Source organism: Pantoea sp. C8B4, from assembly GCF_051336905.1.
Taxonomy (GTDB): Bacteria; Pseudomonadota; Gammaproteobacteria; order Enterobacterales; family Enterobacteriaceae; genus Pantoea; species Pantoea rwandensis_B.
Window position 1 is genome coordinate 461,374 of sequence record NZ_JBGMNK010000001.1, and the last position, 162,342, is coordinate 623,715.

The window sequence follows — 162,342 nt, forward strand, 5'->3', positions numbered from 1 at the left end:
CAATAAGCTGGAAATCGCTGTTCACTTCACGGTCGGCTCCGAACGGGAAAAAACGTTTCTCTTCAATGGCGCGTAATAACATCGCCTGTTCATCCAGACCCAGTTCAGCAACTTCATCAAGAAAGAGAATGCCACCATCCGCTTCACGCAATAAGCCGCTGCGTGCCGTTAATGCCCCCGTAAAGGCCCCTTTAACATGGCCAAACAGCGTTGACATGGCGTTATCACCACGCAGCGTCGCACAATTGACCGCGACAAACTTGCCCTTCATCTGATGACGTGCGAGACGCAATTGGTAGATACGCTCAGCGAGGAAGGATTTCCCCGCCCCCGTCGGCCCGGTCAGCAACATTGGCGCATCAGAGCGCTGCGCCACCCGCTCAATTTGTTCAATCAGCGCGTTAAAAATGGCGCTGCGCGTTTCAATGCCTGATTTAAGGAACGACACGGAATTCTGTTGTTCGTGCTGAAAACGACTGGTCAGAGTGGTATAGCGACTCAAGTCCAAATCAATAATCGAGTAAACGCCCTGAGGGGATTTCTCCTCCTTCGGCCCCGGTCCAGTCTGTAACAGGCTAGCAGGCAGAAAGCGTGCTTCGGTTAACAGGAACCAACATATTTGCGCAACGTGCGAGCCGGTGGTGATGTGGACCAGATACTCTTCATTTTCGGTATCGAAGGGATAGTTACGAGCAAAATCAAGAAAAGCACCGTACACCTCTTCAAAATCCCAGGGATCGTCAAGACTGATTTGATGAGGCACCACCTGAGTCTGGGGGGAAATACGCGCGATATCTTCAGTCAGTTGCTCCACCATGCCGCGATTCAGCGGTTGATGCAGTACCTCAAACCGGTCCACGGGCAAATCGGCATGCTGACACAGCGCCACACTGGGCCGCCATTTACTCCAGCGGTTTTGCCTTTTGCCACGTTTGTCGAGTTGCGTGCCTAAAACACCTATCACTACCCGTCGCTTCACACTTTATCCCTCAAGATAAAAACTTATCTTAAAGAATAAAAAACTTCTCCTCTACTGGCTATCAAAAATGTCACACCAAAATAATTAACTGCTATAAATCATGCGGTTATTTTAGAATCTGACGTTTTATGATTTTTGGCACGTTATTCGCTATCTCTTTATTACCTCAAGATTTTAAAAGGAATAAGAGATGAAACTAACCACAGGGGTTCATGGCGTTGATGCCGTTATGCGTGAACGTGTCTGTAGTGTGTTACAGCAGATAGAAGCTGAACATGAAGTCCGTGTTCTCTTCGCTTGCGAATCCGGGAGTCGCGGCTGGGGGTTTGCCTCCCCCGACAGTGATTACGATGTGCGTTTTCTCTATGTCCATAAACCCGCGTGGTATTTGCAGGTGGAGCCGCCACGCGATGTGATCGAAAAACCCATCGATGCCGAGTTAGATGTGTGCGGTTGGGAGTGGCGTAAAGCATTGGGCTTATTAAAACGCGCCAACCCAACGCTGATCGACTGGCTTGATTCGCCCATCGTGTACCGCCAGCACGACGGCATCATGGCGCAGCTGCATGCGCTGAGCGGTCGCTTCTTCTCTGCCGAAAGCGCGCGCTGGCATTACCTGTCCATGGCACAAAAGAACTTTCGCCAGTATCTGCAGGACGATGAGGTGCGGCTGAAGAAGTACTTCTACGTGCTGCGTCCCTTGCTGGCCGTTCGCTGGATAGAGGCAGGGAAAGGTGCGCCACCCATGCGTTTTGATCAACTGCTGCACGGCACGGTGCAGGATGGCCCACTGCTGCGCGATATCGCTGAATTGCTGTCGGTGAAGCAGCGCGCCGGGGAGGCGGAGTACGGTCCGCGACGCCCGATACTGCACGCCTTTATCCGTGCCGAACTGGATCGCCCGACAGAGGCGCTGCCACTGGCGCACAGCAACCGAGACAGCGCGCTGCTGGATGCCCTGTTATTCGACGCCGTGATGGCCGATTTCAATGTAAAGGAGGAGATATGATGCGCGCACTGATGCAATCATTAGGACTGGTTTCTGCGTTCCCCGTGGTATGGAAAACCCGGCAGCGCGCCCTGTATACCCTTCTGGCACCGAGCTATGACACTGCACAGCCGTTACCCTGGGATAACACAGTGCTGCCAGCACAGCCGTTGGCAGAGGCCTCCGAGTTACGCTGGGCGCCGGGAGCCTGCGAAGGCACGCTGATTTACCACATCGGCGTCAACTCGGCTGAGGAGGATGCCGCAGCCATCCTCGCTGCGTTACAACGGGTGCTGGCAGCGCCGGGCAAGAAAAATATGCGCGCGCTGTATCGGCTGATCAATCAGCAGTCGCCGTTGTACTACATCGATGCATTGATGGAAGCCATTCCGCAGGCGAACCTGAGCGCAGTTCAGCTCTATCCGCTGGTGATCTGGCTGGTGACCTCCAGCCCGGATCAGAACGTGGTGAAGTTTGCCATGGCAATGACCGCATGGTTCTCACAGCAGCGCACCGTGAAGATATTGCAGGTGCTGGCGCAGCATGACGAACTCACGCTTTATGCGGTGGTCGCGCTGCGAACCATGCTGGATCCAGAGGAGTACACGGCCGTTTGGTTCGCCATGATGCAGCGCGTCGATGGCTGGGGTCGCGTGCATCTGATGGAGCGAATGCCTGCCACATTGAACGCCGCACAACGCGGTTGGTTATTGCGTACGGGATACGCCAACAGCGTGATGATTGAATACACCGCAGTGAACTGTGCGGTGTACGGTGAGTTGCTGGATGCGCTGGCCAGCGAGCACGACGATGCACTCCTGCTAGGCTGTGCGCAGATGCTGCTCGCCATGTTGAGTGATGCGCCAACACCGGACATTTCAACCTATGAAGATGGGCCAATTACGTGCTTACGCTACTTACAACATGTGGTCACCCAGCAGCCAGCACATTCACAACATTACCTCGCCGCACAGGAGATCGGTGCCTGGGTGGCGGGCGAAACGTTGATGGATGCGCCGCTGGCTCAGCGACTGACGGCATTATGTGAGCAGGTGCTGGCGCAACCGATATGGCGGGAGCAGCAATAATAATGTTGAGGTTGGTGCAGGGGCCAGCAAAGCCACAAGTGCGATCACATACTGAGTAAGGCGTACCCCTGATTTTGCAGCGTGGTCATCGTGGTGAGTGCGGAGGGCGTATGGATCACCGAATCTGCGATCCATTGTGGTTCGTAATGATGCCAGGCCAGAGCCTGATCGCACACCGTGACTTTGACGCCCTGCTGCTCCAGCGCCGATATCAGCGCAAGGTTGGGATTATCCACACCAAATAGCTGTCGAAAGCGAGTGTTTTCCAGCATCGCGGGCGTCGCTTCGCCATTCACCGCCACGACAAATTTTAACTGTTTTGCCGGCACACCGGCCGCCACATAGGTATTCACCACTTGTGCCACATGCTCCAGCGCCGGATTAACCTGACTGCGTTCTTCCGCACCACGGCTGACTTTAAAAACCACTTTGTTACTCAGCGCACTGCTGGGCTGGAATGCGCTGCTGGCGTCATAGTGCACTTTGCCGTAACCGGCGATGGCTGGCGTGGTCCAGTTGATGGCGGGATCGGAAGGTGGGGCACTCACTTTCGCGGCAAAGAGGGTTTCATTTTGGCTGAGTAAGGCACCGCATACCCCACCCGCTACTGCGACAACTGCGCTAATCACCACTGAACGCATCTCTTTTCTCCCGCGACATCGTGAAAAATCGGCCTTGGCAAGTATGGCATGGATTGCCATTTTGTCGGCTTATCGCAGAGGTATACGGGCATATTCAGCCATTTCCTAACGCTCGGTGAAAAGCGGTGGCTCATGTTATGCGCTAACCCCTATTCACTTCGCTACCGGGAGATCTGTGTATCGGGTGGTATACGCTGGAGACAACATCTCACGCTTCATCGCCCAGGATTTTTGGATTCCCTGCCCGGCGAACCATAGCTTCCCTTTCCCGCTTTGATTTATGCCATCGATCACTCGCATCAGCATTTCACTATTCGCCTGCGGCTGGATGTCATCAAACAAATTGAGTTGTGCCACGCCCTGACTGAAGAAGTCACCTAACATCACCCCCGCTTTCATATAGCGGCGCCCTTCCCGCCAGATGCGATCCAGCGCCTCGGTGGCCACGCGGATAATATCGCGGCTGTCGTTGGTGGGCGTCAGCACTTTAATGATTGCCTGATTACCGTAAAAAATTTCCCCCTCCGCATGCGGGCTGGTGCGAATAAACACGCCGATCTGTCGACAGTACTGCCGCTCGCCCCGCAATTTTTCGGCGGCGCGCACGGCATAGTTGCACACCGCCTCACGCATGTCGGCGTACTCCGTGATGCGTCCCGCAAACGAGCGTGAGCAGACAATCTGCTGCTTCACGGGCGCAAACTCTTCCAGTTCGAGACAGGGCTCACCGCGCAGCTCGCGCACGGTGCGCTCCAGCACCACATTGAAGTGCTTGCGGATCACCCAGGTGCTCTGCTCCGACAAATCCAGCGCGGTATTGATGCCCATGGCATTCAGCTTTTTGCTGATGCGACGCCCTACGCCCCACACATCGGCCACATCGACTAACGCCATTAACTTCTTTTGCCGCTCAAGGTTGGAGAGATCCAGCACGCCGCCGGTTTTACTCCATTTCTTAGCGGCATGGTTGGCCAGCTTAGCCAGGGTTTTGGTGGGCGCGATCCCCACCCCGACTGCCAGATGCGTTTCGCGTTTAACCCGCTGCTGGATTTCCCGTCCGAACTCTTCCAGCACGCGGCAATTCCGCACGCCCGTGAGGTTCATAAACGCCTCATCGATGGAGTAGATCTCAACGGCGGGCGCCATCTCTTCCAGTATCGTCATCACGCGCAGACTCATGTCGGCGTAGAGCGCATAGTTAGAGCTGAACACATGCACGTTATGGCGACGCAACACATCCTTGATTTTGAAATAGGGGCCGCCCATGCCGATATTCAGCTTCTTAGCCTCGGCCGAACGTGCGATGACACAGCCATCGTTGTTGCTTAACACAATCACCGGCTTGCCTTTGAGATCCGGCCTGAACACCGTCTCGCACGAGGCATAGAATGAGTTCACATCCACCAGCGCAAACATCACCTTCTCAGCGTCTTGATGACATGTTTAACGACACCGAAGATCTCAAACTGATCCGGGTCGGGAATGGGAATGATGGCGTGCGCCGCATTCATCGGTTTGAGGTGCAGACAGGGCTTCAACATCAGCTGCTTCACCGTGAACTCCCCCGAGATGGCCGCCACCACCACATCACCCTGCTCGGGTTTCTCCGCACTATCGACGATCAGCATATCGCCGTCGCTGATTCCGCCTTCGATCATCGAGTCACCGCTGACTTTGATGAAGTAAGTGGCGCTGGGATGTGTGACGCAGAGGTCATTGAGGTCAATACGCTGCTCAACGTAGTCCTGCGCCGGTGACGGAAAACCACACGGCACACGACTGATAAACAAGGGCAAACTGAGGATGGCACGGAGTTCCGCCGGTTGATAAAACACCATAATGATGGCCTTCGAAAAAATACTGTATATAGATACAGTATTACTGATCGGGATGTTTGATCAAGCGGGATCCTTCGGGATGATGCAAAGCAGTTGGCAGGAAAGGAGATTTAATTTTGGGTGGTTTTAACGGTGAGATGGATGTGCTGCGGTGGTTTTGGGCTAGGGTGAAATGAGGGTTCTTCGCTGAGTTGAACGGCTTTTGTCTCACGATTTCATATAGGAAATGCATTTTGTCTCAACCTCAGGACCAAAGCATGTACCGAAAGGCCTTTATTGCGGATACCACTGCGCTGATTTTATTTTTCACCACGACGGGCATGATTAATGAACGATGGATTGCGGGCATGGCGTGGGAACAGGTGCTGCATGCCCGTTTAATTGGTGCAATTCTGATGGTGCCGGTTGCCCGTCCTTACGGTTTGTGGCGCGATTGGGTGATGCAGCGTGCGGGGTCGGGCCGAATTTCGAAACTGCTGTGGGACAGTATCGCGCTGGTGAGTTTTCAGGTGCCGATCTATGCGGCGATCATCGCTTTTAGCGGTGCGTCGGGCAGTGGATTGGTGCGTGGTACGCTCGGAGCTGCATTGATGATGCTGTTTTTGGGCAGGCCTTATGGCGCGTTTCTTAATTGGGTGCGAGGCATGTTTGGTTTGCCGCCGGGTGGGGAAAAGCCGATGTCGTTGGGGGAATGATGGAATGACTGATTTGTACCAGCAGCGGACGCTATGAACCTCTGTTCGGGTTAATCAACGGCAACAGATCAGCATTCGGGAAAGAGTCCATTTGCCAAGAGCGTTGTAACAACCATGCGAGGTAATTATGAAAAAGAGTGAAATCATTATGAAATAAGGGTACAGCCTCAGGTGTATTAGCGTGTACAGGTAAGAATTCCTATAGGATTAAAAACCAAATTCCAGATTAAGTAACCTTTTGGTTGCCGCCTCTGCAGACACTGCGGTTGTTACACGTATATTATGTTTGTCTCCGGCATCATTCAACGCATTAACATAGGCGTCAATGGCCTGGACCTGACTTTTGCTGTAAGAGGCATCATCATTTGCAGGCCGATAAACAATCAACTCATGATGAACTCGGGGCGCCATACTACCCTCATTCTCTTTCACAGTGAGAAGGTCTAATAATCGTGATTTATTTATATCAAAGTGATATGAAATACCACCGCCAGGAATAAGCTTGCCAGTATTCACAGCAATGTTCGGGCTCAAAAAGAAAACTCTTAAATCTCTAGACGAATTTCTTGTTGAAAACCTTGCACGAAAGTACTTATCTAGCCCCGGAGAGTTGGCCACGACAGTATCTCTAAACTTATTTGCCCAACTGTCGTTTTTATAATTATCTTTTTCAATCGGTGCATCAAAGTCTAAGGCTGATAGACTTGCTGACATTGATACAGCTTGTCTTAATACACCGATAATATCCGATGACAAGGCAGTGCGGGGCTCCCCCATCTCTAGTCCACTAAATGGGCATACCCAACCTTCGAAAGATTGCTTGGTGTTTAGATGAAATTGAAGGCTATCAATAGCAGTTTTAATCAAGTCCATAAAAGGATCGGATTTCTCTGCGTACATAGCTTTTGCTTTTTCCTGTCTCAATGCAGAGCGAACCAATGCAGTACCGTCATCTCCCAAGGCAGCAACGGCAATAGTAATGCGTTCACCGGAGGCCATCATTGGCTCAAGATAGACAGGAACCCACTGCGCTTTATAGCTAGGTAAATCAGGCAGTTGTCTCAGAAGACCATCGAAATCAATCATTTAAATTCAATGCCCCCTGCTCAGGATTAAGTTTACGGTAAAGTTCACTGCCTAACCTATTGATACGCGTGGTAAGAAAATCAGACAGCGTACTTCTGTATTTTAATTCAATATATTCGGGGAAAGCATCAGAGCTATAGAGCGTACTAAATCCCTCAAATTGCGCAGACCATTTTATCATTTCTTGTGCTTTAGCCTCACGCACAATGCTGGATCCGCCACACCTGCCACTGACAACATCAAGCAACTGGTTAGAATAAAAATCATCAGTCCAGTCACCCGAAAGCATACCCTCAGGGATGGCTAAGCCATGGTCAATCAAAATAAAGCCATTGCCATCAAAGAGTAGGTTCTCGTCACCTCGGTCAGGATTGGCTATCCATTCGTCAAAACACGCGGCTTTAACCAAACTGGGCCATTCTTCAAGTTTGGCAATGATGGCTGCATCGCCACATACTGCGACCTGCTGAAGATTTGGATGCCCGAGATCAATGCTGCCAAAGTACCACGTACCGTCAGGATCAATGAGAAGAACTGGCTCAGGGATCGGCAAACCGATTTCTCTGCCAATACAGGCACAAATCAGTTCAACGGCTAACTCCCGATCAGGGATCCGTTTTGCGATGACAGCGGACTCTCCACTGTCAATTAAGGCTATACCTCTAACAGGCAAGCGAGATCCTATGCCCAACGGCTTAAAACCCGGCAGTAACCGCCCTATTTTTAATCGCACAATAATCCCAAGTAATACCCATTTTTTCTGATTTTATCTGAGAATCAGAAAATTTTAGAGCTGGGGATTTGAACAGCCTCAATACTACTGTACATAAACACAGCCCACTTAACAAATCATTTATCAACTGATGAGCCTGTGGCTTACATACTGATAAGAACGCGGCTTTAGGAATTTGACTCTGCTTAAATCTAAACATGAACCATTAACTTTGATGTTCTGGTGCCTGAATAAAAAAATGTCTTATAACTGCATCTAAATGGTCCCAGATAGCAAAATATTAATTTAGCCTCGGACTGAGAAAAGCTTCCTTTTTAGGGTATAAGACCAACTTTATCGATAAGGCTTGCAAGCCTAGCTACAAGTTTAACTTAATATTTGTTGACACTATTTGATGGGCTGATTTTGAATAACAATCAGCCCATGTATAAAAATCATATTAGATGTGATATTTTTAACGGTGGGGATCGCCAATGATTTCGTTGGTGTCGAACAATATTTTGCATAACTGACGTTATAAGGTATAACATAAAAAATAATGACGTTACGTACGGATGAGGTAGAAACGTGTTTAGTGCCATCACTGAGAAATTCATGGCTAACAATATGAAAATCGTTGTTAACTCAATTGAATCAAAATTCAATGAGGATTTTTTTTCCTGCTATCGTTCACAAGCAATAGCGGCCGTTGAATATTATGTTCAGTCTATAAAAAAAGATTCATCACTCAGGACCTCGCAGGCAGCCTACAACTTTAGCAGAAACGCAGCGGAAAGAGACATTCTTTCATACCATAACATGCTCCTCTTACCTCCCAATCAAGAACCCGTAATACAGGTCTTTGATTCGTTACGACATGCTTTTAGCAATTATGCAGCGGGCGGAATGCATCAGCTTTATACATGTCAAGAAAAAGAAGAATGGTATCCTGAAATATTACTTGATGAGATATTGAGACCCAATGACATTGATGAATTGAATGAAAAAATCACTCTGTATAGAGGATGTGATGAATCCGAACTGAATAACCGACACTTCGGTCAATCTTGGACGACATCTTTAGGGGTGGCAAAAGCCTTCGCTTATATTCATTATGCCCAACAAACTTGGTTTGATAAAAGCAAACGAGTAGTAATCCAAACAATCATTGATAAAGAGAATGTATTCTTCTCAAGACAAACAGGTGAATATGAGGTGGCAGTCAATACTAACATGTTAGGTGAAGTATTTAGAATATGTTAATTCGCACTTTTCAAATCATAATCTTGACGTAGAATCGCATCGAAATACTTATTGTTTCCAAAGGAATAACCTGCGGATACATTCTATATGGATAGCAAGCATCAGGTATCTTCATCGCCAATAACCCAAGCCCAATGAAGAGAAAAGGCATAATGACACCGGATTAAGCATTAATATTAAAAAGAAATTTCGCTTATTTATAAAGCATTGAAGAAAGGTGGATGGCTTATTGTAAAACTCATAGAATCAATTGGCTGTTCCATTGACAATATCGGTTCTTGAAGCAGTATTATGTAGTAAGTTAAAAATAGCTAAGCTCCTCAATTCATGAAGGGTCTCTCCCATTAATCCGCCCCACACCCATCGCCAACTTACCAACACCAATACCCCCCCAAACATTATGGTAAATCTCATGTCCCCCAGTGCTATCCAATTTGTGAATCCCAAAAACTTCAGCAAACATCTCCAAAGCACAAATAAGGATCGAGCCATATGAACATAACCAAAATCGACCATATACACGTCTACGTCGACGATATCGAGAAAGCAGAACACTGGTATCAGGAAATCCTTGGCTTCACCCGTGACAACTCCCTGCACTTCTGGTTTGAGCAAGGAGGGCCGCTGGTCATCAGGAATAATGGCGCATCACTCTCCCTCTTCCTGAGAAAATCCCAGCACCCAGGCCACGCCATGGCTTTCGCCGTGGAGGCGTCAGCGTTTGTCGAATTGATACCTATCCTCAAGTCGAAAAAAATCGCTTACACCGTCAGTGACCACGATATCTCCATGTCCCTATACTTCAGCGATCTCAGTGGCAACAAGATTGAAATCACGTCCTGGGAATATACGCAGGCAAAACAGATATTGGAAAACTCGGCATAACGATTCGTCAGTCAGCAACGGATAACGCTACAATCAGGAACGGATGCACATTTTGAAAGGAATCAAAAATTGAAATTTCACTATTCACTTCATCGCCTTAGCCTGATAAAACAATGGCAAAAAGATAGTTTCAGAATCGTTTTTTTCATTCTCACCGGCCTATTCTTTTCAGCCGTGATCAAATGGCTATTGCCCCAGTTAACTCATGGCAATATCACCGGCGGCTTTACCGGTATGCTATGCGGGCTTGCAGCAAGTTTTTGGTTTACCAATATTGCGTGGCTGAGGATTAAGTCACCCATTCGCTTAAGCGACTTAAATTCAGTTCTGGAGAAGTACCATTACCAGCAAACTGAGCAAGGTGATTATGAGCTTAAAATAGCGAAATACCGAAGATTCAAATCCCAGCGCATTTATATACGCAACGATGGCAACGAGATTACGCTGGAAGGCCCCTACAACACCCTCAAAAGAATCATCAATCAACTCAATAAATAGCCGGAGATTTTGCAGGGACGTTACAAGATAACTGGCGCAAATACTCAGCCAGTCATCGTCGTTATTAACCGTGAATCACCACATTAAACCCTTCATCCGCATGCGGTGCGACGAAGTAGCTGCTGATCACCTCGAACTGCGCATCGGTCGCCGCGAAGTCATGCTCACCTTCTGCATTACGCGCATGCAGACGGCTCTTGCACAGCGCATCGGGCACATCGATAAAGTGCAGCTGATGTTCCGCCTGTGCACTCTGGATCACCGCCTTCATCCACTGACGTTGGCCGACGGTATTCGCCGGGAAATCCAGCACCACTGACACACCGCGCTGTAACAGGGCGATCAGGTGTGGCGTCATCGCATTGCGTAATTTGCCCGCACAACGCACGTAGTCCGCAACATCCTGCATCTCTTCGGCGAACAGATGCGCCAGCCAGGCGTCTTCGCTGATAATCACCGCGCCGGTCTGTTGGGCCAGTTGATGGGCCAGCGTTGATTTTCCGGCAGCGATTTTGCCGCACAGCAGATGCAAAACAGGACGAGATGTGGACACAGACGCAGATTCCATTGACCAGCTCCAGATAAAATGACGCTCTACCATGCCGTTAAATGCCGGTCCAGTAAAGCCTGGCATCTACACTTACGCTATCTCTGCAAAAATAAGGAGACGCATGATGAGTCAACGCCTGCATAAAATCGACTTTCCGGTCAGCAAGGCGCGGAAGTATCTGGAACCTGGTCCAGTGGTGTTGCTGAGTTCGCAATTTGAAGATCACCACGACATCATGACGCTCGGCTGGCACACCATTCTGGAGTTCTCGCCGTCACTGGTGGGCTGCATGATCGCCAACGGCAACTTCAGCCATGAGCTGATTCGGCAAAGCGGACAGTGCGTGATGAACATCCCCTCGGCGGAATTGGTGGATAGCGTGGTGGCGATTGGTAACTGCCATGGCGATCGCCTCGATAAGTTCGATGCCTTTCACCTCACGCCAGAACCGGCAAAAGTGGTGAATGCGCCGCTGATCGATGAGTGCTTCGCCAGCTTTGAGTGTCAGCTGTATGACGACTCGATGGTGAATAACTACAGCTTCTTTATTTTCGAAATCGTCAAAGCGCACGTGGCCGATAAACCGGAATTTCCGCCGACGCTGCACTACACTGGCGAAGGACGTTTTACCGTTATGAGTCATAGCGTGCTCGACAAGCACCATGATTTTAAGCCAGAAATGTTAATTTAAGCGGCTTGAATTCGCCTTCGAGCGCCCTCACAGTAACGCTTTCGACCTGACAGGAGTAATAACAATGGCAACCGAATATGCGGTGATCGCCGGTGGCTGTTTCTGGTGTACCGAAGCAGTGTTCAAAGATGTGATTGGCGTGGAGTCAGTCGAAAGTGGGTATACCGGCGGGGAGCGCCCGAACCCAACCTATGAGCAGGTGTGCAGCGGTGCCACCGGCCATGCCGAAGCGATTCGCGTCGGCTTCGATCCCGAGCAGGTGAAATACGGCGATCTGCTGGACATCAGCTTTGCGACGCACGATCCAACCCAGTTGAACCGTCAGGGCAACGATGTCGGTACCCAGTATCGTTCAGCGATCTTCCCGGCGACCCCAGAGCAGGAAGCCGAAGCGATTGCCGCGATTGCGCGTGCACAAGCCGATCTCAACGTGCCGGTGGTCACCACCATCGAGCCACTGAAAGAGTGGTATCCGGCGGAAGATTATCATCAGGATTACTGGGATGGCGCCGGTCAGCGTAACGGCTACTGCATGGCGGTGATCCCACCGAAACTGCAGAAACTGCGTAAGAGCTTTGCCAATCGCGTGAAACAGGGCTGATTCTGCCCTTGAGATGCGGCTGCTGAACGCCGCATCCATCGCCATCAAAGGTCGTCATTTATGACGACCTTTTTGCATTTAACCGTCATAATAGCGCCCTCTTCTCTTCAGGGAGCGATGATGACCACGCCTCAACCCGCAATCCCCGCGCGCAAGCGGCCGATGAAACTCAACACGCTGGTGACGCTGATGCTCAGCGCGGTGATCGTGCTGGTGCTGCTGAGTGTGCACATGTTCTATTTCTTCCAGATTGGTGCCTCAACCCGCGCCCAGCTGGAAGATAAGGCCATGGCGGTGGCCCGCACGCTGGCGAGATCGCCGGAGATTCAGCAGGCGCTGACGCAACCGGTGGCCAATGCCAATATTCAGCCCATCGCGAAAGCCGTGGAAGAGAGCAACAATCTGCTGTTTATTACCGTCACCAATATGGACGGTATCCGCTATTCTCATCGCAATCCGGAACTGGTCGGGAAGCACTTTATCGGCGAGGACATCGGGCCTGCCCTGCGCGGCCATGAAAACGTCTCGGTGAACAAAGGTTCGCTGGCAAAAGCGCTGCGCGTCTTCACGCCGGTATATAACGTGGAGGATCGGCAGATCGGTGTAGTGGCGATTGGTATCTCCCTCGATGCCGTCACCGATCAGATCAACGAAAGCCGCTGGAGCATTATCTGGACCATCCTGATTGGTACGCTGGCGGGCGCGATTGGCACCTTTGTGCTGGTGCGCGTGCTGAAACGCATCTTATTCGGCCTCGAACCCTACGAGATTTCCACTCTGTTTGAGCAGCGTCAGGCGATTCTCAACTCAGTCAAAGAGGGCGTGGTGGCGATGGACGATCAGGCGCAGGTAACGCTGGTGAATCAGGCCGCGCGCACCCTGCTCAATGAGCCGTCGTCCAGCGGCATGATCGATAACGAGGGAATTGATGATGCCTCGGTGATCAATCAACACCTGCGAGATGTGCTGCACAGCGGCCGTGCGCGTCGTGATGAAGAGCTGAATGTGAATGGACGCTTGCTGTTGTGCAATACGGTGCCGGTGCGCAGCCAGGGACGTATTATTGGCGCGGTCTGTACTTTCAGGGACAAGACCGAAATCAGCCGACTGATGCAGCGCCTGACGGGCATGGTAAACTACGTCGATGCGCTGCGGGAGCGCTCGCACGAGTTCATGAACAAACTGCACGTGATCCTCGGCCTGCTGCACATGAAAAACTATGCGCAGGTGGAAGCGTATATTTTGAAAACCGCCAATAATTACCAGACTGAGATTGGCTATTTGCTGGATCGCATCAAGTCACCGGTGATTGCCGGTTTCCTGCTGAGTAAGATCAATCGTGCCTCGGATTGCGGTCATCGCCTGACCATCAGCGATGCCAGCTTTGTGCCGGATAGCGGCAACGAAGACCAGATGGCGGCCCTGATCACCGTGGTTGGTAATCTGGTGGAGAACGCCATCGATGCACTCAGCGAGCAGACCGAAGGCGAGATCCACGTGATGCTGCACTATCAAAACGGCTGGCTGGCGTGTGAAGTGAGTGATGATGGTCCCGGCATTGAGCCGGCCAATCTCGCGACAATTTTTGATAAAGGGTTCTCCACCAAAGGAGAGAACCGTGGCGTGGGCCTGTTCCTGCTGAAACAGCAAACGGAAAACCTCGGTGGCGGCGTGACCGTTGAGTCAGAACCCGGCGTCTTTACCCAATTTTTAGTACAACTTCCCTGGGATGGAGGAAACCAATCCGCATGATCAATGTGTTAGTGGTCGATGATGACGCCATGGTCGCTGAACTGAACCGATCCTTTATCGGTCAGGTTCAGGGCTTCCACTGCTGTGGAACCGCTTCGACCCTGAAGCAAGCCAAAGAGATTCTGTTCAACAGCGATACCCCGATCGATTTGGTGCTGCTGGATATCTATATGCAGCAAGAGAATGGCCTCGATCTGCTGCCAGAACTGCGCAAAGCCCAGAGTTCGGTCGAGGTGATCATCATTTCATCCGCTGCCGATGCCGAGAACATCAAAACCTCGCTGCACTATGGCGTGGTGGATTATCTGATTAAGCCGTTCCAGTTCCCGCGTTTTGAAGAGGCGCTGACCAGTTGGCGGCAAAAGAAGTCGTTAATGGATAATCAGCACTACTATCAGCAGTCTGATGTTGATCTGTTGATCCATGGCAACCCGGCAACGCAGCATGACAACAAGCGCTTGCCGAAAGGCTTAACGCCGCAGACACTGCGTACCTTGTGTCAGTGGATTGATGTCCATCCCGGCCATGAGTTCTCCACCGATGAGCTGGCGGCAGAAGTGAATATTTCGCGCGTGTCATGCCGTAAATATCTGATCTGGCTGGCGCAGATTAATATTCTGTTCACCAGCATTCACTACGGCGCAACGGGCCGTCCGGTGTATCGCTATCGTTTACAGCCGGAATACCATTCGCTGTTGCAGCAATACTGTCAGTAACGCAGCTGCCAGGCGAAATCGCGCTGCTGGAACTGGAAGTGGCGCGTTGAAGAGCAGATGATCTGTCGATCGCGCGTCACAAACACCGCATCCAGATCGGGCTGGTCGGCCAGATAGGCCAGCCCCTGTTCCACGCCCATGCCGTACAGCAACGTCGTGTAGATATCACCATCCAGAGAGCGATCGGAAATCACCGTCACGCTCAGCAACTCGTTATCCAGCGGATAGCCGGTGTGTGGATCGAAGATATGGTGCCAGCACTTGCCGTCCAGTTCGAAATAGCGCTCGTAAATCCCCGATGTCACCACCGATTTACCCTGCACCTGCAATACACCCAGCAGTTCATCCTCGCGTCCAAACGGCTTTTTCAGGCCAATGCTCCAGCCTTGTGGCTCATGCGGCGGTGCGCCGAGTGTCTGCACATTGCCCCCGAGATTGATCAGCGCCTGCGGCACGCCCTGCTGGCGTAAAAATGCCTGCACCACATCAGCGATGTAACCTTTGGCGATGGCCCCGAGATCGATCTCCATGCCCGGCTGTTGCAGGAACACCGAACGATCTTCCTCATTGAGGATCACCTGGTGCGGATCGGTCAATGGCAGCAGTGCGGCTATTTCATCAGCGGGAGGGACGGCATGGCCCTGAAAACCAATCTTCCAGCGTTTCACCACCGGGCCGATAGTGAAGTTAAACGCGCTGCCGGGCGACACACTGACGGCATGCGCCACGCTGATTAGCCGGAACACGGCCTCACTGACGCGCACCGCATGGCGACCCGCCGCCTGGTTGATCGACATCACTTCGGATTCAGCACGATTAACGGTGAACAGATTTTCTTGCTGCTTGATAAGTTGAAAGACCTGACGGGCTAAGGTGGGGTTATCGTCGAACAGTTTGAGCAGAATGGGAGAACCCATCAGAACAGCGGAGTAAGAGTAGACGCCTTCGGTCATAGAGCCTCGTTTACCCGCCATATTGCGCGCCAGTGCCTTGTGCATGTCACCCGGTGACCGACGGTTGTCAGTCACCGGAATTCACACTCTAACGCCTTACTCTGGTACGCAATATTTGGGGTAATTAACGTTAATTAATTTCCTAACGCCAGTTTAGCCGCATTGTGACCGGCCTTGATACCGAAGATGATGATATCCGCCACCGCGTTACCACCGATACGGTTAGCACCGTGGATACCGCCCACCACTTCACCGGCTGCCCAGGCACCTGGAATCACCTGTTTCTGTGCATCCAGCACCGCGGTATCGATGTTGATGGTGACACCGCCCATGGTGTGGTGCACGCCCGGGGCGATGCGGATGGCGAAGTACGGGCCTTTGTTCAGCGGGTGACGCAGCGCCGTCTTACGACCGAAGTCTTCATCATCCTGCTTCGCCACAAACTCGTTGTAACGGCCGAGTGTGGTTTGCAGCGCTTCCTGATCCATGTTGAGTTTCACCGCCAGTTCGTGCGGCGTCGGTGCGCTAATCACAAAGCCTTTGGCGATGTATTCGTCGGCGGCTTTGTTGTTGGCGCGGACCTGCTCGTCAAACACGATCCATGCACTTTTCTCTGGCAGTGCGATGATCTCAGCAGAGACTTTGTCACGGGTTTCCATCTCATTGTAGAAACGCTTACCGGCCTGGCTGACCAGAATCGCCCCGCCGCCGCGCATCGCTTCAGAAATCAGATAAGAAGTGGTCTGTTCAACCGTTGGGTGAATCTGGATCTCGCCCATGTCTACGGTATCCGCGCCAATTTTCTGCAGCATGGCGATACCGCTACCGGTGGCACCTTTGTGGTTGGTGGTGACGAAGCCATCCAGTTCCGGGCGATACTTCACCACCATCTCGCGGTTGGCACTGAAACCGCCGGTGGCAACGATCACGCTCTTCGCATTGAGAATGCGGCTGTCGTTGTACTCATCCACCACTTTGACGCCGGTGACGACACCGTTTTCCACCAGGATTTCTGAAACGGAGGTCTCCAGCAGCACTTCGATTTCACGTTGGTTGACGTTTTTCACCAGGCCGCTGATCAGGAAGCCACCGACGGCAGAACGGTCTTCCGGGCGGTGCGTGCGGTCAATGCTCATACCACCGGTGATGGTGATGTCACACAGCTCGATATTTTTCGCGGCCAGCCACTCAATCGCTTCTGGCGCCTGCTCAACAAACTCGCGCAGCAGCACCGGGTTGTTTTTGAATTTACCGCCCTTCAGCGTCTCTTCGTAGAACAGCTCTTTGCTATCTTCGATGCCTTTCAGTTTCTGATAGCGGGTTTCGGCGGCGTTCATGCCCACCGAGGCTTTGATGGTGTTACCGCCAATGGTCGGCATCTTCTCGATGATCACCACGCGTGCGCCGTCATCGTGCGCCTGAATCGCCGCCGCCAGACCGGCACCGCCCGTACCCACCACCACCACGTCATAATTGACCGGTGCGTTCGGGTTGCCGCCCTCTTCAATCACATACTCTTTACTGGAGGTGGTCAGTGCGCGGGATACCGCTTTTTTCAGCGCCTCACTCTGCGTAGTGGCGCCGGTGATGGCATCGACGTGCGGGCTGTTCGCCACCAGAATGCGTTCACGCAGGCTTTCGAAGGTGCTGGTGAAATCGACATCCAGACTGGGGTCCGGCACCAGTGAGATATCGGTGATACGGTCCGTGTCGAGCGTCACGTTGATTTTCAGTTTCAGCGCTTCGGCTTCGACTTTCGCCTGGTAAACCCCGGCTTTGTATTTGCGATGGCCGTCGCTGACGTCGCGGATCATCGCATCCACCAGCGAGAAGCGCCACAGCGGTTCTGGAATCGTCAGCGCCTCACGCTTGGTGCTGTCGATGTAGAGTTCCATATGTTCATTTTTGATGATGCGATCCGCCCAGTCCGGATAGGCGATGCAGGCTTTACCGACCGCCACCAGATCAAACCCGTGCTCCAGCGCGTTCTCGGCATCTTCTTTATTCACCACACCGCCCACACCAATCACCGGCACTTTCGCCAGCGTGGCAGAGCGCTCGGCCAGATATTTGGTGATCAGTGGCGTTGGATCTTTGGTATCGACAATGGATGGACGCAGCAGCTGGCCGACGGAGAAGTGCACGTAATCGAGACCGCGCGCCGCCAGTTTTTCCAGCAAATACATCGTGTCATCCCAACGGATACCGGGGACTTCCAGCTCTTCCGGTGAGAAACGATAACCGATGATGAAATCTGCCGCCGCAAAGCGATCGGCCATTTTATGGGTGATCTCCAGCACTTCCATTGGGAAGCGCGCGCGGTTATCGCGGCTGCCGCCCCATTTGTCGTCGCGCTGGTTGGAGTTAGGGGAGTAGAACTGCTGAATCAGATAGGTGTTTGCACCGTGGATCTCAACACCGTCAAAACCGGCTTTGATCGCGCGGTTTACCGCATCACCAAACTTGGTGATCATCACATCGACTTCTTCGGCGGTCAGCGCTTGCGGTTTGGTGGCACCGTCACGCGGTGCAGCAATAGCGCTCGGTGCAACAGGGGTTTTACCACCAATCAGCGCCGGTTCCACCATGCGGCCACCGTGGTAAATCTGCAGAATGGCTTTTGAACCTTCAGATTTGATCGCATGGGCGATTTTCGCCAGCCCGGCAATTTTGTTGTCGCTGTCGATACCCAACGCGCCAGGGAAAGCAGGGCCACGATTATCAATAAAGCAGCATTCAACAATCACCGTACCGATACTGCCCGCACGTACGCGGTAATACTCGACCAGATCGCTGGTGACACCGCCGTCAAAATAGCCGGTACAGGTGGTCATCGGGGCCATCACCAGACGGTTTTTCAGCACCGCACCTTTCGGCAGCGTTAGCGGGTTAAGGATTGGGGTGAGCTTATTCATAATGAGCAACTCCAGAATTAAGAAATTGTGTATTCAATTCTTTGGCGGTTCGGCGCGGCTTTATAATTATTTAAGTGGTCCGATTTCATGGCGTAAATATACCATTTTATTTAGTTACATAACCCAGAATGTTAGTTATATAAGTTTTACGTTTGGAAATGATATTTGATGCTCATTGCCAGAATAGGCGCTCCGCTAAGTTTTAACCAAGACTTGACAAAAATCAACTTTTTCCTTACATTTAAAACAAATGCAGTACTATCATAAAGATAAAAGCCTCCAACCCGCCTCATTTTGCTCGATTTTTCGCGTTTCGATAGTTTGTAGCGTTTAATCCACAGCAGACAGAAAGTTAAATAAAAAGCAAAAGATAAAAATTAAAAAACAGTGCATATTTTTTATTGATCTAGATCAAAAGAGATATTTTAATTAATCGCATCTTAGCTGCATTCAATTGATAATTCGCGTATCGAATTTGCAAAGCAAAGTTTCATCAAAGAACAAAATTTAAATTGTCACGACTCATCTGCTGCACGCATGTTGAAACCAAAAGAACAGTGTGTTCGTGACAATCAATCGCATTCTTCCTAACTTGCAGACAAAACTATGAACACACAAACAACCCAGAGTGCCTCCCCCGTAGTGCCTCCTGCGGCGCCGGGGAAAAAGAATCGCCTGATTATGTTGTGCCTGCCGATCATCGTAGCGGTGCTGCTACTGCTGGTCCCTACCCCTGCCGGGCTGGAACCTTACGCATGGCACTTCTTTGCTATCTTCGTTGGCGTGATTGTCGGGCTGATCTTTGAGCCGCTGCCCGGTGCTGTTATCGGCCTGACCGGCGTGGTGGTGATAGCGCTGTTCAGCCAGTGGGTGCTGTTTAGCCCGGCCGAACTGGCGGATCCCAAGTTTAAAACGGCGGCGCAGTCGTTCAAATGGGCAGTGAGTGGCTTCGGCAACTCCACCGTCTGGCTGATCTTCGGTGCCTTCATGTTTGCCGCCGGCTACGATAAAACCCAGTTCGGACGCCGCCTGGCGCTGATTCTGGTGAAGTATCTCGGCCGTCGCAGCCTGACGCTCGGTTACGCCATCACCTTCGCTGACCTGTTACTGGCACCGTTTACGCCGTCTAACACCGCGCGCAGCGGCGGTACCATCTACCCCATTATCGCCAACCTGCCGCCGCTGTACGGTTCAAAACCAAATGACCCGAGCGCACGTAAGATTGGTTCTTACCTGATGTGGGTTGCCATCACCGCTGCCTGTATCACCAGTTCGATGTTCCTCTCTGCACTGGCACCTAACCTGCTGGCGCTGGCGCTGGTGAAAAGCGTGGTAGGCTTCGAAATCTCCTGGGGCATGTGGTTCCTCGCTTTCCTGCCACTGGGCGTGCTGTTGATTCTCACCATGCCGCTGCTGGCTTACTGGCTCTATCCGCCAGAAGTGAAGGTCAATGACGAAGTGCCACGTTGGGCGACCGCTGAATTGGCGAAGCTCGGCAAGCTGTCACGCAACGAAATCCTGCTGCTGGTGTTTGTGGTCTCAGCATTGATGATGTGGATCTTCGCTGCGGCATGGATTGAACCGGCGATGGCTGCCCTGCTGGTTATCGTGCTGATGCTGTGGACCGGTGTACTCAACTGGAACGATATCACCAGCAACAAAGCGGCATGGAATACCTTTGCCTGGTTCGCCACTCTGGTCGCTCTGGCGGATGGTCTGGCGCGTGTGGGCTTTATCGCCTGGCTGGGTAAAGAAGGTGCGCAGTTGCTGCACGGTTATGACCCACAAGTCTCGGCGGTGGTGTTGCTGGTTGCCTTCTACTTACTGCACTACCTGTTCGCCAGCACCACGGCGCACACCACTGCGCTGTTGCCTGCGATGCTGACCATCGCCGCCTCGATTCCGGGCATCAACATGCCAGTGTTCTGTTTGATGATGTGTGTATCCTTAGGTGTGATGGGTATTATCACCCCGTACGGCACCGGCCCAAGCCCGATTTACTACGGTAGCGGCTACCTGCCAACCAAAGATTACTGGCGTCTCGGTACCATCTTTGGCGCTATCTTCCTGATTGCTTTGATGGTTATTGCCTACCCATGGATGGTGATGATGTTCTGATGATGTTGCTCCGATGTTAAAATCGGAGCCGCGCAGAGCCGTGAAAGTGTTATGATGCTCGCCAGTCAGTCCTTGCGGAGGGCTGGCGAGAGAAAATCAAAAAACAGATCGCCTAATTTGTCACCTGCCACTCTGACAGGCGACACGAAGCTAAGTGAGCCAACATGTCGAACAAACCCTTCTATTATCAGAATCCCTTTCCTCTCGCCAAAGATGATACCGAATACTATCTGCTGAGCCGCGATTACGTCTCAGTAGCCAACTTCGATGGCGAAGAGGTGCTGAAAGTCGATCCTAAAGCCCTGACGCTGCTGGCGAAGCAGGCATTCCATGATGCTTCATTCATGCTGCGCGCCTCGCATCAGGCGCAGGTTGCCGCGATTCTGGCGGATGACGAAGCCAGTAAGAACGACAAATACGTTGCCCTGCAGTTCCTGCGTAACTCGGAAATCGCCGCCAAAGGCGTGTTGCCGACCTGCCAGGACACCGGCACGGCAATCATTATGGGCAAAAAAGGCCAGCGCGTCTGGACTGGCGGTGGCGACGAAGCCGCACTGTCACAAGGCGTCTATAACACCTTTATCGAAGACAACCTGCGTTACTCACAGAACGCGGCGCTGGATATGTACAAAGAGGTCAATACGGGCACTAACCTGCCGGCGCAGATCGACCTCTACAGCGTGGATGGCGACGAGTACAAATTCCTGTGCATCGCCAAGGGCGGCGGTTCTGCCAACAAGACTTACCTGTATCAGGAAACCAAAGCGCTGATCACCCCGGCCAAGCTGAAGAATTATCTGGTCGATAAGATGATGTCGCTCGGCACCGCAGCCTGCCCGCCGTACCATATCGCGTTTGTGATTGGCGGCACCTCAGCAGAAAGCACGCTGAAAACCGTGAAGCTGGCATCAACCCATTACTACGATTCGCTGCCGACCGAAGGTAACGAACACGGTCAGGCGTTCCGTGATGTCGCGCTGGAGCAGGAGCTGCTGAAAGCCTCACAAGAGCTGGGCCTTGGCGCACAGTTCGGCGGTAAATACTTCGCCCACGATATTCGCGTGGTGCGTCTGCCACGTCATGGCGCGTCCTGCCCCGTCGGCATGGGTGTGTCCTGCTCGGCTGACCGTAATATCAAAGCCAAAATCAACCGCGAAGGCATCTGGATCGAGAAGCTGGAAGATAACCCAGGCCGCTATATCCCGGAAGAACTGCGTCAGCAGGGCGAAGGCGAAGTGGTGAATGTCGATCTTAACCCCCCGATGAGTGACATTCTGGCGCAGCTGTCATCCTATCCCGTGGCAACCCGCCTGTCGCTGAACGGCACCATTATCGTGGCGCGTGATATTGCCCACGCCAAGCTAAAAGAGCGCATCGACAACGGCGAAGGTCTGCCGCAGTACATCAAAGATCATCCGGTGTATTACGCAGGCCCGGCGAAAACCCCGGAAGGTTATGCCTCTGGTTCACTTGGCCCAACCACCGCGGGTCGTATGGACTCTTACGTTGATCTGCTGCAGGAAAACGGCGGCAGCATGGTGATGCTGGCAAAAGGCAACCGCAGCAAACAGGTGACCGATGCCTGTCATAAACACGGCGGCTTCTACCTCGGCAGCATCGGCGGCCCGGCAGCGGTGCTGGCGCAGCAGAGTATTAAGAGTCTGGAGTGCGTGGAGTACGCGGAACTGGGAATGGAAGCCATCTGGAAGATTGAAGTCGAGAACTTCCCGGCGTTTATCCTGGTGGATGACAAAGGCAATGACTTCTTCCAGCAGATCCACAATCAGTGTTCTGCCTGTGTGAAGTAAGGCTTTAAGCCGTGCTAAAACAAAAAATCCGCGGCTTAAGGGCTGCGGATTTTTTTATGGGGTGAGCACTACGCGGCGCTTATATCGCACCGATTTGTACGTCGAGCAGCATATCGGCATCATCATCGTTTTGACCAATCACGTAAATCGCCTGACGGCCCGGCAGATTCACCGTGATGATGTGCTGATCGTCGGCATCCAGCACTTCATCATGCTGCTGCTGAAATTTATGCAGTGTGTTCATGTTATCTCCTTAAAATGGCGCACTATCTTAGATTCCCTACTGCTTAATATCGTCAAGACACGGCTTAAATGTAGCGGAATTGTCTGTATTCGTGATGCAGGCACTCTGGCACGGCCAAATGACAGTCAGATTAAAGAAGTAACGCACATTTCTTACGGTGCAGAGGTGAGCGCCGGACACCCCGGTAACGCCGGATAACGGCTGCAATCCGCCGTCACCGCTTTCTCACTGTGCGCTGTCCCTTCCGGTGCCCAGCGGTAATCCACCATATAAGCGCGATACACCGTATTGCCACGGTAGTGGTCACGCGGCATCGCTTTGCCGTAAAACGGGCTGACGTACTCCCAGACAATCTCACCCTGCGGCGTGACCTGGAACAGGCGGCCGCTCTGCCCTTCGTTAATCAACGTGTTGCCATTCGGCAGGCGCTGCGCGTTGCTGATATAGGCGCTGTAGAAGGTGGAGATCGACTGTCCCGACTTCTCACCGGTGTATTCCCAGACGATTTGTTGAGTTTGCGGGTTCACTTCAATGACGCGTGAAGCAGAGAAGAATCCTTGCCGTGAGGGCGGGAATCCGGCGTTGCCCTGATTATCAAAAATCAGAATATTGCCAGCACCCGGCAAACCCGGTCCGATCATGTGCACATCATGCTCGCCAATCAGTTGATCCAGCGGACGTGGCAAAGGCGTATCCAGCTTGAGCGCCGGATAATCGGGCCCGATGCGCCACACTACTTTTCCCGTCTGTCGATCAACAATCACCGCGACATTGCCGTTGCGCGAGTTAAACAGGATGTTGTCAGGGGCAAAACGCGGGTCACCTTTATCAAACCACGGGTTGGGACCCAACGGTGCCGCCGTATTCATATGCAAAAAGTCGGCGTCCTGACTGTCACGGATCATCGCCAGCTGCGCGTCAGAAAAACCCAGCTCATTGAGGTGATCGGCCACTGACCAGCTCCACAGCTTCTCTCCCTGCGGCGACACCTCCTCCAGCGTATTATCGATGATGCGATAGTTGTAGCCGGGCAACTGGCGCAGTGCCGCGCCCAGCACCAGCGTATTCCCGTCTGCCAGCCGCTGGATTTCATGGTGCTGATGCACCGGCTGTTGCTGACTGCCGTATTGCCACTGCACCGCACCGTTCCAGTCTACCTCCGCCACGCTGGCATTCACCATGCCGTTGCCGGGGCTGGCTTCTTTGTCGAGATCTTTCTGACGCTCCAGCTGTACCAGCAGATGACCCCGCTGGCCGTTGACGCGATCAGTGGGTATCGGCCAGCTCGGGAACCCTTCGTACGCCCAGCGATGCACTTCTTTCCCGGTCATATCAATTAAGTGTGTTTGGTTATCGCTGCCGGGGATCACCACATAACCGTTCCAGGCACGGGCGGGATCGTAATACGTGACGCCGGTGGGAATGGCACTCGGGATCGCCGAGACCGTGAAAGAGAGAGAAAGCAGGCAGACAGAGAGCGTTGCCGCAATACGCATGATTCACCATCCTGAATAAGGGAGAAAGAAAACGCCCTTATAGGGTAGATGCGAATGGCGGCAGGATTAGTCCGAATGAGGCATGTGGGAGAAAAGGCAGCGGTATGACCCGCTGCCTGAGTGCTTAGAAGAAGCCCAGCGGTTGCGTGCTATAGCTCACCAGCAGGTTTTTGGTTTGCTGGTAGTGATCGAGCATCATTTTATGGGTCTCGCGACCGATACCGGATTTTTTATAGCCACCGAACGCCGCATGTGCCGGATAGAGGTGATAACAGTTGGTCCAGACACGACCCGCTTTAATCGCTCGTCCCATGCGATACGCGCGGTTGATATCACGGGTCCATACACCTGCGCCCAGTCCGTAGATCGAGTCATTGGCGATGGCGAGGGCTTCCGCTTCATCTTTGAAGGTCAGCACACCGACCACCGGCCCGAAGATCTCCTCCTGGAAGACGCGCATGCTGTTGTCGCCTTTCAGCAGCGTGGGCTGGATGTAATAGCCGCTATCAAAAGCTTCACCTATTTTCTCCACGCCACCACCGTGCAGCACCTGAGCGCCCTCTTGCTGGGCGATTTCCAGATAAGAGAGGATTTTATCGAACTGCTGCTGCGACGCCTGCGCGCCAATCATGGTTTCGGTATCCAGCGGATCGCCACGCTTAATGGTTTTGATACGTTTCATGACGGCTGCCATAAACGGCTCAAAGATCGACTCCTGTACCAGCGCACGCGACGGACAGGTACAGACTTCCCCCTGATTCAGGAAGCCAAGCACCACGCCTTCTGCCGCTTTCTCGATAAAGCTCTCTTCCGCATCCATGATGTCTTCAAAGAAGATGTTCGGTGATTTACCGCCCAGCTCAACGGTAGACGGAATCAGGCTTTTCGCCGCCAGTTCGAGAATATGCCCGCCGGTGGCGGTAGAGCCGGTAAAGGCGATCTTGGCGATACCCGGATGTGACGCCAGCGCTTCACCAGCTTCTTTACCGTAACCGTGCACCACGTTGATGACCCCCGGTGGCACCAGGTCTTTGATCACTTCCATAAACAGGGTGATCGACAAAGGCGTTTGCTCAGCCGGTTTTAACACCACGCAGTTACCGGCCCCCAGCGCTGGGGCCAGTTTCCACGCCGCCATTAACAGCGGGAAGTTCCACGGGATGATTTGCCCGACCACGCCCAGCGGTTCATGGAAGTGGTAAGCGGCGGTGAATTCGTCGATTTCCGCTGCGGTGCCTTCCTGTGCGCGCACGCAGCCCGCGAAGTAGCGGAAGTGGTCTACCGCCAGCGGCAAATCGGCAGCCAGGGTTTCACGCACCGGCTTGCCGTTATCCCAGGTTTCGTTGACTGCGATATATTCCAGTTTCTCTTCCAGTCGATCGGCGATTTTCAGCAGCACCAGCGAACGTGCCTGCGGGGAGGTTTTGCCCCAGGCATCCGCAGCGGCCAGTGCTGCCGCGACTGCGTTATCGACATCGGCCTTGTCCGAGCGCGGGAACTCGCCGATGGTGGAACCGTTAATCGGGGTCGTGTTGACGAAGTAATGACCGTTCACCGGCGCAACGAATTCGCCGTTGATAAAGTTGCCATAACGCGATTGCAGAGTGATGAGAGAACCTTGTTCTCCCGGAGCAGCGTAACGCATGGTGTTTCTCCTTGCGGGACAGAGTGGCGAATAACAACTATGAAACCTGTTATTAACATTGATCGATCAATGTCAGCCTGTCAGATCGCAGAGCGGGAAACTGTGACCGCACCGAAGGAAAATTCCGGGATTGTTGATTTGAGATTTTGCACAGGCGCTAAACCAGGGTTGCGACTAAAGAAAAAGCCTCTGTCACAACAGTTTTCGGTCGCCAGAAATGGCAACCCTACCGCCCTCATGCACGATTTTCGTAGGGTGCAAATTTATGCACATCAGAAATACGCGTAAATCTCCCGCTTCGTTGCGGAAAATTCCGAGTTTTGCCGCATATGCAGCGAAAAGCGAAACAAACGCAATGAATTTGGTCAATATGAAACAGGATACTCATCAGGAGAAAGAGATGTTGGCTTCAGCCCTGACGTTAATGCGCGCCAAAGCGAACTTTGTTCAGCAATTTATTCGAAACCCGCGCAAGATGGGCAGCATCACGCCCTCCTCTGCTGCGCTGTGTCGCACCATGTGTGATGCCGCCAGCTGGGATCACAGCCTGCGTATCGCCGAACTGGGTGCCGGAGACGGGGTGTTAACCCGGCATATTCTGGACAGAATGTCGCCGCAAGCGCAGTTGGATGTGTTTGAGATCAGCCCGGATTTAGTCGAGAGCTTGCGCGAATGGACCGATCCGCGCATGCAGGTACGAGCCTGCTCGGCCGAATACCTGTCTGGTGAATACGATGTGATCTTTTCCGGCCTGCCGCTGCTGTCGCTGCCGCCGGAAACGCGTGAAGCGATTCTGAGTGCCGTCCACGATGTGCTGGGCCCGCGCGGTGTATTTATCCAGTTTCAATACACCTCATTGACCCAACCTACCCTGTCACGCTACTTCACGTGGCAGCGCCAGCGGGTGCTGAAAAATATGCCGCCCGCCTGGGTTTATCGCTGCACTCGGCATTACGCGCCCTGAGCCTGCACGCGCGGCTGCGGCCGCGTTTGCAACCAGAAACGACGCAACAACTCGCGTGACCAATCCTCACCTGCGACCTGCGCACCATCATCACACACGCCCGCCGGTAAACAGGCGGTCATGATGTCGCGGGTAAACTCCGGGTGGAACTGTACCGACAGCGCCTGCGGGGAATAGCGTAAAATCTGGCAACCATCCAGCTCAGATTGCGCCAGTACTACGGCGTGCTGCGGGGGACTAATCACCGACTGGCGATGCGACAGCCATGCCTGAAACTCGCCGGGCAGCGTTGCCAGCCACGGATCGCGCTGCGCCTGCTGCGTCAGGGTTTTCAATCCACGTTCCCATCCGTTCGGGTTATCGCCCACTTTTCCGCCCAACGCATACGCCATCAGCTGATGGCCGTAACAGACGCCCAGCAGTGGCAGCTCGGCTTCCATGGCTCCACGGATCCATGCAGCCGTGCGCTCGCTCCAGTCGGCGTGGTCGGTGACCATTGCCCAGGAGCCGCTGAGAATGGCGCCGCTGACGCGATCAAACGCTGGCAGCTCTTCGCCAAGATGCGGGCGGACAATCACATAGTCATCAGGCTGCAGTTGCAGCGCATCAATAAACCAGATGGGTTGTTCGCCAATTTGCGCCACAACCTGCGGTGGCGGCACTTCGAGTTGAATCAGAGCAAGGGGTAACGCGCGGGTGTGTGTCATTCCGAATTCATTCCTTCACGGAGTCAGCTTTCGGACATCCACTTTGACAGGAAATCAGTGACCTGTCTTATTTTTTTCCTGCATAAGCTCATACCTTAATGAAAAAAATTTTTGCACAATGTCACAGAAATGCACGGCTTCGTGCCATGATTAGGCGGTGATAACCCCTTTCATGTGAAGGATGACATTGTGGCAGTGCGGCATTTCTTTTTGGTTCTGATGGTGGTTTCCATCTGGGCTTTCAACAACGTGGCGGTGAAGTGGGGATTGCTGGAACTTCCGCCGCTCTTCCTTACCTGGATGCGTTTCGTGGTGGTGGCGATTGTGCTGGTGCCATTCTGCCGCATCACGCGTGAACAGCTGCCGTGGCTGCTCACCCTCGCCTTCACCTTTGGTTTTATGCATTTCTCGCTGCTGTTTGTCGGCATGCGCTACACCGATGCCGGAACCGGCGCGATTGTGGTGCAGCTCGGTACACCGATTGCCATGCTGCTGGCGATGCTGGTGCTGAAAGAGAAGCTGCGCCTGGTGCAGTTATTCGGCATCGCGGTCTCGTTAAGTGGTGTGGCGGTGCTCTCTGGCAGCCCAACCATTCCTGCGTGGTGGGTGTTATGTATTTTGCTGTGCAGTGCCTTTGGCTGGGCCATCAGCAATATGATCGTGAAGAAATCGCCGCCGATAAAACCGCTGACGCTCACCGGCTGGATCTCATTCCTTGCCGTGCCGATCGTCGGTGCCGCTTCCTGGCTTACCGAATCGCACCAGTTTTATGCGTTAAGCCACGCGGGCTGGCGCGGCTGGTTTGGTATTCTTTACAGCGCACTGGCTTCCTCGATCGTGGCTTATACCTTGTGGTATTGGTTACTGAAAAAGTACAACGTCAACTTAATCATGCCCTACTCGCTGCTCACGCCAGTGCTGGCGGTTTTGATGGGCGTATTCGTGCTGGGCGACAGCATGAACAGCTTCAAGATCCTCGGCGCGTCTCTGGTGGTGCTCGGTACGGCCATTGCGGTGATCAACCTGCGTAATCTGCGCATGCACGCGCGTTTTCCGCGTTTACGCCGCCGTTAGATCCCCTCTGCTATGCTTGAGTCTCGCGCGTTTTTCGGAGACTCAATATGGATACTCAATCTGCTGCCGCATTATGGCAGCAACTGTGGCAAGGATTGCGTGGCGCGGAACCCCTTCCCGCGCTCAGCTTTCTCCAGCCCGATACTTTTTCCTCTGCGTTTGCCGTCAGTGAACTGGCCGCCACCAGCATTGGGCTCGCAAGCCAGGCAGTGAGCGACTTGCTCGGGCAATCGGCCCCGGTTAGCGTCAATGTGCGGCTCGCCTCTCGCTGGTTTCAGCACAGCCTCATGCCGTTAAATCGTCCTCCTGCCGCACTTTGGGACCCTTTTGCTGGCGACTATGCCACCACCGATGGCTGGATCCGTCTGCACACCAACGCCCCGCATCATCGTGCCGCCATGGAGCAGGTGCTGGGGCAACAAGCCGATCGCGCCGCGTTAGCGCAACGGGTGTCTCAGTGGCAAGCGGCCGCGCTGGAGCAGGCCGTGATCGAGGCTGGCGGCTGTGCTGCGCAGATGCGCAGTGAGCAACAGTGGTTGCAGCACCCACAAGGGATGGCCGTCAGCAGTGAAGCGCTGATCGCCCAACAGGCCACCGGAGATGCACCCACACCCCGTTGGGCACTGCCCATTGCGCGCCCACTGCTGGGCGTACGCGTGCTGGATCTGACGCGCATTATCGCCGGGCCGGTAGCCACGCGTTTTCTCGCCAGCCTTGGCGCGCAGGTTTTACGTATCGATCCTTACGGCTGGGAAGAGCCAACACTGGAAGAGGAGATCACCTGCGGCAAACGCTGCGCACGACTCGATCTCAAATCCCGAGCGGGCGTTGAGCAGCTGCGCGATCTGATCAAACATGCTGATGTGCTGGTGCATGGCTATCGCGCGGATGCGCTGGAAAAGCTGGGGCTGGATGCAGAATCACGCCGCAAACTGTCGCCCGGATTGGTGGATGTTAGTCTGAATGCGTGGGGCTGGAGCGGGCCGTGGCGAAATAGGCGCGGCTTTGACAGCCTGGTGCAGATGGGATGCGGCATCGCTGAACGGGGCATGATCTGGCGTGGTAACGTCCAACCGACGCCGCTGCCAGTGCAGGCACTCGATCACGCCACCGGCTATATGATGGCCGCCGCCGTACTGGAAGGGATGAGACAGCGTCGGGAAAATCACGTTGGCTGGCAGGCACGCTTATCACTGGCGCGCACCGCAAGGCTGTTGCAACAGTTTGGCGCGTCCCCGCCACAGCCGCAGCATGGCATTGCGGTACAGCACGGCGATGCCCTGCCGACAGTAGAGATCAACGCGTGGGGGATTGCCGAAAGATTGCGTGCCGCTGCGTATCTGCCCGGCACGCCGATGATCTGCGCCACGCCGGGCGTTAAGCTCGGCAGCAGCGTAGCCAGCTGGTGATTAGGCTTCTTCGCCGTTGCCTTCGTTCAGTTCATCGTACATCGCCTGAATGGCTTCACGGCTCAGCGCAGCCAGCGTGCGGTAGAAGGCGCTGGTCGCGTGCGCTTCCACTTTGCCCAGGAACGCACCGCACCACGGCAGCAGGTAGTCGTCAAACAGCGCCAGCTGCGCGGCGAACTCATCTTCCGCTGACTGATCTTCCAGCCACGAGGCCGCCAGCAGCAGCACGCCAAAATGATCGGCAGGCGCATCGCTTAACGGCATGCCACGTGAGGCGAGGAAGGCACGAACATCCGCTTCCTGCGGACCGTTTGGCCACTGCGAGGCGTAAGGCGGTACGCTGCATTCGCTGCCGACGAACAGTGCGTTGTAATCCGCCGCCAGGGCCTGCGGATCGCTATTCTGCTGCAGACGTGTTAACAGTTCATCCTGCTCCAGCGGCCACTGAGCCTTCAGTTTGCCTTCACGCAGCATGGTGAAGAGCGGCACCAGCAATGGATCTTGTGGCTGGCGGTTGAACAGCGAGCCGATGACGCGGCAGAGAATGGAAAACTCATTCATGCAACAGAATTCCTTGAGGCTAAAAGTTAAAAGTCCGCAAATTCAGCAATGTGCTTACCGGTTCGCTGTTCGAGGAAGTCGAGCAGGCGGCGCGGCGTGACATTTAACACGCGATCCTCGGGAAAATCCACTTCGCGCGTAATGCGGATGCAGTGTTCGAAATGACCGAGGGTAAATGCGGTGTGCGAATCCGACCCAAACGCCAGACGCCCGCCGGCATCACGCACCGCTTCAGCAATGGCGCGACAGTTCGGTTCGCTGCCCGGACGTGAGTGAGTAAAGGAAGAGTTGTTGATCTCCAGCGCCACATCATAATGCGCCGCCGCTTCAGCAATGGCGCGGATATCCACCGGGAATTTCGGGTTGCCAGGATGCGAAATAATGTGCACCAGCCCACCGGCCATGGCGGCAATCATCGCTTCCGTGTGATGCGCTTTATCACGCGGTGCATACACCGGCTCATGGAAACCCGCCACAATCAGATCCAGCGCATCCAGCATCGGGCCGCTACAGTCAATTTCACCTTGCTGATTTTTGATGTTGGCTTCAATACCACGCAACACGCCTACGCCATCAATCACGCGTGGCCAGATACGCATATTAACGAAGTGCCAGTAGTGCGGCGCATCCGCCATATCCGGGCCGTGATCGGTGATGGCAAACAGCTTCAGGCCATTCTGCTTCGCCTGCACCACATAGTCATGCAGTGTGCTGTAGGCGTGGGTACTGGCAACGGTGTGCATATGCAAATCGACGGGATACATCCTCTTCTCCTGACTCAATGTGAATTAATAACCGCGCTGACGATCGACTAAACCACTCGGTTGATCCCCTTGCTCCAGAGCAAGTATGGCACCAGCAATGAAATCCATCGCCTCGCCGGGCAACGTAATAGCCGCAGTATGTGGCGTCAATGTGACATGTGGATGAGACCAGAGCGGGTGATCCGCCGCCAGTGGCTCGGTCTGGAACACGTCCAGCGCCGCACCCGCCAGTTGACCGCTGTTCAATGCAGCCAGCAGATCGGCTTCCACCACGTGCGCGCCGCGCGCCAGATTGAGGAAAAAGGCACCCTGCGGCAACACGCGCAGAAACTTTTCATCGATCAGGTTGGTGGTTTCCGGCGTGGTGGGCAACAGGTCGATCAGCACCTGAGTGCCATCGAGAAACGCCTCCAGCTGATCGCGACCATGGAAGGTTTGCACGCTATCAATCTGCTTAGCCGAGCGGCTCCAGCAACGCAGCGGGAAGCCCCACTGACGTAAGCTTTCAAGCACGCTACTGCCCAGCACTCCCGCACCGAGCACGCCGATGGTGAAGTCGGCGCGATCCGCTGTGTCGAGTGGTTGCCAGTGCGCCTGTTGCTGCTGCTGACGGTAGTCGGCAAAGCGGCGGAACCAGCCCAGCACGCACCAGTTCGCATACTCCTGCATCTGACGCGCCATACCGGTATCTTCGAGGCGGAACAGCGGCACGTCATCGGCAAGCATTTCAGGATTGGCGCGCAGTTGCTTAAGAATTTCGTCAACGCCCGCGCCCATGGCAAACACGCCTTTTAACGGACGACCAGCCAGCATCTCGATGGGCGGCGAACGCACGATGGCATAATCCGCCGGAGCCGTGTCGCCTGGCTGCCAGTAGCGCACGTTGGCTTGCGGTAAACGCTGACGCAGTCCCGCAAGCCAGCGATCGGGGGCTTGCGACGGGTGATACCAGATAATCTCCATACAGCTCTCCTTTTTTCCTTCAGCCTCAGGCAAATAGCGGTGAAGGGCAAGCAAAAACCTCACTGTTAATGCAATTTCTTGCGTGATTAATTCCCACGGCTTCACATTTCCATGGCTTGAGGCGGCTAAGCGGCGCGTTAACGACTAAAGTTGTTCGGGTGGTCAATGTGTTAGCACACCACCTTTTCGGACAAGGAGAAAAACCGATGATAAAAAATGTCAAATTCACGCCCGCGCCACTGACGTTGCTACTGAGCGCGGCGCTGCTGGCCGGCGCCTCTGTTGCGCAGGCGGAAGATACCAGTCGAATGCTAAGCAGCCAGCCACAGCCGCCCGATATCCGCCTTGGGCCTCTGTTTAATGCGGTACAGCAGGCAAAATTTTATCCGGATCAGAAAACCTTTGCCGATGCGGTTCCGAAGTACAATCCTTCTTCGATACTGGCGGACTGGCAGATGCAAAAGAGCCAGCGCAACTTCGACCTCAAGCATTTCGTGGACGCTAATTTCACCCTGCCTAAAGAGCAGGACAAATACGTGCCGCCTGCCGGACAAAGCCTGCGTGAACATATCAACGGTCTGTGGCCGGTGCTGACACGATCGACACCGACCGCCAGCCAGTATGATTCCCTGTTGCCGCTACCGAAACCCTATGTGGTCCCCGGCGGCCGTTTCCGCGAAGTTTATTACTGGGACAGCTACTTCACCATGCTGGGCCTCGCCGAGAGCGGGCACTGGGATCGCGTGCAGGATATGGTGGATAACTTCGCCACCGAACTGGATAAATACGGCCATATCCCGAATGGCAACCGCAGCTATTATCTCAGCCGTTCGCAGCCACCGTTCTTTAGCCTGATGGTGGATCTGCTGGCGACGCACAAAGGTGATGATGTTTACCGCCAGTATCTGCCGCAGTTGCAGAAAGAGTATGACTACTGGATGGCAGACAGCGATAAAGTCGCGGCCGGAGAAGCCAGCAAGCGCGTGATTAAACTGGGTGACGGCACGCTGCTTAACCGGTACTGGGATGACCGCGATGCCCCACGCACCGAGTCCTGGCTCGACGATGTGAATACCGCCAACAAAGCGCCAGATCGCAATAAACAGCAGGTGTATCGCGATCTGCGTGCCGGTGCGGCCTCCGGTTGGGATTTCAGCTCTCGCTGGTTTACCGATGCCCACAATCTGGCCTCGATCCGCACCACCCAGCTGGTACCGGTCGATCTTAACAGCCTGATGTTCCATCTGGAGCAGGTGTTGTCCAAAGCCTCGAAGCTGGCACAGCAGGATGACAAAGCCAAACAGTTCGCGGCCGATGCTGAAAAACGTCAGGCAGCGATTAATCGTTATCTGTGGGATGAGAAGCAAGGCTGGTACGCCGACTATGACTGGCAGAAAAAACACGTTCATCCGCAGTTAACCGCCGCTACCCTGTTCCCGCTGTATATGCAGGTGGCGAGTGAAAAACAGGCGGATCGCACCGCCAAAGCGGTTGAGAAACAGCTGTTGAAACCGGGAGGTTTGGTGACGACGACCGTGAATAATGGTCAGCAATGGGATGCACCAAATGGCTGGGCGCCGCTGCAATGGGTGGCGGTGGAAGGTCTGGAACATTACAAACAACCCAAGCTGGCGCAGGAAATTGGTCAGCGCTTCCTGCAGAACGTGCAGGCCACTTACGACAAAGAGCACAAGCTGGTTGAGAAGTATGTGGTGGAAGGCGCGCAACTGGGCGGGGGTGGTGGCGGTGAATATCCGTTGCAGGACGGCTTCGGCTGGACCAATGGCGTGACGCTCAAACTACTGGATAAATACTGCCCGAAAGATAACACCTGTAATAACGCGAGCGATATCCCGAATATGCCCGCGCTGAGTGCGGGGAAATAACCTTCTTACTCTACTTTAAATAAAACCGCTGCTACTGCTTTGTTTGTCAAACGGTAGCAGCGCAATCGGTTCGCGCTGTCAAAGCCAGGGGCTTAATGCCATCACCTCAGGTTTCCACACCCTCGCGCACCGCGACAGATTGTATGACTGAATCATGAAACCTGTTCTCACTTAAAGCCGTGCTCGCTACGCCACCCTTCCCGTTCTTTTCCTCACAATCTCTTTCACTCACATTCACAACTTGAAACATACCTCACTAAAAGATAATAATTCTCACTCTTAATTTTAATCTCATTATCAATTTTCGGCAGTGCCGGTTGAGTGCTGCTTTTGTTCTGCTTCCCGTTAAAGGATTTCCGATGACGCTTTTTACCCTTAATCGTGCCCGCGTGCTTTGTGCGCTGGCTCTGGCCCTTCCTGCTGCAACCTTCGCAGAAGAGTCCATCGTGGTCACCGCGCAACCGCAAGAGAGCGCCAGCTCACCGACGCAAGGCTATCTCGCCACCCGCAGCAGCGGCAGCAGTAAAACCGATCAGCCGCTGATCACCACGCCGCAGTCCATCTCGGTGGTAACACGTCAGCAGATGGAGGATCAGGGTGCGCAGGATCTCAATCAGGCACTGAACTATACGCCGGGCGTATTCACTAACTTCGGCGGCGCCGCCACCCGTTATGACACCATCGCGCTACGTGGTTTTCATGGCGGCGATGTCGACAACACCTTCCTGGATGGCTTGCGCATCATGAGTGATGGCGGCAGCTTCAACATCTTGCAGGTGGATAACTGGTTCCTCGATCGCGTTGATGTGATCAAAGGCCCCTCCTCCGCACTTTACGGCCAGACTGTGCCAGGCGGATTAGTCAATCAGGTGAGCAAACGGCCGCAGTTTGCTGAAGAGGGCCATTTCCGCCTGTCGACCGGCACCAACGCCACCAACAGCGCCGCCTTTGACTACACCAATGCGATTAACGATCAGTGGGCCTTCCGTCTCACCGGCATCACGCGTAACAGCGACACGCAATACGTTCACACCCGTGAAGAAAAATATGCGATTTCGCCACAGCTGCTGTGGCAACCCAGCGAAGACACCAGTCTGGTGCTGCGTGCCTATCTGCAAAAAGATCCATCCGGCGGTTATCACGGTTCCGTACCGGCTGAAGGCACGCTTTATAGCCACAATGGCCGCAAGCTGAGTGACGGATTCTACGAGGGCGACAGCGCGCTGGATCAGTTCAAGCGCCACGAACAGATTTACAGCTATGACTTCTCGCACCGCTTCAATGAAGTGTGGTCTGTTTACTCCACCGCCAGCTATAGCCACTCCAATGTCGACCTCGATCAGGTGTATCAGATTGGCTGGGACGCCGCTAACCCGGACCTGCTGACCCGCTACTACTCCGGTGAACGTTCTTCGCTTAGCGCATGGGCCAACGACAACCGTCTGCAGGCCGATTTTGCCACCGGCGCGTTGCAGCATCGGGTGATCCTCGGTGCCGAATACCATCGTTATAAGAACGATTTGAGTAAAGCCAGTGGCTATGCGAGTTCATTAAACCCCTGGACGGGCGAAGCGGTCGGCAGCATGCCGGATTACAGCTGGACCGAACAAACGCGTCGCTACTATCAAACCGGGCTCTATTTGCAGGATGAAATGCAGCTCGACCGCTGGCATCTGGATCTCTCTGGCCGCTACGATCGCATCGTCTCCAATAATGGCACCAGCCGTCGCCAGGATGACCACGTCAGCGGCCGTGCTGCGCTGCTGTATGCGTTCGACAGCGGCATCTCACCTTACGTCAGCTGGAGCCAGGCGATTACCCCGGCTTCTTTGACCGACCCAGACGGCAATCAGCTGAAGCCAACCACTTCCGAGCAGTATGAAGCCGGTGTGAAATACCAGCCGGTGGGCACACGCGATATGTACTCCATCGCGCTGTACGATTTGACGCAAAACGATGTGGCGAACCGTAACGTGGTGGACAGCACCTACAGCCCTTCCGGCAAAGTGCATTCGCAGGGCATTGAGCTGGAAGCACGTAATCAACTGACGCCGCGACTCAGCACCATTGCCGGTTACACGCTGAACCATCTGCGTTTCAAAGATTCCGTTGACGGGAATGATGGCCATACGCCTTACGTCACGCCGAACAGCATGGCGTCATTCTGGGGTCACTATCAGTTTGATTACGGCCTGAGCGCCGGTGCGGGTGTGCGTTATATCGGTAAGCAGTGGGCTGATAATGAAAACACCACCCGTTTGCCGTCAGTGACGCTGTTTGATGCTTCCGTCCGTGCCGATCTCGGTGCGTGGAATTCACAGTTGAAAGGGGCATGGCTGCAGGTCAATGCCAATAACCTGACCGACAAAAAGTATCTCGCGGCCTGTTATGGCACCGGTTATTGCTATCGCGGTGCAGAAAGAACCCTTACCGCCACCGTGGGTTACGATTTCTAACCGGCAAAAAAAAATCCGCATCCCGATGAGGATGCGGATTTCATTAAAACAGAGTGAACGGCTAGGTGCGCACTTTACGGTAGATCCACAGCACCACGATGGCACCAATCACCGCCACCACGAAACTGCCAAAGTTGAAACCGTCAACTTTACCGAAGCCAAACAGGGTACTGATCCAGCCGCCAACCACCGCACCGACGATCCCTAAAACCACAGTGATGATGAATCCGCCGCCATCTTTACCTGGCATGATCCATTTAGCGATGATCCCGGCAATCAAACCAAAAATAATCCATGAAATGATACCCATTTACTGCTCCTTACGTTATGAATCAAGGTGTTCACTGCGATTAGTATAGTCGGATATTTTTAATCTGCTTGATGAACATCACAGTAGATAGAGAGTTAGCAGGCTAAAGCTTTTTGCCACCCTGTCGATAATAATGCGATAGCCGTGTCACCCGTGATAATAACAATCGGATAAGTGGAGCAGGATGTGAAAGACGCCGATAACGAACAATATCTCAAACGAGGCACCCTTGCTGTTTTAAACGTAATGAAGGATTTGTTGCGTTTCCAGACCCCTTTAATGGTCAGTTTTTCGCGCGGTCAATTTATCAGTCGCATGCTGGATGCCGATGAGGATCGCGTGATCTTCGATCTCGGCAGCAATGCGCAGGACAACGATTTAGCGCTGCAGAGCGGCGAAGTGAATATCGCGGCAGAAACTCAGGGGGCAAAAGTAGAGTTTGGCTTGATCAAACTTGAGCGCACCGAGTTTGAAGGCTTACCGGCTTTCAGTGCCCCACTGCCTGAGCTGCTGTGGCAGATTCAGCGTCGTGAGTTTTTCCGTGTTTCCGCCCCGATGGAGCCGGTGTTTTACTGCCATACGCAGTGGCCGGATGGCAGCAATGCGCGTTTTCGCTTGCAGGATCTCTCTCTCGGTGGTGCAGGTGTATTGCTGGACGAAAGCTTGCCAGAGGGTCTGAACCGCGGTGACACCTTTAAAAATCTGCGCGTTGAGTTGGGCGAATACGGTCATTTTGAGGTCACTGCACAGCTGCTGAATATTGGCGAGCGCAGCACCGTCACCAGCAAGAATGAAACCCGCACAACCCCCCGTCTCAGCTTCCGTTTTACCGCCATTGAGCCGGTGCAGGAACGCCAGCTACAGCAGGTGATCTTTGCCCTGGAGCGTCTGGCGCGCGACAAAGCCAATCGCTTTCAGTAATTAGGCAACATGCGGGGATCAGAGTGAACCCCGCCGATTTCTCTTCGACATGATTTATCACGCCTGGGCAAGTGCGGTGTGACTCGTCCTCGCGCGATACGTTGTCTTTAAGACGATAAAGATTAATGGTGTGGTTGATAACGACAACGCGCCACCGCTTCCAGCCAGCCGCGATAATTCTCCTGCATAAGGGTCGCGCGATCGCTGCGCGGCTCAATCACGCTGCCGCCCTGCAACGCCTGCATATCACTGCCCTGCTGCCACCAGCCTAATGAACGCCCCGCCAGCAGCGCGGCACCGAGGGCGGAGACTTCAGCGGTGGGGGCACGTTTCAACGGCCGCTGCAACACGTCTGCCTGTAACTGCATCAGCCAACTGTTTTCGGTTGCCGTGCCATCCACACAGAGCGCGGGCAACTGCACACCACTGGCCTGCTCCATCGCGAAGAACACATCGGCAATCTGGAAGGTGATCGATTCCAGTGCCACGCGCGCCAGCACCTCTGGCGTGGCTGCATCGGTAAGGCCACATACCATGCCGCGCGCCTTCAAATCCCACCAGGGCGCGCCCAGGCCTGACAAGGCAGGCACGAAATAGATGCCCTGATTATGCTCGCTGCGCTGCGCCATTGCCGTCAGTTCACGCGGATCGCTGATGCCCAGCATGCGTCCCAGCCAGGCCGCGCCTGAACCGGTATGGGTGATGTTGCCTTCAAAGGCAAATCGCAGCGTGCCATCGTGCCACGCCACCGTGGTACTGAGGCCGTTTTCGGTCAGCAAGGGTGTGGCCATTGACATCATCAGCGATGAACCGGTGCCGTAAGTGGCTTTCACCACCTCTTCACCCGCACTGCGTTGCGCCTGCAGTGCCGCATGGGAATCGCCAATGCGCGACAAAATGGGTGTACCCGCTTTCAGTCCGGCGATGTCCTGTACCGTGACAACACCCTGCGCACTGGCGGAGGGCACAATATGTGGCAGCGCCGCGCGCGGGATATGGAACAGCGTCAGCAGTTCCTCATCCCAGTCACCGCTGTGCAAATTGTAGAGTTGGGTGCGGGCCGCATTCGCGTGATCGGTAATAAAACTTTCGCCGCCGCTGAGTTGCCAGCTGAGCCAGCTATCCACAGTGCCAATGCAGAGTTCACCGGCCTGCGCACGCGCCTGGCCATCCGGTATCGCCGCCAGCATCCCGGTGAGTTTGCCTGCGGGAAACATTGGATCGACCGCCAGGCCTGTTAAGCCGGTGATGCGTGGCGCTTTACCCGCCATGCGTAAATCACGACAAAACGCTTCTGAGCGACGATCCTGCCAGCTCACCAGCGGCGTCAGCGGTTGCCCGTCGCGGCGCTGCCAGATCAGCACCGACTCGCGCTGATTGCTGATCGCGACGGCGGCCACCTCTGCCCCGTCGCACTGCGCCAGACAGCTTTCAATCGCCTGTTTCACCGCCTGCCAGATCGCCAGCGGATCCTGTTCGGCCAATCCGGGCTGCGGATGGGCTAGCGTCAGAGGCTGGCTGCCGCGCGCCACCACCTTGCCTGCGCGGTCCACCGCTATGGCTTTCGCGTTCGTGGTACCTTCATCAATTGCCAGTATTAATGGACCCGCCATGTTTACGCTCCTGCACACATGCGCACTGCACTCTTCACCACGCTGGCGGCGTCAATACCATGATGCGCGCGCGTGGAGGCACGGTCGCCAGCAATCGCGTATTGACCATCGGGGATGCCCAGACGTAACAGCGGAATGCCGCAGCCGCCTTCAGCCAGCACTTCGGCCACCAGGCTGCCGACGCCGCCGTTAACATTGTGCTCCTCTACGGTGATCACCGCCGGATAATGCTTTAACAGCTCTTGCAGCCGTTGGGTATCGCAGGGACGAATTGATGGAATGGCGATCACACCTGCGCTGATTCCCTGTGCATGCAATTGCTCAGCTGCGCTCACCGCCTCATGCACGGTGGAACCCATCGCCACCAGCACGATGTCGTTGCCTTCACGCAAGACGTCGATTTGACCGGGACGGAACTGGTAGTTTTCGTCGTGCAACTGAGGCAGGTCCTTGCCATCCAGACGGATGTAAACCGGCCCCACATGCGCAAGGGCATAATCGATGATCTGGCGGCACTCCAGCGGGCAGGATGGCGCGTAAATCTCGATATTGCCGAAGCCACGCATCACCGCAATATCATCAATGCTGTGGTGGGTGCTGGCCAGCGGTCCGTAACTGGCACCGGCATTCAGGCCAAACAGTTTGACGTTGGTGTTGTTGTAGCAGACGTCCACTTTTACCTGCTCGTTGGCGCGTGAAATCAGGAACGGTGCGGCATTACAGGTCACCGCCACTTTTCCACCGATTGCCAGACCAGCCGCCGTGCCCACCAGCGTTTGTTCCGCGATGCCGACGTTGATCAGGCGGTCCGGGAACGCCTTAATGAAAGGTGATATTTTTGCCGTTGAGGTGGAATCCGCCACCACTGGCACCAGATCCACACCGCGATTGACCGCGTCAATAAAGGCTTCCACCATCACCGTGGCCAGGTGTTTTGCATTACTCATCTTTTAATTCCTCCAGTGCCAGTTCGATCTCTTCCCCTTTCGGCACACGGTGATGCCACTCTGGTTTGCCCTGAATAAAGGAGATGCCAAAGCCTTTCTCGGTATGCGCCACAATCACCTGCGGTTTGCCGTTACGTGGCAGGTTTTCAATGGTTTCCACCACGGAAGCCATGTCATTACCGTTGCACTCAGTGACCTCCAGGCCGAAGGCGCGCCATTTATCCGGCAGCGGATCGGTGTTCATGATGTCGCGCGTGTGCCCTGCCAGTTGCAGTTTGTTCTTGTCGTTGATGATCACCAGGTTATCGAGGTTGTAGTGCGCCGCCACCAGCGCGGCCTCCCAGTTACTGCCCTCGGCCAGTTCACCGTCGCCGGTTACCACGAAGATGCGGCGGTCGCTGTTGTCTTTCTTCGCCGCCAGCGCAATACCCACCGCCACCGGTAAGCCGTGCCCCAGTGCACCGGTGTTGAGTTCCACGCCCGGCGTTTTCTGCCGCACCGGATGGCCCGGCAAATGTGAATCCGAATGCTGGTAAGTGGGCAGCCACTCGGTTGGGAAGTAACCCGCCTCTGCCAGCACACAGTAATAGCCGCCGACCGCATGCCCTTTCGACTGGATGTAAATGTCACGCTGCGGATCGTTGGTGCGATCCGGCGCGCAATTCAGGATGCGGAAATAGAGCGCCGTCAGGATTTCGACCTGAGAGAGATCGGCACCGGTGTGTCCACCTGCCGGACTACCGGCATTGAGCTGGATGATGCGGCGACGTACGGCGCGCGCTTTCGCTGCCAGGTCCGCCACCGAATATTTGAAAGGATTCATAGACACCTCTGCATTTTAAAGCGTTATTGAATATATATTCACAACAGGTAAAAAAATTTACCCAGATTTTTACCCTAAATAAGCTGAGTTGCGGGAAGACGGCCAACTCGTCAATCCCCAGGAGCCTACTCAGGTAAGTGACTGGGGTGAGCAAGTGCAACCCATGCACCTGCGGCTCAGCTTATGACGGGTAGTGATTAACCTTTGGCCTCACCTTCCTGAATTAATGCCTTCTGCGCCACCACGGCGGCTTTTTGCTGCATGCGGCTTTGCATCTGATCGATGATCACCGCCACGATAATCACGATGCCTTTGATCACCATTTGCCAGAACTCACTGACGCCCATCATGATCAAGCCATCCGCCAGAAAACCGATGACAAAGGCCCCCACCAGCGTGCCGAGAATGGTGCCACGTCCGCCAGCCAGTGAAGTTCCACCGAGCACCACTGCCGCAATCGCATTCATCTCAAATGAAGTCCCGTTCGCCGGATGGCTGGCCACCAGCTGCGAAGACACCACAATGCCGGCAATCGCCGCACAGAAACCTGAAAGGGTGTAGACCCAGATTTTCACCGACTTCACTTTGACGCCGGAGAGTTCCGCCGCACGCTCGTTATCACCAATCGCATACACCTGACGGCCAAATGGCAAGCGGCGCGCCACATAGGCAATCACCAACGCCAGCACCACCATCATCCAGATCGCCCACGGTAAGCCGAGAAAATACCCCGCACCGATTTTGTCGAAACCGGTGTTACCCAGCAGCGGATTGCCCTGCAAGCCGGGGAAGGTTTCGCCGCCAGAGGTCAGCATCGCCGCCCCGCGCAGGATGTACATGGTGCCCAGCGTGCAGATAAACGGGGCCACGTTGTATTTGGTGATGATCCAGCCATTCACCGCGCCAATCAGTCCGCCTACCACTAACACCACGGGCACAATCACCCAAACGCTGGGAAAGATGGCGATGCCAAACATCGGCAATACAATGCCTTTGGTAATCAACCAGCCGGCAATCATGCCGCACAGGCCCAGCGTGGCGCCGATGGAGAGATCAATACCCGCAGTGATAATGACAAAGGTGATGCCGAGCGCCAGAAACGCATTGATGGCGATGTGTTTGACCATGATCACCATGCTGCCCACGGCGAGGAAATCCGGCACGGTAATCGCAAAGAAGCCGACGATGAGGAACAACGCGATAAAGGTGCGCAGTTTTAACAGCAGCAGAATCATGCCTTCACGCGAGTTGAAAACCTTACCTGGCGAAGCGAGCGCCATTGCGCCATTGTTTTTCATGCTCAGAACCCCTGTGCACTTGCTTTAACCAGCGCCGCCTCTTCCGCTTCCGCGCGCGGCAGGTCAGCTGTCAACTTGCCGCCAGACATCACAAGAATGCGATCGGCGACGGCCATAATTTCTTTTAAATCGGAGGTGGAGAACACCACGGCAATGCCCTGCTCTGACAGTTTCACCATCATGCGGAACACTTCCGCTTTGGCACCCACATCGATGCCCCGGCTGGGCTCATCCAGCAGCAGTAAACGTGGATTGGTGAGCAATGAACGGCCAATCACCACTTTTTGCTGATTGCCGCCACTCAGCGCACTGATCGCCACGTCGGGCGACGAGATTTTGATGGCCAGGTTGCCTACCGTACTGTTTACCGCTTCGCGTTCAGCCTGGTCGGAGATCACGGTGCGATGCGATAAACGTCGCCACAAGCTGGCAATGGTGAGATTGCTGGCCACGGAGGAGACCGGGAAAATACCGGCCCGTTTACGATCTTCCGGCACCAGGCTCATGCCCATACGAATACGTTCGGCGGTTGGCAAGCGTGTGGGTAGCGGTTTGCTGTCCAGCCACAGTTTGCCGAGATAGTTGCGCTGGCTGCCGAGCAGGCACTCAAACAGCTCGGTGCGTCCCGCGCCCATCAGGCCATAAATGCCGACGATCTCCCCGGCGCGTACATTGAAACTGACATCGTCCACCAGCGTATTGCCATGGGCACTGACACAGGTGATGTGCTCGGCTTCCAGCACCGCCGCCCCGAACTGACGATTAGGCGGCAGAAAGTTACTCACCGGTTCGCTGCCGAGCATTTCACGCACGATCCAGGGGACATCGATTTCGCTGACCTTCGCTTCCGCCTGAAAACGTCCGTCACGCAGGATGGTAATCACATCACCTATCGCCATCAGCTCTTCCAGCCGATGTGAGATATAAATGATGGAAACCCCCTGCCGCGTCAGTTCACGGATCACGCGGAACAGAATCTCCACTTCGGTTTTGCTCAACGCCGAGGTCGGCTCATCCAGAATTAAGATGTCGGCGTTTTCTGCCAGCGCTTTGGCAATTTCCACCAACTGCTGCTGACCCACTTTCAGGTTGCCGACCATCTCGTCCGGTGAAATTGGCTGGTCGAGACGTTGCAATAACGCAGCCGTACGTCGCTTCTGTTCTGCTTCATTAATCGGGCTGATGCCGCGCTGGATTTCCCGTCCCAGAAAGATGTTCTCCGCCACGCTCAGGTTTTCAAACAGGTTGAGTTCCTGGTGCACCATGCCGATACCGTGTCGGGCGGCGTCTCGCGTACTGCTCAACACCACTTTTTCGCCGTTAAGGAACATTTCGCCGCTGGTGGGCTGCTGTACCCCAGCGAGGATCTTCATCAGCGTGGATTTCCCCGCCCCGTTTTCGCCGATGATGACATTCACTTTGCCGCGCCACACGCGATAATCGACACGATCCAGCGCCAGGGTGCCTGGAAACAACATCGACATCTGTTTGGCCTGCAGGATGATTTCATCGCTCATCATGGATTCCCCTGCTGCAACTGAATCGCCACCACGTCATCCACCTGGTTCGGCTCCATACTGACGGCTAACAGCGCCTGCACCGGTTTGCCGACCCAACTGGCATCCACCGGCGGTAGCTGCTGGACGGCATGGCGGTTCAACGCTTTAGTCAGCTGTGCGTATTGCACCTGATTGGTGAACTCTTCAAAGCGATAGCCCGCCGCATCACGAATCGCATTACTGCGCAGTACCGGCCCAATCAACACCTTGACCGGTTTGCCATTGATGGTGACGGTCAGGCTGCGTTCCCGTTCATTGCTGTTATCAAAGGCGGTGACGGTTCCTCCGGCACGCACAAACACGCTTTCACTGCCCCCCGCTTTGACGGTATGACTTTTGGTTTCCATATCCGCCCAGCTCAGCGCCTGCTTCTCAGCCGGTTGCTGCACCCGGCTGGCCCAGCTCGATTCGGCGATCTGCTGTGGCGTCTGGTTGCTGTAGCCGGGTTTGGCATTCGGATCTTTCGGCATGATGGGATTGCCGTTTGCATCGAGATCCACCACGGTGCAGGCGGTCAATATCAGCGATAAGAGCCCAACCATCAGCCCGGTTGCTGTTTTTCCCTTCATGCCGACCTCCGTCTTATTTCGCCAGGTTGAAGTTTTTCAGCTTCGCGGCGTTGCTGTCGTCGATCAGCACGCAATCCATCAGCTGCTTCTCTTCTTTTTGCGCTTTGCCGTTTTTCAGGTAGTAGTCCACCTGCTCAACCGCCATTTGTGCCTGATCCCAGCCTGGCTGCAGCACCGTGGCTTTGATGTTGCCTTTATTGATGATGGAGTCACGCGTGTAGTCGCTGCCATCAAAGCCGACCACGATCACGTTGGTTTTACCGGCGGCTTTCAACGCGGCTTCCGCACCCAGCGCCATGGTGTCATTCCCGGAAATCACCCCGACGATGTTGGGATTTTTCTGCAGAATGGTTTCCATGCGACTGAAGGCTTCGGTCTGGCTCCAGTTGGCACTCTGCTGCGCCACCATCTTCATATCGGGATAGTCGTCCAGCACATCGTGATAGCCCTGTGAGCGCACGCCCGCATTGGTATCCGACTCTTTGCCCAGCAGCTCAACGTAGTCGCCTTTGCCGTTCAGCAACTTAGCGAACTTCTCTGCGCCCAACTGCGCGCCCTGATAGTTGTTGGAGACAATCTGCGCCACGGCGACGCCGGTTTTGTTGATCTCACGGTCAATCAGGAAGGTGGGGATGCCGGCATCTTTGGCTTTTTGCACCGGGCCGACAGTGGCGTCAGCACCGGCGTTATCCAGAATGATCGCTTTGGCTTTACGCGCGATGGCGGTTTCGATCAGCTGGTTCTGTTTGTTCACGTCATCATCGTGCGAGGCCACCAGCGTGGTGTAACCGAGCGCTTTGGCTTTCTCTTGCGCGCCATCGGCTTCGGCTTTAAAGAACGGGTTATCGTGAGAAGGCGTGATAATAGCAATCAAGCCTTTCTCTGCCGCCAGCGTTGCCGCTGAGGCCAACATCAGTGAAGCCAGTAGGGTCATTTTGAGGACAGAAGCTTTCATTGATTTTTCTCCGCTTGAATATATATTCAATTGCGATTTTATATGCATAATGACTATGCGCTGGCTTCCTGAACTCGTCCATCGCGCGATCCTGAAAAAGCGAAAACGATCACAAAATGTTCTGCGTTGTTATTTATGACAGCCTGATTAACAATACCAGGCAGGTTAAGAGAGAGAAAAAACCATGGCAAAACAGGACGAACAGCGGCTGATGGTGAAAATCGCCACGCTTTATTATGTGGAAGGCATGAAGCAGTCCGACATTGCGCAGCTGCTGAAACTGTCGCAATCCTTTGTGTCACGCATTCTCAATCGCAGCGTGAAAGAAGGCGTGGTGAAGATCAGCGTGGTGCCCCCCGCCAACGTCTTTCCCGAACTGGAGAAGGCGATTGAGCAGCAGTATCAGCTGCCACAGGTGATTGTGGTCGATGTGCCGGATCAGGCTTCCGCGCTGCAAATTAAACAGGCGATTGGATCAGCGGCGGCGCACTATCTGGAAACCCGCCTGCGCGCCGATGAACTGATCGGCATTTCATCATGGAGTGGCACCATTCGCGCGATGGTGGACGCGTTACATCCGCTGAGTGCGCCCTGCAAAGGCGTGATCCAGTTGCTTGGTGGGGTGGGCGCGAACGGCAACGTTCAAGCCACCATCCTGACGCAGAATCTGGCGGCGCTGCTGGATTGTCCGGCCTGGTTACTGCCGTCGCAGTCGATTGAGCATTCAGTGCAGGATCGTCAACGCTTATCAGTAAACCCAGACGTGGCCGTGGTGCTGGAAAAGTTTGATCAAGTGGATCTGGCGATTGTCGGCATTGGCGATCTTGAGCCTTCCGCGCTGCTACGCAATTCCGGCAACTACTATGACGGCGAGATGCTGCGCACGCTGGCCGAGCGCGGTGCGGTGGGCGATATCTGTTTGCATTATTTTGATGCTGACGGAAAACCGGTGTTGAACGCTGAGGAAGATCCGGTGATTGGCATGGAGCTGGCGCAGGTTAAACAGTGCGCGCAAGTGGTGGCGCTGGCAGGCGGCAAAGAAAAAGCCCAGGCGATTCGCGGAGCGTTGCGCGGTGGATATGTGAAAGTGCTGATTGTGGATTATCCCACCGCACGATTGCTGATGGAATGACCGAATTAACAGTGTGCTTTAAGGCGCGGCCCTGACGAGCCGCGCTTCGCCAGGATGACTTAACCGATGGTTCGGTATGCCGTGGTGACCTTCCACAAATAACGTGGTGCCTGTGCCGCCGGATGTTTATCCTGCACATGCTGATAGAATTCGTCCGGCGTCATCGAGTTGATCATCGCAATCGCCCGATCGCGATTCCGTGAGAAGGTGCGCAGCAACGCACCGGCACCGTTGGCGTAAGAAACGATGGTGGCATAGCGCAGCGTCAGTGGATTTCGAATACCGGCCAACTCAGAATCCTGCAGCAGCTTGAGATATGCCGCGCCGATATCGATATTTCTCGCTGGATCGCGCAATTCCGAAGACGTTGGCTGACCGTGACGTCCCTGAGTGCGATACACCGCACGCCCCGCCGTTGAGGCTTTAATCTGCATCAACCCTACCGCGTTTGAGCGGCTGGTAACGGTGGGATTGCCCCCGGATTCGACACTAATAATGGCGCTGATTAACTTCTCATCAACGCCATAATGACTGGCGGCATCTTCGGTAAACATTGACCATGCATCATTCACTTTCGACGGGGGTGCCTGGGTTAATGGCGTATTTTTCTCTGGCACGACCGTTTTTTCTGGCTCACTGGCACAGCCCGCGAGCAACAGCGCAGATAGCATAAGTAGTCGAATTTTCACTGATTTTTGGTTCCGCAATAGAGTTGGCGCAAGCTATGATACCTGGCGCAGCGCAATGCAAAATTACCGTTTATCCTAAATACGTAAAAAACCTTGTGCTGCCGTGACATCGGTAACGGATTTCGCCATCATCGGCAGGCCACTTTAAATCAGGATGAACGCTATGCTTTCCCCCCGATCCATTCGTCTGATCGCCCCCTCCGGCTACTGCCATAATCAGGATGCGGCCCAACGTGCAGTGAGTCGTTTACAGGCTCAGGGACATCAGTTGGACAACTTATCAGCGATTACACGCCGCTTCCAGCGTTTTGCGGGCGAGGACGGGGAACGGTTGAATGATGTGAACCAGCTGGCAACACTGAGCACGCTGCCCGATATTGTGCTGGCGGTGCGCGGTGGGTACGGTGCCTCGCGCTTGCTGGATCAGATTGATTATGTCGGTCTGCAGCGCCGGCTGCTCAATCAACCTATCGCGCTTTGTGGACACAGTGATTTCACCGCGATTCAACTGGCGTTACTGGCGCAAACCGGGCTGGTAACCTTCAGCGGCCCGATGCTGGCCGGCAACTTCGGCGCAGAGGCATTATCCGAATTTACCCTGTCACACTTTTGGCAGGCGCTCTCTTCTCCTACAGTCAATATAGGCTGGCAGACCCACAGCCCGGATGCGGGACGCTGGCAAGGGACCTTGTGGGGCGGCAATCTGGCGATGATCTGCTCTCTGATCGGCACACCGTGGATGCCGCAAATTGAAAACGGCATTTTGGTGATCGAGGATGTGAATGAGCATCCTTTCCGCATAGAGCGCATGCTGATTCAACTGCAACAGAGCGGCATTCTGGCGCGCCAGCGGGCGATCATCACCGGCAGTTTCACCAGCACGTCACTGTCGGCTTATGACAATGGTTTCGATTTTGCCAGCGTATGGCAACGCATCCGCGATGAATATCAGCTACCGGTGATCAGCGAACTGGCGTTTGGCCACGATGCGGACACCGTCACGCTGCCGCTGGGCGCCAGCGCCACCTTACAGCTTGAACAGGGCGAAGCACAGCTTGCCTTCACCGGCCACCCGACATTGCGCTAACGTTTTGCCGCAGGAGACCGACATTGAAGCCACTGTACGAAGATTTGTGGATCTCCACCCCGGAATTTCCCGCCGAAGAAACGGCGCAAGATTTAATGATGCATGGCTTTATGCTGCGCCATCCGCGCGGCAATCTGGTCATCGGCCGTGTCGAACATCCGCTCGATCATGAGTTTCTCAATGATGCGGGCGGCGTGATTCGTCACTACCTCACCCACTGGCATGAAGCCGCGCCAGGCGCCGTGGCGATCCAGCAGCGTTTTAACAGTGCGCTCTACTGTCACAGCCGTTCGCTGGGGCCCGTCAGTCTGATTGTCGAACCCGATGAGACCTTCATTCAGCAGGAAAGCCACTTTGGTGACTTTCATCTGCTGCCCACACCCGGCCACACACCCGGCAGCTGCAGCTACCTTTATCACTCCCCGCTGGGCCAGACCTATCTGTTCGTTGGCGATACCTTGACCTGTGACTACAACCGCTGGATCAGCGTGTTGGTACCGGAGAGTAATCCGTTGGAGTTGCAGCAGTCGCTGGAACTGTATCGCGCACTGCGCCCGGATGTGGTGCTAATGAGCACCACGCGTGGTCACCTGTCATGGGCGAAAGTCGATTTGCAGAGTTGGCTAGCGGCGATCGATGAGGCAGAGCAATCGCCGCTGGATTTGCGCCAGCAGCCACTGATCTAGTTACAGCGATTTACTGAGGTAATGACGCTGATGCAGACGCGGATAATTATCGAGGCTGAAGCGTAAGGTGTAGCCCATCTTTTCATAGAACGGGCGCGCCTGGAAACTGGCCGTATCAACCTGCGCATAAAGGCAACCACGGGCGCGGGCCTCTGTTTCGGCGGCCTGAATCAACTGTGTGCCAGCCCCCTGCCCGCGTAACGCATCGCCGACCCATAGCAGGTCGATGCGCAACCAGTTACCAAAGGTGGAACCGGTCAACCCGGCCAGCTTGCGGCCAGAAGCATCCTTAATGAAGACGCCAATCGCCTGCATCTCACTGGGATCGATAAAGCGGCTGTTATATTCGGTGAGGCCGAGACGAACATCATCCAGATCCTCTGCGGTAACGGTGTTAGTTACGCTTAATTGCATCGTCTTCTCCTTTGACTGGCAACTATGAATTGGGCCGCTGGCTATCGTCGTAACGTTCCAGCGAAAGAATTTCCGCATCGCGTTTTTCGGTGCGATTGCAGGGGATCAGTTTATCGCTATCGGCATAGACAAAGAACGTATCGTCATTATTTTTGTTCACAATCAGCTGGTCGCCATTACGAAAACGCGTGATCGCCACTTTATCCCCGCCTTGCAAACGCGTGCGCTGTTGCCCTGCTGCAATTTGAAAATGACGTGTTGGCCACATCAGCGTGCTTAAACCGTATTCCGCACGCGATACCGTCATGGTCGGGCGCCCCGGGCAGGTAATTTGAAATTCGGTTTCGCTCCAGGCCGGCGCGATTTGGCACGCCATTAAGCCAACGGCAATAGCTATCGCCTTCATTGGGATCTCCGCTGAGGTTAGATGATGATTTCGTTGGGTTTTATGCAGAGAAGCGTAACACAGAAAAAAGCGAGAAGACGAATAATGGCCCGTTGAGTACGGGCCTGCAAGGATAGAAGGGTAAAGAAAACGTTAGTTAACCGAATTCATATCTTTGATTTGATTACGGTTTATCTGCTGTTCTTTACCATCAATATCTTTGTAAGTAATCATGCCGGTATCTTCATCCACTTTAGGTTTACCCTGCACCACAATGGTTTGCCCATCGGTGGTGTGCATGACGTGATCGGATGCGCAGCCCGCCAGCAGTAGGCCGAGGCTAAAAGTACCGATTAAAAGCAATGTCTTTTTCATCTCATCCTCCTTTTGGATTCACTGTCAGGTTTAGCACAGCGCGCAGTAATGTGAACCAGGAGAAAGATTAATCTGTGCAGAACAATCGCTGCGCATCAGCCGATATCGACTGAGCAGCAGCTATATTGCATGGATTTCCATCGCAAACGGATGGGGAAGGAATGACCGAATGGGATTACTCTGCGGCAACCTGTGCGGCGACTAACATTAACGCCAGACCCGCATCTTCCGGATCGAAGCCTTGCATCACTTCTTGTATGGCCGCTACACAGTTCATTACCTGCTTTTTTTTGTCGGCTTCTAATTTATCAATCGCGTGCTGAAGAATCATTAAACTGGCTTCTTCTTCTTTCATAGATTTGCCCTTGTTTTGCTTACCTGATGCGCAACGCTGGCAAGAATAACGTTTATCTGCTACCAAAGTCACCCCTTTACATTCTTACCGCTTAACGATTAAGCAAATGACAAATGGGAAGCGGTGCCAGACCTGCTATGATCAGCATATCAGTGGGCATTGACGGGCCACTGCAAACAAGGAATCGAACCAGGACAGGATCATGTTGCGAATCACGGTAGTACTCACCCTCTTATTATTGGCTGGTTGCAGCTCCACGCCCAAAGGTGTCGACTGCCCGGGCGAAGTCGCGACCATTTATGGACAATCAATGGGGCGGACTCAGGCGCGCATTTTCGATTTGGTGAACGCCTTTACGGTTACGCGTGATGGCGTGGCGGTGAAAAGCGGCACATTGCACTCCAGCGATCGTTTCCAGTATGTCCCTTCTGCCGTGACGCCTGAGGGCTTCACCGCTCAGCGGCTGTCAGATAAGCAATTCCGTCTGATCAACCCTTATCAGAACACCATGATTACCTGGACGTGCCCTTAAACGTGCTTAGCCGGGAAAGATGGTTTATTGTCAGGCTTCCTCACGCTGCGGACCTGTACTATGGAAAAGAGTCTGGACAATAACGGCTACATCGATTTCCCCTTCCCCGCTTCCACCAATGCGGATGGTTCGGTGAATCCTTGTGGATTTGACCTCACGCTGGAGACCGATCGCATCGACGAGATCTCAGCGGGTAAACATTCCGAAAATTTACGGCGTTTACTGGAAGAGGTGAATTTGCAGGAGGGGGTATTTATGACCTTAGCCTGTGACTGGCAGCAGCGTGATGACGGCGTGTGCGGATTTATCGATGTGGCTTTACGCCCGGCGCTATCGAGTGGCAGCAGTGAAGAGACGCAAAGTCTGGATCAGGCATTTGAACTCTATCTGAGCCGACAAGAGAAGCAGCACAACATGCAGAGCGGCACCCTGGTCAATTACGCCCGCGCCGTGCTGGATTGGGGCTGGTCACCTTTGCATCAGCGTCATATGCGCTATGAGAAAGTCACCATTCGCTATTATTGTCAGCAAGCCGACGATGCCGAGTGGTGTTTCGATCATCTACGCCATTTTTTAGTGACCTGGTATCCGGCTTATCGCGGCAATCCCTAAGGGCGTCTCGTGACACCCTATCGGGCTTAGGGTTTGACCAGACGAATCGCATGCTCCAGCATCCGCTGTTCGTCGCGTTCATCATGCGCGCGATGGTGGCGGGTTCGCTGCAATAAATCGGTGATTTCAGCGCGTTTAGTTTCGTGGCCACATTCGGACAGGACAATCACCGCGTCGCCAATCACCCGACACACTTCATCGTAATCGTCTTCACTTAATACATCACGTTTCATCTCTCCTCCCGGTGCTATGCGGCCTGATTTCCGCAAATCAAAAGGCCTGCTACCTCGTTTAAGCCTGGACAGAGTTCAACAATCCTGCAAACCACTGTTACAACCTCGTTGGCCTGCGGGTTGCTGGTCTGAAAATCTGTGACTACGCTGAATCGTAATATTCACAACCAGCAGGGAGTCATCATGACTGATAAAGCGGAAGCAAAATTGAATGAAGCAGCGGGCGCAGTTGAAGAAAAAATCGGAGAATGGACCGGCTCTCGCAAACATCAGGCTAAAGGTGCCGCGCGTCGTTATCCCGCGCAAGCCAGTTATGCTGTGCAGGATGCGGCAGACTGTGTGGTCAAATCGGTACGTGATAATCCGGCAACTGGCCTGGCGGTAGCAGCCAGCATCGGCATTATTGTCGGTTTCCTGCTCGGCAGGAAATAAGCTGCGATGGGGGGCCTTCCTGGCCCCAACGCTTATTGATGATGACCAGCCTCATCCAACCTTTCCTGAATATGTTCATCCGGCGTCTCAGCCACATCAGCCGTGCTGTTATTCACATCCAGATGACGCCCCTGGTGCGCAGTGATATTCACTGGCACGTCAGGTAATTGTGCACAGCTGCCAAATGACACCAGTAAAAAGAACCACGCGGCTAATGACGTCTTTGCCATCTTCACTTCCACCCACACTGTTTTGAGTCGGGCCAGATTGCCTGACAGAGTGCAAATTAGCGTCAGTGCTGCGCAAAGCTGTGTGGGCAGATGTGAGCAATCAGGCTTGCGAACGGCGTGCTTTAAAGCGCGCCACCATGGTCATCAATGCCTGATAAATCAATCCAGCGTACAAGCTTTTCACCACCACCATACTGATGGCCTCACCCTGCGCCTGCCACGAAGTGAACCACATGAAAATGCCCCACAGCAGCGAAAACAGCAGCCAGCCCTTAACGAATTTGATGACACCTTGCATACCACCTCCAGAATCTGAAGCGCAGAACATAGCGGGTTTTGCCGGAAAAGGCACGACGAGGGGTTCATGGATGCTATCTGTTTCAAAGTTTTGCGAAATGTATTGTCAGGCGCGAACCGCCGTTAAGAAATTGCGCACTTGTCGCATACAGTATGATCACAGTTTGTGATTGAATCCCCGCCAACGTTGTCAGGCATGTTGTGAATATGAATTATTTAAGCGATATCCAGAAATTTATTGAGAGTAACACCCTGCTATCCACCACTTTTAGCTTGCTGCTGCTGGTGATTGCGGGAATGGTGACGCATCTGATCTGCAAATTCTTTGTGGTGAAGGTGGTGCGCAAGGTCTTCTTTAGCACACACAAAAAACAGGTTCCACTCGATAAAGATGTGCGGCTTTCTGAAAAGCTCTCTAATTTTATTCCGGTGATCACGGTTTATTACCTGCTGCAGTTTATGCCAGACCTGCCCGAACATCTGCTGATTGCTATTAAGACTATCTGCGGCATTTTGTTCTTTGTTTATCTGTCGCTGTTCTTCACAGAAGTGCTGGAGATTGTTAACAACTCCTACTCCCGCAAATCAAAGCGTAAGAATCACTCGATCAAGGGTTATATTCAGGTCGGCAAGATCCTGGTGCACATTATTTCGGCGATCATGATCCTGGCCATTATGTCGAATAAATCGCCAGTGATTATTATCTCGAGTTTGGGGGCGGTTGCTGCGGTATTGATGTTGGTGTTCCAGCACACCTTAATGTCGCTGGTGGCGAATATTCAGGTGTCATCCAACGACGTGCTGCAACTTGGTGACTGGATTGAGATGCCGGATAAAGGCATTAGCGGCGAAGTGATTGATATTGCACTGCACACCATTACGCTGCGTAACTGGGATAACACGTTGTCACGTATCCCGACGAAAAATTTCCTCACCGAAACCTATACCAACTGGCAAGCGATGTTCTCCTCCGGCGCGCGCCGTATTATGCGTAGCTTCCACCTCGACCAAATGTCGATTCGCTTTCTCGATCACGAACTCATTCAGCAGATGAGCCAGATTCGCGGTGTTAACGAGCAGCTTTCAGCGTTAATGGATGGCCGAGACAGCAATGCTGTGGGCGAACGCTGGTTTGCTGACAACGGCATGACTAACCTGACGGTGTTCCGCAAATATCTCACCGCGTGGCTGTCGCAGCGCGATGATATTAAGCAGGATATGTATATCGTGGTGCGCACCATGAAGCCCTCGCCGGAAGGTTTGCCGGTAGAAGTTTATTGCTTCACCTCGTCGATATTTTGGGTCGAATATGAGAATTCGCAGTCAGCGATCTTCGAATATATCTATGCGATTGTCGGCCAGTTTGGGCTGCGCATGTATCAACATCCGGGCGGCAATGATTTCTGGCGCTTGTCGCAGCAGCATGCGTCATCCGCCAAATCCGTTGAACAGCAGGCCGATTAATTTAGCGCATAAAAAACGGGAGCCATGGGCTCCCGTCTCAATTTCTGGCTGGCAGAAATTACATGTTCGCGATGATCGCGTCACCAAACTCTGAGCATTTCAGCAGTTTAGCGCCATCCATCAGACGCTCGAAGTCATAGGTCACGGTCTTAGCGGCGATTGCGCCTTCCATGCCTTTAACAATCAGGTCTGCGGCTTCGAACCACTCCATATGACGCAGCATCATTTCTGCAGACAGGATAACGGAACCTGGGTTCACTTTATCCTGACCCGCGTACTTAGGTGCCGTACCGTGGGTGGCTTCGAACAGTGCACATTCGTCACCGATGTTTGCGCCTGGTGCGATACCGATACCGCCAACCTGTGCCGCCAGGGCATCAGAGATGTAGTCACCGTTCAGGTTCATACAAGCGATAACGTCGTATTCGGCTGGACGCAACAGGATCTGCTGCAGGAAGGCGTCAGCAATCACGTCTTTCACGATGATCTCTTTGCCGGTGTTCGGGTTCTTGAACTTCATCCACGGACCGCCATCGATCAGCTCGCCGCCGAACTCTTCTTTCACCAACTGGTAGCCCCAGTCTTTGAATGAGCCTTCGGTGAACTTCATGATGTTGCCTTTGTGAACCAGGGTCAGAGAATCACGATCGTTGGTGATGGTGTACTCAACCGCTGCGCGTACCAGACGTTTAGTGCCCTCTTCAGAGCACGGCTTCACGCCGATACCACACTGCTCAGGGAAGCGAATTTTCTTCACGCCCATCTCTTCACGCAGGAACTTGATCACTTTATCCGCTTCTGGCGTGCCCGCTTTCCACTCGATACCTGCATAGATATCTTCTGAGTTCTCACGGAAGATCACCATGTCGGTATCTTCTGGGCGTTTAACCGGGCTTGGGGTACCGGTGTAGTAGCGAACCGGACGCAGGCACACGTACAGATCCAGCTCCTGACGCAGCGCAACGTTCAGAGAACGAATACCGCCACCGACTGGGGTAGTCAGCGGGCCTTTGATGGCAACGCGGTATTCTTTGATTAAATCGAGGGTTTCTTGCGGCAGCCAGACGTCCTGACCGTAAAGTTCTACTGATTTCTCACCAGTATAAATTTCCATCCAGGAAATTTTGCGCTCGCCGTTGTAGGCTTTCTTCACAGCGGCATCAACCACTTTCAGCATTACAGGGGAAACATCAACGCCGATGCCATCACCTTCGATGTAAGGAATGACTGGGTTATTCGGAACAGTGAGTTTGCCCTGAACCAGGGTGATTTTTTGACCTTCCGCCGGAACAACTACTTTGCTTTCCATCAACCTCTCCTTCGAGCGATTTTTTGTTAATGATTTGTAAGATGCGGGTCAATACTACTTGAATATTTCCGCTACGCCAATCACCGCAGTTTCGCGTTATAATGCGCCGATTGTTTCTGACTGCAAAGCCCATGCGAAAAACTTCTCAACGAATTCACCAGGATAAGCGTCCAAACACCGCAGCACGCCAGCCCGTGCGCCGTGACACACGTCCAAAAGGACCGCGACGCGTCATACTCTTTAACAAACCTTTCGATGTTTTACCGCAGTTCAGTGATGAAGCGGGACGCCGCACGCTCAAGGATTTCGTGCCGGTTAGCGACGTTTATGCCGCCGGCCGCCTCGATCGCGACAGCGAAGGTTTGATGATTCTGACCAACGATGGCGCGCTCCAGGCCCAACTGACGCAGCCCGGAAAGCGCACCGGAAAAATCTATTATGTGCAGATTGAAGGTGCACCACAGGAATCAGATTTATCCCTGTTACGCAACGGCGTCACCCTCAATGATGGACCCACGCTGCCTGCTGGCGTGGAATTAGTCACTGAACCAGAGTGGCTCTGGCCGCGCCAGCCGCCGATCCGCGAGCGTAAAGCGATCCCGACCAGCTGGTTGAAAATCACCCTGTACGAAGGGCGTAACCGTCAGGTGCGGCGCATGACGGCGCATATTGGTTTTCCCACCTTGCGCCTGATTCGCTTTGCCATGGGCAAATATCAACTCGACGATTTAGCCCTGGGAGAGTGGCGCGATGTCAGTGCCGACGTTTAGAACACCACTTTTCAATAACTTTTAGTTAACAATTTCGGAGGAAGGATGTTTAAACCTCATGTAACGGTAGCTTGTATCGTGCAGGCGCAAGGCGAATTACTGGTGGTCGAGGAGCGTGTTCACGGCCGTATTACGTGGAATCAACCGGCGGGCCATCTCGAAGCTGATGAAACGTTGCTCGAAGCCACACAGCGTGAGTTGTTTGAAGAGACCGGAATAGACGCTAAACCCGAGTATTTCCTCGGTGTGCAGCAGTGGATCGCGCCTGACGATACACCTTTTGTGCGTTTCCTGTTTGGCCTCGATCTGCCAGAAAAATGCGAGACGTCTCCGCACGATCGTGACATCGATTGTTGCTGGTGGCTGCCGCCAGAGCAGATTCTGACGGCGAATCGCCTGCGTTCACCGCTGGTCGCTGAGAGTGTACGTTTGTGGCAACAAGGCGCGCGTTATCCGCTGCAACTGGTGGCGCCGTTCCAATGGCCGTTTCACGAAGGTGCGCGCCCGGCTTCGGCATGATAGAATGCGCCGCCTGTTTTTATCGTAATTAAGAGTGCGTCATGTCTGACAACAGCCAGAAAAAAGTGATCGTCGGGATGTCCGGCGGCGTCGATTCTTCCGTATCCGCCTGGTTACTGCAACAGCAGGGCTATCAGGTTGAAGGCCTATTCATGAAGAACTGGGAGGAAGACGACGGCGAGGAGTATTGCACCGCCGCTGATGATCTGGCTGACGCTCAAGCCGTGTGTGACAAACTCGGCATCAAACTGCACAAAATCAACTTCGCCGCTGAGTACTGGGACAACGTGTTCGAACACTTCCTGGAAGAGTACAAAGCGGGCCGTACGCCAAACCCCGATATTCTGTGCAATAAAGAGATCAAATTTAAGGCCTTCCTTGAATTCGCGGCTGAAGATCTCGGTGCAGACTTCATCGCCACCGGACACTATGTGCGCCGCGCCGATGTGAATGGCACCAGCCAGTTACTGCGCGGTCTCGACGGCAATAAAGATCAGAGTTACTTCCTCTACACCCTGAGTCATGAACAGATTGCGCAAAGCCTGTTCCCGGTGGGTGAACTGGAGAAGCCTGAGGTTCGGCGTATCGCTGAAGAACTGGATTTGATCACTGCGAAGAAAAAAGACTCGACCGGCATTTGCTTTATCGGCGAGCGCAAATTCCGCGACTTCCTTGGCCGTTACTTACCTGCACAGCCGGGCGAAATCGAAACCGTTGAGGGTGAGATTGTCGGTGAACACCAGGGGCTGATGTATCACACGCTGGGTCAGCGCAAAGGATTGGGGATTGGTGGGCGCAAAGAGAGCAATGACGATCCCTGGTATGTGGTCGACAAAGATGTCGCACGCAATCGCCTGGTGGTGGCGCAGGGTGCAGAACATCCACGCCTGATGTCTGTTGGCTTGATTGCTCAGCAACTGGATTGGGTTGATCGCCAAACAATGACGGCCCCGTTACGCTGCACGGTGAAAACCCGTTATCGCCAGACCGATATTCCCTGTGAAATCATTCCGCTGGATAGCAATCGTATTGAAGTGCGTTTTGACGAGCCGGTTGCGGCCGTCACGCCTGGCCAGTCGGCCGTATTTTATCTGGGTGATGTTTGCCTCGGTGGCGGCATTATTGAACAGCGCCTGCCCCTGGCAGAAGCCTGAGGTCGGCGCTGCCGACGCGATGACAGGAGTTAAGCGTGGCCAAGAACTATTATGAGATAACGCTCGCGCTCGCGGGTATTTGTCAGTCCGCGCATCTGGTGCAGCAATTAGCGCATCAGGGCAGTTGCAACAATGCCGCATTAACCGTGTCGCTGCGCAGCCTGCTGGATCTGAACCCCGGCTCGACGTTGGCGGTCTTTGGCAATGATGAAGCGAATCTGCATCTCGGCCTGGAATCGCTGATGGCGGTGCTGAACAGCGGCAGCCGCCAGGGTGCCGGGGCCGAACTGACACGTTACACCCTGAGCATGATGGTGCTGGAACGCAAATTGCACGGCAACAGCGCGGCGCTGAACACCCTTTCTCAGCGAATTGCGCAGCTTGATCGCCAATTAGCGCATTACGAGCTGGAATCTGAAACCATCACCAGTGCCATGGCAGGGATTTATGTCGATGTCATTAGCCCACTGGGTCCGCGCATTCAGGTCACCGGTTCGCCGCAGGTATTACAGAATTCTCAGGTACAGAGTAAAGTGCGAGCCACCTTGCTGGCAGGTATTCGTGCTGCTGTGCTGTGGCAGCAGGTGGGCGGTGGCCGCCTGCAGCTGATGTTCTCGCGCCAGCGTTTGCTGCGTGAAGCCAAAACCATTTTATCCCGGTTGGGCCCGGCGTATTAAGCGCCGCCCTGCCCTAATTTGTTAACGATTCAGGAGTTGCACTGATGGAATTATCCTCTCTGACCGCCGTCTCACCTGTCGATGGCCGTTATGGCGATAAAGTCAGCCCGCTGCGCGCCATTTTCAGCGAATACGGTTTGCTGAAATTCCGCGTTGAGGTTGAAGTTCGCTGGTTACAGAAACTGGCTACGACCGCAGAGATCAAGGAAGTTCCTGCATTTGATGCTGACGCAAACGCTTTCCTTGATGCCATTGTCGCCAATTTCAGCGAAGAAGACGCGGCGCGCATCAAAACCATCGAACGCACCACCAACCACGACGTCAAAGCGGTTGAGTACTTCCTGAAAGAGAAAGTGGCTGATGTCCCTGCGCTGCATGCGGTATCAGAGTTCATCCACTTCGCCTGTACTTCTGAAGATATCAACAACCTGTCGCACGCACTGATGCTGGAAACCGCTCGCCGTGACGTCATCGTGCCTTTCTGGAACAAAATTATCGATGCGGTGAAAGGGCTGGCGCAGGAATATCGCGATATCCCGCTGCTGTCTCGTACGCATGGCCAACCCGCTACGCCTTCCACCATGGGTAAAGAGATGGCCAACGTCGCTTACCGCATGGAGCGTCAGCTGCGTCAGTTGAGCAAAATCGAGGTGCTGGGCAAAATCAACGGCGCGGTCGGCAACTACAATGCCCACATTGCTGCGTATCCGGAAGTCGACTGGCATCAGCTGAGCGAGCAGTTCGTGACCTCACTGGGCGTGACCTGGAACCCGTACACCACGCAGATCGAACCGCATGATTACATCGCAGAACTGTTTGATTGCATCGCGCGTTTCAACACCATCCTGATCGACTTTGACCGTGATATCTGGGGTTACGTTGCCCTGAATCACTTCAAGCAGAAAACCATCGCCGGCGAAATCGGCTCTTCCACCATGCCGCATAAAGTGAACCCGATTGACTTCGAAAACTCGGAAGGCAACCTCGGTCTGGCGAATGCGGTGATGCAGCACCTGGCGAGCAAACTGCCGGTTTCCCGCTGGCAGCGCGATCTCACCGACTCTACCGTACTGCGTAACCTCGGCGTCGGCGTGGGCTACGCGCTGATCGCTTATCAGGCGACGTTGAAAGGTATCTCTAAACTGGAAGTGAACCGCGATCGTCTGCTGGACGAACTGGATCACAACTGGGAAGTGCTGGCCGAGCCGATCCAGACCGTGATGCGCCGCTACGGTATCGAGAAGCCATACGAAAAGCTGAAAGAGCTGACGCGTGGCAAACGTGTGGATGCAGCCGGTATGCAGGCCTTCATCGACAGCCTCGAACTGCCGGAAGAAGAGAAAGTGCGTCTGAAGCAGATGACACCGGCCAACTATCTCGGCCGCGCCATTCAGATGGTTGATGATTTAAAATAATCATTAAGGGTGTGCCTGCGGGCACACCCTACTCTTCCCCTCAGGCAGTCAAGCAACAGCAAATCGGCAAGTGCATCAATCCCTTGTTACCTGCGTCCGGAATAAATACTCGCCGCTTTTTCCTGCTGTCGTTCAAACGATGACAGCCAAGTGTTGTTCTCTTGTTTAGCTCGCTTAACATATACTCTTGCCATCATCACTGAGTTTGAAGGTAAGGAAATTCTATGCGTGTTCTGGTTGTGGAAGATAATGCACTGCTGCGTCATCATCTCGCCGTGCAGTTACGTGAAATGGGTCATCAGGTGGATGCTGCCGAAGATGCCAAAGAAGCCGACTATTTCCTGCAGGAACACATTCCCGACATTGCGCTAGTCGATTTAGGCTTGCCTGATGAAGATGGCATGTCGTTGATTCGTCGCTGGCGCGGTGATGCTGTGCGTCAACCGATTCTGGTGTTGACGGCGCGTGAAGGCTGGCAGGCTAAAGTGGAAGCACTCGAAGCGGGTGCCGATGACTACGTCACCAAACCTTTCCATATCGAAGAAGTCGCTGCACGTTTGCAGGCGCTGATGCGTCGCAACAGTGGACACGCTTCACAGATCATTGCGATGCCGCCGTTCCAGGTTGATCTGTCACGTCGTGAAGTCACCGTCAATGATGCGCCGGTTAAACTCACCGCATTTGAGTACACCATTGTAGAAACCTTGATCCGCAACGCCGGAAAAGTGGTCAGCAAAGATTCGCTGATGCTGCAACTCTATCCCGATGCCGAACTGCGCGAGAGCCACACCATTGATGTTTTGATGGGTCGCCTGCGTAAAAAGATTCTTGCGCTCCATCCGACCGAAGTGATTAACACCGTGCGCGGCCAGGGCTATCGCTTTGATCTCTGATTTATGAATTGGCTGAATCGTTTACGTCCTTTCTCATTACGCGCCCGGTTTTTACTGGCGACCGCCGCTATTGTGCTGTTTCTGTCGCTCTCCTACGGCATGGTTGCCGTAGTCGGCTATGTGGTGAGTTTCGATAAAAACACCTATCGCGTGATGCGCGGCGAGAGCAACCTGTTCTTCACCCTGGCGCAGTGGCAAAACAATAAGCTGACCATTGCCCAGCCAGAGCGTATGACTCTCAATTTCCCGACGCTGGTGTTTATCTACGATGAACACGGCAAGTTGCTGTGGCAGCAGCGTGATGTGCCGGACATCCGCAAAAAAATTCAGCGTGAGTGGCTGCTCAAGCCCGATTTTTATGAAATCGACACCACAAATCGCACCAGTCTGGCCGCCATCGGTAATAACTCCGAGGTCAAAGAGCGGTTGCATCAACTGGACAGCGACAACAACGACACCTTTACCCACTCGGTCGCCGTCAACCGTTACGATGCCACCACGAACTTACCGGCACTGACCATCGTAGTGGTGGATTCCATTCCCCAGGAACTGCAGCACTCGGATGTGGTGTGGTCATGGTTTAGCTATGTGCTGGCAGCGAACCTGCTGTTAGTGATTCCGCTGCTGTGGCTGGCCGCGCACTGGAGCCTGCGCCCTATTGGTGATTTAACCGCGCAGGTGCGGGAACTGGAAACGGGTCATCGCGAGAACCTGGACGACAATCCGCCGCAGGAGTTACGCAGCCTGGTGCGAAATCTCAACCTGCTGCTGACCAATGAGCGCCAGCGCTACACGCGTTATCGCACCACCCTGTCTGATTTAACGCACAGCCTGAAAACTCCGCTGGCGGTGTTGCAAAGTACCTTGCGCTCCCTGCGCAGCGGCAAGGAGCTCACCGTGGAGCAGGCCGAACCGGTGATGCTGGAGCAGATCAGCCGTATTTCACAACAAATTGGCTACTACCTGCATCGTGCCAGTATGCAGGCCGATCATAATCCGCTGCAGCGCGATCTGCATTCGGTGTCGGCACTATTGGACAGCCTTTGCTCGGCGCTGAATAAGGTTTATCAGCGCAAAGGTGTCGAAATCACCCTGGATATTTCCCCCGAGTTGACCTTTATCGGCGACCAAAATGACTTTATGGAAGTGCTGGGCAACGTGCTGGATAACGCCTGCAAATACTGCCTGGAATTTATTGAGGTCAGCGCAAGGCAAACCGACAAGGCACTGCATCTGTTTATTGATGATGACGGCCCCGGCATTCCTGAAAGCAAACGCGATCTGATCTTCGTGCGTGGTCAGCGTGCCGATACGTTACGTCCCGGCCAGGGCCTTGGCTTAGCCGTGGTCCGCGACATCCTCGAACAATACGCCGGTCAGGTGATCGCCAGCACCAGCCCGCTGGGCGGTGCCCGCATGGAAGTGATTTTCCAGCGTCAGGAAGTTGAACATCACCGCGAGTAGAAAGGCCTGCGGGCTGTTATACTTGCCTGCATTCATGGCCCTAACCGGAACACTCGTATGGACTATCAGCTCGATATTAACTGGCCCGACTTTATTCAGCGCTACTGGCAAAAACGTCCGGTGGTGCTCAAGCGTGGTTTTAAAAACTTCATTGATCCCATTTCTCCTGATGAGCTGGCGGGTCTGGCGATGGAAAACGAGGTGGACAGCCGCCTGGTGAGCCATAACAACGGCAAATGGCAGGTTAGCCATGGTCCGTTTGAAAGCTACGATCATCTCGGCGAGAGCAACTGGTCGCTGCTGGTGCAGGCGGTTAATCACTGGCATGAACCTTCTGCCGCGCTGATGCGCCCGTTCCGTTTCCTGCCTGACTGGCGCATCGACGATCTGATGATCTCTTTTGCCGTTCCGGGTGGCGGTGTAGGCCCTCACTTCGACCAGTATGATGTGTTTATCATTCAGGGCACCGGCCGTCGTCGCTGGCGCGTGGGCGAAAAAGTGCCGATGAAACAGCACTGCCCGCATCCCGATCTGCTGCAGGTTGAGCCGTTTGATGCCATCATCGACGAAGAGATGGAGCCGGGCGACATTCTGTACATTCCACCAGGATTCCCGCATGAGGGCTATTCGCTGGAAAATGCCATCAATTATTCGGTCGGTTTCCGCGCACCCAATGGCCGCGAGCTGATTAGCGGTTTCGCCGACTTTATGCTGGCACATGAGCTGGGCAGCTATCGTTTCAGCGATCCCGATGTACCTTCGCGCGATTGTCCGTCACAGATTTTGCCCTCTGAAGTGGAAGGGATCCGTCAGGTGATGTTGGATGTGATCAACCAACCAGAACAGTTCAATCAGTGGTTTGGCGAGTTTATCTCGCAGTCACGTCACGAACTGGATATCGCCCCACCAGAGCCGCCGTATCAGCCTGATGAGATTTACGATGCGCTGCAGCAAGGCGATGCGTTGACGCGCCTTGGCGGCCTGCGCGTGTTGACGCTGGGCGATGCGGTATTTGTGAACGGGGAACGTGTGGCGTGCGGCCACCCAGAAGTGCTGGCGGCACTGGCACACAATCAGGTGTTAACGCTGGAAGATTTCGGCGATGCGCTGGACGACCCGTCGCTGCTGGCACAGCTTGCGGCGCTGGTGAACAGCGGCTACTGGTTCTTCGGTGAGTAATCTGTTGCACTATAATCGCGTCTCTTTATCACGGCGCGATTTGTCACACGTGCTTGCCGCGACAGAGACGCTGTCGACTGCGCCGCCACGTAAGATATTGATAAAAGGCCTGCTTAGCAGGCCTTTTTCATACTATTTCTTCTCTGCTGCCAGCGCAGACAAGCGTACAATCACATCTACCGCCTGCGACATCACATTTAATGACGCGAACTCGTGTTTACCGTGGTAGTTATAGCCGCCGGTGAACAGGTTTGGACACGGCAAACCTTTCCACGATAGCGCAGAACCGTCGGTGCCACCGCGAATCGGCTTCACTACCGGTTCGATGCCGCAATCACGAATGGCCTGCAGCGCCAGCTCAATAATCTGCGGATGTGGCTCAACTTTCTCACGCATATTGCGGTAGCTGTCGCTGATTTCCACTTTCACTGAGCACTCAGCCTGCAACCCCTTCCCAACGCGCGCAGCAATCTCTTCCAGCAGCTGTTTACGCTGTTCATAACTGTCGGCGTCGAAGTCACGAATCAGATACATTAATTCGGCATGCTCAACCGTGCCTTTGATGGTATGCAGATGGAAAAAGCCTTCATAACCGTCAGTGAACTGAGGTTTTTCTTTGGCGGGTAGCTCAGCGTGGAAACGCATTGCCAGATCCAGTGCATTCACCATCACGTTTTTCGCACTGCCGGGGTGCACGTTATTGCCGGTGATTTTCACCATCGCGGTCGCGGCATTGAAGTTTTCAAATTCAAATTCGCCGAGATCGCTGCCATCAATGGTGTACGCCCAGTCCGCTGCAAAACCTTCAACATCGAAATGAGAGGTGCCGCGACCAATCTCTTCATCAGGGGTAAACGCCACACGAATCGCGCCGTGCGGAATATCCTCTTTGACCAGGCGTGCCATCGCCGTCATGATTTCAGCGATACCCGCTTTATCATCTGCGCCCAGCAAGGTTTTGCCATCGGTGGTGATCAGCGTATGGCCAATCAACTTGTGCAGGATCGGGAACATCACCGGCGAGAGGATTTCATCGCCGTTGCCCAGCGCAATGTCGCCGCCACGGTAGTTTTCGATAATCTGCGGATTGACGTTTTTAGCGGTGAAATCCGGTGACGTATCCATATGCGAGATAAAGCCAATCACCGGGGTCGGCCAGTCAACGTTGGCGGGCAAAGTGCCCATCACGCAGCAGTGATCGCTCAGGGACACATCAACAAATCCCAGTGCAATCAGCTCTTCCTGTAACTGACGCGCCAGCGTCCACTGCCCTTCACTGCTGGGCACCTGACGCGCCTGCGGTTTTGACTGAGTTTCTACTGCCACATAACTGAGAAAACGCTCAAGTAATTGATCCATTTGTCATCCCTCTAAAGAACCTGCGTTATTATCATGGCGCGTGAGGCGCGCCATGTTGCGTCAAATCATTATCCTTCAGGTTAGCGTTCTCAGCGCAAAGTGCTTAACCAGATATCGTCTTACTTATACAGCCCGCGTAGAAAGGTATGCACAAAATCCGGCACCACTTCACTGGCTAAGCCGTACTGGCTTTCCGCGAACTCATTGCCAACCTGACTGGGCTCCAGATTGAGTTCAACGGTATGCGCCCCCTGCAGTTTTGCTTCATGCACAAAACCGGCGGCGGGATAGACATGCCCGGAGGTGCCAATGGCGATAAACAGATTGGCTTTCTCGATCGCCTGATAAATCTCTTCCATGCCGAGCGGCATTTCGCCAAACCACACCACATGCGGACGGAGTCGGGCCGGGAACTGGCAGCAAGTGCAGCGATCGTCCGGCTTCACATCTTCCGTCCAATCCAGCACCTGTCCGCTGCTTTCACAGCGCACTTTTAGCAATTCACCGTGCATATGCAGCACGCGCTGACTGCCTGCCCGCTCATGCAGATTATCGATGTTCTGTGTCACCAACAGGAAGTTGTCGCCCAGCACCTGCTCCAGCTCGGCCAGCGCTTTGTGCGCGGCATTTGGCTGAATCTCCGGCTGTTGCAACTGACGGCGGCGCGCATTGTAGAATCCTTGCACCAGATCGGGATTACGATGAAATCCTTCTGGTGTGGCAACATCTTCAACCCGATGCTCTTCCCATAATCCATCGGCAGCGCGAAAGGTTTGAATGCCTGACTCGGCGGAGATGCCAGCGCCGGTCAGTACCACGACGCGCGGTTGCGGGTGCGCAGCCAGTTCAGCTTTGCGATCGCGTTCAAAGATGCGCTGGCGAAAGCGCTGATGCACTTTGCGGCGATTTTTCTTGTCGCGGGCGAGTCGTAGGCGGCGGCGCGGTATGCGCATAAAAGCTCCTTATGCTGCGGTGGTTGTCACCGCATGTCGGGTGTTTGGCTCAGGATAATGGTTCCCGATAATAGCGGCTGCGCATGACGGCTGCATGCCACAGACGCTGAAAATGTGCGCAGCCGCGAAGGCGGCTGCGTTTTTTATCATTACTGTCCGCTCAGTACGCGAGCCGGATCGATTCGACTGGCACGCCGCGCCGGATACCAGCTGGCAATCAGGCTGAGCAGGATAGCGGTCACCAGCACCGAAATCACATCAATCCAGTGCAGTTCCGATGGCAGGAAATCAATGAAGTAGATATCCCCCGCCAGCAATTGATGACCGGTGAGATGCTCCAGTCCACGCACGATCGGCGTCAGGTTGAGCGCCACCAGCACGCCCACCACGACACCGCTGATGCTGCCGAGCAATCCGGCCAGCAAGCCATACCAGATAAAAATGGCGCGGATCAGGCCATCTTTGGCGCCCAGCGTGCGCAGCACCGCAATATCACTGCTCTTGTCTTTCACCGCCATGACCAGCGTCGAGACGATATTAAAACAGGCCACGCCAATCACCAGCACCATCGCCAGATACATAATCGCGCGGATCATCTGGATATCGCGGTACATGTAACCGTAGGTGCCAATCCAGCTCTTAATATAGACATAGGAGTGCGTGGCCTCACCAGCATCGCGCACCAGTTTTTGCGCCTGGAAAGGATCGCTCATCTTCAGCGCAATGCCGCTGACGCTGTCACCCATATCAAGATATTTTTGCGCATCCGCCAGCGGCACCAGCGCCAGGCTGTGGTCGAGCATCCCGCTGAGTTGCAGAATGCCTGATACCTGCAGACGAATGCGCTTCGGTTGCAGCAGCTTATTTTCACCGTCATTGTTCGGGATCATGATGGTGATCCAATCGCCCTGCTTCACGTTAAGCGATTTTGCAATGCCGCCACCGAGGATGATCTGCTGTTTATCCGCGCCGAACTGCTGCCACGCATCACCATCGACAAAACTCGGCAAGGCGCTCAGCCGCGATTCCTGTTGCGGATCGACACCCTTCACCTGCAACGCCTGCATCTTCGCGCCGCTCTCGATCAAGCCGGTAAAGTTAATGTAAGGCGCCGCTGCCGCAATACCCGGCACCTTTTCAATCGGTGCGATCATCGGGTGCCAGTTGCGGAAAGGCTGATTCACCGGTTCGATTTCACCGTGCGGGACCACGGCCAGAATGCGTTTGTTCAGCTCGCGTTCAAAACCGTTCATCGCGCTCAGGCCAATAATCAACACGGCAACACCCAGGGCGATGCCGATGGTCGAGATGATGGAGATCAGTGAGACCATGCCACCGCGCCGCCGACCGCGACTAAAGCGCAGGCCAAGCAGCAGGGATAATGACGAACCCATCAGATAGCTCCCAGCGTCAGATGCTCGCTCAGCTGACCATCGCGCATCTCCATCTGGCGATTCAGACGTTTAGCCAGATTCAGATCGTGCGTCACCACCAGAAATGCGGTGCCCTGCTGCTGATTCAGCTCGCCCAGCAGTTTGAAAATCGCATCGGCATTACGCGCGTCCAGGTTACCGGTCGGTTCATCCGCCATCACCAGGCGCGGACGGTTCACCAGCGCACGCGCAATTGCGACACGCTGACGCTCACCGCCTGACAGCTCAGATGGACGATGCGCAGCACGTTTTTCCAGTCCGACCGCCGCCAGCATTTCCAGCGCGCGCGAGGCGGCTTCTGCTTTTGCAGTTTTGCCAATCAGCAATGGCATCGCCACGTTCTCCAGCGCCGTGAAGTCTGGCAATAGATGGTGGAACTGATAGATAAAGCCCAGCTCGCGGTTGCGCAGTTCGGCTTTCGCTGCAGAGGACATGGCATTCAGTGATTTGCCGTCGAACACCACGTCACCCGAAGTGGGCGCATCGAGGCCGCCGAGCAGATGCAGTAAGGTACTTTTACCTGAGCCGGAGCTACCAACGATGGCCGTCAGTTCGCCTGGCTGCAGGCTAAAAGCCACATTGCGCAGCACATCGGTCTGCACGCTGCCTTCCTGATAGCGTTTGCACAGGTCACGACACTGCAACAAAGGGGTATTACTCATAACGTAAAGCCTCAGCGGGTTGAACGGCGGCAGCGCGCCATGACGGATAAAGGGTTGAGAGCAGCGCGACGATCATGGAGACCAGCGCGATAGTGACCACCTGCCAGACGTTGATATCGACCGGCAACGCCGCGCCATCCAGGAACAGGCCAATCACCGGCATCAAATTATTAAGCTGGCTGGCGAGCAGCACACCCAGCAGCGTACCGAGCAAGGTGCCGATAATGCCAGCACTGGCGCCCTGGACCATAAACACCGCGACGATCTGTCGGCGGGTTAAGCCCTGAGTTTGCAGAATCGCCACTTCACCCTGCTTTTCCATGATCAGCAGACCGAGTGAAGTAATGATGTTAAACGCCGCTACCGCGATGATCAGGCTCAGCAGCAGCCCCATCATGTTTTTTTCCATGCGCACCGCCTGGAACAGATCGCCTTTGCGCTCGCGCCAGTCTTTTAACGTCAGGCCATCCGGCAGGTGCTGTTCACTGAAGGCATCCACATTCAGCGGTTTATCCAGCCACAAACGCCAGCCGGTGATGTTACCCAGCGGATAGCGCATCATGCGGGAGGCATCCTGCTGATTAACCAGAATCTGATAGGCATCGACTTCACTGTTAGCAGCATAGGTGCCAGCGACGGTGAAGATACGCTGGCTTGGCAAGCGACCTACCGGCGTGAACTGGCTCACCGTAGGCACCATCAGACGCAACTGGTCGCCACATTTCACACCCAACTGAGACGCCAGTTGTTCGCCGAGAATTACATTATATTGGCCCGGTTGCAGCACGCTTTGCTGAGTATTGACGAGGTAAGGCGTCAGCGGATCCTGCTCATCAGGATTGATGCCCAGCATCACGCCCACAGAAACGTTGCGCGCACTTTGTAGCACCACATCCGCGGTGGTCAGCGGGGCAACACGCGTGACGCCCTGCAGTTTGAGGCTCTCCGCCGTCACCTGTTGTGGATTGATGCTGCCTTTGTCGCTGGTGACCAACGCTTGCGGCATCAGGCCGAGGATATTGCCCTCCAGCTCACGCTCGAAGCCGTTCATCACCGACAGCACAGTGACCAGCGCCAGCACGCCCAGCGTGATACCGATGGTGGAAAGCCAGGAGACGAAGCGACCGAAGCGGTCTGAGGCACGTCCACGCATGTAGCGCAAACCGATGAATAACGCGACTGGTTGATACATGAGATCCGTCTTGGCAGTTGCCTGAAAATAAGTAGTGGGATGATAAAGGAGCAGCCCTGTTTATGAAACCTCTAACCCTCTGAGTCTGTGGCAAAGTTGCATCCAAATACGTCGCAATCTGCGGCAATGCATAAAATTGCGACAAAATAATGATACTCATTGTGCGTTTATTAGGCATACCCTGCGGTAGACTCGCTCTTGCAGTTAAGAATTTATGTCCAACCGGCATCGCAGTCAGCCCAAAATAATTCGTGCTGTAGCAAGGTGGCAAGCCTGTGAATCCCCGGGAGGTTACTGAAGTCAGTGACGGGGGTTCGCAGACGCAGCCAATACCGCCACAGCGCGAAGTATGCAGGGCGAAAAGGAGTACATCTCATGTTCAGATATCCCAAAGGCAGTATCGTGAAGCACAAATCGGGAGAAATCAGAGGCGAGATCGTCAACGTCTTTGAACAGGGAGATGCGGCAACCGGCTATTACGTGAAGTGGGACGACGGCAATCACAGCTATCATCTGGAAAAAGAGCTGTCCTGGGCCAATGTCGATCGCCCACGCATGCACTACACACAGCAATCCAGTAAGTGACTGGGGTTCGCAAACGCAGCCAACGCGGCCACAGCGCGAAATATGAAGGGCGATGAGAAATAGCACCGCGACAGATGATCCTCAGGGCGGATTATGGAATGATGACGCCCTGGAATCCAAGGAGAGAATGTCGAGTCCTTATGTCGGAACAGAGTCGTTATACCCTGCCTGCGAAAGCGGGCGATCATCGTCAGCTCGGCGAACTGATTGGCGCCGCGCAGGCGGTTGAGTGCGCCAGTATCATCGAACGCCACCCGGGTCCGGTGTTGATGATTACGCCGGATATGCAATCTGCCCTGCGTCTGCAGGAGGAGATTCGCCAGTTCACCGATCTGCCGGTCACCAATCTCGCCGACTGGGAAACGCTGCCTTACGACAGCTTCTCGCCGCATCAGGACATTATCTCCGCCCGTCTTTCCACCCTTTATCAACTGCCCAATCTGACGCGCGGCATGCTGATTATGCCGGTCAACACGCTGATGCAGCGCGTCTGTCCGCACAGCTTCCTGCACGGCCATGCGCTGGTGATGAAACAGGGGCAAAAACTCTCGCGCGATGCGCTGCGTGATCAGCTGGAGCAGGCTGGTTATCGCCATGTCGATCAGGTGATGGAACACGGCGAGTACGCCACGCGTGGCGCGCTGCTGGATCTGTTCCCAATGGGCAGCGATCAGCCCTATCGCATTGACTTCTTTGATGACGAAATTGACAGCCTGCGCCTGTTCGATGTGGACAGCCAACGCACGCTGGAAGCGGTTGATGCCATCAATCTGCTGCCTGCGCACGAGTTTCCTACTGATAAAGCAGCGATTGAGCTGTTCCGCAGCCGCTGGCGCGAACTATTTGATGTGCGCCGCGAGCCGGAGCATGTCTATCAGCAAGTGAGCAAAGGCACGCTGCCGGCCGGGATCGAATACTGGCAGCCGCTGTTCTTTGAGCAGGAGTTGCCCACCCTGTTCAGCTATCTGCCTGCTAACACGCTGGTACTCAACAGTGGCGATCTGCATGGCAGCGCCGATCGCTTCTGGCAGGATGCTAACGCGCGTTTCGAAAATCGTCGCATCGATCCTATGCGCCCGCTGCTGGAGCCTGCAACGTTGTGGCTGCGCCCGGACGCGTTGCTTGGCGAACTGAAAGCCTGGCCACGCATGCAGCTCAGCAGCGAAACGCTGCCAGAAAAAGCCGCCAATACCAATCTCGGCTATCAACCGCTGCCGGAACTGACAGTGCAGGCCCAGGCTAAAGCGCCACTCGATCTGCTGCGTCAGTTCATGGAGCAGTTTGATGGGCAGATCATTTTCTCAGTAGAAAGTGAAGGCCGCCGTGAAAGCCTGCAGGAGCTGCTGGCACGCATCAAACTGCGCCCACAGCCGATTGAACGCTTTGAAGAAGCCGCCAAACAGCCGCACAGTTTAATGATTGGCGCCAGCGAACGCGGCTTTATTGATAGCGCGGGCCATCGTGCATTGATTTGTGAAAGCGACCTGCTGGGTGAGCGTGTCAGCCGCCGTCGCCAGGATAATCGCCGCACCATCAATCCCGATGTGTTGATCCGCAACCTCGCCGAGTTACACCCCGGCCAGCCGGTGGTGCATCTGGAACACGGTGTGGGCCGTTATATTGGCCTGACCACGCTGGAAGCCGGCGGTATTGTCGCGGAATATCTGATGCTCTCCTATGCGGGCGACGCCAAGCTGTACGTGCCCGTTTCATCACTGCACCTGATCAGCCGCTACGCGGGTGGCGCGGATGAGAATGCCCCGCTGCACAAGCTTGGCAGCGATGCCTGGTCACGCGCACGCCAGAAAGCGGCCGAGAAAGTGCGTGATGTGGCGGCCGAACTGCTGGATATCTACGCCCAACGCGCGGCCAAAACCGGCTTCGCCTTTAAGCACGATCGCGATCAGTATCAACTGTTCTGCGAAGGCTTCCCGTTTGAGACGACGCCGGACCAGGGCCAGGCCATTAATGCCGTGCTGAGCGACATGTGCCAGCCGCTGGCGATGGATCGTCTGGTGTGCGGTGACGTAGGCTTTGGTAAAACTGAAGTGGCGATGCGCGCCGCCTTCCTCGCGGTAGAGAATGCCAAACAAGTCGCGGTGCTGGTGCCCACCACCCTGCTGGCGCAGCAGCATTACGATAACTTCCGCGACCGTTTCGCCAACTGGCCGGTGCGTATTGAGATGCTGTCACGCTTCCGCAGCGCCAAAGAGCAGAGCCAGGTGCTGGAACAGGCGCGTGAAGGCAAAGTGGATATTTTGATCGGCACGCACAAGTTGCTGTCAAACGACCTGAAATGGCACGATCTCGGCCTGTTGATTGTCGATGAAGAACATCGTTTTGGCGTGCGTCACAAAGAGCGTATTAAAGCAATGCGCGCGGACGTTGATATCCTGACTCTGACTGCCACGCCGATCCCACGTACGCTGAATATGGCGATGAGCGGCATGCGCGATCTGTCGATCATTGCGACACCGCCAGCTCGCCGTTTAGCGGTGAAAACCTTTGTGCGCGAGTACGACAGCCTGGTGGTGCGTGAAGCGCTGCTGCGTGAAATTTTGCGCGGCGGTCAGGTTTACTATCTCTACAACGATGTCGAGAACATCGAAAAAGCCGCACAACGCCTGGCGGAGCTGGTGCCTGAGGCCCGCATCGCCATCGGTCACGGCCAGATGCGCGAGCGCGAGCTGGAACGGGTGATGAATGATTTCCACCACCAGCGTTTTAACGTGCTGGTGTGTACCACCATCATCGAAACCGGTATTGATGTGCCGAGCGCTAACACCATCATCATTGAGCGTGCTGACCACTTTGGCCTGGCGCAGCTGCATCAGCTGCGTGGCCGCGTCGGACGCTCACACCATCAGGCCTATGCCTGGCTGTTAACGCCGCATCCAAAAGCCATGACCACTGATGCGCAGAAGCGTCTGGAGGCGATTGCCTCGCTGGAAGACCTGGGTGCTGGCTTTGCGCTGGCGACGCACGACCTTGAAATTCGCGGTGCCGGTGAACTGCTGGGCGAAGATCAGAGCGGCCAGATGGAAACGATCGGTTTCACGCTGTATATGGAACTGCTGGAAAACGCGGTCGATGCGCTGAAGGCCGGGCGCGAGCCGTCGCTGGAAGATCTCACCAGCAACCAGACCGAAATCGAACTGCGCATGCCTGCGCTGCTGCCGGATGACTTTATCCCGGATGTGAACACGCGTTTGTCACTCTATAAACGCGTTGCCTCAGCCAGTGACGAGCAGGAACTGGCTGAGCTGAAGGTTGAGATGATCGACCGTTTCGGCAAATTGCCGGATGCGGCGCGCAACCTTCTGGATGTGGCGGCTTTACGTCTGGTGGCGCGAGAACTGGGCGTGCGTAAAATTGAAGCCAGTGAAAAAGGCGGATTCTTCGAGTTCGCGCCGCAGAACCATGTCGATCCCGGTTGGTTAATTGGCCTGCTGCAAAAAGATCCTAAACAGTGGAAATTGGATGGTCCAACCCGTCTGAGATTCACTCGTGATTTGGAAGAGCGCAAAGTACGGATGGAGTGGGTGCAGGGCTTCATTGCCGAACTGGCGAAGAATCGGGTTTAGCCGCATCTCGCCTGGCAAAGCAATACCTTGCGCTTCTGCATGCAACATTGTGGCTATCGGGACGCGAGATGAATCTCGCCGCTCCGGTTTACACCATAAAAAAAGCGCCTTACGGCGCTTTTTTCGATACTGCTGCTGTGACGTGTCTTTGCCCAATCAGGCCTGATTCGAATTCAGGATCAGCTGACCATTACGGTCAAGCGGAATGCGGGTGCCAGGGTCATTCTCCATACGGATTTTGCCCTGCTGGTCGCCTATTTTATAGGTCACATCATAACCCAGCATTTTTTCCTGTTTGTCATAAACGGTTTTGCAACGCTGCTCGTTGGTGGTGTAGGTATCACGATCCTGCAGTGCCCCCTGCACCTGGTTACCACCGTAACCGCCCGCCAGCGCGCCCGCTACCGTTGCGACATCGCGCCCACGACCGCCACCAAACTGGTGACCGAGCACGCCGCCCGCCACTGCACCCAGTACTGAACCGGCGATGCGGTTCTCATCCTGTACCGGACGACGATGCGTTAACGTCACATTGCGACACTCCTGTCGCGGTTGTTTAATGCTCTCTTTGATCGGCGTAGCCGAGAGAACTTGTGCATACTGCGGGCCGCGATCAAAGACATCCATGCTGGCGACTGCGGCAACCCCTAACGCTGCTGCCACGCCGATACCGATACCCGCTAACATTGATTTATTCACAGGAATGTCCTCCTGAATGTTGTTACCGCGCATTCCTGCCGCTACGAAATCCTGTGTAGCCGAGGCATAACCGGCGTGCGCGCCGCGCCGTGTTTGTGGATATAAGTTTTACAGATGGTCCGTAATTGCAACATCAGATTAATGGAGGAAACGCAACGGAAAGCCGTCAGGGCCAGTTTTTCGGAGAGTTCTGAGAGAAGCTGAAATACCGCCGTAACCTTAAACTGAATTGTCGTTTTTCAGCGGGTTACGGCGGGCGGAGCGGCATCGGGCGGCAGATAACCGCCCGGAAATCATTAGTGCAACTTGAGGCGAGGACGCAGCACGCGGTTCAGGCTACCGACCAGCATCATCAGGCCGGTTTTGAAGTATCCGTGGAGCGCAATCTGATGCATGCGATATAGAGAAATGTAGACGAAACGCGCAATGCGCCCTTCTACCATCATCGAGCCGCGCATCAGGTTGCCCATCAGGCTACCCACCGTGGTGAAGCGTGACAGTGACACCAGCGAACCGTGATCCTTATAGACGTAAGCTTTGAGCGGTTTGCCTTTGCGTTGTGCCAGAATATTTTCCAGCGCGCGTGACGCCATCTGGTGTGCAGACTGCGCGCGCGGTGGCACAAAACCGCCGCCCGGCAGTGCGCAGGAAGCGCAGTCGCCAATCGCGTAGATGTCATCATCCAGCGTGGTTTGCAGCGTGTCTTTCACCACCAGCTGATTGATGCGGTTGGTTTCCAGCCCACCAATCTCTTTCATAAAGTCCGGCGCCTTAATACCGGCAGCCCACACCATCAGGTCAGCATTGATAAATTCGCCGCCTTTGGTATTGAGCCCCTCTTCTGTCGCGCTGGTCACCATGGTTTGCGTCAGGACGCGTACGCCGAGCTTGGTCAGTTCCTGGTGTGCCGCAGCAGAAATGCGCGGTGGCAAGGCTGGCAGAATACGCTCACCGGCTTCCACCAGCGTCACGTTCAGTGCAGAGCTATCAAGGCCTTTGTAGCCATAGCTGTGCAGCTGCTTCACGGCATTGTAGAGTTCTGCTGACAGCTCAACGCCGGTGGCGCCGCCGCCGACAATCGCAATGTTCACTTTTTCCAGGCTACCTTCACTGGCGGAGAAGCGCAGGAACAGGTTAAGCATCTCGTTGTGGAAACGACGAGCCTGATGCGGGTTATCGAGGAAGATGCAGTGATCTTTCACACCCGGTGTGCCGAAGTCATTGGAAGTACTGCCCAGCGCCATCACCAGACGGTCATAAGCCATCTCGCGCTGCGGCACCAGCAATTCACCGTTAGCATCGCGGATTTCCGCCAGCTCAATGGTTTTGTTTTCGCGGTTGATTTGCGTCAGCGAACCCAGCTGGAACTGAAAACCGTGATTACGCGCGTGCGCCAGATAGCTCAGGGCATCGATCCCTTCATCCATCGAACCGGTTGCCACTTCATGCAGCAATGGCTTCCACAGATGGCTGTGGTTGCGATCGACGAGAATAATCTCGGCTTTTTTCTTCCGACCCAGCTTGTGGCCGAGCTGCGTTGCCAGCTCTAAGCCGCCGGCACCACCGCCAATAATGACGATTTTTTCCATAGATGTAGTCAACAAAGACCCCCTCAAAGTTGTAAACCAATAGTTAATTAATGGTTACTAAAAACCTTAATAAACATAGGGTTGGCGACATTAAATCGCGAGCTGAGGGCAGAATATCACGGCGCTAACGACATATCATAAGAAAATTGATGTACATCAATCTTTCAAGCGCATTATCAGAATGTTAAACGTTTTGTGCGCCGCATCACACGGCGCGCGGAGGCTCAGGCGAGGGATTTAAAGGCCTTAATGCGGTGTAAATGCGGCGAGATATTCTTGAATTTATGGCTGGCCTGTTCGTCCCACACGATTTCATAGAAAGGATGCAGTTGCGCGGCCGTGCGCTGATTATCCAGCGCCTCGTCATGACGGGACAAAATGGTCAGGCAGCGATCGCGATTCTTTTCGCGAAAATCACTGACGCACTTGGTGGCGATATCCAGATACTCTTCCGGACGATCAATCTTGCCTTCCATGTTCTCAAACGGAAACAGGTTGGGATTGAAGATCACCTGGCGCATACCGCAGAGAAAACCGATACGTTCGGCCCAGTAACCCCCAAGCCCCACCCCGCAAATCAAGGGATGCGCATCACCGCCCTGCTGCTGCAATTTATCGCACTCTTTCAACAGAAACTGCATGTCATGTTTGGGGTGTTGCGTGCTGTAACTGATGAGTCTGACGTCCGGGTCAATAAACTGCAGTTGCAGCACTTTTTCGTGGTTGCCCGGACTGTTGGAATCAAAACCGTGCAGATAGATGATCATGATTATCCTCAGCGTGGAATGAAATCCGGGCAGCGACGCTTATCTGCCCGACGCTTTATGCTCCAGCCAGCGCTCCTGCAGTGCGCTCAGCTGATGATGATTCTGCTTCCAGCGTTCACTGGATTGCAGCGCTTCTCGGGTATAACGCCCCTGATGGTATAACTGCGTCACACGCTCCGCCTGGATCGGCGTCAAGTTATCCAGCACACTCACCGCTCCGGCGCGCTGATTGCACACCAGGATCATGTCGCAGCCGGCATTGAGCGACTGCTGCGCGCGCTCAGCATAACTGCCCATTACCGCAGCACCTTCCATCGACAGATCGTCGGAGAAAATGACACCGTTGAAGCCCAACTCTTTGCGCAACACCGTTTGCAGCCAGTAAGGCGAGCCGCTGGCAGGTAACGGATCCACCTCAGTATAGATAACGTGCGCGGGCATCACCGCATCCAGCAACTGTTCATCAATTAACTGTTTGAAGATGGCCATGTCATGCTGGCGCAGCGTGGCGGCATCGCGCGGATCACGCGGGGTCTCTTTGTGGGAATCAGCACTCACCGCACCGTGGCCGGGGAAATGCTTGCCGGTGGTTTTCATGCCCGCTTCGTGCATGCCGTTGATAAAACGGCGGGCAATTTGCAATGCAATCGCGGGATCTTCATGGAAGGAACGGTCGCCAATCGCCGCGCTGATGTGGCCAATATCCAGTACTGGGGCAAAGCTGATGTCGATATCCATCGCAATCATTTCCGCTGCCATCTGCCAGCCCGCCTGCTGGGCGACTTCACCCGCCGTGGCGATATCGTGCAGGGCGGCAAAAGATTGCATCGCGGGGAGTTTGGTAAATCCTTCACGGAAGCGCTGCACGCGCCCGCCTTCCTGATCCACGGCGACCACTAAACGATTACGCGAAGCGGCGCGAATCTGGCGCACCAGTTCTGCCAGCTGATCCACATCGTGGAAGTTGCGGGCAAACAGAATCAGTCCGCCCACCAGCGGATGTTGCAGAATCTCACGCTCTTCGGCGTCGAGTTCGTAGCTTTCAACATCCAGCATCAGCGGGCCGGGAGTATTCATGGTCATGGTTACAATCCTGAGTTAAAGATCCTGCCAGCTGGCCTGCGCCAGCTGTTGTAAATGAGGGTCACCGCTCTGTTCAGCGCGCAGCTGATACCAGCTGGCCATCAGCAGGTGCAGCCACGGCTGCCAGCGCCGCATATGTCGCTTAAGTTGCGCTTCGTCAAGCTGGCTGCGTTGCGCGTAATCCGCAATCCAGTCGATTTGGTGTTCTCCATCGACCGCGCAGAGCGCCGCGAGTTCCAATGCCACATCACCATCGGCAGCATATTCCCAATCGATGAGACGTAAGCCATCTGGTGTGGCAATCACATTGCCGGCGTGAACATCCATATGAATCGGCACGAGGCGTAACGGCCGGGGTTCACCCTGCCTGATCAGGCGCTGGAGTTGATGTTGCCAGCGCCAGTGGCGTTGCTGGCACAACTGCCAGTAGTGCTGCAACAGCGGTGTCAGTCGCAAGCGATAGCCTGTTAGCGGCTGCTGATGCAGGCGATGCAGCAAGGCAAGCACCGCATCACGCTGTTGATTGAACTGCGCAGGGGTCAGCACCTCGCCGGGCAACCAGCTCTGTAATAACCAGGGATGATGCCAATCCAGTGGCGACGGCCCGAGGTGCGCAGCACGCATTTGACGCAAGATGCGATATTCGCGCTGACGATCAACAAACGGGAGCGGTTGCTGCGGCGCACGACGCGCCAGCAGCTCACCCTGCTCGGTTTTCACCCGAACACTGTTGCCACTCAATCCCGGCAGCGCGAAAAAATGACCGGCAGCTTGCGCCGTCGGCCATTGTTGCTGAATCCGTTGTTGCAGTAAGGGATCAGGGTTGAGCAATACCATTGCCTGACCAGATAATTTCACCGGTCTGCACCAGCATCAGCTGCATCTGCAGCGTTGGTGCTTTCACATCGCCTTGTGCGCTGCTGTAAAGCACATACTGCGCGTTGACATTGCGTGCCAGGCCAATCGCTTTGCTGCGCGAATTGAGGCTGTCATCGGCTGATAAGCCCAGCGCCTGTTTGGCCTGTGCCAGCTGTTCTGGCGTCACCAGCGTGAATTTGCCGTTGTTTGCCAGCGCATTCTGGATGGCATCGGTGGCTTTATCGCTCTGCAACGCGCCGTTGGTGCTGTTCTTGATGCGGTCCACCAGCAGCACACTGCCTGGATTCACACCCGCAGACTGCACCATATTCCCCACTAATGGCTGCACGCTGGCATTCCAGTTAATGGTTTTCAGCTTCGGTGGCTGCGGCACATTTTCCGGCGGCGGCACCGGCTGCACAGGTGGCTGCTCCGGTTGGGTTGGCGTCGTCGGCTGGGTCGGTTCAACCGGCGCCGGTGTTTGCTGTTTCACCACACAACCGGTGAGCATCAACGCAAATAACAGCGCGCTGGAACGTTTTACACTGCGAATCACAGGTTACTCCTCAGAGATAAAGATAGAGACGCACCTTACTGGCGGTCAGGTTACCGATTTGCGAGACAACTTCAGTGCTGCCATGCGCCGGGACAACTTGGGTCTGAGCCGGCTCTTCCGGGGTAATCTCCAGTCCCTTCTCGTCATACCAATAGAAACGGTAATGTACGGTCACTGGCGTTTCCCGCTGATTAAAGAGGACGCTCGAGGCTCGCATTTGCCCATCACGGCTGGCCAGCGCGGGTTCATCGGTGATGATGCCCGCAGAAAGCACGGAAGACTCCATCACCAGCGATTGCGACGTGTTGATCATCGGTTTGTCACTGCTACACCCGGCAAGGGACAGCAGCAGCAGGCCACTCAGCCATTGACGCATCACAAGGTCCGCCTGAGGTTAGATAGACAGCATCGGACCCAGCGGCTGACCGCCGACCAGGTGCATATGAATATGATAAACCTCCTGACCACCATGACGATTACAGTTCATGATCAGGCGATAGCCATCTTCGGCAATCCCTTCTTCTTTCGCAATTTTCGCCGCCACGGTAATCATACGGCCCAACGCATGCTCGTGTGCTTCCTGCACGTCATTAGCGGTGGGGATCAATACATTAGGGATAATCAGAATGTGCGTTGGCGCTTTAGGCGCGATATCGCGGAAGGCGGTGACCAGTTCGTCCTGATAAACCACGTCGGCGGGGATTTCGCGACGAATGATTTTACTGAAAATGGTTTCTTCAGCCATGGTGCATTTCCTTAAGCCTGAGTTCAGTCAGGCAGTATGCGCGAGGAATTCGTTTGCTTTCAACCTCCGTACCACTTTTCTTCTGTTAAATGGCTGCCTTTACGCCATTTCATCCCCCAGGCAGCATTGCTGTGCTCTCCCTCTCAAATTTATGCCGTCGCCGATCAATAAAATGAAACGCTGTTTTATAAATTAGAGATATCACGCCAGTTTCTTTGTGTTTTTGCCACTCAACCGTCAACCCTTGCCAAATCGCGAAGGTTTGCCGCTGCACGGCGCTCTACTTTCTATCCAATCCGGGCAAGCAGTACGGAGTAATGAGGGATGTGTCATCCGTCGATTTCAAGGAGAACCTGCCATGCAGTCTCGTAAAATTAGTCTGGGCCACTATCTGGCTTACGGTTCCGGGGATTTCCTCGGCGCCGGCACCACGGCGCTCACCGCTGCCTGGTTACTCTATTTCTACACCACCTTCTGCGGGCTTTCGCCGATTGAAGCCACCTTTATTTTTGCTGCTGCCCGCGTGATGGATGCGGTCGTCAGCCCGCTGATGGGCTTTCTCACCGATAACTTCGGGTCCACCTGGCTTGGCAAGCGCTTTGGCCGCCGCAAGTTCTTTATCCTGCTCGGTATTCCGTGTGTTTTCAGCTATAGCCTGATGTGGATAGGCGACATGAGTTTCTGGTGGTATCTGCTGACCTATCTGCTGTTCGATATGGTCTACACCATGATTCTGGTGCCCTACGAAACGCTGGTTCCGGAGATGACCGATGACTTTAAACAAAAGAGCCGCTTCTCCGGCGCGCGTATCGCGTTGGCGCAGCTCTCCTCCATTCTGGCGGCCTTCCTGCCAGGCATTTTGATTGGCTGGTTTGGCAAAGAGAATCCCATCTCCTTCTTTTATGCCAGCCTGGTGTTCTCGGTGATCTGTGCGCTGGTGCTAACCCTGGTGTGGCGCTTCACCTGGGAACGCGCACCGGAGGATTTTTCCGCCGAGTCACGTCGGGCTGAAGAAGAAAAGACGCAACTCTCGCTGTTCCAAAGCCTGAAACGACTGTATATCGAGCTCGCCTCCACGCTGCGCATCCGCATCTTTCGTCAGCATCTTGGCATGTATTTGGGCGGTTACATCGCTCAGGACGTCTTTAATGCAGTATTTACCTGGTACGTGGTGTTGGTACTGTTGCAGAGCGCGCAAATCGCTTCCAGCCTGATGGGCACGATGGCGGTGCTGCAATTTATCGCGGTGATGGCAATGATCCCGCTGTGTATACGCCTCGGGCCGGCCCCAGCTTATCGTCTGGTGGTGGTGCTGTTTGGCCTCAGCGCCCTCTCCTACGCCGGGCTGTGGTACAGCGGAATGAACGATAACTTCGCGCTGTTAGTACTGATCTCGGCCTTCGCCGGTTTAGGACGTGGTGGCATCAACTATGTCCCGTGGAATACCTATACCTATATCGCCGATGTCGATGAAGTGATCACCGGACAGCGACGCGAAGGTATTTTCGCCGGGATCATGACGTTGACACGCAAAGCCTCGCAGGCCGGTGCCGTGATGATCGTTGGCATTCTGCTGCAACTGGCCGGTTTTACCTCCGGCAAAGCTGAGCAGGTTCCTGCGGTGAGCCACAGCATTCTGCTGATCCTCAGCATCGGCACCGTTGGCGTACTGACCTGCGGTTTCATTGTCTCGCTGCGCTTCAAACTTAATCTGCATACCCACACCGTGCTGCGCGAAGAGACGCTGAAGATGCGTGAAGCCGGACGCGTTGTCCCGGAACGAATGACGCCGCAGGCACGTGCCATCGTCGAAACGCTAGCGGGGATGCCCTATGAAAATCTGTGGGGCAATAACAATGTCGGTTACCTCAACCGCAATAAGCCCCCGGCGCCCGCGCTATCCACACAGCGCGGCAGCTTACCTCCTCTCCCTACCCTGATTAACGATAGGAATGAACCATGACTGTATTTCCGGTAAAACACAGCGCTCTGTTACGCCAGCCTGAATACCTGTTGCCACGCAGTGAGTTAGTGCAACTGATCCACAAACTCACCGACAACCTGGTCAATATTACCGACCACAGCGGCGAGTTTTTGCTGCGGCTGGATGATGGCCGCGTCATTGATACTAAGGGTTGGGCTGGCTGGGAATGGACGCACGGCATCGGGCTGTATGGCATGCTGCATTACACCCAGCAGACCGGGGACCAGGCGACACTCAAAATCATCGATGACTGGTTTAGCGCGCGCTTAGCAGAGGGCACGCCGACCAAAAACGTTAACACCGTGTGCCCGTTCCTGACGCTGGCTTATCGCTATGAAGAGACGGGTAACGCAGCATGGCGCCCGGTGCTGGAACGCTGGGCTGAGTGGGTGATGTATGAAATGCCGCGCACTGAGCAAGGCGGTTTGCAGCACGTCGTTTACAACAACGAAAATACCCAGCAGCTGTGGGACGACACCCTGATGATGAGCGTGATGGCACTGGCGAAGATCGGCCAGCTACTCGATCGCCCGGAGTTTGTCGAAGAAGCCAGCTATCAATTCCTGATCCACACCCAATACCTGATGGATCGCCAAACCGGTTTGTGGTTCCACGGCTGGACCTTCGATGGCCGACACAACTTTGCCAATGCCCGTTGGGCACGCGGTAATAGCTGGCTGACCATCGTCATCCCGGATTTCCTTGAAATGATGAACTGGCCGGAACAGCATGCCACGCGTCGCTTCCTGCAGCAGGTATTGGCCAGTCAGGTAAAGGCATTAGCCGCTTGCCAGCACAGCAGCGGTCTCTGGCATACCTTGCTTGACGATCCACAAAGCTATCCGGAAGCGTCTGCCACGGCGGGATTCGCTTATGGGATTCTCAAAGCGGTGCGTAAACGATATTTGTCTGATGAATATCGCCCGATGGCGGAAAAAGCTCTGCGTGGCGTGATCGCCAATATTGATGAAGACGGAGAGTTAAAACAGGTCTCCTTTGGCACCGCGATGGGCAGCGATTTGGACTACTACCGCCAGGTGCCGCTGACGTCAATGCCCTATGGCCAGGCGATGGCGCTGCTGTGTCTGACGGAGTATTTGCGGGTTTATCTGTAGTCGTACCAAAGGTGAGGTGCGAGGAAGCGGCGGCAGAGGAGTAAAGCGTCCCGCGACAGAGATGTCGCGGGACGAGCCTCTAGCCCTTACATATTTCGAATATAATCATCCATCTCAGTTTTCAGGTTATCGGACTTGGTGCCGAAAATCGCCTGAACACCGGAACCAGCCACCACCACGCCACGCGCGCCGAGGTTTTTCAGTTCATTTTGATTCACTTTCGCCACATCCGCGACGCTCACACGCAAACGCGTAATACAGGCGTCAAGATTGGTGATGTTCTCTTTACCACCAAATGCAGTAACCAGTTTGCCTGCCATCTCGCTACCGGTGGCGCTGCTCTGTTCCATTGCGGTGTCCTCACGTCCAGGTGTTTTCAGATTCAATTTCACAATCAGTACACGGAAAACGGTGTAATAAATCAGGCCGTAAATGATACCGACAATCGGGAACAACCAGATCTTGCTGCTGTTACCGCTCAGCACCACAAAGTCAATCAGACCGTGTGAGAAGCTGGTGCCATCACGCATGCCCAGCAGAATACAGATTGGGAATGCCAGACCCGCCAGAATCGCATGGATGACATACAGAATCGGCGCCACGAACATGAACGAAAATTCAATCGGTTCGGTGATACCGGTCAGGAACGAGGTCAGCGCGGCGGAGATCATAATGCCGCCCACTTTGGCGCGGTTTTCCGGCTTAGCCGAGTGCCAGATAGCAATCGCAGCCGCAGGCAGACCGTACATTTTAAACAGGAAGCCGCCAGAGAGTTTACCTGCGGTTGGATCGCCCGCCATATAGCGTGGGATATCACCGTGGAACACCTGACCTGCGGCGTTGGTGAACTCACCAATCTGCATCTGGAAAGGCACGTTCCAGATATGGTGCAGACCAAACGGCACCAGCGAACGCTCAACCACACCGTAAATGCCGAATGCCACCACCGGGTTCTGATAAGCCGCCCATTGTGAGAAATCCTGAATCGCAGTACCAATTGGTGGCCAGATAAAGGACAACACAATACCCGTGAAAATCGCGGTCAGACCGGAAATGATCGGTACAAAACGCTTACCGGCGAAGAAGCCAAGATATTCAGGCAGCTTGATGCGGTAGAAACGGTTAAACATATACGCGGCGATCGAACCGGCAATGATCCCGCCCAGCACCCCGGTATCGGCAAGGTGTTTCGCCTCAATTTCCGCTGGCGGCAAGTGCAACACTAATGGTGCAACCACCGCCATGGTTTTCACCATGATGCCGTAAGCAACCACGGAAGCCAGTGCCGATACGCCATCGTTATTGGTAAAACCGAGCGCCACGCCAATCGCAAAGATCAGCGGCATGTTAGCGAACACGGAACCGCCCGCCTCCGCCATCACATGTGAAACCACAGCAGGCAACCAGCTGAAGTTAGCCGAACCAACACCTAATAAAATACCGGCAATCGGCAAAACCGATACCGGCAACATTAGCGATTTACCTACTTTTTGCAGGTTCGCAAATGCGTTCTTGAACATAGAAGCTCCTGAGTATGAGTGCATATTTGCGCAGTGCGCTGGCAAAGGGGGAGGATCCTTCACCGGGGTGACGCTGAGCGTCTTTTGATTTATTACGAAGGGTAAAATAAATCGATATTTGTTACTTTGACGGCTATCACGTTTCGCTCAAGACGAACGCTTGCTTTCTGTTATTTTTGACTGAATTGCCTGGAGAAACAGCAATAAATCACTGCCCGTGCCGCGTTATATGCCGCACAGGTCAGTGATTATGGATTTATTACAGAGTTTGAAATAAAGCGGATTAGCCGCCGAGTCGGCTCATTGGGACATGGAACAGACGCGAGAAGTTTTCTGTGGTGGCCGCGGCCAGGGTTTCGATATCCACACCTTTCAGCACAGCCATATAATCCGCGACATCGCGCGTAAAGGCAGGCTGGTTTTCTTTGCCACGATGCGGAACCGGCGCCAGATACGGCGAGTCGGTCTCTACCAGCATGCGATCCAGCGGCACGTAGCGCGCGGCATCACGAATCTGTTCAGCATTGCGGAAGGTCAAAATGCCGGAGAAGGAGATATAGAAGCCCATATCCAGCAACTGCGCCGCAGTCTCTTTATCTTCAGTAAAGCAGTGCAGTACGCCACCACACTTTTCCACCTGCTCTTCACGCAGGATCGCCAGCGTGTCTTCACGTGCATCACGAGTGTGTACGATGATCGGCTTATTCAGCGCGATGCCGGTACGGATGTGTTCACGGAACGAGGCTTGCTGCTGCGCTTTGGTCTCCTGCTGATAGAAGTAATCCAGCCCGGTTTCGCCCAGTGCAATCACCTGCTCTTCAGCGGCCAGTCGACGAAACTCTTCGACATCGTACGGCGCTTCCTGATTCAACGGGTGCACGCCGCACGCCAGAGCGATGTTTTCCCTGTCGCCGACCAGTTGCTTGATCTTGTAGTAATCCGGCAGCGTGGTGGCAATCGCCAGCATAAACTTCACGTCACGCGCTGCGGCTTTGGCGATCACATCGTCCAGATCGCGGTGCTGCTTCTCATAATCCAGGCCATCAAGATGGCAGTGCGAATCAACAATAAACATACTTCTCTCTTTTGCGCTTAGCCGACCGCCGAGGGCGACATTAAGCGTCCCCAGGCTAACAGGCGATCGGTCAAAATCAGTTCACGGTTCAGGGCGGCGACATGCAACAGTTGCTCACGACACTGCATCCACTGCTGGGCGCTGGCGTTGAGCGCGCTGCTGCTAAGCTGCTGAGCCAGTTGCGATACGACCTCAGGATGGTCGCCGTTGCTCAACCAGTTGCTGGCACCCTGCTGCACTTTCATGGCATCCACCAGTAACGAAATCAGCCAGCTGAGACGCTCTGCCACATCGTCGCTGTTCAGCGCGGGCAGCAGTTGCAGTACATCGCTGTTCAACGCGCTGAGCAAGGTTTCACACAGCTTCTCACGTGCCTGCCAGCGCTCAGGCTGTAGCAGGGTCAACGCCGCAGCAGGTGCGCCATTGCTCAAGCGCAAAGCGGCTCGCAGTACTGGCTCGGATTGCGGCAACTGTTTCTGCAACCATTGCAAACTGGGCAGCTCTTCCGGTGGGGAAAGATGCCATGTCATGCAACGGCTGCGCAATGTTGCCAGCAAACGTGATGGCTCACGGACGCTGAGGAAAAACCAGCAGTTGGCAGGAGGCTCTTCCAGGGTTTTCAACAACGCATTAGCGGCGGCTTCAGTGAGCTGAGCCGCATCCGGCAACCAGACAATCTTTGCTCCGCCCTGCTGAGCAAAATGGTAGAGCTTCTCGGTGACGTCACGTACCGCATCAATACCCAGTGAAGATTTGCCTTTTTCTGCTTCCAGGCGATACCAGTCAGGATGCGTCTGCGCCTGCATCAGCTGGCAGCCGTGGCAATGGCCGCAGCTCTTCAAGCCTTCTGGATGTTGGCACATTAACCAGCGGCTAACACCCCACACTAACGCATCGTCACCCATGCCATTAATGGCCTGTATCAGCAAGGCATGGTGTGCCTGACCGCTTTGATGACGGCTGATAATCTGCCGATAGGGCTGATTCAGCCACGGATACCAGTTCATGCCGCCTGACCTGCCAGCCATTTTTGTAGCGCTGATTTAAGTGACGATGTCACTTCTTCAATATTTTGTGTGGCATCAATGGTTAAAATGGTGTCATCGCAGGCAGCCAACGCCAGATAACGGTCACGCGTGCGTTCAAAGAAACGCAGTGATTCCTGCTCAATACGATCGAGTTCCCCTCGAGCACGCGCGCGTTGCAGGCCAATTTCCGGTGTCACATCAAGGTATAGGGTCAAGTCCGGACGGAAGTCGCCCAATACCGCATCGCGCAGGGTGGTCATCAACTGCGTATCCAGGCCACGGCCACCGCCCTGGTAAGCCTGGGATGAGAGATCGTGACGGTCGCCAACCACCCAGGCGCCACGCGCTAATGCAGGCTTAATCACGTTCTCGACTAGTTGAACACGGGCAGCATACAGCATCAGCAGTTCGGCTTTGTCAGTCACCTGTTCGCCATCAATTCCCTGCTTCACCAGCACGCGCAATTGTTCTGCCAGCGGCGTGCCGCCGGGCTCACGGGTGAATACCACATCGTCGATACCCTGCTCATGCAGCACCGCCACGATAGCATCACGCGCAGTGGTTTTGCCCGCACCTTCAAGGCCTTCAATGACGATAAACTTACTTTTCATTTTTTTCCTTCATGGCCAGCCGATAGACCTGCACCGCTTTATTATGGCTGGCGAGATTGGTGGTAAAGGTATGTCCACCTTTGCCATCCGCGACAAAATAGAGATAGTTGGTTTTTTCTGGATGCGCCGCCGCTTCCAGCGAGGCTCGACCTGGCATCGCGATAGGACCTGGCGGCAATCCGCTAATCGTGTAGGTATTGTAATCCGTCGGCGTTTCGAGGTCTTTACGCGTAATCGTACCGGTATAGTTATCGCCCATACCGTAAATCACGGTAGGATCGGTTTGCAGCTTCATGCCGGTGCGCAAGCGATTAATAAAGACCGAGGCAACGCGCGCGCGCTCTTCCGTCACGCCGGTCTCTTTTTCGATAATCGAGGCCATGGTGACCAGATCTTGCTCTTTTTTATAGGGCAAATTGTCCATCCGCCCCTGCCAGATCTCATCCACCAGTTTATTCATGCGCGTGTGCGCACGCTCCAGCAGCGATACATCACTGGTGTTAGCCGTATACAAATAGGTGTCGGGGTAGAAAGCGCCCTCAAGCTGATTTGCATCCATTTTCAGCGCAGCGGCGACGGTCGCAAACTGATCGTCAGTTAGCGTATGTTTGATATAGGGCGCTTGACGCAGTTCGGCCAACCACTCCTTCAGGCGAGAACCCTCGACAAACCGCACCGGAAATTGCGCTTCTTTACCGCTGGCCAGCAACTGCAGCAGCTGCCTTACTGTCATTTTGCTTTCAAGTCGGTAGGTTCCGGCTTTGAACTTCGCGAGCTCAGGCTCAAGTTTCAATAGCGGCCCAAACCAGATACTTTCCGGAATGATGTGCTGGCTTTCCAGTTGCGCTTCCAGCACGACCCGACCACTACCTGCGGGCAATGTGTAGATCGTTTCCTGATTAATAGTCAAAGGGGTATCGGCTAAACGTTCAATCTGCCAATAACTCAATGCCGCCGCGAGGCCGGCAATCGCCACAGCGCTGGCGAGTATTTTTTTCATTCGGGTCATGATGCTTCCATCTTCTGGCAACTGTTATACAGCTGCTGGTACAGCGTGCGTGCGGTGAACGAAACATCGTCAATTTTCCGCACAGGTAAAACCGGCATCAGGGCATTGCAGATCACCACTTCATCGGCGTTCAGCACATCGTCCCTGCTTCCTTCAATCAACTGACAAGCCTGGCCTTCCGACGCCATCTTCGCCATCAGATAACGGCGCATAATGCCATCGACACCCGCTTGCTCAAGACGCGGCGTGAAAACCTGATCGCCTTTGCGCCAAAATAAATTGGCCGCACAGCATTCCACCACCGTCCCTGCAGTGTCAAGCACCAGCGCCTCATCAGCATCGGTGTGGTCGAGCTGCTGACGGATCAGCACCTGTTCCAGTCGGTTAAGATGTTTGAGACCGGCGAGCAGTGGATTACGCGCCAGTCTCACGGGGCTGGTTATCAGCGCTGCACCCTGCTGCTGCAACGTGGCGTAGTGTTGCGGCCACGGAGAAAGGGAGAGGATGCGCGTCGGGGTTGTGCAACCGGTTCGGCTATATCCCCGTCCACCGACACCTGGCGTCAGAATCACTTTTAAAACCGACTGGGTTTGACCATTGGCGGCATGCTGCATCTCCTCGGCCAGCTGCGCCATATCCGGTAAGGGAATGAATAAACGCTCACAGCCTTCCTGCAATCGCTGCAAATGGGCGTTCAGCAGTTGTATCTTGCCTGCCACTACCGCAGCAGTGGTAAAACAGCCATCACCAAACTGCACCGCGCGATCGCGCGCAGAAAGTTCGAACTGCTCTACGCCGTTTATCCACATACCGCTCACCTTTGGCTACCCTGCCAGTCTGAATACCACTGACAGCGGTAAGAATCCACGTAACTGCGTGACAAAATATAAAAAAGGCCCGCATTGCGGGCCTCTGTTTGGCTGGGTAAAGCTTATACCTTGCGGAAGATCAGCGAGCCGTTGGTGCCGCCAAATCCGAAGGAGTTACACAGCGTGTACTCCAGCCCGCTCACCTGACGTGCTGTATGCGGCACGAAGTCGAGGTCACAACCTTCATCTGGGTTATCCAGGTTGATGGTTGGCGGAACCGCCTGGTCGCGCAGCGCCAGAATCGAATAAATCGCTTCTACCGCGCCTGCTGCACCCAGCAAGTGCCCAGTCATGGATTTGGTAGAACTCACCATCACGCTGTGAGCCGCTGCACCAAATACAGACTTGACCGCCTGAGCTTCAGCTTTGTCACCCGCAGGCGTTGAAGTACCATGCGCGTTGACGTAGCCAATCTGTTCAGCGTTCAGCTGCGCATCACGCAATGCATTCACCATCGCTGCTGCGGCACCTGAACCATCCTCCGGCGGAGACGTCATGTGGTAAGCATCGCTGCTCATGCCGAAACCGATGATTTCAGCATAAATTTTCGCACCGCGCTTTTTCGCATGCTCGTACTCTTCCAGCACCACAATGCCTGCACCATCACCCAACACGAAACCATCACGGTCTTTATCCCACGGACGGCTTGCCGCCTGAGGATTATCGTTATTGGTTGAGAGCGCACGTGCAGCACCAAAGCCACCCACACCCAGCGGGGTACTGGCTTTTTCAGCACCACCGGCCAGCATGACATCGGCGTCGTTATACGCAATGATACGCGCAGCATGACCAATGTTGTGCACGCCTGAAGTACAAGCAGTTGCAATAGAAATGCTTGGACCTTTCAGACCGTACATGATGGTCAGGTGACCTGCCACCATGTTAACAATGGTAGAAGGAACAAAGAACGGGCTGATTTTGCGCGGACCGCCGTTAACCAGTGAACTGTGGTTGTCTTCAATCAAACCCAGTCCGCCGATGCCGGAACCGATAGCTGCGCCGATGCGACCGGCATTCTCATCAGTTACGACCAGACCGGAGTCCGCCATAGCCTGAATACCAGCAACAATGCCGTATTGGATGAAGTCATCCATCTTGCGCTGATCTTTGCGCGAGATGAATTCATCGCAATTAAAATCTCTTACTAAGCCCGCAAAGCGTGTTGCGTAGGCACTAGTATCAAAATGGTCGATCAGGCTGATGCCGCTCTGACCGGCAAGGAGAGCACTCCAGGTAGACTCTACGGTATTGCCGACAGGAGACAACATGCCAAGACCAGTCACAACTACACGACGCTTAGACACGTACGTCCTCCAGGGAGGGAAAAAATAACGCTATGTGGGGCAAACATAAAACTCAGGCGGTCGAGGTGACCGCCTGAAGATATTCATTAGCCTTGGTGGCTATTGATGTAATCGATCGCTGCCTGAACGGTAGTGATTTTCTCAGCTTCTTCGTCTGGAATTTCAGTATCAAACTCTTCTTCCAGAGCCATTACCAGCTCAACGGTGTCAAGAGAATCTGCACCCAGGTCTTCAACGAAAGAAGCAGTGTTAATCACTTCGTCTTCTTTAACACCCAGCTGCTCAGCTACGATTTTCTTAACGCGTTGTTCGATATCGCTCATACTATTTAATTTCCTATCAAAACTCGCTTTCGCGATGGTTTTCGTAGTGTATAAAATGTTGAAAAAGATGCAACAAAATCCCGGCTGGTCGAACCACGATTTTGCGCTATTCTGCGGTGTTTACCGCAGATAATGCAAATGTTTTCGTGATTATCAGACCATGTACATGCCGCCATTGACGTGGAGCGTCTCACCCGTGATGTAAGAGGCTTCGTCAGAGGCTAAGAATGCAACAGCATTGGCAATCTCCTGCGGGTCGCCTAAACGACCTGCCGGCACTTCTGCCAAAATGCCCGAGCGCTGATCTTCGTTCAGTGCACGCGTCATGTCCGTCTCAATAAAGCCCGGAGCCACGACGTTTACGGTAATGCCACGTGACGCGACTTCTCGCGCCAGTGATTTGCTAAAGCCAATCAAACCAGCTTTTGCTGCCGCATAGTTTGTTTGACCCGCGTTACCCATGGTTCCAACTACAGAACCGATGGTAATGATACGGCCCACGCGTTTTTTCATCATGGCACGCATAACCGCCTTAGAAAGACGGAAGACAGATGTCAGGTTGGTATCGAGGATATCCGCCCACTCATCGTCCTTCATGCGCATCAACAGATTGTCACGCGTAATGCCTGCATTATTGACTAAAATGTCCACTTCGCCAAATTCAGCGCGAACTTTCTCGAGCACGCTCTCAATAGAGGCCGCATCGGTCACGTTCAACAGCAGACCTTTGCCGTTATCGCCGAGGTAAGCACTGATTGCTTCCGCACCGCTTTCGCTGGTGGCGGTTCCCACCACTTTCGCACCGCGCGCAACCAGCGTTTCCGCGATTGCACGACCAATGCCGCGGCTTGCGCCAGTCACCAGCGCTACTTTACCTTCAAAGCTCATGTTTTTCCTCTTATTCCTGTGTAAGCGCAGCAGACAGTGAAGCAGAATCGTTCACGGCTGCAGCGGTCAGGCTATCCACAATACGTTTGGTCAGACCGGTCAGGACTTTACCTGGACCGATCTCCAGCAACTGGCCAACGCCTTGGGTGGCAATAAATTCAACAGCTTCGGTCCAGCGCACCGGGCTATACAACTGGCGAACCAGTGCACTGCGAATCGCAGCGGCATCGGTTTCACACTTGACGTCTACGTTATTGACGACAGGCACAGTCGGTGCATTGAAAGTGATGCTTTCCAGTGCCACAGCCAGTTTATCTGCTGCAGGCTTCATCAACGCGCAATGCGAAGGAACGCTCACCGGTAATGGCAACGCACGCTTGGCACCGGCCGCTTTACAGGCAGCACCTGCACGCTCAACCGCTTCTTTGTTACCCGCGATGACCACCTGGCCTGGCGAGTTGAAGTTCACCGGTGAAACCACCTGACCTTGCGCGCTTTCTTCGCACGCTTTGCGGATAGACTCATCATCGAGCCCGATGATTGCCTGCATGGCGCCGGTCCCTTCAGGAACCGCTTCCTGCATCAGTTTGCCGCGTAATTCGACTAACTTGATCGCGTCCGCAAAGTTCAGTACGCCAGCACACACCAGCGCAGAGTATTCACCCAGGCTATGGCCGGCCATCAGTGTAGGCTGCGGGCCATTTTTGCTCTGCCAGACGCGATAAATCGCGACGGAAGCCGCCAGCAACGCAGGTTGCGTCTGCCAGGTCTTATTCAGTTCTTCAGCTGGACCTTGTTGTACCAACTGCCATAAGTCATATCCCAGTGCGTCAGAAGCTTCACGGAAAGTGGCTTCAACCTGCGGGTTTTCCACAGCCAAATCGGCCAACATGCCGACGGTCTGTGAACCCTGTCCTGGGAAAACAAAAGCAAATTGTGTCATCTGTCGTTCCTGTCAATCAAAAGCGAACCAGCGCAGAACCCCAGGTGAAACCGCCACCAAAGGCTTCCAGCAAAATCAGTTGGCCAGGCTTGATACGGCCATCTCGCACCGCTTCATCCAGTGCACTTGGCACCGAAGCCGCTGAAGTGTTGCCATGACGATCCAGCGTCACCACCACTTTTTCCATGCCCATGCCGAGCTTTCTGGCTGTTGCGCTGATAATGCGCAGGTTGGCCTGATGTGGCACCAGCCAATCGAGCATTTCGCGATCAAGGTTATTGGCTTGCAGCGTCTCGTCCACGATATGGGCAAGCTCGGTCACAGCAACTTTAAAGACTTCATTCCCGGCCATCGTGAGATAGGCTGGTTCATCCTGATGTTCACGGTCCTGATACGGCAGCGTCAACAGCTTGCCATAACGACCATCAGCATGCAGATGCGTTGACAGGATGCCCGGCTCTTCACTTTGACCCAGTACCACAGCGCCAGCGCCGTCACCAAACAGGATGATGGTGCCACGATCGTTAGGATCGAGGGTGCGGGCTAAGACGTCCGCACCGATCACCAGCGCGTGTTTGACCACACCGTTTTTGATGTATTGATCGGCAACACTAAGTGCATAAGTGAAACCTGCACAGGCAGCAGCCAGATCGAAAGAAGCGCAGTCATTAATTTCCAGCATCTGCTGGATCATGCACGCTGAACTTGGGAAGGCATGGCTGGAAGAGGTGGTCGCCACAATAATCAGGCCGACATCGCTGGCCGCAACGCCCGCCATCTCTAGCGCGCGCTGTGCAGCCGCAAAGCCCATAGTGGCAACCGTTTCATCTGGCGCAGCAATGCGGCGCTCACGGATACCGGTACGCGTGACAATCCACTCGTCCGAAGTCTCCACCATTTTTTCCAGATCCGCATTGGAGCGAACCTGCTCAGGCAAATAGCTGCCCGTACCGATAATTTTGGTAAACATCTACGCTTTGTCACTCCTGGCTAATACAGCGTCAAGGCGCGCCGCAATCCTCTCTGGGACTTGCCTGCGCACCGCCTGCTCTGCCTGCTCTATCGCCACGGCAAACGCACGTTGATTCGCCGCACCGTGGCTTTTGATCACTGTTCCGCGCAATCCTAACAGACAAGCGCCATTGTACTGGTCGGGGTTGAGATGGCCGAAACGTTTAGCCAGACGCTTTTGCAGCCAGCGCCCTACCCATTTCAGCCACCACGCCCGTTTTTTCCCATCCTCTGACGACTTGAGCAGAGAAAGAAACATTCTTACCACGCCTTCCATGGTTTTAAGCGTGACGTTTCCCACGAAGCCATCACAGACCAGCACATCCGTCTTGCCGGTGAGGAGATCATTCCCCTCAAGATAACCAATATAGTTGATTTGCGGCGTCTCCCGCAGAACCGCAGATGCTGTGCGAATCGTTTCCAGCCCCTTGGTCTCTTCCTGCCCAATGTTGAGCAGCGCGACACGCGGTCTGTCGATTTCCAGCACTTCCTCAGCCATGACAGCGCCCATGATGGCAAACTGCACCAACATATCGCTATCCGATTCCACATTTGCGCCGAGATCCAGCACCACCGTTTTACCCTGCTGCTGATGCGGCAGAACGGTCATCAACGCCGGACGCTCAATGCCATCCAGCGGCTTCAACAACATTTTTGCCAGCCCCATTAACGCGCCGGTGTTGCCTGCACTGATACAGGCTTGCGCGTTACCCTCTTTCACCAGTTCGAGTGCCACACGCATCGAGCTGCCGCGGCTGTTCCGAATGGCTTGTGAAGGCTTGGCATCACTTGCAATAACCGATTCGGCAGGGATAACCTGCACACGCCCCAGTAACGAGGAATCCGCTTTGGCAAGAAATGACGAGATGATGTCGGGATCACCGACCAGAAGAAGAACCAGATTCGTATGAGAGGCCAGTGCCTGCAAGGATGCAGGCACTGTCACGCAGGGACCGAAATCCCCGCCCATGGCATCAACTGCCAGGGTCAAACGTGTCAAGGTATCGCCTTGCGTAACCGCAAAGAATTACTTGGTGATAACCTTGCGACCGCGGTAGTAACCATCCGCAGTGATATGGTGACGCAGATGAGTTTCACCAGAAACTTTATCTACTGACAGAGCTGCGGTGGTCAGCGCATCGTGCGAACGACGCATACCACGCTTAGAACGGGTTGGTTTATTCTGTTGTACGGCCATGGACCTTACTCCTATTACTTACGCTTTAAACTGGCTAATACGGCAAAGGGATTTGGTTTTTCTGCCTCTTCAGGCAACTTGCCAAATACCATGTCCGCGTCGGACACTTCACAGTGTTCAGAATCATGCACCGGAACTACAGGCAGCGCGAGGATGAGTTCATCTTCGATAACTGCCAGCAAGTCGATTTCGCCGAAATCATTGATATCAACTGGCTCGTAAGCTTCCGGCAGTGCCTCGGCCTGCTCATCAGAAGAGACAGGACTGAAGCAATAGCTTACGTGAACAGCATGCGGGAATGACTGGTTGCAGCGTTGACACGACAATGTCACCTGCACATCAGCTGTTCCTTGCAGAACCGCTAAGCGCTGGTTGTCAATCGCAAACGACATGGTGCATTCCACATCACTGTCCACACTCACGACCGTTTCGGCCAGGCGCGCCACCAATTCAGGTGCATACACACCTTGGTAATCAAGGCGCTTTTGCGCGGCGCGGGCCAGATCGATCGTCAGGGGTAATTTTACCTTTTGCATAGGGCGCGCATATTAACTTTGTAACGTCATAGAGTCAAAGAAAAAGGCCGGTTTACAGCATCTTTCACCCGTTAGTCGCATCCAGTGCGGCGCATAGTTTAAAATGCCTGTCATCTTTACGCTATCTATTCTGAAAAAAAATCATGACACCGTTAATTCTGGCCTCCACTTCCCCATTCCGTCAGGCCTTGTTGAGTAAGCTGGGCCTGCCTTTTATTGCCGTTGCGCCCGATTGCGACGAGACGCCGCAACCGGGCGAAACCGCACCGCAGTTAGTGCAACGCTTAGCACTGGCTAAAGCCCAGGCGCTAGCCGCTCAGCATCCACAAAGCTGGATTATTGGTTCCGATCAGGTCTGCGTGCTTGATGGCAACATCACCGGAAAACCGCATACGGTAGAGAATGCCTGCCGACAACTGGCTGCGGCCAGCGGCAAAGTGATTACGTTTTATACCGGGCTCGCCCTGATTCAGCCACAAACGGCACAACAGCAGGTGGTTTGTGAACCGTTCAACGTACATTTTCGTCATTTAAGCCAGGAAGAAATTCGTCATTATGTGGAAAAAGAACAGCCGTTGAATTGTGCGGGCAGCTTTAAAAGTGAAGGTATGGGAATTTGCTTGTTTGAGCGGTTGGAGGGGCGCGATCCCAATACGCTGATTGGATTACCGCTGATAGCGTTAAATAAGATGCTGATTAAAGTGGGCATCAACGCGCTGGGTTGATGCCCGGAAAATCAGGCTTTTTTCTGACGCAGCTGCGCCAGGCAGTGTTTCAGTGCATTATCCAGCGGCGCTTCCATTCGCAGGACTTCCCCGGTATTCGGATGGGTAAAGGTCAGCGCTGCAGCATGCAGGAACAACCGCACCAGGCCCGTTGATGCAAGCTGACGATCAAAGTCCCGATCGCCATAGCGATCGTCAAAGGCGATAGGATGGCCACCATGCAGCGTGTGCACACGGATCTGGTGCGTGCGCCCGGTCACCGGACTGGCTTTCACCAGGGTGGCGAATCCAAAACGCTCTTCCACTTTGAAACGGGTTTCGGATGGCTTGCCTTCCGCACTGACGCGCACCACGCGCTCACCGCTTTGCAAAATATTTTTCAGCAACGGTGCCTGCACGACTTTCAAATGCGAAGGCCAGTCACCACGCACCAGCGCCAGATAATCTTTCTGCATGCCTTTTTCACGTAACTGCTCGTGCAGCGAACGCAGCGCAGAACGTTTTTTTGCCACCAGCAAAATACCGGAAGTGTCGCGGTCAAGACGATGTACCAGTTCGAGGAAACGGGCTTCAGGACGCAGCGCGCGCAGGCCTTCAATCACACCAAAGCTAAGACCGCTACCACCATGTACGGCGGTACCCGATGGCTTGTTCAGCACCAGCAGATGATCGTCCTCATACAGAATGGCGTTCGCCAGCGCGGCAACCTTATCGAGTTTCGGTGATACTGCTTGCTCTTCACGCTCGGCCACGCGCACCGGCGGAATACGGACTTCATCCCCTGCCTGCAGTTTGTATTCGGGTTTCACGCGCCCTTTATTTACGCGCACCTCGCCTTTACGCAAGATGCGATAAATCATACTTTTCGGCACGCCCTTGAGCTGAGTGCGCAAAAAGTTATCGATACGTTGTTCGGCATTTTCAGCCGTAATGGCGACATAAAGTACGCCGGGATTCTCTGTTTTCATGGCGGCGATTCTAAATAGTGTCCCTGGATAGCGCCACCCCTTTTTCTGTGCTTAACTCTCTCTTTGTCGCGCCGGAAAAAGGTCATAATGATGACTTTTTCACCGATGCGATGTTAAGCCCTGCAAATGAACAGGTTAAGGATGCACAAACTTCACAGCTCGGCAAAAGTCGCCTTGCTATATGTGAGTGAGCAATGGAATAATGCAGGGGTTTCTGCCCTGGAAAAATTCAGGCAGGAAAAAAGAGCGAAATAAGTCATTTTGCCGGATTGAACGGACACGCAGCAATGGCGTAAGACGTAATGTTAAATCAGGCACTTAGCGGGCTGCGGGTTGCAGCCTGGACGACAGACTGGGATGTGTGGATTTCTGAATTTTCTATAGCTATTCCACCTTCAGGCGCTGTTTTTCCTTATGAAAAACAGGCCACCGACAAGATTTGCGCCCCTTTAGCCGACGACAGCCGTGAGGTTGACGTCAGTGCATTAAGACACGGGGCCATCGGTTGATTCTCGTCCAGGGTAACGATGCCCGCAGCTACATCACTCATGTGAGAATAACGAGTAAGTCACGATGAAAAGAATGTTAATTAACGCATCTCAGCAGGAAGAGTTGCGCGTTGCCCTTGTTGACGGCCAACGTCTGTACGATCTGGATATCGAAAGCCCCGGACACGAGCAGAAAAAAGCCAATATCTACAAGGGTAAAATCACCCGTGTTGAACCCAGCCTTGAAGCGGCATTTGTCGATTACGGCGCTGAACGACACGGTTTCCTCCCTCTGAAAGAAATTTCCCGCGAATACTTCCCTGCTAATTACAACGCACACGGCCGTCCAAACATCAAAGAGGTGTTGCGTGAAGGTCAGGAAGTTATCGTGCAAATCGATAAAGAGGAGCGTGGAAATAAAGGTGCGGCCTTAACCACCTTCATTTCTCTGGCCGGTAGCTATTTAGTCCTGATGCCGAACAACCCGCGTGCCGGGGGTATTTCCCGCCGTATCGAAGGTGACGATCGTACCGAGCTGAAAGAAGCGCTGTCCGCACTGGAATTGCCAGACGGTATGGGCTTGATCGTGCGTACCGCAGGCGTTGGCAAATCTGCCGAATCGCTGCAGTGGGACCTGAGTTTCCGACTGAAGCACTGGGAAGCGATCAAAAAAGCTGCGGATAGCCGCCCTGCCCCGTTCCTGATCCACCAGGAAAGCAACGTCATCGTGCGTGCCTTCCGCGACTATCTGCGCCAGGATATTGGTGAGATTCTCATTGATAACCCGAAAGTGCTGGAGCTGGCGCGTCAGCATATTGCTGCGCTCGGTCGCCCGGACTTCAGCAGCAAAATTAAACTGTACACCGGTGAAATCCCGCTGTTCAGCCATTACCAAATTGAGTCGCAGATTGAATCTGCATTCCAGCGTGAAGTGCGCTTGCCTTCCGGTGGCTCGATTGTTATCGACAGCACCGAAGCGCTGACCGCCATCGATATCAACTCCGCCCGTGCAACACGCGGTGGCGACATCGAAGAGACGGCCTTCAATACTAACCTCGAAGCGGCTGATGAAATCGCTCGTCAGTTGCGCCTGCGCGACCTCGGCGGCCTGATCGTCATCGACTTCATCGACATGACACCGGTTCGACACCAGCGCGCGGTTGAAAACCGTCTGCGTGAAGCGGTTCGTCAGGATCGTGCACGCATTCAAATCAGTCACATTTCACGTTTCGGTCTGCTGGAAATGTCGCGTCAGCGTCTTAGCCCATCATTGGGTGAGTCCAGCCATCACGTCTGCCCACGTTGTAGCGGCACCGGCACCATACGTGATAACGAATCGCTCTCGCTGTCTATCTTGCGTCTGATTGAAGAAGAAGCGCTGAAAGACAACACCAAAGAAGTGCATGCGATTGTACCTGTGCCCGTCGCCTCTTACCTGCTGAACGAAAAACGTGATGCAGTCAGTGCGATCGAGAAACGCCAGGGTGGCGTGCGTGCCATCATCGTGCCAAACGATCAGATGGAAACGCCACATTACTCTGTGCTGCGCGTGCGCAAAGGCGAAGAAACGCAGACACTGTCTTACCACCTGCCGAAACTGCATGAAGCCGAGATGGCGCTGCCTTCGGAAGAAGAGCATGCCGAACGTCGTCGCCCTGAGCAGCCAGCCCTGGCCGCATTTGTGATGCCTGATGCGCCGCCTGCGCCGGTTGAAGTGGAGAAAGAGAACCGTTCTGCGGTTAAAGCGGATGCAAAACCAGCAGCAGCTGCCGCGGCGCCTGCCGTTGCCAGCACTGGCTTTGTCGCTCGCCTGTTGGGCGGTTTGAAAAAACTGTTTGCTGGCGATGCACCTGCTGCTGCACCTGTTGAAGCTAAACCGGAAGAGAAAGCCGCTGAAAGTGAGAACAATCAGCAGCGTGGTGACCGCCGTAACAACCGTCGTAGCAATAATCGTCGCGATCGCACTCCGCGCAACGGTGAAAATGCTCAGGGTCGCGAAGGCCGTGAACCGCGTGAAGCTCGTGAGCCACGCGAATCGCGTGAACCACGTGAAGCCCGCGAGCCGCGTGACAATCAGGACAATCGCCGTAACAAGCGTCAGAACGAGCCTCGTGGTGAACGTCCAGCGCTGACCGATGAGCAGCTGCAGCAGCGTGATGAACAGCAGCAACAGCGTCGTGAGCAGCGTGCTGAACGCCAGCGTCGTCGTCAGGATGAGAAACGTAATCAGCAACAGGATCAGAAAGTCGCTGAAGCCGTTGCTCAGACCGATATCGCTGATGAAAACGTTGCGCAGGAAGAAGAACGTGTGCAGGTCATGCCACGTCGTAAACAGCGTCAACTGACCCAGCGCGTGCGCGTGGGTGATACCGGCGAAGTGGCGGCAGCCATCCCGGCACCCGCAGCCACTGAAGCGGTTGTAGAAAATGCACAGCGCGCTGCATTCAATGAGCAACCTGAAGTCGCTCAGGATGAACTGGATGATAACGAGAACCGTGATAGCGCCAACATGCCGCGTCGCTCACGTCGTTCACCACGTCATCTGCGCGTGAGCGGCCAACGTCGTCGTCGCTATCGTGATGAGCGTTACCCAACGCAATCTGCTATGCCGCTGGAATCGGCTGCGTCTTCTCCAGAGATGGCATCCGGCAAAGTCTGGATTACCTACCCGGTTGCCCAGGCCCACGATCAGTTCTCCTCTCAGGAAGCGCTGAACGAAATGCCAGATTACAGCTATCAACATACCGGTGAAGCGGACGCACTGCCGGTTGCGGCAGCAGCAGAACAGGTTGCTCAGCCAGCAGCGCAAGAGGCTGTTCATCAGTCTGAGCCACAGGCACAGACTGAAGTGCCTGTGGTGAACACCGATGACCTGACCCCAATCGCTGCGCCTGTCAACGAAGAGCCTGCCGTGATTTCTGCCGCTGTTGAGCAGATTGCACAACAAACCGCTGCTGAAGCCGTACCGGCCGATGAAGTGACAACGGCACCGGCTGAAACTGCCATCACTAATGAAGTCGAAGATGTGCAGGCTGACGTCGCACCGGCTGCGGATGTTGTTGCTGCATCGTCTGAAGTGGCACCGGCTGCTGAAGTGGCGCCTGCATCGACTGAAACGGTTTCTGCTACTGAAGTGACACCGGCTGAAGCGGTTCCTGCTGCGGAGACTGCCGCACCACAGGCAAGCGAAGCAATAGTAGAAGCAGCGCAAGCGCCTGCTGAAGTTGAGCCTGCTGTTGTAGCGGCTGAGCAAGTGCCTTCTGAAGTTGAGCCAGCTGTTGCAGCGCAAGTGGAAGAAGTACTGGCTACACCAGTAGCTGCTGAAGCGCCTGCTGCACCGGTGACTGAACCGCATGCGCCTGTTGCTGCACGTGATACCGCAGTGAGCAACGCTGAAACCCGCTGGAAGCATCACGCCACGGCGCCGATGACCAAAGCACCGGCTCCGGCATGGGAGCCAGAAGTCGTTCGTCACAGCGATTGGGTTCGCCCACCGTTTGACTTCGAAGGCCGTGGTTCTGCGGGCGGCCATAGCGCCACGCATCAGGCGACGGCACCGGCAACACGCCCGGAAAGCGTTTAAGTCTTAGTCGCTAATCAGCGTTAACAAAACCCCGACTGGTTCGGGGTTTTTTATTGCCTGTTGATCCTGCTCTTTCGCAGCATTAGGTGGTGATCTGGCAGAGTACACAAACAGACTGCAGCTCTGCAGGAGGCAGGTGCGAAGAGGTAGTGAACTGGCAGATGACACAAACAGACCGCTGCTCCGCATGAGGCAGGCGCGAAGAGGTAGTGAACTGGCAGATGACACAAACAGACCACTGTTCCGCAGGAGGCAGGTGCGAAGAGGTAGCGATCTGGCAGAGTATGCAAACAGACCGCTGCTCCGCAGGAGGCAGGTGCAATAAACTTTGCGACGAAATGACAGGCAAAAAAAATCCCACGGACCCAAAAGGCAGTGGGAGAAACTAAGCGCGCCCGGTTTAAGCACGCTCAAATTTTCAAGTCAGATCTTATGAATTCAGCTGGAACAGTGACATCTTCGACATATCAGTGAAGGTCTTGTAAGACGCTTGCAGTGCTGTCTGTTGCATGGTGTAACTGGAAATGGCGGAGGTGTAATCGACATCCACCAAATCACTCATTTGCGAGGTCATAATAGTATCGCGATCGTCACCCTGCGCATTCAGCGTGTCGAGTTCTGACAACTGGGTACCAACTGCAGAACGCACGGTCAAAACGTTGTTCAGTGAATTACTGAGGCCACGGTTGGTTTTATCCATCGCATCCTGGAACGTTTGTTTGGTCGCATCATCCGCATTGTCTTGTGGCACTTTAAGGGCCGCAATGGCGCTGTCGAGCATATTAAAGACATTGGTCTCGCTCGCCGTTCCATCTGGCTCAGCTTTCGCATTGCTGGTAATCGACATGAACACAGAAGATCCCGTGCTGCTTACATCCATTGTGCGGCCATCATCGACTTTCTGCGTGATAGCCTGATCGCCGCCCACATAGCTCACGCCAGTGCCGGCAGTATCGGTGAATGGCGCCGTATCGGTTTTGTATCCGGCAAAGATATAGCGACCATTACCATCCTGGCTGTTGGCCTGATTGAGCAATTGGGCGCGAATACCTTCCAGCTGGGTGGCGATAGAGGCACGGTCATCATCGCTAAGTGTGCCGGTAGAGCCATATACAATCAGGGTTTGTGCATCCTGAATGCTACTGGTCGCGCCTTTAAGCGCATTCTCTTCCATCGACAAGCTTTGATCCGCGAAACTACGCGCTGTCGCATATTGGGTACTTTTCGCCTGAGACTGCGACAGCACCACGGCACGAGAGGCCGCAATCGGATCATCCGATGGGTTGTTAACACGACGACCGCTGGAAAGCTGTTCGCCCACTTTTAACCAGGAAGATTGCGAGTCAGTAATCCCGCGCACCTGCTGGTCAAAAATCATATTGGTACTAAGACGCATGGTTTTTATCCTCTATGCTTAGCCGCGGATGTCCATCAGCGCATTGAAAATCGTGCTGGCGGTTTGCAATACCTGCGCATTCGCCATATAAAACTGCTGATATTTGGTCAGGTTGGCGTACTCTTCATCAAGGTTCACCCCTGAGACCGACTGCTGACGGTCGGTAAGCTGATCGACCACGTTTTTCTGCGTGGTACTGGCCGTTTCCAGTGTGCTGGTTTTGTTACCCACCGTGCTGACGATGCTGGCATACGCTTGCGCAATCGTTGCGTTGCCGTTAACCAACTTCGCATCCTGCAAATCCAGCATTTTTTGGGCGTTGGTGTTGTCACTTTCGCCACTGGTCGCACTGGATGCAGCCGCGATTTGCGATTCATTCGTGATAGCCACAGACATACTGCTAATCACGTTCTGGACCGGTTTTACCAGGAAACTATCTTTATTATCAGGCGTACCGGTAACGGTTAATTTCAGGCCATCAAAGCTCAGGGTGCCGTCTGTCGCATCAGGCGTAACGCTAAATTTTACGTTGTCAGACAAGCGAGTCACAGACCAGGTACTGCTGGCGCTGTCATAGCTCATGGAGTAGTTTGAGGCTTTAAGCGCACTGGTATCAGACCATTCTGCGGTCACCGTTGCAGTGGACGTATTCTTGCTGTTACTCACTACGTTCGGTGAGCCGATGTTGAAGAATTTCGTGCCCAGATCGCCGTTACTGTCATAACCTGCAGTTTGCACGGCGTTAAAGCTGGTGGTGAAGGCTGCCGCTAACTGGCCAAGCTGATTCTGTGCGGTATCTAAATCCTGCGTGCGGAACGCCAGCAAACCACCCAGTGAACCGGTCGTCAGGGTTTTTTCAGGAATTTCGACATTACCCGCTTGCTTGTCGACATAACCGACAGTGATACGCGAGTTATCGGCGCTGGAAGGCATCGCGACCAAATTAGTCGAGTTTTTGCCGTTAACCAGAGTGACACTCCCCATCGAGACGATATAGCTACCATCTTGCTGAGAGACGTTTACCCCAACGATGTTATTGAGGTTGTTCACCAACTGATCGCGTTGATCCAGCAGATCATTCGGTGCAGCACCGTTGCCGGTGGTGAGTTTTGCGATCTGGGTGTTGAGGTCGGCAATCTGGCTGGTGTAGGTGTTAATCTGGTCAACGTTGGACGCAATGTCCGTATTCACGCTGGTTTGCATATTATTCAAGTACTGCGCCGTGGTCTGGAACTGATTGACCAACCCCTGGGCATAGCTCAGCATTGATTGACGTGCAGACGGATCGTTTGCATTACTTACCACGTTTTGCACATTGGTAAAGAAGCTTTGAATCGACGTTGAAAGGCTGGTAGTCGATGTCGACAGCAGGTCATCAATGTTTGAAATCTGACTGTATTGGGTATTCACCGCGCTGTAATTGGCACTGGATCCGCGCAACTGAGCAGTAACAAACTCATCATATTCACGCTGCACGCCATTCAGCGTCACGCCATTGCCATAGTAGCTGTTGCCCTGCAGGGTGCTATTGGCCTGCGACAGAATGGTGGTCTGACGTGAGTAACCCGCTACCGTGTAGTTGCTGATGTTGTTACTGGTGGTGCTTAAGGCGGCCTGTGCGGCGCTCAGCCCACTCATCGCTGAGTTAATTATGCTGGACATCTCGGTTCCTTTATTTCCCGTTAACCGGGCTGGCAGTCATCAGTGCGATTGGGCGGGCTAAAACGCCCGCAGCTTATGATGGTTATCGGCGTGCTTAAGTGAAACTTGAGGTAAAAAATCAGAACAAATCGGTAATATCCTGGCTATACGCCTTCACCACTTTTTCGCCCATGTTTTTGAATTGCTGGATCATTCCCACCAATTTCTGCGCATATTTCGGATCGGTGGCATAGCCCGCAGCCTGCAGAGCTCGTGCGCCCTGCTCCGGCGTTGCGGCGTTGGCAACGGCGGCATAGCGCGGGTTATTGGACAGCAGTTTGACGTAGTCGCTGAGTGCTTCCATATAGGAGCCATAAACACGGAAGGTGGCACGCACTTTCTTCGCCACGCCACCTTCATATTCGGTGGTCATGATGTCGGTGGTTGCGCCCTTCCAGTCACCACCGGCCTTGATGCCAAACACGTTGTAGCTCGGCTTGCCGTCGCGCGTCAGAATCTGGCGTTGTCCCCAACCCGATTCCAGCGCCGCCTGGGCAAGGATCAAGTGATGAGGAATACCACTCTGCTGACTCGCGGCCTGCGCGGGTTGGGATAACTGGGCAATAAAGTCGTTGCTATCCGCTGGGAAGCTGGATGGCGATACCGGCAGACGCGGCACCGCTTTGCGTACCATCTGCTCCAGTTGGTTGGAAGGCAGATTGCTATAAATGAAGCTGTTATCCAGCTTCATCGGTACCGTGCCCGCGGTTTCATCAGGCTCTTGCGCGGGCTGCATCTGTTTGACGATCAAATCCGCCATACCCAGCCCGCGTTTACCGATTTCCTGCGCAATCTGCTGATCGTACATTGAGGTGTACATCTTTGTTGAGTCGCTGCTGAAGATGCCATCCTGCGGCAACGCTTCACGCATGCTCTTCAACATCATCTGTACGAACATTCCCTCAACCTGTTTTGCCACTTGCAGCGCCTTCCCTTTCGGGTCGGCGGCGGCTTCGCGTTTCAGGTTGTTCAGTGAGCGGCTGTCATAAGCCGCACTCATCAGCGATTGCGTATCGGTCATCAGATGATTTCCAGTTTGGCGCGCAGACAGCCTGCACTTTGCATCGACTGCAGAATCGACATCAGCTCAATCGGCGTTGCGCCCAGGGCGTTAAGGGCACGGACCACGTTATTAAGGTTGGCGCTGGCGTTAACACGCTGCAAGGCTCCGCCGCTCTGGCGCAAGTCGATCTGCGTCTGCGTCGTCGCCACGGTTTGTCCACCGGCGAACGGCGTGTTCGGCTGGCTGACGTTCTGCTGCTGATTTACTGTCACCGACAAGTTGCCTTGCGCCACAGCACAGGTATTGAGCGTTACCTCGCGGTTCATGACCACCGAACCGGTACGCGAGTTGATGATGACTTTGGCATCTTCAACCGGCACGGAAACGTCTATATTCTGGATTTCTGACAGCAGGCGCACCTGCGAGCTGTTGTTTGGCGACACACGAATTTGCACCGTGCGCGCATCGAGCGCTTGCGCTGAACCCACGCCACGGCTATTAATCGCATCGGCAATACGCTGCGCCATGGTGAAATCTTCAGTATTCAATTGGAGATTGATGGTGTTTTGGCTGCCAAAGTTACTTTGCAGCTCGCGCTCTACCGTTGCACCATCAGTAATGCGGCCACCGTTTAGCTGGTTAACCTGCACACTGCTGCCGCCCGCAGATGCACCCGCACCGCCCACCAGAATATTTCCCTGCGCCAGCGCGTACACCTGGTTATCGACCCCTTTCATCGGCGTCATTAACAGCGTGCCACCGCGCAGGCTTTTGGCGTTACCCAGCGAAGAGACCACCACGTCAATATTCTGCCCCTGCCGCGCAAACGACGGCAGCTTTGCCGTGACCATCACCGCCGCCACGTTTTTCAGCTGCATATTGGTGCCGGTGGGCACGGTGATACCGAGCTGCGACAGCATGTTGCTTACCGTCTGGGTGGTAAACGGGGTTTGCGTTGTCTGGTCACCTGTCCCATCAAGCCCCACCACCAGGCCGTAACCGATCAGCTGGTTTTCGCGCACGCCCTGCACGGATGTCAGATCGCGAATGCGGTCAGCCTGGGCCATCAGACTGACGCCGAGCAGCAGGCTCAGGCTCAGACGCAGCAGAGTGTTCATTTTCATCATTACCTCGATTACATCGGCGACACGTTCAGGAAGAAACGCTGGAACCAGCCCATGGTTTGCGCCTCATTGATATACCCGTTTCCGACATACTCAATACGTGCATCGGCCACCTGCGTTGACAACACGGCGTTGCTGGCGCTGATGGTGCGTGGGTTAACCACACCGGAGAAGCGAATAAATTCGGTTCCCTGGTTAATTTCGATCTGTTTCTCACCGACCACGCGCAGGTTGCCATTCGACAACACCTGATTCACGGTGACGGTGATGGTGCCGGTAAAGGTGTTATTGGCCGTTGCGCCACCTTTGCCAGCGAAGTCATTTTTACCATTGGCATCCAGACCGGCTTTCTCACCGGCGGCGCCGACCAGACCGCTCAGGCCGGTTGGCACAGTGCTCACGCCAAAGCTGTTGCTGCCATCACGGCTCGCATTGGCTGAAGAACTTTTGCTGGCGCTGACATTCTCTTGCAGCGTAATCGTCAGGGTATCGCCAATGTTACGTGGACGGCGGTCTTCGAACAGCGGCTGATAGCCGTAGTTCAGTGGCGCAACGCCCTGGAAAATAGAACCGTTTACCACTGGCGGTGCGGAAGGCGTGGGTTCTGCCGTTGTGGCACCCTGCACCAGAGGCGTACGCGGGACTAACGCACAACCGTTTAATGTCAGTAGCAGCGTGGCTACTAACCAATGCCCAGGCTTGAGAATCACTTGCTTCGCCACGGAGTTCTGACCTTATTCATGTTCTTAATCGGGCCAGCCAGGCTGGCCCAACGACCCCAGATTAAACCTGGGTTAATTTCTGCAGCATCTGATCAGAAGTGGTGATCGCTTTGCTGTTGATTTCATAAGCACGCTGCGTCTGAATCATGGTGACCAACTCTTCCGCCACGTTGACGTTAGAAGTTTCAACATAACCCTGATACAGCAAACCCGCGCCGTTCTGGCCTGGCGTACTCTGCGTCGCCGCACCGGATGCCTGCGTTTCCTGATAGAGGTTTTCACCCAGGCTATCGAGGCCTGCATCGTTCATAAAGGTGCTCAGCGTCAACTGTCCCACCTGCGCTGGGTTGGTCTGCCCCTGCTGTGTCACGCTCACCACACCGTCACGCGAGATGGTGATGCTGGTGGCGTTCGCCGGGATAGTGATCCCAGGCTGAACCGGATAGCCGGCGTTGGTCACCAGCTGACCGTTCTGATCCACCTGGAATGAACCGTCACGCGTATATGAAGAGGTACCGTCTGGCATCTGCACTTCGAAATAACCCTGACCGTTGATCGCCACGTCTTTTGAGTTGCTGGTCTGCGACAGGTTGCCCTGGGTATGCAGACGCTCGGTGGTCACTGGGCGCACACCGGTACCAATCTGCAAGCCTGAAGGCAATGTAGTCTGTTCCGATGACTGCGTGCCCGGCTGACGCAGCGTCTGATACATCAGGTCTTCGAACACGGCACGCGAACGTTTAAACCCGTTGGTTGAAACGTTCGCAAGGTTGTTCGAAATGACGTCCATATTGGTTTGCTGGGCGTCAAGGCCGGTTTTAGCGATCCATAAAGAACGAATCATGTTGTTTTCCTTACGCCTTAGCTGCTCATGTTGAGCAGTTGATTGGCTTTTTGTTCGTTTTCATCGACGTTAGTGATGACTTTCATCTGCATCTCGAAACGTCGGGCGTTGGCGATCATGTCGACCATGGTTTCCACTGGCTTAACGTTGCTGCCTTCCAGCACGCCTGGCATGACCGCGACCGTTGCATCAGGCGCTAGAGCCGCACCGCGTGTCGCCTGCGTCGCCTGGGTTGGACGGAACATACCGTCGTCACCGCGCTGTAACTCTTTGCCCGTGGCCTTAACCAGCTTCAGCTTGCCAATCTGTACCGTGGCGTTTGGCGCATCACCCGCATTACGCGAGGTGATGGTACCGTCAGCCGCGATAGTCAGCTCGGAGCCTTGTGGAATGGCGATTGGACCGCCATCGCCCATCACGGGATTGCCCTGAATGGTCAAAATACCGGTCGAGCTGATCTGCATGTTGCCGTTGCGGGTATAGGCTTCAGAACCGTCAGCGGTACGCACCGCCAGCCAGCCATCTTGCTGTACGGCCACATCGAGCGGGCGTCCGGTGTTGTCCATCGCGCCTGGCGTCATATCGGCACCCGGCGTTGAGGCAGCCACTAAGGTGCGCGTCGGCAGCGACCAGCCGTTGACCGGCACCGCGCGCAACGCGTTGAGCTGGGCGCGGAAGCCCGGCGTTGAGGCGTTGGCGAGGTTGCTGGCGGTCACCGATTGTTGTTCCATCGTCTGACTGGCGGCGCCCATCGCGGTATATATTGCGTGATCCATAATGCAATCCCGTTAGCGAATTAACGTAAGTTGATCAGGGTGTTGAGGATCTGATCCTGCGTTTTAATCGTCTGGCTGTTCGCCTGATAGTTACGTTGTGCAACGATCATGTTGACCAGCTCTTTACTCAGATCGACGTTGGAGGCTTCCAGTGCACCTGAAGTCAGTGAACCGTAAGTGCCGGTGTTAGCCAAACCGATAGCTGCCTGACCCGAAGCGTTGGTCGCAGACCAGACGTTATCGCCTTCTGACTGCAGGCCTTCCGGGTTAGAGAAGCTGGCCAGAACGATTTGACCCAGCAGCTGAGTTTTCTGGTTCGAATAGGTACCGGTAATGGTGCCGTCATCGTTGATGGCGTAGCTGGTCAGATCGCCCGGCGCATAACCATCCTGCGTTGGGTTTCCGAATGAAGTGGTGCCGGTGTTTTGTTGCTGGCTTCCAAGTACGCTCAACGTGATGGCCTGATTAGCCGCAGCACCATTAGATCCCTGAATAGTCAAGCCAACAGTGGTTGCACCTGCGGTGGTTGTCCCGCCGCTTGTGATTGATTGCAGCTTACCGTTGGAGTCGAAGGTCATGGAGAAATCACCTGCTGACGTTCCAGTAGTGGAATCAATCGCGTGCACAGTCCAGTTGTTATCACTGGTTTTCACATAATAGAGGTCGAGAGCATGATCGTTACCCTGTGAGTCATACACAGTGACGGTGCTTTTGGCATTGTAGCTATCGACGTCTGACGAGCTGAAAGTTGCCACTGATGGCACGCTATCTGTGGAGTTCAGGTTTGACACCAAACCGGCGGTCGTGGTCGCGCGCGCCGACATCTGCGTCGTCGGTACGCTCAATGCCACCGGGTTTGCACCCGTCTGAATGGTCGGCGGGGTACCGGTTGCCGGATAGCCGGTCACGCTCATGCCCTGGGTGTTCACCAGGTTACGGTTGGCATCCAGCGTGAACTGACCATTACGAGAGTAGTACACGCTACCCGCAGCATCGGTCATACGGAAGAAACCGTTACCGCTCAGTGCCACGTCCAGACCACGGCTGGTTGAGGTCGTGGTACCGTCATTGAAGTTCTGAATAACCGCAGCGACCTTGGTACCCATACCGATATTGGAACCAGCAAACATATCCGCGAACGAAATGGTGCTGGATTTGAAACCCGCGGTCGCGGAGTTGGCGATGTTGTTACCAATGACATCCAGGTTACTGGAGGCCGCATTCATACCACTGACAGCTTGAGAAAAAGACATAACGTGTCTCCTGCTAAAATTGAATTAGAGAATCTGACGAACTTCATCAAGAGTGGCGGAGCCCATGGTGCCGAGGTCCAGTTTTGAGGTGTTATTCACCGTACTCACGCCATTCACGTAAGCGTAATTAAGCGGTTGTGCCACCAATTGTGTGCTGCCATTACTGGCGGCAATCGATACAGAATATTTGCCATCAGCCACTGTCGTGCCATTCGCATCTTTGCCGTCCCAGGAGAAGGCGTGAACGCCGGACGTCAATGCGCCCAAGTCGACAGTGCGAACCACAGTGCCGTTCGAATCTTTGATGGTCGCGGTGGTGGCGGTAGAGGCGGTACTCAACTCCACCCCGAATGGGGTCGTGGTACCACTGCCAACCAGGATCTGGCTGCCATCAATCATCACACCATGTCCAATCAGCGTCGTACTCTGCAGTGACTGGCTGGTGGTGAGCTGACCAGAGATAGAACCCAATGTGGTATTCAGCTTCTCAATGCCGCTCAGGGTGTTAATCTGCGCCAGCTGAGTAGTGAGCTGGCTGTTGTCCATTGGGTTAGTGGGATCCTGGTTCTGCAACTGCGTCACCAGCATGGTCAGGAATTGGTTCTGCAAGTCCTGAGCACTGTTTCCCGTCCCTGTTGAACTGGACGAACTCAGTACCGTTGGGTCAAGATTGGCATTAACGCCGACTGCTACGCTCATGTTCGTGCTCCGTTATTGACCCATCGTCAGGGTTTTCATCATCATTGATTTCACCGTGTTCAACACTTCGACGTTGGCCTGATAACTGCGGGACGCTGACATGGTGTTAACGGTTTCTGATACGACATCGACGTTTGGCATCTTGACGTAACCCTTCTCATCCGCCATCGGATTACCTGGGTCATACACCAATTTGGCCGGGGTAGGATCGTTCACCACGCCCGCGACTTTGACACCACCGGTCGCCGCGCCAGGGGCGGCATCGGTCTGGAATATCACCTGTTTTGCCACATAAGGCTGACCATCCGGCCCGGTGACACTATCGGCGTTGGCCAGGTTACTGGCGCTGACGTTGAGGCGCTGTGATTGCGCGGTCATCGCAGAACCGGCGATATCAAAAATATTCAGCAATGCCATGGTTATTGCCCCTGCAGAACGCTCATCATGCCTTTGATTTGGCTACTGATGAGGGTGAGATCGGTTTGGTATTTCAGGCTGTTATCAGCAAACTGTGTACGTTCACGATCCATATCCACGGTGTTGCCATCCGCGGCAGGTTGATCGGGAATGCGGTACATCAGGTCCATGGATGGCTGAGAGTTGGTTTCAGCGGCGATGTGGCGTGAAGAGGTGACTTTCAGCGCCATCCTGCTCCCCTCCGCGCGACCGTTTTCCATCACCTTGCTCAGCTGGCTGGCAAAGTCGATATCCCGTGCCTGGTAGCCCGGGGTATCGGCGTTGGCAATATTGGACGCCAGGATTTCCTGGCGCTGAGCACGCAGATTTAACGCTTCTGTACCAAATCGCAGCGCGGCATCGAGTTTGTCGAGCATGCTTCCTCCGCGAATGAGAATTTCGAGCTGACAGCTTAAGTGGACAAATGCAAGGGTGATCGTCTGAATAGCAGCAAAAATCACGGCTATTTTTGACATTGAATTTTTCGCGCGAAGAGTAGACTCAGGCCATCTTCTCGACAGGAGGCGTTTATGCGCAGATCTTTACCTTTGCTGGCCACGTGGTTGTTGGCCTTCGCGCTGCCCGGCCATGCGGCGGACCTGACCGCACAGTTAACGCAGTTTTTTAAAGCGCGCGATCCGCAACATGCCGCGGGGATGACCGTGGTGGTGCGCACGCCCAAAGAGCAGTGGCCGACCTGCGAGGCGCCGGCGTTACAACTGCCGGGCAACAGTCGCCAGTGGGGCAATCTCAGCATTGCCGCCAGCTGCGATCAGAATCGTCGTTTCCTGCAGGTTCAGGTACAGGTGACCGGTCAGTATTTAGTTGCCAGCCGTCAGGTAGCACGTGGCAGTACCCTCGACCCGAATGATTTCCGTCTTGAGACCGGGCGTCTGGATGAACTGCCTCCGCGTGCCCTGTTCGATAACAACAGCGTGGCCGATGCAATTGCGCTGCGCGATATCCCGCCTGGACAGCCGGTGACCGCGATGATGCTGCGTCAGCCCTGGCGGGTAAAAGCAGGACAAAATGTGATGGTGGTAGCCAGCGGAAACGGGTTTAATGCCAGTAGCGAAGGACGTGCGCTGAACAACGCCAGCGCGGCACAAATGGTGCGCGTGCGCATGGGAAATGGTCAGGTTGTCAGTGGGCGCGTCGACGCGGATGGGAATATTCTGATATCGCTATAAAGCGTTAAAGAACCCTGTTGTTCTGCCGATAGAGATATCAACAAAGACATTACCCTATGCTGACTCAGTTGACTGACCCTCAACTGACCTTACAGGAGCAAGACCATGAGCATCGACAGAACGCAGCCTTTAAGCCCGGTGAGCACTGTACAATCCCGCGACACCAACGATAACAACGGCAAGGTGCGCCAAAACGTGACTGCTTCAACCAACGCCAGCACCAGCGAAAGCGGTGCCGAAGTGAAGTTGAGCACGGCTCAGGCGCAGTTAATGCAGCCGGGCAGCAAAGACATCAACACTGCACGTGTTGAACAACTGAAAACCGCTATTCGTAATGGCGAACTGAAAATGGATACCGGTAAGATCGCCGACGCGCTGATCGCCGATACCAAGGCGTATTTAGAGGGTAACTAATCCCAATGGACAATCTGCTGACCACCTTAGATAAAATGCAGGACGTGCTGGCTTCACTCACTGTGGTGATGGATGAAGAGCAACAGCAACTGTCTGCCGGCCAGGTTAATGGCAACCTGTTGCAGCGCATATCAGAAGATAAAAGCGCGCTGCTGACGACGTTGAATTATCTGGACGAAATGCGCCGAAACACCGAAAAGTCACTCGGTACTCAGGCGCCCTATGGTGGTCACAGCGATCGTGAACGCCGCTGGCAGAGCATTCAGCAGCATACCCGCCGTTTGCGCGATACCAACACTCATAACGGTATTCTGCTGCAGCATCAAATCAGCTTCACCAATGATGCGATCTCGATACTGAAGCCGCACCAGACTCAGGCGTTTTACGGTCCCGATGGGTTAGGCAAAGGTCAGTCGACGCTCAGCCGCAAAGGTTAATAAAGAAAAATCCCGCCGAGGCGGGATTTTTTTATGCCAGCGTACGGCGGGCAAAATCTCTCGGGCGGAAGCCCAGCAGACCCAGCATGACAAAGTAAGCACCACCGCCAATGGCGCAGACTGCAGCCAGACGCAGCAACCGCCACCACATCTGCCCTTCTTCCCAGGCCGGCATCACATGCAGAATGCCCAGCAGTGCTGCCGCCATGACCACAACCGCAATCATCAGACGTACCAGGAAGCTAAACCAACCCGGCTGCGGCTGGAAGATATCCTGTTTACGTAATTGCCAGTACAGCAGCGCGGCGTTAAGACAAGCCGCTAATCCGATCGACAACGACAATCCGGCATGTTTGAGCGGGCCGATAAACGCCAGGTTCATCACCTGCGTCATAATTAACGTCACAATCGCAATCTTCACCGGGGTTTTAATGTCCTGACGCGAATAGAAGCCGGGCGCCAGCACTTTGACCACAATCAGTCCCATCAATCCCACCGAATACGCCACCAGCGCACGCTGCGTCATGGCGGCATCGAACGCGGTGAATTTGCCGTACTGGAACAACGCCACTGTCAGCGGGCCAGAGAGGATCCCAAGAGCAACGGCGCTCGGCAGGGCCAGCAGGAAGCAGAGGCGCAGGCCCCAATCCATCAGACGCGAATACTCATCATGATTGCCGCTGGCGAAACTCTTCGCTAACGATGGCAGTAAAATCGTGCCCAAAGCGACACCCAATACGCCCGACGGAAACTCCATCAGACGGTCGGCATAGTACATCCACGACACTGAACCCGAGACGAGGAATGAGGCGAAAATGGTGTTGATGATCAGGGATATTTGGCTCACCGAGACGCCAAGAATCGCCGGTCCCATTTGGCGCATGACGCGCCATACGCCGGCGTCACGCAGGTTGAGGCGCGGCAACACCAGCATGCCGATTTTCTTCAGGTGCGGCAGCTGGTAGAACAGTTGCAACACCCCACCGACGACCACAGCCCATGCCAGCGCCATCACCGGTGGATGGAAATGCGGGGCCGCAAATACCGCAAAGCCAATCATGCTGATGTTTAATAACGTCGGCGCAAATGCCGGAACCGAGAAGCGATTCCAGGTGTTGAGTATCGCACCGGCCAGCGACGCCAGAGAGATCAGCAGAATATAAGGAAAGGTGACGCGCAGCAGTGAACTGGTCAGTGCGAATTTATCGGCAGTATCGGCAAATCCGGGTGCGGTGACCATAATCACCCAGGGCGCGGCAATCATGCCGAGCACCGTCACCACCGCCAGCACCAGCGTCAGTAAACCGGAAACGTAGGCTATAAATACGCGCGTGGCCTCTTCGCCCTGCTTGCTTTTGTATTCAGCAAGAATGGGCACAAACGCCTGAGAAAAGGCGCCTTCCGCAAAGATACGGCGCAGCAAATTGGGCAGTTTAAAGGCCACGAAGAAGGCATCGGTGGCCATACCGGCACCGAACACGCGTGCCACAATGGCATCACGGGCAAAGCCCAGCACGCGAGAAAAAAGGGTCATCGAACTGACCGCAGCCAGCGATTTCAACAAATTCATTTTGAGTGGCGCATCCTGAAAAGTGTCGGATAAATGAGCAACTTAGCGCGGACATCTGCTGATGTCCGGCGATAGTCTACTGCCACTGCGGGAAATGACCAGCATTGAGTGTTACAAGGGGTTATTCCTGTTCGGCATCGCGCCACAGTTTTTCCACCAGACGCTGCGCCGCCAGCGCCTGTTCACCGCTGGTTTCAGGCATCGTCTGATTTTGTACACATTGGATAAAATGCTGTGCCGCACCGCTGAAACCGCGCTGAACAAGATGGCTTTGCCAGGAGGCTATCGGATCGGTGCGTAAGCCGCCGAGGTTCTCCTGCTGCCAGTCACGCATCTCATTAATTTCGATGTAATCACCGTCGCAGATGGCGCTCACCACTTCGCGCTGTGTGCCGGCGCGACGATGCATACTGGTGGTGATTTGCAGCGCCCCTGCTGAGAAGTGATGTTCAGCGTACAGCATCGCCCCCTCCTCATTGGTTTCAATAAAGCCCTGCTCACGCGTCAGTTTGCCCCCTGCCAGCCACAACGCCGTATCCACCACGTGCAGGTAGTCATCCAGCAGAGTAAAGCGCAAATCCCCCGGACCCACGCTATCCGCGCGATGCTTTTCAATACGCAGTGAAGCCGCTCGCGGCATTTCCGCTTTCAACTGTTGATAGCGTGGCGCAAAGCGACGATTAAACGCCACCATCAGTTTGCGTTTGCGCTTCTCCGCTAAAGCCACCAGCGCTTCCGCCTGCTGCAGGGTTTCGGCTAAAGGTTTATCCACGCAAACATCTTTGCCCGCCAGCAGCAACGCCTGCACCACCTCAAAATGGCTGGCGGTACTGCTGTGCACAAAGACCGCATCACTGGCGGCCGCCAGCGCGTCCAGCTGATTGAAATAAGGCATGCGATAACTGTCGCAGATGGGCTGAGCTTTTGCCTGGCTCGGCGAAAACGCCCCCGCCAGTTGCCAGTCGGTGGCGTGAGACAACACCGGCAACCAGGCTTTTTGCGCGATGCCGCCTAATCCAACAATACCGATACGTAGCGTCATGTTATTGCTCCTTCTGCAACAGGTGCTCCAGCTGGGATTGCAGCTGAGCCACCTGTTGTTCCAACTGCGCAACCCGGCTGACCAAATCTTCACTGTCCATCTCATCCGTGCTCGCGGCGGGTGCTTCAGCCACATCGCCGCCGAACAGATGCATATAACGGCTTTCGCGTTTACCCGGTTCGCGTGCCAGACGTATCACCATCGGCCCGTCATCACGGGTGATTAAGCCGTTTAACGTCTGCTCAACCTCGTTCATATCGCTGAACTCATGCAAACGTCCACTGCGGGTGCGCAGTTCACCCGGCGTTTGTGCGCCGCGCAGAAATAGCAAAGCCAGTACCGCCACTTCCGCGCTGCTGAGTTGCAAATGACCGAATGCGGAGTTACAGAAGCGCTGTTCATACTTGCTGACCCGTTGACCGAATCCGTTGTTGGATGTCACCAGGTGCTTCTTCACCAGCTCATCAAGTTGAGATTGCACCTCCATTTCACTCAGATTCATCACCGGTTCGCGGTTGGACTTTTGATTACAGGCGGTGACCACGCCATTGAGGGAAAGCGGATATTGATCCGGAGTGGTGACCTGCTTTTCTAGCAGGCAACCGATCACACGCAGCGCCTGCGCGGATAAAGCCATTTTCATGCGTATTTCCTTATTATTGTCCACGACGATCCGGGGTCCACTCCTGCCAGGTCAACGCGGTCAACACGTGATCCTGCCAGCGTCCATCGATCAGCAAATAATCTTTGGCATACCCCTCTTTCTCGAACCCAAGACGTGCCAGCAAATCACCGCTGCGCTGATTGTGCGGCATATAGTTGGCCATGATGCGGTGAATGCGTTGCTGCCGCTGCATGTAGCGAATCGCTGACTGCAACGCTTCAAACATCATGCCTTGCCCCTGCCACTTTTCGCCTAATGAGTAACCGAGGTAACAAGCGTGAAATGAACCGCGCAGCACGTTGCTAAAATTGGCCACACCGCGCACTTCATGCTCTTCCGGGTCCATCAGCACAAAATAGTAGGCTGAGCCCTGTTTATGCATATCCGCGATCAGTCCAAGGCGTGCCTGCCAGCCTGAGGGGTAGCAGTGGCTTTCGTCGCGCACCGGCTCCCAGGGTTTAAGGAAGACGCGGTTCTCTGCATAATAATCTGCCAATCGCCAGGCATCGCGCTCGTGAACTAAACGGACCACCAAACGATCGGTAGTCAGGCGCACGCGGGGTCCAGCAGAACGATAGCCAAACATCATGACTCCTGAAATCCATAACTTTAAGAAAGATGTACGCCGGAGGCGATACTTCTCACTATAACCGTCACCTTCGCTACGGTAAAACCCTCGACAACATGCAACGTGATTCATCCTTAATCAGGATTAATTTTTCTGCTCATTCGATGAAAAAATATCATCCTGGATACGCTGTCTTTCCCGTCAGCGCAGGCGGAAAATAGACCAACTGGTCACTTTTCTCATCACTTGCTCAGGATTAAGCATGTCTCGGGTAGCGCGGGCACGACGCCTCGGTAAAACATTCCTCTTAATCGATAACATGTTGGTGGTGTTAGGCTTTTTCGTGGTATTTCCACTGATTTCCATCCATTTCGTTGAACAGCTGGGCTGGGCGGCGTTAATGGTGGGTATCGCGCTGGGTTTGCGTCAATTTGTGCAGCAGGGGCTGGGCATTTTCGGCGGCGCGATTGCCGATCGTTTCGGCGCACGTCCGCTGATCGTGACGGGTATGCTGATGCGCGCAGCCGGGTTCGCTTGCATGGCGCTGGCGCATCAACCCTGGATGCTATGGCTGGCCTGTTTGCTATCCGGCCTCGGTGGCACCCTGTTTGATCCTCCCCGCAGCGCCATGGTGGTGAAACTGGTACGCGCTCGCGAGCGCGGTCGTTTCTTCTCGCTATTGATGATGCAGGACAGCGCGGGCGCCGTACTGGGTGCGCTGGTTGGCAGTTGGCTGCTGGCGTGGGATTTCCGTCTGGTGTGCTGGGTAGGTGCAGTGGTGTTTGTCGCCGCGGCGATATTTAACGCCGTGTGGTTACCGGCGTGGCGCATCTCAACGGAACGCATTGCGATGCGCGAAGGTATGCAGCGCGTCTGGCAGGATAAACGTTTCCGCCTTTATGTGCTGACGTTGACCGGCTACTACATTTTGGCCGTGCAAGTGATGTTGATGTTGCCGGTGATGGTGAATCAGGTGGCTGGCGCACCCGCCGCCGTGAAATGGATGTACGCCATCGAAGCCATGTTGTCGCTCAGCCTGCTCTATCCGCTGGCTCGCTGGAGCGAAAAACGCTTCCGCCTGGAAACCCGGCTGATGGCGGGTTTATTCCTGATGACCTTTAGCCTGCTGCCAGTCGGCATGGCCCAATCTCTGCCCTCGCTGTTTTTGTTAATCGGCGTGTTCTACCTGGGTTCCATCATCGCCGAACCGGCACGCGAGACGCTCAGCGCATCGTTGGCCAGTTCACGCGCGCGGGGCAGTTACATGGGATTCAGTCGTTTAGGTCTGGCCATCGGCGGTCTGATTGGCTACTCCGGTGGCGGGTGGATGTTCGATATGGGCCAGCAATTGGCTCTGCCTGAACTGCCCTGGATGTTGCTGAGCAGCGTTGGCATCATCACCCTGCTGGCCTTGTGGTGGCAGTTCCAGCCGCGCCCGGTGGCACCGATCATCTTCAGCAGCTAGTTTGCCCCTTCGAAGGATCTCTTCCATACTTCCCGCACGTCCGGAAAAAGGGTGACCTTTGTCACCCTTAGATTTACACAGGAGAAACGGGATGAAACTCTACATCTACGATCACTGCCCTTTCTGCGTAAAAGCACGCATGATTTTTGGCTTAAAGAACCTGCCGGTTGAATTGATCGTTATGCTCAATGACGATGAGCAGATGCCTAAAAAGCTCATCGGGCAGAAGATGGCGCCCATTCTGCAAAAAGCCGATGGCAGTGCGATGCCAGAAAGTATGGACATTGTCCGACTGGTGGATAAACAGGATCGCGAGCCGCTGCTTAACGGCAAAAACAACCCCGCCATCAGCGAATGGCTGCGCCGCGTTAACGGCTATATTAATAAGCTACTGATTCCGCGCATCGCTGATGCCTCGTTTGCGGAATTTGCCACGCCGGAAGCGCGTCGTTATTTCCGTGAGAAAAAGCAGGCCAGCGTCGGAGATTTCACGGAGCTGCGTAAACACGCACCCGGGCTGATAAAAAACATCAGTGATGACCTGCGTCAGCTCGATAAGCTCATCGTCAAACCCAATGCCGTGAATGGCGAACTGTCTGAAGACGATATCAATCTGTTTCCGCTCCTGCGTTCGCTCACCTTAGTGGCAGGCATCGAATGGCCGAGTCGCGTAGCGGATTACCGCGACAATATGGCGAAGCAAACCCAGATTAATCTGCTCTCTTCCATCGCGGCATAGCCCCGTCCGATGAGAAACGCTGCGGCGTTTCTCATCCCTCTCCTGGTGACACCTGGCCCGGTTTCAGGCAGGCTATGGCTGTTTTGCCGTATCGTTCAGGATGAGGATCTATGAAAAAGGCGATGTCTGGGCTATTGGCCCTATTTTTAGCCGTGCTGTTGAGCGGCTGCAATCAATTGACGCAATACACCATCAGCGAACAGGAAGTGAATCAAGCGCTGCAGAAGCGCAATAACTTCGAAAAAGACGTCGGCGTATCCGGGCTGGTCAATGCACACATCGTGCTCAGCGATCTCACCAGTCAGATTGGTCGTGAAGAACCCGGCAAGATTACCCTGTCCGGCAAAGCAAACATCAACGTCAGCTCGCTATTTGGTCCGCAGCAGGCTGAGATGCAGCTCAAGATGAAAGCGCAGCCGATTTTCAATGCACAGGAAGGCGCGATTTATCTGCATGATATTGAAATTGTCGACGCGCAAGTACAGCCTGAAAAGATGGCGTCCATCATGAAAACACTGACGCCTTATCTTAATGAGTCTCTCAAACGCTACTTCAATGAGAAGCCTGCCTATGTGCTGAGCGAAGACCGTAGCAAAGGTGAAGCACTGGCGAAGAAATTTGCCAAAGGCATTGAAGTGAAGCCGGGACAATTGGTGATTCCGTTTACGGATTAACCTCAACCACCGCACCTTCGGGTGCGGTTTTTGTTTCTGGCAATAAAATCCCGTGCAAACGGTTGCTCACACCCTTATGATTACTCCCCGGCCTAAACGTGCCCATTCGTTTTTTCTCAGCCGGAGCCTTTTTGAATGACAGCCCAACCCCAGCAAATCACGATTCGCCGCCCTGACGATTGGCATATCCATCTGCGCGATGGCGCGATGCTCAATGCCGTTTTGCCTTATACCAGTGCGGTCAATGGTCGTGCGATTGTCATGCCAAACCTGGTTCCACCGGTGACAAGCGTAGAGGCCGCCATTGCCTATCGCGAGCGCATTATGGCTGCGCTGCCTGCTGAACACGCTTTTACGCCACTGATGACCTGCTACCTCACTGATTCCTTAGATCCGGATGAAATTGAGCGTGGCTTCCGCAACGGGACCTTCACCGCAGCGAAACTCTATCCCGCGCATGCCACCACCAACTCCAGCCACGGCGTCACCAATATTGATTCTATCGCCAGCGTGCTGGACCGTATGCAGCAGATCGGCATGCCGATGCTGGTGCACGGTGAAGTCACGGATTCGCATATCGATATTTTTGACCGCGAAGCGCGTTTTATCGAAACCGTGCTGGAACCGCTGCGTCAGCGCTTCCCTGCCCTGAAAGTCGTGATGGAACACATTACCACTAAAGAAGCGGCAGAATATCTGGCCGCGGGCAACGACCTGCTGGGTGCCACCATCACGCCGCAGCATTTGATGTTTAACCGCAATCACATGCTGGTGGGTGGTGTACGTCCTCATCTCTATTGCCTGCCAATTCTGAAACGCAACATTCACCAGGAAGCTCTGCGCAGCCTGGTGGCCAGTGGCAATCGTCGCGTATTCCTCGGTACGGACACCGCACCGCATCTGCGTCATCTGAAAGAGGCGAGCTGCGGCTGTGCCGGCGTGTTTAACGCACCGACATCACTGCCTGCCTATGCCACGGTATTCGAAGAGTTGAATGCGCTGGAACATTTCGAAGCGTTCTGTTCAGAAAACGGGCCTAACTTCTACGGCCTGCCGCTGAATGAGGGCACACTGACGCTGGTACGTGAGTCCTGGACAGTGCAGGACACCATCAACGTGGCCGATGACACGCTGGTGCCGTTCCTCGCAGGTGAAACCCTAAACTGGCGTATTAAAGAATAATATTGCACAACTTGCCTTTGGGATAATTTTACTGTACAAATAACCAGTATATTATCCCGGAGGCTTTTATGCGTGTTGAAATTACCGTAGCGAAAACTCAGCCCCTTCCCGCAGGTGCACTGGATGCACTCAGTGCCGAACTCACCCGTCGTATTTCCCGTGATTTCCCCGATGACGATCACCATGTCAAAGTCCGTTATGCGGGCGGCAATCAATTGAGCGTATTTGGTGGCTGTAAAGCGTCACGCGAACGCATTAGCGATATTTTACAAGAAACGTGGGAAAGCGCAGACGACTGGTTTATTACTGATTAACTGCCACTGTGCCGTTTTTGCCGGGTTTCGCCACCCGGTTTTTTTGTTTTAATTTCCCTCTCGCCAGATAAAGTCGCTGCATCTAGACTCATGTTTAACGATCCCCTATCCTTGCCTCGTCATGCTTACGGGAGGTGTTTTACATGACTACTGAAAAACCAGAAGAGGCGATGACCTTCGGTGAATTGCTGGCATTAATTGCTGAACAGCAGCGACGTTTAACGGTGCTGGAAAATGCCTTTGCCAGTTTGACGTTCTGCCTCGACGATCGCGCCAGTCAGTTACTGGTGCATAATCTGTCGCTCGAAGCGCAAAACCAGAACCACGACGCACAGCTACAACAGCACTTTACTCGGTTGGCAGAAGAGATTCAGCGGCGTAATGGTCAGGTACCTCCGGCAGAACAAGCCTGAAGCCTTCCCCTTTTTTCGGCATAAAGTTTTCCCTTAACGCCGCCGATAACTACGCTATAGCCGCTGTTCAAGCTATTGAATAAATGCCCAGCACACCGGGCACTTTATTATTCGACAAAAGTCGCATTCTGAACGCATTTATTATCGTTCTCTTTTTAATCGCCACACGTTTTAACTATTGTACCGCCTGTTTCATGTTATAATTGTCCCGCTAGTGCAAGAAAAGCCGCATTGAACCTCAAGAAGCACTTCGTTTAACGAGTAATAAGGAGGTTATAATGGACAGAAATAAAGACGTCATTCAGACTCATCCGCTGGTTGGATGGGACATCAGTACCGTAGACAGTTATGACGCCATGATGATCCGCCTGCACTCGCTATCATCGCAGGATCAGAAAGAAGAAGAAGCTGACGTGGGCCCCACCTACTGGCTGACTACTGATGTAGCCAGACAGTTCATCTCGATACTCGAAGCTGGCATTGCAAAGATTGAGTCCACAGAGCAATACCTACGCGATAATCAAAAGCACTAATTTCTTACTTCGCGTGAAAGGGCACCCAATAGGGTGCCTTTTTCATGGGCGTGATTTTTTTGATATGCTGTTGAAAAATTTCGTCGTTTGGCAGGAGTGATGTGGTTATGGTTTATGATCTGATTGTGGTGGGCAGTGGATCGGTGGGTGCCGCCGCCGGTTTTTACGCAACCCAGGCAGGCTTATCGGTATTGATGATTGATAGTGCCCATCCTCCGCACAGCCAGGGCACACACCACGGTGAAACACGCCTGATCCGCCATGCCTATGGCGAAGGTGAACGCTACGTCCCGCTGGTGCTGCGCGCACAAACCTTGTGGGATGAGCTGGAACGTCAGAGCGGTGAACGCATCATGCATCGAAGCGGCATCCTCAATCTGGCCCCCCTCACCTCCTCATTTATCCAGAATGTCATCGACAGCGCCAAAACATATCAACTGGAAGTAAAAATCCTGCAGGCAGACGAAGTGCGCAAGCGCTGGCCGCAGATCTCTGTGCCCGACGGCTACATTGGGGTATTCGAACCTCACTCCGGCTTCCTGAAATGTGAGCAGGCCGTTCGTAGCTGGATACAGCTGGCTGAACAGGCGGGTTGTGCGCAACTGTTTAATTGCCCGGTGAGTGAAATCGCACGCGATGGCGATTTGCAGCAAGTCACTACCCGCGACGGCGTGTTTCGCGCGCGTAAATTATTGGTCAGTGCCGGTACCTGGGTGAGTGAACTGGTAAAAGATCTGCCGTTACAACCGGTGCGTAAAGTCTTCGCCTGGTATCAGGCAGATGGTCGATACAGCGAGAACAACCAATTTCCTGGCTTCACGGTGGAGATGCCTGATGGCAGTCACTTTTATGGCTTCCCTGCCGACAATAATGCATTAAAAGTGGGGCGTCACGATGGCGGGCAGCTGATGCAGAAACCCGAAGATCGTAAACCTTTCGGCAGTATCGCTGCAGACGGCAGTGAAGCCTTCAGCTTCCTGCGTCAGTTCTTACCAGGGGTTGGCGTTTGCTTACACGGTGAGGCCTGCAGCTATGACAACACACCTGACGAAGACTTTATTATAGATACCCTTCCAGGCGAGCCCAATCGATTAATTATTACCGGCTTGAGTGGACACGGATTTAAATTTGCCAGCGTATTAGGTGAACTTGCCAGTGAATTTGCCCAGGATAAGCCCTTCTCCTTTGACCTGAAGCCATTTTCACTTTCGCGCTTTACTTAACGTTGTCTCGCTGGCGCCCCAGGCGCCAGTATTATTGACGCAAGCTGACATTAATAGTTTTTTCCTGACATTTTAACGTTAAGATTGCCGCATTAGGTGTAGCAATATTCAATTCAATTTTATTTCCCCGCCAGCCGTACAGCCATCGTCAATATTTCTGACGCAGACATCGATATAAACGCACAATTTCCGAATGTCTTGTTAAATTTTATAGAAAGGTAAGCTTAATTGCTTTCATATTTCAAAATATGGATGCTTATTACCCTCTATTTCCAGATATGGATTCACTTTTATGTGGCGTAACTCCAAACAACATTTCGGGCTAGTGACCATTATGTTGCATTGGCTAATGGCGCTGGTCATTTACGGCATGTTTGCTCTGGGTCTGTGGATGGTCGGATTGGGATATTACGATGGCTGGTATCACAGCGCCCCGGAAATCCACAAAGGTATTGGCATCCTCCTGTTTGCCACATTACTGCTGCGCCTTGGCTGGCGTGTTATCTCTCCCCCGCCCGCGCCCTTACCACACTATTCCCCCTTAGTTCGCCGCTCCGCCAGCCTGACTCACGGGCTGTTGTATGGCTTGTTGTTGCTGCTACTGCTAAGCGGCTACCTGATATCGACCGCCGATGGCAAAGCTATCTCTGTGTTTGGATGGTTCGAAGTGCCCGCCCTGTTAAGTGGAGCAGGTGCACAGGCCGATTTGGCTGGCGCTCTGCATTTGTGGCTGGCCTGGGGGTTAGTGCTGTTTTCCGCCCTGCATGGGCTGGCTGCATTAAAACACCATTTTATTGATCGAGACGTCACATTGAAAAGGATGCTGGGTTACCGCATCCCGTTAACCTCTGAAAAGGAGAAGTAAAATGCTTAAGAAGACGCTACTGACACTGAGTGCCGCCAGTCTGTTAGGCACCAGTTTGCTGGCCAGCGCAGCAGACTATAAATTTGATAAAGAAGGCCAGCACGCCTTCGTACAGTTCCGTATTCAGCACCTGGGTTATAGCTGGTTATACGGCACATTTAAGGATTTTGACGGGACTTTCACCTTTGACGAAGCCAACCCTGCGAGCGATAAGGTTAACGTCACCCTGAACACCGCCAGCCTCGACACTAACCATGCCGAACGCGACAAGCATATTCGCAGTGCCGATTTCCTTAACACCGCCAAATTCCCGCAAGCGACTTTCGCCTCAACGGCAGTCAAAAAAGAGGGTAACGATTACAAGATCACAGGTGATCTGACGCTCAATGGCGTGACGAAGCCGATCACCCTGGATGCACGCCTGCTGGGCGAAGGAAAAGATCCCTGGGGTGGCTATCGTGCCGGCTTTGAAGCTAACGGTGAAATTGTCTTGAAGGATTTCAATATCACTAAAGATCTTGGACCGGCATCGCAGAAAGCAGAGCTGATTATTTCAGTGGAAGGTGTGCGGCAGTAAGGCAGTAAGGCAGTAAGGCAGTAAGGCAGTAAGGCAGTAAGGCAGTAAGGCATTAAGGCATTAAGGCAGAACCAGCCTAAGGTCATGCGATCTCAGGCTGGATGTCGTTTACTTTTTCTCTGGCGCGGGAATCGCCATCGTCATATTGAGTAAACCACGCGACTTGTTGAACACTTTATTACCGTTTTCACGGCCTGCGCGGCGTGAACGCTGCTCTTCCGGTGTTAATGTCGCCTCTTCCATGCACAGCGGGCTGCAGCAGTTGTGGTATTTCTCCGCACAGCTCGGGCACTGGATGAACAACAGATGGCATCCGTCATTGACGCAATTAGTGTGACTGTCGCACGGCACGCCGCACTGGTGGCAACTGGAGAGGATATCGTCAGAAATACGTTCGCCCATACGTTCATCAAACACAAAGTTTTTGCCTTTGAAACGGACAGGTAAACCCTGCTCACGCGCACGGCGAGTATATTCAATGATGCCGCCTTCAATGTGGTAAACATCATTGAAGCCTTTGTGTTTCATCCACGCACTGGCTTTTTCGCAGCGGATCCCGCCGGTGCAGTACATGACAATTTTTTTGTCTTTATGCTCCTGCAGCATATCCACGGCCATCGGCAGCTGATCGCGGAAGGTGTCGGCGGGGACTTCCATCGCCTGATCGAAATGGCCCACTTCGAATTCGTAGTGATTACGCATGTCGACAAACACCGCATCGGGATCATCCAGCATCGCATTGACGTCTGCGGCTTTCAAATAGGCACCGACATCGCTGGCATCAAAGCTTTCATCTTCAATGCCATCGGCCACGATGCGCTCACGAACTTTCAGGCGCAGTACCCAGAAGGATTTGCCATCATCGTCCAGCGCAATGTTCATTCGCAGGTTATTTAACGCCGGATCAAACGCATACAGTGCGGTTTTCATGGCTTCATACTGGCTGGCAGGCACGCTGATTTGCGCGTTGATCCCCTCTTTTGCCACGTAGACGCGTCCAAATACCTTGAGCTTTGTTAGCGCAACGTAGAGGGCATCACGGAAGGCTTTCGGGTCGGCAATCTGGAAGTACTTATAAAAAGAGACTGTGGTACGCGGCTCGTTTTCAGCCAGCATACGTTCTTTCAGCTCTTTATTGGAAACAAGGTTATGTAACACTGGCATGGTGTTCGATCCTGTTAGCAATCAGAGAAATTTAGCGCGCACATGATACCTGAATTCCGCTCGATGCAAAGCCCCTGGTCAGATAATCCTGAATGGCGTGATTACCGACGCAATTCTCCGCCGCCGTTGTAGATTAATGCGCAATCTGACTGCCTTACACCCGCCTGCAGGCTATGCTTGATTTCAGTCAGCACGAAAAAATGGCATAATCACGACAAATAACAGAAACCGGACTCTCTGGCACAAGACGCAGGATACTGACATTTCCATGACTCAACTTCCCCAATTTTCCCGTGAACTTCTTCACCCGCGTTACTGGCTGGCCTGGATAGGTATCGGCTTTCTTTATCTGCTGGTGTTACTTCCTTACCCGGTGCTGCATACGATTGGCTGTGGCCTGGGCCGCATTGCCATGCGCTTCTTAAAACGTCGTGTGCAAGTCGCGCAACGTAACCTGGAACTCTGTTTTCCGGATATGCCTACCAGCGAACGTGAAGCCATGGTGAAGCACAACTTTGAATCGGTTGGCATGGGGCTGATTGAAACCGGTATGGCGTGGTTCTGGCCTGACTGGCGTATTCAAAAATGGGTGGCCACTTCCGGGCTCGAACATGTCAGCCATGCGCTTGCGGAAAAACGCGGCATTTTATTGATTGGCATGCATTTCCTGACGCTGGAGCTAGGTGCGCGCGTGTTTGGCATGCACAACCCAGGCATTGGCGTGTACCGACCGAATGACAATAAGCTCATCGACTGGCTGCAAACCTGGGGACGCATGCGCTCAAATAAGAGCATGCTGGATCGTAAAGATCTCAAGGGCATGATTCGCGCCATGAAGAACAATGACATCATCTGGTACGCTCCTGATCATGATTACGGCCCGCGTAGCAGCGTGTTTGCCCCTTTCTTTGCCGTGCAGGATGCCGCAACCACCACGGGCACGCATATGTTGATTCGATTGGGCAATCCCAGCGTGATTCCGTTTCTCGCTCGCCGCCTGCCCAACGGACGCGGTTATGAGCTCAAAATGATGCCTGACATTCGCCATAAGTTCTCGCTCGAGAATGAACTCGATACCGCTATCGTGATGAATAAAGTGGTAGAAGAGACCGTTCTGTTGGCACCAGAGCAGTACATGTGGTTGCACCGCCGTTTTAAAACCCGCCCTGAAGGTCAACCATCGCTGTATTAATGTGATGTGGAGCACAGTCCGTGCTCCACGCTTTCCTGAGAAAATTTGCGTTATTTCACGACGATAGTCTGTCAATTTTAGTCAAACCGGACCAGTCTGAATTCAGGCTGATGGCATTGTTCGGTCCATATTTAACTTTATCCATGGAGCAGAATAACCTGTAGAAATGCAGAATATTAATCTTTGTTAACGATATGTAAACACTAAAATGCGCATCTCTTTGAATTCTCATCCAGCAGCATCAAAAAGCTTCATCCATCGAAACAGGTGGTCACGGATCTAATTTTGACGCATTCCAGGCCTATTCCTATTTAATATTGCTGAATGCTTTTGATCCGCTTATCAATCCAGTAAAATTAACTTACATAACAAGGTATTGTCTTAGTTCACCCTCTCTATATTCTGTTTCTATAAAAGAAGAGCTATGCTTATTCCTTTCTGGAATTTGTTAGCGAAATCGATTCCAGTTAATTTCAACCGTGACAGTTAGCCAAATAACTGCCCTTCTAAAAATATAAAAAGATTACACACAGCAAATATATCGCAGGAACCTATAATATGAATAAAGGCATCTATTACTACGTGACAATCAGTACTGATCAAGAGGGCTACCACCTCTTGCATCGGAAAGAGTGTAAACGTCTACCCGTTAAGGAGGATATGGTTTTTATCGGTACGCTCTATAATTTAAATCAGGCTTTATCAACCGCTCGTATTAATTTTAAAAAGGTGAAACCCTGTATTAAATGCTGCATTCGTTACTCTGCTCCTATTATTCGCGAGTCAGTACGTCCTGTACTGCATTTCCCGCAAAAGATGATCTAAACGGTTTGGGCGGTTGAATTGCATTCATCCGCCCGCCGTTATTCTATGCCCGTCCTGCACACTTCCATTTTTCGTCTATTCTTCTGTGAAATCCCTTTCAACAGACATGGAGTTCATTATGAGCTTATACAGCACGCTTGAAGAAGCTATCGACGCCGCACGCGAGGAGTTTCTCGCCAGCCAGACGGATGTACACGAGGACGATGTCAGCGTGAGCCAGTTCTCGCTACAAAAGTACGTGATGCAGGATGGCGACATCATGTGGCAGGCAGAGTTCTTTGACAGTGAAGGTGAACAAGGTGAGTGTTTACCGATCTGCAGCGGTGAAGCAGCTCAGGCGGTATTTGACGGCGATTTCGACGAGGTGGAACTACGTCAGGAGTGGCAGTCGGAAAACACCCTGCACGAGTGGGATGAAGGGGAATTCCAGCTGGAGCCACCACGCGATCTTGAAGAGGGTGAAGCTGCGGCAGAGGAATGGGAAGATGACGATAGCCCATCGGATAAATGGGCGTAAGCGTTACTCGTAAGGGCCGTGGCTGGCATCGACGGGCAGCAACAGCGTATCCATCACCAGCGAGAGTGGCAGATCAAGGATGGTCAGCACGCGCCATGGCCCGTCACGCACATCCCATTGCACACCGGGATAATACTGGCTGCCATGTCCCTGTCCTGGGATGGTTCGGCTGATAATACTGCCGCAACCGCTCAGCACGAGTGTGGTGGCACACAATACGGTTAATTTAAGGAAATAATTCACAACATTTACTCACAATGAACTGGCGTTAGTTTAACCGGGTCACGGGTGGAATAACTACACCTGCGCGCGTAAAGATTGTGTTAGTCAGAATGTTGGCAAAAAAAAAGCGGCATCGCTGCCGCTTTCAGGGTTTTCAAGGTTAGCGCTGTGGAAGCGCCTCAGGATTGAGTTTCAATTTCTGATAACTCTCCACCCATTGATGATATTTCTCTGCACTTTCCCACAGGCGTGAGTGCACGCGCGCCAGCACTACTGGGTCACTGATCAACTGCAAACGTTGTTCACGGTTGAGTTTCTCAGGCGCATCGCTCAGAGCCTGGTCGACACGACGGTCACGCGCATGATCAAGCAACGCACTCTGTTTATGGCGCGACGTGGCCATTGCGGTTGCCAGGGCGTTGAATGCCGGGTTGAACAAGGCGTGCATAAAGCCATTCTTCAACGCACGTTCGCGATTCAGTTGCAGGTAGTGATCGGTATCAACCAGTTCTTTCGGTGGTTCATACTCTTCCGGGATCAGGAACAGCTTCGCATTCTTACTCTTCTGCCCCACCGTTGCACGGCTCGACATCACCGACACAAACGGCGACAGGATCAGTGAGAATACAATCGGCGCCAGCCACCACAGGAAGTTCAGATCGAGCACACCCATACCGGCCGCCCAAACAATACCTAACAGCATCTGAGAACCATGACGACGGAAAGCTTCGCCCCATGGTGTGGCATCGTCATCACGCTGCGGTGAGTTCCACACCACTTCCCAGCCGAGGAACGCGCTGACCACGAATACCGTATGGAACAGCATACGCACCGGTGCCAGCAGCACCGAGAACAGCATTTCCAGAATCAGCGAGCAGAACAGGCGAATGGCACCGCCGTACGGCTTGGCACCTTTGAACCAGATCAACACCACACTGAGCAGTTTCGGCAGGAACAGCAGGACCAACGTGGTAGAGAACAGCGCGATCGCCAAATCAGGACGCCACTGCGGCCACACCGGGAACAGCTGGCGCGGTTGCAGGAAGTAGGTCGGTTCCATCAGCGTATGTACCACCTGCAACGCGGTGGACAAGGCGAGGAACATAAACCACAACGGCGCTGACAGATAAGACATCACACCGGTCAGGAACACTGCACGGTGAACCGGGTGCATCCCCTTCACCAGGAACAGGCGGAAGTTCATCAGGTTACCGTGGCACCAGCGACGGTCACGCTTCAGTTCATCCAGCAGGTTCGGCGGCAGTTCTTCATAGGAGCCCGGCAGATCATAGGCGATCCAAACGCCCCAACCCGCACGGCGCATCAGCGCGGCTTCAACGAAGTCATGCGACAGAATTGAACCGGCGAAAGAGCCTTCACCTGGCAGCGGCGCTAGCGCACAGTGCTCGATGAAAGGCTGAACACGGATGATTGCGTTATGCCCCCAATAGTGCGATTCACCCAACTGCCAGAAGTGCAGACCGGCGGTAAACAGTGGACCGTAAACACGGGTGGCGAACTGCTGGCAACGTGCATACAGCGTATCCATGCCTGACGCTTTTGGCGACGACTGGATAATACCGGCGTTCGGATTGGCTTCCATCATGCGCACCAGGCCGGTGAGACACTCACCGCTCATCACGCTGTCGGCATCCAGCACCACCATGTAGCTGTAATTGCTGCCCCAGCGACGGCAGAAGTCATCGATGTTACCGCTTTTACGCTTCACACGACGACGGCGACGGCGATAGAAAATCTTGCCTGCGCCTCCGACATCACGCACCAGCTCCATCCAGGCTTTCTGCTCAGCGATGGCGATATCCGCATCGTAGCTGTCGCTCAGAATATAGACATCGAAGTGCTCGGCATTACCGGTGCGCTGCACCGATTCCCAGGTGGCACGCAGACCGGCGAATACGCGTTCAACGTCTTCGTTACAGATCGGCATGATCAGCGCAGTACGATGCTCCGGATTGAGCGGCTCATCACCGGTGGTCGAATACGAAATGCTGTACTTGTCGCGACCCATCATCAACTGCAGGAAGCCCATCAACGCGGTCCAGAAACCCGCGGACACCCAGCAGAACAGAATGGCAAACAGGAACAATATCCCGGTTTGCAAAATGTAAGGCAGGATCAGCTCTACCGACTGCAGCCAGTTCTGGTTAAACAACTCGATCGGATCGAGCAGCGTCCAACCCTGATAGGGCAGAATGGTTTTCATGTACCAGGTCGCCACTACCGTCTGCAAAATCGTCAGAATCAGCAGGACATAACGGCGCATAGAACCGACATGACGCCACTTATCCTCGGTCTTTTGCTCTTCCGCTGTGGCATAACGCGGCGTGGATTTTTTCCCACGCACAGAATCCCATGCACGCGCGATAGGGTTGGTGCGCCAGATCTCAGGGAACATCAGCGAGCGCTTCACTTTAGGCATCGCCTTCAGCGTAGTGCGGTCGAGATAATCCTTACTGAGTTGTTGACCCTCAGCCAGTGAATCCGGCCAGGCCATCTGTACGCGTGATGACACCGATTTTAGCGGCGCATCATCCGGGCGATCGCTGGCGGCAACATCTTGCCCCAGCGCCGTATGAATAGCGTGAAACGCCTGGGCATTCTGTAACGAATCACTCAGACGAGCGCGCCCCGCCGCATCAAGCGGCAGGGCCTCCACGTAAGATTGAGGTAAAAAAGTCGATTTATTCATTGGCAGGTAGCTGATAGCTCCAGGTTTCCGTCAATGTCTTGTCGCCGCTCACCAGCGCCGCACGCATTTCGGTCGGCTGCTTGTTATCTTTCACGCGCAGACGCAAGACCAGACGCCAGCCTTTAGTCACCGGGTTGTAGCGCACACTCTGCTCAACCACGTCGGCGTTGTTGCCCACACTGACCTGAGGCGCAACCTGGGTATTGTCCGGCAGTTTGCTCATCGCTTTACCGACGAAGTCGATGGTAAAGGCGATAGAACCATCCGGTTGACGCACCAGGTTAGACTGCTTCACATCACCCGCAGAACGCAGTGTGTTTTTCACCCAGGCCACATCATCCTGATGCAGTTGGTTTTCATCACGCGTGAAGTGCAGACGATACTGGAAGTTCATCTCTTTGCCCGGCTCTGGCAATGACTCTGGCGTCCAGAAAGCCACAATGTTGTCGTTGGTTTCATCCGCTGTCGGGATTTCGACCAGTTCGACACGGCCTTTGCCCCAGTCACCCTGTGGCTCAACCCAACCGCTTGGACGCAGATCGTAGCGATCGTCGAGATCCTGGTAATGGCTGAAATCACGGCCACGCTGCAGCAAACCGAACCCTTTCGGGTTTTCGATGGTGAAGGTGCTCACCGCCAGGTGTTTCGGGTTGTTCAGCGGACGCCAAATCCACTCACCGTTGCCCGCGTGAATGGACAGCCCATTCGAGTCATGCAACTCGTTACGGAAATTGGTCACCGGTGAAGGCTGGTTAGCGCCAAACAGGAACATACTGGTTAGTGGTGCCACGCCCAGTTTGCCGACGTTATCACGCAGGTAAACTTTAGACTGCACATCCACCGTCGACTCTTTGCCAGGTTTGATAATGAAGCGATAGGCACCGGACGCACGTGGTGAATCCAGCAGTGCGTAGATCACCAGCTGCTTGTCCTGAGGTTTTGGACGTTCAATCCAGAACTCTTTAAAGCGTGGGAACTCCTCGCCTGATGGCAGCGCGGTATCAATGGCCAGGCCACGCGCAGAAAGACCATACACCTGACCTTCGCCAATCACGCGGAAATAGCTGGCGCCCAGGAAACTGGTGATTTCGTCGTCTTTACCCTTTTTGTTTAAAGGATACAGCACTTTGAATCCGGCAAACCCGAGATTCTTGACGGAATCAGCATCGTGTTTCACGTTGCCGAAGTTGAAATAGTCAGGGTTATATTTGATTTCACGTACCGATGAGGCGGTGACTTCATTAATTTTCACCGGCGTATCGAAATACATGCCCTGATGGTAAAACTCGAGCTTAAACGGCGTGCGCAGTTTGCCCCAGTATGCTTTGTCGTGGTTAAACTGGATCTGCTGATAATCCGCAAATTTCATATCACGAAACTGAGAGGGTAAATTGCTCTTCGGCGCTTCGTAACCTTTCCCTGCCAGCGCCTTGGCTTGTTTTGCCACATCATCAATGTTGAACGCCCAGCTATTGTTGGCGTACAACGCCAGCAGAACTGCCGCGCCTACCCAGCGCATTTTTAACAGTCCCACTTTTTTATTCACATTATTTAGCACATCCCCCCCTTTCGTGTGCTCAGATCAAACCCGTTTATCTTAAAGGATTATTCGGTTTTCCGACAGCTTATGCACAAGATTGTTCCGCTGATTTGTAAGCTGAAAGTGTGCTTTTCGGATAATTAAACCCTTCAGGTTAAGATACAGAATCACCTGATAGTATACGCTGTTTACAGGCGGTAGAATTTTCATCCAGCATAATCCGGTTTCAGGGTGAAACCGGCAAGTAAACTGACAAATTGGAAGCTTATGAGTTCAGCAAAACCCGAACGCGAATATTTTCTCGACTCCATTCGAGCGTACTTAATGTTATTAGGCGTGCCCTTTCACGTCTCGTTGATTTACTCCACACAGCGCTGGGCCGTGAATAGCCACGATGCCTCGATGTGGTTAACCGTTTTGAATGACTTCATCCACGCCTTCCGCATGCAGGTGTTCTTTGTTATTTCTGGTTATTTTTCCTACATGCTTTACCTGCGCTATCAGCCTCAACGCTGGCTGAAGGTCCGCATGGAGCGCGTGGGGATCCCGCTGTTAACCGCCATTCCGCTCATTACCCTGCCGCAGTTTTTTATGCTAAAAAATCTGACCGACAAAGTGGGTAATTGGGACAGCTTTTCTCTGTATGACAAGTACAACACGCTGGCGTGGGAACTGATTTCTCATCTGTGGTTTTTACTGGTTTTAGTGATTCTGACGGCACTCGGCATGCTGACCTTCCGCTGGCTGCGCACTCAGCAGCGGAAGATTGATTATCAGCAGGTAGGCTGGGGGAAACTGACGCTGGCATTGATGGCTTATGCATTGGTCTGGTGCCTGTTCCGCCGCGCGCTGTTCTATGCCGTACCGGCCGTGTTCGCCGATGGTCTGTTCAGCGTGGCCGTGATGCAAACCCTGACGTTCCTGCCGTTCTTTATGCTGGGCGCATTAGCATGGAAACATCAGGCGCTGAAAGCCTTGTTTGTGCGTTTCAATCCGGTGATGTGTTTTGGCGCCATTGCGGTATTTATCGCTTACAGCCTGAATCAGCGATACAGCAGCGGCGATGGCTGGCTGTATGAAATCGATGAAGTGATCTCAACCCTGATGGGACTTTGTATGCTGAATGTCTGCTTTAGCTTTGGCCACAAGCTGCTGAACAGCCATTCACCGCGCATCATGTATTTAGTGAATGCCTCGCTGTTTATCTATCTGGTGCACCATCCACTGACGATTCTGTATGGCATTTACGTTACCCCGCATATTAGCAGCAACACCCTGGGTTTCTTTGTCGGTCTGCTGATGGTGTTTGGGATTGCCTTTATGCTGTATGAAATCCATCTGCGCATCCCGCTGCTGCGTTTCCTGTTCTCCGGAAAACCACAGCGCAATACGGTTAAAGCGCCCTCTGCCACACGGTAATCTGCATCAGCCCCTGCAATGCGGGGGCGATTGTTGTCCGGTGCGCCGGGATGTCCTTGTCATTTACAACAACCACTCCACCGGTAAGCGCCACACCAATCGCACCAGCAGTCGTTGTATCCACGTACACTGCGGCTCATGCTTGTGCACCATCTCACCGGCTTCACCGGCATACTCAACCCAGTTCACCCGCCCCCAGTTGTCCAGACGCAGTGTCCAGGCGCGATCGCGCATCCCGGCTATAAAGCGCTGATGAGTTTGCTGCGCCAGGGCTTCACTCTCAATCACCAGTCCCATTTCGGTATTCAGCACCGCAGAGCGGGGATCAAAATTAAACGAGCCGATAAACACCTTTCGGTTATCGACGGTGAAGGTTTTCGCATGCAAGCTTGAGCCGGAATTACCGGTTAACCCACGGTCATGCGGGGCTTCACTGGCATTAGCTTGTGGCTTCATTTCATACAGCGCAATTCCATGACGCAGCAGCTTTTTACGCCAGCGCGCATAACCTGCGTGCACCACGGACACATCATTGGCCGCCAGTGAATTGGTGAGTATGGCGATTTTGACACCCCGCCGCTTCAGTGCGACCAGATGAGCCACGCCGGCACGCGTGGGCACAAAATACGCTGAGATGATATCGAACTGCTGCTGTGGCGTGCCAATCACCTCCAGCATACGTTGCGGCAACAGGCTGGAACGTTTCGCTTTGCCCAGTCCCTTGCGCGGATCATCACTCAACAGACGCGATTCGGCCCACGTCATCTGCATTGATCCCTGTTCCATTTGGCTGACAAAAGAAGAGTGCTCCAGCCGCGCCAGATAACGCTGAACGGCTTCACTCTGTTGCCACTCTGCCGGTAAACGCACCGCCTGATGGGCATCGCCCGAGACATCCACCACCGTGCGCAAGGGTGAAACCGCTTTGCTCTGCCAGTAGCGCTCGAAATCGTGCGCGACCTGATGTACCACCGGGCCAATCGCCAGCACATCCAAATCGGTAAACAGCGGCTCATCGCCAGTACCGAAATATTCGTCACCGATATTGCGCCCACCGACCAGTGTCACGGCCCCATCCACCGTCAGGCTCTTGTTATGCATGCGTCGATTAAGTCGGGCGAAATCGGTCAGGTAGCCGAGCGCGCGTAGGGTGCGAAAGGAAAACGGATTGAACAAGCGCACCGCAATATTCGGATGGCGATCCAGTTCGGCCAGCGTGTCATCCAGGCCCGGCGTATTGTTGTCATCTAATAGCAAGCGCACTTTGACGCCCCGTTCGGCAGCATCGAGCAGCGCGCTAAACAGCAAACGCCCTGACATATCGTTGTGCCAGATGTAGTACTGCACATCAATGGTGTGTTGCGCCATGCCCATCAACAGATAGCGCGCGGCAAAGGCGTCCAAACCATCGTTGAGGGGATGGACGCCACTCATTTCGGGATGCAGCGCACAACGTGCATCAACAATCTCTCGTAACCCTTCGCCCGATGGCGGCTGCTGAACGGATGCTGCTTCACTCATACCGAATCCCTGAATTCACTGGATCTATTATTGTTGGTCTTGCTCGCGGCGGATGGCAATCAGAGACATCTGCTACTGCTCGCTGACGCGCCTTTAATTTACAGTCTAGACTTAGGCTTGCGTTCTGCCCCCGACGTTTACCGTGAGGAGAGGATGATGACTCAGCAATCCCCGCGCCATCACCCGCAGCTTTTCCGCAGTTTTTTCCAGGGTAGCTTCCCCTGCTCCACCGCCTGTCGCAGTGGTGGCCGGCGTATGGATATGGTGATCAGTAGTGGTCATGACATGTTACTGGAGAAAGATTACGCTGCACTGGCGCAGGAAGGATTACACACTGCCCGCGACGGTGCACGCTGGCATTTGATCGAAGCCACGCCTGACAAATACGACTGGCGCAGTTTTGTACCCATGGTTCATGCCGCCGCACGTCATGATATGCAGATTATCTGGGAGCTGGCGCATTTTGGATACCCGGAACATCTCGATATCTGGCGCAGCGCCTTTGTCGATCATTTTGAGCGTTTCGCACGTGCCATGGCAAAACTGATGCGTGATGAAGGCGTTGAACACCCTTTTTTCACCCCGATAAACCAAATCTCGTTCTGGTCATGGGCAGGAGCCGATGTTTCCTGGCTTGATCCCTATGCCAGCGAGCGCGGCCGCGAACTTAAACGCCAGCTGGTGCGCGCCTCGCTGGCGGCGATGCAGGCGATTCGTGAGGTTTATCCTGACGCGCGCTTTGTGCTCACCGATCCGCTGGTACAAATCGCCGCCGATCCCGACAACCCCGACAGCAAGCCCTATGCAGATGCACAGCATCAGTCCCAATTTGAAGCCTGGGACTGGATTGCCGGGCGCGATGCGCCGGAGCTGGGCGGACGTGAAGATTTCCTCGATATTCTCGGCCTGAATTACTATCCCGATAACCACTGGTTCTTTTCCGGCGATACCATCCCTGCTGAACACGCGACTTATCAACCGCTGCATCGCCTGATGCTGCAGTGCTGGCAGCGCTATCAACGTCCACTATTACTGGCAGAGACCGGTGCGGAAGGTGACGCTCGCGCTCCCTGGCTGCGGCATGTCACGGAAGAGGCGCTGTTAGCACTGGATGAAGGGGTGGCGCTGGAAGGGATTTCGCTCTATCCGGTAGTCGAATATCCGGCCTGGGCAGACGATCGACGTTCACCTGGCGCGCTGTTTGGCCTGGGCGATCCGAATGGCAATCGCACGCTGCACGAAGCGCTGGCGCTAGAGTTGCGCAGTCAGCAAATTAAGTGGCACAAGCGGGAGCAGCAGGATTAAGAGTTTTGCGTCGGATGAACTTTTGGCGGACAGGTTTGTACATCAAGTGTGGGATCGGCGGGATGGCGCACATCAGTCAGCCACGTCATAGTGAACAGAAACACCACGCCAATTAAACAGGCGGAGAGCAGGCCAATTATGGCGATCAGTTTGTCATCTCGGGCTTCCATCGACATCTCCTTGCAGGCTTCCATGAACTGTTGCTGACCTTAGCTCATCCATAATGTCACCATCAGGACGAAGATTATAAGGGTAACAGAGGTCACTGCAAGTACCACAATAGCGAAGTGCGCATCATCCAGAGATTGTCGTAAAGGCTCGTCGTGATCGTCAGGTGGCGCGGGTGAACTCATGTTGACTCAATAACAAAGGACTTTTATGCGCAGGATTGCCGCACTGAGTGTAATGGAATGCGTGGCAAGGTACAGAAATATTTCAGTATAAAAGGACAACAGGGACGCGATGGCGTCCCTGTTAAGCGCGGATTAGAAATCGTAGCTCATGGAGACTTTCAAGGTGCGAGGATCGCCCTGGTAAATGTAGGTGCCGTAGCTTTCTACGCTTGACCAGTACTTCTCATTGGTGACGTTATCAACGCCCACGCGCCAGACCATATCATGGTCGTTCAGCTTGGTGCGGTAACGCACACCGAGATCCAGCGTGGTGTAACTATCCAGCGACTTGGTGTTCTGCGCATCGGCATACTGTGAGCCTGAATGGTTAACATAAGCCGTGGCCGTTAAGCCATCCACCGGTTTGATGTCGTATTCGGCACCCAGAACAAAGTAGTAACGAGGAACGCCAATCGCCTGTTTGCCATTCAATGTGCCGTTAGCAGATTCGGTGATCTGTGCATCCAGCCAGGTGGCACTGCCGTTCAGACGGAAACCTAAAACCGGTTCGCCAAACAGATTCAGCTCAACCCCGCGGTTACGTTGCTCGCCGTTCAGCGCATAAACATTATCGCTGTTAGTGATCGCGTTAGGTTTGCGGATATCAAACAGAGACAACGCTCCACCAACACGATCAAAGTCAACCTTCACGCCCACTTCATTCTGCTTAGAGTGCGCGATCCCGGTGGTTTTACCGTAGTTGGCGGCGGTATTTGGCGCCGCGCTACCCGGTTGCAGGGCTTCGGTGTGGTTAGCATAGAAAGAAACCTCTTTCCATGGCTTATACACCACGCCGTAAGTTGGCATCCAGCGGCTGGCATCAAAGCGAGAATCGGTATCTTCCGCACCTGTGTTGTTATCGTAGCTGCGTACCACGACTTTCTGATGACGAGCACCGGCAGTGAACAATACGGTGTCATCAAAGAAGCCTAAGGTATCGCTGAGCAGATAACCCTGAGTACGCGTGCGGCCCGTGGTCAGCGGATCGTGGTAATCACCACTGCCTGAGGTCGTTTCCGGGACAGCAGTGGTCGGGGTGTTATAAATATTTGTGTCTACTGACGCTGCGCCATAACGCCACGCCGTTTTATTCGCCTGAGTGACAGCAGAATAACCAAAGTTAACTTTGTGGGTGACAAATCCGGTGGTGAAGTTACCGCGAATACCCGTCATGCCACTGAAAGCATCGCTGATACGGTTGGTATCTAAGCGGCCATACTGCGCATCGCCGCTGGCATCGGAGACCGCCGGGCTGGCATACAGGCCAATTTCATGGGAGTGCTGAGCACCCACCGCACCGTACCAGGTCCAGCTATCGGTTAAATCATACTCGGCCTTCGCCATACCGAATTCACTCTCGATATTGCTGTAGACCCAAGGCTGGCTGGTGTTATGCGTGGCAGCTGTGGGGGCAGGAATGAAGTCCAGCCCACTCACGTTGACGCCGATACGGTCACCGTGGAAGGTCTGTTTCTGGTAGCCGACATCCAGTGAGGTACGCAGGCGATCGCCACGGAAATCCAGGCCAAGGGAAGCGGCAGTGGTGCGGCGTTTAGCGCCATGCACTGCGGTATCACCTTCACGATCCAGTACATTGACGCGAACGCCAAACTGATTGTTATCACCAAAACGACGTCCGGCATCAACCGATCCGCCCACCTGAGAAGACGACGTGTAATCCAGGCCGACACGCGCCATTGGCGTATCTTCCGCGTGTTTTGGCTCAAGGTTGATCATGCCGCCAACGCCTGACGTTGCCGCACCGTTAACCAGTGAGTTAGCGCCTTTAAACACTTCCACGCGATCAATCAATTGGGTATCGATGACCTGACGCGGCACGACACCTGGCAGTCCGCCATAGGTCATGTCATCGCCATCCAGCTCAAAACCACGAATGCGATAGGTTTCAGCGTAGTTGCCGTAACCCTGAACGTTCTGCACGCTGGCGTCATTGCGCACGACGTCAGCGATGGTTTTCGCCTGCTGATCCTGAATCATTTTCGAGGTGAAGCCGATGACGTTAAACGGCACGTCCATGGCATTTTGCTCACCCAGCATGCCGAGGCGGCCGCCGTGGGCAATTTGCCCGTCGAGGTATGCGGGCACTAAATCATTGCCGCCGGATTTGAAATCAGCTTGTGGCGTCGCGGTCACGGTCAGCGTCTGCTGTTCGTTTTTGGCCGCGGTTGAAGACGTTGTGGTGTTGGTGGTAGCAGCCATCACTGGCAAACAACCGGCACTGACCAGAACAGCAAGCAGCGTCGGTTTCAGTCCGGGATTGAAAGGCGAAGTACGCATGGATATCCCCTGATACGAAATATATTGATAATCATTTTTATTACGGTTTGCGATTATGCGGAGAGCGAATGCGAAAGCAAGCAAATTCGCTGAACTTTCTTCATCACACGTGGTCAGGTACGCCAGATCGTTAAGAAATCGCAAAGATTGCGACTTTTATAAGCAATAGCCTGCATTTTCACGCATATTTTGTGGGGATTTGAGGCCGGTAAAAATCAGAGGCCAGCGGCTTTATGACCATCGCCGCTGGCTCAAGGAGGGGTTAAGCGTCGCGCCAGCGTTTAAACACCAGCGAGGTGTTGATACCACCGAAGGCAAAGTTGTTGGATTGAATATAATCGGTATCAATTGAGCGTGATTCGCCAATGATGTAGTCAAGATCGCCGCACTCTGCTGCGGGCTGTGTCAGATTCAGCGTGGGCGCAAACCACCCTTCTCGCATCATCTCAATGCTCATCCAGGCTTCCAACGCGCCGCAAGCACCGAGCGTGTGACCAAAGTAACTTTTCAGCGATGAAATCGGCGTGTCATTGCCAAAAATTGCCGCCGTCGCCTGACTTTCAGCGATATCACCCCGGTCTGTCGCCGTGCCATGGGCATTGATATAGCCAATCTGCTCCGGCGTGACGCCCGCCGTTTTCAGCGCGCGTTCGATGCAAATCTGCATGGTTTCACGCTGCGGCTGGGTAATATGTGCCGCATCACAGTTGGTGTGGAACCCTACCAATTCGGCGTAAATGGTGGCGCCGCGTGCCTGGGCATGCTCCAGTGATTCGAGGATCAATGTTCCCGCACCCTCGCCAATCACCAACCCATCGCGCTGTTGATCAAAAGGTGACGGCGATGAATGCGGTGCATCGTTGCGTTGACTGGTGGCAAACAGCGTGTCAAACACCGCCGCTTCGGAAGGACACAGTTCTTCCGCACCGCCTGCCACCATCACGGTTTGATATCCATGGCGGATCGCTTCCCACGCATAGCCAATCGCCTGGCTGCCTGAGGTGCAAGCGCTGGAAGTCGGGATTACCCGGCCGCGCAGGCCAAAGAACAGCCCGGCGTTCACCGCCGTGGTATGCGGCATCATCTGCACATAGGTGGTGCCGGTAATGTTATTGGTGTGCTTTTCCGTCAGCATGGTGGCAAATTCACTGACCGGGCCGGTGCTGCCAGTCGATGAACCATAGGCAATGCCGGTTTCACCGCTGGTCAGCACCGGGTGATCGATCAAGCCGGCCTGTTCCAGCGCCAGCTCGGTGGCGCGCGTTGCCATTAACGAAACACGCCCCATGGAACGAATGCGTTTACGCGTGTAATGCGCAGGCAGTTCGAAATTATCTACCGGGGCACCAAGCAACGTGTGCAATCCGTCGTAAATTTGCCACTCCGGCATTTTCCGCACCGCGTTTTGCCCCTGCTTGATGCGTGCGGCCACCGCGGGCCAGTTTTCGCCAAAGGCGGTGACGCCACCCATGCCCGTAACCACGACTCGCTGCATCACAGCATACCTCCGTTGATTGAAATCACCTGACGCGTAACGTAGCCCGCAATATCCGATAGCAAATAGCTGGCCAGTCCGGCAACTTCCTCAGCCGCCCCCATGCGCTTCATAGGAATGATCTTCAGCGCTTCGTCGATCACCATCGGCTCCAGATCCGTCATGCCGGTGTCAATCAAACCTGGCGCAATACAGTTCACGGTGATTTTGCGTTTTGCTAACTCGATTGCCAGCGCTTTGGTGGCACCAATAATCCCCGCTTTGGCCGCGCTGTAATTCACCTGGCCGCGATTGCCCATGATTCCGGACACCGAGGATAAGGTGACGATTCGGCCGCCTTGACGCAGACCAATCATCGGCATCACACAGGGATGAATCACGTTGTAGAAGCTGTCGAGGTTGGTGTGGATCACGCTGTCCCACTCATCTTCGGTCAGGGCCGGGAAAGCGCCGTCGCGCGTGATACCGGCATTGTTCACTACGCCGTAATAGGCGCCGTGTTCGGCGATATCGTTTTCAATTGCGGTGCGCGTGGCCTCGCGATCGGCCACGTCAAACTGCAGAGTGCGCCCCACTCCGCCCGCATCCGTGATCTCCGCCAGCGTCTGTTGTGCACCCGCTGCATCACGGTGGTAATGCACCACCACGTTGAAACCATCCTGCGCCAGGCGAAGCGCAATGGCGCGGCCAATCCCTTTACTGGCGCCGGTCACTAATACGCTGCGCGTCATGGCTGCATCCCTTGTTGTAATTGATTAAGTTCCTGTTCATCCGGCTGATAGGTATTCAGCCGACCGCTGGCAATGACCGCATCCTGACTGCGGATCTCGCCTTCGAAGCTACCGAGCTTGTCATCACGCATCAGCAAGTGCATCTCCACCCGCAGCGTGCTGTCTGCGGCAAAGGTGGCAGCAGCGGCACGATAGCCGCGTCCACCCAGTAACATACCGGGGCGGATATCCCGATCGCCGCGCTGTCGGGCATGAAAGCCTGACCAGACGCCAACGGTCTGCGCCATGATCTCGACGCCGAACCAGGCGGGCAGTTCGCCCTGCGCATTAAGAAACGGAGCGAGTACGCCCTGGTGGTTGATGGTCACTTCACACACCACGCGCTCGTTGCTGACCTGAATCACGCGATCCAGCAGCAGCATCGGTGCACGGTGCGGCAGATAGTCGCCCACCGGCAGAAAATCAGTCATGAGGCTTTCCTACAATCAGGCAGGTGTTGTTCCCGCCAAAAGCAAAAGAGTTTGAGGCGATGATGGGACGCGCCAGCGGCTGTGGCAAAGTCAGCAGTCCGCAAACCGGCAACGTGCTATCCAGGGTAGTGGCGCTAAAATCCTGCGCCGGTAACGCCAGATTCTGCTGCACGATAAGTGCCGCCAGCGCCGCCTCGGTCGCACCCGCCGCGCCGAGCGTATGGCCCGTTAGGTGCTTAGTGGAACTACAAGGCACGCTATCGCCAAACAAGCGATGAACCACGCCCGACTCGACCTGATCGTTGAGTGGCGTCGCGGTGCCGTGCAAATTAATGTAGCCGATATCCTGCGGATGCAATTCGGCCTGCTTCAGCGCCATCTTCATCGCTTGCTCTGCGCCAATGCCTTCAGGATGCGGAGCCGACATATGCCAGGCGTCTGATGACTCACCCGCACCAAGCAGCGCCAGCGGCTGCGGCTCACGCGTTAGCAGCAGCAGCGCCCCCGCTTCACCGATAGAAATACCGTCACGTTCTGCACTGAACGGCGCACACTGACGCTCGGATAACGAATCCAGGCTGGCAAAGCCGTTAATTGGCATGCGGCTCAATGAATCCGCACCGCCCACCAGCGCCACATCCACCAGACCGGCCTCAATCAAGCGCTGTCCGCTGATTAACGCGCGGGCGCTGGAGGAACAGGCAGTAGAAATCGTGTACGCCGGGCCATCCAGCTCAAGGTAGTGCGCCAGGAAGCGCGACGGATCACCCAACTCTTGCATGCGGTAATCGTAACCCGGCAAGCCTCCGTCGACTTGACGATCGCCCTCGTCCACCCCTGACGTGCTGGTGCCCAGCACCACCGCCACGCGCTCACGACCAAACCGGGCAATCGCCGCATCCACGGCCGGACGGATCTGCGCCAGTGCCGCCAGCAGCAGCTGATTATTGCGCGTGTTATGCGCGGCAAGTGCGTCGGGCACTGACGGCAATTCGCCCGGCACCTCGCCCAGCCAACAGGTTTTACCTTGCTGCAACCAGCCTTCGCGCGGTTGCATACCGGGGGCATAGCCTGACGTCAGCTGCGCGGCAATCTGCTCCAGTGAGTTGCCGAGCGCATTCACCATGCCAAATGCCGAAATGTAGATCATGAGGATGCGTCCAGATGCTGGATTTGAATTTGATAACCGAATGCGCGCTGGTCGATGCTGATCGGTTCACGCACGGTTCCCCGTTGCAGATAGCGAATCAACGTCACTACGTTACCGGCAGGATCGCGCAACTCACGACGATCGCCATCGTCGATTAACTGCCAGCCTGGCGGCAACTGCGGCTGCCATGCACTCAGCGGCCAGTGGCTCAGCATGACATCCGCTAGCACCTGGCTGGCTGGCGGCATTTCGGGCAGCGCCATCATCTGCTGCGTATGAATCCCGTTTTTATCATAGGTCACGCGGAACAAGCGAATGCCCAGTGAGGACAATCCCGCCAGGCTGATTTGCTGTGAATCGGCGCTTAACAGCACCAGCAGTGACTGGGTTTTGCCTTTGGCGTGGCCGGTCAGCAGTTGCTGCTGCTGAAACGCGGGTGAAATGCCCGGCGCAGGCAACGTGACGCGCACGCCCGGCTTCAGCCACGCGGTGGGCCGATTGGATGCGCTGTCATGCTGTGCGCAACTGCTCAACAGCAGACTCAGCATCAACAACAAAGCACCTGTTTTCATCGTTGCTTCCTTTTCCCTGGGGCCAGCGCCAGTGGGGCCAGCAAGAATGCACAAAAGATTCCGCTGCACAGCACCGTGCCAAAACCACTGATCGCCGCCGTGCTGCTGAACACCAGCATGCCCAACGTCAGCAGTGTGGTCATCATCGCCAGCGTGACGGCCAGCATTGAGGTCAGTGGCGTACCGCGCGGATTACTGAAGAACAACGTGTAATTGATGCCGATGCCCAGCACCAGAATCAGCGCCAGCAAGGCAAATAAGTTCAGGCTGGCGCCAATCCAGCCTAATGTTGCCAGCGCTGCCGCCAGCGACAGCCAGGAAGGCAACGCGCTGCGCAAACCTGCTTGCAAACCAAGTCGTACGATATAACTGACGGTAATCAGCAGCAGCGCGAGTGCCAACAGGCCACTCAGCAGTGTACGCCAGAAGCGGAACAGCTCATCGTAGCTGGCTTTGCGATCGACCCAGCTCACGCCCGCCTGCTGCGTGGCTAAGTCTAATAACGCCGCACTGTTTTTCACGCCATTGACCGGCACCAGCACACTGCTGCGTCCATCCGGCAACGAGAGCCACAGCAAACGCCAACCCTCACTCAGCGGACTCGCCAGCCAGTTATCGGCTTTGACTGGCATCGCCGTTAAGTCGGCATGGGTTAACGTGATGCCTGCCTGCGTTAACCGCGCCAGGATAGTTGGCGCGGCCTGCTGCAACAGCTGCAGATCCTGCTGTTGCTGATCCAGCGAATTAAGCGGCAATACGCGATAACCCGCCATCCAACCCTGCTGCTGCGCCAGTTGCAGCTTTGGTGTTAATTCGCTGAGACGCTGCAATGCCTGCTGTTCGTTATCGCCCCATACCACAAACCAGGTTTGATCGGCCTGCTGTTCCGTGAGCTGTGCCAGTTGGCGATCCTGCGCCAGCAGTTTCGCGGGAGCGCTCTGCAGATGGGCAATATCGTCATCGACATGCAGTTGCAGGATACCGCTCAGTGCATAGAGCGCCACCAGCAGTGGCAATCCGACTTTTAACAGCGTGTTACGGCGCCATGCCGCTAACCAGCGCGCCAGCCACACCATGCCGGGGATGGGGCGCACCGGCAGGCCGCGCACCAGCCATGGATAAAAACAGATCACCGTCAGGCAAGAGGCACTTAACCCGCTGGCGGCAAACACCGCCAGCTGGCGCAAACCGGGGAACGGTGCCAGCAACATCAGCAGCCAGGCAATCGCCGTGGTGCCCAGTGCCAGCAGTAAAGTGGCCCGCACCTTGTGCAGGCTTTGCCATGGCGTGGATTGTTCGCCGTGTACCATGCGTTCCGTCAGATAGTACAAGGTATAATCGGCAGAGATGCCGACAATGCTGAGGCTCATCACTAACGTCGTGAGATGCAGCTCACCAAAACAGATCAAGGTCAGCACCGTACCCGCCATCGCGCCTATCGCCACCGAGAGCGCACACAGCGCCAGGGGCCGCAGCGAGCGAAACACCAGCCACACCAGCAGCAGCAAGCCGGCCAGTGTGACGCTGCCGAGCGTTTCGACATCATGCTGCGCGCGCTGGCTGGCATCATCGCTAAACAGCACTGTGCCACGCGTTAACAGCTGCGCATCTGGCCTGCGCGTTTTTAACTGCTGTTCAAGCTGATTGAGGGCGGTCACCAACTGATGACTTTGCTGAATGCTAAAGGCATTGCTCGCCAGTTCACCGTGCAGGAAATACCAGCGGCGCTGTTGGGCGTCATTCACGGTTAACCAGCCGTTATGCAGCACCATTTTGCTGGCATTCTGCTGCAGTGCCAGCTGCGCGCCACGCACCAGCATCAGCGGGTCGTTTTGAATTTCTTTACTGCTCACACCAGCAAACGCTGAGAACAGTTGCGCCAGAATCCAGTCGGCTTGTGCCGTACCGCCGTTTTGCAGACGTGCGCGCGTCAACGGATCGATCAGGCCGTTACGATGCTGGAAGGCGTAGGTGCCCCAACGCTGCAACTGGTCATCATCCAGCGCACCGCTAACCTGTTTCAGCATCGGCAGCGCCTGAAGCTGCGCTTGCCACCACTCTGCCACTTCATCGCCATGCGCATCATCGGCGCTCACCAGCCACACCAGTTGGCGATCCAGCCGTTGCATAAAGCCTTGCTGGATCTCAGCGGGTGCTTGCCCAAGATTTTGTTGCGGCAATAAAGCCAGCACGCTGCTATTCAGCTGGCTGCGCGGCAACAGGATGGCCAGTGCCACCGCCAATGCCAGACATACCGCCAGCCACAGCAGCGCAGCGGTTTTCTCACTGCGCTGGGACAAAACGCGCTCGCTCTTCATCAGTCAGTTGTTTCGGCTCGGTGCGGGTATCACTTAAAGTGATGGCGGTTTTATCGCCCTGCTTATCATCCAGCGTAATGCTGTTAAGGAAGGCTGCGCCTTGCAGATCGATGCGGTTGAAGATTTTGTTCAGCGGTGCCGCCTTAGGCGTCAGGCTGAGCTGCCACTGGTCATTCCCCTTATCGTGGAAATCGAGTTCAAAATTCTCGCGCAGCACCTTTTCGTCGGCCTGAAACAAGGCGCGCAGCAGATGATTGAACTGAAACATCTGAGGATTGCTGTCGGCGGTGATCACCTGCGGCGGCTGACCGCTCATGCTCTGAACCATCCGCTTATCATCGAGAATCAAGGTCATCACAAACGGCGTGGCCTGATGCCACCACAAACCTTGTTGCTGGGCGATTAATAACTGGCCGCGCGACACCAGCGGCTGCGACATACCAGAAATGGTGCGCACCTGCTCGAAGTTGGCGCGGATCACCGGCTGGCTGGCAAAACGCTGCTGCAGCTGATCCAACGTGATGGCCTGTGCACTGGCACACAGCAACGTCAGCATCAGACAAAGAGTTCTGATCACGGTTTGACTCCCAGGCGTTCAAATAAAATATCGGGTGAAACGAAATTCATCTCCTGACTCGCCGCATCGACCGCCACTTGCAGCGTGTGTGCTTTGGTGGTGATCTGGCCCGCCACATTGCGGATGACATAATCGATACGCAAGCGGTTCTCGTATTCCGTAATGCGGGCTTCCACGCGGATCACCTCTTCACAGCGTAACGGCTGGCGGTATTTGACACGCGTGTCCACCACTGGCCAGACAAAACCGCTGGCGGTCATCTCACCGTAGCTATAGTTGATGCTGCGCAATAGCGCTTCACGCGCCACTTCAAAAAAACGGAAATAGTTGCCGTGCCACACCACGCCCATCGGGTCGCAGTCGTGGAACGACACGGTTAATTCAACCTCAGCGCGCCAGATATGTTCACTCATCGCGGCTCTTCTCCTCTGGTAACGTCCAGAAATCGTAAAAGTTAAACCAGTCCAGCGGCGCCATCAGCGCATGCTGTTGCAGTCGTTCGGCGTAGCGATCCACCGTGGCCTGCAGCGCCGCCTGTCGTTGGGCTCGCGGCAGCAGGATCGGATCGGCAAAAGGCTCACAATGCACACGCAGTCTGCCCTGTTCCCGCAAGGCAAACATCAACAGCACCGGACAGCGTAAGGCGGCGGCCAGCACAAAAGGCCCCTGCGGAAACGGTGCCGGACGGCCCATAAATGCACTCCACACCACGCGGCGTTCGCCCCCGCGCTGACGATGTACGGCGGTACGATCGCCGACAATCGCCACCCATTCACCGGCATCCAGTTTTTGCTGCAGCAGGATGGCCGTATCCGGGCCGATATCGGTGACCGGCATTAGATTTACCCCAGCCTGCGGCGCGATGCTCTCCAGCACCTCGCGAAAGCGCTGGGCGTTATCGGTAAACACCAGCGCGTTGATCACCAGCCCGCTGACCTGTTTTGCCATCGCGCGGCAAGCTTCGATATCACCCAGATGCGAAGCGAGGATCAAATGTCCTTTGCCATCCGCAGCACGGATGACCGCTTCGGCACCCGGCGCAAAATCAATATCGCGTCCCCACTTCACCTCTCCGCGCCAGCTGGCGACTTTATCCAGCATGCTGTAACCAAAGCGCAGAAAGTGGCGATAGCTGTTGATCGGCGCCGGCAGGGCAATCTGCTGTTTACTGGCTTCTGCCTGCACCCGCGTCAGCCATTGCTGAGAAGCGTTACGCGCCTCACGTCCGCTCAACCAGTAAACCGCCACCACCGGCCAAAGCAACAGCACAAACGGCAGCCGCCCGGCGCGACGATACAACCACAGCATAAAACGCAACCCGCTCTGACCCCGGCGTTCTGGCGTGGCGGCCCAGTGCTGCGCCGTTTTACCCCGGCTCAGTAACTGTGGGATGCGCGGCACCATGCCAAAGAACAGGCGCGTGTGCATCCATGAGATACGCAGGTTGTCGTGCAAGGCATCAAAATGTGACAGGCCGCTTTCCGGATAGGTGACGCGCGTGCTGATAAAACGGCTCGGCGTACCCTGCCAGTAGAGTCGCACCATGATTTCGGTGTCGAAATCCATGCGCTGGCCAATCGGGTGGCGATCGCAGAGTGCTAATGAAGGTTGCAGCGGGTAAACACGAAAACCGCACATGCTGTCTTTTAGCGAGAAGGAGAGCGTTTCAATCCACACCCAAAAATGGGTGATGTAACGGCCATACAAGCGGGATTTCGGAATGGAATCATCGTAAACAGGCTGGCCGGAGATCAGGCAATCGGGATGGCTTTCCGCTTCCGCCAGCATGCGCGGCGTGTCTTCCACCTGATGCTGACCATCCGCGTCGAGTTGCAGCGCGTGGCTGTACCCTGCTGCGGCGGCTCGGCGCATTCCGGCAATCACCGCCGCACCTTTGCCCTGATTCACCGGTAAGGTGAGGATATCCAGCTGTGGGGCCTCAAGGGCGGCGATCTGCTGCTGAGTCTGCGTATCACTGCCGTCATCGACGATAATCACCGGCAGATTAAAGGGAGCCAGGCGCGCCAGCACCGAGGCCAGCATGGCGCCGTGGTTGTAACAGGGAATCAGAACACAGGGGTTGAAAGGCGCATTCAGCACAGGCGAATCTTCCCGCTGCTGGCAATCTCAATGCTGTCCACGCGAATCAGGCTGTAGCTAAAACTCAGCAGTGATTTGTCTTCCTGCCAGCTCAACTGCAGCTCCAGTTCCGCATCAGGCGGCACCGGCTGCTGAAACTTGATGTTCTCAATAGAACGGAAGTGTTTACCGATGGCCAGGCGTGACAGGCCGTAATGTAAAGCCCAGTCGAGCTGCGCCACGCCGGGTAAAATCGGTAAGGTCGGGAAGTGGCCGCGGAACCAAAACAGATCCGCGGCAGCATGCAGGCGCAACGTCAGTGTTGCGCCCTGCTGCAGGGCGTTGAGTTCAACCGGCAACATCAAACAGTTCCTCAATTTGGGGCCAGGCACGTTTACTCTGCGCCGTCACCGGAATCGCGTTGACGACACGCCAGTAACGCGGCATGGCGACCGGCTCAAGCCAGGGTTGCAGCGCGATTTTCCATTGTTTCTTGCGTTGGGTCAGCGTTGCGGCATCCAGCGTGTCCGGCAAAGCCAGCACCACGCCAATCGCCTGGCGTCCGTGACGCTGAATCGCCAGAGCGGCAGCATCTTCCACGCCGGGTAAGGCCAGCAGTCGTCGCTCGATCTCACTGAGAGAAACGCGCTTATCTTCGATCTTCACCACCCGATCCTGACGCCCCGCCAGCTGAAATACGCCGGAGGGCTGTTGCACAATACGATCGTCGAGCGGCCAACCCTCAGTGGTTTCCAGCAACGCCGAAAACACCCGCCATTCAGCAGATGCCTGCTGCTCCAGCCTGACCTGTGGAAAACAGTGCCACGGGGCGTTTTCTTCCTGCGCACAGCGCCAGCCCATCACGCCGGTTTCGGTGCTGCCGTAAATCTCATCCACCGCACAAGCGAAGGCATTCTGAGCACGTTGCGCATCAGCCCAGGGCAAAGCCCCGCCTGCCGAAACAATCAACGCACACGACGGCGCATCCAGGGCAGGATCAAGGCGTCGCAAAAAGGCCGGACTGCTAATAAAGGCGTAGCGGCGATCGCGGCGCTGATCGGCCAACTGCTCACCGTAAAAAATTTGCTGGGCGGCGAGTGGCAAACTTAACGCCATCGGTAACACAATGCGAAACGTCAGGCCATACAGATGCTGATGGCTCACTGAGGCAATGACGTGGCATTGCTGCAGACGCTCGGCCCATAACGCCGCCAGCCACTGCGCTTCGAGATCGAGTGCACGCAGTGATTTCACTACGCGACGTGGGGTGCCCGTGGAACCGGAGGTGAACAACACCAGCGCGGCATCCCCGGCGATGGCAGGCAGCTCACCCAGCGCCAGTGCACCGTCCCAGCGCAACTGTGGCAGGGACACCGCCAGCGGCATATCGCTGATCACGCCATCCAATTGGTCTGCCATCTCTTCCAGCTGCGCGGCACGACAATGTCCGGGGATCACCGGGGTTTTACCGGCGTGCCATAACGCCAGCAGCGCAGCCGTGAAGTGATAACTGTTATCGAAGCATAACGCCCAGTGCTGGCCCGGCAGCCGTTGCAATGTCTCCACTAACGCCATCACCTGCTGGCGCATTTCCGATAACCAATGCTGTTGCTGCCCTTGCCAGGCCACGACACGATCCGGCGCTTCGAGCCAGTCGCGGATACTCACCACCTTCATGCCTTGTTCCTCATACGCTGACGCAGCAGCCATTCGCCGCCCATCAGCGTGCCCATCAGCAGATAGCTGATGCACCCATTCCAGAGTGTCCACAGCGAGAGATCATTGAGCAGGCAAGTGACCAACGCCACGCTGCCGTTAAAAATGAAAAACCCACACCATACCTGTGTCACGCGCCGCGTATAGCGCACTGCCCGCGCAGGCAAATCCGCTTCACGCAGCCGCGCTAAACGTTCGACCAGTGGCATGGGGCTCCACAAAGATGTGCCAAACAGCAGCAGCATCAGCGTATTGACCACCACCGGATACCACAGCAACAAATGCTGGCTGCGCAGTAGCATGCTGGCAAGGCACAGTAAGGTGCCCACCAGCGCCAGCAACAGCATCACTCGCCCCATCGCGCCCTGCGCGTGACGTAATTGCCAGATACGCCAGCCAAACAGCAAGGCTAACAGAGCAATCACACCACGCCATTGCGGATGGGTGACAGCGAGCCACACCAGAAATGGCCAGGCCAGCAGGGCCAGACCATTTAACAGGCGCAGAAAGGCTGGCATGCCGGAAATCAGGCTTCGTCGCGCATCAGTTGATCGACGGCATCCACCACATCCTGCACGGTGCGAACCGCACGGAAGGCTTCAGGTTTGATTTTACGGCCGGTACGCTTTTGCAGGTGCACCACCATATCCACCGCATCAATGCTGTCGAGTTCGAGGTCTTCATACAGACGGACATCCGGGCGGATATCATCGGCATCAATTTCAAACAGCGAGGTGAGTAGCGAGGCCACTTCCTGGTAAATTTCGTCTTTATTCATCATTTTGACTGTTCTCAGGCTTGCTGTTGTTCAACAAACGCGGCCAGCGTGGCCACGGAAAAAAAGTGCGCGCGTAAGGTTTCGCTTTCTGCGGAAAGCTGTACGCCGAAGCGATTTTTCACCGCCAGTCCCAGCTCAAGGGCATCGATTGAATCGAGTCCCAACCCTTCGCCAAACAAGGGTGCGTCGGTTTCTATATCGTCCGGGCTGATATCTTCCAGATTCAGCGTGTCGATAATCATCAGTTTGATGTCGTCAATCAGTGCTTGCATAACTTACTTTGTCTCTTCAGGGACCAGTGCCTGTTGCAGGTGACGCGTCAGGCGACGCGCGGCGAGCGGCTGCGCATCTTCTTCGGCTTCACTGAAGGCCTGGCTATCAATACGCGATTGTACGCGTACAGTAAAAACGGGTTTAACCAGCGGAATCTGATACCAGCGACTTTGCTTATCGAGCATACGCTGGGTGCAGCTAATATGTACCACGCGCAGATCGCATCCGGCACGCACCGCGATATTGGCGGCACCGCGTTGCAGCTTCAACGGTTCACCATAACGGGTACGCGTACCTTCAGGAAAAATCAGGATGGTATCGCCGCGCGCTAAACGCTGCTGGCTATCTGGCAATAAGGTATCGGCTTCGCTGTTAATCAGGTAATCGGCAGATTTGATTACGCCATTAAAAAAAATGTTGTGCTGCAATTCGGCCTTAACCAGACAGTCCATTTCCGGCAGTACCGAAGCAATCATCACATAATCGATCAGCGAGGGGTGGTTGGCTACAATCAGGCAGCCGCGATCCTCGCGCAGTCGTTCCGCACCGATGATCTGATAATCGTAGACGCCGACAAAGCGACAGAAGCGCAGGAAACAGCGGAAGCTCCAGGCAATGCTACTGCGCGCAATCTGACGCCGGCGCAGGCCATCGCGCTGAATCAACAGCAGCAGGTTAAACCAGGTCACAGACAGCAGCAGACCGCCAACGCTGAACAACGTAAAACTCACGGCGGTCATCACCAGTCGCCAGTAAAAGTTGCAGCCAGCACGCCAGCGCAGGGCTAACGAATTATCCGCCATGATCACGCTCCCAGTGCCACAGGTGACGCTCACCGGCAATCGTCATTCGTTCGTTACCCTGCAGCATCGCCTGCAGGAATTGCAAACTTTGCGGCAAAGTCTCGGCGTCGGGGCGCGCGGGCTCTGCTGTGCAGCGCCACTCATTGCCGGATTGCAGCAACAGAGCCACCGCGTAAGGGGCGTTGAAGCGGTCAATTTCAGGTAGCCACGGCTGATAATAGGCAGGTACAACGCCGTCAAAATCCACCAGCAGCACCTGCGCGTAGCCCGCCTGATGCAAAGCCGCGACCTCAAGCAAACCCTGTTGAAAACTGTCCATGCCCGCTGAAATCGACGAAGAGACCAGCGGCTGTCGCGCCGCAATGGTTAAGCTACCCACCGCAGAATTGTGTACAGACATGGCAAAATCGGTCGGAGACAGCGCCTGCTGATCTTTTAACGCCGTGAGTATGCGCAGATTACGTTCCAGCTCACCGTGGCGGCTGGTAAACACAATGGCATCCACCGTTTGACGTGCCAGTAACGCCAGCCCGCTCTCCACAGCCGCACGGCTGCCCGCACTCAGGCGACGTGCAGTCATCATCGGCAAAAATTGGGGTTTGGCGATCGGTAGGGTGGCGTCTAACGCGGTTTGCTGCCCGGCCCAGTGCTGCCACTCATCGGCAGTGCTGTGACCTGGTGCAATCGCGTGCCAGTCAACCAGGGTGTAAGCGAGTTTCATACCTGTATTCTTTCTTCAGCCTCAGGGATGGTCAGATTTTCGCTGTGCGGCATCCCTTCCCTGCTTGCGTTCGAGTCCGTCATCCGTCTCATGCGAATGTCGCCGATTAACAAGGCGGGCACATGGCCCGCCTGTTTTCTCTTTCGGCAGCGTTAGCGCTTTCTTTAAAACATTATGTCAGCGATCACGCATGGCGCTTATTTTACGGCCTGAACCGCAAGACGCGTCTGAATACCCTGGTTCAGATTCTGAATCCAGCGGTTGTAGTTACGATGGATCTGGCCGCTGCCCGCTTTCAGATTGGTACTGCTCACGTAATCAATGCGGTAGCTGTTTGCAGCATAAGTGATGCGAATGTCGGCCGTATGACCGCGCTCGGACAGCTTACCGTTCATCACGCCCGGGCCTGCTGGGGAAATCACCCAGTGGTTGGCCGCACCGGCTTCAACGATGGCGCGCTGCATTTGACTATCCGTGTAGCTCTGCCCAACGGTCTGGCTCACGTTCTGAATGGGTGCGGTGCGCGGTGCGCAACCCGTCATTAATGCCGCTGTCACGATTAAGGCAAGCGCCGCTTTTTTATTCATCATTTCCTTTGTTTCCCCTGTCGTAGCCAATCACCACAAATGGCGACCGTGTGCGTAATTGAACTTGCACTGATCCGTTCAGACTTTGTAAAGCGCGCGAATAATACCACTATATGTAAAGACAAGTAAAAAAAAGCACGAATGACTTAAGCAGCGCCTCATTCCATGGCAAAAGCGGACATTGCCGGGTTTACAGCGTAAAATCTGCCGCAAAACCGGCTTGTGGCATGATGTTTAGCCCTGCCAGCCGCCGCCGAGCGATCGGTAAAGATCGATTTGTGCGAGCAACAGAGTGTTTTTCACTGAGACAATATTGAGCTGAGTGTTAAACAAGGTGCGCTGCGCGTCCAGTTCATCCAGATAAGAGGCATAACCGTTCTGATAACGATTACGTGCGATGCGGTATGCTTCTGTCACATAGCCTTCTTGCTTCTGCAATTCCGTCAGCTGTTCCTGACTGCGACGAATGGCATCCAACGCGTTATCCACATCCGAAAAGGCACCGCGCACCACTTTCTCATAGCCATAAAGCGCCTGGTTACGTGCGGCCATCGCCACATCCACCTGCGCCGTCAATGCTTCGCGGTTTAATAGCGGTGCGAGAATGCTGCCGCCGATGCTCCACAGGCGGAAGGGATTGTCGAGTAACTGATGCAATTGATAACTTTGCAGCGTGCCGGTCGCCGTCAGATTAAGCGACGGCAATAAATCGGCCTGCGCCGAGGCCAGCGAGGCATCCGCTGCAATCAACTGGCGCTGCGCCTGCACAATATCCGGGCGGCGGTTCAGCAGCTGAGACGGCAATAACGTCGGCAGCGTCTGCGGTTTGATGTGGTCGAAGTTGCGGGTACGGGCAATCTCGCGCGGATTCATGCCCACCAGCACGCTGAGTGCATTCTCTTGTTGTTCGATTTGATGCTGTAACTGCGGCACCTGCGCTTTGGCGGTCTGATATTCCGATGCCGCCTGCATCCACTCCAGTCGCGAGGTATAGCCGGTTTCAAACTGGCGCTGTGCCAGATTTAGCGAGTTTTCACGCGTGGCCAGCGTGGCTTCTGTGACGCGCAATTGTTCGTCCAGCGCGCACAAACTGAGGTAACCGGAGGCCACCGAGCTGGCAACCGTTAATTCAGCCGCTGAGGCTGCAGCACGCTGGGCATCCAGAGACGCTTGCGAGGCAAGAATGCTGTTGCTGCGACTGCCCCAGAGGTCCACGTCATAGTTTGCCTGCAGCAGTCCCTGGAAGACGGCATTCTCATACGGCTGCCCGGTCACAGCCGACAATGCGCGCTGATGCGTGGCGGCAACCCCGGCGGATAGCGTGGGAAAATTATCCCCCTGCGCAGCACGCAATTGCGCGCGGTACTGATCGACCCGTGAACGGGCAATCAGGATATCGCTGTTATGCTGCAACGCCTGGTTCACTAAGCGGTTAAGGTTATCGTCGCCAAAGCGTTGCCACCACTGTGCTTCGGGAGCTGCCGATGGGCCAACCTGTTGGCGCCAGCTGTCCGGGATCGGTAAAGATGCCGGGGCCTTTTCCACTTCGGTCGCGCAGCCGCTGACCATCAACGCCATCAGCGAGGCAAGGATTAACCGCTTCATGGCGCATCCTTGTGCGGCTCTGCTGCGGTATCAATATTGACTTCAACCGACATGCCGGGACGCAATCCTTCGGTATCGCCGAGGATTTGAATACGTACCGGAATACGCTGTGCGATCTTCACAAAGTTACCGGTGGCATTGTCCGGTGAAATGGCACTGAATTCCGAACCGGCGGCGGGGGAAATAAATTCAACCCGGCCGTCAAAACGCTTGCCGTCCAGCGCATCAACCCGAATCGTCACGGGTAATCCTGGGCGCACACGTGCCAGCTGTGTCTCTTTCAGATTGGCGATCACCCATTTGTTATCCGGCACCACTGACGTCAGGCGCGTACCCGCCGTGACATAGGTCCCTTTACGCACCGACAATTGCCCCAACTGTCCGCTGTCGGGCGCAATAATCCGCGTATTGGCCAGATCGATATTGGCCAGTTCCAGTGCGGCTTTGGCACTGGCTACATCACCTTCCAGGGAACCGCGATTCACGATGACCGTTTGTAAACTCTGCTGCGATACCGCAACCTGCGCATCTGCCTGGCGAAGTTGCGCTTGCGCCTGCGCGTTAGCGGCACGCGCCGCGTCACGTTCACGTACAGAGAGCGACCCATCGGCCGCCAGATTTTCGACACGCTTCAGGTCAAGGCTGCTTTTCAGCGCCTGGGCTTTGGCATTCTCCAGCGCAGCTTTATTGCTGAGAATATTGGCTTCCGCACTGCGGCGCTGCTGTTGGTTATTGTTTTGCGCAGCGATTTTCATATCCAGCTGCGCTTGCGCCTGATGCACGCGCTGGCGATAGATCCGATCGTCAATGGTCATCAGTAACTGCCCTTTGGTGACCGGTTGTAAATCCACCACATTGACGTCGGTCAGATAGCCGCTGACCTGCGGGCTGATAAAGGTGACCTGCCCGCGCACATAGGCATTCTCCGTTGACTGAATCGTGCTGGTAAACGGCCACAGCTGCCAGGCGTATAAAATCACCAATACGCCAACAATCACAATGCCGCTGCCGAAAGCGATGGAAAGAATGCGTCGGCGGTTGGCGCGTTCGCGCTCCGCAGCCTGAATATCGTCCTGTTGGCTCATGAATTCTCCGTCGGGTTTGAAGCTTGCTGACGCTGTTCTGTCAAATTATGGCGTGCCTGACGCCAGTTGATATAACGCAGCCGCGTCAATCGCCACAGCACCCACATCAGGGTGATCAGCGCCATCGCGGCAGTCAATAAATAGGTGTCGTTGTAGGCCAGCACGTTAGCCTGTAGTGTGGCCACGGCTTGAAGCTGGCTGCTGCTTTGCGCACTGAGCAGGACGTTGTCGGGCAACTGGCTGCTAAACAGTGAACTGTATTGGCTGAGGCGCTCGGTGACATTGGGATCAAGCTGTGACAGCTGGTCGCCCAGCAGGCTGGAATGGTACTTCTCCCGCCACGTCTGGAAGGTGCCGAGAATCGCCGAGCCAATGAGCCCGCCCAGATTTTGGCTCATGCCAAACAGCACCACAAAACTCACCAGATTTTTCGGCTGCGTCACCACACCGCCAATCCCTAATAGCATCGCGGGTGCGAGGAAGAACGCGCTGCTAAAGCCGAGTAAAAACTGACTGACATACAAGTTGTTGCCGCGTGTCACTGGGCTGGATTGTGCATCCATGTACGAGGCAATGATCATCACCACCAGAGAGGTGACGATCGGCCAACTGAGATGCGTCGGTTTGATGGTCAATGCACTGGCGATCATGCCAAAAATCACCCCAGCGATAATCGCTAAGGCCAAGCCACGCATCTGGTCATTCAGCAGCCCAAGCTGTTGCAGGAAGCCCACCGCGCCGGTGTTTTGCTCGGCCAACACAATACGCATCATGATCATGACAATGCCCAGTCGCACAATCATGCCGTTGCTGAGCCATCGGGTGTTAATCAGTGGATTCGCGCGGTTATGTTCCACCACCACTGCCGCAACAATCAGCACCAACGAAATGGCTAATGAAATACCTAACCACGGCGTGGTAAACCACCACTCGATGCGGCCCAGCGATAGCACGCCGCACAGCAGTGCCATGCCGGGTGCCAGCAGGATAAAGGTGACAAAATCCATCTTCTCAAAGGCCTTGATACGATCGCCCGGCGGCAACTTCACCACCAGAACACAACCGAGCGCTATCATCGCCAGCCCTAACTCAAACAGATAAAGACCGCGCCACTCTTCCAGCTGGAGCAATTCGGTAGAGAACAAACGGGCGAGCGGGATCGCCAGCTGGGATGCGGTAATGCCGATCACCAGGGCTTTGAGTCGGTGTTTCGCCGGCCAGGCCTGAATTTGGTAATAGATACCAAGCGAGCTAAGCGCCGCACCCACCATCCCGTGAGCGGTGCGCACAATAATGGCGGAACTGAGATCGTTTGCCAGGATATGGAAGAACGCCACGATGACGTAAAGCACGAGAAAAGCTTCGGTGAACAGCCGCAGGCCAAACTGCTGACGAAATTTAACCAGCAGCAGGTTGATGGAAATGTTGCCCATCACGTAGACAGCCGGCAGCCAGGCAATCTCATTGCTGTAAGCGCCAAAGGTGCCCTGAAGATTGGTGAGGTTGGCCGTAACCAGCGCATTACTGAGCGCGCCGGTGATGGAGATCAGCAGTCCAATAATGCCAAACGCCACGCGCTTTGAGGGCGAGTGGATTGGGGTGGAAGGTGAACCCGGCAGCATCGGTTTTTCATGAGGCAGCCATTCACGTTGTGCATAAGGATTGCGTTTTGCCACGATTAGATACTTCCCAATCGAGCCAGCAGCTGTTGCAGCACCTTCTCGGTCACCGCCAGCGCTTCAGGATCGATGTCTGCCAGCAACTGTGCGCGCAAGCTGTCTGCCTGGGTTTTCACTTCGGCAAACGCCACGCTGCCTTGCTCAGTCAACACCAGCAGGCGTTTACGGCGATCCTCTTTCGGCTGAACGCGCGCCAGTAACTGCTGTTTTACCAGTCGATCGACCAGTGGCACTACGCTCGCTTCTTCTAATCCCAACAGTTGGGCCAGCGCTTTCTGGGTCGGCGGCTCCGTGGCCGTGGCCACTGTCGCGATGGCCATCCAGCTGCTCATACTTAAGCCACTCTCTTTCAGGCGACGATCGACCGCCAGCCGCCATGCATGTGCAGTAAGATGTAATAAACGCGAAAAAGGTTGCGGATAGTCACTCAAAACGTAGTAGCCTAATGATTAGATACCTAACTAAACAAGTGCGTTATTATAAACAAAGTGTCAGCCTGATGAAAAGTTTGCTTACATTAGCACTGTAGTTCGCGCGCCTCAGCCCTTCCACTTTGTTCTCAAATTGATACAGCCTGCGTTAAAGCCTATTCCTGTACAGCTATTTTGTATAAGTTTCCCGTCAGTCAAATTTATTAAATCATTGATAAACAACAATAAGCACAAATTCCTTAAAAATATCATTGTACAAGTTAGGCTTCATTGTATAAGTTTACTTCCCGTGAGCCAGCGACTGGCTCCGTAACGAATGATGCACTTTGCGTCGCCTCTGAAGGTGTTTTTGGATTTCCACCTTCAGAGGTGTCTTTTTTGCGTTGGTTGATGAGTTTGGGTCTTACGCGCCTGTCCGCGCGTAAGTTTTTTCATCATGGAACTGAAGGCCAGGTTGCCATCAGACCGATCTGAAGGGCTTCATACATGCAAAACGCCGCCACCAGCAGTGACGCTATCGCTGACTATTTTAAACTCGCCGGTAACAGCGACAGCACCGAGATGGAAGTTTTCGGGCAGATCATCGCTGAAATCCTGCAAGCCGGCATGCCGGTCACCAATAAAGCCATCATCGCTTCGCTGATTAATCGCCTTGAGATGGAAAGTGATGTGATCCAACTGGATATTTATCGTCATCTTCTCGAACTGGTGGTTAACAAAACGCCTGACGATCTCTCGGTGTAATACCGGATTCCAGGGACGGAATCACTCTCTTCTTCGCTCTCCCGCTAGCTTCATCCCTCAATGCCCGCTAACATCATCCGCGTTTAGTGTCCAACTGGTTGCTGCCATGCCGTGACGGTATGCGCAAAATAATAAAAGAGCCTGCACATTTATGAGCCCATCTACAGAACACGCCCCTGCGGCGAACGATATTACCGTGGGCAGCGTTTTACGCTCGCCTGCGCTGCTTACCCGTGAGTGTCTGGCTGGGGTGATTACCGCTCTGGCACTGATCCCAGAAGTGATCTCCTTCTCTGTTATAGCGGGTGTCGATCCCAAAGTGAGTCTGGTCGCCTCGGTGGTGCTGTGTCTGACCTTGTCGATTTTAGGTGGCCGCCCAGCCATGGTCACGGCTGCAGCGGGATCGGTGGCACTGGTGATTGGACCGATGGTGCACGCGCATGGGGTTGAATACATTCTTCCTGCGGTAATCCTCGGCGGTATTATTCAGATTATTTTTGGTCTTGCCGGGCTGTCCCGCATGATGCGCTACATTCCGCGTTCAGTGATGCTGGGCTTTGTGAATGCGTTGGGCATTCTGATTTTCTTCGCGCAGGTTCCCCACGTCTGGGGGCAATCGGGATTAGTGTGGGTGCTGTTTGCCGTGACTCTGGCGATTGTGCTGCTGTTACCCAAAATCCTGAAAAGCGTCCCGTCACCGCTGGTCGCCATTGTCGTCGTCACCGGGGTGGCGTTGTTGCTCGGTTATCGCGTGCCTAACGTCGGCGATGAAGGGCCAATGAGTTCAGGCTTGCCGGGATTCACCACGCTGCTGGTGCCGTTTAATTTACAGACGTTGCAGATTGTCTGGCCTACCGCTCTGAGTATTGCCTTCGTGGGTTTGATGGAATCTCTGCTCACCGCCAAGTTGGTGGACGATATCACCGACACACCTTCGGGTAAGCGCCGCGAGTCCTGGGCACTGGGGGTCGGTAATATTTTGGCCGGTTTCTATGGCGGCATTGCTGGCTGTGCCATGATCGGTCAAACCATTGTTAACGTTGAGCTGGGCAAAGCACGCACGCGCATCTCAACCGTTGCGGCAGGTATTGTGCTGCTGCTGCTGGTTACCGGACTGAGTCAGATCATGGCGCAGATTCCTATGGTGGTCCTCGCGGCAATCATGATGGTGGTCGCGGTGAAAACCGTTAACTGGCACAGCCTGCAACCCGCCACGCTAAAACGTATGCCGTGGTCAGAAACCTCGGTGATGGCCCTGACGGTCGTGGTCACCGTTTGGACAGGCAACCTGGCGCTCGGCGTGTTAATTGGCGTGATCCTCGCTATGATGCTGTTTGCACGTCGTATTGCCCATGTTATCCATGCTGAACGCAAGTTAAGCGATGACGGTGAACAGGTCTATTACACGGTACGCGGCCCGCTGTTCTTTGGCAGCAGCAATGATTTGTTCGAACATTTCGATTACGGACACGATCCAAAAGTTGTCACCATTGACCTGACGCATGCACAAATCTGGGATGCATCCAGCGTCGCGGCACTGGATGCCATTGAATACCGCTATCAACGTCACGGTGCGACAGTCACCGTCATCGGGCTGGATAACCGCAGTAGCGATTTCCGCGATCGCCTGAGCGGTAATTTGGGGTGATGATTTCAGTGAAGTGATTTTGAGTCACTTCGTCCAGATTGATTTTTCTCTCAGCTGTCATCTCCAACGAGATGGCAGCTTTTTTATGGGCTTTCGTCAGCGATATATCGACTACGCTTAGGAAGCAACGCTCGGTTGCCCAAATAAAGGACGTGATTAATGAAGAGTTTATTCGGTGGAATGCTGATTATCACTTGTCTGGTCTCGCTGATGGGTTGCCAGCAATCTGACAGGCCAATTGGGCCTGATGGCCGTCCGAATGTGCCCACAGAGCAACCTGTTCCGGGCGGCCCGATGAGTAAAGGTCCCGTAGGGCAACCGCAAGCCTGAGGCTTATCGCGCCCAAAGCAGATGAGCAAATGAGCAGATGAGCAGATGAGCAGATGAGCAGATGAGCAGATGAGCAGATGAGCAGATGAGCAGATGAGCAGATGAGCAGATGAG

General features: G+C 54.4%; 165 protein-coding genes (1 of these 165 only partly in view). 61 read left to right on the plus strand and 104 right to left on the minus strand.

The genetic code is table 11. The features are described 5' to 3' along the window. Nucleotides 1-979, minus strand: partial view of an RNA repair transcriptional activator RtcR gene (rtcR, locus tag ACCW76_RS02090; RefSeq protein ID WP_436337597.1) — the 5' portion only. Its footprint begins 596 nt before the window's first position; the window shows 979 of its 1,575 coding nt (coding positions 1-979); it begins with the start codon at nt 977-979; its stop codon lies off the left edge, out of view. Between the two features lie 190 nt (nt 980-1,169). Here rtcR and ACCW76_RS02095 point away from each other — a divergent pair, with 190 nt between their 5' ends. Both ACCW76_RS02095 and ACCW76_RS02100 read left to right on the plus strand, forming a co-directional pair. Further along, a complete protein-coding gene (locus ACCW76_RS02095) occupies nt 1,170-1,988 on the plus strand; it encodes a nucleotidyltransferase domain-containing protein (protein ID WP_436337598.1) in 819 nt (272 codons plus the stop codon). After that, nucleotides 1,985-3,055, plus strand: coding sequence for a hypothetical protein (locus ACCW76_RS02100; protein WP_436337599.1), 1,071 nt, complete (start codon nt 1,985-1,987; stop codon nt 3,053-3,055). Before ACCW76_RS02095 ends, ACCW76_RS02100 begins: the two co-directional genes overlap by 4 nt. A gap of 44 nt (nt 3,056-3,099) precedes the next feature. Here the strand turns inward: ACCW76_RS02100 and ACCW76_RS02105 are convergent, their stop codons facing one another. The 3 genes from ACCW76_RS02105 to umuD form a co-directional block, all read right to left on the minus strand. Further along, nucleotides 3,100-3,696, minus strand: coding sequence for a DsrE family protein (locus ACCW76_RS02105; protein WP_038647436.1), 597 nt, complete (start codon nt 3,694-3,696; stop codon nt 3,100-3,102). A gap of 153 nt (nt 3,697-3,849) precedes the next feature. After that, complete coding sequence (gene umuC, locus ACCW76_RS02110) at nt 3,850-5,112, minus strand: translesion error-prone DNA polymerase V subunit UmuC (RefSeq protein WP_436337600.1); 1,263 nt, start codon at nt 5,110-5,112, stop codon at nt 3,850-3,852. Beyond that, the gene (umuD, locus tag ACCW76_RS02115; protein ID WP_038647438.1) at nt 5,112-5,534 is read right to left on the minus strand and encodes a translesion error-prone DNA polymerase V autoproteolytic subunit; all 423 of its coding nucleotides are present in this window, start codon (nt 5,532-5,534) and stop codon (nt 5,112-5,114) included. Before umuD ends, umuC begins: the two co-directional genes overlap by 1 nt. Before the next feature lie 257 nt (nt 5,535-5,791). Here umuD and alaE point away from each other — a divergent pair, with 257 nt between their 5' ends. Next, nucleotides 5,792-6,229 carry an L-alanine exporter AlaE gene (gene alaE / locus ACCW76_RS02120; protein ID WP_436337601.1) on the plus strand — a complete coding sequence of 146 codons (438 nt, stop codon included), beginning with the start codon at nt 5,792-5,794 and terminating at the stop codon, nt 6,227-6,229. A gap of 207 nt (nt 6,230-6,436) precedes the next feature. On the opposite strand, the gene ACCW76_RS02125 is transcribed toward alaE, so the two are convergent. Next, nucleotides 6,437-7,315 carry a hypothetical protein gene (locus ACCW76_RS02125; protein WP_436337602.1) on the minus strand — a complete coding sequence of 293 codons (879 nt, stop codon included), beginning with the start codon at nt 7,313-7,315 and terminating at the stop codon, nt 6,437-6,439. Beyond that, nucleotides 7,308-8,048: a hypothetical protein gene (locus ACCW76_RS02130; protein WP_436337603.1), complete on the minus strand. Its 741-nt coding sequence runs from the start codon at nt 8,046-8,048 to the stop codon at nt 7,308-7,310. The genes ACCW76_RS02125 and ACCW76_RS02130 overlap by 8 nt, the downstream gene beginning before the upstream one ends. A 594-nt stretch (nt 8,049-8,642) precedes the next feature. On the opposite strand from ACCW76_RS02130, the gene ACCW76_RS02135 reads away from it, so the two are divergent. The 3 genes from ACCW76_RS02135 (at nt 8,643) to ACCW76_RS02145 (ending at nt 10,673) form a co-directional block, all read left to right on the plus strand. Beyond that, nucleotides 8,643-9,290, plus strand: a complete 648-nt coding sequence (locus tag ACCW76_RS02135) for a hypothetical protein (protein WP_436337604.1) — start codon at nt 8,643-8,645, stop codon at nt 9,288-9,290. Between the two features lie 492 nt (nt 9,291-9,782). Next, nucleotides 9,783-10,175: a VOC family protein gene (locus ACCW76_RS02140; protein ID WP_436337605.1), complete on the plus strand. Its 393-nt coding sequence runs from the start codon at nt 9,783-9,785 to the stop codon at nt 10,173-10,175. 69 nt (nt 10,176-10,244) lie between these two features. Next, nucleotides 10,245-10,673, plus strand: a complete 429-nt coding sequence (locus ACCW76_RS02145; RefSeq protein WP_436337606.1) for a hypothetical protein — start codon at nt 10,245-10,247, stop codon at nt 10,671-10,673. Nucleotides 10,674-10,737: 64 nt separating this feature from the next. On the opposite strand, the gene ACCW76_RS02150 is transcribed toward ACCW76_RS02145, so the two are convergent. Next, nucleotides 10,738-11,241, minus strand: a complete 504-nt coding sequence (locus ACCW76_RS02150) for an AAA family ATPase (protein ID WP_436337607.1) — start codon at nt 11,239-11,241, stop codon at nt 10,738-10,740. 106 nt (nt 11,242-11,347) lie between these two features. Here ACCW76_RS02150 and ACCW76_RS02155 point away from each other — a divergent pair, with 106 nt between their 5' ends. From ACCW76_RS02155 to dcuR, 4 genes are all read left to right on the plus strand, one after another. Beyond that, nucleotides 11,348-11,914, plus strand: a complete 567-nt coding sequence (locus ACCW76_RS02155; protein WP_436337689.1) for a flavin reductase family protein — start codon at nt 11,348-11,350, stop codon at nt 11,912-11,914. A 64-nt stretch (nt 11,915-11,978) separates the two neighbouring features. Next, a complete protein-coding gene (msrA, locus tag ACCW76_RS02160) occupies nt 11,979-12,515 on the plus strand; it encodes a peptide-methionine (S)-S-oxide reductase MsrA (RefSeq protein ID WP_038647471.1) in 537 nt (178 codons plus the stop codon). A gap of 120 nt (nt 12,516-12,635) precedes the next feature. Beyond that, on the plus strand, nt 12,636-14,267 hold the full coding sequence (locus ACCW76_RS02165; RefSeq protein ID WP_436337690.1) for a sensor histidine kinase: 1,632 nt from the start codon (nt 12,636-12,638) through the stop codon (nt 14,265-14,267). Further along, complete coding sequence (dcuR, locus tag ACCW76_RS02170; RefSeq protein ID WP_436337608.1) at nt 14,264-14,983, plus strand: two-component system response regulator DcuR; 720 nt, start codon at nt 14,264-14,266, stop codon at nt 14,981-14,983. Before ACCW76_RS02165 ends, dcuR begins: the two co-directional genes overlap by 4 nt. Here dcuR and ACCW76_RS02175 read toward each other — a convergent pair. Continuing rightward, entirely contained in the window at nt 14,977-15,936 is a 960-nt protein-coding gene (locus tag ACCW76_RS02175; protein WP_436337691.1) for an FAD:protein FMN transferase, read from the minus strand. The genes dcuR and ACCW76_RS02175 overlap by 7 nt on opposite strands. 134 nt (nt 15,937-16,070) lie before the next feature. Beyond that, nucleotides 16,071-18,851 (minus strand): flavocytochrome c, encoded by a 2,781-nt coding sequence (locus tag ACCW76_RS02180; protein ID WP_436337609.1) that lies wholly within the window; start codon nt 18,849-18,851, stop codon nt 16,071-16,073. A 606-nt stretch (nt 18,852-19,457) separates the two neighbouring features. Between ACCW76_RS02180 and ACCW76_RS02185 the strand changes: the two genes are divergently transcribed. Together ACCW76_RS02185 and fumA are read left to right on the plus strand one after the other, a co-directional pair. Continuing rightward, complete coding sequence (locus tag ACCW76_RS02185; protein ID WP_034821926.1) at nt 19,458-20,969, plus strand: anion permease; 1,512 nt, start codon at nt 19,458-19,460, stop codon at nt 20,967-20,969. Between the two features lie 164 nt (nt 20,970-21,133). Beyond that, nucleotides 21,134-22,777 carry a class I fumarate hydratase FumA gene (fumA, locus tag ACCW76_RS02190; RefSeq protein WP_436337610.1) on the plus strand — a complete coding sequence of 548 codons (1,644 nt, stop codon included), beginning with the start codon at nt 21,134-21,136 and terminating at the stop codon, nt 22,775-22,777. 79 nt (nt 22,778-22,856) lie between these two features. Here fumA and ACCW76_RS02195 read toward each other — a convergent pair whose 3' ends face one another. From ACCW76_RS02195 to exaC, 3 genes are all read right to left on the minus strand, one after another. Further along, nucleotides 22,857-23,021 carry a hypothetical protein gene (locus ACCW76_RS02195; protein ID WP_436337611.1) on the minus strand — a complete coding sequence of 55 codons (165 nt, stop codon included), beginning with the start codon at nt 23,019-23,021 and terminating at the stop codon, nt 22,857-22,859. Between the two features lie 152 nt (nt 23,022-23,173). Then, nucleotides 23,174-24,517: an aryl-sulfate sulfotransferase gene (locus ACCW76_RS02200; RefSeq protein ID WP_436337612.1), complete on the minus strand. Its 1,344-nt coding sequence runs from the start codon at nt 24,515-24,517 to the stop codon at nt 23,174-23,176. Between the two features lie 124 nt (nt 24,518-24,641). After that, a complete protein-coding gene (exaC, locus tag ACCW76_RS02205; protein ID WP_436337613.1) occupies nt 24,642-26,162 on the minus strand; it encodes an acetaldehyde dehydrogenase ExaC in 1,521 nt (506 codons plus the stop codon). Between the two features lie 400 nt (nt 26,163-26,562). On the opposite strand from exaC, the gene ACCW76_RS02210 reads away from it, so the two are divergent. Beyond that, nucleotides 26,563-27,126, plus strand: a complete 564-nt coding sequence (locus tag ACCW76_RS02210; protein ID WP_038647483.1) for a class I SAM-dependent methyltransferase — start codon at nt 26,563-26,565, stop codon at nt 27,124-27,126. Here the strand turns inward: ACCW76_RS02210 and ACCW76_RS02215 are convergent. Further along, nucleotides 27,114-27,833: a glutamine amidotransferase gene (locus tag ACCW76_RS02215; RefSeq protein WP_436337614.1), complete on the minus strand. Its 720-nt coding sequence runs from the start codon at nt 27,831-27,833 to the stop codon at nt 27,114-27,116. The two genes, ACCW76_RS02210 and ACCW76_RS02215, sit on opposite strands and share 13 nt — an antisense overlap. 189 nt (nt 27,834-28,022) lie before the next feature. Here ACCW76_RS02215 and ACCW76_RS02220 point away from each other — a divergent pair, with 189 nt between their 5' ends. Both ACCW76_RS02220 and ACCW76_RS02225 read left to right on the plus strand, forming a co-directional pair. Beyond that, nucleotides 28,023-28,907 (plus strand): DMT family transporter, encoded by an 885-nt coding sequence (locus ACCW76_RS02220; protein WP_045833026.1) that lies wholly within the window; start codon nt 28,023-28,025, stop codon nt 28,905-28,907. Nucleotides 28,908-28,954: 47 nt separating this feature from the next. After that, nucleotides 28,955-30,316: a CoA transferase gene (locus ACCW76_RS02225; protein ID WP_436337615.1), complete on the plus strand. Its 1,362-nt coding sequence runs from the start codon at nt 28,955-28,957 to the stop codon at nt 30,314-30,316. Here ACCW76_RS02225 and ACCW76_RS02230 read toward each other — a convergent pair whose 3' ends face one another. The 3 genes from ACCW76_RS02230 to ghrA are packed head-to-tail and all read right to left on the minus strand — an operon-like array spanning nt 30,317 to nt 32,604. Beyond that, the gene (locus tag ACCW76_RS02230; protein WP_045813907.1) at nt 30,317-30,877 is read right to left on the minus strand and encodes a TorD/DmsD family molecular chaperone; all 561 of its coding nucleotides are present in this window, start codon (nt 30,875-30,877) and stop codon (nt 30,317-30,319) included. 26 nt (nt 30,878-30,903) lie between these two features. Then, nucleotides 30,904-31,641: a phosphatase gene (locus ACCW76_RS02235; RefSeq protein WP_034821944.1), complete on the minus strand. Its 738-nt coding sequence runs from the start codon at nt 31,639-31,641 to the stop codon at nt 30,904-30,906. 24 nt (nt 31,642-31,665) lie between these two features. After that, a complete protein-coding gene (ghrA, locus tag ACCW76_RS02240) occupies nt 31,666-32,604 on the minus strand; it encodes a glyoxylate/hydroxypyruvate reductase GhrA (protein WP_436337616.1) in 939 nt (312 codons plus the stop codon). Between the two features lie 206 nt (nt 32,605-32,810). Here ghrA and treA point away from each other — a divergent pair, with 206 nt between their 5' ends. Both treA and ACCW76_RS02250 read left to right on the plus strand, forming a co-directional pair. Beyond that, nucleotides 32,811-34,490 (plus strand): alpha,alpha-trehalase TreA, encoded by a 1,680-nt coding sequence (treA, locus tag ACCW76_RS02245; RefSeq protein WP_436337617.1) that lies wholly within the window; start codon nt 32,811-32,813, stop codon nt 34,488-34,490. 359 nt (nt 34,491-34,849) lie between these two features. Beyond that, the gene (locus tag ACCW76_RS02250; protein ID WP_436337618.1) at nt 34,850-36,946 is read left to right on the plus strand and encodes a TonB-dependent siderophore receptor; all 2,097 of its coding nucleotides are present in this window, start codon (nt 34,850-34,852) and stop codon (nt 36,944-36,946) included. A gap of 61 nt (nt 36,947-37,007) precedes the next feature. Here the strand turns inward: ACCW76_RS02250 and ACCW76_RS02255 are convergent, their stop codons facing one another. Beyond that, a complete protein-coding gene (locus tag ACCW76_RS02255; RefSeq protein ID WP_160868209.1) occupies nt 37,008-37,256 on the minus strand; it encodes a GlsB/YeaQ/YmgE family stress response membrane protein in 249 nt (82 codons plus the stop codon). Nucleotides 37,257-37,442: 186 nt separating this feature from the next. On the opposite strand from ACCW76_RS02255, the gene ACCW76_RS02260 reads away from it, so the two are divergent. After that, entirely contained in the window at nt 37,443-38,177 is a 735-nt protein-coding gene (locus ACCW76_RS02260) for a flagellar brake protein (RefSeq protein ID WP_436337619.1), read from the plus strand. Nucleotides 38,178-38,299: 122 nt separating this feature from the next. Here the strand turns inward: ACCW76_RS02260 and ACCW76_RS02265 are convergent, their stop codons facing one another. The 7 genes from ACCW76_RS02265 to ACCW76_RS02295 all read right to left on the minus strand — a co-directional run bounded on the left by ACCW76_RS02265 (nt 38,300) and on the right by ACCW76_RS02295 (nt 45,941). Beyond that, nucleotides 38,300-39,790 carry an FGGY family carbohydrate kinase gene (locus tag ACCW76_RS02265; RefSeq protein ID WP_436337620.1) on the minus strand — a complete coding sequence of 497 codons (1,491 nt, stop codon included), beginning with the start codon at nt 39,788-39,790 and terminating at the stop codon, nt 38,300-38,302. Between the two features lie 2 nt (nt 39,791-39,792). Next, the gene (locus tag ACCW76_RS02270) at nt 39,793-40,737 is read right to left on the minus strand and encodes a transketolase family protein (RefSeq protein ID WP_436337621.1); all 945 of its coding nucleotides are present in this window, start codon (nt 40,735-40,737) and stop codon (nt 39,793-39,795) included. Then, nucleotides 40,730-41,560 carry a transketolase gene (locus ACCW76_RS02275; protein WP_034821964.1) on the minus strand — a complete coding sequence of 277 codons (831 nt, stop codon included), beginning with the start codon at nt 41,558-41,560 and terminating at the stop codon, nt 40,730-40,732. The genes ACCW76_RS02270 and ACCW76_RS02275 overlap by 8 nt, the downstream gene beginning before the upstream one ends. Before the next feature lie 197 nt (nt 41,561-41,757). Beyond that, nucleotides 41,758-42,858 carry an ABC transporter permease gene (locus tag ACCW76_RS02280; RefSeq protein ID WP_045833035.1) on the minus strand — a complete coding sequence of 367 codons (1,101 nt, stop codon included), beginning with the start codon at nt 42,856-42,858 and terminating at the stop codon, nt 41,758-41,760. 2 nt (nt 42,859-42,860) lie between these two features. After that, entirely contained in the window at nt 42,861-44,375 is a 1,515-nt protein-coding gene (locus ACCW76_RS02285) for a sugar ABC transporter ATP-binding protein (RefSeq protein WP_436337692.1), read from the minus strand. After that, nucleotides 44,375-44,986 carry a DUF2291 family protein gene (locus ACCW76_RS02290; RefSeq protein ID WP_436337622.1) on the minus strand — a complete coding sequence of 204 codons (612 nt, stop codon included), beginning with the start codon at nt 44,984-44,986 and terminating at the stop codon, nt 44,375-44,377. Before ACCW76_RS02290 ends, ACCW76_RS02285 begins: the two co-directional genes overlap by 1 nt. A gap of 13 nt (nt 44,987-44,999) precedes the next feature. Further along, on the minus strand, nt 45,000-45,941 hold the full coding sequence (locus tag ACCW76_RS02295) for a D-ribose ABC transporter substrate-binding protein (protein WP_034821972.1): 942 nt from the start codon (nt 45,939-45,941) through the stop codon (nt 45,000-45,002). A 184-nt stretch (nt 45,942-46,125) separates the two neighbouring features. Between ACCW76_RS02295 and ACCW76_RS02300 the strand changes: the two genes are divergently transcribed. Then, nucleotides 46,126-47,073, plus strand: coding sequence for a sugar-binding transcriptional regulator (locus ACCW76_RS02300; protein WP_038647511.1), 948 nt, complete (start codon nt 46,126-46,128; stop codon nt 47,071-47,073). 59 nt (nt 47,074-47,132) lie between these two features. Here ACCW76_RS02300 and emtA read toward each other — a convergent pair whose 3' ends face one another. After that, nucleotides 47,133-47,762 (minus strand): membrane-bound lytic murein transglycosylase EmtA, encoded by a 630-nt coding sequence (emtA, locus tag ACCW76_RS02305; RefSeq protein ID WP_075564066.1) that lies wholly within the window; start codon nt 47,760-47,762, stop codon nt 47,133-47,135. A 163-nt stretch (nt 47,763-47,925) separates the two neighbouring features. Between emtA and ldcA the strand changes: the two genes are divergently transcribed. Next, on the plus strand, nt 47,926-48,849 hold the full coding sequence (gene ldcA / locus ACCW76_RS02310) for a muramoyltetrapeptide carboxypeptidase (RefSeq protein WP_045833039.1): 924 nt from the start codon (nt 47,926-47,928) through the stop codon (nt 48,847-48,849). Nucleotides 48,850-48,872: 23 nt separating this feature from the next. Continuing rightward, nucleotides 48,873-49,535: an MBL fold metallo-hydrolase gene (locus tag ACCW76_RS02315; RefSeq protein WP_038647517.1), complete on the plus strand. Its 663-nt coding sequence runs from the start codon at nt 48,873-48,875 to the stop codon at nt 49,533-49,535. On the opposite strand, the gene ACCW76_RS02320 is transcribed toward ACCW76_RS02315, so the two are convergent. The 4 genes from ACCW76_RS02320 to ACCW76_RS02335 all read right to left on the minus strand — a co-directional run bounded on the left by ACCW76_RS02320 (nt 49,536) and on the right by ACCW76_RS02335 (nt 51,064). Beyond that, nucleotides 49,536-49,949, minus strand: a complete 414-nt coding sequence (locus ACCW76_RS02320) for a GNAT family N-acetyltransferase (protein ID WP_436337623.1) — start codon at nt 49,947-49,949, stop codon at nt 49,536-49,538. It lies immediately after the preceding gene. 22 nt (nt 49,950-49,971) lie between these two features. Beyond that, nucleotides 49,972-50,355: a hypothetical protein gene (locus ACCW76_RS02325; RefSeq protein WP_045813894.1), complete on the minus strand. Its 384-nt coding sequence runs from the start codon at nt 50,353-50,355 to the stop codon at nt 49,972-49,974. A gap of 132 nt (nt 50,356-50,487) precedes the next feature. Beyond that, nucleotides 50,488-50,709, minus strand: a complete 222-nt coding sequence (locus tag ACCW76_RS02330; protein WP_058962298.1) for a YgdI/YgdR family lipoprotein — start codon at nt 50,707-50,709, stop codon at nt 50,488-50,490. Nucleotides 50,710-50,884: 175 nt separating this feature from the next. Then, entirely contained in the window at nt 50,885-51,064 is a 180-nt protein-coding gene (locus tag ACCW76_RS02335) for a hypothetical protein (protein ID WP_034821992.1), read from the minus strand. A 202-nt stretch (nt 51,065-51,266) separates the two neighbouring features. On the opposite strand from ACCW76_RS02335, the gene ACCW76_RS02340 reads away from it, so the two are divergent. Both ACCW76_RS02340 and ACCW76_RS02345 read left to right on the plus strand, forming a co-directional pair. Then, a complete protein-coding gene (locus tag ACCW76_RS02340) occupies nt 51,267-51,596 on the plus strand; it encodes a hypothetical protein (protein ID WP_436337624.1) in 330 nt (109 codons plus the stop codon). Nucleotides 51,597-51,656: 60 nt separating this feature from the next. Then, nucleotides 51,657-52,208, plus strand: a complete 552-nt coding sequence (locus tag ACCW76_RS02345; protein WP_034821998.1) for a hypothetical protein — start codon at nt 51,657-51,659, stop codon at nt 52,206-52,208. A 26-nt stretch (nt 52,209-52,234) separates the two neighbouring features. Here the strand turns inward: ACCW76_RS02345 and ACCW76_RS02350 are convergent, their stop codons facing one another. Further along, nucleotides 52,235-52,441 (minus strand): DUF2767 family protein, encoded by a 207-nt coding sequence (locus ACCW76_RS02350; protein ID WP_034822002.1) that lies wholly within the window; start codon nt 52,439-52,441, stop codon nt 52,235-52,237. Between the two features lie 183 nt (nt 52,442-52,624). Here ACCW76_RS02350 and ACCW76_RS02355 point away from each other — a divergent pair, with 183 nt between their 5' ends. Beyond that, nucleotides 52,625-52,873 (plus strand): DUF883 family protein, encoded by a 249-nt coding sequence (locus ACCW76_RS02355; RefSeq protein WP_034822005.1) that lies wholly within the window; start codon nt 52,625-52,627, stop codon nt 52,871-52,873. Nucleotides 52,874-52,905: 32 nt separating this feature from the next. On the opposite strand, the gene ACCW76_RS02360 is transcribed toward ACCW76_RS02355, so the two are convergent. Together ACCW76_RS02360 and ACCW76_RS02365 are read right to left on the minus strand one after the other, a co-directional pair. After that, a complete protein-coding gene (locus ACCW76_RS02360) occupies nt 52,906-53,103 on the minus strand; it encodes a hypothetical protein (RefSeq protein ID WP_436337625.1) in 198 nt (65 codons plus the stop codon). A 100-nt stretch (nt 53,104-53,203) separates the two neighbouring features. Beyond that, the gene (locus ACCW76_RS02365; RefSeq protein WP_034822012.1) at nt 53,204-53,401 is read right to left on the minus strand and encodes a DUF6404 family protein; all 198 of its coding nucleotides are present in this window, start codon (nt 53,399-53,401) and stop codon (nt 53,204-53,206) included. A 206-nt stretch (nt 53,402-53,607) separates the two neighbouring features. On the opposite strand from ACCW76_RS02365, the gene ACCW76_RS02370 reads away from it, so the two are divergent. After that, entirely contained in the window at nt 53,608-54,864 is a 1,257-nt protein-coding gene (locus ACCW76_RS02370; protein ID WP_045833047.1) for a mechanosensitive ion channel family protein, read from the plus strand. A gap of 58 nt (nt 54,865-54,922) precedes the next feature. Here the strand turns inward: ACCW76_RS02370 and icd are convergent, their stop codons facing one another. After that, nucleotides 54,923-56,173 carry an NADP-dependent isocitrate dehydrogenase gene (icd, locus tag ACCW76_RS02375; RefSeq protein WP_038647536.1) on the minus strand — a complete coding sequence of 417 codons (1,251 nt, stop codon included), beginning with the start codon at nt 56,171-56,173 and terminating at the stop codon, nt 54,923-54,925. A 101-nt stretch (nt 56,174-56,274) separates the two neighbouring features. Between icd and rluE the strand changes: the two genes are divergently transcribed. From rluE to ACCW76_RS02415, 8 genes are all read left to right on the plus strand, one after another. Continuing rightward, nucleotides 56,275-56,943, plus strand: coding sequence for a 23S rRNA pseudouridine(2457) synthase RluE (gene rluE, locus ACCW76_RS02380; protein ID WP_436337626.1), 669 nt, complete (start codon nt 56,275-56,277; stop codon nt 56,941-56,943). A 45-nt stretch (nt 56,944-56,988) separates the two neighbouring features. Then, complete coding sequence (locus tag ACCW76_RS02385) at nt 56,989-57,462, plus strand: NUDIX domain-containing protein (RefSeq protein WP_436337627.1); 474 nt, start codon at nt 56,989-56,991, stop codon at nt 57,460-57,462. A 41-nt stretch (nt 57,463-57,503) separates the two neighbouring features. Next, entirely contained in the window at nt 57,504-58,616 is a 1,113-nt protein-coding gene (gene mnmA / locus ACCW76_RS02390; RefSeq protein ID WP_038647542.1) for a tRNA 2-thiouridine(34) synthase MnmA, read from the plus strand. Between the two features lie 35 nt (nt 58,617-58,651). After that, nucleotides 58,652-59,293, plus strand: coding sequence for a high frequency lysogenization protein HflD (gene hflD / locus ACCW76_RS02395; RefSeq protein WP_034822031.1), 642 nt, complete (start codon nt 58,652-58,654; stop codon nt 59,291-59,293). 44 nt (nt 59,294-59,337) lie between these two features. Further along, nucleotides 59,338-60,708: an adenylosuccinate lyase gene (gene purB / locus ACCW76_RS02400; protein WP_034822034.1), complete on the plus strand. Its 1,371-nt coding sequence runs from the start codon at nt 59,338-59,340 to the stop codon at nt 60,706-60,708. Between the two features lie 224 nt (nt 60,709-60,932). Continuing rightward, on the plus strand, nt 60,933-61,601 hold the full coding sequence (gene phoP, locus ACCW76_RS02405; RefSeq protein ID WP_034822036.1) for a two-component system response regulator PhoP: 669 nt from the start codon (nt 60,933-60,935) through the stop codon (nt 61,599-61,601). A gap of 3 nt (nt 61,602-61,604) precedes the next feature. Further along, nucleotides 61,605-63,065: a two-component system sensor histidine kinase PhoQ gene (gene phoQ / locus ACCW76_RS02410; protein ID WP_436337628.1), complete on the plus strand. Its 1,461-nt coding sequence runs from the start codon at nt 61,605-61,607 to the stop codon at nt 63,063-63,065. A 57-nt stretch (nt 63,066-63,122) separates the two neighbouring features. After that, entirely contained in the window at nt 63,123-64,244 is a 1,122-nt protein-coding gene (locus tag ACCW76_RS02415) for a JmjC domain-containing protein (RefSeq protein WP_436337629.1), read from the plus strand. A gap of 132 nt (nt 64,245-64,376) precedes the next feature. Here the strand turns inward: ACCW76_RS02415 and pepT are convergent, their stop codons facing one another. The 5 genes from pepT to lolC all read right to left on the minus strand — a co-directional run bounded on the left by pepT (nt 64,377) and on the right by lolC (nt 69,843). Further along, the gene (gene pepT / locus ACCW76_RS02420; RefSeq protein WP_045813882.1) at nt 64,377-65,603 is read right to left on the minus strand and encodes a peptidase T; all 1,227 of its coding nucleotides are present in this window, start codon (nt 65,601-65,603) and stop codon (nt 64,377-64,379) included. Between the two features lie 119 nt (nt 65,604-65,722). After that, a complete protein-coding gene (cobB, locus tag ACCW76_RS02425; protein WP_034822045.1) occupies nt 65,723-66,556 on the minus strand; it encodes a Sir2 family NAD+-dependent deacetylase in 834 nt (277 codons plus the stop codon). Between the two features lie 149 nt (nt 66,557-66,705). After that, entirely contained in the window at nt 66,706-67,950 is a 1,245-nt protein-coding gene (lolE, locus tag ACCW76_RS02430) for a lipoprotein-releasing ABC transporter permease subunit LolE (RefSeq protein WP_436337630.1), read from the minus strand. Further along, entirely contained in the window at nt 67,950-68,651 is a 702-nt protein-coding gene (gene lolD, locus ACCW76_RS02435; protein WP_034822051.1) for a lipoprotein-releasing ABC transporter ATP-binding protein LolD, read from the minus strand. Before lolD ends, lolE begins: the two co-directional genes overlap by 1 nt. Then, the gene (gene lolC / locus ACCW76_RS02440) at nt 68,644-69,843 is read right to left on the minus strand and encodes a lipoprotein-releasing ABC transporter permease subunit LolC (RefSeq protein WP_436337631.1); all 1,200 of its coding nucleotides are present in this window, start codon (nt 69,841-69,843) and stop codon (nt 68,644-68,646) included. Before lolC ends, lolD begins: the two co-directional genes overlap by 8 nt. 375 nt (nt 69,844-70,218) lie before the next feature. Between lolC and ACCW76_RS02445 the strand changes: the two genes are divergently transcribed. Beyond that, nucleotides 70,219-70,428 (plus strand): hypothetical protein, encoded by a 210-nt coding sequence (locus tag ACCW76_RS02445; RefSeq protein ID WP_038647560.1) that lies wholly within the window; start codon nt 70,219-70,221, stop codon nt 70,426-70,428. A 140-nt stretch (nt 70,429-70,568) separates the two neighbouring features. Next, the gene (gene mfd / locus ACCW76_RS02450; RefSeq protein ID WP_436337632.1) at nt 70,569-74,012 is read left to right on the plus strand and encodes a transcription-repair coupling factor; all 3,444 of its coding nucleotides are present in this window, start codon (nt 70,569-70,571) and stop codon (nt 74,010-74,012) included. A 156-nt stretch (nt 74,013-74,168) separates the two neighbouring features. On the opposite strand, the gene ACCW76_RS02455 is transcribed toward mfd, so the two are convergent. From ACCW76_RS02455 to hinT, 8 genes are all read right to left on the minus strand, one after another. Then, entirely contained in the window at nt 74,169-74,711 is a 543-nt protein-coding gene (locus ACCW76_RS02455; protein WP_034822117.1) for a glycine zipper 2TM domain-containing protein, read from the minus strand. Nucleotides 74,712-75,007: 296 nt separating this feature from the next. After that, a complete protein-coding gene (locus tag ACCW76_RS02460) occupies nt 75,008-76,312 on the minus strand; it encodes an NAD(P)/FAD-dependent oxidoreductase (RefSeq protein WP_156102801.1) in 1,305 nt (434 codons plus the stop codon). 212 nt (nt 76,313-76,524) lie between these two features. Continuing rightward, on the minus strand, nt 76,525-77,067 hold the full coding sequence (gene ycfP / locus ACCW76_RS02465; protein ID WP_038647566.1) for an alpha/beta hydrolase YcfP: 543 nt from the start codon (nt 77,065-77,067) through the stop codon (nt 76,525-76,527). A gap of 39 nt (nt 77,068-77,106) precedes the next feature. Then, a complete protein-coding gene (gene nagZ / locus ACCW76_RS02470; protein ID WP_436337633.1) occupies nt 77,107-78,150 on the minus strand; it encodes a beta-N-acetylhexosaminidase in 1,044 nt (347 codons plus the stop codon). Nucleotides 78,151-78,165: 15 nt separating this feature from the next. Further along, the gene (gene thiK / locus ACCW76_RS02475; RefSeq protein WP_436337634.1) at nt 78,166-79,008 is read right to left on the minus strand and encodes a thiamine kinase; all 843 of its coding nucleotides are present in this window, start codon (nt 79,006-79,008) and stop codon (nt 78,166-78,168) included. Then, entirely contained in the window at nt 78,968-79,564 is a 597-nt protein-coding gene (gene lpoB / locus ACCW76_RS02480; RefSeq protein ID WP_436337635.1) for a penicillin-binding protein activator LpoB, read from the minus strand. Before lpoB ends, thiK begins: the two co-directional genes overlap by 41 nt. A gap of 10 nt (nt 79,565-79,574) precedes the next feature. After that, complete coding sequence (locus tag ACCW76_RS02485; RefSeq protein WP_436337693.1) at nt 79,575-79,940, minus strand: YcfL family protein; 366 nt, start codon at nt 79,938-79,940, stop codon at nt 79,575-79,577. Between the two features lie 18 nt (nt 79,941-79,958). Beyond that, entirely contained in the window at nt 79,959-80,309 is a 351-nt protein-coding gene (hinT, locus tag ACCW76_RS02490; RefSeq protein ID WP_038647576.1) for a purine nucleoside phosphoramidase, read from the minus strand. A 358-nt stretch (nt 80,310-80,667) separates the two neighbouring features. On the opposite strand from hinT, the gene ACCW76_RS02495 reads away from it, so the two are divergent. Next, nucleotides 80,668-82,272, plus strand: coding sequence for an MFS transporter (locus tag ACCW76_RS02495; RefSeq protein WP_436337636.1), 1,605 nt, complete (start codon nt 80,668-80,670; stop codon nt 82,270-82,272). Continuing rightward, nucleotides 82,269-83,408, plus strand: a complete 1,140-nt coding sequence (locus tag ACCW76_RS02500) for a glycoside hydrolase family 88/105 protein (protein ID WP_436337637.1) — start codon at nt 82,269-82,271, stop codon at nt 83,406-83,408. Before ACCW76_RS02495 ends, ACCW76_RS02500 begins: the two co-directional genes overlap by 4 nt. Nucleotides 83,409-83,494: 86 nt before the next feature. Here the strand turns inward: ACCW76_RS02500 and ptsG are convergent, their stop codons facing one another. The 14 genes from ptsG to yceD form a co-directional block, all read right to left on the minus strand. Then, nucleotides 83,495-84,928, minus strand: coding sequence for a PTS glucose transporter subunit IIBC (gene ptsG, locus ACCW76_RS02505; protein ID WP_200537259.1), 1,434 nt, complete (start codon nt 84,926-84,928; stop codon nt 83,495-83,497). A gap of 283 nt (nt 84,929-85,211) precedes the next feature. Then, nucleotides 85,212-86,003 carry a metal-dependent hydrolase gene (locus ACCW76_RS02510; RefSeq protein WP_034830707.1) on the minus strand — a complete coding sequence of 264 codons (792 nt, stop codon included), beginning with the start codon at nt 86,001-86,003 and terminating at the stop codon, nt 85,212-85,214. A gap of 17 nt (nt 86,004-86,020) precedes the next feature. Beyond that, nucleotides 86,021-87,010, minus strand: a complete 990-nt coding sequence (gene holB, locus ACCW76_RS02515; RefSeq protein ID WP_436337638.1) for a DNA polymerase III subunit delta' — start codon at nt 87,008-87,010, stop codon at nt 86,021-86,023. Further along, entirely contained in the window at nt 87,007-87,642 is a 636-nt protein-coding gene (tmk, locus tag ACCW76_RS02520; protein ID WP_045813869.1) for a dTMP kinase, read from the minus strand. The genes holB and tmk overlap by 4 nt, the downstream gene beginning before the upstream one ends. Continuing rightward, on the minus strand, nt 87,632-88,651 hold the full coding sequence (mltG, locus tag ACCW76_RS02525; protein WP_436337639.1) for an endolytic transglycosylase MltG: 1,020 nt from the start codon (nt 88,649-88,651) through the stop codon (nt 87,632-87,634). The genes tmk and mltG overlap by 11 nt, the downstream gene beginning before the upstream one ends. Continuing rightward, nucleotides 88,648-89,460 (minus strand): aminodeoxychorismate lyase, encoded by an 813-nt coding sequence (gene pabC / locus ACCW76_RS02530; protein WP_436337640.1) that lies wholly within the window; start codon nt 89,458-89,460, stop codon nt 88,648-88,650. Before pabC ends, mltG begins: the two co-directional genes overlap by 4 nt. Before the next feature lie 122 nt (nt 89,461-89,582). Beyond that, a complete protein-coding gene (gene fabF / locus ACCW76_RS02535; RefSeq protein WP_034830699.1) occupies nt 89,583-90,824 on the minus strand; it encodes a beta-ketoacyl-ACP synthase II in 1,242 nt (413 codons plus the stop codon). Between the two features lie 86 nt (nt 90,825-90,910). After that, entirely contained in the window at nt 90,911-91,147 is a 237-nt protein-coding gene (acpP, locus tag ACCW76_RS02540; RefSeq protein ID WP_007885774.1) for an acyl carrier protein, read from the minus strand. 153 nt (nt 91,148-91,300) lie between these two features. Beyond that, nucleotides 91,301-92,035 carry a 3-oxoacyl-ACP reductase FabG gene (gene fabG, locus ACCW76_RS02545; RefSeq protein ID WP_034830697.1) on the minus strand — a complete coding sequence of 245 codons (735 nt, stop codon included), beginning with the start codon at nt 92,033-92,035 and terminating at the stop codon, nt 91,301-91,303. A gap of 10 nt (nt 92,036-92,045) precedes the next feature. After that, nucleotides 92,046-92,978, minus strand: a complete 933-nt coding sequence (gene fabD / locus ACCW76_RS02550; protein ID WP_045813865.1) for an ACP S-malonyltransferase — start codon at nt 92,976-92,978, stop codon at nt 92,046-92,048. Nucleotides 92,979-92,994: 16 nt separating this feature from the next. Beyond that, a complete protein-coding gene (locus ACCW76_RS02555; protein WP_034830694.1) occupies nt 92,995-93,948 on the minus strand; it encodes a beta-ketoacyl-ACP synthase III in 954 nt (317 codons plus the stop codon). After that, nucleotides 93,949-94,989, minus strand: a complete 1,041-nt coding sequence (gene plsX, locus ACCW76_RS02560) for a phosphate acyltransferase PlsX (RefSeq protein ID WP_045813864.1) — start codon at nt 94,987-94,989, stop codon at nt 93,949-93,951. A gap of 27 nt (nt 94,990-95,016) precedes the next feature. After that, nucleotides 95,017-95,187 carry a 50S ribosomal protein L32 gene (rpmF, locus tag ACCW76_RS02565; protein ID WP_007885783.1) on the minus strand — a complete coding sequence of 57 codons (171 nt, stop codon included), beginning with the start codon at nt 95,185-95,187 and terminating at the stop codon, nt 95,017-95,019. 14 nt (nt 95,188-95,201) lie between these two features. After that, nucleotides 95,202-95,723 (minus strand): 23S rRNA accumulation protein YceD, encoded by a 522-nt coding sequence (yceD, locus tag ACCW76_RS02570; protein ID WP_034830691.1) that lies wholly within the window; start codon nt 95,721-95,723, stop codon nt 95,202-95,204. A gap of 143 nt (nt 95,724-95,866) precedes the next feature. Between yceD and ACCW76_RS02575 the strand changes: the two genes are divergently transcribed. Beyond that, nucleotides 95,867-96,448: a Maf family protein gene (locus ACCW76_RS02575; protein ID WP_436337641.1), complete on the plus strand. Its 582-nt coding sequence runs from the start codon at nt 95,867-95,869 to the stop codon at nt 96,446-96,448. An 11-nt stretch (nt 96,449-96,459) separates the two neighbouring features. Here ACCW76_RS02575 and rluC read toward each other — a convergent pair whose 3' ends face one another. Beyond that, nucleotides 96,460-97,416: a 23S rRNA pseudouridine(955/2504/2580) synthase RluC gene (rluC, locus tag ACCW76_RS02580; protein WP_436337642.1), complete on the minus strand. Its 957-nt coding sequence runs from the start codon at nt 97,414-97,416 to the stop codon at nt 96,460-96,462. A gap of 302 nt (nt 97,417-97,718) precedes the next feature. Here rluC and ACCW76_RS02585 point away from each other — a divergent pair, with 302 nt between their 5' ends. Next, nucleotides 97,719-97,925: a hypothetical protein gene (locus tag ACCW76_RS02585; protein ID WP_141399045.1), complete on the plus strand. Its 207-nt coding sequence runs from the start codon at nt 97,719-97,721 to the stop codon at nt 97,923-97,925. A 64-nt stretch (nt 97,926-97,989) separates the two neighbouring features. After that, on the plus strand, nt 97,990-101,487 hold the full coding sequence (gene rne / locus ACCW76_RS02590) for a ribonuclease E (RefSeq protein ID WP_436337643.1): 3,498 nt from the start codon (nt 97,990-97,992) through the stop codon (nt 101,485-101,487). Between the two features lie 430 nt (nt 101,488-101,917). Here the strand turns inward: rne and flgL are convergent, their stop codons facing one another. The 11 genes from flgL to flgB form a co-directional block, all read right to left on the minus strand. After that, nucleotides 101,918-102,883, minus strand: a complete 966-nt coding sequence (gene flgL / locus ACCW76_RS02595) for a flagellar hook-associated protein FlgL (protein ID WP_034830684.1) — start codon at nt 102,881-102,883, stop codon at nt 101,918-101,920. An 18-nt stretch (nt 102,884-102,901) separates the two neighbouring features. Continuing rightward, a complete protein-coding gene (gene flgK, locus ACCW76_RS02600) occupies nt 102,902-104,545 on the minus strand; it encodes a flagellar hook-associated protein FlgK (RefSeq protein ID WP_436337644.1) in 1,644 nt (547 codons plus the stop codon). A gap of 118 nt (nt 104,546-104,663) precedes the next feature. Continuing rightward, complete coding sequence (gene flgJ, locus ACCW76_RS02605) at nt 104,664-105,605, minus strand: flagellar assembly peptidoglycan hydrolase FlgJ (RefSeq protein ID WP_034830681.1); 942 nt, start codon at nt 105,603-105,605, stop codon at nt 104,664-104,666. Continuing rightward, on the minus strand, nt 105,605-106,711 hold the full coding sequence (locus tag ACCW76_RS02610; RefSeq protein WP_436337694.1) for a flagellar basal body P-ring protein FlgI: 1,107 nt from the start codon (nt 106,709-106,711) through the stop codon (nt 105,605-105,607). Before ACCW76_RS02610 ends, flgJ begins: the two co-directional genes overlap by 1 nt. An 11-nt stretch (nt 106,712-106,722) precedes the next feature. Continuing rightward, entirely contained in the window at nt 106,723-107,433 is a 711-nt protein-coding gene (locus ACCW76_RS02615; RefSeq protein WP_034830679.1) for a flagellar basal body L-ring protein FlgH, read from the minus strand. A 61-nt stretch (nt 107,434-107,494) separates the two neighbouring features. After that, complete coding sequence (gene flgG, locus ACCW76_RS02620) at nt 107,495-108,277, minus strand: flagellar basal-body rod protein FlgG (protein WP_034830678.1); 783 nt, start codon at nt 108,275-108,277, stop codon at nt 107,495-107,497. Nucleotides 108,278-108,294: 17 nt separating this feature from the next. Then, nucleotides 108,295-109,053 carry a flagellar basal body rod protein FlgF gene (locus ACCW76_RS02625; protein ID WP_034830676.1) on the minus strand — a complete coding sequence of 253 codons (759 nt, stop codon included), beginning with the start codon at nt 109,051-109,053 and terminating at the stop codon, nt 108,295-108,297. Nucleotides 109,054-109,073: 20 nt separating this feature from the next. Further along, a complete protein-coding gene (gene flgE, locus ACCW76_RS02630) occupies nt 109,074-110,306 on the minus strand; it encodes a flagellar hook protein FlgE (protein ID WP_436337645.1) in 1,233 nt (410 codons plus the stop codon). Between the two features lie 24 nt (nt 110,307-110,330). Continuing rightward, complete coding sequence (gene flgD, locus ACCW76_RS02635; RefSeq protein WP_045813859.1) at nt 110,331-111,005, minus strand: flagellar hook assembly protein FlgD; 675 nt, start codon at nt 111,003-111,005, stop codon at nt 110,331-110,333. 12 nt (nt 111,006-111,017) lie between these two features. Continuing rightward, a complete protein-coding gene (flgC, locus tag ACCW76_RS02640; RefSeq protein WP_034830669.1) occupies nt 111,018-111,422 on the minus strand; it encodes a flagellar basal body rod protein FlgC in 405 nt (134 codons plus the stop codon). Nucleotides 111,423-111,424: 2 nt separating this feature from the next. Next, a complete protein-coding gene (gene flgB / locus ACCW76_RS02645; protein ID WP_436337646.1) occupies nt 111,425-111,838 on the minus strand; it encodes a flagellar basal body rod protein FlgB in 414 nt (137 codons plus the stop codon). A 153-nt stretch (nt 111,839-111,991) separates the two neighbouring features. On the opposite strand from flgB, the gene flgA reads away from it, so the two are divergent. The 3 genes from flgA (at nt 111,992) to flgN (ending at nt 113,502) form a co-directional block, all read left to right on the plus strand. Further along, the gene (flgA, locus tag ACCW76_RS02650) at nt 111,992-112,651 is read left to right on the plus strand and encodes a flagellar basal body P-ring formation chaperone FlgA (protein ID WP_436337647.1); all 660 of its coding nucleotides are present in this window, start codon (nt 111,992-111,994) and stop codon (nt 112,649-112,651) included. 105 nt (nt 112,652-112,756) lie between these two features. Beyond that, nucleotides 112,757-113,065 (plus strand): flagellar biosynthesis anti-sigma factor FlgM, encoded by a 309-nt coding sequence (gene flgM, locus ACCW76_RS02655; RefSeq protein ID WP_038647616.1) that lies wholly within the window; start codon nt 112,757-112,759, stop codon nt 113,063-113,065. 5 nt (nt 113,066-113,070) lie between these two features. Continuing rightward, entirely contained in the window at nt 113,071-113,502 is a 432-nt protein-coding gene (gene flgN, locus ACCW76_RS02660; RefSeq protein ID WP_436337648.1) for a flagellar export chaperone FlgN, read from the plus strand. 31 nt (nt 113,503-113,533) lie between these two features. Here the strand turns inward: flgN and murJ are convergent, their stop codons facing one another. The 4 genes from murJ to rimJ all read right to left on the minus strand — a co-directional run bounded on the left by murJ (nt 113,534) and on the right by rimJ (nt 117,364). Beyond that, on the minus strand, nt 113,534-115,072 hold the full coding sequence (murJ, locus tag ACCW76_RS02665; protein WP_436337649.1) for a murein biosynthesis integral membrane protein MurJ: 1,539 nt from the start codon (nt 115,070-115,072) through the stop codon (nt 113,534-113,536). A gap of 121 nt (nt 115,073-115,193) precedes the next feature. Continuing rightward, on the minus strand, nt 115,194-116,114 hold the full coding sequence (locus ACCW76_RS02670) for a Gfo/Idh/MocA family protein (RefSeq protein WP_045833071.1): 921 nt from the start codon (nt 116,112-116,114) through the stop codon (nt 115,194-115,196). Nucleotide 116,115: 1 nt separating this feature from the next. After that, a complete protein-coding gene (locus tag ACCW76_RS02675) occupies nt 116,116-116,757 on the minus strand; it encodes a DUF480 domain-containing protein (RefSeq protein WP_436337650.1) in 642 nt (213 codons plus the stop codon). A 13-nt stretch (nt 116,758-116,770) separates the two neighbouring features. Next, nucleotides 116,771-117,364 (minus strand): ribosomal protein S5-alanine N-acetyltransferase, encoded by a 594-nt coding sequence (gene rimJ, locus ACCW76_RS02680; RefSeq protein WP_038647626.1) that lies wholly within the window; start codon nt 117,362-117,364, stop codon nt 116,771-116,773. Between the two features lie 244 nt (nt 117,365-117,608). Here rimJ and mdtH point away from each other — a divergent pair, with 244 nt between their 5' ends. The 10 genes from mdtH to ACCW76_RS02730 all read left to right on the plus strand — a co-directional run bounded on the left by mdtH (nt 117,609) and on the right by ACCW76_RS02730 (nt 125,331). Continuing rightward, nucleotides 117,609-118,811, plus strand: coding sequence for a multidrug efflux MFS transporter MdtH (gene mdtH, locus ACCW76_RS02685; RefSeq protein ID WP_436337651.1), 1,203 nt, complete (start codon nt 117,609-117,611; stop codon nt 118,809-118,811). Nucleotides 118,812-118,902: 91 nt separating this feature from the next. Beyond that, complete coding sequence (gene grxB / locus ACCW76_RS02690) at nt 118,903-119,550, plus strand: glutaredoxin 2 (RefSeq protein ID WP_436337652.1); 648 nt, start codon at nt 118,903-118,905, stop codon at nt 119,548-119,550. 110 nt (nt 119,551-119,660) lie between these two features. Further along, nucleotides 119,661-120,224: a lipoprotein gene (locus ACCW76_RS02695; protein ID WP_038647632.1), complete on the plus strand. Its 564-nt coding sequence runs from the start codon at nt 119,661-119,663 to the stop codon at nt 120,222-120,224. A gap of 135 nt (nt 120,225-120,359) precedes the next feature. Continuing rightward, nucleotides 120,360-121,406, plus strand: a complete 1,047-nt coding sequence (pyrC, locus tag ACCW76_RS02700; RefSeq protein WP_045833074.1) for a dihydroorotase — start codon at nt 120,360-120,362, stop codon at nt 121,404-121,406. A gap of 68 nt (nt 121,407-121,474) precedes the next feature. Further along, nucleotides 121,475-121,720 carry a DNA damage-inducible protein I gene (gene dinI, locus ACCW76_RS02705; RefSeq protein WP_034820137.1) on the plus strand — a complete coding sequence of 82 codons (246 nt, stop codon included), beginning with the start codon at nt 121,475-121,477 and terminating at the stop codon, nt 121,718-121,720. Nucleotides 121,721-121,863: 143 nt separating this feature from the next. Further along, nucleotides 121,864-122,133 carry a hypothetical protein gene (locus tag ACCW76_RS02710; protein ID WP_038647637.1) on the plus strand — a complete coding sequence of 90 codons (270 nt, stop codon included), beginning with the start codon at nt 121,864-121,866 and terminating at the stop codon, nt 122,131-122,133. A gap of 278 nt (nt 122,134-122,411) precedes the next feature. Next, nucleotides 122,412-122,666: a biofilm formation regulator BssS gene (gene bssS / locus ACCW76_RS02715; RefSeq protein ID WP_013508627.1), complete on the plus strand. Its 255-nt coding sequence runs from the start codon at nt 122,412-122,414 to the stop codon at nt 122,664-122,666. Nucleotides 122,667-122,773: 107 nt separating this feature from the next. After that, nucleotides 122,774-123,889 carry an N-methyl-L-tryptophan oxidase gene (gene solA / locus ACCW76_RS02720; RefSeq protein WP_436337653.1) on the plus strand — a complete coding sequence of 372 codons (1,116 nt, stop codon included), beginning with the start codon at nt 122,774-122,776 and terminating at the stop codon, nt 123,887-123,889. A gap of 292 nt (nt 123,890-124,181) precedes the next feature. Beyond that, entirely contained in the window at nt 124,182-124,754 is a 573-nt protein-coding gene (locus ACCW76_RS02725) for a cytochrome b (RefSeq protein ID WP_436337654.1), read from the plus strand. Between the two features lies 1 nt (nt 124,755). Next, nucleotides 124,756-125,331: a YceI family protein gene (locus ACCW76_RS02730; RefSeq protein ID WP_045816199.1), complete on the plus strand. Its 576-nt coding sequence runs from the start codon at nt 124,756-124,758 to the stop codon at nt 125,329-125,331. Nucleotides 125,332-125,439: 108 nt separating this feature from the next. On the opposite strand, the gene trhO is transcribed toward ACCW76_RS02730, so the two are convergent. Next, nucleotides 125,440-126,495, minus strand: a complete 1,056-nt coding sequence (trhO, locus tag ACCW76_RS02735) for an oxygen-dependent tRNA uridine(34) hydroxylase TrhO (RefSeq protein WP_038647642.1) — start codon at nt 126,493-126,495, stop codon at nt 125,440-125,442. A 268-nt stretch (nt 126,496-126,763) separates the two neighbouring features. Here trhO and ACCW76_RS02740 point away from each other — a divergent pair, with 268 nt between their 5' ends. The 3 genes from ACCW76_RS02740 (at nt 126,764) to ACCW76_RS02750 (ending at nt 129,029) form a co-directional block, all read left to right on the plus strand. After that, a complete protein-coding gene (locus ACCW76_RS02740; protein ID WP_436337655.1) occupies nt 126,764-127,687 on the plus strand; it encodes a Kdo(2)-lipid IV(A) acyltransferase in 924 nt (307 codons plus the stop codon). A 558-nt stretch (nt 127,688-128,245) separates the two neighbouring features. Next, on the plus strand, nt 128,246-128,512 hold the full coding sequence (locus ACCW76_RS02745) for a hypothetical protein (protein ID WP_034820172.1): 267 nt from the start codon (nt 128,246-128,248) through the stop codon (nt 128,510-128,512). Nucleotides 128,513-128,630: 118 nt separating this feature from the next. Then, a complete protein-coding gene (locus ACCW76_RS02750; protein WP_436337656.1) occupies nt 128,631-129,029 on the plus strand; it encodes a MysB family protein in 399 nt (132 codons plus the stop codon). 3 nt (nt 129,030-129,032) lie between these two features. On the opposite strand, the gene ACCW76_RS02755 is transcribed toward ACCW76_RS02750, so the two are convergent. The 3 genes from ACCW76_RS02755 to ACCW76_RS02765 all read right to left on the minus strand — a co-directional run bounded on the left by ACCW76_RS02755 (nt 129,033) and on the right by ACCW76_RS02765 (nt 133,489). Beyond that, nucleotides 129,033-129,272: a YceK/YidQ family lipoprotein gene (locus ACCW76_RS02755; protein ID WP_038647648.1), complete on the minus strand. Its 240-nt coding sequence runs from the start codon at nt 129,270-129,272 to the stop codon at nt 129,033-129,035. A 139-nt stretch (nt 129,273-129,411) separates the two neighbouring features. Then, on the minus strand, nt 129,412-131,961 hold the full coding sequence (mdoH, locus tag ACCW76_RS02760) for a glucans biosynthesis glucosyltransferase MdoH (RefSeq protein WP_038647650.1): 2,550 nt from the start codon (nt 131,959-131,961) through the stop codon (nt 129,412-129,414). Further along, the gene (locus tag ACCW76_RS02765) at nt 131,954-133,489 is read right to left on the minus strand and encodes a glucan biosynthesis protein G (RefSeq protein WP_436337695.1); all 1,536 of its coding nucleotides are present in this window, start codon (nt 133,487-133,489) and stop codon (nt 131,954-131,956) included. Before ACCW76_RS02765 ends, mdoH begins: the two co-directional genes overlap by 8 nt. A 279-nt stretch (nt 133,490-133,768) precedes the next feature. Here ACCW76_RS02765 and mdoC point away from each other — a divergent pair, with 279 nt between their 5' ends. Next, nucleotides 133,769-134,920: a glucans biosynthesis protein MdoC gene (mdoC, locus tag ACCW76_RS02770; protein WP_436337657.1), complete on the plus strand. Its 1,152-nt coding sequence runs from the start codon at nt 133,769-133,771 to the stop codon at nt 134,918-134,920. Nucleotides 134,921-134,983: 63 nt separating this feature from the next. On the opposite strand, the gene ACCW76_RS02775 is transcribed toward mdoC, so the two are convergent. Then, nucleotides 134,984-136,441, minus strand: a complete 1,458-nt coding sequence (locus ACCW76_RS02775) for a phospholipase D-like domain-containing protein (protein WP_436337658.1) — start codon at nt 136,439-136,441, stop codon at nt 134,984-134,986. Nucleotides 136,442-136,597: 156 nt separating this feature from the next. Between ACCW76_RS02775 and ACCW76_RS02780 the strand changes: the two genes are divergently transcribed. After that, the gene (locus tag ACCW76_RS02780) at nt 136,598-137,746 is read left to right on the plus strand and encodes a beta-glucosidase (protein ID WP_436337696.1); all 1,149 of its coding nucleotides are present in this window, start codon (nt 136,598-136,600) and stop codon (nt 137,744-137,746) included. On the opposite strand, the gene ACCW76_RS02785 is transcribed toward ACCW76_RS02780, so the two are convergent. From ACCW76_RS02785 to ACCW76_RS02895, 23 genes are all read right to left on the minus strand, one after another. Then, entirely contained in the window at nt 137,743-137,916 is a 174-nt protein-coding gene (locus tag ACCW76_RS02785) for a hypothetical protein (RefSeq protein ID WP_197079606.1), read from the minus strand. The two genes, ACCW76_RS02780 and ACCW76_RS02785, sit on opposite strands and share 4 nt — an antisense overlap. A gap of 315 nt (nt 137,917-138,231) precedes the next feature. Further along, nucleotides 138,232-140,436 (minus strand): TonB-dependent receptor, encoded by a 2,205-nt coding sequence (locus tag ACCW76_RS02790; RefSeq protein ID WP_436337659.1) that lies wholly within the window; start codon nt 140,434-140,436, stop codon nt 138,232-138,234. A 262-nt stretch (nt 140,437-140,698) separates the two neighbouring features. Further along, nucleotides 140,699-141,931: a beta-ketoacyl-ACP synthase gene (locus ACCW76_RS02795; protein ID WP_034820199.1), complete on the minus strand. Its 1,233-nt coding sequence runs from the start codon at nt 141,929-141,931 to the stop codon at nt 140,699-140,701. Then, the gene (locus ACCW76_RS02800; protein WP_436337660.1) at nt 141,931-142,662 is read right to left on the minus strand and encodes a 3-ketoacyl-ACP reductase FabG2; all 732 of its coding nucleotides are present in this window, start codon (nt 142,660-142,662) and stop codon (nt 141,931-141,933) included. The genes ACCW76_RS02795 and ACCW76_RS02800 overlap by 1 nt, the downstream gene beginning before the upstream one ends. Beyond that, entirely contained in the window at nt 142,659-143,132 is a 474-nt protein-coding gene (locus tag ACCW76_RS02805) for an ApeP family dehydratase (protein WP_436337661.1), read from the minus strand. Before ACCW76_RS02805 ends, ACCW76_RS02800 begins: the two co-directional genes overlap by 4 nt. Next, the gene (locus tag ACCW76_RS02810) at nt 143,125-144,282 is read right to left on the minus strand and encodes a beta-ketoacyl-[acyl-carrier-protein] synthase family protein (RefSeq protein ID WP_436337662.1); all 1,158 of its coding nucleotides are present in this window, start codon (nt 144,280-144,282) and stop codon (nt 143,125-143,127) included. Before ACCW76_RS02810 ends, ACCW76_RS02805 begins: the two co-directional genes overlap by 8 nt. Further along, nucleotides 144,279-144,854, minus strand: a complete 576-nt coding sequence (locus ACCW76_RS02815) for a DUF3261 domain-containing protein (RefSeq protein ID WP_038647671.1) — start codon at nt 144,852-144,854, stop codon at nt 144,279-144,281. The genes ACCW76_RS02810 and ACCW76_RS02815 overlap by 4 nt, the downstream gene beginning before the upstream one ends. After that, nucleotides 144,851-147,172: an MMPL family transporter gene (locus ACCW76_RS02820; protein WP_436337663.1), complete on the minus strand. Its 2,322-nt coding sequence runs from the start codon at nt 147,170-147,172 to the stop codon at nt 144,851-144,853. Before ACCW76_RS02820 ends, ACCW76_RS02815 begins: the two co-directional genes overlap by 4 nt. Then, nucleotides 147,138-147,728, minus strand: a complete 591-nt coding sequence (locus tag ACCW76_RS02825) for an outer membrane lipoprotein carrier protein LolA (protein ID WP_436337697.1) — start codon at nt 147,726-147,728, stop codon at nt 147,138-147,140. The genes ACCW76_RS02820 and ACCW76_RS02825 overlap by 35 nt, the downstream gene beginning before the upstream one ends. A 17-nt stretch (nt 147,729-147,745) precedes the next feature. Continuing rightward, on the minus strand, nt 147,746-148,162 hold the full coding sequence (locus ACCW76_RS02830; protein WP_097119589.1) for an acyl-CoA thioesterase: 417 nt from the start codon (nt 148,160-148,162) through the stop codon (nt 147,746-147,748). Continuing rightward, nucleotides 148,155-149,849, minus strand: a complete 1,695-nt coding sequence (locus tag ACCW76_RS02835) for a glycosyltransferase family 2 protein (RefSeq protein WP_436337664.1) — start codon at nt 149,847-149,849, stop codon at nt 148,155-148,157. Before ACCW76_RS02835 ends, ACCW76_RS02830 begins: the two co-directional genes overlap by 8 nt. After that, nucleotides 149,843-150,190: an ApeI family dehydratase gene (locus ACCW76_RS02840; protein ID WP_038647681.1), complete on the minus strand. Its 348-nt coding sequence runs from the start codon at nt 150,188-150,190 to the stop codon at nt 149,843-149,845. The genes ACCW76_RS02835 and ACCW76_RS02840 overlap by 7 nt, the downstream gene beginning before the upstream one ends. Further along, nucleotides 150,177-151,505 carry an AMP-binding protein gene (locus ACCW76_RS02845; RefSeq protein WP_436337665.1) on the minus strand — a complete coding sequence of 443 codons (1,329 nt, stop codon included), beginning with the start codon at nt 151,503-151,505 and terminating at the stop codon, nt 150,177-150,179. Before ACCW76_RS02845 ends, ACCW76_RS02840 begins: the two co-directional genes overlap by 14 nt. Continuing rightward, a complete protein-coding gene (locus ACCW76_RS02850) occupies nt 151,502-152,062 on the minus strand; it encodes a hypothetical protein (protein ID WP_045831641.1) in 561 nt (186 codons plus the stop codon). The genes ACCW76_RS02845 and ACCW76_RS02850 overlap by 4 nt, the downstream gene beginning before the upstream one ends. Before the next feature lie 8 nt (nt 152,063-152,070). Next, nucleotides 152,071-152,325: an acyl carrier protein gene (locus tag ACCW76_RS02855; protein ID WP_436337666.1), complete on the minus strand. Its 255-nt coding sequence runs from the start codon at nt 152,323-152,325 to the stop codon at nt 152,071-152,073. An 11-nt stretch (nt 152,326-152,336) separates the two neighbouring features. Next, the gene (locus ACCW76_RS02860; protein WP_034820252.1) at nt 152,337-152,594 is read right to left on the minus strand and encodes a phosphopantetheine-binding protein; all 258 of its coding nucleotides are present in this window, start codon (nt 152,592-152,594) and stop codon (nt 152,337-152,339) included. Nucleotides 152,595-152,597: 3 nt separating this feature from the next. After that, on the minus strand, nt 152,598-153,398 hold the full coding sequence (locus tag ACCW76_RS02865; protein WP_436337667.1) for a lysophospholipid acyltransferase family protein: 801 nt from the start codon (nt 153,396-153,398) through the stop codon (nt 152,598-152,600). Beyond that, on the minus strand, nt 153,388-154,119 hold the full coding sequence (locus ACCW76_RS02870; RefSeq protein ID WP_436337668.1) for a beta-ketoacyl synthase chain length factor: 732 nt from the start codon (nt 154,117-154,119) through the stop codon (nt 153,388-153,390). Before ACCW76_RS02870 ends, ACCW76_RS02865 begins: the two co-directional genes overlap by 11 nt. 197 nt (nt 154,120-154,316) lie before the next feature. Beyond that, nucleotides 154,317-154,709 (minus strand): hypothetical protein, encoded by a 393-nt coding sequence (locus ACCW76_RS02875; RefSeq protein WP_097119582.1) that lies wholly within the window; start codon nt 154,707-154,709, stop codon nt 154,317-154,319. A 231-nt stretch (nt 154,710-154,940) separates the two neighbouring features. Then, nucleotides 154,941-156,311 (minus strand): efflux transporter outer membrane subunit, encoded by a 1,371-nt coding sequence (locus ACCW76_RS02880; protein WP_436337669.1) that lies wholly within the window; start codon nt 156,309-156,311, stop codon nt 154,941-154,943. Further along, nucleotides 156,308-157,396 (minus strand): HlyD family secretion protein, encoded by a 1,089-nt coding sequence (locus ACCW76_RS02885; protein ID WP_038647695.1) that lies wholly within the window; start codon nt 157,394-157,396, stop codon nt 156,308-156,310. Before ACCW76_RS02885 ends, ACCW76_RS02880 begins: the two co-directional genes overlap by 4 nt. Beyond that, a complete protein-coding gene (locus tag ACCW76_RS02890) occupies nt 157,393-159,072 on the minus strand; it encodes an MFS transporter (protein ID WP_045816222.1) in 1,680 nt (559 codons plus the stop codon). Before ACCW76_RS02890 ends, ACCW76_RS02885 begins: the two co-directional genes overlap by 4 nt. A 2-nt stretch (nt 159,073-159,074) precedes the next feature. Further along, entirely contained in the window at nt 159,075-159,506 is a 432-nt protein-coding gene (locus ACCW76_RS02895; RefSeq protein ID WP_034820286.1) for a MarR family winged helix-turn-helix transcriptional regulator, read from the minus strand. A gap of 486 nt (nt 159,507-159,992) precedes the next feature. Here ACCW76_RS02895 and ACCW76_RS02900 point away from each other — a divergent pair, with 486 nt between their 5' ends. The 3 genes from ACCW76_RS02900 to ACCW76_RS02910 all read left to right on the plus strand — a co-directional run bounded on the left by ACCW76_RS02900 (nt 159,993) and on the right by ACCW76_RS02910 (nt 162,228). Next, nucleotides 159,993-160,250, plus strand: a complete 258-nt coding sequence (locus ACCW76_RS02900) for a biofilm/acid-resistance regulator YmgB/AriR (protein WP_034820289.1) — start codon at nt 159,993-159,995, stop codon at nt 160,248-160,250. Between the two features lie 151 nt (nt 160,251-160,401). Continuing rightward, complete coding sequence (locus tag ACCW76_RS02905) at nt 160,402-161,898, plus strand: SulP family inorganic anion transporter (protein ID WP_436337670.1); 1,497 nt, start codon at nt 160,402-160,404, stop codon at nt 161,896-161,898. Nucleotides 161,899-162,057: 159 nt separating this feature from the next. Then, on the plus strand, nt 162,058-162,228 hold the full coding sequence (locus ACCW76_RS02910; protein WP_167347096.1) for a hypothetical protein: 171 nt from the start codon (nt 162,058-162,060) through the stop codon (nt 162,226-162,228). Nucleotides 162,229-162,342 lie beyond the last annotated feature (114 nt).

Bases quoted from the DNA above. Each gene is read 5' to 3' on its own strand.
- ACCW76_RS02095 (WP_436337598.1), top strand. From the start codon at position 1,170: ATGAAACTAACCACAGGGGTTCATGGCGTTGATGCCGTTATGCGTGAA.
- ACCW76_RS02100 (WP_436337599.1), top strand. From the start codon at position 1,985: ATGATGCGCGCACTGATGCAATCATTAGGACTGGTTTCTGCGTTCCCC.
- ACCW76_RS02105 (WP_038647436.1), bottom strand. From the start codon at position 3,696: ATGCGTTCAGTGGTGATTAGCGCAGTTGTCGCAGTAGCGGGTGGGGTA.
- umuC (WP_436337600.1), bottom strand. From the start codon at position 5,112: ATGTTTGCGCTGGTGGATGTGAACTCATTCTATGCCTCGTGCGAGACG.
- umuD (WP_038647438.1), bottom strand. From the start codon at position 5,534: ATGGTGTTTTATCAACCGGCGGAACTCCGTGCCATCCTCAGTTTGCCC.
- alaE (WP_436337601.1), top strand. From the start codon at position 5,792: ATGTACCGAAAGGCCTTTATTGCGGATACCACTGCGCTGATTTTATTT.
- ACCW76_RS02125 (WP_436337602.1), bottom strand. From the start codon at position 7,315: ATGATTGATTTCGATGGTCTTCTGAGACAACTGCCTGATTTACCTAGC.
- ACCW76_RS02135 (WP_436337604.1), top strand. From the start codon at position 8,643: ATGGCTAACAATATGAAAATCGTTGTTAACTCAATTGAATCAAAATTC.
- ACCW76_RS02140 (WP_436337605.1), top strand. From the start codon at position 9,783: ATGAACATAACCAAAATCGACCATATACACGTCTACGTCGACGATATC.
- ACCW76_RS02150 (WP_436337607.1), bottom strand. From the start codon at position 11,241: ATGGAATCTGCGTCTGTGTCCACATCTCGTCCTGTTTTGCATCTGCTG.
- ACCW76_RS02155 (WP_436337689.1), top strand. From the start codon at position 11,348: ATGAGTCAACGCCTGCATAAAATCGACTTTCCGGTCAGCAAGGCGCGG.
- msrA (WP_038647471.1), top strand. From the start codon at position 11,979: ATGGCAACCGAATATGCGGTGATCGCCGGTGGCTGTTTCTGGTGTACC.
- ACCW76_RS02165 (WP_436337690.1), top strand. From the start codon at position 12,636: ATGACCACGCCTCAACCCGCAATCCCCGCGCGCAAGCGGCCGATGAAA.
- dcuR (WP_436337608.1), top strand. From the start codon at position 14,264: ATGATCAATGTGTTAGTGGTCGATGATGACGCCATGGTCGCTGAACTG.
- ACCW76_RS02175 (WP_436337691.1), bottom strand. From the start codon at position 15,936: ATGACCGAAGGCGTCTACTCTTACTCCGCTGTTCTGATGGGTTCTCCC.
- ACCW76_RS02180 (WP_436337609.1), bottom strand. From the start codon at position 18,851: ATGAATAAGCTCACCCCAATCCTTAACCCGCTAACGCTGCCGAAAGGT.
- ACCW76_RS02185 (WP_034821926.1), top strand. From the start codon at position 19,458: ATGAACACACAAACAACCCAGAGTGCCTCCCCCGTAGTGCCTCCTGCG.
- fumA (WP_436337610.1), top strand. From the start codon at position 21,134: ATGTCGAACAAACCCTTCTATTATCAGAATCCCTTTCCTCTCGCCAAA.
- ACCW76_RS02195 (WP_436337611.1), bottom strand. From the start codon at position 23,021: ATGAACACACTGCATAAATTTCAGCAGCAGCATGATGAAGTGCTGGAT.
- ACCW76_RS02200 (WP_436337612.1), bottom strand. From the start codon at position 24,517: ATGCGTATTGCGGCAACGCTCTCTGTCTGCCTGCTTTCTCTCTCTTTC.
- exaC (WP_436337613.1), bottom strand. From the start codon at position 26,162: ATGCGTTACGCTGCTCCGGGAGAACAAGGTTCTCTCATCACTCTGCAA.
- ACCW76_RS02210 (WP_038647483.1), top strand. From the start codon at position 26,563: ATGTTGGCTTCAGCCCTGACGTTAATGCGCGCCAAAGCGAACTTTGTT.
- ACCW76_RS02215 (WP_436337614.1), bottom strand. From the start codon at position 27,833: ATGACACACACCCGCGCGTTACCCCTTGCTCTGATTCAACTCGAAGTG.
- ACCW76_RS02225 (WP_436337615.1), top strand. From the start codon at position 28,955: ATGGATACTCAATCTGCTGCCGCATTATGGCAGCAACTGTGGCAAGGA.
- ACCW76_RS02230 (WP_045813907.1), bottom strand. From the start codon at position 30,877: ATGAATGAGTTTTCCATTCTCTGCCGCGTCATCGGCTCGCTGTTCAAC.
- ACCW76_RS02235 (WP_034821944.1), bottom strand. From the start codon at position 31,641: ATGTATCCCGTCGATTTGCATATGCACACCGTTGCCAGTACCCACGCC.
- ghrA (WP_436337616.1), bottom strand. From the start codon at position 32,604: ATGGAGATTATCTGGTATCACCCGTCGCAAGCCCCCGATCGCTGGCTT.
- treA (WP_436337617.1), top strand. From the start codon at position 32,811: ATGATAAAAAATGTCAAATTCACGCCCGCGCCACTGACGTTGCTACTG.
- ACCW76_RS02250 (WP_436337618.1), top strand. From the start codon at position 34,850: ATGACGCTTTTTACCCTTAATCGTGCCCGCGTGCTTTGTGCGCTGGCT.
- ACCW76_RS02255 (WP_160868209.1), bottom strand. From the start codon at position 37,256: ATGGGTATCATTTCATGGATTATTTTTGGTTTGATTGCCGGGATCATC.
- ACCW76_RS02265 (WP_436337620.1), bottom strand. From the start codon at position 39,790: ATGGCGGGTCCATTAATACTGGCAATTGATGAAGGTACCACGAACGCG.
- ACCW76_RS02270 (WP_436337621.1), bottom strand. From the start codon at position 40,737: ATGAGTAATGCAAAACACCTGGCCACGGTGATGGTGGAAGCCTTTATT.
- ACCW76_RS02275 (WP_034821964.1), bottom strand. From the start codon at position 41,560: ATGAATCCTTTCAAATATTCGGTGGCGGACCTGGCAGCGAAAGCGCGC.
- ACCW76_RS02280 (WP_045833035.1), bottom strand. From the start codon at position 42,858: ATGAAAAACAATGGCGCAATGGCGCTCGCTTCGCCAGGTAAGGTTTTC.
- ACCW76_RS02285 (WP_436337692.1), bottom strand. From the start codon at position 44,375: ATGAGCGATGAAATCATCCTGCAGGCCAAACAGATGTCGATGTTGTTT.
- ACCW76_RS02290 (WP_436337622.1), bottom strand. From the start codon at position 44,986: ATGAAGGGAAAAACAGCAACCGGGCTGATGGTTGGGCTCTTATCGCTG.
- ACCW76_RS02295 (WP_034821972.1), bottom strand. From the start codon at position 45,941: ATGAAAGCTTCTGTCCTCAAAATGACCCTACTGGCTTCACTGATGTTG.
- ACCW76_RS02300 (WP_038647511.1), top strand. From the start codon at position 46,126: ATGGCAAAACAGGACGAACAGCGGCTGATGGTGAAAATCGCCACGCTT.
- ldcA (WP_045833039.1), top strand. From the start codon at position 47,926: ATGCTTTCCCCCCGATCCATTCGTCTGATCGCCCCCTCCGGCTACTGC.
- ACCW76_RS02320 (WP_436337623.1), bottom strand. From the start codon at position 49,949: ATGCAATTAAGCGTAACTAACACCGTTACCGCAGAGGATCTGGATGAT.
- ACCW76_RS02325 (WP_045813894.1), bottom strand. From the start codon at position 50,355: ATGAAGGCGATAGCTATTGCCGTTGGCTTAATGGCGTGCCAAATCGCG.
- ACCW76_RS02330 (WP_058962298.1), bottom strand. From the start codon at position 50,709: ATGAAAAAGACATTGCTTTTAATCGGTACTTTTAGCCTCGGCCTACTG.
- ACCW76_RS02335 (WP_034821992.1), bottom strand. From the start codon at position 51,064: ATGAAAGAAGAAGAAGCCAGTTTAATGATTCTTCAGCACGCGATTGAT.
- ACCW76_RS02340 (WP_436337624.1), top strand. From the start codon at position 51,267: ATGTTGCGAATCACGGTAGTACTCACCCTCTTATTATTGGCTGGTTGC.
- ACCW76_RS02345 (WP_034821998.1), top strand. From the start codon at position 51,657: ATGGAAAAGAGTCTGGACAATAACGGCTACATCGATTTCCCCTTCCCC.
- ACCW76_RS02350 (WP_034822002.1), bottom strand. From the start codon at position 52,441: ATGAAACGTGATGTATTAAGTGAAGACGATTACGATGAAGTGTGTCGG.
- ACCW76_RS02355 (WP_034822005.1), top strand. From the start codon at position 52,625: ATGACTGATAAAGCGGAAGCAAAATTGAATGAAGCAGCGGGCGCAGTT.
- ACCW76_RS02360 (WP_436337625.1), bottom strand. From the start codon at position 53,103: ATGGCAAAGACGTCATTAGCCGCGTGGTTCTTTTTACTGGTGTCATTT.
- ACCW76_RS02365 (WP_034822012.1), bottom strand. From the start codon at position 53,401: ATGCAAGGTGTCATCAAATTCGTTAAGGGCTGGCTGCTGTTTTCGCTG.
- ACCW76_RS02370 (WP_045833047.1), top strand. From the start codon at position 53,608: ATGAATTATTTAAGCGATATCCAGAAATTTATTGAGAGTAACACCCTG.
- icd (WP_038647536.1), bottom strand. From the start codon at position 56,173: ATGGAAAGCAAAGTAGTTGTTCCGGCGGAAGGTCAAAAAATCACCCTG.
- rluE (WP_436337626.1), top strand. From the start codon at position 56,275: ATGCGCCGATTGTTTCTGACTGCAAAGCCCATGCGAAAAACTTCTCAA.
- ACCW76_RS02385 (WP_436337627.1), top strand. From the start codon at position 56,989: ATGTTTAAACCTCATGTAACGGTAGCTTGTATCGTGCAGGCGCAAGGC.
- mnmA (WP_038647542.1), top strand. From the start codon at position 57,504: ATGTCTGACAACAGCCAGAAAAAAGTGATCGTCGGGATGTCCGGCGGC.
- purB (WP_034822034.1), top strand. From the start codon at position 59,338: ATGGAATTATCCTCTCTGACCGCCGTCTCACCTGTCGATGGCCGTTAT.
- phoP (WP_034822036.1), top strand. From the start codon at position 60,933: ATGCGTGTTCTGGTTGTGGAAGATAATGCACTGCTGCGTCATCATCTC.
- phoQ (WP_436337628.1), top strand. From the start codon at position 61,605: ATGAATTGGCTGAATCGTTTACGTCCTTTCTCATTACGCGCCCGGTTT.
- ACCW76_RS02415 (WP_436337629.1), top strand. From the start codon at position 63,123: ATGGACTATCAGCTCGATATTAACTGGCCCGACTTTATTCAGCGCTAC.
- pepT (WP_045813882.1), bottom strand. From the start codon at position 65,603: ATGGATCAATTACTTGAGCGTTTTCTCAGTTATGTGGCAGTAGAAACT.
- cobB (WP_034822045.1), bottom strand. From the start codon at position 66,556: ATGCGCATACCGCGCCGCCGCCTACGACTCGCCCGCGACAAGAAAAAT.
- lolE (WP_436337630.1), bottom strand. From the start codon at position 67,950: ATGGGTTCGTCATTATCCCTGCTGCTTGGCCTGCGCTTTAGTCGCGGT.
- lolD (WP_034822051.1), bottom strand. From the start codon at position 68,651: ATGAGTAATACCCCTTTGTTGCAGTGTCGTGACCTGTGCAAACGCTAT.
- lolC (WP_436337631.1), bottom strand. From the start codon at position 69,843: ATGTATCAACCAGTCGCGTTATTCATCGGTTTGCGCTACATGCGTGGA.
- ACCW76_RS02445 (WP_038647560.1), top strand. From the start codon at position 70,219: ATGTTCAGATATCCCAAAGGCAGTATCGTGAAGCACAAATCGGGAGAA.
- mfd (WP_436337632.1), top strand. From the start codon at position 70,569: ATGTCGGAACAGAGTCGTTATACCCTGCCTGCGAAAGCGGGCGATCAT.
- ycfP (WP_038647566.1), bottom strand. From the start codon at position 77,067: ATGATCATCTATCTGCACGGTTTTGATTCCAACAGTCCGGGCAACCAC.
- nagZ (WP_436337633.1), bottom strand. From the start codon at position 78,150: ATGACCATGAATACTCCCGGCCCGCTGATGCTGGATGTTGAAAGCTAC.
- ACCW76_RS02485 (WP_436337693.1), bottom strand. From the start codon at position 79,940: ATGCGTCAATGGCTGAGTGGCCTGCTGCTGCTGTCCCTTGCCGGGTGT.
- hinT (WP_038647576.1), bottom strand. From the start codon at position 80,309: ATGGCTGAAGAAACCATTTTCAGTAAAATCATTCGTCGCGAAATCCCC.
- ACCW76_RS02495 (WP_436337636.1), top strand. From the start codon at position 80,668: ATGCAGTCTCGTAAAATTAGTCTGGGCCACTATCTGGCTTACGGTTCC.
- ACCW76_RS02500 (WP_436337637.1), top strand. From the start codon at position 82,269: ATGACTGTATTTCCGGTAAAACACAGCGCTCTGTTACGCCAGCCTGAA.
- ptsG (WP_200537259.1), bottom strand. From the start codon at position 84,928: ATGTTCAAGAACGCATTTGCGAACCTGCAAAAAGTAGGTAAATCGCTA.
- ACCW76_RS02510 (WP_034830707.1), bottom strand. From the start codon at position 86,003: ATGTTTATTGTTGATTCGCACTGCCATCTTGATGGCCTGGATTATGAG.
- holB (WP_436337638.1), bottom strand. From the start codon at position 87,010: ATGAACTGGTATCCGTGGCTGAATCAGCCCTATCGGCAGATTATCAGC.
- tmk (WP_045813869.1), bottom strand. From the start codon at position 87,642: ATGAAAAGTAAGTTTATCGTCATTGAAGGCCTTGAAGGTGCGGGCAAA.
- mltG (WP_436337639.1), bottom strand. From the start codon at position 88,651: ATGACCCGAATGAAAAAAATACTCGCCAGCGCTGTGGCGATTGCCGGC.
- pabC (WP_436337640.1), bottom strand. From the start codon at position 89,460: ATGTGGATAAACGGCGTAGAGCAGTTCGAACTTTCTGCGCGCGATCGC.
- acpP (WP_007885774.1), bottom strand. From the start codon at position 91,147: ATGAGCGATATCGAACAACGCGTTAAGAAAATCGTAGCTGAGCAGCTG.
- fabG (WP_034830697.1), bottom strand. From the start codon at position 92,035: ATGAGCTTTGAAGGTAAAGTAGCGCTGGTGACTGGCGCAAGCCGCGGC.
- fabD (WP_045813865.1), bottom strand. From the start codon at position 92,978: ATGACACAATTTGCTTTTGTTTTCCCAGGACAGGGTTCACAGACCGTC.
- ACCW76_RS02555 (WP_034830694.1), bottom strand. From the start codon at position 93,948: ATGTTTACCAAAATTATCGGTACGGGCAGCTATTTGCCTGAGCAGGTT.
- rpmF (WP_007885783.1), bottom strand. From the start codon at position 95,187: ATGGCCGTACAACAGAATAAACCAACCCGTTCTAAGCGTGGTATGCGT.
- yceD (WP_034830691.1), bottom strand. From the start codon at position 95,723: ATGCAAAAGGTAAAATTACCCCTGACGATCGATCTGGCCCGCGCCGCG.
- ACCW76_RS02575 (WP_436337641.1), top strand. From the start codon at position 95,867: ATGACACCGTTAATTCTGGCCTCCACTTCCCCATTCCGTCAGGCCTTG.
- rluC (WP_436337642.1), bottom strand. From the start codon at position 97,416: ATGAAAACAGAGAATCCCGGCGTACTTTATGTCGCCATTACGGCTGAA.
- ACCW76_RS02585 (WP_141399045.1), top strand. From the start codon at position 97,719: ATGTTAAATCAGGCACTTAGCGGGCTGCGGGTTGCAGCCTGGACGACA.
- rne (WP_436337643.1), top strand. From the start codon at position 97,990: ATGAAAAGAATGTTAATTAACGCATCTCAGCAGGAAGAGTTGCGCGTT.
- flgL (WP_034830684.1), bottom strand. From the start codon at position 102,883: ATGCGTCTTAGTACCAATATGATTTTTGACCAGCAGGTGCGCGGGATT.
- flgK (WP_436337644.1), bottom strand. From the start codon at position 104,545: ATGTCCAGCATAATTAACTCAGCGATGAGTGGGCTGAGCGCCGCACAG.
- flgJ (WP_034830681.1), bottom strand. From the start codon at position 105,605: ATGACCGATACGCAATCGCTGATGAGTGCGGCTTATGACAGCCGCTCA.
- ACCW76_RS02610 (WP_436337694.1), bottom strand. From the start codon at position 106,711: ATGAAAATGAACACTCTGCTGCGTCTGAGCCTGAGCCTGCTGCTCGGC.
- flgG (WP_034830678.1), bottom strand. From the start codon at position 108,277: ATGATTCGTTCTTTATGGATCGCTAAAACCGGCCTTGACGCCCAGCAA.
- ACCW76_RS02625 (WP_034830676.1), bottom strand. From the start codon at position 109,053: ATGGATCACGCAATATATACCGCGATGGGCGCCGCCAGTCAGACGATG.
- flgE (WP_436337645.1), bottom strand. From the start codon at position 110,306: ATGTCTTTTTCTCAAGCTGTCAGTGGTATGAATGCGGCCTCCAGTAAC.
- flgD (WP_045813859.1), bottom strand. From the start codon at position 111,005: ATGAGCGTAGCAGTCGGCGTTAATGCCAATCTTGACCCAACGGTACTG.
- flgC (WP_034830669.1), bottom strand. From the start codon at position 111,422: ATGGCATTGCTGAATATTTTTGATATCGCCGGTTCTGCGATGACCGCG.
- flgB (WP_436337646.1), bottom strand. From the start codon at position 111,838: ATGCTCGACAAACTCGATGCCGCGCTGCGATTTGGTACAGAAGCGTTA.
- flgA (WP_436337647.1), top strand. From the start codon at position 111,992: ATGCGCAGATCTTTACCTTTGCTGGCCACGTGGTTGTTGGCCTTCGCG.
- flgM (WP_038647616.1), top strand. From the start codon at position 112,757: ATGAGCATCGACAGAACGCAGCCTTTAAGCCCGGTGAGCACTGTACAA.
- flgN (WP_436337648.1), top strand. From the start codon at position 113,071: ATGGACAATCTGCTGACCACCTTAGATAAAATGCAGGACGTGCTGGCT.
- murJ (WP_436337649.1), bottom strand. From the start codon at position 115,072: ATGAATTTGTTGAAATCGCTGGCTGCGGTCAGTTCGATGACCCTTTTT.
- ACCW76_RS02670 (WP_045833071.1), bottom strand. From the start codon at position 116,114: ATGACGCTACGTATCGGTATTGTTGGATTAGGCGGCATCGCGCAAAAA.
- ACCW76_RS02675 (WP_436337650.1), bottom strand. From the start codon at position 116,757: ATGAAAATGGCTTTATCCGCGCAGGCGCTGCGTGTGATCGGTTGCCTG.
- rimJ (WP_038647626.1), bottom strand. From the start codon at position 117,364: ATGTTTGGCTATCGTTCTGCTGGACCCCGCGTGCGCCTGACTACCGAT.
- mdtH (WP_436337651.1), top strand. From the start codon at position 117,609: ATGTCTCGGGTAGCGCGGGCACGACGCCTCGGTAAAACATTCCTCTTA.
- grxB (WP_436337652.1), top strand. From the start codon at position 118,903: ATGAAACTCTACATCTACGATCACTGCCCTTTCTGCGTAAAAGCACGC.
- ACCW76_RS02695 (WP_038647632.1), top strand. From the start codon at position 119,661: ATGAAAAAGGCGATGTCTGGGCTATTGGCCCTATTTTTAGCCGTGCTG.
- pyrC (WP_045833074.1), top strand. From the start codon at position 120,360: ATGACAGCCCAACCCCAGCAAATCACGATTCGCCGCCCTGACGATTGG.
- dinI (WP_034820137.1), top strand. From the start codon at position 121,475: ATGCGTGTTGAAATTACCGTAGCGAAAACTCAGCCCCTTCCCGCAGGT.
- ACCW76_RS02710 (WP_038647637.1), top strand. From the start codon at position 121,864: ATGACTACTGAAAAACCAGAAGAGGCGATGACCTTCGGTGAATTGCTG.
- bssS (WP_013508627.1), top strand. From the start codon at position 122,412: ATGGACAGAAATAAAGACGTCATTCAGACTCATCCGCTGGTTGGATGG.
- solA (WP_436337653.1), top strand. From the start codon at position 122,774: ATGGTTTATGATCTGATTGTGGTGGGCAGTGGATCGGTGGGTGCCGCC.
- ACCW76_RS02725 (WP_436337654.1), top strand. From the start codon at position 124,182: ATGTGGCGTAACTCCAAACAACATTTCGGGCTAGTGACCATTATGTTG.
- ACCW76_RS02730 (WP_045816199.1), top strand. From the start codon at position 124,756: ATGCTTAAGAAGACGCTACTGACACTGAGTGCCGCCAGTCTGTTAGGC.
- trhO (WP_038647642.1), bottom strand. From the start codon at position 126,495: ATGCCAGTGTTACATAACCTTGTTTCCAATAAAGAGCTGAAAGAACGT.
- ACCW76_RS02740 (WP_436337655.1), top strand. From the start codon at position 126,764: ATGACTCAACTTCCCCAATTTTCCCGTGAACTTCTTCACCCGCGTTAC.
- ACCW76_RS02745 (WP_034820172.1), top strand. From the start codon at position 128,246: ATGAATAAAGGCATCTATTACTACGTGACAATCAGTACTGATCAAGAG.
- ACCW76_RS02750 (WP_436337656.1), top strand. From the start codon at position 128,631: ATGAGCTTATACAGCACGCTTGAAGAAGCTATCGACGCCGCACGCGAG.
- mdoH (WP_038647650.1), bottom strand. From the start codon at position 131,961: ATGAATAAATCGACTTTTTTACCTCAATCTTACGTGGAGGCCCTGCCG.
- mdoC (WP_436337657.1), top strand. From the start codon at position 133,769: ATGAGTTCAGCAAAACCCGAACGCGAATATTTTCTCGACTCCATTCGA.
- ACCW76_RS02775 (WP_436337658.1), bottom strand. From the start codon at position 136,441: ATGAGTGAAGCAGCATCCGTTCAGCAGCCGCCATCGGGCGAAGGGTTA.
- ACCW76_RS02780 (WP_436337696.1), top strand. From the start codon at position 136,598: ATGACTCAGCAATCCCCGCGCCATCACCCGCAGCTTTTCCGCAGTTTT.
- ACCW76_RS02785 (WP_197079606.1), bottom strand. From the start codon at position 137,916: ATGGAAGCCCGAGATGACAAACTGATCGCCATAATTGGCCTGCTCTCC.
- ACCW76_RS02790 (WP_436337659.1), bottom strand. From the start codon at position 140,436: ATGCGTACTTCGCCTTTCAATCCCGGACTGAAACCGACGCTGCTTGCT.
- ACCW76_RS02795 (WP_034820199.1), bottom strand. From the start codon at position 141,931: ATGCAGCGAGTCGTGGTTACGGGCATGGGTGGCGTCACCGCCTTTGGC.
- ACCW76_RS02800 (WP_436337660.1), bottom strand. From the start codon at position 142,662: ATGACGCGCAGCGTATTAGTGACCGGCGCCAGTAAAGGGATTGGCCGC.
- ACCW76_RS02805 (WP_436337661.1), bottom strand. From the start codon at position 143,132: ATGACTGATTTTCTGCCGGTGGGCGACTATCTGCCGCACCGTGCACCG.
- ACCW76_RS02810 (WP_436337662.1), bottom strand. From the start codon at position 144,282: ATGATCTACATTTCGGCATTTGGCATGGTGAATGCGCTCGGCAACTCA.
- ACCW76_RS02815 (WP_038647671.1), bottom strand. From the start codon at position 144,854: ATGAAAACAGGTGCTTTGTTGTTGATGCTGAGTCTGCTGTTGAGCAGT.
- ACCW76_RS02820 (WP_436337663.1), bottom strand. From the start codon at position 147,172: ATGAAGAGCGAGCGCGTTTTGTCCCAGCGCAGTGAGAAAACCGCTGCG.
- ACCW76_RS02825 (WP_436337697.1), bottom strand. From the start codon at position 147,728: ATGCTGACGTTGCTGTGTGCCAGTGCACAGGCCATCACGTTGGATCAG.
- ACCW76_RS02830 (WP_097119589.1), bottom strand. From the start codon at position 148,162: ATGAGTGAACATATCTGGCGCGCTGAGGTTGAATTAACCGTGTCGTTC.
- ACCW76_RS02840 (WP_038647681.1), bottom strand. From the start codon at position 150,190: ATGTTGCCGGTTGAACTCAACGCCCTGCAGCAGGGCGCAACACTGACG.
- ACCW76_RS02845 (WP_436337665.1), bottom strand. From the start codon at position 151,505: ATGAAGGTGGTGAGTATCCGCGACTGGCTCGAAGCGCCGGATCGTGTC.
- ACCW76_RS02850 (WP_045831641.1), bottom strand. From the start codon at position 152,062: ATGCCAGCCTTTCTGCGCCTGTTAAATGGTCTGGCCCTGCTGGCCTGG.
- ACCW76_RS02855 (WP_436337666.1), bottom strand. From the start codon at position 152,325: ATGATGAATAAAGACGAAATTTACCAGGAAGTGGCCTCGCTACTCACC.
- ACCW76_RS02860 (WP_034820252.1), bottom strand. From the start codon at position 152,594: ATGCAAGCACTGATTGACGACATCAAACTGATGATTATCGACACGCTG.
- ACCW76_RS02865 (WP_436337667.1), bottom strand. From the start codon at position 153,398: ATGGCGGATAATTCGTTAGCCCTGCGCTGGCGTGCTGGCTGCAACTTT.
- ACCW76_RS02870 (WP_436337668.1), bottom strand. From the start codon at position 154,119: ATGAAACTCGCTTACACCCTGGTTGACTGGCACGCGATTGCACCAGGT.
- ACCW76_RS02875 (WP_097119582.1), bottom strand. From the start codon at position 154,709: ATGATGAATAAAAAAGCGGCGCTTGCCTTAATCGTGACAGCGGCATTA.
- ACCW76_RS02880 (WP_436337669.1), bottom strand. From the start codon at position 156,311: ATGAAGCGGTTAATCCTTGCCTCGCTGATGGCGTTGATGGTCAGCGGC.
- ACCW76_RS02885 (WP_038647695.1), bottom strand. From the start codon at position 157,396: ATGAGCCAACAGGACGATATTCAGGCTGCGGAGCGCGAACGCGCCAAC.
- ACCW76_RS02900 (WP_034820289.1), top strand. From the start codon at position 159,993: ATGCAAAACGCCGCCACCAGCAGTGACGCTATCGCTGACTATTTTAAA.
- ACCW76_RS02905 (WP_436337670.1), top strand. From the start codon at position 160,402: ATGAGCCCATCTACAGAACACGCCCCTGCGGCGAACGATATTACCGTG.
- ACCW76_RS02910 (WP_167347096.1), top strand. From the start codon at position 162,058: ATGAAGAGTTTATTCGGTGGAATGCTGATTATCACTTGTCTGGTCTCG.